166 protein-coding genes, 1 tRNA gene and 2 pseudogenes (1 of these 169 only partly in view) are annotated in these 230,686 nt (G+C 35.7%); 90 read left to right on the forward strand and 79 right to left on the reverse strand.

Going from position 1 to position 230,686, the window contains the following annotated elements; all coding sequences use genetic code 11:
• Positions 1 to 131: 131 nt before the first annotated feature.
• Together ychF and IPI31_17535 are read right to left on the reverse strand one after the other, a co-directional pair.
• The gene (gene ychF, locus IPI31_17530) at positions 132 to 1,229 is read right to left on the reverse strand and encodes a redox-regulated ATPase YchF (GenBank protein MBK7569625.1); all 1,098 of its coding nucleotides are present in this window, start codon (positions 1,227 to 1,229) and stop codon (positions 132 to 134) included.
• 207 nt (positions 1,230 to 1,436) lie between these two features.
• The gene (locus tag IPI31_17535; GenBank protein MBK7569626.1) at positions 1,437 to 3,686 is read right to left on the reverse strand and encodes a PKD domain-containing protein; all 2,250 of its coding nucleotides are present in this window, start codon (positions 3,684 to 3,686) and stop codon (positions 1,437 to 1,439) included.
• Between the two features lie 146 nt (positions 3,687 to 3,832).
• Here IPI31_17535 and IPI31_17540 point away from each other — a divergent pair, with 146 nt between their 5' ends.
• Entirely contained in the window at positions 3,833 to 4,642 is an 810-nt protein-coding gene (locus IPI31_17540) for a tetratricopeptide repeat protein (GenBank protein MBK7569627.1), read from the forward strand.
• Between the two features lie 207 nt (positions 4,643 to 4,849).
• Positions 4,850 to 5,197 (forward strand): four helix bundle protein, encoded by a 348-nt coding sequence (locus IPI31_17545; GenBank protein ID MBK7569628.1) that lies wholly within the window; start codon positions 4,850 to 4,852, stop codon positions 5,195 to 5,197.
• Positions 5,198 to 5,424: 227 nt separating this feature from the next.
• Here IPI31_17545 and IPI31_17550 read toward each other — a convergent pair whose 3' ends face one another.
• Complete coding sequence (locus tag IPI31_17550) at positions 5,425 to 6,030, reverse strand: tetratricopeptide repeat protein (protein ID MBK7569629.1); 606 nt, start codon at positions 6,028 to 6,030, stop codon at positions 5,425 to 5,427.
• Between the two features lie 170 nt (positions 6,031 to 6,200).
• Entirely contained in the window at positions 6,201 to 7,688 is a 1,488-nt protein-coding gene (accC, locus tag IPI31_17555) for an acetyl-CoA carboxylase biotin carboxylase subunit (GenBank protein MBK7569630.1), read from the reverse strand.
• Between the two features lie 89 nt (positions 7,689 to 7,777).
• Here accC and IPI31_17560 point away from each other — a divergent pair, with 89 nt between their 5' ends.
• The 10 genes from IPI31_17560 (at position 7,778) to IPI31_17605 (ending at position 14,905) form a co-directional block, all read left to right on the forward strand.
• Positions 7,778 to 8,032, forward strand: a complete 255-nt coding sequence (locus tag IPI31_17560) for a hypothetical protein (GenBank protein ID MBK7569631.1) — start codon at positions 7,778 to 7,780, stop codon at positions 8,030 to 8,032.
• A gap of 7 nt (positions 8,033 to 8,039) precedes the next feature.
• Complete coding sequence (locus IPI31_17565; GenBank protein ID MBK7569632.1) at positions 8,040 to 8,420, forward strand: hypothetical protein; 381 nt, start codon at positions 8,040 to 8,042, stop codon at positions 8,418 to 8,420.
• A gap of 58 nt (positions 8,421 to 8,478) precedes the next feature.
• Positions 8,479 to 8,964, forward strand: coding sequence for a DUF1905 domain-containing protein (locus IPI31_17570; GenBank protein MBK7569633.1), 486 nt, complete (start codon positions 8,479 to 8,481; stop codon positions 8,962 to 8,964).
• A 289-nt stretch (positions 8,965 to 9,253) separates the two neighbouring features.
• Positions 9,254 to 9,733: a hypothetical protein gene (locus IPI31_17575; GenBank protein MBK7569634.1), complete on the forward strand. Its 480-nt coding sequence runs from the start codon at positions 9,254 to 9,256 to the stop codon at positions 9,731 to 9,733.
• 24 nt (positions 9,734 to 9,757) lie between these two features.
• Positions 9,758 to 10,630, forward strand: coding sequence for a sterol desaturase family protein (locus IPI31_17580; GenBank protein MBK7569635.1), 873 nt, complete (start codon positions 9,758 to 9,760; stop codon positions 10,628 to 10,630).
• A gap of 559 nt (positions 10,631 to 11,189) precedes the next feature.
• Positions 11,190 to 11,849, forward strand: a complete 660-nt coding sequence (locus IPI31_17585) for a heme exporter protein CcmB (protein ID MBK7569636.1) — start codon at positions 11,190 to 11,192, stop codon at positions 11,847 to 11,849.
• Between the two features lie 57 nt (positions 11,850 to 11,906).
• Positions 11,907 to 12,587, forward strand: coding sequence for a cytochrome c biogenesis protein CcsA (gene ccsA / locus IPI31_17590; GenBank protein ID MBK7569637.1), 681 nt, complete (start codon positions 11,907 to 11,909; stop codon positions 12,585 to 12,587).
• Positions 12,584 to 12,838 (forward strand): CcmD family protein, encoded by a 255-nt coding sequence (locus IPI31_17595; GenBank protein ID MBK7569638.1) that lies wholly within the window; start codon positions 12,584 to 12,586, stop codon positions 12,836 to 12,838. Before ccsA ends, IPI31_17595 begins: the two co-directional genes overlap by 4 nt.
• Before the next feature lie 83 nt (positions 12,839 to 12,921).
• Positions 12,922 to 14,331, forward strand: a complete 1,410-nt coding sequence (locus IPI31_17600) for a Glu/Leu/Phe/Val dehydrogenase (protein ID MBK7569639.1) — start codon at positions 12,922 to 12,924, stop codon at positions 14,329 to 14,331.
• A gap of 133 nt (positions 14,332 to 14,464) precedes the next feature.
• On the forward strand, positions 14,465 to 14,905 hold the full coding sequence (locus IPI31_17605; GenBank protein MBK7569640.1) for a hypothetical protein: 441 nt from the start codon (positions 14,465 to 14,467) through the stop codon (positions 14,903 to 14,905).
• 34 nt (positions 14,906 to 14,939) lie between these two features.
• On the opposite strand, the gene IPI31_17610 is transcribed toward IPI31_17605, so the two are convergent.
• Positions 14,940 to 15,995, reverse strand: a complete 1,056-nt coding sequence (locus IPI31_17610; protein ID MBK7569641.1) for a hypothetical protein — start codon at positions 15,993 to 15,995, stop codon at positions 14,940 to 14,942.
• Between the two features lie 232 nt (positions 15,996 to 16,227).
• Between IPI31_17610 and IPI31_17615 the strand changes: the two genes are divergently transcribed.
• The 11 genes from IPI31_17615 to queG all read left to right on the forward strand — a co-directional run bounded on the left by IPI31_17615 (position 16,228) and on the right by queG (position 27,199).
• Positions 16,228 to 17,058 carry a carboxypeptidase-like regulatory domain-containing protein gene (locus IPI31_17615; protein ID MBK7569642.1) on the forward strand — a complete coding sequence of 277 codons (831 nt, stop codon included), beginning with the start codon at positions 16,228 to 16,230 and terminating at the stop codon, positions 17,056 to 17,058.
• A 67-nt stretch (positions 17,059 to 17,125) separates the two neighbouring features.
• Positions 17,126 to 18,184 (forward strand): agmatinase family protein, encoded by a 1,059-nt coding sequence (locus IPI31_17620; protein ID MBK7569643.1) that lies wholly within the window; start codon positions 17,126 to 17,128, stop codon positions 18,182 to 18,184.
• The gene (locus IPI31_17625) at positions 18,168 to 18,749 is read left to right on the forward strand and encodes a redoxin domain-containing protein (protein MBK7569644.1); all 582 of its coding nucleotides are present in this window, start codon (positions 18,168 to 18,170) and stop codon (positions 18,747 to 18,749) included. The genes IPI31_17620 and IPI31_17625 overlap by 17 nt, the downstream gene beginning before the upstream one ends.
• 57 nt (positions 18,750 to 18,806) lie before the next feature.
• Positions 18,807 to 20,183, forward strand: coding sequence for a hypothetical protein (locus IPI31_17630; GenBank protein ID MBK7569645.1), 1,377 nt, complete (start codon positions 18,807 to 18,809; stop codon positions 20,181 to 20,183).
• Between the two features lie 29 nt (positions 20,184 to 20,212).
• Complete coding sequence (locus IPI31_17635; protein ID MBK7569646.1) at positions 20,213 to 21,397, forward strand: MFS transporter; 1,185 nt, start codon at positions 20,213 to 20,215, stop codon at positions 21,395 to 21,397.
• A gap of 142 nt (positions 21,398 to 21,539) precedes the next feature.
• The gene (locus IPI31_17640; GenBank protein MBK7569647.1) at positions 21,540 to 22,859 is read left to right on the forward strand and encodes a polysaccharide biosynthesis C-terminal domain-containing protein; all 1,320 of its coding nucleotides are present in this window, start codon (positions 21,540 to 21,542) and stop codon (positions 22,857 to 22,859) included.
• 15 nt (positions 22,860 to 22,874) lie between these two features.
• On the forward strand, positions 22,875 to 24,089 hold the full coding sequence (locus IPI31_17645; GenBank protein MBK7569648.1) for a hypothetical protein: 1,215 nt from the start codon (positions 22,875 to 22,877) through the stop codon (positions 24,087 to 24,089).
• Positions 24,052 to 24,864, forward strand: a complete 813-nt coding sequence (locus IPI31_17650) for a glycosyltransferase family 2 protein (GenBank protein ID MBK7569649.1) — start codon at positions 24,052 to 24,054, stop codon at positions 24,862 to 24,864. The genes IPI31_17645 and IPI31_17650 overlap by 38 nt, the downstream gene beginning before the upstream one ends.
• Positions 24,857 to 25,615 carry a glycosyltransferase family 2 protein gene (locus IPI31_17655; protein MBK7569650.1) on the forward strand — a complete coding sequence of 253 codons (759 nt, stop codon included), beginning with the start codon at positions 24,857 to 24,859 and terminating at the stop codon, positions 25,613 to 25,615. Before IPI31_17650 ends, IPI31_17655 begins: the two co-directional genes overlap by 8 nt.
• A complete protein-coding gene (locus tag IPI31_17660) occupies positions 25,612 to 26,274 on the forward strand; it encodes an NAD(P)H-binding protein (protein MBK7569651.1) in 663 nt (220 codons plus the stop codon). The genes IPI31_17655 and IPI31_17660 overlap by 4 nt, the downstream gene beginning before the upstream one ends.
• Positions 26,267 to 27,199 (forward strand): tRNA epoxyqueuosine(34) reductase QueG, encoded by a 933-nt coding sequence (gene queG, locus IPI31_17665; GenBank protein ID MBK7569652.1) that lies wholly within the window; start codon positions 26,267 to 26,269, stop codon positions 27,197 to 27,199. Before IPI31_17660 ends, queG begins: the two co-directional genes overlap by 8 nt.
• A 7-nt stretch (positions 27,200 to 27,206) precedes the next feature.
• Here the strand turns inward: queG and IPI31_17670 are convergent, their stop codons facing one another.
• On the reverse strand, positions 27,207 to 28,430 hold the full coding sequence (locus tag IPI31_17670; GenBank protein MBK7569653.1) for a TlpA family protein disulfide reductase: 1,224 nt from the start codon (positions 28,428 to 28,430) through the stop codon (positions 27,207 to 27,209).
• A 28-nt stretch (positions 28,431 to 28,458) separates the two neighbouring features.
• On the opposite strand from IPI31_17670, the gene mnmH reads away from it, so the two are divergent.
• The 4 genes from mnmH to IPI31_17690 all read left to right on the forward strand — a co-directional run bounded on the left by mnmH (position 28,459) and on the right by IPI31_17690 (position 32,738).
• The gene (gene mnmH / locus IPI31_17675; protein ID MBK7569654.1) at positions 28,459 to 29,532 is read left to right on the forward strand and encodes a tRNA 2-selenouridine(34) synthase MnmH; all 1,074 of its coding nucleotides are present in this window, start codon (positions 28,459 to 28,461) and stop codon (positions 29,530 to 29,532) included.
• Positions 29,533 to 29,546: 14 nt separating this feature from the next.
• On the forward strand, positions 29,547 to 30,596 hold the full coding sequence (gene selD, locus IPI31_17680) for a selenide, water dikinase SelD (protein MBK7569655.1): 1,050 nt from the start codon (positions 29,547 to 29,549) through the stop codon (positions 30,594 to 30,596).
• Between the two features lie 51 nt (positions 30,597 to 30,647).
• Entirely contained in the window at positions 30,648 to 31,316 is a 669-nt protein-coding gene (locus IPI31_17685) for a hypothetical protein (protein ID MBK7569656.1), read from the forward strand.
• A gap of 171 nt (positions 31,317 to 31,487) precedes the next feature.
• Complete coding sequence (locus IPI31_17690; protein MBK7569657.1) at positions 31,488 to 32,738, forward strand: pyridoxal phosphate-dependent aminotransferase; 1,251 nt, start codon at positions 31,488 to 31,490, stop codon at positions 32,736 to 32,738.
• A 556-nt stretch (positions 32,739 to 33,294) separates the two neighbouring features.
• On the opposite strand, the gene IPI31_17695 is transcribed toward IPI31_17690, so the two are convergent.
• A complete protein-coding gene (locus IPI31_17695) occupies positions 33,295 to 34,935 on the reverse strand; it encodes a hypothetical protein (protein ID MBK7569658.1) in 1,641 nt (546 codons plus the stop codon).
• Between the two features lie 194 nt (positions 34,936 to 35,129).
• A complete protein-coding gene (locus tag IPI31_17700) occupies positions 35,130 to 35,522 on the reverse strand; it encodes an acyl-CoA thioesterase (protein MBK7569659.1) in 393 nt (130 codons plus the stop codon).
• A 240-nt stretch (positions 35,523 to 35,762) separates the two neighbouring features.
• Here IPI31_17700 and IPI31_17705 point away from each other — a divergent pair, with 240 nt between their 5' ends.
• On the forward strand, positions 35,763 to 36,629 hold the full coding sequence (locus tag IPI31_17705) for an SDR family oxidoreductase (protein MBK7569660.1): 867 nt from the start codon (positions 35,763 to 35,765) through the stop codon (positions 36,627 to 36,629).
• Between the two features lie 4 nt (positions 36,630 to 36,633).
• Here IPI31_17705 and murB read toward each other — a convergent pair whose 3' ends face one another.
• Entirely contained in the window at positions 36,634 to 37,647 is a 1,014-nt protein-coding gene (murB, locus tag IPI31_17710; protein MBK7569661.1) for a UDP-N-acetylmuramate dehydrogenase, read from the reverse strand.
• A 114-nt stretch (positions 37,648 to 37,761) separates the two neighbouring features.
• Between murB and IPI31_17715 the strand changes: the two genes are divergently transcribed.
• Entirely contained in the window at positions 37,762 to 39,264 is a 1,503-nt protein-coding gene (locus tag IPI31_17715; GenBank protein ID MBK7569662.1) for a T9SS type A sorting domain-containing protein, read from the forward strand.
• A 1-nt stretch (position 39,265) separates the two neighbouring features.
• Here the strand turns inward: IPI31_17715 and IPI31_17720 are convergent, their stop codons facing one another.
• The 10 genes from IPI31_17720 to ccoS all read right to left on the reverse strand — a co-directional run bounded on the left by IPI31_17720 (position 39,266) and on the right by ccoS (position 50,021).
• A complete protein-coding gene (locus IPI31_17720) occupies positions 39,266 to 40,741 on the reverse strand; it encodes a hypothetical protein (protein ID MBK7569663.1) in 1,476 nt (491 codons plus the stop codon).
• A gap of 28 nt (positions 40,742 to 40,769) precedes the next feature.
• Positions 40,770 to 41,519: a hypothetical protein gene (locus IPI31_17725; protein ID MBK7569664.1), complete on the reverse strand. Its 750-nt coding sequence runs from the start codon at positions 41,517 to 41,519 to the stop codon at positions 40,770 to 40,772.
• Positions 41,520 to 41,522: 3 nt separating this feature from the next.
• Positions 41,523 to 42,617: a Nif3-like dinuclear metal center hexameric protein gene (locus IPI31_17730; protein MBK7569665.1), complete on the reverse strand. Its 1,095-nt coding sequence runs from the start codon at positions 42,615 to 42,617 to the stop codon at positions 41,523 to 41,525.
• Between the two features lie 456 nt (positions 42,618 to 43,073).
• The gene (locus IPI31_17735) at positions 43,074 to 43,775 is read right to left on the reverse strand and encodes a sulfite exporter TauE/SafE family protein (protein MBK7569666.1); all 702 of its coding nucleotides are present in this window, start codon (positions 43,773 to 43,775) and stop codon (positions 43,074 to 43,076) included.
• On the reverse strand, positions 43,772 to 44,203 hold the full coding sequence (locus IPI31_17740; GenBank protein MBK7569667.1) for a FixH family protein: 432 nt from the start codon (positions 44,201 to 44,203) through the stop codon (positions 43,772 to 43,774). Before IPI31_17740 ends, IPI31_17735 begins: the two co-directional genes overlap by 4 nt.
• Before the next feature lies 1 nt (position 44,204).
• Positions 44,205 to 45,602 carry a cytochrome c oxidase accessory protein CcoG gene (gene ccoG, locus IPI31_17745; protein MBK7569668.1) on the reverse strand — a complete coding sequence of 466 codons (1,398 nt, stop codon included), beginning with the start codon at positions 45,600 to 45,602 and terminating at the stop codon, positions 44,205 to 44,207.
• A gap of 726 nt (positions 45,603 to 46,328) precedes the next feature.
• Positions 46,329 to 47,492, reverse strand: a complete 1,164-nt coding sequence (locus IPI31_17750; protein MBK7569669.1) for a c-type cytochrome — start codon at positions 47,490 to 47,492, stop codon at positions 46,329 to 46,331.
• A 22-nt stretch (positions 47,493 to 47,514) separates the two neighbouring features.
• The gene (locus IPI31_17755; GenBank protein ID MBK7569670.1) at positions 47,515 to 47,688 is read right to left on the reverse strand and encodes a cbb3-type cytochrome c oxidase subunit 3; all 174 of its coding nucleotides are present in this window, start codon (positions 47,686 to 47,688) and stop codon (positions 47,515 to 47,517) included.
• 5 nt (positions 47,689 to 47,693) lie between these two features.
• Positions 47,694 to 49,838, reverse strand: a complete 2,145-nt coding sequence (gene ccoN, locus IPI31_17760; GenBank protein ID MBK7569671.1) for a cytochrome-c oxidase, cbb3-type subunit I — start codon at positions 49,836 to 49,838, stop codon at positions 47,694 to 47,696.
• A 3-nt stretch (positions 49,839 to 49,841) separates the two neighbouring features.
• A complete protein-coding gene (ccoS, locus tag IPI31_17765) occupies positions 49,842 to 50,021 on the reverse strand; it encodes a cbb3-type cytochrome oxidase assembly protein CcoS (protein ID MBK7569672.1) in 180 nt (59 codons plus the stop codon).
• Positions 50,022 to 50,534: 513 nt separating this feature from the next.
• Between ccoS and IPI31_17770 the strand changes: the two genes are divergently transcribed.
• Positions 50,535 to 50,954, forward strand: a complete 420-nt coding sequence (locus IPI31_17770) for a hypothetical protein (GenBank protein ID MBK7569673.1) — start codon at positions 50,535 to 50,537, stop codon at positions 50,952 to 50,954.
• A 125-nt stretch (positions 50,955 to 51,079) separates the two neighbouring features.
• A complete protein-coding gene (locus IPI31_17775) occupies positions 51,080 to 53,344 on the forward strand; it encodes a TonB-dependent receptor (GenBank protein MBK7569674.1) in 2,265 nt (754 codons plus the stop codon).
• Positions 53,345 to 53,858: 514 nt separating this feature from the next.
• On the opposite strand, the pseudogene IPI31_17780 reads toward IPI31_17775, so the two are convergent.
• Positions 53,859 to 56,275, reverse strand: a pseudogene (locus IPI31_17780) (heavy metal translocating P-type ATPase metal-binding domain-containing protein).
• Positions 56,276 to 56,427: 152 nt separating this feature from the next.
• A pseudogene (locus IPI31_17785) lies at positions 56,428 to 57,801 on the reverse strand (tryptophanase).
• Between the two features lie 252 nt (positions 57,802 to 58,053).
• Here IPI31_17785 and IPI31_17790 point away from each other — a divergent pair.
• The 7 genes from IPI31_17790 (at position 58,054) to IPI31_17820 (ending at position 65,137) form a co-directional block, all read left to right on the forward strand.
• Positions 58,054 to 59,025, forward strand: coding sequence for a L,D-transpeptidase (locus IPI31_17790; GenBank protein ID MBK7569675.1), 972 nt, complete (start codon positions 58,054 to 58,056; stop codon positions 59,023 to 59,025).
• A 54-nt stretch (positions 59,026 to 59,079) separates the two neighbouring features.
• Positions 59,080 to 59,466, forward strand: coding sequence for a hypothetical protein (locus tag IPI31_17795; GenBank protein MBK7569676.1), 387 nt, complete (start codon positions 59,080 to 59,082; stop codon positions 59,464 to 59,466).
• A gap of 226 nt (positions 59,467 to 59,692) precedes the next feature.
• Positions 59,693 to 61,072, forward strand: coding sequence for a site-specific integrase (locus tag IPI31_17800; protein MBK7569677.1), 1,380 nt, complete (start codon positions 59,693 to 59,695; stop codon positions 61,070 to 61,072).
• 158 nt (positions 61,073 to 61,230) lie between these two features.
• Complete coding sequence (locus IPI31_17805; protein ID MBK7569678.1) at positions 61,231 to 61,422, forward strand: hypothetical protein; 192 nt, start codon at positions 61,231 to 61,233, stop codon at positions 61,420 to 61,422.
• 6 nt (positions 61,423 to 61,428) lie between these two features.
• On the forward strand, positions 61,429 to 62,172 hold the full coding sequence (locus tag IPI31_17810; GenBank protein MBK7569679.1) for a zeta toxin family protein: 744 nt from the start codon (positions 61,429 to 61,431) through the stop codon (positions 62,170 to 62,172).
• A gap of 1 nt (position 62,173) precedes the next feature.
• Positions 62,174 to 63,100, forward strand: a complete 927-nt coding sequence (locus tag IPI31_17815; protein ID MBK7569680.1) for a helix-turn-helix domain-containing protein — start codon at positions 62,174 to 62,176, stop codon at positions 63,098 to 63,100.
• 1,263 nt (positions 63,101 to 64,363) lie between these two features.
• Positions 64,364 to 65,137, forward strand: coding sequence for a hypothetical protein (locus IPI31_17820; GenBank protein MBK7569681.1), 774 nt, complete (start codon positions 64,364 to 64,366; stop codon positions 65,135 to 65,137).
• 55 nt (positions 65,138 to 65,192) lie between these two features.
• Here IPI31_17820 and IPI31_17825 read toward each other — a convergent pair whose 3' ends face one another.
• Positions 65,193 to 65,966 (reverse strand): hypothetical protein, encoded by a 774-nt coding sequence (locus tag IPI31_17825; protein MBK7569682.1) that lies wholly within the window; start codon positions 65,964 to 65,966, stop codon positions 65,193 to 65,195.
• 27 nt (positions 65,967 to 65,993) lie between these two features.
• Complete coding sequence (locus IPI31_17830) at positions 65,994 to 66,869, reverse strand: HNH endonuclease (protein ID MBK7569683.1); 876 nt, start codon at positions 66,867 to 66,869, stop codon at positions 65,994 to 65,996.
• Positions 66,870 to 67,050: 181 nt separating this feature from the next.
• Here IPI31_17830 and IPI31_17835 point away from each other — a divergent pair, with 181 nt between their 5' ends.
• The 6 genes from IPI31_17835 to IPI31_17860 are packed head-to-tail and all read left to right on the forward strand — an operon-like array spanning position 67,051 to position 76,266.
• Entirely contained in the window at positions 67,051 to 68,526 is a 1,476-nt protein-coding gene (locus IPI31_17835; GenBank protein ID MBK7569684.1) for an SAM-dependent DNA methyltransferase, read from the forward strand.
• A gap of 5 nt (positions 68,527 to 68,531) precedes the next feature.
• On the forward strand, positions 68,532 to 69,623 hold the full coding sequence (locus IPI31_17840; GenBank protein MBK7569685.1) for a restriction endonuclease subunit S: 1,092 nt from the start codon (positions 68,532 to 68,534) through the stop codon (positions 69,621 to 69,623).
• 5 nt (positions 69,624 to 69,628) lie between these two features.
• Entirely contained in the window at positions 69,629 to 71,347 is a 1,719-nt protein-coding gene (locus IPI31_17845) for an AAA family ATPase (GenBank protein MBK7569686.1), read from the forward strand.
• Between the two features lie 20 nt (positions 71,348 to 71,367).
• Positions 71,368 to 72,252: an HNH endonuclease gene (locus IPI31_17850; GenBank protein MBK7569687.1), complete on the forward strand. Its 885-nt coding sequence runs from the start codon at positions 71,368 to 71,370 to the stop codon at positions 72,250 to 72,252.
• Positions 72,242 to 75,217, forward strand: a complete 2,976-nt coding sequence (locus tag IPI31_17855; GenBank protein ID MBK7569688.1) for an HsdR family type I site-specific deoxyribonuclease — start codon at positions 72,242 to 72,244, stop codon at positions 75,215 to 75,217. Before IPI31_17850 ends, IPI31_17855 begins: the two co-directional genes overlap by 11 nt.
• A gap of 14 nt (positions 75,218 to 75,231) precedes the next feature.
• Positions 75,232 to 76,266, forward strand: a complete 1,035-nt coding sequence (locus IPI31_17860) for a DUF4238 domain-containing protein (GenBank protein ID MBK7569689.1) — start codon at positions 75,232 to 75,234, stop codon at positions 76,264 to 76,266.
• Positions 76,267 to 76,285: 19 nt separating this feature from the next.
• Here the strand turns inward: IPI31_17860 and IPI31_17865 are convergent, their stop codons facing one another.
• The 6 genes from IPI31_17865 to IPI31_17890 all read right to left on the reverse strand — a co-directional run bounded on the left by IPI31_17865 (position 76,286) and on the right by IPI31_17890 (position 87,382).
• Positions 76,286 to 76,609 (reverse strand): hypothetical protein, encoded by a 324-nt coding sequence (locus IPI31_17865; GenBank protein ID MBK7569690.1) that lies wholly within the window; start codon positions 76,607 to 76,609, stop codon positions 76,286 to 76,288.
• Positions 76,610 to 76,771: 162 nt separating this feature from the next.
• A complete protein-coding gene (locus IPI31_17870; protein MBK7569691.1) occupies positions 76,772 to 82,735 on the reverse strand; it encodes a DEAD/DEAH box helicase in 5,964 nt (1,987 codons plus the stop codon).
• Positions 82,732 to 85,767 (reverse strand): hypothetical protein, encoded by a 3,036-nt coding sequence (locus tag IPI31_17875; GenBank protein ID MBK7569692.1) that lies wholly within the window; start codon positions 85,765 to 85,767, stop codon positions 82,732 to 82,734. Before IPI31_17875 ends, IPI31_17870 begins: the two co-directional genes overlap by 4 nt.
• A gap of 97 nt (positions 85,768 to 85,864) precedes the next feature.
• Positions 85,865 to 86,116, reverse strand: a complete 252-nt coding sequence (locus IPI31_17880; protein MBK7569693.1) for a hypothetical protein — start codon at positions 86,114 to 86,116, stop codon at positions 85,865 to 85,867.
• A gap of 10 nt (positions 86,117 to 86,126) precedes the next feature.
• On the reverse strand, positions 86,127 to 87,170 hold the full coding sequence (locus IPI31_17885) for a WYL domain-containing protein (protein ID MBK7569694.1): 1,044 nt from the start codon (positions 87,168 to 87,170) through the stop codon (positions 86,127 to 86,129).
• A 137-nt stretch (positions 87,171 to 87,307) separates the two neighbouring features.
• Positions 87,308 to 87,382, reverse strand: a tRNA-Val gene (locus tag IPI31_17890).
• A 329-nt stretch (positions 87,383 to 87,711) separates the two neighbouring features.
• On the opposite strand from IPI31_17890, the gene IPI31_17895 reads away from it, so the two are divergent.
• A complete protein-coding gene (locus IPI31_17895) occupies positions 87,712 to 90,213 on the forward strand; it encodes a hypothetical protein (protein ID MBK7569695.1) in 2,502 nt (833 codons plus the stop codon).
• Between the two features lie 362 nt (positions 90,214 to 90,575).
• Positions 90,576 to 91,745, forward strand: a complete 1,170-nt coding sequence (locus IPI31_17900) for a HAMP domain-containing histidine kinase (protein MBK7569696.1) — start codon at positions 90,576 to 90,578, stop codon at positions 91,743 to 91,745.
• Positions 91,746 to 92,418: 673 nt separating this feature from the next.
• Here IPI31_17900 and IPI31_17905 read toward each other — a convergent pair.
• The 5 genes from IPI31_17905 to IPI31_17925 form a co-directional block, all read right to left on the reverse strand.
• Positions 92,419 to 92,850, reverse strand: coding sequence for an EVE domain-containing protein (locus tag IPI31_17905; GenBank protein MBK7569697.1), 432 nt, complete (start codon positions 92,848 to 92,850; stop codon positions 92,419 to 92,421).
• 373 nt (positions 92,851 to 93,223) lie between these two features.
• Positions 93,224 to 95,242 (reverse strand): 30S ribosomal protein S1, encoded by a 2,019-nt coding sequence (gene rpsA, locus IPI31_17910; GenBank protein MBK7569698.1) that lies wholly within the window; start codon positions 95,240 to 95,242, stop codon positions 93,224 to 93,226.
• Between the two features lie 1,172 nt (positions 95,243 to 96,414).
• Complete coding sequence (locus IPI31_17915; GenBank protein MBK7569699.1) at positions 96,415 to 96,906, reverse strand: hypothetical protein; 492 nt, start codon at positions 96,904 to 96,906, stop codon at positions 96,415 to 96,417.
• Positions 96,907 to 97,011: 105 nt separating this feature from the next.
• Positions 97,012 to 98,835, reverse strand: a complete 1,824-nt coding sequence (locus IPI31_17920; GenBank protein ID MBK7569700.1) for a PQQ-dependent sugar dehydrogenase — start codon at positions 98,833 to 98,835, stop codon at positions 97,012 to 97,014.
• Positions 98,836 to 98,951: 116 nt separating this feature from the next.
• The gene (locus IPI31_17925; protein ID MBK7569701.1) at positions 98,952 to 101,075 is read right to left on the reverse strand and encodes a T9SS type A sorting domain-containing protein; all 2,124 of its coding nucleotides are present in this window, start codon (positions 101,073 to 101,075) and stop codon (positions 98,952 to 98,954) included.
• A gap of 230 nt (positions 101,076 to 101,305) precedes the next feature.
• On the opposite strand from IPI31_17925, the gene IPI31_17930 reads away from it, so the two are divergent.
• Positions 101,306 to 102,562 (forward strand): erythromycin esterase family protein, encoded by a 1,257-nt coding sequence (locus tag IPI31_17930; GenBank protein MBK7569702.1) that lies wholly within the window; start codon positions 101,306 to 101,308, stop codon positions 102,560 to 102,562.
• A gap of 680 nt (positions 102,563 to 103,242) precedes the next feature.
• Here the strand turns inward: IPI31_17930 and IPI31_17935 are convergent.
• The 3 genes from IPI31_17935 to lon form a co-directional block, all read right to left on the reverse strand.
• The gene (locus IPI31_17935) at positions 103,243 to 103,917 is read right to left on the reverse strand and encodes a (d)CMP kinase (protein MBK7569703.1); all 675 of its coding nucleotides are present in this window, start codon (positions 103,915 to 103,917) and stop codon (positions 103,243 to 103,245) included.
• Between the two features lie 266 nt (positions 103,918 to 104,183).
• Positions 104,184 to 105,221 (reverse strand): type IX secretion system protein PorQ, encoded by a 1,038-nt coding sequence (porQ, locus tag IPI31_17940; protein ID MBK7569704.1) that lies wholly within the window; start codon positions 105,219 to 105,221, stop codon positions 104,184 to 104,186.
• Between the two features lie 297 nt (positions 105,222 to 105,518).
• Entirely contained in the window at positions 105,519 to 107,957 is a 2,439-nt protein-coding gene (lon, locus tag IPI31_17945) for an endopeptidase La (GenBank protein MBK7569705.1), read from the reverse strand.
• A gap of 153 nt (positions 107,958 to 108,110) precedes the next feature.
• On the opposite strand from lon, the gene IPI31_17950 reads away from it, so the two are divergent.
• The 3 genes from IPI31_17950 to IPI31_17960 are packed head-to-tail and all read left to right on the forward strand — an operon-like array spanning position 108,111 to position 111,815.
• Positions 108,111 to 108,731, forward strand: coding sequence for a hypothetical protein (locus IPI31_17950; GenBank protein ID MBK7569706.1), 621 nt, complete (start codon positions 108,111 to 108,113; stop codon positions 108,729 to 108,731).
• A 40-nt stretch (positions 108,732 to 108,771) separates the two neighbouring features.
• Positions 108,772 to 111,015 carry a M48 family metallopeptidase gene (locus tag IPI31_17955; protein MBK7569707.1) on the forward strand — a complete coding sequence of 748 codons (2,244 nt, stop codon included), beginning with the start codon at positions 108,772 to 108,774 and terminating at the stop codon, positions 111,013 to 111,015.
• Positions 111,012 to 111,815, forward strand: a complete 804-nt coding sequence (locus IPI31_17960) for a hypothetical protein (protein MBK7569708.1) — start codon at positions 111,012 to 111,014, stop codon at positions 111,813 to 111,815. Before IPI31_17955 ends, IPI31_17960 begins: the two co-directional genes overlap by 4 nt.
• Positions 111,816 to 111,829: 14 nt before the next feature.
• Here the strand turns inward: IPI31_17960 and IPI31_17965 are convergent, their stop codons facing one another.
• The gene (locus tag IPI31_17965) at positions 111,830 to 113,668 is read right to left on the reverse strand and encodes a PQQ-dependent sugar dehydrogenase (GenBank protein MBK7569709.1); all 1,839 of its coding nucleotides are present in this window, start codon (positions 113,666 to 113,668) and stop codon (positions 111,830 to 111,832) included.
• 141 nt (positions 113,669 to 113,809) lie between these two features.
• Here IPI31_17965 and IPI31_17970 point away from each other — a divergent pair, with 141 nt between their 5' ends.
• Positions 113,810 to 114,652 carry an Omp28-related outer membrane protein gene (locus IPI31_17970; GenBank protein MBK7569710.1) on the forward strand — a complete coding sequence of 281 codons (843 nt, stop codon included), beginning with the start codon at positions 113,810 to 113,812 and terminating at the stop codon, positions 114,650 to 114,652.
• A gap of 721 nt (positions 114,653 to 115,373) precedes the next feature.
• Complete coding sequence (locus IPI31_17975) at positions 115,374 to 115,832, forward strand: SRPBCC family protein (protein MBK7569711.1); 459 nt, start codon at positions 115,374 to 115,376, stop codon at positions 115,830 to 115,832.
• Between the two features lie 24 nt (positions 115,833 to 115,856).
• Here IPI31_17975 and IPI31_17980 read toward each other — a convergent pair whose 3' ends face one another.
• Complete coding sequence (locus IPI31_17980; GenBank protein MBK7569712.1) at positions 115,857 to 116,573, reverse strand: pyridoxine 5'-phosphate synthase; 717 nt, start codon at positions 116,571 to 116,573, stop codon at positions 115,857 to 115,859.
• 156 nt (positions 116,574 to 116,729) lie between these two features.
• On the reverse strand, positions 116,730 to 118,037 hold the full coding sequence (locus IPI31_17985) for an adenosylhomocysteinase (protein MBK7569713.1): 1,308 nt from the start codon (positions 118,035 to 118,037) through the stop codon (positions 116,730 to 116,732).
• A gap of 232 nt (positions 118,038 to 118,269) precedes the next feature.
• Here IPI31_17985 and IPI31_17990 point away from each other — a divergent pair, with 232 nt between their 5' ends.
• On the forward strand, positions 118,270 to 118,701 hold the full coding sequence (locus IPI31_17990; protein MBK7569714.1) for a BrxA/BrxB family bacilliredoxin: 432 nt from the start codon (positions 118,270 to 118,272) through the stop codon (positions 118,699 to 118,701).
• Here the strand turns inward: IPI31_17990 and IPI31_17995 are convergent.
• A complete protein-coding gene (locus IPI31_17995; GenBank protein MBK7569715.1) occupies positions 118,698 to 119,426 on the reverse strand; it encodes a hypothetical protein in 729 nt (242 codons plus the stop codon). The genes IPI31_17990 and IPI31_17995 overlap by 4 nt on opposite strands.
• A 59-nt stretch (positions 119,427 to 119,485) precedes the next feature.
• On the opposite strand from IPI31_17995, the gene IPI31_18000 reads away from it, so the two are divergent.
• Complete coding sequence (locus IPI31_18000; protein MBK7569716.1) at positions 119,486 to 119,956, forward strand: DinB family protein; 471 nt, start codon at positions 119,486 to 119,488, stop codon at positions 119,954 to 119,956.
• 6 nt (positions 119,957 to 119,962) lie between these two features.
• Here the strand turns inward: IPI31_18000 and IPI31_18005 are convergent, their stop codons facing one another.
• The 8 genes from IPI31_18005 to IPI31_18040 form a co-directional block, all read right to left on the reverse strand.
• Positions 119,963 to 122,185 (reverse strand): CotH kinase family protein, encoded by a 2,223-nt coding sequence (locus IPI31_18005; GenBank protein MBK7569717.1) that lies wholly within the window; start codon positions 122,183 to 122,185, stop codon positions 119,963 to 119,965.
• A 193-nt stretch (positions 122,186 to 122,378) separates the two neighbouring features.
• Positions 122,379 to 122,750 carry an RNA-binding protein gene (locus IPI31_18010; protein ID MBK7569718.1) on the reverse strand — a complete coding sequence of 124 codons (372 nt, stop codon included), beginning with the start codon at positions 122,748 to 122,750 and terminating at the stop codon, positions 122,379 to 122,381.
• A 142-nt stretch (positions 122,751 to 122,892) separates the two neighbouring features.
• Complete coding sequence (locus IPI31_18015) at positions 122,893 to 123,633, reverse strand: M15 family metallopeptidase (protein MBK7569719.1); 741 nt, start codon at positions 123,631 to 123,633, stop codon at positions 122,893 to 122,895.
• A gap of 63 nt (positions 123,634 to 123,696) precedes the next feature.
• Entirely contained in the window at positions 123,697 to 125,130 is a 1,434-nt protein-coding gene (locus IPI31_18020) for a thiol oxidoreductase (protein MBK7569720.1), read from the reverse strand.
• Complete coding sequence (locus IPI31_18025; protein MBK7569721.1) at positions 125,130 to 126,323, reverse strand: hypothetical protein; 1,194 nt, start codon at positions 126,321 to 126,323, stop codon at positions 125,130 to 125,132. The genes IPI31_18020 and IPI31_18025 overlap by 1 nt, the downstream gene beginning before the upstream one ends.
• An 857-nt stretch (positions 126,324 to 127,180) precedes the next feature.
• Complete coding sequence (locus IPI31_18030; protein MBK7569722.1) at positions 127,181 to 127,729, reverse strand: hypothetical protein; 549 nt, start codon at positions 127,727 to 127,729, stop codon at positions 127,181 to 127,183.
• 3 nt (positions 127,730 to 127,732) lie between these two features.
• Positions 127,733 to 128,716 (reverse strand): hypothetical protein, encoded by a 984-nt coding sequence (locus IPI31_18035; protein MBK7569723.1) that lies wholly within the window; start codon positions 128,714 to 128,716, stop codon positions 127,733 to 127,735.
• A gap of 238 nt (positions 128,717 to 128,954) precedes the next feature.
• Positions 128,955 to 131,228 carry a T9SS type A sorting domain-containing protein gene (locus IPI31_18040; GenBank protein MBK7569724.1) on the reverse strand — a complete coding sequence of 758 codons (2,274 nt, stop codon included), beginning with the start codon at positions 131,226 to 131,228 and terminating at the stop codon, positions 128,955 to 128,957.
• Positions 131,229 to 131,416: 188 nt separating this feature from the next.
• On the opposite strand from IPI31_18040, the gene IPI31_18045 reads away from it, so the two are divergent.
• A complete protein-coding gene (locus IPI31_18045; protein MBK7569725.1) occupies positions 131,417 to 131,983 on the forward strand; it encodes a YqgE/AlgH family protein in 567 nt (188 codons plus the stop codon).
• Positions 131,984 to 131,989: 6 nt separating this feature from the next.
• Here the strand turns inward: IPI31_18045 and pdeM are convergent, their stop codons facing one another.
• Entirely contained in the window at positions 131,990 to 132,634 is a 645-nt protein-coding gene (pdeM, locus tag IPI31_18050) for a ligase-associated DNA damage response endonuclease PdeM (protein MBK7569726.1), read from the reverse strand.
• 197 nt (positions 132,635 to 132,831) lie between these two features.
• Positions 132,832 to 135,696 (reverse strand): T9SS type A sorting domain-containing protein, encoded by a 2,865-nt coding sequence (locus tag IPI31_18055; GenBank protein ID MBK7569727.1) that lies wholly within the window; start codon positions 135,694 to 135,696, stop codon positions 132,832 to 132,834.
• A gap of 207 nt (positions 135,697 to 135,903) precedes the next feature.
• Here IPI31_18055 and IPI31_18060 point away from each other — a divergent pair, with 207 nt between their 5' ends.
• On the forward strand, positions 135,904 to 138,060 hold the full coding sequence (locus tag IPI31_18060) for a T9SS type A sorting domain-containing protein (GenBank protein ID MBK7569728.1): 2,157 nt from the start codon (positions 135,904 to 135,906) through the stop codon (positions 138,058 to 138,060).
• A 20-nt stretch (positions 138,061 to 138,080) separates the two neighbouring features.
• Here IPI31_18060 and IPI31_18065 read toward each other — a convergent pair whose 3' ends face one another.
• The 3 genes from IPI31_18065 to IPI31_18075 all read right to left on the reverse strand — a co-directional run bounded on the left by IPI31_18065 (position 138,081) and on the right by IPI31_18075 (position 145,117).
• Entirely contained in the window at positions 138,081 to 140,546 is a 2,466-nt protein-coding gene (locus tag IPI31_18065; GenBank protein MBK7569729.1) for a ligase-associated DNA damage response DEXH box helicase, read from the reverse strand.
• A gap of 39 nt (positions 140,547 to 140,585) precedes the next feature.
• Positions 140,586 to 143,012, reverse strand: a complete 2,427-nt coding sequence (locus tag IPI31_18070; protein ID MBK7569730.1) for a DUF3536 domain-containing protein — start codon at positions 143,010 to 143,012, stop codon at positions 140,586 to 140,588.
• A gap of 137 nt (positions 143,013 to 143,149) precedes the next feature.
• Positions 143,150 to 145,117: a DUF4394 domain-containing protein gene (locus IPI31_18075; protein MBK7569731.1), complete on the reverse strand. Its 1,968-nt coding sequence runs from the start codon at positions 145,115 to 145,117 to the stop codon at positions 143,150 to 143,152.
• 239 nt (positions 145,118 to 145,356) lie between these two features.
• Between IPI31_18075 and IPI31_18080 the strand changes: the two genes are divergently transcribed.
• The 4 genes from IPI31_18080 to serA all read left to right on the forward strand — a co-directional run bounded on the left by IPI31_18080 (position 145,357) and on the right by serA (position 150,869).
• Positions 145,357 to 147,453, forward strand: coding sequence for a hypothetical protein (locus tag IPI31_18080; protein ID MBK7569732.1), 2,097 nt, complete (start codon positions 145,357 to 145,359; stop codon positions 147,451 to 147,453).
• A 258-nt stretch (positions 147,454 to 147,711) separates the two neighbouring features.
• Positions 147,712 to 148,476: a T9SS type A sorting domain-containing protein gene (locus IPI31_18085; protein MBK7569733.1), complete on the forward strand. Its 765-nt coding sequence runs from the start codon at positions 147,712 to 147,714 to the stop codon at positions 148,474 to 148,476.
• A 233-nt stretch (positions 148,477 to 148,709) separates the two neighbouring features.
• The gene (locus IPI31_18090) at positions 148,710 to 149,498 is read left to right on the forward strand and encodes a T9SS type A sorting domain-containing protein (protein MBK7569734.1); all 789 of its coding nucleotides are present in this window, start codon (positions 148,710 to 148,712) and stop codon (positions 149,496 to 149,498) included.
• Between the two features lie 138 nt (positions 149,499 to 149,636).
• On the forward strand, positions 149,637 to 150,869 hold the full coding sequence (gene serA / locus IPI31_18095) for a phosphoglycerate dehydrogenase (GenBank protein MBK7569735.1): 1,233 nt from the start codon (positions 149,637 to 149,639) through the stop codon (positions 150,867 to 150,869).
• A gap of 362 nt (positions 150,870 to 151,231) precedes the next feature.
• On the opposite strand, the gene IPI31_18100 is transcribed toward serA, so the two are convergent.
• Positions 151,232 to 153,895, reverse strand: a complete 2,664-nt coding sequence (locus IPI31_18100) for an LPS-assembly protein LptD (protein MBK7569736.1) — start codon at positions 153,893 to 153,895, stop codon at positions 151,232 to 151,234.
• Between the two features lie 73 nt (positions 153,896 to 153,968).
• Here IPI31_18100 and IPI31_18105 point away from each other — a divergent pair, with 73 nt between their 5' ends.
• Genes IPI31_18105 through IPI31_18115 form a run of 3 tightly spaced genes read left to right on the forward strand, consistent with a single transcriptional unit; the run spans position 153,969 to position 157,761 of the window.
• Entirely contained in the window at positions 153,969 to 155,153 is a 1,185-nt protein-coding gene (locus IPI31_18105) for an N-acetylmuramoyl-L-alanine amidase (GenBank protein MBK7569737.1), read from the forward strand.
• A 53-nt stretch (positions 155,154 to 155,206) separates the two neighbouring features.
• Complete coding sequence (locus IPI31_18110; protein ID MBK7569738.1) at positions 155,207 to 156,148, forward strand: MCE family protein; 942 nt, start codon at positions 155,207 to 155,209, stop codon at positions 156,146 to 156,148.
• 44 nt (positions 156,149 to 156,192) lie between these two features.
• The gene (locus IPI31_18115) at positions 156,193 to 157,761 is read left to right on the forward strand and encodes a hypothetical protein (GenBank protein ID MBK7569739.1); all 1,569 of its coding nucleotides are present in this window, start codon (positions 156,193 to 156,195) and stop codon (positions 157,759 to 157,761) included.
• On the opposite strand, the gene IPI31_18120 is transcribed toward IPI31_18115, so the two are convergent.
• From IPI31_18120 to IPI31_18135, 4 genes are read right to left on the reverse strand one after another with little or no spacing between them, the layout of a single operon-like run.
• Positions 157,704 to 158,924, reverse strand: coding sequence for a 3-phosphoshikimate 1-carboxyvinyltransferase (locus IPI31_18120; protein MBK7569740.1), 1,221 nt, complete (start codon positions 158,922 to 158,924; stop codon positions 157,704 to 157,706). The genes IPI31_18115 and IPI31_18120 overlap by 58 nt on opposite strands.
• Positions 158,924 to 159,985 (reverse strand): 3-dehydroquinate synthase, encoded by a 1,062-nt coding sequence (gene aroB, locus IPI31_18125; GenBank protein MBK7569741.1) that lies wholly within the window; start codon positions 159,983 to 159,985, stop codon positions 158,924 to 158,926. Before aroB ends, IPI31_18120 begins: the two co-directional genes overlap by 1 nt.
• A gap of 1 nt (position 159,986) precedes the next feature.
• Positions 159,987 to 160,274, reverse strand: coding sequence for an antibiotic biosynthesis monooxygenase (locus IPI31_18130; protein ID MBK7569742.1), 288 nt, complete (start codon positions 160,272 to 160,274; stop codon positions 159,987 to 159,989).
• Positions 160,271 to 161,044 (reverse strand): SAM-dependent chlorinase/fluorinase, encoded by a 774-nt coding sequence (locus tag IPI31_18135; protein ID MBK7569743.1) that lies wholly within the window; start codon positions 161,042 to 161,044, stop codon positions 160,271 to 160,273. The genes IPI31_18130 and IPI31_18135 overlap by 4 nt, the downstream gene beginning before the upstream one ends.
• 74 nt (positions 161,045 to 161,118) lie before the next feature.
• On the opposite strand from IPI31_18135, the gene IPI31_18140 reads away from it, so the two are divergent.
• A complete protein-coding gene (locus IPI31_18140; GenBank protein ID MBK7569744.1) occupies positions 161,119 to 162,099 on the forward strand; it encodes a PhoH family protein in 981 nt (326 codons plus the stop codon).
• A gap of 133 nt (positions 162,100 to 162,232) precedes the next feature.
• A complete protein-coding gene (locus IPI31_18145; protein MBK7569745.1) occupies positions 162,233 to 162,703 on the forward strand; it encodes a hypothetical protein in 471 nt (156 codons plus the stop codon).
• Positions 162,704 to 162,747: 44 nt separating this feature from the next.
• Here the strand turns inward: IPI31_18145 and IPI31_18150 are convergent, their stop codons facing one another.
• The gene (locus IPI31_18150; protein ID MBK7569746.1) at positions 162,748 to 163,380 is read right to left on the reverse strand and encodes an FMN-binding negative transcriptional regulator; all 633 of its coding nucleotides are present in this window, start codon (positions 163,378 to 163,380) and stop codon (positions 162,748 to 162,750) included.
• Between the two features lie 11 nt (positions 163,381 to 163,391).
• On the reverse strand, positions 163,392 to 163,913 hold the full coding sequence (locus tag IPI31_18155) for a DinB family protein (GenBank protein ID MBK7569747.1): 522 nt from the start codon (positions 163,911 to 163,913) through the stop codon (positions 163,392 to 163,394).
• A 576-nt stretch (positions 163,914 to 164,489) separates the two neighbouring features.
• Here IPI31_18155 and IPI31_18160 point away from each other — a divergent pair.
• From IPI31_18160 to IPI31_18180, 5 genes are all read left to right on the forward strand, one after another.
• Positions 164,490 to 164,855 carry a VOC family protein gene (locus IPI31_18160; protein ID MBK7569748.1) on the forward strand — a complete coding sequence of 122 codons (366 nt, stop codon included), beginning with the start codon at positions 164,490 to 164,492 and terminating at the stop codon, positions 164,853 to 164,855.
• 80 nt (positions 164,856 to 164,935) lie between these two features.
• On the forward strand, positions 164,936 to 166,819 hold the full coding sequence (locus IPI31_18165) for an NAD-binding protein (protein MBK7569749.1): 1,884 nt from the start codon (positions 164,936 to 164,938) through the stop codon (positions 166,817 to 166,819).
• A 9-nt stretch (positions 166,820 to 166,828) separates the two neighbouring features.
• On the forward strand, positions 166,829 to 167,308 hold the full coding sequence (locus IPI31_18170) for a hypothetical protein (protein ID MBK7569750.1): 480 nt from the start codon (positions 166,829 to 166,831) through the stop codon (positions 167,306 to 167,308).
• An 18-nt stretch (positions 167,309 to 167,326) separates the two neighbouring features.
• On the forward strand, positions 167,327 to 168,592 hold the full coding sequence (locus IPI31_18175) for a metallophosphoesterase (protein ID MBK7569751.1): 1,266 nt from the start codon (positions 167,327 to 167,329) through the stop codon (positions 168,590 to 168,592).
• Between the two features lie 41 nt (positions 168,593 to 168,633).
• Complete coding sequence (locus IPI31_18180) at positions 168,634 to 169,263, forward strand: hypothetical protein (protein ID MBK7569752.1); 630 nt, start codon at positions 168,634 to 168,636, stop codon at positions 169,261 to 169,263.
• A gap of 357 nt (positions 169,264 to 169,620) precedes the next feature.
• On the opposite strand, the gene IPI31_18185 is transcribed toward IPI31_18180, so the two are convergent.
• Positions 169,621 to 171,720: a gliding motility-associated C-terminal domain-containing protein gene (locus IPI31_18185; GenBank protein MBK7569753.1), complete on the reverse strand. Its 2,100-nt coding sequence runs from the start codon at positions 171,718 to 171,720 to the stop codon at positions 169,621 to 169,623.
• Positions 171,721 to 171,838: 118 nt separating this feature from the next.
• On the opposite strand from IPI31_18185, the gene IPI31_18190 reads away from it, so the two are divergent.
• The 4 genes from IPI31_18190 (at position 171,839) to IPI31_18205 (ending at position 176,091) form a co-directional block, all read left to right on the forward strand.
• Positions 171,839 to 172,381, forward strand: coding sequence for a DinB family protein (locus tag IPI31_18190; GenBank protein MBK7569754.1), 543 nt, complete (start codon positions 171,839 to 171,841; stop codon positions 172,379 to 172,381).
• Complete coding sequence (locus IPI31_18195; GenBank protein MBK7569755.1) at positions 172,378 to 172,845, forward strand: DinB family protein; 468 nt, start codon at positions 172,378 to 172,380, stop codon at positions 172,843 to 172,845. Before IPI31_18190 ends, IPI31_18195 begins: the two co-directional genes overlap by 4 nt.
• A 145-nt stretch (positions 172,846 to 172,990) precedes the next feature.
• Complete coding sequence (locus IPI31_18200; protein ID MBK7569756.1) at positions 172,991 to 175,288, forward strand: CotH kinase family protein; 2,298 nt, start codon at positions 172,991 to 172,993, stop codon at positions 175,286 to 175,288.
• A gap of 83 nt (positions 175,289 to 175,371) precedes the next feature.
• Positions 175,372 to 176,091, forward strand: a complete 720-nt coding sequence (locus tag IPI31_18205; protein ID MBK7569757.1) for a YebC/PmpR family DNA-binding transcriptional regulator — start codon at positions 175,372 to 175,374, stop codon at positions 176,089 to 176,091.
• A gap of 592 nt (positions 176,092 to 176,683) precedes the next feature.
• Here IPI31_18205 and IPI31_18210 read toward each other — a convergent pair.
• Both IPI31_18210 and IPI31_18215 read right to left on the reverse strand, forming a co-directional pair.
• The gene (locus IPI31_18210; protein MBK7569758.1) at positions 176,684 to 176,881 is read right to left on the reverse strand and encodes a cold shock domain-containing protein; all 198 of its coding nucleotides are present in this window, start codon (positions 176,879 to 176,881) and stop codon (positions 176,684 to 176,686) included.
• Between the two features lie 56 nt (positions 176,882 to 176,937).
• Positions 176,938 to 179,346, reverse strand: coding sequence for a transketolase (locus tag IPI31_18215; GenBank protein ID MBK7569759.1), 2,409 nt, complete (start codon positions 179,344 to 179,346; stop codon positions 176,938 to 176,940).
• 197 nt (positions 179,347 to 179,543) lie between these two features.
• On the opposite strand from IPI31_18215, the gene IPI31_18220 reads away from it, so the two are divergent.
• The 6 genes from IPI31_18220 (at position 179,544) to IPI31_18245 (ending at position 185,767) form a co-directional block, all read left to right on the forward strand.
• Positions 179,544 to 180,038, forward strand: coding sequence for a DUF1573 domain-containing protein (locus IPI31_18220; GenBank protein MBK7569760.1), 495 nt, complete (start codon positions 179,544 to 179,546; stop codon positions 180,036 to 180,038).
• A gap of 26 nt (positions 180,039 to 180,064) precedes the next feature.
• Positions 180,065 to 180,511, forward strand: coding sequence for a DUF1573 domain-containing protein (locus IPI31_18225; protein ID MBK7569761.1), 447 nt, complete (start codon positions 180,065 to 180,067; stop codon positions 180,509 to 180,511).
• Positions 180,512 to 180,585: 74 nt separating this feature from the next.
• Positions 180,586 to 181,809 (forward strand): pyridoxal phosphate-dependent aminotransferase, encoded by a 1,224-nt coding sequence (locus IPI31_18230; GenBank protein MBK7569762.1) that lies wholly within the window; start codon positions 180,586 to 180,588, stop codon positions 181,807 to 181,809.
• Positions 181,810 to 182,584: 775 nt separating this feature from the next.
• Positions 182,585 to 183,994 (forward strand): alpha/beta hydrolase, encoded by a 1,410-nt coding sequence (locus IPI31_18235; GenBank protein ID MBK7569763.1) that lies wholly within the window; start codon positions 182,585 to 182,587, stop codon positions 183,992 to 183,994.
• 143 nt (positions 183,995 to 184,137) lie between these two features.
• A complete protein-coding gene (locus tag IPI31_18240) occupies positions 184,138 to 184,827 on the forward strand; it encodes a hypothetical protein (GenBank protein ID MBK7569764.1) in 690 nt (229 codons plus the stop codon).
• Positions 184,828 to 185,269: 442 nt separating this feature from the next.
• Positions 185,270 to 185,767, forward strand: coding sequence for a hypothetical protein (locus IPI31_18245; GenBank protein MBK7569765.1), 498 nt, complete (start codon positions 185,270 to 185,272; stop codon positions 185,765 to 185,767).
• 14 nt (positions 185,768 to 185,781) lie between these two features.
• Here IPI31_18245 and IPI31_18250 read toward each other — a convergent pair whose 3' ends face one another.
• Positions 185,782 to 188,256 (reverse strand): glycoside hydrolase family 31 protein, encoded by a 2,475-nt coding sequence (locus IPI31_18250; protein MBK7569766.1) that lies wholly within the window; start codon positions 188,254 to 188,256, stop codon positions 185,782 to 185,784.
• 41 nt (positions 188,257 to 188,297) lie between these two features.
• Here IPI31_18250 and IPI31_18255 point away from each other — a divergent pair, with 41 nt between their 5' ends.
• Positions 188,298 to 190,022 (forward strand): MFS transporter, encoded by a 1,725-nt coding sequence (locus IPI31_18255; GenBank protein MBK7569767.1) that lies wholly within the window; start codon positions 188,298 to 188,300, stop codon positions 190,020 to 190,022.
• 699 nt (positions 190,023 to 190,721) lie between these two features.
• Here the strand turns inward: IPI31_18255 and IPI31_18260 are convergent.
• The 7 genes from IPI31_18260 to IPI31_18290 all read right to left on the reverse strand — a co-directional run bounded on the left by IPI31_18260 (position 190,722) and on the right by IPI31_18290 (position 204,357).
• Positions 190,722 to 191,417, reverse strand: a complete 696-nt coding sequence (locus tag IPI31_18260) for an NUDIX hydrolase (GenBank protein MBK7569768.1) — start codon at positions 191,415 to 191,417, stop codon at positions 190,722 to 190,724.
• 120 nt (positions 191,418 to 191,537) lie between these two features.
• Positions 191,538 to 193,817: a beta-glucosidase BglX gene (gene bglX, locus IPI31_18265; protein MBK7569769.1), complete on the reverse strand. Its 2,280-nt coding sequence runs from the start codon at positions 193,815 to 193,817 to the stop codon at positions 191,538 to 191,540.
• Positions 193,818 to 193,827: 10 nt separating this feature from the next.
• A complete protein-coding gene (locus tag IPI31_18270; protein MBK7569770.1) occupies positions 193,828 to 195,804 on the reverse strand; it encodes an Ig-like domain-containing protein in 1,977 nt (658 codons plus the stop codon).
• Between the two features lie 96 nt (positions 195,805 to 195,900).
• Positions 195,901 to 197,151, reverse strand: coding sequence for an Ig-like domain-containing protein (locus tag IPI31_18275; GenBank protein MBK7569771.1), 1,251 nt, complete (start codon positions 197,149 to 197,151; stop codon positions 195,901 to 195,903).
• Positions 197,152 to 197,240: 89 nt separating this feature from the next.
• Positions 197,241 to 198,737 carry a RagB/SusD family nutrient uptake outer membrane protein gene (locus IPI31_18280; protein MBK7569772.1) on the reverse strand — a complete coding sequence of 499 codons (1,497 nt, stop codon included), beginning with the start codon at positions 198,735 to 198,737 and terminating at the stop codon, positions 197,241 to 197,243.
• Between the two features lie 11 nt (positions 198,738 to 198,748).
• Positions 198,749 to 201,736 carry a TonB-dependent receptor gene (locus IPI31_18285; GenBank protein ID MBK7569773.1) on the reverse strand — a complete coding sequence of 996 codons (2,988 nt, stop codon included), beginning with the start codon at positions 201,734 to 201,736 and terminating at the stop codon, positions 198,749 to 198,751.
• A 935-nt stretch (positions 201,737 to 202,671) separates the two neighbouring features.
• Positions 202,672 to 204,357 carry a Na/Pi cotransporter family protein gene (locus IPI31_18290; protein ID MBK7569774.1) on the reverse strand — a complete coding sequence of 562 codons (1,686 nt, stop codon included), beginning with the start codon at positions 204,355 to 204,357 and terminating at the stop codon, positions 202,672 to 202,674.
• 109 nt (positions 204,358 to 204,466) lie between these two features.
• Here IPI31_18290 and IPI31_18295 point away from each other — a divergent pair, with 109 nt between their 5' ends.
• The 4 genes from IPI31_18295 to rlmB all read left to right on the forward strand — a co-directional run bounded on the left by IPI31_18295 (position 204,467) and on the right by rlmB (position 211,798).
• Positions 204,467 to 206,086: a T9SS type A sorting domain-containing protein gene (locus tag IPI31_18295; GenBank protein ID MBK7569775.1), complete on the forward strand. Its 1,620-nt coding sequence runs from the start codon at positions 204,467 to 204,469 to the stop codon at positions 206,084 to 206,086.
• A gap of 4 nt (positions 206,087 to 206,090) precedes the next feature.
• Positions 206,091 to 207,371 (forward strand): T9SS type A sorting domain-containing protein, encoded by a 1,281-nt coding sequence (locus IPI31_18300; protein MBK7569776.1) that lies wholly within the window; start codon positions 206,091 to 206,093, stop codon positions 207,369 to 207,371.
• 241 nt (positions 207,372 to 207,612) lie between these two features.
• Positions 207,613 to 211,047 (forward strand): DUF2723 domain-containing protein, encoded by a 3,435-nt coding sequence (locus tag IPI31_18305; protein MBK7569777.1) that lies wholly within the window; start codon positions 207,613 to 207,615, stop codon positions 211,045 to 211,047.
• Positions 211,022 to 211,798 carry a 23S rRNA (guanosine(2251)-2'-O)-methyltransferase RlmB gene (gene rlmB, locus IPI31_18310; protein MBK7569778.1) on the forward strand — a complete coding sequence of 259 codons (777 nt, stop codon included), beginning with the start codon at positions 211,022 to 211,024 and terminating at the stop codon, positions 211,796 to 211,798. The genes IPI31_18305 and rlmB overlap by 26 nt, the downstream gene beginning before the upstream one ends.
• 968 nt (positions 211,799 to 212,766) lie before the next feature.
• On the opposite strand, the gene IPI31_18315 is transcribed toward rlmB, so the two are convergent.
• The 3 genes from IPI31_18315 to IPI31_18325 all read right to left on the reverse strand — a co-directional run bounded on the left by IPI31_18315 (position 212,767) and on the right by IPI31_18325 (position 215,636).
• Positions 212,767 to 213,612 (reverse strand): hypothetical protein, encoded by an 846-nt coding sequence (locus IPI31_18315; protein MBK7569779.1) that lies wholly within the window; start codon positions 213,610 to 213,612, stop codon positions 212,767 to 212,769.
• A 39-nt stretch (positions 213,613 to 213,651) separates the two neighbouring features.
• A complete protein-coding gene (gene pfkA / locus IPI31_18320) occupies positions 213,652 to 214,623 on the reverse strand; it encodes a 6-phosphofructokinase (GenBank protein ID MBK7569780.1) in 972 nt (323 codons plus the stop codon).
• Positions 214,624 to 214,694: 71 nt separating this feature from the next.
• Positions 214,695 to 215,636 (reverse strand): NAD-dependent epimerase/dehydratase family protein, encoded by a 942-nt coding sequence (locus IPI31_18325; GenBank protein ID MBK7569781.1) that lies wholly within the window; start codon positions 215,634 to 215,636, stop codon positions 214,695 to 214,697.
• 101 nt (positions 215,637 to 215,737) lie between these two features.
• Here IPI31_18325 and wecB point away from each other — a divergent pair, with 101 nt between their 5' ends.
• Positions 215,738 to 216,829 carry a UDP-N-acetylglucosamine 2-epimerase (non-hydrolyzing) gene (wecB, locus tag IPI31_18330; GenBank protein ID MBK7569782.1) on the forward strand — a complete coding sequence of 364 codons (1,092 nt, stop codon included), beginning with the start codon at positions 215,738 to 215,740 and terminating at the stop codon, positions 216,827 to 216,829.
• Here wecB and IPI31_18335 read toward each other — a convergent pair.
• Positions 216,805 to 218,118 carry a glycosyltransferase gene (locus IPI31_18335; GenBank protein MBK7569783.1) on the reverse strand — a complete coding sequence of 438 codons (1,314 nt, stop codon included), beginning with the start codon at positions 218,116 to 218,118 and terminating at the stop codon, positions 216,805 to 216,807. The two genes, wecB and IPI31_18335, sit on opposite strands and share 25 nt — an antisense overlap.
• A gap of 95 nt (positions 218,119 to 218,213) precedes the next feature.
• Here IPI31_18335 and IPI31_18340 point away from each other — a divergent pair, with 95 nt between their 5' ends.
• The 3 genes from IPI31_18340 to IPI31_18350 all read left to right on the forward strand — a co-directional run bounded on the left by IPI31_18340 (position 218,214) and on the right by IPI31_18350 (position 222,915).
• A complete protein-coding gene (locus tag IPI31_18340) occupies positions 218,214 to 220,712 on the forward strand; it encodes a hypothetical protein (GenBank protein ID MBK7569784.1) in 2,499 nt (832 codons plus the stop codon).
• A gap of 362 nt (positions 220,713 to 221,074) precedes the next feature.
• On the forward strand, positions 221,075 to 221,884 hold the full coding sequence (locus IPI31_18345; GenBank protein MBK7569785.1) for a class I SAM-dependent methyltransferase: 810 nt from the start codon (positions 221,075 to 221,077) through the stop codon (positions 221,882 to 221,884).
• Positions 221,885 to 222,312: 428 nt separating this feature from the next.
• On the forward strand, positions 222,313 to 222,915 hold the full coding sequence (locus IPI31_18350; protein MBK7569786.1) for a hypothetical protein: 603 nt from the start codon (positions 222,313 to 222,315) through the stop codon (positions 222,913 to 222,915).
• A gap of 115 nt (positions 222,916 to 223,030) precedes the next feature.
• Here IPI31_18350 and IPI31_18355 read toward each other — a convergent pair whose 3' ends face one another.
• The 3 genes from IPI31_18355 to IPI31_18365 all read right to left on the reverse strand — a co-directional run bounded on the left by IPI31_18355 (position 223,031) and on the right by IPI31_18365 (position 228,176).
• Positions 223,031 to 224,338 (reverse strand): hypothetical protein, encoded by a 1,308-nt coding sequence (locus IPI31_18355; GenBank protein MBK7569787.1) that lies wholly within the window; start codon positions 224,336 to 224,338, stop codon positions 223,031 to 223,033.
• A gap of 68 nt (positions 224,339 to 224,406) precedes the next feature.
• Positions 224,407 to 225,936 carry an aldehyde dehydrogenase family protein gene (locus IPI31_18360; GenBank protein MBK7569788.1) on the reverse strand — a complete coding sequence of 510 codons (1,530 nt, stop codon included), beginning with the start codon at positions 225,934 to 225,936 and terminating at the stop codon, positions 224,407 to 224,409.
• Between the two features lie 95 nt (positions 225,937 to 226,031).
• Entirely contained in the window at positions 226,032 to 228,176 is a 2,145-nt protein-coding gene (locus tag IPI31_18365) for a T9SS type A sorting domain-containing protein (protein MBK7569789.1), read from the reverse strand.
• Between the two features lie 166 nt (positions 228,177 to 228,342).
• Here IPI31_18365 and IPI31_18370 point away from each other — a divergent pair, with 166 nt between their 5' ends.
• A protein-coding gene (locus IPI31_18370) for a T9SS type A sorting domain-containing protein (protein ID MBK7569790.1) crosses the window boundary here: on the forward strand, positions 228,343 to 230,686 show its 5' portion. The gene runs 521 nt beyond the window's last position; only the first 2,344 of its 2,865 coding nucleotides appear in the window; it begins with the start codon at positions 228,343 to 228,345; its stop codon lies off the right edge, out of view.

Below are 230,686 nucleotides of genomic sequence, written 5' to 3' on the forward strand. Positions count from 1 at the left end.
CTTTTACAACCCTAGGAAACTTTCCATGTGAGCTGTGAATGGTCAGTGGTGAGTGAACCCAACCAAGAACTCAGAACGCAGAACTGAAACATGTAGTGATCGACGCAGGAGATCTACTACATGTCAGAACATTAAACATTAAACCTAAAATGCATCACATCACCATCCTCCACCAAATATTCTTTTCCTTCCACATTTAATTTACCTGCTTCTTTGCATGCGGCCTCGCTGCCGTATTTGAGATAATCGTTATATTTTATTACTTCCGCGCGAATAAATCCTTTTTCAAAATCGCTGTGAATTACTCCTGCAGCACCGGGAGCCAAAGTTCCTTTGTGAATTGGCCAAGCACGCACTTCTTTTACACCGGCAGTAAAATAAGTGATGAGGTTTAATAATTTATATCCTGCGCGAATTAAAGTATTTAATCCGCTTTCCTTTAAACCAAGATCTTCCAGAAATAATTTTTTATCTTCATAAGAATCCAATTGCGCAATTTCACTTTCAATATTTGCGCTTACAATTATCACTTCGGCATCTTCATCTTTAACTGCATTCTTTAATTGTTTTACGAAATCATTTTCCACATGAATTTCTTTTTCATCAACGTTGCAAACATAAATTACCGGTTTAATGGTAAGCAACCACATATCTTCAATTAATTTAAAATCCTCCTTATCTAAATGTAAACTTCTTGCACTTTTGCCCTGTTCTAGGTGTGCTTTTAAATTAGTTAGCACTTCCACTAATTTTTTTGCATCCTTATCACCTATGTATGCAGCGCGCTGACTTTTTGTTAATTTAGTTTCTATCGTTTCCAGATCTTTAATCTGTAATTCATAGTCGATGATCTCTTTATCTCTTATCGGATTAACATCGCCATGCACATGCACAATATTAGGGTCATCAAAACATCTCACCACGTGAATAATAGCATCCGTTTCGCGAATATTTGCCAAAAATTTATTTCCAAGTCCTTCACCCTTTGAGGCACCTTTTACTAATCCTGCAATATCTACAAATTCGATGGTAGTTGGAACTAAACGTTCAGGATGCACAAATTCAGCAAGTTTTGTGAGCCGGTCATCAGGAACAGTTACAACGCCAACATTTGGCTCGATAGTGCAAAAAGGGAAATTTGCAGCCTGCGCTTTTGCACTGGATAATGCATTAAACAATGTTGATTTGCCCACATTTGGTAAGCCTACGATTCCGCATTTTAAAGCCATGTTATAAAAATAATTATTTAATAGTTCTGTGTAAACGGCCGCAAAGATAGGGTTTGTTGATGTAAAAATCAGTGATTTGGTAGAAAATTGGGCAGAGAATCCGGATAATACGGTTTGGAAGCCGACTATAAAAATTTTGCGCCTTTGAACTTTGTGAGAAAAATAATCACACAAAGTTTCAAAGGCGCAAAGAAAAAAATTAATTCATTATTCCTTTATAAAGGATTGCATTCCAATAGAATTGTTACTGGAAATTTTTAATAAATAAAATCCTGGTGACAGACTGCTGACATCCACAATCTTATCTCCTGATAATTCAAAATCAGAAATAACAGCACCAACCGTATTTAATATTTGAGCATTATAATTTCCTTTCACAGGTAATTCAATATTCAAAAATTGATCTGCTGGATTTGGATAGATATTTACCAAAATACTATTTGTTATATCTTCAATAGCATTAAAGTTGATGATCTTACACTCAAAATCTTCTCCTGCAACATTGCCCGCAGTTAAACATACTGTGTAATTATCAGGGGAAGGATAGAAATGGGATGGGTTTTGTTCTGTAGACGAACCGCCATCACCAAAATCCCAATCCCAGTAATCTGGTAGATTAGTTGAAATATCTGTGAAAACAACGGTAGTACCTGAAATAGACCAGGTAAAATCGACAACCGGAATTTTAGGTGTATTTCCAATATTAACTACCTGACAATCAGTTGAACTGCCCGCTGCATTTGAAGCTGTTAAACAAACGTTATAATCACCATCTATTAAATATGTATAGGTAGGATTTTGTTCAGTGCTGGTGCCACCATCACCAAATTCCCAATCCCATGCGGATGGAGTATTTGTACTAAGATCGGTAAATGCAACCGTTGGATCCCCTGCAAATGAAAAATCAGCGAGGGGAGCAACATAAGAATCAACCACAATTATTTCGCAATAAGTATCGCTGGCCACAATATTGGTGGCAGTGAGACAAACATTAAAATCTCCGTTCGTTAAAAAGGTATGCACCGGATTTTCTTCAGTTGAAGAAGTTGCGTCACCAAAATCCCAGAACCATGATGTTGGTGAATTTGTTGACAGGTCAGTAAAATTAACTGTAGGTTCAGCTACAGCAGTATAACTATATAATGCCTCAGGAGCACCTGTAATAGCAGAAGTAACAACTCTGAAATGGAAATCGCCGGTAAGCTCCGCCCATCCAAAACCAGTTTGAACATAACTTCTGTTCACCGCTAAAGTACTTGTATAAGAAACCCATGCAACTCCACCGGGAACTGTATATCCTACAAAAACGTCTCCATAAATTCCCTCTAATTCCGGCATTCCCCGTAGGTCAACTCTGGTTCCCTTATTTGGTTCTGCTAAGGTTGGTTCTGGGGTGAGATAAAAAGGTGTTATAATATCAGCACCCGGAAATCCTGTTCCATCATCTGCCCAAATGTGAAATTGTATATCATCGTTTGGTCGCATATAATCGGTGTAATTCTGAATAACTGCAGTAACCACGTCAGTTTCACCGGTCAAGGTCATTCTAACAGCTGCAGAAACATATCCTGTGGCACTAAGGGTACCGATATCTGCAACAAAGTCAATTATTCCAGCATCATAAGAAATATAATTTCCAGCGATGATCTCAAAAGTATCGGTTACGGCAGTATTTGGCACTGCAAAACCATCGGTAGCTTCAATGTAATAACTGATCCAGGTTCCGGGTGCCTGTTCAGGTATTTCAAATAAATAGGTATCTCCAAATGTATTGAAACCTGCAATGGAGGTATATGCGCCACCATCGAGACTGTACCATAAGAAGCTGCTCTCAACATCGGAAGCGTCGATAATTTCAGCTGTCAGAGGATTTGGTCCAAGTGTTCCTTCATACAAATTTGTTGGATCGTGCAGAATCAATGGTTCAGAAACGTCGACATTATATCTGTAGATAACAAGATCATCAATATAAATACCATCAACATTATATGCAGCATCACTTACAAAACGAAAGCGAAGACGCACATCAGGGCTGCCAACAAAAGCGCCCAGCGGAACGGAATATAACTGCCATGTAAACAGGTCTTCACCGTTAAAAATTTCAATATTTGTCCATGATCCACCTGCATCGGAGGAAGCGTCGAGGTAGACATAATCAAACCCGAGCTCGAGGTCAAGAAGGGCATAGAACTGAACATCTGCATCAAGAGCAAAGGTTAAGTCAGCACTCACTGCCATGGTTGCTTCTGAAGAAAATGCATCCAGATAATTGCCATCAGGACTATCGGTAAAACTGTGAGTAGGACTGTAGGCATCAGTGGTAGTTGTATTCCACGAACCTGTAACCGTCCAATTTGTGAGTCCACTTTCAAAATCGTCAGAAAATACAATGGCCTGGCCATGGATTGTAAAGGTGGAAATCAGAATACTGAGGAGTAAGTAAATGTTTCTTTTCATAAAGTATATATTTTTATCATCACACTAAATTAGGTCATTTTTTCCAATTGATTAACTTTAAAAAACAAATTTTAAGCAAAAACTGTTTTGTCGAATTGAATAGGGGCATAATTGTTGGTAACTTTCGGCAAATTTTAATGGTAGATATGAGGTATTTAATTGTTTGTGGTTTTTTGGTTTTATTGAGTAAGACGCAGGCACAAACTGCGGACCAATGGTTTGAGTCGGGATTCGAAAAATATGAAGCCAAAGATTATGTTGGAGCTATCGCCGATTATACAGAATGTATAAATCTTGCACCCGATTATCCGGAGGCATATTTTAACAGGGGATTGAGTTATTATTTCACGGCAAATTTTGAGGCAGCAATAAAGGATTTCGAACAAATAATAAAATTAAAACCGGGAGATGCAAAAGCATATTATTGGAAAGGATATTGTTTATTTGAAGCGAACAAAATTGAGGAAGCGATAAGTGCATATACGAATGCCTTATATTATGATCCAACGTACGCAGAAGCTTTTTTTGAACGGGCATTTGCAAAATATATGCTAACACGTTATTCAGATGCATTGGAGGATCTTACCAGAGCTATAAATATTGATCCAACATATGCTGATGCTTATTATTACAGAGGATTATGTTTTTATGCATTAGAAAATTATACTGATGCTATGATTGCCTTCAACAAAGTTGTAGAATTAGATCCTCAGGATGCAGATGCATGGTATCAAATTGGATTTATTCACAACGATAATAAAGCATATGATCTGGCAATTGAAGCCTATACCAAAGTAATAAATCTACAACCCACTGCAGGCGATGCATACTACGAACGCGGAGTCGCTTACTACGAATTATATTTTGATGATAACGCATGTCAAGATTGGAAAAAGGGTGCCGAATTAGGAGATGAATATTCGAAGATTCAAGTTGAGAGCTTATGCAATAAATAAGATTCGATGGTTTAGGAAGATTCGAAGGGAGAAGATTCGAAGATTCGAAGGGGAAGGTTCTAAGGATTCAAGGAAGGAAGGTGTGTAAGGTTAAATAAGGGGGAATATTCTACCAATAATGATTTCCCCCAATCTTCAGCATTTGATTTTTAATTGAAGAAGATTATCTTTAAGGTTTGCAATTGTTTAACCCTTAAATAAATTGTTATGTCTGAAAGAGAGTTATTAAACCGAGTAAAGATCTTTTCTTATGATGTTTATAATTGTGTAAAAAAGATCAAGCAGGATGTTTATAATAAACAATTAATTGAGCAACTAATTGATTCTGCATTTAGTGCGGCAGCAAATTACCGGGCTTCACAAAGAGGTAAATCTAAAAGAGATGCATTAAATAAAATTAAAATTTCTCTTGAGGAAATTGATGAATCTAACTTCTGGTTAAATAGCCTTTTTGATTTAAAAATTACAGAGTCTGAAGAAGTTAAAAGATTAATAAATGAGAGCGACCAATTAACTTCGATCTTTGTTGCAATAGTTAATAAATTAGAAATGTAATGTATTATTGCAATTCAATATTAAAATATAATGCAGATACACATTTTTTCCATCATAACAATGTATTTTTTTTTGAAAATTAATAAATCAGTAAAAATTTAGCGAAAGGTCTTAATGCTTTAAATTAAATCGAGAACCCCTTTTTTTTACCTTACTCACCTTCCTTCCTTTTTTATTCCTTAGAACCTTACCCTTCGAATCTTCTCCCTTCTCCCTTCGATTCTTTCTCAATCACCATATCCGGAGCAATACGCAGCCAACACCTCCGGTGCTTTTTCATAGCCATAACTATCTGATTTATTTAAATATTCGCACGCAGATTCCATCTCACCGATCTGTAACATTAATATTCCGTAATTATAATTGCCCATTGGAAAATTGGGGTCATATTTTAACATGATCTTAAAATCCGTTTCAGCATCGGTGTAATTTCCGAGCATTGCTTTGCTTAATCCACGTTGGTTATAAATATCCTTATTTTCCGGATCTACATCTGCTGCGGCATCAAATGTTTTAATTGCAGTATTATAATCTTCCTGGAAATATTGAGCAAGGCCCAGGTTATATAAAATTTCTGCATTCTGAAGATCATATAATAAAGCAACACGGAATTTATCCTCCGCTCCGGAATAATCTCCCTCAACAGCAGCTTCTAATCCCATGGAAAGATAATAAGCGGCCATATCACTGTTGGCAATGGCAGATTCTTCACCGTCAACTTTAAAAATTATACTGTCGTCGTCAGCAATTATTTCAATTTTGTCGGTATCTATTTGTGCTTGCGCAACTGCAAACAACGAAATAAAAAATGTAAAAATGAGTGTCCGTGTCATGGCCTTCAATTTAGTTTATAAACGAAATATGCCTTTTTATTATTATTTGGCGACCAAAAGGGCTGCCAAATAAACCCTGAAAACGAATAATGCCGATTAAACGATAATTTTTCAGATAAATTCAAATTTCGGGAAATATTTTAAGAAAATCTCCAAAAAAGATCAAAATTTCAAGATCTGTTTAATTTCCAATTGGAGCGTTTTTCCATAACGGAGCTTTGTAGCGCTGGGTTTACCGATTTTTTTTCATGCACGAATGAGGCGAAAAATGCTGCAATACCCTCTTCTTCTTCGTTTTCCGATATCAATTTTTCGGGAGTAAAATATTTTTCAATAAATCCTGTGTCAAATTTCGCAGATAAAAAAGCTTCATGTTGCATTACAAATTTCCCGAAAGGCAATGTGGTAGCCACTCCTGAAATTTTGTAATCGTTGATGGCACGAATCATCTTTTTGCATGCCAATTCACGTGTAGCGGCATGTACGATCAATTTTGCCAACAGCGGATCATAATAAATGGGAATATCCATTCCCTCCTCATAACCATCATCCACGCGAATGCCATGTCCCTGAGGGCGGCGATAGGTAATTAATTTTCCTATATCGGGGAGGAAATTATTTTTTGGATCCTCGGCCGTCACCCTTAATTCGATTGCGTGACCATGAATTTTAAGATCTTCCTGTTTGAAACCCAACTCCTCTCCTTCCGCCACTAAAATTTGTTCACGTACGATATCTAAACCCGTAATAAATTCAGTTACAGGATGTTCCACCTGCAAACGGGTATTCATTTCCAGAAAATAAAAATTAAGATCAGCATCCACTAAAAATTCGACCGTTCCGGCTCCAACATAATTACACGCTTTTGCAGCATTTACAGCACTTTCACCCATTGCTTTGCGCATTTCCGGTGAAACTACTGCAGAAGGTGCTTCTTCCACCAATTTTTGGTGACGACGCTGAATAGAGCATTCCCGCTCAAATAAATACACAACATTTCCATGTCTGTCGGCAAGAATTTGAATTTCTATATGCCTTGGAGATGTTACAAATTTTTCAATAAAAACCGCATCATCCCCAAAAGCGCTTTTTGCCTCACTCATGGCACGATGCATTTGTTCATCCAATTCTGCTTCGTTTTGAACTACGCGCATACCCTTTCCTCCCCCACCCGCACTCGCCTTTATTAAAATTGGATAACCGGCTTTTGCAGCAACAATTTTAGCTTCCTCAAGATCTTTTATTGCATGATCAGTGCCCGGAACCATTGGTATGTGAAATTTTGCTGCAGCCTGTTTTGCGGAGATCTTATCACCCATCATATTAATACTGATCGGATCCGGACCAATAAATATTAATCCTGCATCCTGTACTTTTTGTGCAAAAACAGCATTTTCACTCAGGAAACCATACCCCGGATGTATAGCATCGGCACCGGAGATCTTAGCAACCTCCAGAATTTTGTCCATCAATAAATAACTTTGATTCGACGGTGGAGGACCTATATAATAAGCTTCATCTGCATATTGGGTGTGAATTGCATTTCTATCAGCTTCTGAATATACTGCAACGGTCTTAATTCCCATTTCCTTTGCCGTACGCATAACACGCAAAGCAATCTCCCCGCGATTGGCGATCAGGATCTTTTTGATCTTCATTTGACAAAGATGGGGGAAAGATTTGAATTGAGGAAAGACAAAATAATAAATGCCGGATTATTGATTAGTTTTAGACAAATTGCACGGAAATGTTACTTCAGGCTGAAATTATGGGTGGTTTAATAATTCTGAGTATATTGATATTTGTTATTATTTTAGGGATTGTGAGTTTTGTGTTTTCATTTATTGTTGATCACTATAAAAGGAAACATGCAGATGATGAAAAGAAAATCCCATTTTTAAAACATATTGAACTAATTTCAAGGATATTAAAATATGTTTTTATTATTGTCATTATTTTATTAGTTATTGCCGTTATATGTTTATTAAATTTTGAATATTAAAATTTCCATGCAACTCGATTACATCCACAATATTAACAACAGCGGCGAACATATGGTCCGCCTATACAATTTTGACATGTTGCAGGCAATTCAATTCCGCAAACACATTCAAGATGTTATTTTAATTAAAAATAAACCACTTAATATTAACGAACTCGATTTTATAGAGGCCAGAAATTGTGAATTAACATTGCGAATTGCAGATGATGATATAGGAATTGTTACAGAAGACACAGTTCTCTTTTTTTGCGATCTTACACTGGAAGGTTTTCAGGAAATGGTTGAATTATTAGCACCGTTTTGTTTGAAAGAAACGAAGGGATATCAATGGTTATATGATATTGACAATGAAATAGATTTTTTATTTTCGCCGGGTGGAACGTGGTGAAATTGGCCCTGATAAAATTCGATCATTTTGTGATGAAAAAAATTCAACTGCTTTTTAAATGAAATCCTTAGTAGACAAAAAATATCTTCTGGAACGTTTCCAGGGAAAGGGAGGATGGACCTATGCACGTATAGACGAGATACCACAAGATAAAAGAGCACATTTTGGCTGGGTAAAAGTAAGGGGAACCATTGATGGATTCGAGATCAGAAAATACCATCTAATGCCCATGGGTGATGGAAGATTATTTTTACCGGTTAGAGCAGAGATCCGCAAAAAGATCGGTAAAAAAGAAGGCGACTGGGTGCATGTAATTTTATTTCCCGATAACGAACCCCTCGAAATTCCGGAGGAGATGTTGTTATGTTTGGAAGATGAACCCAAAGCACTTAAATTCTTTAACCGGCTTTCTGATAGCGAACAAAAATTCTATATTCAGTGGGTATATTCCGCGAAAAAGGAAGAAACTAAAATCGACCGACTGGCGAAAACTATTAATAGGTTGACGAAAGGGTTAAAAATGTATGATAAGGAGGATTTATAATCTGACTATTGACTCATTACAATTTAATACTTCTTTCTTTTACTTTTATAAGCTTCACTATTTTCAAAAGGGGTAATATCATCTTCCAAATATAACTTCTTCGTGCAACTTTGTGTCCTTTGTGCCTTTGTGGCCTCGCCATCCGAAATACGGCACGAAAGGCAAAGGACACGGTACTTATCAGTCTATAATATCCTCCATAAATAATTCGTTAGGTAAAAACTCAATTTTTATTATATATTTACTTTCATTTTATCGCTATACCATACTATGTTTAAATGAAATAGTTATGAAACAATTCAAACCACTCCAGATATTAACCCTATCCATTTTTATTTTATTGCTAAGCGGATTTGTTGCTTACAAAAGTGGCGTCTTCGACAGATCTGCAAATTCACAAGTAGAAATCAAAAATGTTGTTCAAACGAATATAACACAAACTATACCTGTAAATATCGACACTCCAACTAAATTAATTGATACGCCAAAAATTAATCCCAGGTTATTATCTTCTTCCAAATCGATGATCATTGTTGATAAAAGTCTAATCAAATACTCCTTATTAGAGCAGATTAAAATAGAAGACTCTATATCAAAAGCTTTATATAGTAACAAAATAGATACAGCAGAGATTAAAAAATCTTTAAGATTTAATTATATGGGAACTTCAAAATCGGGAATTATTTTTACACCTGAACCTGATGTTCGCATACAATATAATCCAAAATCAGATCCTTTTAATTTAAGACCGGACACTCTTGAACAATAAATGTATGGTTCATAAATAATTTCTATGCAAATAATTGACCTTCTAGAAGCAAGTGGATTAAGTTTATTATTTCTGATCCTGGTTTTTGCACCTATGGAAAAAGTATTTCCCGCAAAACTGAAACAGAAATTTTTCAGAAAAGAATGGACCATGGATCTGTTTTTCTTTTTAGGGCAATATGTGTTGTGGGGAGGTTTGGTTATTTGGGTTTTGAGTTATTTCAGTTTTTGGTTAAATGGTATTGTTCCCACCAATTTCAGAAATGCGGTATCTGCCCAACCTTGGTGGCTTCAATTAATAGAAGTTATTGTATTAAGTGATTTTATTATTTATTGGGGACATAGATTACAACATAAAGTAAATTTTTTATGGCGATTTCATAAAGTGCATCATAGTTCCGTTCACCTCGATTGGTTAGCTGCACATCGCGAACATCCGCTCGATTCCATTTATACAGTTGGATTAATCAATCTCCCTGCATTTCTTTTGGGATTTCCTTTAGAAACAATTGCAGGATTAATTGCCTTCCGCGGAATCTGGGCAATATATATTCACTCTAATGTGCGATTACCCATTGGCAAACTGCGTATACTTATCGGAGCACCCGAACTGCACCACTGGCACCACGATCTCGATCGCAAAGCGGGAAACTATGCAAATATTTCTCCCTTAATGGATGTCATTTTCGGAACTTATTTTTGTCCCGATCATGAACCCGAAGCATTCGGAATTAAAGAAGAATTTCCGAAAAATTATGTCGGCCAAATTGTTTATCCCTTGCTTCCGGAAACGATCACGAATAAAATAAATAGTTATTCAAAATCAGATCAAAATAACTTGCAAGATGAAAAAAATACATCCACTGAAAATAATTTGATACCAGAACAACAAGCTTGAAAATGCATGTATATTCAATTTCAACGAAGTTTTAAAGTTGCTATGAAAAAATAGCTTAGTGTATTTTTTACACTAAGATTGAAATTCCTACTCAAATGAATATTGAGTTAGGTTAAAAAAAACCTGGTAGGTCGAAGGCGTATTTGTCAATTGTCAATTGTCAATTATCAATTATTTCCGGCTGCTCCCGTCAGAAAAAGGACGGGCAGGCATCGGTACATCGGTACATCGGTAAATTTTTTCTCCCTTCCTTCAGAGCTCACAGGTTAAAAAAAACCTGGTAGGTCGAAGGCTTAATGACTGTTTATTGGTACATTTTTTCTCCCTTCCTTCAGACCTACCAGGTTAAAAAAAACCTTGTAGGTCGAAGGCGTGATGGCTGTTCCCGCCAGAAAAAGGACGGGCAGGCATTGGTACATTTTTTTTGGCTGTTCATCGGTACATTGGTACATTTTCCCCCTTCCTTCAGACCTCACAGGTTAAAAAAAACCTGGTATGTCGAAGGCGTAATTGTCAATTATCAATTGTCAATTATCAATTATACCCCTACCTTTACCCAATGCAATTCTGGCCATCCGTACTCACCCTCTTCAAAAAAGACCTGCTTTTTGAAATGCGGCAGCGGTATGCCATCAGTGGAATTTTATTGTATATGTTTTGCATAGTTTTTATCATTTTCATGACCTTTAACGAAGTGCGGGGACCAGTTTGGGTGGTGCTTTTCTGGATAGTGATCCTTTTTACCGCCGTAAATGCTGTTGCCAAAAGTTTTTTACAGGAAAGTCAGGGGCGGCAACTTTATTATTATACTCTTGCGAGTCCACAGGCCATCATCCTTGCCAAAATTTTTTACAATATCTGTATCATGCTGTTTTTGTCGGCAATTGCGCTGGTTTTTTACAGTATAACTTCCGGATATCCCATCGTAGATAACAGTTCATTTTTATTGGCACTAGGTTTAGGTGCAATTGCACTCGCTACCACCTTTTCCATGATATCCGCCATTGCCTCCAAAGCCTCTAACAGTGGCACTTTGATGGCAATATTGTCATTTCCAATGCTCATCCCTATTCTGCTCATGCTTATTAGAATCTCCTTGAATGCATTGCAACAAAACGATCTTATGGTAAATGCCCAGGATCTTTTGTATCTATTGGGATTAAATGTGCTGATAATTGCTATGGCTCTTATTTTATTTCCTTACCTTTGGCGCGATTAAGGACAGGGTTTTTACCTGTTTTTTTAGGAAAAAGTGAATTTTAGAATGCTGAAACAGTTGCATAAAAGGTGGTGGAAGGTGCTTGGTATTATTCTGCTGGCTTACACCTTTATCGTAGGATTATTGATCAAAACACCTGATGTTCCGCTGTTACACGAAACTGTCAGAAATCTTTTTTTCCATGTACCCTGTTGGTTTGCAATGTTATTACTCATGCTGTCCTCGCTGGTTTACAGCATTAAATTTCTCCGGACAGGTAAAAAAATATATGACATTGTTGCCGTAAATCTTATCAAATCAGCCATGGTTTTTGGCATTCTCGGTTTTATGACCGGCATGTTGTGGGGGAATTATATTTGGGGAAACCTTATATCATGGATAACAAATGATGTAAAAACACTTGGAGCTGCAATCGGGTTATTGATATATCTGGCCTATTTTGTCCTTCGGGGATCTATTGAGGACGAAGAAAAGCGAGCTAAAGTTTCTGCCGTATACAGCATTTTTGCATTTGTATTACTAAATGTTGCTATAAATGTGGTGCCACGTTTAACCGATTCTTTACATCCCGGAAGTGGAGGAAACGCCTCTTTTACTGTGTATGATCTTGATAGTACCATGCGTGTGGTATTTTACCCTGCTGTTATCGCTTATTTTTTACTAGGCTGCTGGATTTCCTCCTTACTTGTGAGGATCGGTATTTTACATTACAAAAACAATAATATTTCCATCGAATGAAAAAGCTATTTAATTTTCTTCCCTATATTTTATCATTTCTTTTTTTGATTTCAAAGGTTACCTTTGCGCACGCTCAAAATGAGCCATCACCGGATTCAGGCAATAACATCGACAATGTATTGAGAAGTAACGGGATGATCTATGTAGTAGTGGGTGTAATTGTGATTATTTTGGGAGGCGTTATTTTATATCTCACTTCCATCGATAAAAAGATTACAAAGTTGGAAAAAGAAATGCACGAAAATAAATAAACAACAATTTGTAAGTTGTAATTCAATTAATAATTATTCATTTTAATAACAAATTCACAAATCAATAAAACCAATATTAATTTATGTCAAATACAAGTTTCTTTCAGAGTGTTGAAAAGAATTTCGAAAAGGCAGCAAATATTACCGGCCATCCTCGTGGCTTGCTGGACCAGATCAGAGAATGTAACTCTGTGTATCACATGAAATTTCCTGTAAAGGTAAATGGAGAATTTCAGGTTATTGAAGCCTGGCGCGTGCAACATTCGCAACATCGTACACCAACAAAAGGTGGTATTCGTTACGATTCCATGGTTAATGAGGATGAAGTAATGGCACTTGCAAGTTTAATGACTTATAAATGTGCAATTGTGGATGTTCCATTCGGTGGTGCAAAAGGTGGAATTAAAATTAATCCAAAAGAATTTTCTCCCGAAGAATTGGAAAGAATAACCAGACGTTATGCTGCAGAATTATGCAAACGTCAGATGTTAGGCCCGGGTCTTGATGTACCTGCTCCAGATTATGGAACCGGTGAAAAAGAAATGAGTTGGATCATGGATACATATATGGCTTTAAATCCGGGAAGTGTGGATGGATATGGTTGTGTAACGGGTAAACCGGTATCTCAACACGGTATTAATGGAAGAAGAGAAGCAACAGGTTTAGGAGTTTTTTATGGTGTAAGAGAAGCTTGTAGTTTCGCAGATGATATGGCAGCAATTGGTTTAAATGCAGGTATTGCAGGAAAAACAGTTGTTATTCAAGGATTGGGAAATGTTGGATATTATTCAGCAAAATTCTTTCAGGAAGGTGGTGCAATAATTGTTGGTATCGGAGAATATGAAGGTGCAATTTATAATCCCGCTGGATTAGATGTGGATGAAGTATTTAACCATAGAAAATCAACAGGATCCATTTTAAATTTTCCTGGTGCAAATAATCTCAATGAAACTACAGAGATCCTTGAACAAGTATGTGATATTTTAATTCCTGCTGCATTGGAAAACGTTATTCACGAAGGAAATGCATCACGTGTAAGAGCAAAAATAATTGGTGAAGCAGCAAATGGACCTGTAACTGCAGAAGCGGATGAGATCTTAAATGCAATGGGAATTATGATAATTCCGGATATGTATTTAAATGCCGGTGGAGTTACCGTTAGTTATTTTGAATGGTTAAAAAATTTATCGCATGTTCGTTTCGGACGTTTACAAAAACGTTTTGAACAGGGAAGTAATATGCGTATAGTGGATACCATTGAAGAACTTACGGGTAAAAAATTATCCGATATGGAAGTTGACCGGATCATTAAAGGACCTGATGAAATTGATCTGGTGAGAAGTGGATTGGAAGAAACTATGATCAACTCTTATCATTCTATTCGCGATGAATGGAAAGCAAATTCAAAATGTAATAACCTGCGTATGGCAGCATTTGTGGTTGCAATTAATAAAATAGCAGGCGATTATTTAGCCATGGGTATTTTCCCTTGATAAATGATTCAATAAATTTTAAAAGGATCCTTGCCTATTTCGCTTGGATCCTTTTTTTTAATAAAAATCAACATGCAATAAATTTGTATTAACTTTATACTGATTAATTTTTACCTAAATAAAATTTACATAAATGAAGCCTATCCTTATTGTATTTGTATCCATTATTTCCTTGACTGCCTGTAACAAAAAATCATCTGATAAAACTACAACAGACGAACAAATTTCAGATACCACCAATATTTCCACCACGCCTGCAGACTCTGCAGATATAAAAATTACTGTGGATGGCGACCCTGTAATTGATCAAACCAAAAAGGAAACCCCACCTCCAGCCCCTAAAGTAATAGAAGACGATATGCAAACCGGAGTGATATATAAAAAGGCGGATGCCTATGTTATTCGCGAAACATTACCCGGCGGGGCCAATGTTGATTATTATGCAGAAAATCTCGGAGATGAATTCAAGAAAGAAGGTTTGCGTGTTAAATTTAAAGGAACATTATTAGAAATTCCTTCCAATGTTCGTATGATCGGAAAACCAATAAAATTAACTAAAATAGTGAAAGCGTAATTTCAAAAGTTAATACTATTATTTTTTCCTGCTGTTAAAATGCAAGTTGAAATTGCACTTGTGCCACATCATTTTTCTTTTGGGTAGCACTTTCCTCTCGTACTATATCATACCCTAATTGAACCCTAGCTCTTTCACCCCAAAGGTACGACGGACATATTGTAAATAAATAAACAGCATCATCATCTATACCTTCATTAAAATCGAAAAATTCCACTCTGCCGGATAATTGAAATTTTGATGGAATAATATCACCAATTAATTGAACATAATATCCGTAACGGTTTATAGTATCATCCTGGCCTTGAAGATACTCGCTCCGCAGCGTTATTTTTTTATATTTATATTCCAATTCCAAGCCAAATCTGTCTCTATTTTTATCGATAAGAATACTATCACCCCAACGAGAGCTTCCATTATAATAAGAACCACCTAACCATAGATCTTTTATTGGAGAAACAATTATTCTTCCGGCAATAGCTTTATCTTTATTATTATCCATTCTGTTTATTCCGGCCCCATTAAATACACCTAATGTATAATTCAGAACGGGCCGACTTGCACCCGATTTTAAAATACCGGAAAAGGTAGCTCCTATATCTCTTGCATTTTGATTTCCGATTACATCATTTCCACGGGCTCCTAAATATTCACTCAACAAAACCCTGTTCACACTTTCCATTTTTGTTTCGGAGGCAATAATATCATTCCCGAGCGGGACCAATATCTGACCAACAGAAAATTTTAGTTTATCATCAAATTTATAACTGAATATTGCTTCCAATAATTGTGGAGGCACTGACCCTGCAAACTCCACGAATAAACGATAGTCGATCTTTTCATTCATCGCTCCTGTAAGTGCAAGTCGCGCCCTGCGTATATCGAAGGTGCTGTTTTTTAAAGTATCCTGAAAGTATTGAAACCTTGGTTGAGTATAACCCGTCAATTTCAATTTTTTAGATGATATGATGTTTTGTTCTTCAGGAACCTTCTTTACAGCTATAGAAGTATCGGTAGTATTTACCGTTTGACTCCAGGCTTGTACAGAAATTAAAAGTGCGAATGCAATTAGTAAGGTTTGGATTTTCATAATGACGAAGGTATTATTAATTTTCACCCCTGGAAATCCATTTACACAAAATTTTAACTATTAAAAAATAATTTAAAGTGCAACTATATGTGGATATTCTGCATATATCCGAGACCAAAGCAGAAATTTTGGACCTTCTTAAAATTGCTGACCTGTTTTATATTTAAAGCAAATATCTTTACCCTATAATGTAACTTACTTCATATTCATACGTCACAACAAAAAATACTTTATGAAATCAATTTATATCCTACTATTTATTTTTTCTATAAATAATACATTTTCACAAATTTATTCGGGTATTATCAAAGATGCTTCCACTGATCAACCTTTGGCTTTTGTAAATATTGGAATTCCAAAAAAGAATATTGGCACAGTTTCACAATTTGATGGCACTTTCCATTTGAATTTTTCAGAGGAAAACATGTCTGATACTTTGAGAATATCGATGATAGGGTATAAAACTCAACTCATTCCTGTTAAAAAATTTATTTCTGATTTTATTCAACTAAATAAATCCATAACACTTGAACCAGATATAAAAGAACTTTCGGAAGTGATAATAAGACCGCGCAATATGAAGGAAGCAGTGCTCGGCAATGATTTTAATTCCCCAAATGTTTCTGCAGGATTTTTAACTGATGATCTTGGTTCAGAACTGGGAACGGTAATGAAATTAAAGGATGGCAAAACCTACTACTTAAAATCATGTGGATTCAATTTTGCGCAGGTAAATTATGACAGCATAATTTTCAGAGTAAATATTTATGATCTGGAGGATGGTCTGCCCGGTGAATTGCTAATATCTCTCCCTATATACATTACAATTTATCGCGACCAGAAAAATGCAGTTGTTGACCTTTATCCTTACGATATTAAGGTGGATGATGATTTTGTGTTATCACTCGAATGGTTGCAGGATCTTCCCGACAAAACCAAAGGAGTAATGTTTTGTGCAGGATTTTTTGGTCACAAGGTTGTTTTTCGCCAAACGAGTCAGGCCGATTGGGCCGGCTTCCCAATAGGAATCGGCATTTGGTGTAAGGCAGAATTTGAGAAATAACTGTATTATCAGATATTTCTTCCATAAAATAATTTATTGTTTTTGAGTTCATACGTATCTTTGCGGCATGGAAGAAAATCAGTCGAAATCAGAAAAAATTGCAGCCTTTGATGCTAGCGGTGTTGGTGTTTCCAATAATCAATTATTCGGACTACCCTTTACTTATGATGAAAGTGAACTTATCTTATTCTCCGTGCCATGGGAAGCAACAGTTTCTTACCGCGATGGAACAGCAAAAGGCCCGGAAGCAATTTTAAAAGCATCCACACAAGTTGATCTTTATGATAACGACAATCCAAACGGTTGGCATGCAGGAATATTTACTACTAAATTTTCTGCTTCCCTGAAAAAGAAAAATGGTGAAATAAGAAAAATTGCGTCTACTTATATCAGATCTTTAGAAAAAGGTAAAGAAATAAATACCGCTACCGTATTAGACACTGTAAATGCTGCTTGTGAAAAAATGAATAAACAAGTAAAAACAGAAGCTTCTAAAATCTTAACCGATAATAAAATTCCAGGATTAATTGGCGGTGACCACAGTACTCCTCTCGGATTAATGGAAGCATTATCTGAAAAACACGGCGGTTTTGGTATTTTACAAATTGATGCGCACGCCGATCTTCGCGAATCATACGAAGGGTTTACTTATTCACATGCAAGTATCATGTTCAATGCCCTGAAAATTGAAAATGTTAAAAAATTGGTGCAGGTAGGTGTTAGAGATATTTGTGATGATGAAATAAATATTATTGATAATTCAGATCGCAGAATAGTTACCTTCTTCGACCATGAAATAAAAAATGCATTGTTCAATGGAATTCAGTGGTCAGCAATTTGTCGTCAGATAGTAGAAGAATTACCTAAAAATGTTTATATCAGTTTTGATATTGATGGTTTGGTTCAAACATTTTGTCCAAATACCGGAACTCCCGTACCTGGTGGATTACAATACGAACAGGCAATTTATTTATTAAATGAAATTATAATTTCCGGTCGCAAAATAATTGGTTTTGATATTGTGGAAGTTGCACCGGGAGATGATGAATGGGACGCAATTGTAGGAGCGCGATTATTATACAAATTATGTAATCTCGCTTTGAAAAGCAATGTCGAATTTGTTTAATAAAATAATATTTCTAATGGTTTGCACCTCCTTATGGGGATGCAGATCACCATTGGAAAAAATATCTTCTATAACATTAACAGATTTTTTTAATAAGGAGATTTATTTAGCTGAAATTTCAGCTCATAAAGCCACGGTAATAGCATTTTTATCTCCCGAATGTCCTTTAAGTGAAAATTATACAAAAACCTTAAATGATATTCAACTCGAATTTGAAGAAAAGGATGTTGATTTTATAAATATGTTTCCAGGTACATTATACAGTGGGGAAGAAATTCAGACTTTTATTCAAACCTACCAATTAAAACAAAATAATTTACCGGATAAAAAATTAATGCTGGCAAAATATTTAAAGGCCACCACAACTCCTGAAGTGTTTGTTTTGAACAACAAAGGTGAAGTTGTATATTCTGGAGCCATCGACAATTGGGCAATCGACCTCGGTGAAAAACGGCAGGTAATAACTGAATTTTATTTAAAGGATGCCCTGAATGCACTGCTTCAAAATAAGAAGATCGCGGTAAAAAAAACTACAGCTGTAGGTTGTTTTATTGAAGGAGTATAAATCAAGAATACAGTTCAAGTTGTTTTGCTTGTAAAGAAATTACTATTTTAGCATCCAATGATAAAAGTCAGGAACTTATTAACTCTATTATTTCTAATTTCACTTTCTTTTGGATGTAAAGAAAAAACGAAGAGCGTAGTTGTGCCTGAAAACCTCAATTACAATGAACATATTGCTCCTATTATTTATAAAAATTGCACTCCATGCCATCGCTCCAATTCGGCCGGACCCTTTTCGCTTGCAAGTTATGAACAGGTAAAAGGGAAATCAAAAACGATAGTAAAAGTTACCCAATCGCGTTTCATGCCTCCTTGGCCTGCAGATCCTACTTATAGTAATTTTAAAGGAGAAAGAATTTTAACGGAAACGGAAATTGAAATGATAAAAGTTTGGGCAGATGAGGGCTGCAAGGAGGGAGATAAATCCAAAGAACAAGATCCTCCCCATTACCCTGATGGTTCACAAATTGGAATTCCTGACCTTGTGATCCCATTTCCGGAAATATTTCTTGAGGGAAATAATAAAGATCATTTTTTTCTTGTGAAAGTTCCTTACGAAATTCCCGAGGATAAATTTGTAAAAACGATCGAATTTATTCCCGGAAATAAAAAACTGGCTCATCACATGAATGCAAATCTGATCGAATATGAACCCGGAAAAAAGAAAAATGTTTTTGGTGGCGAAAAGATCATAGCAACTAATTTAGCAGAAAGTGCAGAAGTAGTTCAAACAGCGATGGATAATAAAAATGATGATGGCACTTACCCTTTTCTGGTTCCTTTGGTTTGTAATTATTTACCTGGTGTATCGCCGGCATTATATCCGGAAGGAATTGGAGGATTTAAAATGTCGAAACAAGGAGTATTTTTTATTAATGATTATCACTTCGGTCCGGGAGCTCGAGATACAATAGATGCAAATTCTGTTTTAAATATCTTTTTTGATGATAAGCCTCCCAAACGACCAACCTATGAATTACTTTTAGGTTCACTCGGCGTTGCACCTGTAAAACCCGCATTAGTAATTCCTGCAAATGAAATAAAAACATTCACCATCGACTATTTGGTTCAGGAGGATATGAGTTTGCTCACAATTAATCCGCATATGCATTTATTAGGTAAAACATTTTTGGCATATGCCCTTACTCCACAAAAGGATACCATCCCATTGATCAGAATAAATAAATGGGATTTCAGATGGCAGTATTTTTATACTTTTAAAACAGCGATTAAAATTCCGGGTGGATCAACAATACATGTTGAAGGTACTTACGATAACACAGAGAAAAATATCAATAATCCTTATTTTCCTCCACAGGTAATAATTGATCGTGGTGATAAATTTGACAGCATGAAAACCACGAATGAAATGTTGCAGTTTATCATCACCTTTATGGAATATCAGGAAGGAGATGAGAATTTGAGTCTGGAATAACTGATATATTTTTACCTGCACCCAACTGCATGAAAAAAATATTCCCATATATTACAAAACCGATCCTGATCATTAGTTTGGTAAGTTTATTTACCGACATGGCCAGTGAAATGTTATATCCTATCATGCCGGTATTTCTCACATCTATCGGGTTTTCTGCAGCATTGATAGGCATTTTGGAAGGTTTTGCAGAAATGATCGCAGGTTTGAGCAAGGGATATTTCGGACAATTATCAGATGTTCGGCAAAAACGATTGCCTTTTGTGCAGGCAGGATATTTATTGAGCGCAGTTTCCAAACCTATGCTTGCATTATTTGCAACTCCCGCCTGGATATTTTTTACAAGAACAGTGGACAGACTTGGAAAAGGTTTACGCACAGCACCGCGTGATGCTTTATTATCCGCCCAGGCTTCTCCTCAATATAAAGCCAGAGTTTTTGGATTCCACAGAAGTATGGATACGTTTGGTGCGGTATTAGGTCCGATGATCGCACTTATATTTTTAATATTTTATCCCGGTTCTTACAAAACATTATTTGTTATCGCATTTATTCCGGGTATTGCAGCAGTTATTTTTACCTTGTTCCTAAAGGAAAAAAAAGTTTCCCCAATAGATAAAAAAATTAATTTTTTTTCTTTCCTGAAATATATTAAAACTTCCGACAAACAATATCGAAAATTACTAATCGGACTGCTGATCTTTGCTTTAGTAAACAGTTCCGATGTGTTGCTTTTATTAAAAATGAAGGAATCGGGAATGGATGACAGCACCATTATCATGGTTTATATTTTTTACAACTTAGTTTATGCGTTATTATCTTTCCCGGCAGGCATTATTGCAGATAAATTTGGAGTGAAAAAAACGTTCATTTTTGGTTTGTTTCTTTTCGTAATTGTATATGTCGGATTTTCATTTACAGGTCAAAATTGGGTTTATTGGATACTATTTTTCTTATATGGCGTGTATGCTGCATGTACAGAAGGAATCGCCAAAGCGTGGATAACAAACATCTGCCAAGCAAACGAAGCGGGCACCGCAATTGGCACCTATGCCTCCCTTTCCAGTTTATGCGCTTTTGTGGCCTCTGCAACTGCCGGGTTGTTATGGACACTTTTTAATGCAGAAACTGCATTTGCTTTTACTGCCATCGTAGTTTTCGCTACTGCCATCTACATGGTGAGCGTTCCATATAAATTGCGTGAAATTGTTTAAAATGCTCCCTTCATTTCACAAAAATGTGATGTATATTCGCCATTGATTTGGTACCGATATATGCACAACTGCCTCCATGCTTTATCACAAAATTTTTTTTATTGGTCCATTGTCCCCTTAAATCTTTAATCGTAAAAAACTCATGAAACTTATTGATACGATTAAAAGAACCAATCTCATCACCACTGCAAATCTTACAATAAGGGGTGCAACACTCATTGGTAAGTTTTTATTGGTTTACTTCCTTGCGCGAAATTTAACAGTAGAACAATATGGGGTTTGGGGGATATTCACTACTTCTATCGCATTATCTCTATATGTAGTGGGACTCGATTTCTATACCTATTCCTCGCGCAGAATTCTGGATTTTGATGTTGCAGACCGAAGCCCGATGTTGCGCGACCAACTGGTTTTTTATTTTATAAGTTATCTGGTATTGTTTCCACTTCTGGGTTTACTTTTTGTATTTAATGTTATTGAACTCAGGTTTGCCATTTTCTTTTATGCTATTCTCCTATTTGAACATCTGGCGCAGGAAGCGTATCGAACCTTTGTGGTTTTTTCAAAACCAATTACTGCAAATGTAGTTTTATTTCTTCGCACCGGATTTTGGGCCTATGTATTATTAATACTTTGGATGAGTGGATTCGACGGGTTGCGAAATCTGAAGACAACCTATTTATTCTGGCTTGGTGGTGGTGCATCTGCAATTGGGGTTTCTTTGTTTTTTCTGGCTAAGATCAAATTTAAATCTGTAAGACATATCCCCATCGACTGGGCATGGATAAGGCAAGGAATCAAGGTGAGTTCATTATTTTTTATCGGAACAGTTGGATATAAAATTATTGAATTTGCCGACAGATACTTTATCGATTTTTATCACTCAAAAGAATCAGTGGGTGTTTATACCTTATACGCAAACATGTGCAATATTATAGAAACCTTTGTGCATACTGCAGTTATTATTACATTTTCACCACGACTTATTGAAACATTTCATAAAAATAATTACGATTACAGAAAAACGTTGGGTCAGTTCGCAAAACAAGTTGTGATATATAGTATATTAATTGCAATTGCACTTTCCTTACTCATTATTCCAATGTTCAAATCGCTGGAAGATCCAATGTACATGCAGGATTACAAGGTATTTTTGGTTTTGGTAGTATCTAAGATCATTCTGAATTTCTCGCTAATCTTTCATTATATTTTATATGTTAGAAAAAATGACTTCCCTATTATTAAAGCAACTGTTTTAGCCGCAGTGATCAATATTTTACTTAATTTCATACTCATTCCATCAATGAATATCATGGGAGCTGCACTGGCTACGGTTATCAGCTTCCTTATAGTGTTGTTCATGAAAATGTATTACACCCGAAATTTACCCGAAGCAAAACAAATTATTTACCTTCGGTTTTTGCGGAAAAGAAAAAAAGTGAAGAAAAATAATAATGTCTAAATAGACCCTTGTGCAATGAAACAGTATTTTGAAAATATAGAGTGGTGGGATTACATGTTATTTCTGGTGTATAATGGTATATTCTGTTATTTATTACATCGCATAGGAGACGTCTTTTTTGATATCAATAAAAAAGCACTCCGAATATTCATTTTGATTTTTCAGTTGTATTTTATTATTATCATTTTAGATAGCTTCTTCAATTTCCTTCCCTATTTACCCGATACTGACCTATATTCTTACATGATAAGTAGTGGTCAATACCCGGAAACAAGTTCAGAAAATATTTTAGTGTTATATTATCTAAGCTTATTCATTGGTTTAATTTGTTTGAATTCACCGGTTATTTATGTATTCTTTTGCATATTTTTATATATACTGGCCCTCATGATCTTTCTGCGAGCCTGGAAAAAGATAAACCCAAATTTTTCCCATGCCGATGAAATTACTTTTTCACTTTTGTGTTTTGTTTGGCCTGCTGCATCAATTTATTTTACTGTTCCTTTAAGAGAGGCCTTTGTAATATTTGGATTCGCTGTATTTTTTAATGGATTTTTACATTTCATTTATCAAAAACAATGGAGAGCTTTAATTTTTGGAAGTATACTCCTGTGCGCAATAAGGTTGCAACTCATCGTTTTTGTTTTTCCGGTATTAGGTGTTTTGCTGGTATATAAATTAAAGATCCACTCATTCTTTAAAGCTTCTATCCTCATTTCAACAGTACTTATAGCAGTGCTGACCGTAAGATATGTATTGGTGGAAAAACCCCTATCTCCCCAAACTATGGCGGAACTCAGAAATGTAAACATCAGTAATGCAGGTCCGTTGGGATATGGGAATGTGCAATGGGATTCTTATGCAGATATGGCGAGAGATTACCCTTTTATTATAGGACAATTCCTTTTTTCCCCTTTACCTATTTTTGTAGATCATGATCCGATCTCCACATTAATTCCATTTTTAGATCTGATATTTATGGTGTTCTTATTGCTGGTCATTTTTTCCAAATTTAAATATCATCTAAAAAATCATGGGGCTATACTATTATTAATTTTATTTTATATCATTCTATTTGGTGGTTACGAATATCATATCACTGGAGCCGTAAGACATAGAATGCCGATTATTTTAATATTTATGATTTTGGCAACCCCAACAATAAGTAAACTGTTATTCAAGAAAAAAACAAATGAAAAAACTGAGCATACTGCTGTCGACAATAAATGACAGAATTTATGCAGCTGAATCCATTTTACTTCAAAACTTTGAGGATACTGAATTTATTGTTGTTCACCAGATAACAGATTACGATACCGCAGATAAATATCAGTCATTTTATACAAAATTTGATAGCGAAAAAACAAAATTTATTCCCCGATTTGAAAAAGGAACCGGCCGTAGCCGAAATTGTGCAATGGAAAATGCCAGTGGCGAATTATTTTATTTGTGTGATGACGACCTGATTTTTAAGAAAGATTTTTATCAGCAAATAATGAAAGCATCTGAACAATTTCCCATTGCAGATATTTATACCTTTAAAATAGAAACTACAGCACATCAGCCCTATAAAAATTATCCCTCCAATTCATTCACACATTCGATCCGAAGTTGCGCCACAGTTTCCATTGTGGAAATGGTGATCAGAAGATCGGCATTTCAAAAAGGATTAGTAAAATTTGATGAACGTTTCGGATTAGGAACAAAATATAATACCGGCGAAGAATTTGTAATGTTAAGCGATGGAATAAAAAAAGGATTAAAAGCAGTTTACGTTCCCGAATATCTTGTACAACATCCGCCAATAAGTTCAGGTAAAATATTTAATAAGGAAGTTGCATTTGACAAAGGAGCTATGATAACAAAAGTGTATGGATGGAAATTTTTGATCATCGATGGATTATTTGCCTTGCGAAAGTATAATGAATATAAAAGCTCGTTGGGTTTCCTTAGTTTTATATACAATATTTATAAAGGAAGTTTTAAATTTTTAAGAAATGGCTGAACCACTCGTATCTGTAATAATGCCGGTGTATAATTCAGAACATTTTCTGGAAGATGCCATCCGATCTGTAATTAATCAGCTTTACCTTAATTGGGAACTCTGGTTAATTGATGATAATAGTACGGATAATTCTAAAGAAATAATTTCAAATTTTACTTCCATTGATAAAAGGATAAAAAGTATTTTCCTGACAGCAAACAGCGGAACTGCGATCGCAAGAAATACTGCAATTTTAAAGTGTACGGGAAAGTATATTGCATTTTTAGATGCCGATGATATTTGGTTACCGGAAAAACTTATGCTACAGATCAATTCTATGGAGATGAATGAACGTTCATTCACTTTCAGTTGTTATACAACAATGGATGAAAATGGAAAAGATCTGAAGAAAACTATTTCCGCACCTAAAACAGTAAATTACGCACAATTATTAAAAAATAATACTATTGGTTGTTTAACAGCAATTTATAATTCTGAAAAATTAGGCAAAATGTTAATGCCTGAAATTCGCAAACGACAGGATTATGGTTTGTGGTTAAATATTCTGAAAACAGGTGTTATCGGCTATGGAATACAGCAACCACTTGCAATTTATCGAATACGTGAATCTTCCTTATCCAATAAAAAAACGAATGTGTTGAAATACAACTGGATATTATTGCGCAAACATCAAAATTTATCGCTGTTCAGTGCTCTGTATTATTTCAGCTGTTTTCTTTTCAACAAAACAATTAAATACATGAAACAATGAAAAAAGCAGTAATTTTTGGCTCAACGGGTTTAACGGGTTCAGTCTTACTTCAGCATTTGATCGATACAAAATATTACACTGAAATTGTTTGTTTTGTTCGCCGTGAGAAAGCAACAGCAGAAGCAGGTGCGAAATACATTGTCACCAATTTTAGCGACCTCGATACCTATGGAGCCGAATTTGAAAATGCTGATGTTTTTTGTTGCCTAGGAACTACTATAAAACAGGTAAATTACGATAAGGAAAAATTTAAGGAAGCTGATCTTTATAATCCTTTATTGATCGCAAATTGCGTAAAAAAGTATAATGCCAATCAATTATTGATCATCTCAGCACTTGGCGCCAAAAGCAATTCCTCCATTTTTTATAATCGCGTAAAGGGCGAATTACAGGATAAATTATTGGCACTCAAACTAAATTCACTTCATATATTACAACCTTCTTTATTGGTTGGTGATAGAATTGAAAAAAGAGCTGGAGAAAAAGTGGGTGAGGTTATATTAAATCTTATGAAACCCTTTTTAATTGGTGGATTAAAAAAATACAGGTCTATTAAGGTTACCACAATTGCCAAAACAATGTTAAAACTGGCAAAAGAACAAAAACAAGGAGAATATATTTATACCTCCGACCTCATTCAACAGATCGCGGATGCGTAATTCCACCAAAGAAAATATTACAGCATTTATTAAAAAAGGTGCCGCTGATGCCGGGTTTTCCTATTGCGGCATATCCAAAGCCGGCCAATTAGAAGAGGAAGCACGTTTATTGGAAAAATGGTTGAACCAAAACAGACATGGCAAAATGTTTTATATGGAAAATCATTTCGACATGCGTATCGATCCTACAAAACTGGTTCCTGATTCCAAATCGGTAATAAGTTTAATGTATAATTATTTTACGGAAGAAAAACAAACAGAAGAGGCTGATTACCATATTTCAACATATGCATTCGGAGAGGATTATCATGTGGTTATAAAAGATAAATTATATACTTTCATTAATGAAATTAAACATATAGCCGGCGATTTTCACAGCAGAATTTTTGTTGATTCGGCACCCGTTCTGGAAAAGGCCTGGGCCCAAAAAAGCGGACTAGGCTGGCAGGGAAAAAACACCAATATTATTAATCCGCGATCAGGTTCATTTTTTTTTCTCGCGGAAATTATTTGTGATCTCGAATTGATCTATGACGGTCCAATGAAAGATTATTGCGGAAGTTGTACTGCCTGTGTTGATGCCTGCCCTACTGATGCATTGCATGAACCATATTATATCGATGCTACCAAGTGCATCTCCTATTTGACCATCGAATTAAAAGATGAATTTATTTCATCGGAATTCAAAGGCAAAATGGAAAATAGAATTTTCGGTTGTGATATTTGTCAGGATGTTTGCCCATGGAATCGATTTTCCACTCCACATAAGGAAAATAAATTTATCCCACAACCGGAATTACTAGACCTTAAAAAAAAGGACTGGGATCAACTCTCTGAAGAGTCCTTCAACAGATTATTTAAGGATTCACCCGTACAGAGAACAAAATTTAAAGGGTTAAAACGCAATATTGATTTTTTACAATAACCCTCCATCAATTTAGTAATTTATCAATTAATTCTTCGAAATTTTTACGGAATTCCACAAAAATTTCTCCGGTTGCCGGTCCGCTGAAACCGGTATAAATTTCTACCACTTCATGTTGTTTATTAAGGATGATCGTGGTTGGAAAACCCATCACTTTATTCAACATAGGCAAAACACTAGTTGCATCTTTTGGTAGTCCGGCATTTAAAATGGTATAATCAATTCCAAAATAAAGTCTTTCTTTTTCAATATTACTTCTAAAGGTTTGGGCATCCGGTTTTCGTTCAAATGACAATGCGATAATCTCGAGATCAGCGCCTTTATATTTTTCCTCCACCTCGCTCATATAACTGGTTTCATCCATACAATTGGGACACCAGGTGCCTGTAATCAAAACGATGATCACTTTATTTTTAAACTGTTCATCATTTAAAGAAACCATTTTTCCATTTTCATCAGGAAAGGCAAATTCGAATTTCGAATTACCATCTTTAATATAAGTTAACGATTTCGGATCCGGCAAATTTGCATTCTCATTTCTTTGCGCAATAAAAGAAGCAGTATAATGTATACCACTCCACCAATTTCCGGTTAAGGTTTTGTCATCCTGAATTTTACCTTTAAATAAAAAAGCATGTGAACCATCAAAGGCAGAAAGATAAAAACTATCTGCACTTACCTCCCCTTCCAAAAAACGATAATCACCGGTGGTTGTCAAAAAGGTTGCACTTAAATGTGATCCTTCCTGTTTAAAAATTCCTACTGTTTCATCTTTACTTGATTCGTCTGAAAATGTAGTGGCGTACTTACCGGTAATATTTTCCAAGGGCGATAATGGTGCTTTTATAAATCGAAATTTATCATACAACTCCGCATTAAACTTTAAATAATAATTTCCGGTTCTTGAGCGATCATACCAAATGCCGTCCAAACTTTCCAATTTTTTATCTTTGAAAACAACACGCATATAGGTATCAAAAACAGGAAAGGCAAGATCAAATGAGTCGTTTGGATTATACTTAAAGGTATTTGAAATATGTTCCTCTCCGTTCATTACCGTAAAAACTCCCTTTCCGATGGAATCAATTTTGAGTTCCAATTCAAATGGAAGTTCACCACCGGGAGTAAACAAAACCGCTCTGTATTTCGCCTGTAGTTCCACAGTTTTACCTGCAAAAACAGCGGAATAGCCGCTAATCAAAAACAAAACACCGATCAATTTTAATTTCATTCCGTAAGTTTACAGCAAAGTTAAATTATTGTATAAAGAAATATCTATACAGCAATATCTCGAAAAGGCTCAAAAAGTTCAGATAATCGATGTGCGTTCACCAAAGGAATTTAAACATGCACATATTCCCGGTGCTATAAATATGCCCTTGTTTGATGATGCTGAACGCGCAATTGTTGGAACAGCATATAAACAGGAAGGCAGGGAAATAGCTATTTTGAAGGGTTTAGAAATTGTTGGTCCCAAAATGGCTCCCATGGTGGCAGAAATCAAAGAAAAGTTTAGCGGAAAACCCATTGTTTTACACTGCTGGAGAGGTGGAATGCGGAGTAAAAGTGTGGCTACCCTATTATCGTTTTGTGGAATTGATACAGAAGTAATAAAAGGTGGATATAAATCTTATCGCAAAGAGGTTCAAAATTTATTTCTTCAAAATATGGAGTATATAATTTTGGGAGGAAGAACAGGAAGTGCAAAAACGAAGATCTTATCTGCCTTAAAAACAAGCGGTGAACAAGTGATAGATCTTGAAAAACTTGCCAACCATAAAGGAAGTGCATTTGGAGATCTAGGTGAAGATGTTCAACCCACTACGGAAATGTTTGAAAATTTATTGTTTGAGGGGTTGCGCTTTTTTGAAATGGATAAAAGAATATGGCTCGAGGACGAAAGTCATCTTATCGGTACAGTTTTTATTCCCGAAACCATATGGCAACAAATGCGAACAGCTCCTGTTATTTATTGCAATTTTCCTGTGGAAGAAAGAATTAAATTTTTAGTAGAAACTTATGGTCATTTTGATAAGGCAGGTGTGATAAATTCGGTGAATAAAATAACAAAACGATTAGGTGGTCAACACGCAAAAGCAATTTTGGAATTTTATGAAGCCGGAAATTTATATGAGGCTACCAAGTTAGTACTTGTGTATTATGATAAATCATATAATTACGGATTATCGCAACGTATTGCTGAAAACATTTTTGAAATAAAGATGGAAAAAATCAACCCAACGGAAAATGCAAACGAAATATTACAATTTATAGGGGATAAAGGAATTAGTAATAAAAAAAATATTTCATTGCAACAAATTAATTTACATTAATAAAATAATATATTATGGAACTCGAAAAAGAACAGGTTAAACTCACACAATATTCTCATGGTGCCGGTTGCGGATGTAAGATATCACCTAAAATTCTGGATGAAATATTAAAATCGGTTGGCAAACAAAATATATTTCCTAACTTATTAGTTGGTAATGAAACAAAGGATGATGCTGCAGTGTATGATCTTGGAAATGGCACCGGATTAATTTCCACCACCGATTTTTTTATGCCGATCGTGGATGATGCAATTAAATTTGGAAAGATAGCAAGTGTAAATGCTATAAGCGATGTATATGCCATGGGAGGAAAACCTTTAATGGCAATAGCAATTTTAGGATGGCCAATTGATAAAATAGAACCCTATTATGCAGGATTGGTTTTAGAGGGTGCCCGACAAGCATGTGCCGAGGCGGGAATTCCTTTAGCAGGTGGACATAGCATTGATTGCCCTGAACCTGTATTTGGTTTAGCAGTGAGTGGTTTAGTTGATCTGCCGAATTTAAAAAAGAATTCCGGAGCAAGTGTGGGATGTAGTTTATATCTCACCAAAAAATTAGGTGTAGGAATATTAACTACAGCACAAAAAAAAGCAATATTAAAACCCGAACATGCAGATATTGCGCCTGATAGTATGATGCAATTAAATAAGGTTGGAGAAGTGTTTGGTAAGTTAAAATATATTGAAGCGATGACCGATGTTACCGGTTTCGGGTTATTGGGACATTTAACAGAAATGTGTGAAGGAAGTAACCTGAGCGCAGAAATTAAATTTGAATTAGTACCTACTATAGATGCAACCATTTTGAACTATTATCTCGACTTAAAGTCAGTACCTGGCGGAACTATTAGGAATTTCAACAGTTATGGTCACAAAATAAATGGACTAAACGACCATAAAAAAAATATTCTATGTGATCCGCAAACTAGTGGAGGATTATTGGTAGCTGTGAGTGCCGGGTCTGAAGGTGAATTTGAGCAAACAGCGATCACAAATGGGTTTGAACTTAAGTGCTTTGGAAAATTGGTGGAAAAAGGCGCTTTTGTTGTTGATGTAATTTGAAGTAAAATCATTAGTTGCGGGTTGTAATCAGAATTTAAATCAACCATAACAATGAGGACCACACAATATACATTTTTTTATTTGCTGTTGTTCTTTGCACCTTTCAACAGAATTTACGGTCAACAAAATCTCGTTTGGAGTATTTGTGGTGGCGGAGGATATACTCGTTGGGTTGATGTGGTAAAAAATGTTACATTTTACGATGCTTCCGGAAATGTTATTGACAATGTCCAGGTGAAATCTGTAGGAAGTGGACCATCGGTAAAATTGCAGTCCAAAATATTATATCAAATGAATGGTCTTCAAATTGGATTAGGTGTTGGATTTCAACGTGATCTTTTTAATTATTACAATACGGAATCGGAAATATCAGGACTTATTGAAATAGATACTACTTATATTTCCAATGCAATTTATGAATTGGAATATTATTTAATAGGGGGATTTAATTTATTTAAAACAGATTTTTGGTCCGGAAATCTTAATCTGAATGTCGGTTCTTATTTTTTACATAGTGATTATAAAAGTGAGGATATAAAACGCAAGATCAACACCGGAGTAGAATGTGAATTAAATTATTTGATAATAGAAAACTGGGCATTACAAATTAACCCAAAATACGAATATGAATTTCTATCGTTGGATGAACCGTTGAGAGCGAATCCGAATTGGAGTATTCACAATATATCTGCATCTATTGGTTTGTGCAAAACCTTCTGAAAAAAGGTCTTTACCAGTTGTTTTATCTGAAAAATTCACTTTTTTGTGGAAATTCGTACAATTTGTCAACGAAATTTCTTCGCTGTAGTAAGCACATTTTGGAAAAAAAAAGTTTAATTTGCATTTATGGGGGAGACAATGGCTACACAAAAAAAACTGAAGGTTTCGCAAATGGCTGAAAACCTTATTGGGAGCGAGATCATAAAGTTGGCAGCAGAAATTCAGAACCGTATGAAAACGGGTGAGAAGATCTACAATATGACCATTGGCGATTTCGATCCTAAAATTTTCCCTATTCCTAAAGAGTTGGAAGAAGAGATCGTTCGCGCTTATCGCAATAATGAAACAAATTATCCCGCTGCAAATGGAATTGAAAGATTACGTGTGGCTGCCCAGCATTTTATCAAAAAAAATCAGGGATTGGATTATTCGCTGGATGAATTTTTGATTGCAGGTGGTGGACGACCTTTGATATATGCAACTTATATTACTTTATTGGATGCAGGTGACAAAGTAATTTATCCTATCCCAAGTTGGAACAATAATCATTATACGCATTTAAGTACTTGTCAGAAAATTGAGGTGCTTACAAAACCGGAAAATAATTTTATGCCAACGGCAGATGAAATTGCACCTCATGTTAAAGATGCAACTTTAATTGCGCTGTGTTCACCGCTTAATCCTACCGGAACAACATTTACAAAAAATAATCTGGAGGAAATATGCGATCTTGTTATCGCAGAAAATAACCGAAGAGGAGCCGACGAAAAACCATTGTATATTTTATACGATCAGTTATACTGGACACTTACCTTCGGGGAAACAAAACATTATGATCCCGTTTCACTGCGACCTGAATTGAAACAATATGTTATTTATATAGATGGAATAAGTAAATCATTATCTGCTACGGGAATTCGTGTAGGATGGAGTTTCGGTCCGAAACAAATTATAGATAAAATGAAGAGCATTTTATCACATATTGGTGCCTGGAGTCCAAAACCCGAACAAGTAGCATCAGCAAATTTTTTAATGATGGATGATGTTGTAAATTCATTTTTGACGGATTTCAAAAATAAAATACAACAGCGTCTCGATGGATTTTATGCCGGATTTAAAAAATTACAGGATAAAAATTATCCTGTAGAATGTATTGCACCGCAAGCCGCTATTTATTTAACAATTAAAATTGATTTTAGAGGTGCATTAACTGCAGAAGGGAAACGCATTGACACAATGGCTGATGTTGCCTCCTATTTACTAGATGAAGCGAAAATGGCCTTGGTTCCATTTTTTGCCTTTGGAAGTGAAAAAGAAAGCCCTTGGTTCCGATTGAGTGTTGGAACAACAAAAATGGAAGACGTAGAGGCGTGTTTGGAGAGTTTAGAAAAGGCGATGAAGAAATTGACAATTGATAATTGATAATTGACAATTGACAATTGATAATTGAATAGCCTGATTTATATTAATATGGAGACTTCGATAACTAATTCTACTACTTAAAAGGAGAGAGGAGAGAGGAGAAAGGAGTTTAAATTTCTTGCGAAATTTTTTTGGCCAATGCCGTTAGTGAGACGCTCGCTAAGAGCGAGAGCCTCACTCGCTCCGGTTTAGGGAATTTATAAAATCCCAAAGTTTGTTTTCCTGATACTTGATACCTGATACTTGATACTTAATAGAAAGGAGTTTAAATTTCTTGCGAAATTTTTTTGGCCAATGCCGTTAGTGAGACCCTCGCTAAGAGCGAGAGCCTCACTCGCTCCGGTTTAGGGAATTTATAAAATCCCAAAGTTTGTTTTCCTGATACTTGATACCTGATACTTGATACTTAATAGAAAGGAGTTTAATTTTCTTGCGAATTTTTTTTGGACTATGCCGTTAGTGAGACCCTCGCTAAGAGCGAGAGCCTCACTCGCTCCGGTTTAGGAATTTAAAAATCCCACCGTTTGTTTTCCCGTGTCCCGTGTCCCGTGTCCCTCTAATATCCAAACTTAAACAAATATCCCGGTTGATTTTTTCCTTCGGGGCGGCCGTAATAAATAAATGAATTTAATTCAAGAAAATAATCTCCTTTGATCCAGATATAATCTTTAAAAGGGATTTTACATTCACCCACTAATTCGTTTATTTCAAAATCACCTTTTTCATTAAACGTAATATCATATCGATATAACTCACCTTTGTTACCGGCATCAACCTGCGACTTATAAACCGTTTTAACATCCGGTTGGTCGGCACCGGCACTTATCTTTTCATAACTGTTACCAAAAGCATGAACTCTATTGTTTTCCAATAAAATTTCATTTGTTTCCCAATCAGAAAAATAAAAGAGATGCGCCCACACATTTTCAAAATTTTCATCCAGTTTAACATATGCAATTGCACCTAATTCTAAATTTTTCATATTGTTCGGACTAAACCCTCCGCTTCCCGGAGGCAGCACCGGTAAATAATCTTTATAAGAAAGGTAAATATTACCATCTGCATCACTTTGAATGCTATGTAACAAAAACTCTTTAGAAGAGCCATTATATCCGTTTTTTCCTTCTTTACCATAGGAAGCAGCTTCCTCAGGAGTTAAATAGTCAAATACCATACTTGAAAAGTCATCTATTTTATTTCCTTTTGTTATATCGAAAACGTACATCTTACCGGAGTCGTAATATAGTTTGTCGTCAAATTTTTGCCAGGTTACATCAACAAATAATTTATTATCCACAAAATTAAAATTTACACTTTCTGAATAACCCGTTTCATCTTCTAAATTTTCTGAATGAATTTTATTTGTTTTATCTGTAAAATAAATCGTGTATGTAATATAATCACCTGCACCTTTTTTATACTTTTTTTCAACACCAATACCTAATGCAAATTCCCCATCGTCACTTATTCCAGTTTCGATTCCGCGCAGATCACTTAATTTATATTCGGTGGAAACATTACCCTCATAAGCAGTGGAAAGATCAGAATTAAATACCTTGTAGACGAAATTTGCCAATGCAAAATCATTTTTGGTCTGATCATGCAACATAATGGAAAAATATTTATGATCCTTAGAAAATCCGATATAAACTTTAGCCTTTGGAGCAAAAACGGTTCCGGGTACATCCTTTTCAAATTCAATCTCCTCTTCACTTCCAAGCAGATCCATCTTATCCTGACTTAATTCAAGAGAGCCTGTATCAATTTGCTGAGCAAACAACCTTGTACTTTTAAGCACATTTCCGGTATTTACTTTTTCTGTATAGAGAATAAATATATGATCTTCCAGATGCGTAACACCATAATAAGATCTGGATTTATTCATTACGATGTCCAGACTTTTTGATTTAATTAAATTGAGTTGAGCATCATACTTTTCCATATACAGACTTTCAGGTTGAAGACTTGCCAGAACAATATTACCCGAACCCAAAACGAAAATGTCCAAAAACGAATTACCCCAAAGATCTGCTTTACCACCCACCCAATAAGCATATGATGAGGAGATATTTTCGCCGGTTTTTACCTGCTTGAAGGATTCGCATTTTATTTGGGCTTGGAGAGGATTGTTAATATAACAAATTGATAAAAAACATAACATCTTTAATTTAAGATTTAAAGCGATTTGGGTTTTCATAGTTATTTGGTTTGTTTATAGGTAAAATTTAGGTTGTCAAGTATAATTAATTTTATAGTTGGTTAAAATGTAAATTTCTTCTTCGCATGACAGACCTCACAGGTTTCCAAAACCTGTGAGGTCGTCGCAAAACCTGTAGGTGTTTGTAAATCCCATAGGGTCATCGATAACCCCGGCTGTTCAATTGTCAATTATCAATTGTCAATTGTCAATTTCCCCCTAATCTCCTCATCAAGTTCTATTGCTTTTCCTGTTGTATTATCAACCATTGCAAAAGTAACATCGGCATCGGCAACTAATTTATTGTCGGATATTCGGGTGATATTTTGATGAACGGTTGCACTTTTGTTTCCGATGTTTTTAATTTCTACGGTTACTGATAATTCGTCGTTTAATATGCTGGGACGTTTATAATTAATATTAATATTTACAACAACAAAACTCAAATTTCTTTTTTCAAAAAATTCGAAAGGCCCTAATCGGTTCAGCCATTCCCAACGCGCTTCCTCTAAAAATTCGAGGTAACGGGCGTTGTTTACGTGACCGAACATGTCGCAATGGAAACCTCGTACTTTAATTGTATGCATAATTATTAATTGGAGCTTTAAAGATGGGAATAAAATGGGGAAATTTAATTTTTATTCTTAGAAAAATTATGATGGTAACTGCGTGAGGGATTGTAGCGGAAAGCCCACAGCCGAGGCACGAGGCGAGGACTTGCAGCGAAAAGCCCGACCCGTAGGGACACGCCCACTTTTGCCTTTAAGAAGGGAAAGTCTTCATTAAAATTGTTGGCATTTCTACTATATTTACAAAAAATAAAAAGTATGTATAATCAACCAATGTTGCGCGATGGAGCTTTGCAAGGAAAAACCGTAATTGTTACCGGAGGTGGAACGGGATTAGGAAAAAGTATGTCGACATATTTTTTACAATTAGGGGCGAACGTAGTAATTACGAGTAGAAAATTAGATGTATTGGAAAAAACTGCTGCCGAATTAAGTGCATCAACAAAAGGAAATTGTTTTGCAGTTGCCTGTGATGTACGCAATTATGAGGAGGTTGAAAATGTTTTAAAATTATCGATAGAAAAATTCGGACAGGTTGACGTATTGGTAAATAATGCCGCCGGAAATTTTATTTCACCAACAGAAAGATTATCGCACAGAGCATTTGATACCGTTGTAGATATTGTTTTAAAAGGAAGTTATAATTGCACTCTTGCATTAGGAAAATACTGGATAGAAAATAAAATAAAAGGAAATGTAATGAGCATTGTAACCACTTATGCTTGGACAGGTTCAGGATATGTGGTGCCAAGCGCATGTGCTAAAGCAGGAGTTTTGGCACTTACGAGAAGTCTTGCTGTTGAGTGGGGAAAATACGGTATCAGGCTAAATGCCATAGCACCCGGACCATTTCCTACGGAAGGTGCATGGAGCAGATTATTGCCACCCGACTTGAAAGAAGAATTTGATCTTACAAAAAAAATACCTGTCGGCAGATTAGGTGATCATCAGGAACTCGCGAATATTGCCGCATATTTAATTTCTGATTATGCGGGATTTGTAAATGGGGAAGTAATTACCATTGATGGTGGTGAATGGTTAAAAGGTGCAGGTGAATTTAATATGTTGGAAAAAGTTCCGTCGCAGTTATGGGATATGATGGAGATGATGCGGAAGAAGAAATAAAATATTAAATAATATTTACTTCCGGATAAATATCAATATCAAATTTATCTTTCACCGATTGTTTTATTTCCATGGCAAGTGTATAAATTTCATGGCCTGATGCGTTGCCGTAATTTACTAAAACCAAAGCCTGATCTTTATGTGTGCCGGTGTTTCCAATACGTTTTCCTTTCCAACCACATTGTTCGATCAGCCATCCTGCTGGTATTTTAGTTAACCCGCCGGGAGCAGGATAAGAAGGCATACCCGGAAACACGGATAATAATTTCTCAAATTTACTGACCTCAATTTCCGGATTTTTAAAAAAACTTCCTGCATTTCCCAATACTGCAGGATCTGGCAATTTACTTTTTCTGATACTGATTACAGCTTCTGAAACCTCTTTAATTCCCGGAGTTAAAATTCCATTTTTTTGCAATACATCTTTAATGGCACCATAGGAAATGTTTACCTGCGCATTTTTATTTAATTGCATCGTAACTGAGGTAATAAAATATTTTCCTTTTAAAGTATTTTTAAACACACTGTTCCTGTAACCGAAATTACAATCATTGTAATTAAATACTTTTATTTCCCCCGTCAAAATATCCATTGCTTCCAAAGAGTAAAATACATCCTGAAGTTCAACACCATAAGCACCTATATTTTGCATGGGAGCTGCGCCAACGGTACCGGGGATCAAAGATAAATTTTCTACCCCTCCCCAATTTCTATCCACACAATATTGAACAAGTGAATGCCATAATTCACCTCCGGCAGCACGAACTAAAACGGTTGAATCGTTTTCGGAGACTTTTTCGATACCCTTTAAATTATTGCGCAAAACAACTCCAGGAAAATCGCCGGTAAACAACATATTAGTTCCACCGCCAAGTATGAGAAACTGACCTTTAAATAAACCGGCTGCAATACTTTCCTGCAGATCGTTTACGGAATACAATTGGCCGAAAAATGCAGCCTTTATATCAATTCCGAATGAATTGTATGCTTTGAGTGAAAAGTTTTCCTGCAGTTTCAATTTTCTTGGTTTTAAAGGCTAAAACCGGAACGTTATGGTTCAAGTTTTAAAGATTTGTTATTTTTACGGTAAAAGTAACAGAATATAGTAGTTTAAGGATATTAACTTTCAAACATGTTGCCAAACAAAAAGAAACTTTCATTTTTACCGATACTTCTCCTCCTCGCAGTTTTTACCACTGATATGCAGGGTCAAAATTATGCTTTGTTTAATAAGGATAGGTATATGACATTTACCCAAAGAGATAGTCTTGAGTTTGATAGCTCTTATGTATTTGTGAAAATTGATTCCGTTGTTGCAGACGGTACAGATTCAATATTTTATTTTAATCGTTTCCTGGATACTTTAAATGCCGGATCCTGTGTCGCATTAAATGGTGATACAACTTTATTGGGATATAAAATGATAAAAAAAGACGACATTTATGGAACGCATGTTTTTTTTAATAATAATGGAGATAGTATTTTTATAAGAAATAAAATAGCTGATGGCGATTCGTGGCATATGTATACTTGGCCTGATGGTTCTTACGTAAGTGCAATCGTTATTAATCACATCCCATTTTCACCTTTACCCGACACTCCAGATTCGGTATACCGAGTGCAATTAAATGTTTTCACTTTTGCAGGAATGATAGTGCTTGACTCTTTTCCAAACCAAACTAAAATTGATATTTCAAAAGATCATGGTCTAATAGAATTTTTTGATTTCAGAATTTTCCCTTCACCGGGGGATTCAAATCAATATTTGTTAAGAGGGCTTACAAATCCATTTGAACATAAAGCGGATGTTGATGCGAAAAATGCATTTGGGTATGAAACGGGTTATGAATTTCATTACCGAGAAGAAATTGCTCCGGATCTTGTTTCTGGTGCCGACAAAAAAATTAGTGCGTGGAAATATTTTGTGATGGAAATTGCTGAATCAGAAACTGAAGTTACCTACACTATGGAAAGGGTGCTATTTGATACATTATATATTGATGGATTACCATCCGCCAATGTAACTTGGGATACTGTTATGGTTACTTATGTTTATGCTGATTATGGTTATCTTGATACCTTGGAATTATGTGTGTTTGAAGCAACAAACTTTGGATATTCGGACTGGATTAAAGAGGATTCCATTTATAAAGGTATTGCTCATAAATATGTTTATGACTGGTTTGAATATGATGATGCAACAGGATGTTTAAGCAATCCTGATAATATTTCTCAACCAGAACAGCTTTATGGTGATGGTCTTGGATTGATGCATTACCAAGACTCAACCGATTCGGAAAATTATTATAAATTCGATATGGTTTATTTTCATGTAGGTTTGTTGGAATGGGGTGTACCGTATGACTTTAGCAATTTAGATCTTGCTATTGAAAATAAGTCGTTATCCGAAATTTCAGTATTTCCTAACCCTGCTCAGAATTTGATTACATTAAATTTACAAAATTCAAATAATTACGAAGTCAATATTTATTCTGTGGAAGGTAAAAAGGTTTTAACACTGAATTGCAATGGTCAAATTGTTGAGATACCAATAAATGAATTAATTAATGGGTATTACTTTATTGAGGTTATTGGAGGTGATCAATTGTATTCCGGTAAATTTATTAAAAATTAACTCACCCTCCCACCCTATTCAACCCCGCCTTAGCCAAACCATTTAAACTTGTGGTATATTCTTTATTTGGCATGTCGATGCAAAGTTGATAGTAGTACTTCGCTTTAGAAAAATCCTTTTCTTTTTCAAAAATGGTTCCTAATTGGAGTGCGGAATTTGCGGCGTAAAAATAGGGAAGATCCTCTCCTGTTTTAATGGTGGCAAGATAAAATCCTTTGGCCTTATCGGGTTGTCCGGCTGCGTGCCAGATACGTCCGGCGCGATAGGTGAATTCAGCTTTGTCACGTTCCTCTTTAAAATCATCCACACTTTTTCCTTCTAATTGTTGCAGTGCTTCTTTATAATATCCACCATCGAATAAAATACGCGACTTTAATAAGATCACATTCGGAACATGTTTGCTTTCCGCTTCGTACAAAGCTTGTTTATCGTCATCTATCAGATCATCACCACGCGTTTTTACGTAGTACATGTATTCCCAATATTTATCTTTATTTCCCTGCAATAAGGCGTTCCACGCCATTTTCTGATAGGCTTCCTTGATATAATTTTTACCCTTATAATTCTGTATGAATTTTTCGAAATAAGAAGAGGCATCCGATTCCAGTTTTCTCGTTTTTGCGAGACCCATCATAAAATCAAGATAGTGATAATTCAGATAATCACTTCCGGAAGGACGGCCTTTTAATATTCCTATGGCAACATCATTTCTGCCTGTTCGCATTGCAATACTGGAAACAAAAAATACATTCAATAAATTTGTTTTGGTGTCCATATCCTTCACAATATTCCAGGCCGCAACATCATCTCTTCCAAGATATAATATCAAGAATGCATAATATAAAGTTACTTCGCGCTCAAAAACAAATTCGTTAGTCTTTGAATAATCAATTACCGATTTTAATTCCTTCAATCCCTGATCGATGGTGCCGTCCATACCCAACATGTTCACTCCCCATTTATATTGGTCGGGAATGGCTCCAACGATGGCGTGTAACATTCCCAGGCTTTTTTTATTGGCAACAAAATCAGGGAATTTTTTTTGATTTTCCTCCAGTAATAAATATGCTTTGCGCACTTCCGTAAAGGCACCCAGATATTCCTCAAATTTTAATTTGGCAAAGGCCCACTGAATAATAACTTCCGCCTGACAATATAAATAATACGGCGAATTTTTATCACCCGTTTCCAATTTATCAAGCCTTAACGATTTATTGGGTTCCAGTTTATCGAATTCGGCTTCATTCTCATTGATATAAGTAGTAAGCCAATCGATATAATTTTCTACGTAGTAGGGAATAAGATTAGTGGGATTTTCTTTTTTCTCCTGTTCCAGTAATTGGCGACCTTTTGCAAATCGCAATTCCTGAATATAGGTATAAGCTTCAATACAACGTTTATTAAAATCGTATTTCTGTGCCACCACAATGTGCACAATAAAAAAAGCCATAAAGAAAATAATTGCTTTTTTCTTCATGGCTTAAAATTATTAAATAGAATTTAAATTAATCTTTAGCATCTAAAATGGTGTCATCCACCAAAATACGGCCACAGTGTTCGCAGATGATGATCTTCTTCGCTTGTTTGATCTCCGCTTGACGCTGTGGAGGAACTACTGCGTAACATCCACCACATGAATTTCTTGCAACAGAAACCACCGCAAGTCCATTGCGATAAGAATCTCTGATGCGGTAATAAGCACCCAATAATCTGGTTTCCAGATCTTTTTCTGCCTTGGTTGCTTTTTTCGCCAATTCCGCTTCTTCTTTCTCTGTTTCTTCTATAATGCGTTCTAATTCTTCTTTCTTTTTCTTAAGATCTTTCTTTTTAACATCAAATGCTGCTTTTGCATCTTCAATTGCAATTGCTTTTGCGTCTTTCCCTACAGTTGCCTCTCTGATCTTTTTTTCGCCTAATTCGATATCCAGCTTATTTAATTCGATCTCTTTTGTAAGAGCATCAAATTCGCGGCTGTTTTTAACTGCGTTCTGCTGAGTTTCGTATTTCTTATTCTGCGATTTTGCATTGCTGATCACATTTTTACGATTCGAAATATCGAGCTCAATGTCCTTCATCTCTGCCTCAAGCTTGTGCATACGGGTTTCAAGTCCCGCTATTTCATCCTCCAGATCGCTTACCTCCATTGGGAGTTCACCCTTCAGGATGGTAATATCGTCGATCTTAGAATGAATTTTCTGGAGTTTCCAGAGTGATTGAAGGTTTTCCTTAACGGTCAAGTCCTTTACTGCTGCCATAGTTTATAGGTAGTTAACAGGATTAGTATTAATTTTTGAAAAATGAACCGCAAAGGTAGGGAATTTTTTCGTCAATAAAGCACAGAGCATATCTATTGTGTATTGTTCGCTTTCATAATGGCCGATATCCGCTATCAGGATCCTGTTAACCGCATCAAAAAACTGGTGATATTTGAAGTCGGCACTGATGAAAATATCGGCTCCGGCTGCAATGGCGTCTGCCAACAAAAAACTGCCGGAACCCCCGCAAACAGCCACTTTCGATATGGTTTTTTGCAAAAAAGCTGTATGTCTCAGAGCTCCACAGCGCATGGTAGTTTTAACAAATTGTAGAAAATCACCTTCCGAAATCGGCTGTTTTAGCGTGCCGACCATCCCGGCGCCAATATTTTGATGAAAATTATCCAGACTGTAAATATCGTAGGCTACTTCCTCGTATGGGTGACTTTTAAACAGAGCAGAAAGCACTTTTTGTTCCAGGAATGAAGGAAAAATGACCTCGATTCGCGTTTCCGGCTCCAAATGGAGCTCTCCTTTGCGTCCGACATATGGATTAGATAGTTCGTTCCCCCTGAAAGTTCCGGTGCCCTCCTGGTTAAAACTGCAATTGGAGTAATTTCCGATCTCTCCGGCTCCTGCGTTAAAAATGGCAGTTCGGATATCCCCTGCGTTTTCGTTTGGTGCAAAGGTTACCAGTTTTTTTAAAAATCCTTTTTTTGGGGATAAAACTTTGCAATTTTCTAAACCGAGTTTTTCAGCGATCATAGCATTCACTCCATCGCGAATATTATCGAGATTAGTATGAATGGCATAAATAGCAATATTGTTTTTAATTGCTTTGATAATTGTTCTTTCAATATAATTATTGCCGTTCAATTTTTTTATTCCACTGAATATAATCGGATGATGTGCAATAATTAAATTGCAGTTTATTTGAATGGCTTCTTCAACTATTGCCTCCAATGAATCCAAACAAACTAATATACCAGAAACAGTATCGTTTTTATTTCCAACAATAAGTCCCGAATTGTCGTAATTTTCTTGCAGCGATAGTGGTGCAAAGGTTTCAAGAAAGTTTGTGATCTCAGAAATTGTCATGGAACGAAGGTAAGAAAAAAAAGGGTTTCCCGCAGTGGCCGCAGACGGGCAGAGGACGCAGAGGTTTCGCAATATACAGTGAACATTGATTTACATGCACCTAGACGGAGGAGAGTAATGTAGAGATTTGAAGCAACAAATTACTATATATAATTTACTTGTAAATACAATATTATATTACGATAATATCGGCTGTTTATTCGTGCATTCGTGGCTTAATTATTTTTGTATATATAGTGGGTTAAAAGGGGTAGCCACGAATGCACGAATGAACAGCCAAAAAAAATTATCATTTTCCAATCTTGATTTTTTTTTATCCTTTTTAAATCCGCTCAATCCGCGTCATCAGCGTTCCCTCCTCCGTAATTTAATCTTTCATACATTATTTATTACACCCTTCCTGTCAGACCTACCAGGTTAAAAAAAAACCTTGTAGGTCGACGGGTGTTCATTCCTTCATTTTACTTTGCAACAATCCATCACTTCACCTGCTATGTCAAAATGTGGACTTAGGTAGGGTATTCCTAAATTCAAGCCCCTTAGAATCAAAAGAGAAGCAATTAGAATACTAAAAACAGGAAGATATTTTCTGATTAAAATGCGTTTGTGTACGCCGAGATAATTACCAAAAGCGGAAAAAGTATACATGAGTGGCAAGGTGCCCAGTCCAAATAACATCATATAAATTCCACCTGTAATAATTTGGCCGCTTGCTACTGCACCTGCTAATGCGAGATATACAAGTCCGCAAGGCAAAAGGCCATTTAAAAACCCCAAAGATGCAATTCCATAAAAACTTTTTGATGAAAATGCTTTACTTATTTTCTGTTTAATAAAATTTGTATATCTGGTTAAAAAAGGGAAATTGTTTTTATGCGAGAGATATTGGATAATTATTAAAATAATAATTACAGCACCCATTATAATGGAACTCCACTGTTGCATTCCCGCATACGAAAAACTTAATCCTATTGCGCCAAAAATAATTCCCAATAAAAAATAAGCAAAAATTCTGGAGAGATTATATATCAATGCATTAAAAAAAGTATTTCCGGTATTCTGCATGTTGAAAGACAATGCGAGTGGTCCACACATGCCGGCGCAGTGTAAACTCCCGAATAATCCGGTAACAAAAGCCGTTATAAATAAGGCAATCACAATACAATACTTTTTTCGAGATAATACTTTTTATTTTCCTTTTCCCATTTGATCTTAAGTGTATAAAATCCTTTTGCAAAGGTGCTTTTATTAAACTGTTGCATTCCTGTTGCATTGAGTTCTAAAGGATATTTGTGATCATACTCCGAATCAGAGGCTTTATAAAAATACACCTCACCGGTTGTTGCTGAATAAAAATCAGAAGGAAATTTAATATTGACCATTTCACCCTCTGCTTTTATAATAATGGAATCCATAAATGGTTTCGCATTATTGGAAGCATCAATTTGTTGTTGGAATATCAATTCCTCTGCATAATAATCGGTGGTCACCAGATCGGTGTTTTGGCGGAAACTCATGATCACCATAAAGGTCATCAATCCGGCAAAACCTAAATACAGAAATAAAACTTTTTTTCCCCAGTTCATTTTATTTATTTTTAGTTACAGGTCCAAAAAATGATGTTGTTACAGTTCTCAATAATTTATCATCGCTATATACTCCAATTTCGAGATCCATTTCCATGGAATGTATCTGAGTTCTCTCGAGCACGATAAAAAATGTTCCTTCCGCAAGTGTTTCCTTTTCTATGGAGAGTTCTTTCCCAATCATTTGAATTTCTCCATCAATATTTTCCAATTTTAAATGGATAGGAAATGCCTCATGTGTTTTATTAGCCACCTTGATATTATACAGATTTGTAATTTGTAAACTATCGCGCTTTTGGTATAATTGTCCGGATGCACGTGTTATTGTTGCTGTAACATCTTTTCTGGTAACAAGCATTATTGTAAGCACTGAAACCAAAATTAAAAGCACTAATGAATAGGCTTTCATTCTTGGAGTAAATTTTATTTTTTCACCGGAGATGATATTATTTTCAGAAGTATATCTGATCAATCCACGCGGTTTTTCAATCTTATCCATAATGGAATCACAAGCATCAATACATGCAGTACAATTGATGCACTCCATCTGAGTTCCATTGCGAATATCGATACCGGTGGGACAAACACGAACACATAGACCGCAATCAATACAATCACCGTTTGTAGAAGTTGTATCGCCTTTATGATGATGTCCTCTAGGTTCCCCGCGTTTATAATCGTAAGCAACAATTATGGAAAATTTATCCAATAAAACACCTTGTAATCTCCCATAAGGGCAAGCAAATGTGCATACCTGCTCTCTCAAAAATGCGAAAACTCCGTAAAACACTGTGGTAAATATCACCATCATTACCAAACCTCCACCATTTTGTGAGAGGGGTTCTGTCATTATTTCAAAGAGTCTGTCTACACCAATTATGTACGACAAAAATGTATTTCCAACTAAAAATGAAAAGGCAAAAAATATTAAGTGTTTAAATGATTTTTTAATAATTTTTTCGCGGGTAAGTGGTCCTCTATTTAACTTTCGCTGATGTTCCGCTGTTCCTTCGATCCAATATTCAATTTTACGAAAAACCATTTCCATAAAAACTGTTTGGGGACAAACCCATCCGCAAAACAACCTTCCATATAAAACTGTGAAGAAAATTATAAATACGAGAAAGGTGACCATCCCCAATGCAAAAAGAAAAAAATCCTGCGGCCAGAATATTACCCCGAATAAAATAAATTTACTATCGGGAATATTAAAAAGGAAAAGTGGTTCACCGTGAATTTTAATAAAGGGAAGTGTAAAAAATACGATCAGGTAAATTAAACTAACAAGCGTGCGCCATTTATAAAATCTCCCCGCAGGTTTACTTGCGTATACCCATTTCCTGTGCCCTTCACCATCAGCGGTGGTAATTGTATCTCGAAACGATTTTTGCTCTTCCATAATAATTTTCTTTGCATGATAAAAGGAGAGAGGAGAGAGGAGAGAGGAGTTTAAATTTCTTGCGAAATTTTTTTAATCCCAATGTTTGTTTTCCTACTTCCTAGGTCCTATTTCCTACTTCTACAAAGGAGAAAGGAGTTTAAATTTCTTGCGAAATTTTGGGAATATGCCGTTTGTGAGACCCTCGCTATTATCGAAAGCATCACTCGCTCCGAAATTTTAAAAAATCCCACCTTTTGTTTTCCTGATACCCGATACCTGATACTTTTTCGTGAATCGTGAAGCGTGAATCGTGAATCCGGCTTGCGGTGTTTCCAAAAACTAAAAACCCCACCCTTTGTTTTCCTGATACCCGATACCTGATACCTGATACAATTTTATCCTATATCCCCTTCCCATGTCCTATGTCAAGTCCTGTGTCCTATATCCTGTGTCCTATGTCCCCCTTGGGTAACGTTAGTGAGTCCCTCGCTTTGAGCGAGAACCTCACTCTCTCCTAAATTTTAAAAAACCCCACCCTATGTTTTCCTGATACCCGATACCTGATACTTTTTCGTGAATCGTGAAGCGTGAATCGTGAATCCGGCTTGCGGTGTTTCCAAAAACTAAAAACCCCACCCTATGTTTTCCTGATACCCGATACCTGATACCTGATACAATTTTGTCCTATGTCCCCTTCCCATGTCCTATGTCAAGTCCTGTGTCCTATATCCTATGTCCTATGTCCTATTTCCCTGCCACCTCCATAGTATCAACGCTCAAACTATCCAATATTATAACTCCGGAATCTCCCTTAACCTCTGCACCTTCTGTATATAAATTTCCTTGTGGTGCTTTAGGGTTTGGAGGATTTGTTCCGTGCAGTGATTTAATATAATTTGAAACTTCAAACATTTGTTTTGCTGTTAAAATTTCTTTCCAACTCGCCATACCTTTAGAAGGTACACCTTCGGATACTGTTCTGAAAAGATCATTTATTTTTCCACCATGTATCCAATAATCATCGGTAAAATTCGGACCTACATTTCCTTCTCCGAAATTTCCATGACAGGTAACACAATATTGAGTGAAGGTGTTTTTACCGTTGGATAAAACGGAAGGATCGGTAGATAAAATCACAGAGTTCTCATCATAATTTGCCGAAGCGCTTTCCAAATATGCAGCGAGTTCAATTTTTGCTTTTTCCACTTCAATTACATATTCCTCCTCCTGACGCAAACCGTTACCAATATCATATTTCCATAAATAGACAATTGCAAAAATTATAGTTCCAATAAATATATATTGAAGCCATGGCGGCATTCCATTATCCAATTCCTGAATACCATCATATTCATGATCAGATAAGATCATTTCATCTTCCCGTTCTATCGGAACTTTATAATTCCATTTTGTCCATGTGCGCGCCAACCAGGTTTCATATTTCACACCTGGAGCCGCCTGTAATTTTTCTTTACGTGAAAGTTGCACCAGCATCAGAGTCAAATATGCTATTGTACAAATTTCAATTGCAATTAAAATATACAGCGGAAGATAAACACTTGTCCAGATACTTTCTTTTGCTGTTTCCACCGGAGCAAGGCTTGTAGCCTGCGCCAGCACATCATTTGGGACAACTAACAGACCTGCACCAATTAATAAAAGTATCAAGTTAGCAGAAGGTTTATTTTTATCATCCACCTTTTTTTTCCCGCTCCAGATCACAACTTCTGTAAGTGCATATATTACGTAGAATAATATTGCTGCAACAGCAATTAATATCCAAAAAGTAACATCATCCATGTACCAATTTTTATCAGGAGCTTCGGTTGATACTGCCCATACAGGTGAAGCAAATAAAATGGAAATAATGGCTAAAATTATTTTATTTTTCAAGGCGTAGTTTTTCATCACAATCATTTTAGTTAATGATTTAATTGGTTTTATTATTATCGAGAGGAATATTTTTCAGTTCTTCAATTTCTGTTTTATCCATGCGTTTCACACGCAGAAATAATATCAGAAAAAAAGCAAAGAACATGATCAATGAAATTATCGGGTAAATACTCACTCCTTCGATACTTGATAAATAATGCATGAAATTCATAACACTTATTTTTGGGTTTGTTGTTGAGATGTTGTTTCTGTATTTATATCTTTTCCTAATCGCTGCAGATATGCTATAAGTGCAACTATTTCCATATTACTTGCAGTTTCAATTCCGTCTTTGCGCAAACTTTCTGCTATAATATCAGCCTGGATCATAAGGTCATTATTAGCGATCTCCTCATAACCTTCCGGATATGGCACACCTAATTTCTGCATCACTTTTATCTTCGCTCTTGTGGTTGTGGTATCCAATTCATTTACATGCATCCATTTATATGAAGGCATAATACTTCCCGTTGAAACTGATTGCGGATCAAGCATATGCATATAATGCCAGCTATCCGGTTTTTTCAATACACCAACTCCTTCACGCGCAAGATCCGGTCCCGTTCTTTTTGATCCCCATTGGAATGGATGATCATAAACAAATTCACCTGCTTTGGAATATTCGCCATATCGAACCACCTCATCTCTGAATGGTCGCACCATTTGCGAATGGCACACATAACATCCCTCCCTCACATAAATATCTCTTCCCTGCAATTCCAGTGGAGTATAAGGTTGCACACTTGCTATAGTTGGAACATTTGATTTTACTAAAAAGGTTGGAATTAATTCCACTATACCACCAATTAATACAATCAATAATGCAAGTACCATCATTTGAACAGGTCTTCTTTCAATTGCGCGATGCCAGAATTCACCTTTGTGCACTTTAATTACTTTCGGCATATCAGGAACTTCCACATCTTCATTATTTGCGAACTTTCCTTGTTTAGCTGTTTTAATTAAATTGTATGTCATTATTATTACACCAATTAAATAGAGAGTACCTCCTATCGAGCGCAATGCATACATTCCTTTTAATTGTGTACTTGTTTCCAGAAACGAATAAGTTAATTGTCCTTCCGGATTAAAATCTTTCCACATTAATGCTTGTGCAAATCCTCCCCAATACATTGGAACAGCATAAATTAATATACCGAGTGTTCCTATCCAGAAGTGAAAATTCGCAAGCGATTTTGAATATAATTCTGTTTTCCACATGCGCGGAATTAACCAATATAAAATACCGAATGTTAGAAATCCATTCCATCCCAATGCGCCAACGTGAACGTGTGCAACAATCCAGTCGGTAAAGTGCGCAATGGCATTTACGTTTTTAAGTGATAACAATGGCCCCTCTAAAGTTGCCATACCATAACATGTAACAGCAACCACCATAAATTTCAAAACAACATCGTCGCGCACCTTGTCCCATGCACCTCTCAGCGTTAATAATCCATTTACCATTCCACCCCAGGAAGGTGCAATTAACATGATGGAAAATGCAGTTCCAAGTGTTTGTGCCCAATGTGGCAATGCAGTATATAATAAATGGTGAGGACCTGCCCAGATATATAAAAATATTAAGGTCCAGAAATGTACTATAGATAATTTATAAGAATAAACCGGACGATTTGCTGCCTTAGGTAAAAAATAATACATTAATCCTAAGTATGGAGTTGTAAGAAAAAATGCAACTGCATTATGTCCGTACCACCACTGCACCAAAGCATCCTGCACACCTGCATACATCGAATAACTTTTTGTTAGCGATATCGGAATTTCCATGGAGTTAACAATATGCAACATTGCAACCGTAACGAATGTGGCAATATAAAACCAGATACCAACATAAATATGTCGTTCTCTTCTTTTAATAATGGTGCCCATCATATTAATTCCGAATGCAACCCACATTAATGCAATTAAAATATCCAATGGCCATTCTAATTCTGCATATTCTTTAGAAGTGGTGTATCCCATCGACAGCGACAATGCAGCCAATACAATAATTAATTGCCATCCCCAAAAATGTATTTTGCCCAGCAGATCGCTGAACATTCGTGTTTTACATAAACGTTGAAGCGAATAATATACTCCCATAAAAATTCCGTTTCCAACAAATGCAAAAATCACTGCATTGGTATGTATTGGTCGGTCGCGACTAAATGTAATTTGTGGTATTCCCATATTTAATTTCGGGAAAACCAATTCAAGTGCGATCCATAATCCTACGGACATTCCAATTAATCCCCAGAATACCGTGGCAATTGCAAATTGTTTTACAATTTTATTGTCGTAACTCACCTTTACGAGATCCATAATTTATTTTTTTTTAGTTGTGGAATTAGGTTTATCAATTATTTTTTCATCGTCAAAAAGAATGCGAACACCGGGAGTATAATCATCTTCAAATTGCCCTGTTCTCACCGACCAGATAAATGCAAAAAGGAATCCGCCAGCCACCAGAACACCTGCACCAATAAGTAGAATTATTACTTCCATAATCGAACGCTAAGTTGAGGAGCGCAGGTTTTTCGTAGAATGATATAATTCAAACCAAAAGGTGATTTAAATCACCTGGAATAACTTGGTAAAATAAAATTATACCATAAATAAAATAATTTGGAGCTCGATCCTCGTCGTTCTCCCCTCACCGCGCCCCTGCCCTACGCTGCAACCCCGCGGGTTAACAGTTTGAGTGGAGGTACCACAATTACCAAATTGACAATTACCAAATTAACAACTGCACTTCCCTCGCGGGGGTTTCCGCTGCGGTCAGGGCTAGAAAAAACCTTTCGCAATTTTTACGGGGCTGTTCAAAAGAACAGCCGCGTCACCGAGAACAAAGTCGTACTATTTTTAATTGGAATCGTGATTGGCATTTTTAATATGCCATCCCTACGGGATTTACATTTTAAGGTTATCACTGCTTTTACCGATATTTCATCCCTATCGGGACTTGTTCCAATCCTATTTTGATAAATCCATAATATCTAAATTATCGTAAATGGTGTCGTGCAGTCAGCAAATACCATACAATCCAAACGAGAGAGTACTTCCATACTCCTTCTGCTTATTGTATTCCTTTCCTTGCTGCGACCCGTTTCTCCGTTTATAGCGGATGGTATCGGACATACCTTTTTTAGTGAAAGTCACCATTCCAAATTGCACCAAAACGGATATGATCACATTGATGCCGATCTGCAAAAGTTGGCGACATCCGATCAAACTGAAACCGGTAAAGTGCCTGTTTCCACTTTTTCTATTGAAACTGCCTTTACTTTTATTTCGGAAATACCGCAGTTTTTAACCTTTCAAAATAGCACTATAATTATATATCAACAACCCTTAGGCAGTCTTAGAGAACTATCTGCCAAACCTGAAATCCAACCTCCGGATCTTACATTTGTTTCTTTGTCCCAGTACGCTTCTTAGTTTTATGTAATAGCATAACAAAAGGTTAGAAAAGCAGACAAAGAAATATTCTAAAAATATTTTTCAGACTGTAATACAATTATTACAGTCTGATCTTTCTCTTTTCTTTTTTAAATATATTTGTTATGAAACCACTTTACCACTATAAAGTAATATTATTAATATTAATTTTAACCTTAACGCAATTTGCAAACGCCCACAACGGAACCATTCAAGGTTATGTAAACGACAGCGAAAATTCAGCTGCTATTGAAGGTGCACTAGTAGAATTAGTAGAAACAAAAACCACAACAATTACCAACCAATTTGGTTTATATACTTTTACGGATCTGCCCGAGGGAAATTATACCATCTCCATTAGTTCGCTCGGATTTAAAACAGTAACAGAAAGTGTTAGTGTAAATAATACACGAACTACTGAAATAAGATCTATACTGGAACAAACACCTATCGAATTAACAGCAGTAACCATTCAAAATAAAAATCAAAGTGGGAATAATACAGTTACTGCTTTAGATATAAAATTAAGACCCACAGAAAATGCACAGGATATTCTGCGTCTCGTACCAGGCTTATTTATTGCGCAACACGCCGGTGGTGGAAAAGCAGAACAAATATTTTTACGTGGATTTGATATAGATCACGGAACGGATATAAGTGTAAATGTGGATGGCATTCCGGTAAACATGGTAAGTCACGCACACGGTCAGGGATATGCAGATCTTCATTTTGTAATTCCGGAAACCATTAATTCCTTCGATTTCGAAAAGGGTCCTTATAATGCACAATATGGTGATTTTACCACTGCAGCTTTCGTCAATTTTAAAACTGCGAATAACATAGACAAAAGTATGTTAAAAGTAAGTGCAGGGCAATACAATACAGCTCGCACTTTATTAATGCTCGATCTTTTAGATAATACTAAATCTCAATCCGCTTATGTTGCTGGTGAATATTATATTTCTGATGGTCCTTTTACAAGTCCCCAGGATTTTGTGCGTTTAAATTTATTTGGAAAATACCATACGAAAATAAGTGATGATAAAATTTTATCCATTACCCTTTCCACTTTTAAAAGTCAGTGGAATGCCTCCGGCCAAATTCCTTTACGTGCTATCGAATCAGGAGAGATCGACAGATTTGGTGCCATTGATGATACCGAAGGTGGATTTACGGGAAGAACAAATGTAAATTTTGAATTTACCAAACTCCTTAACAATAAAAGCAGCTTCAAAAATCAATTTTATTACAGTCGCTACAACTTTGAATTGTATTCCAATTTTACATTCTTCTTAGAGGACAGCATCAATGGTGATATGATTAAACAAAAAGAAAAACGCAATATTTATGGTTATAATAGTATTTACAGTAATGACGGAATAATTGGTTCCATAAAAGTTAATTCAAAAATAGGTTTTGGGTTGCGTTACGATCAGGTTATGGAAAATGAATTATCGCATGTAAAAAACAGAGCAATTTTATTGGATCGTTTAGCTTACGGAAATATTTATCAGACCAACGCAAATGTTTTTATTAGTGAAACATTTCAGCTCTCCAAAAAATTATCGGTAAATGCAGCTGCAAGAATCGACTTCTTTAATTTTAGTTACGACGATCTTATGGACAGCATTTATAATTATACCAGTGTGGATGATAATATTGCTACTTATAAATTAAATTTTGATTATCAGTTAAGTCAAAATGCATTGGTATACTTACACAACGGCAAAGGATTTCACTCGAACGATACCAGAGTTGTAACTGCCCAAAATGCAATACAGACGTTGCCTGCAGCCTATGGTTCTGATCTTGGAATAAAATTTAAACCTTACAAAAATCTGATACTCAATCCTGCAGTTTGGATATTATATCTGGATCAGGAATTTGTTTATGTTGGTGATGCTGCAGTGGTGGAAGCGGGTGGAAAAACTTTGCGCAAAGGTTTTGATCTTAGTGCGCGCTTACAAATTACCAATTGGTTATTTTTAGATGGTGATATCAATTACACTCTGGCAGAAGCAATTGGCGAACCTGAAAATGCAAATTTTATTCCACTTGCACCTGATCTTACATCTATCGGAGGTATCACATTTAAATTAAAATCCGGAATTAACGGAAGTTTCCGTTATCGCTACATGGATGACCGCCCTGCAAATGAAGATGGTTCTGTAATTGCAGAAGGATATTTGGTGAATGATGTTGTAATTAATTATACGCAGAAGAAATATGAATTTGGTATCGAAATTCAGAACTTATTTAATGTTGAATGGAATGAGGCACAATTTGATACGGAATCGAGATTGCAGTTTGAACCGGAGGCAGTGAGTGAGTTGCATTTTACGCCGGGAACGCCGTTTTTTGTGAAGGGGAGTTTGAGTTACTACTTCTGATTTTGAGTGGGAATAGTCGGGAGTAAAATCACCGGTTGACGAGGAGCAATCACATATCGTGAATCGTCAATCGTGAGGCGTGAGTCCGGTAGATGAAACATTGGAGCTATTTATTCAGGCATTAAACTTATAGTCGCAGTGAAGCATTTTCGTGAATCGTCAATCGTCAATCGTGAATCCGTTCCTGCGAGGATTGAAACTTTTCGTTTAACCTAAATCTTAGGGCTGGATTGGAGCTTTCTCACTACTCCCTACTCACCACTCACCCAGAGTCAGGAGTCATTAGTCAGTAGTAAATGCATTCGGCTTACGAGGATCAAACTCATAACTCATAACTCATAACTCATTTTCGTTAATCGTGAATAGGAGGCTCGGTGAATTGAAGTTCCATTTACAAATGAGTAATGAGTTATGAGTAATGAGTTTACTTCGATTAGGGAGGATAATTTGATTTCTCCCTTTAAGTACATTTCGGAGGATAAAATATTCGGTAATCGACTACCATACTCATTACTCATAACTCATTACTCATTTTCCCAAACATCCTCATCGCCACCAACGTTGTCATTCCTGTTGTAAAGGAGACAATGGTAATTGTGCTCAATGGCATTAAAATAGCTGCTACAACGGGTGATAAAAGGCCTTGGAGGGCAAAATAGAGGCCAACGATATTGTATAATATGGAAAGAATAAAACTTCCGATTATTATTTGTTTGCTTCTTTTTGCAAAGGAAAATAATTTGTGAAGATTTATTAGTTGATCTGCATCCAAAACGATATCACTTGCGGGAGTAAAATTTAAGCCTTGGGAAACTGCTACACCGGTATCACTTTGTTGCAATGCGCCTGCATCATTTAATCCGTCGCCGAGCATCATTACGTTGTTGTGGTGTTGGCGAAGATTTTTAATGAATTTTAATTTATCGTGTGGCGATTGATTAAAAAATAAATGATCCTTTTCAAAATAATTGCTCAGTATGTTTATATCTCCATCATTATCTCCACTCAGGACAAAAATTTTATACTTTGAACTCAGTTTTTTGATCAAGGGTTCTAATCCGGAACGATATTTATTTTGAAAATTAAATTTTCCAACCACTATTTCGTTTATAGAAATATAAGAAACTCCTTGATCAGCTTCTCCAACTTTTTTTATGCCATTGAATCGGGCTGATCCGATCTTTATTTTTTGACCATTCACCATTCCCTGCGCTCCCTTTCCTATTATCTCTTCAAAATGGGTGACAGAATAAACCGCATTTCTTCCAAAATAATTTTTTATTGCCTTACTGTATGGATGAACTGATTGTGCTGCGAGTGAAACTATCATATCCTTTTCCTCCTGACTTAACATCTCCCCTTCAAATTCGGTGGATGCTGTATCCGATTTGGTAAGTGTACCGGTCTTATCAAAAACAAGGGTATTTACTTTTGTAAGTTTTTCAATTACAAATGCATTTTTCAAATAAATTCCAAATTTTCCGAAATAACGAATTGCATTGCCATTGGTAAATGTTGCTGACAATAATAATGCACATGGACAAGCCACTATCATTGGAGTTATTAAGGCATCCATGGCACGATGGGCATCACCCTGAATTAACCAATAAATAAATGCAAGGGTTGACACTACTAAAACGATTACTGCAAAATATCGTCCCAACACATGCACAAATGATTGTTTATCACTTGATCTATCATTGTTATCCGCATTATTCCACAATTGAGTGAGGTAACTTTGTGAAACTTCTTTTATCACTTTCAATTTAATTGCAGCACCAATTTGTTTTCCGCCGGCGTAAATGAGTTCGCTGATATTTTTTGTAACGGGTTCTGCTTCACCGGTAACAAAACTATAATCAATATTTCCTTTTCCATTTATCAATATCGCATCAGCCGGAATAAGTTCGTGATTTCGCACCAATAAAATATCTCCTTCTTTAACTTCCGAAAGTGGCATCTGCTCTTCCTTATCCTCCTTAATTACAGAAACGGAAAGCGGAAAATAAGATTTATAATTCCTTTCAAAAGAAATGGTTCTATAGGTCATATTCTGAAAATATCTTCCCACCAGCATAAAAAAAACAATGCCTGTCATAGAGTCGAAATATCCAGCTTCTTTTTCAATAAAAACAGCGTATAAACTCCGCGCAAAGGTTAAAATAATTGCCAATGCAATAGGGACATCAATATTTAAAAATCTATTTTTCAGACTTTTTAACGAAGAAATATAAAATTCGTTAGCACAATAAAAAAATACCGGCAACGCCAGAAATAATGATAAATATCTAAGTGTTAAATTGAGATTTTCGTCCTGCACCTCTCCTCCTGCAAAATATTCGGGAAAGGCCATTAACATAATATTGCCAAAAGCAAAACCGGCAATACCAATTTTTATAAGTGCAGTCCTATTATTTGTTTTGCCTTGTTTTTTTTCTACGTCCTGCAAACTCAACAACGGTTCATATCCAACGGCATCCAATAATTCGGCAACTTTGCTAAGTTGTATTTCATTTTCATCATAAATGATACTTATTTCCTTTTTCGGAAAATCAACTCTTGATTGAATTATTGCTGGATTTAATTTATGTAAATGTTCCAATAACCAGATACAGGAACTGCAATGCATAACGGGTAAATAAAATGTAACATGTGTTTGTTGCCCGTCGGTAAACCGTATGAAGGATCTTTTGTTTCACTTCTATCGAGCACGGCATATTTATTAAATACTACTTTATTTCTTTGTGTAATTCCCGGATGTTTGGAAATATCATAATAGTTGCAGAGATCATTTTCATTTAATATTTCATACACTGTTTTACACCCAAAACAGCAGAAATATTTCTCCTCTATATGAAATTCCTCATCCGGACACACATCACCGCAGTGGTAACAATTAATTTTTGCAGATACCGGTTTTGCAATAGGCATAACAATTGTAGATTGCCGTCAAAGTTAGGCTGGGTGGATATTGCAGAAGATGACTTAAATCACCAAATCGAGATGGTAAAGATCATTCCATTTGGTTTCAACCATTAATTAATATCCTCGTGAAACGGCGCATCTGATGCAAAGTGTATTTACTACACTAACCTCTCAAACCTTGCCGTAAAATGTCTCAAAATTGTGGTTCCTTTGTGATCCTGAGGCCACGGGCTTTGTCGCGCTGTTTTAAGATCTCTTCAAAGACTTCTATTACGTAATCGATATGACTCTGAGTATAAACACGGCGCGGAATAGCCAAACGCACTAATTCATTTGTTGCAGGAATCAATTTATGGTTCTTATCATATTTGCCAAACATTACGCTGCCAATTTCCACACTGCGTATTCCCCAATTTCATATAAGGCACAAACCAATGCTTGTCCGGGATATTGATTAACCGGAATATGCGGATATAATTTTTCGCATCTACATACACAGCATGTCCACCCGCAGGATATAAAACGGGTATACCCATTTTTTTCAAATGATCGCAGAGATATGCGGTACTTTTTATTCTGTAATTTAAATAATCCGCTTCAAATACTTCTTCCAATCCAACGGCAATAGCTTCCATATCGCGTCCACTTAATCCGCCGTAGGTTGAAAAACCTTCCGTTATTATGAGGAGACTCATACATGCATCCGCTAATTTTTTATCCGCAATGGCAAGAAATCCTCCCATATTTACCAGAGCATCTTTTTTTGCGCTCATGATACATCCATCTGCCAACGAAAACATTTCCGTTGCAATCTCCTTATAACTGTGTTTTGCATATTTTTTTTCGCGGTGTTTAATAAAATAACTATTTTCCGCAATGCGACAACAATCAAGAATGAGCAATATTTTATTTTTTTTGCAAATGGCAGAAACATCTTTCATGTTTTGCATACTTACGGGCTGTCCGCCACCGCTGTTATTTGTTACCGTTACAATAACCGCTGCAATATTTTTTTTATGTTTTTTAATTAATGACTGTAATTTTTCCGTATCCAGATTTCCTTTAAAGGGATAATCACTTTCAAAATCTTTCCCTTCTTCAATAGGAATATCAATCGCAGTTGCTCCACTGAATTCAATATTTGCACGGGTTGTATCAAAATGGGTATTGCTGATAAATACTTTCCCTTTTCCTCCCAAATACGTATATAAAATTCTTTCTGCTGCACGACCCTGATGCGTGGGCAAAATATACTCAAACCCCGTAAGCTCATTTACAACCTTATAAAATTTCTGCCAGCTCCTTGCCCCTGCATAACTTTCATCCCCCTGCATCATGGCAGCCCATTGGTTCTGACTCATTGCCGAAGTTCCGCTATCTGTAAGCAGATCAATTAAAACGTGTTGCGATTGCAATAAAAAGGGGTTGTAATACGCCTTTTCCAGATGATGTTCGCGTTCCTTTTGCGTGGTAACCTTAATAGGTTCCACCATTTTTATCTTGAAGGGTTCGATGATGGTTTTAAAATGCATACAACTATTTTGGGGCGAAGGTGGAAAAAAGCCATTTTAATTCTATTGACTTATATCAATTCAAATGGTGAGTAACATCATGTTTGTTGAAGTTACCTATGACATAATGAAAAAGTTCCTTCTAATATGGAATTATAAAAATTTAATTCCAGGCAAATTGCGGAAACATGTGAGTAGAATCAATAAATAAGGCAATTACGATCAATAATCAAATAAATAATTGCTCTTAATTTAACATCAAAAATAAATCCTTTGGGTTATACAATAATGAAAAATAATTTGTTCAAAATTTCAGTGTTGGTTGTGTTGGCATTTACAGCAGTGGTGTGTTCCAAATCAATAAAACTTTCAGTTCCAAATGCTGAGCAGGAAATCTCCCCCGGATCTGATAGTACTGACATTTCATTTGGAAAAAATTCCATATTGGGATGGATTAAAATAGAGGAAGACATAGACATAAAACATTATTTTCCCTTTATGGATAAGCTGATTTTAAAAGCTGATACATTTAAAAACTGGAATATCAATGAATATATAATTGTTCATAGCAATCCATGGATATTGGACTCCTTGGTCGCGAGTGATTATTACTCTTTACAGGAAAAAGGTATTTTTAATTATGATCAAACTGCTATCGTCATTCTTCATAAAGGAGACAGCATTGCTATTCCAGATAGTGCATATGCGGCGAATATAAATAGTAAATTAGCCTCAACAATTATCGATGTAAATATTCCTGAATTTACTTTGCGATTATATCAAATGAATGATACATTACTCAGTGGTCCGGTAAGGGTAGGTCGCGATGCAAAAAAATATATCTACGTAATTGACCGCACAATTGATTTGAAAACACCGATTGGTGAAGGTAAGATCATACGCATTGACCGAATGCACAAAGTAATAAATCTTGATACCGGTAAGGAATATACCGGAACAAACCGCGATGACGGAAAATTCACTAAAATGCCAATTATTCCCTGGATAGAACCCGAAATAAATGGAATTCAATATGGAGCCATGATACATCCCACCACAAATCAGAATACGCTTGGAAAGGCATATTCTCATGGTTGTGTAGGCACAAAAGAAAAGGATGCGTGGATGATCTATTACAATGCGCCAATTGGTACAAAAGTTATTTTTCGATATGACCTTTCTATTATAAATGAAAAAGGAGATAGCGTGGAATTAGAGGATATTTATGGGTTGAAAAAAAAGTGAAAACGGATTACCTTTTATTCGATTGATAAAAGAGTATATATTTGTAAAAAAAGTATGAAACAAACTACAATCAGTCAACTCAGTTCCCTACTCCATAAATTAAAAAACAGCGAAGGATATTTTACCATCCAATTTGAAAATACCACTTCAGGAAAAAATAATAGCAACCAAATTTTTTGTCAACTCCTAAACCCCGGCTCACAACAACCCATCCGTTTTGAAGCGGTCTCCCATCATTTTAATGATAACATTAATAAAGATCTTGAAAGCAGTTTCAAATCAATGGGATTTGATTTACAGGATGGAGAGAATTACACAAAATTTATAAAACTTGATTCGGAGAGTGCTATTGATGAAACGGTAAAGGAGATAGTGAGGATATTTGAGGGGGTTTATGAGGTGGGGGTGGATGGGGAGTATGGGTTTGAGGAGGAGATGTGATGATTACAATTTTTTTATAATAAAAAGGGTTCCAGCATTAAAATTGCTGAAACCCTTTTTCTGTCTGTGGGAACACTTGGATTCGAACCAAGGACCCTCTGCTTGTAAGGCATAAAAATGCCTTTTTCCGTAGTTTTCAATAATTTGCGAAAATAGCCTGAAAGCCTTGTTATTATTGCGTTTCAAGACATTAGCATTTTTCACATGTTTCCAAAAATTATCGAAAATGTTTGCAAATGTTTGCAAATTTGCCCAAATGTTTGCAAATTGTTTGCAAATTTTTCTATTACTTTACAGCATGAAAAATGATGCATCAACCCAAATATTTTTGGATACAAGAAGAATAAAAAAAGATAAAACATATCCTGTTAAATTGAGGGTCACTTTCCAGCGAAAAACGAATTTATATAGTACTGATCTTAGCTTAACTAAAAAAGATTTTGCACTTGCCAATGCTGAAAATCCAAAACCTCCATTTAAAGACATAAAGTTCGATTTAATGGAAATTGAACAGAAGGCAGTAAAAATAATTGGGAAACTCACTCAATTTACTTTCCCTGTTTTTGAAAGGAAATTTCTGGAACGCACTTACGATAAAACTGACCTGTTTGCAAAATATGAGGAATACATCGCCTTACTCGAAAAAAACGACCAGATAGGAACAGCCTCCGCTTATAGGTGCAGTAAAAATTCATTCTATAAATTTTTGGCGAAATTTCACGGACTACAAAGGGAATCCTTTCCTTTCAGTGAGGTGAACCCGCTTTTGTTACAGGAATATGAAAACTACATGTTGAATGAGGATTGTTCGTATTCCACAATTGGGATATATCTGAGGCCAATGCGAACATTGTTTAATATGTCGCGTGAGGAAGGTGATATTCCAATGGATCATTATCCCTTTGGCAAACGGAAATATCAGATTCCCGCTTCCACTAATAATAAAAGACCATTGGATGGAGAACAGATGAAAGTTTTGCTTAATACGCCTGCAAACGAATTTCAGGAAAAGGCAAGAGACTTCTGGTTTCTAAGTTATCTCTGCAATGGCATCAATATGCATGATATTGCGGAAATGAAGTATGGCTACAATTTGCAGGACGAGCAAATTGTTTTTTTGAGAGAGAAAACCAAGAGAACAAACAAAGCCAACCTGAAACCGATAGTTGTTCAATTAACCGATCATTCGCAACGGATCATTGATAAATACAGAAACGCTGATACCAGAAAGGGTAAATATGTTTTCCCTATATTGCAACCCGATATGACCGCTAAAGAAATAAAGCGTGCTGTAAGCAATTTCACCCGATTAGTTAACCAGCACCTTAAAACATTAGCCGAGAAAGCAGGATTAGGAACTGACATCAGTACTTATTGGGCAAGACATACCTTTGCAAACACCATGTTAAACAATGGAGCAAGTATTGAAATGATTTCAGAAAGTGTTGGACATTCCAACAGCAAAACAACTGAAATTTATTTGAGTGGATTTAAAGTTGCCAAGAAAAAAGAATTTGCGAATAAATTGATGGATTTTTTGAATGAGGAAACACCTAAGAAAATATTGACTGAACCATTAGCTAATGTTACCGAAAAAAATGACTGAATCACGCCTGCCTGCTATTGCGGGCCCTCCTGCTCTATGGTATTCAGGGATTGCAATAATAAACCTCAAACAACCTGGCAAATGAATGAACTTCCTTTTAAGCGAATTTATCAGAAACTTAATTTGAAATTTTTCCGTTATTTGAATATATTTACAATATGAAACCATCCTTAAAGAAGCCAGTCATTAAAAAACCTAAAAAGGAAACCGACTTCCAGTTTTTGCTCGAAAAGACTACAAAATCTGTACGAAAGAAGGCTATTAAACGCAATCAACCGGTTGCTGTGTCAGAAAATGGTATTATATATTTGATTTTCCCTGATGGCAAAAAGGTGCCGCAAAACGTCTAATTTTATTTGATGGATGTGAAAAGGTTCCGTTTATTTGCTGGTCCGAATGGCTCAGGCAAAAGTACACTTTTCGAATCATTGCGAGAAAACGGCGAAATTCATACTGAAATTTATATCAGTGCAGATAGAATAGAAGCGCAAATAAAATCAACTGGTATCTTCTATTTTAATGCATATAGGGTTTCAGCCACTCAAGAGGGCTTTGAAAAGTTTTCAAATTCCATTACTTCAACTGAATATTTTCCTATTGATAAAATAAATAAATCAATTGAAATCAAATCTGGTGTTTTATCTATAAAAAAGAAGCAATTAAGTCTCAACTCCTATATTGCATCTGTAATAGCTGCTTATCTCACCGATCTATTATTGAAAACAGATCAATCCTTTTGTCTCGAAACAGTAATGTCTCATCAATCAAAAATCGAAATATTAAAAAAAGCAAATAAGGCAGGGTTTAAAACTTATTTGTATTTTGTTTGTACTGAAAATCGGGAATTAAATGTTGAACGTGTTAAACTTCGAGAAGAAGCAGGTGGGCATGGAGTGCCGGAAGATAAAATAAAATCCAGGTATGATCGTTCGCTTTCGCATTTACAATCAGCGATTGAAAATGTTTCAGTATATTATTTGATTGATAATTCTGATGAATTCAAATTATTAGTGCATGGAGAAAACGGGAAAATTTTATACAAATTAGCAATACTCCCTATTTATATTCAAAAATTTTATACTCCTAAAATTGAAGAGTAACATGCATACTACCTACATAAAAAAAACCGATCCCCATTACGAATTCAACATCAACACTGGCTACATCTATACCGATCTATGCAATATGTGGTCAGAAGTTCCAAGAGAGTTATTTGAAAAAGTGGAATGGAAATTAAAAAGCATACTCTGGTATAAGAAAATAATTACGGTTCCATTTGTTGATGAAAAGAAAGAATATCTTGATGGTAAAAGAATTTTATTAAATTCAGTTCAGGAATATAGTAAAGACCCCAATAACCCACCTTACACTGAATACTTTGTACATCCGAACGGCGCAATTGGTTTTGATTTAATTGCCTATAATGAAAATTGCCTTTTGGAAAATGATATAGATGCTGATTTTGATTTTTTCTTTGCTCTGAAACTGATAGTGATTGATCTTATGAAGCTGGAAGAATTTCTTGTTTATCAATTTGAAACAAATTTTATCAGTGATAATAAAAAATATAAAAGTTTTCTTCAGGCTTTGATTTTAAAATATAGAACTTATTTTCAGAACCAACCTATTGCTGAAATGATACAAGGTTTTATTGCAAACGAGCTTAACCTGCAACAAAACCAATTAAAACATCACAAACCCTGGGTTGAGAAAATAAACGCACCTGAGGCCCTATTATTGAAAAATGAAGCACCTTCCATTCCAGAGAAGATAGAAACCAAGAAATTCCCAAACATCTTTGCCGAAACAGTCAATCCCGATCATCTCACCGTAAAACAAGCCTCTGAGTTTCTCAATATTGCCGAACAAACCATTTATGGCTATACCCACCGAAAACAAATTCCGTTTTATAAACCACATAAAAAGCTGTATTTCCTCAAATCAGAATTAGAGGCCTGGTTGAGGCAGGGCAAACAAGGGATTAAAGAAAGAACTCCTGTAAGGATTACCACACGAAAGGGAAGGTGAACTATTTTTTAGAATTTGCTTTTTTGAAAAGTGAAGAAAACTGAGGTTTTGCTTTAAGGGCATTTTTAAGTAGACTGGCGAAATAATATTGTTTACTCTTGCAAACCCCTTAAACCCATTTTTTAAAAATTTGATGCCTGAAAAGTGCAAAAAACGCCTGTTTTTTCTTTTAGGGCATTTTGGGAAAACTGGCGAAATACTATAGTCTACTCTTGCAAACCCCGTAAATCCATTTTTTAAAAATTTGATTCTCTGAAAAGTCTAAAAAACGCCTGTTTTTTCTTTTAGGGGACTATTGAAAACTGGCGAAATAATATTCATTACTGCCGGAAACGGGCTGTATGATCTTTTAAAAATTTGATCCCCTGAAAAGTGCAAAAAACTCCAGTTTTTTCTTTTAGGGCATTTTTGGAAAACGGGCGAAATAATATTGGTTATTGCTCAAAACGAGGTGAATGAATTTTTTAAAATTTGATTCTCTGAAAAGTGAAGAAAACTAAGGTTTTTTCTTTTAGGGCATTTATTGAAAACTACTGAAATAATATTGATTATTCCTAAAACTAGCTTTGGTGTTTTGAAAAGTGCAGAAAACTGCGATTTTTTCTTTTAGGCACTTTTTGAAACTGCTGAAATATTTTTGATTATTCGTGTAAGTCACTTTAAATTTTAAATTCAAAAAAAGTAAAAAGCTGAACTTCGTCTTTTAGGATTCAACCCAAAAAGAAGGGAAACCGAAAAAACGGAATTTTAAGGCAAATTTTCTTTTAGAAGAAAAAGTGAGGAAAACAGCAAATTTCCTCTGTAAACTGGAAAAAAATTGCAAGTGGCAAAAGTGTTAAAAAAAGTAATGGTGTTTGCTAAAAGACGAAACGGTGTTTTAATAGCGGTTTTGATTTTTTTAAGGTTACATTGAGTGGAAAGGGGATTTTAAGAGTAAATTTTTATTTTGGGTTTATTGGCCAAAAACAAGTTATTTCTTTTAGGCGAATTTGGTCTAAAAACATAAGTTTTCCGGCAAATTGAAATCGAAAACAGTTGTTTTCAAAAAATCTTAATTTGAAAACTGGTTATTTCTTTTAGGCTAGTGGCGAAACTCCGATAACCAAATTGCTGACCTTTTTAGATGGAAATTTCTATTAGGCGAATTTGCTTGTAAATTGACGGATTTAATTTAAGATAATCATATTATTCTAGCTTGCATATTTGTAGTAGTTACAATTTTGGAGTAGGTTTGAGTAGATTTTTCAAAATTTACCTAAAGCTATGACCAATATAAATCTATTAAAAGAAAAATTTGGTACAAATCGCATCCCGTATGCTGAACTTTTAAAAGCAGATGAGTGGAAAACAAAAAGAGCCGAAATTCTTGAAAGAGATCTTCATATGTGCCAGAATTGCGGTAATAAAAAAAGTCACTTCTATCGTGGTTTTCAATTACTTTTTAAAGAAACAAATTCAGGCACAATAAAGGGTACTAATCAGTTCCCAATTACTCCATCGGAATTGAAAGAAAAGCTTGGTGTTGATAAAATAGAAGTATTTACATCTCCGCTCAATGATGGCCAATACTTTGGCTTGACATCTAAGGGTGACATAATACTTGTCAATTACTCCCCTTTATTACATCAAACTGAAGGCGTTATTTGGGAGGCATCATTGTCCACAGGAGATTCTTTTTATTTATTAACAGTAAGCGAAGACAATACTTTTCGTCACATTGAATATATTATTCCCACTATTATTGAAAAACCAATTCATATTCATATACATCATAAGTTTTACTATTTAAAGAAGTATCCATGGGAGTATGATAATGATTGCCTAATTGCGCTGTGCAATGAATGCCACTTCCACTTACACGACCATGAATATATTCCCGTTTACGAAAACCGTGATGGAATGCTTGTTGACCTACAACTTAGTCCATGTGAGAGATGCAATGGCGCTGGTGTTTTTCCAGAGTATTCACATGTAGAAGACGGAGTGTGTTTTAGATGCAATGGGGAACGATATGAAGAATTAATTCTTCAAAAATAAATTATAAATTAGAGAAAAACAACACAATTCAACTTTCTAAGCACTTGTTTATTTATTATTTAAACAATGTACTCTTATATTTCGATTTAAAATATTTTGCATATTCACTATCTGGATATTTGTTAATTAGTTCTTTTATTTGTTGCTCCCAATCCGTGACTATTGATATAGGTTCTAACTCGTTATTACTTAATATTATCAAAACACCTTCAAGGTATTTGTAAATAGTCTCAAGAAATTCATAAATATATTTATAGCTTTTTATTCTTATAAACCCATATTTTGTTATTTCAAATTCTTTACTCCTTTCTAATCGGTTCAATAATTTACGGTTGCCCATTCTGCCTATATTTGAATTAAAATGTAAAAGACAATTTCTTACCTCCCGAAATAGGTGAATCCTTTTCCATTCTTTACTATATTTTTCAAAATTACAATTTGTTAAACTTTCAATTTGCACTTTTGATCTTTCAATATCAATATTTATTCCCTGAATTTCTTCTTGCTTATTATTGCTAAATTGCACAGAGCAAATTGCTGCCAAATCTTCTAAATATCCTTCTAAAAAAGAATATGCAAGCAAAATCATCGTAGTGTTTATTAAATGCGGGTAACGCTTGAAATACTTAAATTCCTCCCGTTCCACCTTTTCTAATATAATATCATCGCTTTTATTCTCCCTTTTCATTCTTGAATATGTCCTTGCTGCTTGAACATGAGGGTCACTGCGCATATCCTGAAGATCATAAAAATAATCTTTTAAGTCTTTGATAAATTCATTGACATAAAGTTGATCCTTTTCCAGTTTTGTGTAAAATTTGTTTTTCATATTACTATTAATAATTTCCCTATAAGCCTATCGAAATAGCTGCCTATGCCTTTCTAAATAATTAAAATTCTCAGAATTGAAATTTCTTATTTTCTCTTTTCCACTAACTCCAATCAATGCATATGCATTTTTTTCAAAGATTGCAGATAATATGATTTTACCGGTATTTTCAAAACTTATTAAACTTTTATCAAACAGCGCATCATAAACCGGTGAAAGTAAAATACCATTATTTACATCTAACCTTTCCTGATCAGTAGAATCTTTCCATGGAACAATATGCGAAGCAATTAGGATTTCCGGTTTATTAAAGCCGGTAACGGCGCATTCATATTGCCAACGATGAATAATTCTTTTACGGTATGCACCTTGGCCAACTCTTGAAGTTACTAGTCCTTTTCGCTCTGTTTCATTCGGGGTATCTAATAAGTGAGCATAATCCAATTCCATTACCGATTGCACACCAACAAATTTGGATGCAATGGCGGGCAAAGTTGCGCCGGCTCGTTTAAAAAAGTATTTAATACCAACCCTCAAATGTCCGCTACTATCTTTTGTTTCGAAATAATCGAAGTCATGAAATTCGAGTTCTGAGACAAATTTGACATATGCTGACCGAACATATTCGAAAAGAAAAACCCTCTTTCCATTATTTAAATGTTCGCGAAGTGCTAGATTACCCTTTACAAATTTCATATCGCCTTGCTGTCCTTCACCGGTATAGCAAAAAATATTTGGATTGTCCCAACCATCCAAATATCCATGGGCTGCTCCTTGTATTCCTGTAAAAATGAATATATATGGAAATCTGGCACATGGGGCAATACCTCCCTGTCTGTTACCTCCATATTGATCATGAATTGCAGACCGCTTGTATACCATTTCTGTAATAAATGGGAGCATAATGGTTTAAAATTAGGTTTTTTTGCTGAAATAAATTTTCCCTCTAATAATTGCGATATTGTTTATATTCGCAGGTATTGGGACTTATGATTGTACATGACATCCTGTTGATAGACAATTTAATAACAAGGGATTGTTTGAATCATCACAATTGAATTTTCAAAAAATTAGTAACTAAAAAATGACCCAAAAACAACTCGAAGTCTACTTGTTGGAAGCCGCCAACATACTACGTGGGATGATTGATGCCGCTGATTTTAAGCAGTATATATTTCCATTATTGTTTTTTAAACGAGTGAGTGACCTGTGGGATGAAGAATTCCAAACAGCACTATTGGAAAGTGGTAACGACCTAAGTTATGCTGAATTTGCAGAAAATCACCGTTTTCAAATACCCAAAGGTTGCCATTGGGAAGACGTAAGAAAGAAAACAGTTGATGTGGGTGCTTACCTGCAAAAAGCATTGAACGGAGTTGAGAAAGCAAATCTTGAAATACTGCACGATGTCTTTGGCGATGCCCCTTGGACAAACAAACGCCGAATGAGTGACGAAAAAATGCTTGACTTGATTGAGCATTTCAGTAAGATGAAACTCACTATTGCTGAAGTACCCCACGACATAATGGGCGAAGGCTACGAATACCTGATTAAGAAATTTGCTGACGACAGCGGACATACTGCTGCCGAGTTTTACACCAATCGGACCGTTGTAAAACTTATGACACAAATTACCGATCCAAAAAGCAGCGAAAGTATTTATGACCCAACTTGTGGCAGCGGTGGTATTTTGTTGAGTGCCGCCTTGCATTTGAAAGAGCAAGGCAAAGAATACCGGACTCTGAAATTGTATGGGCAAGAACTTAACTTAATTACATCTGCGATTGCACGTATCAACATGTTCATGCACAATGTAGATGAATTTTCGATTGTACAGGGCGACACCTTAGATAGCCCTCAGATATTGGAAAATGACGAACTGAAAAAGTTTGACGTAATAATGGCTAACCCACCATACAGTGTAAAAAAGTGGAGCCAAGCCAAGTGGATGAATGACCCTTATGGTAGAAATATTTGGGGAACTCCACCACAAGGCTGTGCCGACTATGCTTTTCAGCAACACATAATGAAAAGTTTGAACCCCGAAACAGGCCGGTGTGTAGTACTTTGGCCGCATGGTGTATTGTTTAGAGACAGCGAATCCGAAATACGCAAACGTATGATTGAAGAAGATTTTGTAGATGCCATTATTGGATTGGGTAAAAACTTATTTTACAACAGCAGCATGGAAAGTTGTTTGCTAGTATGTAGAATGAAAAAACCAAAAGAAAGAAAAGGCAAAATTATTTTTATTGATGCCAAAGAGGATTTACGAATCGAACGAACTAACGCTTGGCTGGAGCCGCAGCATATAAAAAAGATAAGTGATGCTTATTGGAAATTTAAAAATGTTGAAGGTCTTGTAAAAATAGAAAGCAATAAAGAAGTATTAGCTAATAATGGCAATCTGAGCATACAATTGTATGTGAAGCAAGTTGTAGGTGACAACAAACATAACACACAAGACCTTATTGCTCAAGTAAAAACAAGCCAAAAACAGATTAATGCGGCATTGCAGGATTTATTTACTAAACTTAAAAATATTGGTATAAATTCATGATTAAGTTGAAAAGAGATAAATGGAGAATAGTTCCTTTGGGAGAAATCTGCAAACTGGAATATGGAAATAACCTTACCGATAAAATGCGAAACGGTGGTTCTGTACCTGTTTACGGTTCTGCTGGAATTGTTGGCTGGCATAATAAACCGTTGACAAAATCACCTACACTAATTGTAGGCAGAAAAGGTTCTGTTGGGAATGTTTTTTATTCAAATGTACCTTGCTTTCCAATTGATACAACTTATTATGTTGAAGAATCGGTTTGTAAAGAAAATTTGCGATGGCTTGAATTGTTTTTAAGCAACTTTAATTTACGTCAATTGAATATGGCAACTGCCGTTCCTGGGCTTAATAGAAATATTGCTCACTTAATTCAAATCCCTCTGCCCCCACTCGAAGAACAAAATCAAATAACTACACTTTTTCAATCTATTGAAGCGGCTATGGGGCAAGTGGATGGGCAGGTGAAGAATTTGAAAGCGTTACAAAAATCACTAGCGAATGGATTGTTGAATAAAGAACCTGTTTTCGGAAATTTATTGACAAGCAAAAATTGCACTGTAACCACCTTTGGCGAAATAGCAGAATGCGATAAGAAATATCCAGAACACGAAAAAGGAGTTGAACGTTTTGTTGGTTTGGAGTGGATTGAAGCAGATAATTTCCAACTACAAGGCTTTGGTGTAGTAGCTAACGGAACCACATTTACCAAACGTTTTGCATCAGGCGATATTCTATTTGGTAAACGCAGAGCATATCTTAAAAAAGTTGCTGTTGCCCATTTTGATGGAATATGTTCAAGCGATATTTTGGTGATAAGAGCTAAAGCAAATAAGATGTTGCAAGAGTTATTACCTTACTACATTTCAGCCGACGCCTTTATTCAGCATGCTGTAAGCACTTCGGCCGGTTCATTATCCCCAAGAACCAAATGGAAAGATTTAGCCTTACTTGGAATTTCAATTCCTGATATAAAAACTCAGCAACGGATTTTGGAAGTATTAAAGCTTTTGGAAACTACTATCAATCAAATCAAAGAACAAAATTCAAATTTAAGGAATTTGAAGACAAAATTATTACATGAAATATTAAACTAATTGCAATGGTAATAACTGAAATACATAATTTAGTTTTTGATTACTTGACACGATGGAGCGATACCACGGATGCTAAAAATAATCTTTTTTATATAAGAACAAAACAAGATGAACGGTTTAAAAAAGGTTATTGGTTTCCGGGTGATGAGTCTTATGTTGCAATATCTTTTTGGACAGGAGGTGATAGTTTAAATAGAACGCCGAATATCTACTTTTGCATTGAACCAGACAGAGGAATATTTGCATACATTATTGCGAGAGATTCAATTAATAAAAAAAAATATTTCCAAGCGCTTGCACAAAGCCTGGAAGGCTACAGCGTAAATAAAAATAAGGATATCTGGAGCAAACAATTAGGCACTTTTGAACAAGATAAAATCACCAATTTATTATCCCAGTATTTAGAAAATGACAAGGAATTTATTGATGAATATATAAGAACAACTCTCGACAGAATTAATGAGTCTGATTCATTTCTACTTGAAGATGAATATTCATCAAAATTTGGGTTCATTACAATCAATCAATTTAAAAAACTACGCAATAGGGTTGAAAGTATAAATTATGAAAGGAGATTTGAGCATTTAGTCAAAAATACGGAAACTAAAAACCCAGTAGGCGCCACCGAATTACCTTTAACACTAAGGTCAATTGATATTAAAAATTATAAGGGCATTATAAGTCATGACTTGATTCAAGACTTACCGTTAAATGCTAAATGGATTTATATTACAGGGGAAAACGGTATTGGTAAAACAATATTATTACAAGCAATAGCCCTTGGCCTAACTAATTATGAAGAGAACATCAAGCATCTTACTAAAGGATGTGAATTAACTATTGGATTTTGCCAAAATGGTAAACACTTTAGAAATAATGTTGTAGAAAAATATAATGAAGATTTTACAAATATAAATCATCATTTTATTGGATACGGACCAATTAGACTAATCACTCAGGCAAGTAATTCTCAAAATCAAGAAAGTTTAAATTCTTCCAATATTTATAACCTATTTAATAAAGATGGATTATTGAAAAATGTCGACTACCTACTTCTAATGAGTTATATAAAAGAATCTAAGGTCGAGTTTGAGAATTTAAAAAATGCTATAATTAAAATTGTCGATAATAGGCTTATAAATATTACTATGAGTATTTATGGTGAAATGCTATATACTGAAGCAGATGAATTAGGGAATGAACTTACTATTCACAATGTGGATGCATTATCAACTGGTTTCCAAGGGCTAATAAACCTTGTAGGCGATATAATAAGTAGATTTTCATTAATCAATAAAGATATATCGTATGAACAGTATGAAGGGATAATTATTATAGATGAATTAGAAAATCATTTACATCCTATATTTCAAAAAAAATTGCCTTCATTACTTTCAAGTATTTTCCCAAAGGTGCAATTTATTTGCTCAATTCATAGCCCAATTCCATTGCTAGGTGCTTTGGAAAATTCAGTAATTTTAAATATTAATCGAACCTCAGAGGAAGGTATTACTATCGAAAGGATTGATCAATTATTTGAATTTGATAAATTGAATCCTAACATCATTTTAACATCCCCGATTTTTGGATTTAAAGATATTTTCCCCATTACATATGACCCAGGGAGTGACCGAATTTCTACTGTCGATTATTATAATGATGAGATTTTTAGAAAGACTTTAAAACAAAAATTAGATAATTATCTAAATGAAGATATAAAATGATAGCGAGGGATAGAACACACATGCCAATTCCGCAAACTCTAATATCAAACGAATGTTTAAATTCACTTTCAGAAATAATTAACGACATTACTTCTGGAATTGATACAACAATAAATGCGGGTAAAAAAAAGATTTCCGCTAATTATTATAGAGGTCAAAAATTAACGTTACCTGATGGAAGTGTTGTACAAGATGTTGCGTATGCATTGGGAACTCTATATGAATGGAAGTGTGCCTTTTGCGAGTCTAAACGATATAAGCCACAAGTGGAGCATTTTAGACCGAAAAAGAGGGTTACAGGGCCAGCCCCTAATCCTTTAGGGTATTACTGGTTATGCTATTCATGGACCAATTTATTACCGACTTGTAAAGATTGCAATGAATCAAAACTTAATTCATTTCCAATAAATCAACATCATAATCGAGTATTTACTCCTTCATATTTATTAACTCAGGTATTAGACCAAGATACCCTACTTTATCAAAATTCACCATTAATTGATGAAGAACCTTTGCTTATTCATCCTGAATATGTCAATCCTGAAGTATGCTTTTCATTTAATTTTAAGGGTGAAATTAGGGGGATAGACGCAGAAGGCAGAGGTGAAATGACAAAAAACACAATGGGCTTAGATAGTAAAGACTTAAACTTTTTTAGACAAAAGGAAATTGATATATGTGTTGAAATGATTGAACTAGCAATATTATATGATGTTGAACAAATGTTTAATGATGTATTGAATAAGATAAGATCCAGGGCATTGAATACAGCGGCGGAATACACCTTGCTCTATAAACAAATTTATATAAGATTCGAAGAATTGATACTACCAATTCTACCATTTCCAGTACAAGCCATCGTAATAGAATTATATTTAAATAATAGAGATTTGAATGGCATTTAACGAACAAAATACAGTAGAATATTTCATAATTCACCAACTCACGGGGGTGAACTTAAATTCCGTGAAAGGTAATGTAGTAAAAGAAGATGCTGTAGAATATGATTCGGTAAAATGGAAATATGTGCAAGCCGATTTATTGCAAAGAGATATTACCGAAGTGTTTGTAGAAAAGGAATTAAAAGAAGCCCTTTGCCGACTCAATCCTGATATAGCCGCAAATCCTGACCGAGCCGAAGAAGTAATTCATAAACTTAGAGCTATACTTATTACCGTAAATAATGTGGGTTTGGTTAGAGCCAATGAAGAATTTGCAAAATGGTTGCACAATGAAGTAACGCTTCCAATTGGTAAAAACAATGAACATGTTGCAATTCGCCTAATAGATTTTGTCGAATTGAAGAACAACAGCTTTATACTTTGCAACCAATTTAAATTGAGAGCGAGAGAAACAAAAATTCCGGACATTGTTTTATTCGTCAACGGAATTCCGTTGGTGGTGGGAGAAGCGAAAACGCCTGTGCGACCGGCAGTTACATGGTTTGATGGAGCACATGATATTAATGTGGTGTATGAAAATTCCGTTCCGCAATTATTTGTGCCCAATGTATTTTCATTTGCAACCGAAGGCAAAGAAATATTTATTGGCGGTATAAGAACACCATTAGAGTTTTGGGGTCCTTGGAGAATAGAGGAAGAAAAAGACGAGTTAAGTCATTTTATCGGTTTACATGATGTTGCTAAACAATTAACGCATTTACTAAAGCCTTCAACGCTGTTGGACATTTTACAGTATTACACCATTTACGCCACCAACAGCAAGAAGAAAAAAATAAAAGTTGTATGTCGGTATCAGCAATACGAAGGAGCGAATGCAATTGTACAACGAGTTAGAGAAGGTTTAATTAAGAAAGGATTGATTTGGCATTTTCAAGGTTCCGGAAAATCGTTGTTGATGTTGTTTGCTGCTCAAAAATTGCGAAAGCAACAAGACCTAAATAATCCAACAGTATTGATTGTTGTGGATCGGGTTGATTTAGATACACAAATAACTGCAACCTTTAACACTGCTGAAGTGCCTAATATGATTACTACCGATAGCATAAAAGAATTGCACAAGCTATTGGAACAAGACACCCGGAAAATCATAATAACGATGGTGCATAAATTTAAAGATGCATATCCCGATATGAATAAGCGGGACAATATTATTATGATGGTAGATGAAGCACATAGAACGCAAGAAGGTGATTTGGGACGCAAAATGCGAAACGCTTTACCAAATGCTTTTCTATTTGGTTTAACCGGTACACCAATAAATAAAGCAGATAAAAATACATTTTGGGCTTTTGGTGCAGAACAAGACAGTGGTGGTTATATGAGTCGTTACACATTTCAAGAAAGTATAAGAGATAATGCCACTTTGCCTTTACACTTTGAGCCCCGTTTACCGAATTATCATATAGACAAAGAAGGTTTGGATATCGCTTTTAAAGAAATGGCAAACGACCTGAGTGAAGAAGATAGAAACAAACTCAGCCAGAAAGCCGCAAACATGGCTGTGTTTTTAAAATCACCTGAACGAGTAAAAACAATTGTTGCCGATATTGTAGAACATTTCAAAGCTCATGTAGAACCTGAAGGTCTGAAAGCCATGATTGTAACACCGGATCGAGAGGCTTGTATTCAATATAAAGAAGAATTAGATATATTAATAAATCCCGAAGCTAGTGAAGTTGTAATCAGCTCATCTGCAAATGATGATTATGATTTCAAACAAAAGTGGGCGATGGACAAAGACAAACAGGAAAAAGTTGTTGAGAAATACAACGATGCAGATTCGCCTTTGAAATTTTTAATTGTAACTGCAAAACTTTTGACTGGCTTTGATGCTCCGATTTTGCAAACAATGTATTTGGACAAGTCTCTGAAAGATCATACACTATTACAAGCTATTTGCAGAACCAATCGTTTATTCCCGAATAAAACATTCGGAAGAATTGTAGATTACTTTGGTGTGTTTGACGATACGGCAAAAGCACTGGCATTTGACGAAGAAAGTGTGAAACTTGTTATTACCAACTTGCAGGAATTGAAAGACAGACTTCCTGAATGGATGGAAAAATGTTTAAATCATTTTGTTGGCGCAGATAGAACACTGTCAGGTTTTGAGGGCTTATCAAAAGCACAGGACTGTATTAATACGAACGAAAAAAGGGATGCATTTGCAAAAGATTTTAGCAGCCTCACAAAATTATGGGAGGCACTTTCACCTGATCCGGTTTTAAATCAATTTGAAAAAGATTACAAATGGTTGTCGCAAGTATATACTTCCGTAAAACCAGCATCAGATGACAATGGCAGATTATTATGGCATGCATTAGGGGCACAGACAACAGCACTCATACATGAACACATTCACGTTTCTGGCATTAATCATGACATGGAAGAAATGATTTTGAATGCAGAAGTGATTGATGAACTAATGAACAAGAAAGATCCAAAACAAGCGGAAAAAGTTTTAAAAATTCTTGTAAGTCGTTTAAATAAACACGGAAACCACCCAACATTCAAACGACTAAGCGAAAGGCTTGAAGCTATTCGTGACAAAGCAGAAAAAGGATTGATAAATTCTATCGAATTCATTAAGGAACTATGTCAACTAGCAAAAGAAACATTACAAGCTGAAAAAGGAACGGAACCCGAAGTAGCACAGAAAAATGCAAAAGCCGCATTGACTGAATTATTCCTTGAACTAAAAACAGAAACAACACCTGCAATTGTAGAACGTATTGTAAATGACATTGATGAAATTGTAAGAGTAGTTCGGTTCGACGGTTGGCAAAACTCTACAGTAGGTGAACGTGAAGTGAAAAGGGAATTACGCAAGGTGCTTTGGACGAAATATCAGATTAAGGATGAGGAGTTGTTTAATAGGGGATATGAGTATATTAAGGAATATTATTAAATTATTCTTACTAGATGCCATCTCATGTAAATCAACATTTTGTTCCGAAATTTTACCTGAAATACTTTTCAGTTGATAGAAATAATAAATCAATAAACATATTCAATAAGGACAATGAAAAATATATAGAAAATGCAAGCCTGGCATCACAAGCATATAAAAAGTATTATTATGGCACAGATGGCCTTTTGGAAAAAGATTTAGCTGATGTTGAAAGCAAGGCCGCCTTATTACTGAATTATATTGCAAAATCACTTTATTTGCCAGAGCAATTATCTGAAGTACATAAATTTTTACTTTTTTTTATTTTACTTACAGATTTAAGAAATCTAAATTATAATAAGAAATTTTCTGAGTCACTGAATTCCATGCACAATTCCATCTATAAAAAAGGTGAAGTTGTTGACCCAAAATTCGACCTTCGCACAGAAAATACCGTAAATTTGTCACTGACAGCATTGCCAGTTCTAATTGATTTATGTGCAGATTTGGATTTCAAATTGATTATTAATGGTTCAAACATTCCTTTTGTAACTTCTGATTATCCTGTAATTAAATACAATCAATTTTTAGAAAATATATTACCTGGCTCAATGAATACTGGTTATAGCAGTTTAGGGTTACAAATTATGTTTCCACTATCTCCCAAAACATTGATAATTTTTTTTGATCAAAGTATATATAAGGTAGGGTCTGCTAAAAAGAGAGTAGTTAATATTGACAAGGAATCCGAAATTGAAATGTTGAATATGCTTCAAATACTAAATAGTGGAATTAATATTTATTTCAACAATGAATTGCCAAAATCAAAAATATTTAATTTATATTATAAGTCTAAAACATACAAAAAACCTCACCAAAATATAACTACGATAATTCCTGATTCACCTACTTCAGCGTATCATATTACTACTACTACACCACTTGAAACAAAAATGCAGATGGATTGGATCAAAATGACTGATTACTCTAAGAAATTAATACTCGATAAATCTAAATTTGTCCATATGCGTCCTTGGGCGGAAAAAATACGAAACAATGATGTTTAATTAAAAATGATTAAAATTTTTATTGGAATTTAATTTTTAAATTATTTAAGTAATCAGCATTTGACGATTTATATTGTTCAAAAATTACATTTCGCCTTGGCTTAATATATTCTTCAAGAAAATCTGGTAAATCATCACTTTCAAAATCTCCACCCTTATATTGTTCTTTCAACTTTTTCAAAATATCATCAGATATATGAATAAATTTGGGCTCAAAATGAGTTGCAATTCCAGGTGCAGTAGAAATCTGAAAATCTAAGTATACATCAAACACCCCATTAATTAATCGAAATACAGTTCGTACAAAAATACCATCAATTTTATCATCCCATTTATTTGTCATGCTTTAAGTGATTTTTTAAAAATTAATCAATTTGCCAATATACAACTTTAAAATATAATTCGACATCTTTTTTTTACAATAGATATAATAAATCTGGTTTTCGGTGTATATTTCAGCCATAAAATTCAATTAATAATTAGCTGTTCAGGTAATTTTACAATACTAATTAAATACCAAGGTATATAATAAATCCTTATTTAATTTTTGTTGAATATCTAAATTTTCATTACCTCGTAAATCTATGGTTCTTATGTTTTTGTTTTTTACAAACCATCCGTGTTCAATTCCGGCGTCAGGTCTTATAGTGATAGAATTTCCATCTTGTACATTAATATTTAAATAACGATAATGAGGTAGATTTGCAGAATTTTTAATACTGAAATTTAAAATACCACAATCATTTGCTATACGTTGAAAAAATGATTCCCGTTCATTGTCGTTATTGAAGTTATCAACTATAAGGTAATTGGGACGATTAACATAATTTTTTATATCCTTTACATGTACCGTAAGTGAGTTAATTGAATTTACGTCAGTCATCTCTTTCAGTGCCAGAATAAACTGTAAAAGTAACATGCAACCAAATGGATTTCCTAAAAATCGGTCTGAATAAACAATATCAACGTTTTTATTTGCTAAGTTACTCGCAAGCCTATTTCTTACGTTGATTTTTAAACCATTAAAAAAATGATTGAATAAGTTTTGTGAACCTATATAGTTAGTGGGTGGTTTTAAAAACATTTCGAAAACATTCACTTGCATGCTTTGAAAGTCAATTTCATATTTATTTAAAGGCCAATTTCCAGCAGAATTTTGTTTATAAACAAAGAAGTTTTTTACGTCCCCCCATTGATTATTTAAATCAGCTGAGAAGTCGTCCGCATAATATTCAAACACCTGATTATCCGTAAGTTTCGCCATGCCAATCAAACTTAATTTTGAGTCAGATTTATTTGTAACTTCAAAGAAATCTGTATAAAATATGTTTGCAAATACTTTTAATTGATTCAATGTGAGTTTTTGGTCAATTGTAAATTCAGTGGGTTTTCGTCTGAAAACAATATTTATAATACAATCAGCCATTTTTATATTATTTAAAAGCAAAAAATTGTCAGTGTCCCATAAATCAATATTTTCGCTGTCAACTACGAACCACACTTCTTCTAATTGTTTCCTTCCAAATAATCGTGCCCAATCGTCTTTTATTGTCCCTATTAACTTTTTTGGTTTGTTTGGCAAAATCATTGAAATTTCTTCACTTACTTGGGTATCAACAACTGTTTTCAGCCACTCAATTGCATTTTGTCTATTCAGTTTATCAATGTGGTATTGAGAATTTCGGTCAATTAAGCATTTTGTACAGGCTGAATTGCAATCGCATTCTTTTAATTGGTTTAATGTTTCTTTGCAGACTTCTTCAAAAAAATTGGCAAGCTGGGAAACATAACCAGCTCCTCCTTTCGCCGAATCAAATAGAAAAATACTTCCAAAGCCCTTGTATTTTTTAAGTCCAAAATTTACTTCTTGTTCTTCAATACCTAAAAAGGAAGTTAAATTTTTGGCAATAGCTTGACCAATAGAATATAATGTTGTTTCATCATTAATCAATCTCCCATTATTATCTTTACATCTTAGTTCAAAAAAATCAGTTTGAAAGCGGCCTACTAACATAACATTGTTTCTAATGGCATATGGATTTTCATTACCATTGCAAATTGAACTATTACTTTCCTTATCCTTTCCACCTCTTAATCTTCTATGACTATTAAGGTCGCTGGCATTTATACTTACGCGCCCACATTCCAAACAAACTGAATAACCATTACCCTCACCATGGTTATAATAAAGAATTTCAGCCTTGTCTTTACTGTCTCTATATTCAAAAACTGGATGAGATGCATCGCTCCATGGTTCCACTCCAATTAACAATGGTTCTACATATTGAATATTAGAGCTTTCTTTAATTTCTCTAGATTTTTCACCAAATAGATCAACAGCAAAACCGGCTGGTTCGATAATTTCAGTAAATCCAGACCCTGGAATTATACCTGAAAGAGAACTGGTTTGGCAAACTGGACAAATTTTTGAAATCTGGGTTCCCCCATGCTCAACTATATGTTCGGCACCGCAATTAGTACAATGTTGCAATAAATTTCTTGTGGAGCTACCACCCCAATTATTTTTTAGTGAAATCCCTTCCGATTTGTATGACCACCCATCTATAACTATTTCCATACCAGGTGCATATTCCGACAGAGCTCTCGTGATATGATATGAAGGAAGTTGTTTTATTCTAGTTTCATCCCTAGAAATATCTTGGATATAGGCATTATTAAATTCGACAACACCCGTAGGTATTCCACCTGCAGGTAAAAATCCCTCTTCAGAAAGATATGCTAATAAATTTTTTTGAAAAAATTGTTTTCTTTGAAACTTAACGGCTTTATATGCGGCAGAAGATTCTGAATAACCAGGTAATTCCAAAAAACGTTCTAATGCTTCCTCATAACTGTTAAACCTTTTATCGGTCTCATTTTTAAGCACCTCAAAATTTCTATAAACATTTTGTATAATTACAGACGGAGTATAGCCCTTTAAAGGAGTATTGAAAATTATAGAGTTAATCGTTTTGGAGTAATGGGATACATCTAATAGTAGCACCCATTTTAAGAATATGTTGGAAGCATTTTCATTTTGGTCTGGAAGTTTATTAATAAAGAAATCTTCTAATTTTTCACCAATGTTTATGCCTTGTAGCTGGGACTGAACAAACTTCCCTAATAAAAAAGCATTCAAATGCCGAAACACTACAGCTTTGCTATTAAACGCAAGTAATGGTGGTGCAATTTTGTGCTCTAAAGCCCATTTTGGGTTATTTAACACATTATTACCAATTGGATTTGCAGCACAGATTGTGAACGCCAATGATTTGTTTTCACCCCTTCTTCCTGCTCTACCAGTACGTTGTAAATAGTTGGCCGGACTTGGAGGAACATTACTCATAATTACAGCCGAAATTCCACCAATATCAACACCCATTTCCATAGTAGTGGAGCAACTTAAAATATTAATTGTACCGTCTTGAAACTTTTGCTCAAGTTGATCTAATCGTTGCTTGGTTTGCTGTGCAGAATGTTCACCTGCAAGGTACAATGGTTTAAAATTTATTATCCTTTCGTGCAATCCATTCCATATACCTTTATTTTTTAGTGAATTAATTTCGGTATCGTTATTGATCCAATTAATTGTTGATGCTTGGTCGTATTCATTAATCTGGTTTCTGTTAAATGGAAACGGAAATAAAGGAAATGAAACTTCAGTTGAAACTTTAAATGTATCAATATTTGAGGGTTCTAAACGCCCAGTAATCCATGGGGAATAACCTCTAAAAATTTTGTCAATTAATTTCTTTTTAACAGGACAGAGCCAAAGATTATCAGATAATTCAAAAGCTGCATTAGTTTCCAAATTTAATCTTAACCCATCTGAGGTTCCATCTGCAGTTAAGAACTGGCCTCTTATTGTTTTCCAAATTTCTTCTAACAAATCATTAATTTGATCTTCTGTTTCATCATCAATATCAGTTGGATTATGAAAATTTAGGCCGGCGCAGATAAGTAATGCTAATCGATTTGGGCGAATATTATTCTTATCGAATTTTGGCCATTTTGTAACATTTATGACCTGTGTATTGTTTGGATAAATTGGAAAACTCTTATGCTTCAATGATGCTAATCCTCTAACAGTCGGAGTGATAGTATAATGAAATTTATACCTAATAATATAATCCAATGCAATTTTTAGCAAATCCCTCCATTCCTCATTTTTAATACCCAAATCAGTCGCAATTTTAGGTTCAGAAATATTATCTAATGCAGGATAAACTACATTAACCATACCTAAATTTTCCATAGACCTTTCTCTAGGCAATCTTCTTGAAAACTCATTATAAATTAGCGCTTTTAAATAATCTACACCTTGTGTAATAATATTCCCTCCTACATTGTGATGAAATAAATTTTTAAATTCGTCTCCCTGAAAGAAGTGATTTTCAAGAACCTCTTTCCATGAAATTCTACTATCTTTTACCGAGGGTATTGATGGATTTAACTGATTTATTTTAAGTTTTAATTGCTGATTATATGTTTCTAACATAAATGGTGGAAAATCATTCTTGGCAATTGCAGCTTTTAATTGTTCAATTTGAGTTTCAATTGTAATTCTTTCTTCATTTATTAATTGCTTTTGAATTAAATGGTTTCTCTTTAAACATAATGAATGATAAATTTGCGATTTTAACCAAAACGTTTCGCTATCAATATTTATCAATGCTGAAATCTTTGCAGTACCTTGTCTACTATCTGTGAAAGAAATATATTTTTTCCCACTCCAAAGCATACTGCTTGTTAATGGATTGGCATTGTTTGTTTGTTCTAAAATAAGGTCCGACATCAATCGGTTTAAAAAAGATGCTGATAATCTAAAGTGGAATGGATTATCTAAACGATTAGAGCAATAAGGGCATCTGCATTGGTCGTTTTCTTCTGGGAGTATTTCATGGAAGGGTCCGTCAGTTATAAAATTAATAGAGGCATCTTTGTTAATTGAAACAGGTATTAAGTTATCTCTGGTAAATGATTTATTTGGCAACTGCTTAACTAAAATAAACCTTTCTACTCTGCTATTGTTATTATTACGGACTTCTTCTTCGTCATCTATTTCGTCTACTTGAAAGAAATCGTTGTTTTGTTTTGCATTTTGTTGAACAATGTTGTTAGACTTTTCACCTTCCATAAAAAATGCACCGCAATTTCTGCAAGAAATCAATTCCAATAAGGGATAACCGCATGAGCAATTCTTCTTTGCAATTGAAGTAAGCGAACCAATCATATAATCTGGCATATTTGGATGCAAATTGCAATTTGGATTAGTGCATGTATATAATCCACTTATATTTCTTACAAAAAAGTGACCTCTAACCGGCAAAATGGATAGGCCATTATCCCTAATATCAGCCATTTTATCAATTAAAGACAATTGCTCATTTATGTTATTTATGCCGGTGATATTTTCTATGTCCCCTAAATCCACACAACTTTTCTGAAATAGTCTATTTCTTAATGTAAGTGTTATTTTTTCTTGAATGTCGATTTGTTTTAAGATATTTCTATCAAAATCAGGTAGAACCTTTTTCCCAGAAATAATAACTATTTGTGAAGTTTTAATTCCACATAGATCGGACATAAATTGCTTTAATGAATCGTCCTTGCCACTGCCAACAGTGGCAGAAGTAACCGCAAATCGAACATCCTTTACGTCTACACCAAAAGCATCAATGACACGTCTTAGTAATAATGCCATTTCTGCTGCTTTCGATCCAGTTAAAGTATGTGCTTCATCAAGCAAAATCCATCTTAATTTCCCTTGAGAATTTTTCAACAATTGAGTATCTTTGTCTCTTACAAGCATATACTCAAGCATTGTGGGATTGGTGAATAAAATTTGAGGGGGATTTTCCCTTATAGCTTTTCTAGAGATAATCTCCGGGTATGATTGATTTTGCAAACTTTGTGGAACTTTCTCTTGGGTGTTACCATTATAAACACCATATTTAATTTTACCCAATGCCCTGCACCATTCATGCATCCTTTTTTTCTGACTTCCAATTAAAGCATTTAATGGATATAGAAAAATTGCATTAATTCCTTTTGAATTGGGGTTTTGAGTGAAAATATCATATAGAACAGGCAACATAAAACACTCGGTTTTACCCGAACCAGTACCCGTAGAAACTAAGATTGATTTTTTTTCAGTTAGTGCAGCATTCCAACTTTCTACTTGATGTAAGTAAGGATATCTATCACTAGGAAAACGATATTCAGGATTAGAAATACTGTCAAGTTTTTGAATAAATTCGGAGTTGAATATTGATTCTAAATCTTTGAATTTATGAATTGAAGGTTCCCATGGAAACATATTTTGAAAAACCGGTTTCGCAAGTAGTTTTTCTACCTCAAAAATTTCTTTAAGGTACGTTTGCATTTCAGCATCACCTGTAGCCCATAAAGAGAGTATGGTATCAATTATCCGTTGTTCCGAATTGTTGTAAAATTGTTTAAAGTTCATTTTAATTTATTTATGGTGTATGTAACTGCTAATTCGTACCATTCAGGATCAAGCTGTTGACAGTAGATTATATTGCGTCTAACCTCATGGTTATTATGATCCCAGATATCAAATTTATTATCATTTACCGGTAATTCACTTGAATAAATATCACACTTTATAAGGCCAATTGCAATAGGGCATCTAGCCATAATTTTAAGTTTTGGAATTTCATTTGGAAACGGAATAATACCTTTTCTTTCCTCTTTCAACCATGGTCTTCTTGAAGGTAATTCATTAATTATTGCTTCACCTAACCTTGCACGCATGTTATTTATCTCACTATTAATGGGAGTAACTATTTCCCAATCATTTTTATTAAAGTGCAAATACTTAGTTTCGAGGTGCAGGTTAGCCTTTCTTAAAATATTGTCAATACCCACTTCCGGCCAGGCAATCAAGGTCCAATCTACAGCAGATCCAATTGAATTATAGGAGCACCAATGAAACCTAAAACCTAATTCTTCTTCAAGCCTCTCACAATATTCAATAAACTCATAGTCCGACTCAGTATAAAATATTAAATAAAAAAATAATTTTGCAGCTAATTCTGAAGAAGCACAAGAAGCTCTAATATTATCGAATGCAGAAAAAGGTATATTAAAATGTTTGCAAATTTTTAGGTATTTATAAAGTTTTTGCCACTCCTCATCATTCATTTTACTTTCAAGTAGGGTTACTGCATAGCTACTTATTCTAATATTCCTTTTTTCTTTCAACATTTCATTCTCTATAGGTACTAATAAGTTCTCTTGAATAGTAGAAATATATGTGGGTAATATTTTGCAGTTGATTTCCCGGTTATAATCAAAAACAATGAATTCTTTGTCTTTAATAGAAATAGGAAATGAATACCCATCTACAACTTTTTCCAATTCAATCACATCAATGATGGAAGCAGGGCAATTTAACGGAACTGCAAACAAGGTGCAATTTGATTCTAAAACGTTAAAATCTTCAAGCTCATTCTTAACAATTTGAATTAATACCCTGTTGTCCTCTGTATAAAGAAGTAAATTATCCTCATTTTTAAACTTTAATCCTGAATTATAGGTTTGAAAAAAATAGATTTTTCCCGCAATCTCCATTTTAACAATATTTCTTTTACTCATTGAATCTGCTAATAAGAACAACTTTTGTATAATCCCTTGAAAGTTTCTAAGCGGGATCTGACCTCCACTTAATTTTTGTCTAATAACAATATCTGGATACTGAAGATTACGAAATTTAATAATTTGATTATCGCTGCAAACAATTCTAAATCCAAACAAATTATTCAAAATAAACACATGCCTACTCTCCATGATTTTATCCTCTTTATCAACAATATCTACTCCATTTGAAGGCGTTAAAATTTCAATTTGTAAGGCTTCGTTTTTATAATAAATTACGCCTTTAATCTTTTTTGGAATTTGATTTGTGTTTTTAAATTTAAGAATAATCCTGCTTGCCTCATTAGATTGGAGTTCAAATAGATCATTTTTATAAATAGATAAGTGTAATTGCTCATGCTGAAATAATATTTCCGCAGTTGTTACGTTATTATTAATATATTTAAAATTGAAATTACCAATATTAAAGATTCTATCATATTCTAGTAAGTCTTTGTATACAAATCGCAATTCAACTATTCCATTAGGAATAAAATTTTCAGTTTTCCAAATCAAATCACCTTTTTTTCTCCATGTGACATTAATTTGTTTATGTGGGATATTATTGTAGTCTTCATCATAAAAATAAATTGTTGGCATTTTTTTTACTACTACCATATTTGCTCGATCTAGCCACTCTGGCATTTCAGAAATAATTGCCCAATCGAAATTTGATTTATTCAATTGAAAATTAGTAGATAGCTTATCGTTTATTTCTACAATGGAATTTTCATTAATTTCATATAAACAAACTGAATAATTTTCGATATTAAGGCAATAAGGACTTAGGCTGTCGATTAATTGATTTTCCTTAGTCAATAAGAAAGCCTTTTCACCCTTAAAAGTATTTCCAGGTATCATCATCCATCTATTTTCCTCCATTGGAACCCAAAACGAGTTATTCGAAAGTGAGGGTACTGTTTTTAATTGATTTGCGATATAATATTTGGTTCCCTCATTATTTGCAAAAAATATTAGTGGAATTTTGTCCATATGGGTATTCCATGACATTGGGATGTTTGAAGTGGAGTATCTGAGGTAATCTCCATTTAAATTCCTTTTATAAGTTGCTTGTAAATAATCATCGCAAAATAAATTATATGAATTTGCAAGCTCATTTAATTCTAAACCAATTAAATTTGCAAATGCCTCCTTTACCAATTTGTTTGGCAAGTTAAGCTTTAGGGAAATTTCAGCATTATTATCGCTCAGTATATTTAATTCCCAAAATGGTTTTATTTTTATCAGAGTATGATTTCTTGCCCTTATTTTCTCTTTTTCTGTTCTTAATGAATTTACAAGATCTTTTTGATCATTTTGCTCTAGAATTTCCAATAATTTTTTACCCTCTTCTGAATCCTCCCAAATTGCTTTTGAAATTTCAACAGCAGATTCATAAACCCCATCATTTCTTGTTGAAAGGGGCAGAAGACTAATAATGTCATGGTCATTTGAAATATCGTTAATATCGTTGGGTCTTTTTTCAATAACTTTAATAAGGAACCTTGTCCAATATGTATTAAATCTTTTCAAACTTTTAATCGGAATTCTTCCTTGCAAAAGTAATGTTCGAAAGTATAGAGTGTTTTCAGTTCTAATCCAATTTAATCCACGTCGATATCCACCATTCTTTGCACATTTGAAAAATTCTTCCGCAGAAGTGTAATTTTCCTCTAGGCTTAAAGAATTAAATATGGCTTCCTTAGAAGGTTTTCCCTCTTCATATTCAAACTTCCACCAACCAGCATAGTAATCAGCACATTTAAACGTATCTAACCTAGTGAAATAGTTGATTTGCTTAAAATACTTTTTTAATTCTAAATATTCATTTTCAGTTATCACTTTATGTATTTTTTGTACCTTATTACTTTAGTTTTATCGATATTTGGTCAAAAGTATTTCGCAATAGTGCAGTAGTTATGCATTCTTATTTACAATTTTAACCTTCGTTAAATAAACCATTTTTTAAATAGTTTTCAGCTTTGCAATCTCCTAAAATCCTAGTGTTTTCATTGGGATCAAAAGGCTCTATAGCCTGCCTTATAGATTGACACTCTAGTTTTAAATTGAGGTATATTAATTCAACAGCTTGGCGGTGCAAGAATCGGTAAAATTGGATATCAAACTTATGATATTCCGGTGGGCAATAAGATCGAAACCGTATAAATCTTTTAACCCCTATTTTATTCATAATGCAAATTTTATGCTTTATTGTTCAGTTTATTTGCACTCTTATCTTTATAGATAGTATTAATTAATTCAATTCTCGTTTTGATTTTATCTCGCAATGATAAAGGCTTAAGTACCTGCATGCCTTCACCATAGGAAAGAATTATTGATTCCAATTCATAATTAGGAATCAAGTCAAGTGAAATAAGTGTATGTTTAGGTCCTCGTTCTTTCAGTTTTTGGGAACCGTGAATAGGTTTTGTTTTTATGTACGGAAACAGTTCATTATTAACCTGCAATACTATATTTTGAATTTTACCATCATTACTTAAAGTAACCCCAACAATATCTTCAAAGTATTCGTTGAAATCTATAGTTTCATTAGGGATATATTTTTTGGGGATTTCCCCCACTGTCGTAATCCTATCTAAGGCAAGATTCATGATATACTGGCTATTATCATTCTTCCCAAAAACATACCACCTATTGTTATATTGTTTTAAAAAATAAGGATGAAAAACAATTGATTGCGATCCATCCTGTTTGAAACTTTGATACTCAATATTGATTACCTTCTTATATAATACTGAATTGTAAATTGGTGTGATAAATTCCAAACCTTTTAAAAAATTATTTTGGTCAAATTCAATTATTTTTTCAGAGCTATGTGACAAACCTAGGCCCGAATCCAGACGAGCAGAAATTTCAGCTACCCACTCAAATTGTGGCATTCCTTTAAATCTGGAAAGAGTTAATATTGCTTCTCTCAATTGATTTTCTTCTGTCTCGTTTAATGGCTGATTATTTATAGAAAAGTTTTGATCAGAATATTTAAAGAAAACTCGATGACCATCTCTTTCGCGAGCAATTGGTGCATTCCAACCTTGACTACTCTCCATAAATTTTATATCCTCCAAGACTTGTCTACGTTTAACACCATAGTCGCTCCCTGTATACTCCTGAAGTGCATTGGAGCATATTTCTACTAAATTCTCAATGAAATATTTACGACCTGGATTACGAAAGCATTTATCCAAAGCTTGATAACGAATTATTGCATGTTTATTAGTGGGCATTCAAATGATGGTTTAAGAGTTGGGTTAGACATCCAAAATAAGGGAATTTTTTAAATTACGGTAAAAATGTTTGCAAATTGTTTGCAAATAAAAAAAGGGTTCCAGCTTTAAAATCGCTGAAACCCTTGTGTAACTAGTGGGAACACTTGGATTCGAACCAAGGACCCTCTGCTTGTAAGGCAGATGCTCTAAACCAACTGAGCTATGCTCCCTATTTTTTTCTTTGGATGCACTTTACTCCGCCGCGGCGGAAGCTATGCTCCCAAAAACCTCTTTTTTATTCAAAACCACCCATTTCCTCCATCCACCCCCTAAAAAGAGAGTGCAAAGATATAAGGCTGTGTCCAATTTTCAAATTTTGTCCACAGTTTTCTCATATTTTATGTGGTGGGAGCGTTAAGCAGGGGTATTAACTTTGAATGTGCAGGAAAATATAACAGAAACCAACCTCCCAAACCCCACACCCCTGCCCAAAAAACGAAGGAATGTCACAAAAGTCATTCTTGTTACTTTGGGTTGTATAGTCGGATTTGTGCTGCTGATGGCTGTGCTGATCCCGCTTTTATTTGAAAAAAGGATCAAAGAGATCTTTATTAAGGAGCTGAATAAGAGTCTGGCTACCGAAATAACCATAAAACAGGAGGATATTAACCTCAGTCTGCTCAAAAACTTTCCGGAGGCATCAGTGGTGTTTAACAATATCGGAATACGGGAGAGTGTTCCAAATTCGAAAAAAAACTTTTTAGAAGCGCAGGAGATCAGTTTGTTGTTTAATGTGATGAATATCCTCCGCGGAAATTATAATATCAAGAATATTATTGTCACCGATGGCTATTGTCATCTCATCACCGACAAAAAAGGCGATATCAACTACAAATTCTGGAAGGATAGTGAAGACACAAGTTCCGAAGATTTTTCCGTGAACCTGGAAAAGGTGATATTTTCGGATATCGATTTTCAATATCTGGATTTTAAACATAATCAGGATATTTCGATGTTGCTGCATAATTGTGAAATGATGGGAAATTTCTCCTCCGACAATTATGTTTTGGAAATTAACGGCGACCTGTTGTCAAAAAGAATTAAAGTGGGAAGCTCCAATTATCTGGTGAACAAAGAAACTTTATTGGACACCAAAATGACAGTGGATGTAAAAAATAATACCTATTCTTTTAAGGAAGGAAAGGTAGTGATCGATAAAAATACTTTTGCTTTAAATGGTTCTATTAATTTATCGGGAGAAGATTATTACGACCTTTCTGTGGTGGGTGACAAAATAAATCTGGAAGGTTTACTTTTATTATTGCCGGGTTCTGTTTCTTCCAACCTGAGTGCCTTAAAAAGTAAAGGCAATATCAATTTCTCCTCTACCATAAAAGGAAATTATTCAAAAACAAAAACTCCTGCAATTAATTTAAAATTCGATGTTAAAAACGGAAATATTGCGCATGAAAAATTTGGTGGAGAAATAAAATCCATTAATTTTTCGGGAACCTATTCCAACGGTGAACAACAGAGTGCCGCCAGTTCTTATATTTTAGTAAAAGATTTTTCAGCAAAACAGGGTTCTAATCCTGTGACCATGAAACTGGAATACAGAAATTTTAAAAATCCAACCATCGATATGCAGTTGGATGGGAATTTTCCGGCATCCATAATTATTCCACTGGCAATTCCGAATGCAACAGATGTGGAGGGAGAAATTGCATTAAATAATATCAATATCAAAGGAAATATTAAAACCTTATCATCAGAAGCTTATACCTCGCAACCGACCGGAAATATTACTTTTAATAATGTTGCATTTGTGGTAAATGAAGAAAAAGTTATAATTCCCGGAGGTTCAGCATTGGTCGCCAACAACGAAATTATTTTTAATAATCTCAATGGCTCCTTTGCCGGTTCTGACCTTAAAATTAATATGCAGGTAAATAATTGGATACAAAATGTTTTTCCATCGGAAATGAAACCTGCGCTTAATGTTAATGGTACCGTTTCTTCCGATAAAATAGAATTAAACAGACTAATGGCTGTATTCGGAAGTGATGAAAATACAGAAACTCCAGTTGAACCGGTAATAACAAATGAACAGGTAATGGGCGATACAAAATATAATTTCAGTGGCTTTATCGATCTAACCTGTAAGGAATTTATTTATGAGAAAATTATTTTCAACAATATCACAGCAGGACTAAAACTCGCACCGGGATTATTGATCGTAAACGAATTAAAAGGCAATGCAATGGATGGCTATTTTAATTTTAATGCCACCTTCCGCGAAATTGTGAACGGAGATATATTTTTACAAACATCAGGAACCATAACTTCCATTGATGTTGCGCAATTATTTTATCAATTCGATAATTTTGATCAGACCACACTCACAAACAAAAACATCAAAGGAAATATCACCGCAAATGTTTATGATGTTTCCATAACCTGGAATAAAGATTTTGTGCTCAACGAAAAATCGATATACACTTTGTGCGACATGAAAATTGAAAATGGCGAACTCATCGATTACAAACCTCTGGAATCACTTTCCGCTTTCGTGAATATTAAAGATCTTAAACATATCACCTTCTCCACACTCGAAAATAAAATAGAAATAAAAGATCGTGTGATAAATCTTCCGGCTATGCAAATAAAATCATCCGCCGTCGACCTTTACATGAGTGGAAAACACACCTTCGACGACGGAATAGATTACCAATTTAAACTAAGCCTCGCCGATATTATGGTGCGTAAATTTTTAGGCGGCAACAAACAAAAAGATAATTATGAAGAGGATGCTGAAGGCGGAGTTAATATCTTTGTCTCCATGACAGGAACCGTTAACGACCCTGTTTTAAAATACAATAAACGCGAAGCAAAACAAAAATTAAAAGAAAGCGGTATAGAAGATCAACGATTTATTGATATCTTTAAAAAAGATCCGGAGGAGGAAATGTTTAAGAAAAATGACGTTGTTCCGGAGAAGAAGGCGGTGAAAGAAACGGAGACGGTGGAGCCGGAGTTTATTGAGTTTGAGGATGAGGAGTAGGCAGTGGGCAGTGGCAGTTGGCAGTTTGTAACATTGGAGATTTTGGCTCCGAATTGAGCGCCAGGGGCGGTGAGGGGGGGGGGGGGGGGGGGGGGGGGGGGGGGGGGGGAAACTGGCAAGCGGGGGCCGGGGGGGCGTGAGCAGTTTCTAAGCCGGAGAAATATCGCAACTATGTTAAGTTTGATTAATTATTAAACTTTTCGAAATACCATACTATGGCATTTTTCTTATTATTAAAATAAATTTTCATCAAATTATTAAATTGAAATCGAATTATAAATAATGAAAATAAAGTTTCATCCCATCTCAAACCAAGTCCTATGTCCTAGGTCCTATGTCCTAGGTCATTTAACCTGTGCCCTATGTCCTTCATGAACATGTACGAAAGAAAATACCGTTGGAAATTAATATTAGTGCTATCGGCATTATTGATCGTTACGGCTACGCTTTTTTATACGGATAATCTGGCGGGGAAATTGGCGAGTGAGGAAAAACAAAAGGTTGCTCAGATCGCGGATGTGTATCATTATATTGCAACTGCTACCGATATTACCGATTATGGTTTTTTGGTGGAATTAATTCAGGCAAATAAAACTGTTCCTATTATTTCTACCGATAACGATGGAAATATTGTTGCTTATTTAAATTTAGATACTGTAAAAGTTGCAGAGGATAGCACTTATCTTAACAGACGACTAGAGGAAATGAAAGATTTCGCCGAACCAATTAAATTGGAAATAAGCGGTGGTATTTATCAATATGTATATTACAAACATTCCGTTTTATATACACAACTTTTATATTATCCTTATGTGCAACTCATTATTATTGCAGCATTTTTAATTGTTGCTTATACCTTATTTAATACTGCACGTAAATCGGAACAAAATCGCGTTTGGGTGGGAATGGCAAAAGAAACAGCACACCAACTCGGAACTCCAATTTCTTCTCTCGTGGCATGGATAGAATATCTGCAGGAATCACCTGCCATGGAAGGAAAAAAGAATATTGTGGAGGAAATGGATAAAGATGTGCAGCGACTCGAATTAATTGCGGATCGTTTTTCCAAAGTAGGTTCACAACCTGATCTTACCGAAAGAAATTTAATTATCGAATTAAATAATTCCATCGACTACATAAAAAATCGTTCTTCCAAAAAAGTGAATTTCGATTTCATCTACACTGGTTCCGGAATAAACGTAAAAATGAATCCCATTTTATTTAATTGGGTGATTGAAAATGTATTAAAAAACGCTCTCGATGCAATTGATGGAAGCGGAGATATAAAAATTGAGGTCACCGAAGAAAAAGATAACGCAATTATAGACATCACCGATTCCGGAAAAGGAATTCCCCGCTCCAAACAAAAAACCGTTTTCGAACCCGGCTACAGCACCAAAAAACGCGGATGGGGATTAGGACTTACTTTGGCTAAACGAATTATGGAGAGTTATCATAATGGAAAGATCTTTGTTAAATATTCTGCTCCGGGGAAGGGGACTGTTTTTCGCATTAGTTTACCTAAGACGTGAGGGAGGTTGTGGTTACGACGGATGCTTTAGGGAGTGGGCAGTGGGCAGTAGCAGTGGGCAGTTTTTCGGCCGGAACATTGTCGTGACCATGTTAAGTTGATTAATTATTATACTTTTCGTTTTTATAGGATGAGGCAAAGGCAGTCAACAGTGGGCAGTGGGCAGTTTGTCGGCCGGTGCATTTGGGTGACCACGTTTAGTTTGATTATTTATTAAACTTTTTGTTTTTGTAGGATGTGGCATTGGGAAGTCAACAGTCAACAGTGGGCAGTGGGCAGTAGCAGTGGGCAGTTTGTCGGCCGGAACATTGTCGTGACCATGTTAAGTTGATTAATTATTATACTTTTCGTTTTTATAGGATGAGGCAAAGGCAGTCAACAGTGGGTAGTGGGCAGTGGGCAGTTTGTCGGCCGGGGAGGTGTGGTAACCATGTTAGGTTTGATTTCGGATGGGAGATTCAGTAATGAGTTATGAGTTATAAGAGTGCTACCAGTATTCATTCAGAATTTTATTCCTTCCTCGTACTTTGAAATAAGAAATAGGAATTCACATCCAAAATCAAAGTACAATTCTCAATTCTCAACTCTCAATTCTCAATTGCTAAATAAATTTTCCCATCCAAAATCATAACCCAATTATCAATTGTCAATTGTCAATTATCAATTATTATTTGTCATTTGTCAATTTTAATTTCCGTACCTGACATGTCAAGAATTTTGAGAAACTCCTGCTCCAATATCGGCGAAACAGATAATCTGCTTATTCTTACCAGCGGCATTTCGGATAAAGATTTTTCGGCTTTAATTTGTTTGAGAGTTACCGGGTTTTTTAATTTTTTTTCTGCTTTCACATCTACTGCATACCATTCGCCTTCTGTTGCGGTAGGATCTAAATAGGCTTCTTTAATTACGGTTGCAATTCCAACTACTGCGCTTTCTCCTCCACTGTGATAATATAAACAAATATCACCCTTTTTCATCGCCCTTAAATGTATTCGCGCAGCATAATTTCTAATTCCTGTCCATGAAGTTTTTTTATCCTTCGCAAATTTATCCCAACCGTAGGTATCTGGTTCTGATTTGATCAACCAATAATTTGATGTCATAGATTTTTATTTAGAGCAAAGTTAACACGGTTTGTTCTGAGTTCTGGGTTCTGAGTTCTGTGTTCTGTGTTCTGAGTTCTGTGTTCTGTGTTCTGTGTTCAATACGGAGGATAATCACCCGGGCGTCTAAAGTTTGATGTTCTTTATTCCTTGTTCATTATTCGATATTATTCTGATTACTACGGAGGAGGATCTCCGATGCAGTCGATCCGATTTTCATTTTTTATTTTTTGATTATTATTTTTTATTCTTCCACGTTCACTTCGAAGCATAATCTCCCGGGCTGTCATCCTCACCACTCCCCACTCACCATTCACCCAAAAAAAATCCCGCCGAAACTCTCCGGCGGGATTAGAATTAATATCAAAACCAATTACTCTTTTCCAGTCTCATCAGTTTCTTCTGTTGTTTCGGTCTCCTCTGCGGATTCTTCTTTAACAGGTTCTGATTTTGCTGCTTTCGGTTCTTTGGCTTTTTTCTCGGCTTTGGCAGATGTTTTTTCATCTTGTTCCATTTGCTCTTTCAATTGTGAAAGAACATCAAGTTCGCCAAGTGTGGTTTTTTCCAAACCTTTTTGCACTTTATTAAGCTGAGTTTTTCCTTTTTTATCATCGCGTTTACGAGTTTTATCTTGTTCACGACGTTCTTCATCCTGATTATCTCTCAGGAATTTAGAATGTGATACAAGAATTCTCTTATCGTTGCGATCGAATTCTATCACTTTAAATGATAACATCTCCTCAACAGCTGCAGTGGTACCATCTGCTTTTTCAAGATGTTTATTCGGAGCATATCCTTCTAAACCATAAGGTAAAGAAACAACAGCACCTTTATCATCTTTGCGGATAATAGTTGCATCGTGAATTGATCCAACTGGGAATACATTTTCAAAAGTATCCCAAGGATCCTCTTCAATTTGTTTATGACCGAGACTTATCTTTCTGTTTTCCTCATCAATTTCCATGATGATAACATCCAGATGTTCGCCGATCTTCACATATTCTGCAGGGTGATTTAAACGTTTGATCCAGCTTAGGTCACTGATGTGAACCATACCGCCAACATTTTCATCCAACTCAACAAATACACCGTAGTTAGTGATGTTTTTCACTAAACCTTTATGGCGACTTCCGATAGGATATTTGTCTTTAGCGCTCTTCCAAGGATCTTCGGTCATTTGTTTAACCGACAACGACATTTTGCGTTCTTCGCGATCAAGAGTTACAACCTTAGCTTCAAATTCCTGATTAACGGTAAAGAATTCTTTAGAGTTTATCGGTTGATTGCTCCAGGTAATTTCTGATACGTGAATTAATCCTTCAACACCAGGTTGAATTTCTAAGAAAGCACCGTAATCTTCAATGTTCACGATCTTACCTTTCACTATGCTGCCAACTTCAATTGTAGCATCCAGGATTTCCCAAGGATGCGGAGTAAGTTGTTTTAAACCTAAAGAGATACGTTTTTTGTTATCATCGAAATCGAGTACAACCACATTTAATTTCTGGTTCATCTGCAATACTTCATTCGGATGATTGATTCGTCCCCATGAAATATCCGTGATATACAATAAACCATCAACGCCACCAAGATCGATAAATGCACCGAAATCAGTAATGTTTTTAATTGTTCCTTCCAACACCTGACCTTTCTCGAGTTTACCGATAATTTCCTGACGTTGTGTTTCAATATCACTTTCAATTAATGCCTTATGTGATACTACAGCATTCTTAATGGTCTCGTTGATCTTCACAACTTTGAATTCCATTTTCTTGCCTACATATCCGTCATAATCCGTGATCGGTTTAACATCAATTTGAGAACCCGGTAAAAATGTTTCAATACCAAATACTTCCACAATAAGTCCGCCTTTGGTTTTGCTGATGATGTTACCTGTAACAATAACTTCATTTTTGTAAGCATCCACAATTTTCTCCCAGGCCTTCATCATTTTCGCGCTCTTGCGGCTCAAATTCAGTTGACCTTTACCATCTTCTTTGCTTACAACATACACTTCCACTTCCATTCCAACTTTCAGTTCCTCAAGGTCGCGAAACTCCGTTTTTGAAACAAGTCCGTCGCTTTTGTAACCTACGTTAAGAATTACATCAGAATCGGTTAATCCTACAATTGTTGCATTAATGATCTCGTTATCGTTCAGGGTTTTAAAAGTGCCCTCATACGTAACTTCCATTTTGTCGCTTTCGTCTTTCGAATAAGTAATACGATTGCGTTTGTCCACGTTCCAATCAAAATCATCGTGCGCAGTCGCTACTGTTTCTGCTACTTCCGGTTCAATTGTTACGGGATTTTCGTTTACGGGTACTTCAACAGTTTCTGTTGATTCCGTGTTTTGTGAGTCTTCCAACTCAGGTAGTTCTTGGTTATCCAAGGTAAAATTTTTAAAAAGGTGAATTAAATTATCAGCCTAAACTGACCACTTTGTTATCCGCCATTCAACGGCAAAACAAAGGGAGTGCGAAGATACGTAAAAAGATTCGAAGGGAGATCTTTTTTTAAGAATCGAAGGGAGAAGATTCGAAGGGTAAGGGTCTAAGGATCTAAGGAAGGAAGAGGGGTAAGGTTGAAAAAAGGGGGTTACAGCCTTCAAAACTGCGACTGTGACTGCGACTGTGACTGGCCCCCAGCCCCATAGGGGAGTTTGCTTTTCGTAAATTTGAATGTTTAATACTGAGGAATAATCTCCAATTTAAGCAACTGTGACTGCGACTGCGACTGTGACTGCGACTGTGACTAGTAGCAACTCCCCTTATCCCTCTCCCCTCACCTCCACGCGCTTTTCGCTGCAAGTCCTCTCCGCCGCGGCGGATGCGGGCTTTCCGCTACAATCGCGGCTAGGAAGCGGGCGCGGCGGTTCTGCAAGGCTTTTCAATGCCTCCGATTTAAACTTGGAAATAGACCTAAAGGATTAAGATTGAGTGAAGGTTTGTTGAGTTGGCAGGGTTGGCAAGGTTTGCAGGGTTTAGTTCGGAGCTTGAATTATTCTAATCATCAAACAATCATTGCGATTTGTTGAAGGGGTTGAAATAGTTTATTTCGGATGAATACGTTCCCAATGCTACAAATTTGTCTTCCCACGCCGTGGTTAGGTGTTTCTCACCAATGAAGGAAGTCCCGTTAGGGACGAAATATCGGTAGCATTTATCCAAACCAGTAAACCCAAGTCCTGTAGGGACGGCATATATGAAATGTTCAAACGGAGAAAGATCTTCATGTTTAAGAAATGGTGTATTAGAATATTGAAACCAACCATTTTTTAACTATAATGCATCATTAAAAATAAGATTGTTTCCAAAATATTTTTACATTTCGTCCCTACAGGACTTGTGTAATTTTGTTTTTTTATTAGCTACCGATATGCCGTCCCGCTGGGACTAAAGTAATTTTTATCCTTTTTAAATCCGCCCAATCCGCGTCATCAGCGCCTGCCCGACTATTGGCGGGTTCCACTTTTTTTCTATCCTTTGAACCCAACTTCCGAATCCAATACTCCAACTCCCAATCCCTTTGTTTTCCTTTGTCCTGTGTCCTTTCTCCTGTGTCTCAATTCTGCGTGTTCAAATAAACCTTCACATACTCCGTATCACCCGTAATTTTAATCAGAAAAATATACTCAATCGCATCCGTATGTTCGAAAGTATAAACCTTATAACCATCCACATCCTTAACATAATCCTTTTCCAATTCAGCGATCATTTTGGTGAAAAGTGGGATTTTATTGGGACCTATATTGTAAACGATCTCAACGGCGTCGTTTTTTTTGGTGACAAAACAAAAACCATCATCGGTGCCAGGTTTGCTTTCACAGGTGTAAGAAATTCCTAATTCTCCAAAATCGTCGCGCACTTTGGTGATAAGTTTCATCCCGCGCTCCCAATCGCCCAAAGTCATGGTGAACATGGATGCAACATTGGTAGCTGATATGAGCGGATAAACATTACCTGCTTCCGTGGTTGTTCTGCTTATGCGCTGCGCATTTGCACTAAATAAAAATCCCAATAAAAATAGGAGAAGAACCTGTGTGTGCTTCTTCATAAATGTGTGGTTTATTTGACAGTATAAAAATATATACGTTTTCGCTAATAAGCAAAAAACGCTCCATATTCTGTAACCCCGGAGATTTCTAGGTCTGCAGCTATTTTAAATTTTTACAAAATTTCCCGCTCTGAAACTCTCATCCGACAAAATAATTAAACGATAAATTCCACCTGGCAGGTCTGCACTATTTATGAATTGGACCTTGAGTTTACCTAATTGCATTAATTGTCCCGACATATTATAAATTGCATAATTTGATAAAATATCCGCTTCCTCAATATTTATAAAATTTTCAACCGGATTTGGAAAAATTATTAATTCATTATTGTTTTCAAAACTTTCAATTCCAATACCAAGCCAATCAAAATCTTCGCTATAAAATGTACATCCATTTTCAAAAGTTACGGTAACAGAATATAATCCTCCAACTGGTGAATAATAATGATCTTCCGTTGCTCCATCAATAATTTCTCCATTAAAATACCACTGATAACTTTCCCCTTCCCCTGCATAAAATTCACCTCCATCCAAAGTAATTATGATCACAGGTTCCGGATTTAATAAAACTTCAAATGTTTCATTTGTATTACAACCAAGTGAATCGGTAATAGTTACAAGATAACTTCCATTCAACAAAGAATCAACAAATAAAGTGCTATCTCCTGTCGACCAATTAATTTCATAAGGTTCAATTGCGCCATCAACAAGTAAATTTATGCTACCATTCATTGCTTCTACACAATCAGTATTAACTATTGTTTCTGTCACATTCACGAGCGGACAAAGATCTTTCAATTTATAAATAATTCCCGTTTCGCGCACAACACAATATAATTCACCTGCATTATCTTCCCCAAAAGAAACCACACCAAATAATAAGGAAGGATAAATATTGGAGATCCAACCCATTACATCATCATATTTATAAGTATAAAAATTTCCGGTGACATAATCGCAGCAAAAATAAATTCCCTGCATTCCGGGAAACAAAGCACCTCTGTAAACATATCCACCAGTAACGGAATATCCACCCGTAGAATCGTTGTGCGGATATTCGAATAATGGAAAAGTATAATCAACGCCTGCATCACAACTATCAAAATTATATTCGGCATTCGATTCGTAACATCTCCAGCCATAATTATTTCCACCGGTAGATCCGGCAGGTTCATAATTAATTTCTTCCCAAAAATCATGACCAACATCCGGCAACCACATATCACCCGTCAATTTATCAAACGAAAATCTCCAGGGATTTCGTAAACCAATTGCCCAAATTTCATTTAAGGTATCCACAGCTCCATAAAAAGGATTTGTATTTGGAATTTCATAAGGTAAAATTCCATCCACATCAATGCGCAACATTTTTCCTAAATAGGTTTGCGGATTTTGTGCACGATTATCTGGATCACCGGGTTCACCATCCGTTACCACTCCCCCATCTCCTAATGGAAAATATAAATATCCATCGGGACCAAAATGCATGTCGCCGGCTTTATGAACTCTATATGGTTGTTCTACAATTAATAATATTTCTTCGGAACTTGCATCTGCAAGATCAGGATCAGCCGGATCAACAGAAAATCTGGAAATGACAGAATTCTCATCATTATTAATATAATTCACATAAAAATATCCGTTCGTTGCATAATCAGGATGAAAAACCGCACCTAAAAAACCATGTGCATTATAAATAGATTCCACTCTATCACTTATATCTAAAAATGGAACCGGATCAACCGTTCCATCCGGTCTGATTATTCTCAAAAAACCATCCTGACAAATTGCAAAAACACGTTCATCTCCCGCATCAATTAATCCAACAGGTTTTGTGAATCCGCTTGCAAATTCTTCGAGTTGTAATACCGGTTGACAATAAAGTTCAAAACTAAAGATCAGACAAAACAGTAAAATAAAAAATTTCATAGGTTTACTTTATTGTTTAAAGGTATCCCTTGAATTGCTCATTTTTAGAACTTTTGTATGAACAATACGATCTAATGTATGAAATGCGGGTTCTGCAATGTGAAATGACACATCAACTATTGAAAAACTATCTTCCCCCCAATTCGAGATCCATCTGCAAAGTGTATAGAATAATAATAGATACCTGATGGGAGATCATTCCTGTGGAGTGTATATATTTCATCGCTTGAAGTTATTTGTCGAATATGTCTGCTCGTATGATCATACAGGTCAATAGTATATCCATTCGCAAAATTCTCTGCATTTCCAACATCGATATCAATATATTGAGAGGCAGGATTTGGATATGCCGATACAAAAACATCCGACACATTACCGAACTTTTCATCACAAGTTATACTGATCGGAATTTTGATAACGCCCAACGAATTTTTATAGAGCATTAACTTTTTCGGGCTTGTATAGGTCTTGTATTTACTGCCCTTAATTTCGGAACTTATCTTATTATCAGAACTATACATTGGATTAATATCATACATATAAGCCACACCTGAACCGGAATACAATTGTTTGCCTTGGATATATTCATGCGTGACAGGATACTCCAAAATAGAATTACAGCCAGGTACATTAAAAAATTTAATTTTATTTATATTGAGTTGCTGATCTATATTTTCAACACCTGAATTATTATAATAAATATATACATTCTCATTAGCCTGATCAATGTAGCCATACATTTTTAAATTGGGAAGTGTAGTAGAAATATTAATGGTATTTACCGGCACATTTGCAATATGCCGCATTAAATAAGTGGCATGGTAAAATATACGTTTTCTGATATGTGTTGTATCACCGGGAGCACTTTTTTCGTAATCTGCTTGCGCTGTGATCATATTTCTGTACGAAACACTGGCTGCATTGTGCATGGTTCTGTATTCCTGGAAACCGGCATTATATAAAGGCGATGTGTTGAATTGATAGGCAAGATTTTGCCAGTCGAAAACACAAGATGCCTGAGCAAGTGTGTTGTGAAATAATGTTGTTTCAAGATCCTTATCATTTTCAAGAATATTCCATTCTGTCGACCATATTTTTTTATTGATGTATATAGGATTATTTAATTGCAGGCGGTCAGCGTAATAATCATTTATACTTTTATATAAACTATCGCGGAAATATTTGCTTTGCGTGTTAAAACAATCAAATGCTCCTGTCAGTCGCAAATCCGGAGAATCAAAGGTATAAGGGCAACAAGCCGCTCCATAGGTATCATAATCCTCAAGAAATTGAAAAGAGCAGTCAGACCAGAAACCGCTATTGTAATAAAAATGCACGATAGCTGCATCAAACAGCGGTGCAGTATGAGGCACTGGTAAGCTGAACAATCTCGATGTATCCCAAGTATTTCCCAATGCTATATTCCAGTCATCGTATCTTATCCTTTTTATTTCCGGATTTATAACATAGGTAATGCCGGGGCCGGGTTCCATATCAACTGTTGCGCTAGGCGCAGCACAAACCCCTATTTTCATCTCCGGAAAATATTGCCTTATCATGCCGATATAATCCTGATCACCCAGTAAACCATCCGCATTTTGTATATGAGTTAAATAGCTTTCAAAGCTATTAAAACCACTGGATTGCCCATACGTTTCGTTTCCCATTTCCACACCGGTAACCTGTATTCCATTCGAGATCAGAAGGTCCAGTGCAGCCTTATTTTCAGCAGCATTTGCAGTTACAATATTTAAACAGAATAATACATCAATGGTATATCCAAGCTGAGCCTCCAGATTATGTATCATCAGAACAAAATCATCAATATACCGCTGTCCCTCCGGCAGAGAATCTTGTACGAGGCACTTAATTAACCAATCATTTACTGCTTCCTCATAATTAGATCCGGCACCACAATCTTCATCGTCGCAATTAAATAAATTAAAAAAATACTCTTCAATTTCATCAATATTATATCCATATCCCGGACCAGCCGTAAGATGCGTAAATTTTGCCTGACCTCCACCGGGAAACCTGATCACATTTGGCTTTAAAGCAGCCAACCAATTCATGCAGGTATCTGACGAAGGTGGACACTCTTCAAAAATATCAACAGTGGAAAACCCTTGGAATTTGCCCTGAAAAGGTACCTGACTATTTAAAAATACTTTAACCGATTGTCCATGTGCTGCGAGTAAAAAACTAAATGCAATAAAAAACGCAAAGACTTTTATTTTCATAAGTGGGACTTTTATTAAAAATAACTCGAGCCAAATATAATGTTTTTGGGAAATATTGGAAAGTCCTGAAATATGCAATAGTTGAAGCAGGCAATTGGAGTTAATAATAATAAACTATCTAGAAGTTTTATTTTGCAGTGTCTTGAATAGGATTTGAAAACCACTTTCAAAAATCCAAATTTTACAATGTATCGTTAAGATATTTCCAAGTTAGGATTTAAATTTGTGCTATGTCTAAAATTACACATATCACTTCCATCATCCTCCTTTTGGCTTCCTGTACTATACAGTCACAGAATTCTATTAAGGAATATGTGAAAGAGAATACTGTTGAAATAGATCGCATCAATCCTTACACCGGCGACTTCACAGATCTTGAATCTTTCGGCAATGCAATTGGAGATGCCAAGATCGTTATGCTGGGCGAACAAGACCACGGCGATGCGGCAGCATTTCTTGCAAAAACCTGGCTCATAAAATATTTGCACGAAGTAAAGGGCTTTAATGTACTGGCTTTTGAAAGCGATTTTTTTGCCTTAAATGAGGGATGGGAAAATTTGGATAAAAATTCCAACGACATTGATTCGTTTATAAGGGGTAATATCTTTCCTTTATGGACGGCATGCGATGGCTGCCAGGAATTGTTTTTTAATTACATTCCGGCCACCTTTTCTACCGAAAACCCATTACAACTTTCAGGTTTCGACAACCAACTTTTTATGAACCATTCCTATTATTTACTCCGTGAAAAATTAGATAGCGTGATGCGCCATTATAAATTACCCATTGTACAAGATGAAAAGTATAATTCAGAAATTTTGCCATTAATTGATTCCACTACAGCTTGGCCTAATCACTATGCAGATTCCAATTTGTATTCCAAGTGCGATTTTTATTTCCGTCAAATAAGAACAGAGATGTTAACCACATTAAAAATGGATGATTTTTGGGTATTAATTATGGATAATTTATTGGCCGCCAATCAGGAATTCAAAGATATAGACATAGGTGATAAAAACTATGAAATTAGAGATTTACAAATGGCAAAAAATATTACCTGGCTTAACAATGTAAAATATCCCAATGAAAAAATTATTATTTGGGCACATAATTATCATATTTCAAAACAATACATGGATGAAACGGAAAAGTATTACGGGGAAACTTCCATGGGAGGATTTATGTCATTAGATACAGCATTAATAGCACAAACCTATGTGCTCGGATTTACTTCTTATAATGGAACAACAGGAAGAGTACCTGACAACCGTATTTATTACACCGAAAACAAAAAGCGTAGCTTTGAAGGCTGGGTGGATGAAACCTATAATTATGGATTTATTGACTTTAAAAATTTCAAGGGTGACCACAATAAGAAATTCGTAATGAAAGGGGAATTACATGAACACTCCAAAGAAGCATGGATGACAAAATATGATGGGTATTTTTATATGAAAACAATGTTTCCTTGTATAGATCTAAGGTAGTATTGTCAATACTCTTATCGAAATATCAGTGCATTAATTGATGCTTTAACTAATGGAACTTTTCCCTTGTTTGCATTAATTTGGGTCACATTCATTTTCTAGGTAGTAACATTCTATTCCAAATGAATAATAAGTGCTGTAATAGTTTAAATATTTATTTAAAGATCAAAATCCAACTCCCGTTGATCAATTACGGTTACATCAAATTTGCTACCTTTTTCTTGACAAAAAGGTAGCGCCAAAAGTCAAGGGCTCCACCATGCGGCTTGAATGTCCCTAATGCTTGCCACCCGGACCGAAAAAGGCGCCACAACAAAACTGGAATTATCAGCTTCGTGTGAAATTAAATCTAAACTCAAATTAATATTTTTCATAATGGTGGCGCTTATTTTCGCTCAAATTCCACTACCATTGGTGCTTTTATTTTGATGTGGCGGCGCATAAGGGACATTAAAGCCACATGCTGATGCCCGCAATCATCTCCGTAAACTTTTATGGAGGATCAAAAATCTCGTATTGTAGATGGAATCTTAAATTATAACTTAAAACAAAACAAGTTAATTAGAAAGTATTTGTTTTATAAAAGTTCCCAACTCCACAACTTTTACCACTGACCCCAAAAAGTACAAAACTTGTAATCATACCATTCAAGATGGTAACAAAAATATAAATTGAATAATTTATTTGTGAAGATTTCTGACTTTTGCCAAAGCCCAATGTAATTGTTCTTCCATAGACAAGTCAGAGTTATCCAACTCAATAGCATCCTCCGCTTTTTTTAGGGGACTATCACTACGTGTTGTTTCTTCGCGATCGCGTTTTATTAAATTATTTCTGATATCATCCTCACTCACCATAATCCCATTCGACTGCAATTCCAATAATCGCCGCTGAACGCGAACTTCCATTTTTGCAGTCACAAATATTTTTAATTCAGCATTGGGAAACACAACGGTGCCAATATCTCTTCCATCCATCACAATTCCCTTTTGTTTACCGATCTCCTGTTGTTGTTTAACCAAAAATTTTCTGATGGAAGAAACTGCAGCAACCTCACTCACTTTATTCGAAACAGCAATTCCACGAATTTCCTCTTCTACATTTTTACCGTTCAAAACAGTAAAAAATTTATCGTCAGCAACATCATACTGAAAATCAATCTGTATTTTTTCCAAAACAGGTCCCAATTGAATTTCATTATTCCAATCAATATCATTTTCCAACAAATACAAAGTAACTGCCCTATACATCGCTCCCGTATCTAAAAATAAATATAGCAGTTCCTCCGCAAGTTGTTTCGCCAAAGTACTTTTTCCACAACCAGCATAACCGTCTATTGCGATAATTATTTTCATTTTGTTCTGGGTTCTGAGTTCTGGGTTCACTACGGAGGAAAATTACTCGGTCGTGGATGGTTAGATGTTCTTTATTCCTTGTTCTTTATTCTTTATTAATTTTTTGGCTGTTCCATTATTAATTGCCAATTCTCAATTTTTTCGGCTGTTCATTGGTACATTGGTACATTTTTTGGCTGTTCATTGGCACATCAATTGAGGCTGTTTCATTCTCAATTCTCAACTCTCCATTCTCAATTATTTTTCGGCTGTTTCATTGTCAATTGTCAATTTTTAAACACCTCATTCAAATTCGCCGCGATCGTAATATGATTTGTTCCTCCTGCCTGCGAATAAAATTCATGTCCGTAGTCGATGGAATATTTATTTATTTTTAATCCAAATCCGAGTGAAAATCCGGTGAGTCCTCTTCGGGTGTCGATGGACATTTCTTTTCTGGTCATGTGATCATATCCTCCGCGGAGCATAAAATTTTTTCCGAAATAAAATTCACCTCCAATATTTAAATGTTGTGCAATTTTATCAACGGTGTATTTTTTTTCTGTAACTGTGGAATCAGTTCCAAATATATTTACATCAGAAACAACATTCGGATCATCATATCTAATATCAATTGATTGAAGATCGTGCAGGGTAAAACTGATGCGAAGCGGTAAATGTTTTAATCTTTTAGAAAGGGCGAAATCAATTTCGAAGGGTAGATCTTCATAATTATTTTCCGTGAAAGGTTTAAACTGAGTTCCGGCATTGCGCATTACTAAAGCTGCGGTAAATAACCTTGCGGTGTCCACATACACAGCTCCGAAATCAGCAGCCATTCCAAAAGAATTATAAGATTCCAGCTGCGAATACAACATTTTAACACTAACACCATATCGCAACTTATTTACACCATAGGATGCTCCCCACTGCGCTGCATATTCTCCCCCACTAAAGGTTCCCAATTGATCTCCGTTTGCTTCGGTGAGTTTAAATGTTCCATAGGCGCGGTAAAGTAATCCTCCACCCATGGTAATATTTTTATTTTCCAGCGTTTTGGCATATCCGACTGTGCCCTGATTAATAACTCCGGGAGTGAGTGCATGACTCAAACTCAATCTTTTATCCATCAAAGGATTCAACAAGGCCGGGTTCTGAAAAACAAAGGCTACATCATAATCAAAAGTGCTGATATTCAAGCCAGAAAGCCCGCTTATCCTCGCAGAGGGCGACATTCCTAAATAAGAATAGGTATAACTGCCGCCAAACTGCGCGCGCAGAGAAAAGAAACAAAACGTAAAAAGAAAAACTAAAACTATCCGCATTTTCAACCGGTTATTGCCCTAAACGTAAAATTGTGTGAAAAATTTTGTTCGACAAAGATAGTGAATGAGGTGGTGAGTGGGGAGTGGTGAAGAGTGAGTTTGGGTGAGTAGGGTGGGAATTGGTGAGTGGGTGGGTGAAGTAGGTATGATGCGTTAGTGAGACCCTCGCGAAGAGCGAGAGCCTCACTCGCTCCGAAACTTAATATTTTTTTATCCTTTTTAAATCCGCCAAATCAGCGTCATCCGTGCCTGTCCGACCACTGGCGGGTTCCTCTTTTTTTACACCCTATGTTATCTTCAACCTTTATTTTTCCCCTTAGCTGCTTTTTCGAGCGCAATTTCAATCACCTCCATCATTGTTGAAACATAATGAAACTTTACGCCTTTAATATATTCGGGATTTATTTCGAGAACGTCTTTTTTATTTGTTTTGCACATGATGATCTCTTTTATTCCCATGCGTTTTGCGGCTAAAACTTTTTCTTTTATTCCACCAACAGGCAATACTTTTCCGCGCAAGGTAATTTCACCGGTCATGGCAAAATATTGTTTTACTCTTCTTCCGGTAAATGCGGAAACTAATGAAGTTAACATTGTAATACCTGCACTCGGACCATCTTTTGGAATTGCACCCTCCGGAACGTGCACGTGAATATTTGTTGTTTCAAATACTTCCGGTTTGATACCAAGCGGTTCTGCATGCGAACGAATATAACTCAATGCCGTGGATGCACTTTCTTTCATTACATCACCGAGATTTCCTGTGAGTTGTAAGGTGCCTTTTCCGGTACTTAACGAACTTTCAATATATAAAACATCACCACCAACGGAGGTCCATGCAAGTCCGATAACTACACCCGGAGGATTTATTTCAAATATAGAATCCTTATCAAATTTCGTAGGACCTAATATTTTTTCAATGTCGGCAGGTTTAATTGCTTTATTATATTTTTCTTTGGTAACCACCGATTTTGCAATTCGGCGCATAATGGATGCAATTTGTCTGTCAAGATCTCGCACACCACTTTCACGTGTATAATCCTGAATTATTTTTTGTAACGCAGCATCATTTAATGTAACATCTTTTTGTTTTAATCCGTGTTCTTTGCGTTGCTTCGGAACAAGATGCCTGTTTGCAATTTGCACTTTTTCTTCACCGGAATATCCACTCACATAAATAATTTCCATCCTGTCGCGCAAGGCGGGTTGAATGGTATTTAAATTATTTGCGGTTGCAATAAATAATACTTTAGAAAGATCGTATTCAAGCTCCAAATAATTATCGTAAAAAGTACTGTTTTGTTCCGGATCCAAAACTTCCAATAATGCACTGGATGGATCTCCTCGGAAATCTGTTCCAACTTTATCAATTTCATCTAAAATAAAAACGGGATTGGAAGATTTAACTCTTTTAATTGATTGCACTACTCTACCCGGCATGGCACCAATATAGGTTTTTCTATGTCCGCGAATTTCACTTTCATCGTGCAAACCGCCCAAACTCATGCGCACGTATTTTCTCCCTAAAGCCTTTGCCAGCGATTGTCCCAAGGATGTTTTACCAACACCGGGAGGGCCTACCAAACATAATATCGGCGATTTCATATCACCTTTTAATTTTAAAACGGCAAGATATTCCAATAATCTTTCCTTCACTTTTTCCAAACCAAAATGATCTTCATCCATTGTTGTTTTGGCATTTTTAAGATCGAAATTATCAACAGTAAATTCGTTCCACGGAAGTTCCAAAAGCATTTCGATATAATTGGTAATTACACCGTATTCGGCAGCATTCGGATTTAACCGTTGTAACTTTTCAATTTCCTTATTAAAAACATCCTGAACGTTCTTATTCCATTTTTTTTCTGTGGCTCTTAATTTATATCTTTTTACTTCCTCCTCCTGCGCATTTCCTCCCAACTCTTCCTGAATTGTTCGCATTTGCTGATTGAGAAAATAATCGCGTTGCTGTTTATCCAGATCGGTGCGTACTTTATTCTGAATTTTATTTTTTAATTCGAGCATTTGCAATTCATTATTCAAATGATCGAGAATTAATTGAGCGCGTGTATGCAGATCGTCGGTCTCCAATAATTTTTGTTTATCCGCAACATCAATTTGTAAGTTGGAAGAAACAAAATGAATGAGAAAAACCGGAGAATTAATATTTTTTAAAACAACTGTTGCTTCCTGCGGAATATTCGGAGATATTTTGATAATATTAGATGCAAGATCTTTAATGGTGGAAACTAACGCAGTAAATTCCTTTTTATCGTTGTGGATCTTATCTTCCAGTAAAGTAATTTTTGCCTGTAAAAAAGGTTCTTCGGTAGTGTATTCATTCACAACAAACCTTTTTTTACCCTGAATGATAACTGTAGTGCTACCATCGGGCATTTTTAATTGTTTGATAACACGTGCAATGGTTCCGGTTCTATGAATTTGGGAAATATCAGGATCTTCGATACTTCCATCCATTTGTGACAAAACGCCTATCAATTTGTTGCCCTTAAAGGCATTTTGAAGGGCTTTTATGGATTTTTCTCTTCCTACAGTGATTGGTAAAACAACTCCCGGAAACAAAACAGTGTTTCGCAAAGGCATAATGGCGATGGTTTCAGGGTAGTCTATCTTAACCTGATCATCATCCTCTTCCAACGATAAAATGGGCATAAACTCCACATCATCATCCATCATAGGGGCAAACAAATTATCATCAAATCCGAATTCTTTCATATTCCAAACCCTTTTTCTAATGCCCAATGGTAATTCACAGGCAAGATGACCCTCTTCCAATAGTCATGCCTTACAAATATACGGGGTTCCAGAACTCGAAAAACATGACAAAAAACGAAATTATACTGACATTTTGATAGATTTGCATAAATTATGGTAGAAGCCCTTCTCTATAAAAAACTCTTTATTTATCTGCTTCCATTCAACTTTTTGGTTGGGGAATACAATCTGGGATTGCAATACCGATTCAGTGAGGAGTGGGCTTTTGATATCAACGCAGGATATATTAACGATATTGAAGGTTCGTATACTGCCGATACCTATGAGAATCTTCTGAACTCAGGTATTTTTTACTACTACGGTCCTTTTGCTAAATTTTCGATGTTGTCCGTAATTCCCAGAGGGCCGAATCCACTTAAAACTGACTACAATCAAATGGAAGTTGCCTATAAATTTTTAAGTTTTGATGAACTTGATTTTGAGGATGAAAGTGAACAAGGCAAACTATTTAACATTACAGAATCCATGCATGCCATCAGTCTTTCCTGGAAGGCAGGTTACAATATTATTCCCAGAGACATTTTTGAGATCAATGGATTTTTGGGATTCGGATTACAGGTGCGATTTAAGGATACCCTCGTAAATAGTTATGGATATAATTATCATTCCGATCAGTTTAATTTGTACGACAGAACCACATCCACACAGGTAGTTCCACTTTTTCATTTGGGATTAAAAATTGGTTTCAAAGTGGTGGAAAATGCGCCTGACTAATATTAATTCCTTATCATTGCTTTCGAAAACTATTAATTAGATGAAAAGACCACTCCTCCCTTTCCTTTTTAGCTTCCTTGTTATAAATACAATATTTGCACAAAGCGTTGATTTTGAGCAATTCAAAAGTTTGCGTTCGGCTGGAACAGTGCCTGAAGACTTTACAAAATTATCTTCAGAAAAATTTCGCGAGGACAGAGAAAATATTACCTCGGGCAATAACAGCGAAAGAAGAGACCAGGAAACTTTTTTGTTGGAATCCAATTTTTTAATGGATGATATGTTGCACAGTGGCCGGGTAATTTTCGGAGATCCTGTTACCAATTATTTAAATGAACTGAAGGATATTATATTTGAAGATGATCCGGATACAAGAGAGAGCATCAGAATTTATACCCTCCTATCCAATGAGGTAAATGCATTTACTGCCGACAATGGAATAGTATTAGTTACCACAGGTTTACTTGCGCAGGTAGAGAATGAAGCTCAAATAGTATTTATACTTTGCCATGAATTTAATCATTTTATTAAAAAACACGCCATTAATAATTATGTGGAGAATCAGCGTATAGAACGTGGATCAGGAATATACAGAAGTTTAGGTGCCGGCGAAGGTGATCTGGAAAAATTCCGTTATTCTAAAGAACTCGAAAGTGAAGCTGATGACCTCGGACTTTATTTATTCAAAAAAACGAATTATAGTGCAGAAGCTGCGCAAGGAGTATTTGATGTATTATTGTATTCATATCTTCCTTTTGATGAAGTAGAATTTGATACCACTTTTTTTGATGATGGCTCCTACAATTTTCCTTCGGAATTTTTTATTGATACTGTTAGTGTAATAACTGCGGAAGAAGATTATGATGATGAAGAAAGCACACATCCCAACATTAAAAAAAGAAGGAATGCTATGATTCTGGCCGCGCGGGAAATAAAAGATGAAGGCAGACAAGCATTTATTCTCGGAGAAGAAAAATTCAGATATATTCAAAAATTATGCAGGTATCAGGGTTGTGAAATTTATTTGAGTGATATTGAATATGAGGATGCAATTTATCAGGCATATTTATTATTGCTGGAAGATTCTACGAACCAATATTTAAAAAATGTTGTGACACAAGCCTTATACGGATTAAGCATGTATCACAATGCAGACGCCACTCCCGACTGGCATAAATATTATAAAAAAGTAGAGGGAAATTCGCAGCAGGTATTTTATTTTATGTATAAAATTCCGGAAGTGGATCTTAATATTCTGGCATTAAAACACGCTTGGGAATCGCATCTTGCCGATCCTGCCAATAAACAAATGACTGATATTTGCAAACAACTCTCCGACGAACTCGTAAATAAAAATGACGCCATGCTTTCCGATTTTTACGACATAAAAAGATTGAAAGCATTGGAAGTAAAAACGAAATTAGAGGAAAAGGATTCCGTTTCAGTTGACATTGAAGAAGAACCAAAAGTGGAAAAAGCAAAATCCAAATACGAGAAAATAAAAAAGGAAACACCTGTTACAATAGAAAAAAAGGACCAAACTGCTGTAACCTATTGGAAATTTGCTTTTGTTGATTATATGGATGATCTCAGTTTTACCAACCTTTTTGATGTAGAAAAAAAGGAAGAAGATACAAAAATCTCCTATTACAAATCGAATAAAAACAAAATAGAATATAATCTTGGATTAAACGAAATATTAGTTGTTGATCCCGTGTATGTAAGTATTGATGAGAGGAGTAAAAATCCTGTGGAATATGAGGCAGCAGAAAGTGCGAGATTGGAATTAAAAGATAAAATTTATTCCAGTGCAGGAAAACTCGATTTAAAAGTTGAATATGTAGATCACAACGGTATTGCAGCCAATGATGCAGAAACTTTCAACGACCTTGCTTTACTCAGCCGATGGATAAGTGAAAAACTGGATCATCTGGACGAAGACGTTGAAATGATAAATACAACCAATGACGAATTAGCTGAACTTTCTACAAAATACAATATCGACAACTTTGCATGGATGGGAATTATTGCCTTTCGCGAAAAGGAAAGATATATTGGCGGTAAGATCGTATTGTGTTTATTTTATCCTGCTGCACCATTTCTAATTTACGATATGCTGAAACCAAATTTCAATACCTTTTATTTTACACTTGTTGTAAACAGCAAAACAGGTAATGTGGAAATGCAATATTTTAATAATACAAAGGTGAATGATAACGAATCCAGTCAGAACAGCAATATTTATTATATGCTTCAACAAATAAAAACAAAACATAAAAAATGAAAAGGAACCTGCTAAATCTGTTTTTTGTTTTTTGTGTTATTAATGGTATTACTCAAAACCCCGGTTACATGGGAAGTAAATGGGTGGTATATGGCTCCACCGCATTATCTCCGGCATTGAATAAAAGATATCTTGAATTGGATCAGGAAGGAAATTCTACCGCGCCCAATATTGGAGTTAATGCGCGTTTCGATATTTCAACTGATTTTACTCTGAGTAAAATAGTTGCAATTGGAGGTTCGGTAAAACATATCACAACTAAAATACCCTACGCGTATTATTCTGTTGATCTAAATACTGATCTTTCCAATTTTGATGAGGCGAGTTATTTTGGAGATGTTACACTCAACGCAAATTTTGCCAGCTTCTATTTAAAATTTTATCCCTTTGGAAGAAGAGGTGTAATTGCACCTGTAGGCAATTATAATAAATTTGAGTTAATGGTGGGAATGATAGGCGGTTCTACCGGTGGATGGTCGTCTGATACCTATGACCCGACCATTTCACGTTATTATGAATATGGTGAATCGCTGATACTTCCTACATTTGAAGACCTCAATTATCAATTGGATGAAAAGGTTTTTGGTTTGCTCTATACCTTTGGAAATTCCTGGGCATTTACCGAAAAATTATTATTCGATTTCAGCACACAATTTGGCTGGGTAATAGGAAGTAGTGACATTTCTTCTGACGGTAATTACGGTGAAGGTGAAACCACTTACGAACAACACGCCATAGATCGTGTACAAGGTACTTTCCTTATGAATTTTAATTTCGGGATCGGGTATTTTATTTTATAAGAGGTATTGCTATTTTAATTTTTAATTAAACTGAGGTTGATATTTTCTCCTTCTACATTCATGTTTAAATAATATACTCCGGATGGAAATTTAGCCAGATCAAATTCAAAAGAGTTTTTACCATTGTGTAAATAATGTTCTACTTCAAACATTTTGTTTCCCAAAATATCAATTAAAGAAATTAATGCAACTGTAGCATTTCCGTTAAACATTAATTCCAAATTAATATTTGTGTTTACAGGATTTGGAAATAAGCTCACTGAACTTAAACCTTCAATTTCATACAATGAAGTTAAAACTATATTTATTTCTTCGCTTAATACACTACATGCATTTGCATCAGTAACTAAAACGGAATAATTTCCATCCTCTGTCGCAGTATAGGAAATTGCATTTGCACCAGGTATTTCAGTACCATTCAAATACCATTGCCATGTTGAACCGATATCCGCGGTTAAAACATTTCCGGATACAGAAATATTAACCACAAAAGCAGGAATTTCATTTATTGTAACTCTTTCACTTCTTTCACAACCGGAATTATCAGTAACAACAACGGTATACATTCCGGGTAGTAATCCACTAATATCTTCTGTTATTGAGCCATCCGTCCAATCATAGGTATATGGTTCTTCGCCTGCAGTTACTGTGAGATCGATCGAACCTTCCTCTACACCACAATGATAATCTATAGACGAAGTTGATATCATAAAATCACCACAAACATCTGTGATGTGATAAATAATTCCGGCGTCATAATCGGCACAATATAATTCTGCATTCATATCCTCACCAAAAGAGGATATATCAGTTTGTATATCATCCATTCTGGAATATATCCACGGCAATCCACCATCTGCATTAACTCTCCACCAATTTCCCGAAACATAATCGGCGCATAAATAATAACCGTACATACCGGGATAATTATCACCGCGATAAACGAAACCTCCAGAAATACTAAATCCACCTGTAGTAAAATTATGCGGATAATCTAAAACAGGAAAAACATAAGTGGAATCTGCATCACATTCATCAGTGTTAAATTCCGAAAATCCCTCATAACATTTCCATCCATAATTATGTCCACCGCTACCTGCAAGTTCATAATCAACTTCTTCCAAAACATTTTGTCCAACATCACCAATCCACATATTTCCATTAAGTTGGTCGAAACTAAAACGCCAGGGATTTCTATAACCTATTGCCCAAATTTCAGGTAAGGTATCGGTTGCTGTGGCAAACGGATTATCTGCGGGAATTGCATAAGGAGTTGCTGCATCCACATCTATTCTGTGCATTTTTCCTAATTTATTTTCAGGATTTTGCGCTCTGTCACCCGGATCACCTGCAGACCCGCCATCACCTAATCCGATGTATAAATACCCATCCGATCCAAACTTCAAACATCCCCCATTGTGATTGGTAAAGGGCTGATCGGCAGTAAAAATGATGAGTTCGGAAGCAGTATCCGCGCTGTCGGGATCGGTGGCACTCACTGTAAATCTGGAAACAACCGTATTACCATCATTGTCTATATAGTTGACATAAAAAAAACCATTTGTGGCATAGTCGGGGTGAAATGCCAGACCTAAAAGTCCCTGTTCCTGGTACCCGGATTCTATTTGATCATGGATATCCAAAAAATCGTTTGGGAAAACATTTCCCAACATATCGGTGATCTTAATATACCCGATTCGCTCTACTACAAACATGCGTTCGTCGCCTGCATTTGTAACATCAACCGGGAAAGTAAATCCGGATGCGAATTCTTCTAAAGCTATGGTGGGCTGAGATTTCAGCGAATTTATGTGGAACAGGATCAGAGCAAAGATCAGTATACGACATTTCATCTTTTCAAAATTTTTCTAAAGATACGTGTAAGCAAACTGGAGTGATTGTAATCTTTGGGTAAAATTTGTTTGTAAATATGTTTGTATATACAGAAATAGTTGTTACTTTAGTATCGGATTTAAAACCAATAATTCACCAATATGAAAAAAATACTTGTAATAGCCATAGCCGTAACATCGGTATTTGCTATCTCCTCCTGTGCTAAAGACCGTATCAAAGGTTGTACAGACCCTTTTTCAATTAACTATAACCCTAATGCAACCGATGAAGATGGTTCATGTTTTATTCCGTCAAGTCAGAGACGCGCATTAATGGGTGACTTTACAGCAACATGGTGCCCTTATTGTGGCCAGTGGGGCGGACCTGAATTTGATGAAGCAATTCAATTATCAGGATCTAACGCTATTGCTTTATCTATTCATAATACCGATGAGCTTACTACAACCGAATCTACAGCTTTAACTGATTATTACGGAGCAGAAGGAATTGTAGGTGGTTATCCAACATTATATGTTTGGAACCAGTCTTCTTTTTCTGATGGTGTTGCAGGCGCAGGTGCTGTTACTTCAGAGATCTCTGGTGGCCCGGCTGAAGCTGGTGCTGTTGCAGGTTTAACTGATAACGTTACCTCTATTACAATATCTGTGAGCGCTAAAATGTTTGCCGATGTAACGGGCGATTATTTTGTTGCTGCTTATTTAATGGAAAACGGCATTGTTGCTGAACAACAAATTGCAGAAGCTCCATCTGATCCTAATTGGGTGCATAATCATTTGATCCGCGCATCTTCTAACGGAAGTGCATGGGGTGAACAATTTATTTTTGGTGCAGGTGTTACCGGACAATCATTTACTAAAACTTATCAGGTTGTAAAAGAAGATGATTGGAAAGTGGAAAATATGTATTGTGTTGCCATCGTTTGGAAATATGATTCTGCTACAGAAAAATATACTTATGTGAATGCACAGGAAACGCATTTATAACTAATTAATACCTTAAAAAAACCCTCCGGAATTATTTCGGAGGGTTTTTTATTTGGGATCAAATTCATTTTCTCGGGAGCAAGTATCATTGCAAATTTATTATTATGCATTTAAAAGTTCGTTTATAATATTAAAAATCAAAATCCAGTTCCGATTTATTAATTGCGGTAACATCAACCTTGCTACCTTTTGCTTGATCAAAAGGTAGCGCCAAAAATCAAGGGCTTCACCATGCGGCTTGAATGTCCCTAATGCTTGCCACCCGGACCGAAAAAGGCGCCACGACGAAACTGGAATTATCAGCTTCGTGTGAAATTAAATCCAAAATCAAATTAATATTTTTTATAATGGTGGCGCTTATTTTCGCTCAAATTCCACTACCATTGGTGCTTTTATTTTGATGTGGCGGCGCATAAGGGACATTAAAGCCACCTGCTGATGCCCACTTCCTTCTCCGTAAACAAATTCGGAGGAAAATAGGCGAAGGGATAATCGCAAATCATTGCCAAAGCCAATTATTTAGTAGAAAGTATAATTTGATTATATAAATACCCCCCAATCCCAATCTTTAAACAAAAACTTTAATTTTATTGTTTCGACAAGGGTTGAGGACATAATTTGTATGAAAATTACGTTAATCTCCACTTTTATTATTCACTCTTTAATTGTTCTTACTGAATCGAAATTTAATTTAATACATACAAAACTTTGCTAATATTTTATGACGCTTATTAATCTCACAACGGAAATTAATGCAAAAATTGAAATTTGTTTTGATGTTGCAAGAGATATTGATATACATAAATTATCTACAAAAAATACCAGGGAAGAAGCAATTGCTGGAAGAATGAACGGCCTGTGTGAATTGGATGATACCATTACCTGGAGAGCAACACATCTCGGTATAAGGCAAAAACTTACTGTTAGGATAACTCAATTTGATCGGCCGCATTATTTTGAAGATATCATGTTGAAAGGTGCATTTAAATCAATGAAACATCAACACTATTTTGAAGAAAAAAATGGAATAACTATTATGAAAGATAAATTGGAATACAGTGTTCCATTTGGATTTATAGGTAAAATTTTTGATGCGATTTATCTTAAGAAATATATGACAAGATTTCTGCTCACAAGAAACGAGGTGTTAAAATCTGTAGCGGAAAATAAAAATAATTGACAGAAAGAAATCTCTCTTTGTATTTTAATCCTGAAGCTGACGTTTATATAATTGTAACGCATTTTCAATACCATAATATAATGCATCACTTATCAATGCATGTCCGATAGACACTTCGGCGAGTTGGGGAATATTTTGTTTGAAATATTTTAGATTGATAAGGCTCAGATCATGACCGGCATTTATTCCTAAACCTAATTTATGTGCGAGTTCTGCTGCAGAAATATAATCGGATATTGCTTTGTGTTTATCTGAAATATATTCCTCCGCATATGGTCCGGTATAAAACTCTATTCGATCGGTTCCGCTTGATGCTGCAGCTTCCACCTGAGGTAATTCCGGATTTAAAAAAAGAGAAACGCGCACTCCATAGGATCTTATCGTAGCAATAATTTCTTTTAATTCATGCATATTATTAATAACATCCCAACCGGTATTGGAAGTAATTACATGAGGAGGATCGGGAACAAGCGTTGCCTGAGCAGGTTTTATGTTTTTTATCATCTCCATAAAACGGGCATCGGGATATCCCTCAATATTAAATTCGGTAGTAACTACTTTTTTAAGATCATAAACATCCTGCAAAGTAATATGTCGTTCATCTGGTCTTGGATGCACGGTAATTCCATCAGCACCAAATCGTTCGCAGTCGATAGCAAATTGCACTACGTTGGGAATGGTGCCGCCACGGGCATTGCGAAGGGTAGCTATTTTGTTTATGTTGATGGATAATTTTGTCAAGAATAGTATTTATACAGTATTTAGTATATAGTATTTAGTATATAGATAGTCTCCAAGATGCTTTTCGAAATAATGGGAAGTTATGGGTTTAAAAATAGTAGCTAGTAGTAAGAAGTGGACCCCTCTAACTACTAACTACTATATACTACCGTCTCTTTAATAGCGGTAGTATTCAGGTTTATAAGGGCCGTTTTTGTCGACGCCGATATAATCTGCTTGTTTATCATTTAATACTTCAAGTTGTACGTTTAATTTTTTCAAATGCAAACGAGCAACTTTTTCGTCGAGATGTTTAGGCAAGGTGTAAACTTTATTTTCATATTTATTGCCATGCACCCACAATTCAATTTGAGCTAAGGTTTGATTTGAAAAAGAATTCGACATAACGAAAGATGGATGACCCATTGCACAACCTAAATTCACTAATCTTCCTTCTGCCAATAAAATAATGTCCTTTCCATCGATAGTATATTTATCAACCTGAGGTTTTATTTCTTCTTTGGAATCCATGTAATTGGTATTCAACCATGCAACATCAATTTCATCATCAAAGTGACCGATATTACAAACGATGGCATTGTGTTTCATCAATTTAAAATGATGTCCTAAAATGATATCACAATTTCCTGTTGCAGTAACGATGATATCAGCTTCTTTCACTGCATCCTCCATTCTTTTCACAGCAAATCCGTCCATTGCAGCCTGTAGGGCACAAATTGGATCAATTTCCGTAATAATAACACGGGCACCTGCTCCTTGTAACGATTGTGCGGAGCCTTTTCCAACATCGCCATATCCTGCAACAACGGCAACTTTTCCTGCCATCATAACATCTGTAGCTCTGCGAATTGCATCCACCAACGATTCCTTACATCCGTATTTATTGTCAAATTTCGACTTTGTAACCGAATCGTTTACATTTATCGCAGGCACGGGTAAAGTTCCTTTTTCCATACGACCATAAAGACGATGAACACCTGTTGTGGTTTCTTCCGAAATTCCTTTCAGATGTTTAACCATTTCCGGATATTTATCCAAAACAAGGTTGGTAAGATCGCCACCATCGTCAAGGATCATGTTTAAGGGCTCATTGTTTTCGCCAAAAAACAGGGTTTGTTCAATACACCAGTCATATTCTTCCAATGTTTCCCCTTTCCAGGCATAAACAGGAATTCCAACAGCGGCAATAGCAGCTGCAGCATGATCTTGTGTGGAGAAAATATTACAAGAACTCCATTGCACCTCGGCCCCCAATTCTATAAGGGTTTCGATAAGAACAGCGGTTTGGATGGTCATATGCAAACACCCTGCGATACGAGCGCCTTTGAGAGGTTTGGATGGGCCATACTCCTCACGAATAGCCATAAGACCGGGCATTTCAACCTCAGCCAATTTAATTTCTTTACGTCCCCAGGCTGCAAGAGTTATGTCTTTTACCTTGTAAGGGAGTTTTTTGTCAGTCATTACTTCCATTGATTATGTATTTTAGTGAAAACAAATTGCGATGTGCAATAAACGAAAATCCTATTTTCCCTCAAAGGTAAAAAATAGATCAACCATGCACAATGTATGAACTAAAAATAGGGGGGTGTGGTTCAAACAAAATTGACAATTGACAATTGACAATTGACAATTGACTAATGACTATTGTCTCCTGACTAATGACATATTGCTTAACTTTGTAAAAAAATAAAAAATGTATCCAAAAGAATTAGTATTACCAATGAAGGCTGAGCTTACAGATGCGGGGTTTGAAGACCTTACATCGGCTGAGGCGGTTCAGAATGCAATTAAAAATACGGAAGGCACCCTTTTATTAGTGGTAAATTCTGTTTGTGGTTGTGCTGCAGGAATGGCAAGACCGGGTGTAAAAATGAGTTTGACAAACGAAAAAACTCCTGATAAACTAGCCACTGTTTTTGCAGGATTTGATATGGAAGCTGTAGCAGAGGCGAGAAGATTTACTTTGCCTTATCCTCCGAGTTCTCCAAGTATCGCATTGTTTAAAAATGGAAAATTAGTGCACTTTATCGAGCGTCATCAAATTGAAGGAAGAAATGCCATGATGATAGCAAATGATCTTATTGGTGCTTATGAAAAACACTGTGGAGAGATGATCAATAATTAAAGAGGAGCATCTAATAAATTATAAAAAAAGCTGCCTACAGGCGGCTTTTTATATAAATGGTAGGCAACACCTAACGACATGGCTACAGGAAAATAAATTACTCTTTGTTTGTAACTGTCAGTTAAAATATAATCAAGACCGAGATCAGTTTCAACGAAACCATTATATCTGATATTCCAATTTATTTCTGAATATTTTAATGCAACATTCATTATCACTGAAAAACGTTCTGTAAAATTATATGCAGTTAAAAAGTTGAACTCTCCAATAAAGGTGTGACTTTCATCAGCTGATTTACCAAAATAATATTCGCCTATTTTTTGGGAGAGATAAGCCGGAATCCTGGCATAAAACATTCCAAATCCAATTCTTTCCTCAAAATGAAATTTACCAATGGTTTGAGACTTTCCAATCATTGGAATAATATAATGTGTACGAACTTTAGGATAAGCATTTAGGGAATATTGATCACTGAACTCATGTTTGGCAGAACTAAATTTTACAGAGGCAAAGTACTGATCAGAAAAATGATAATTGATTGAAAATTCAGTATTTGTACCCAAATCCAGGTCAGCTCCATTCATATTATTTATTTCCAAGGGTAATGCACTACCCATGGTCAACTGCAATTCCCATGGCAATAAAGTATCATTTTGCGCCTTCATTTTAAAAAAGGAAAATAAAACAAATACGACCGGAAGATATTTAATTACAGCTGTCAACATTCAAAATTAGTTATTTTGTATAATTTTAACGCTACTAATTCAATAAAATTGTGACTGCCATGCAACTCAAAAATTATCTTGTAGAAACCTTCGAATACAACGATTTCGCCAATAAACTGGTATTAAATAAAATAGCTGAACTCCCTGATAAGATGGAATGCATCAAATTATTCAGTCATCTTATCAATTGTCAGTATAAATGGTTGGATAGAATTAAAATTTATCCTGAAATTTCGAAACTGGACTGGTGGGAGCCGGTTTATGCAATGGAAGATCTTGCAGAGGAATGGGATAAAAGTTTAGATGCCTGGATTTGGTTCCTCGATAAAAAATCGGAAGCAGAATTGTTACAGGAAGTTATTTGGATGGGAATTGGCAATGCACCCTATACTGCGCAATTAAAAGATATTCCATTGCAGTTAAATTATCACAGTATTCATCACCGCGCGCAGATGCAAATGCTAATAAGACAACAAGGACTGGTTCCGGATTTTGTGGATTATATTGGAACAAAATACCGACCCGTTTGATACAAATTATTTTTTTACCACAGTTTCAAAATATTGTTTATCCCCATTATCAATTTTCAAAATATAAGTACCTGTCGGAATTAAATTTGTAATTAAAACTATTTCATTTCCACTGCGATATTTTTGTTTTAATATCATCTCTCCTAAATTATTTATAAGACTTACTTCGCCATCACCAATAGATTCATTTAATTTAATGATCAACTGGTTACTAAATGGATTGGGAAATAATATAAAGTCGTTTTGCGAAGTTTCTTCAATACCGATCTGAATATCCAACATAGAACTATTAATAGCAGTACAACCATAATATTGATCAACAATTAAACTCACTAAATACGAATTGGGACCAGCATAAGTATGTTCGGGATTTTCTTCTGTTGAATTTGTACCATCACCAAAATCCCATAAATAAGTTGCGCCTTCAGTTACAGGATCAAATGCATACGTTAAAAAAGATATATTTGTTACCGAATAATTTGCATCAGGCGGTTCCACATGATCAGGGTCGAGCGCATTATCCATCCATGCGAGACGGTCAACCATAAAATTGGAAAGTTCATCCACGAAATAATTATAATCCGTAACTCCTAATTCGGTCCATTTTGAAAAATTGCGTGCAGCAGGTTCCTGCAACAATATTTGAATAGAATCGATAAATGTTTGAAAGGATTCATCACTTAAAATATCCTCACGCAACGAAGTATATCTGCAATACACTTCATCAACCCATTCCGGATCTTCTCTGAATTTACTCCACCAAAATGGAAAGGGCCATGCAGGATGCGTTATCTCCCAAACCCAACCATTCACGGTCCATGGTGCATACGCCCGGTCGTAATCCCATGGTGGTCCAATTTTTAATTGACCTCCATCGGAAATATTTTCCTTATATAAAAACGTACTTCTTCCATAACTATCATAATTTGCACTGAATTCATTTACCAACATAAAATTGATAAATGACTTAACGCCAATATATTTTCTATAACCATTTTCAGGATCTAAAAAATCGGGGCCATCCAAAACAATTTCAAAACTATCTACATAATTATGAATATAATCTAATTGTTCGGGTTGAATAGAATCAATTTGAGGATATACCATTTTATATGCAACGGGTAAACCGGAGGTACCTACATTTATTGCTTCAAATAAACTATTCCAATCGTTTGGATTTCCATTCTCATTTATTTCGATAATATACCCTCCTGTTAATGCATCACCTGCAATATCTTCGGGATCTAATTTATCAATGTCAACTCTGTCCTCATCGCGTTTTATTTTTTCGGTTAAAGAATATACTCCCATATATTCTCCGTTTACCATCAATTCACAAAATTTTGTGCGCGGTGCATATTGACCCATGCGGCGACTCATTTCATAGGAGAGCGCATTTTTCATTAAACTATAATCGAGATACTCCGCTTTTAAAATAAAATCGTTTTCAGCAGGAAGGTTTAATAATGTTGTATCAATTTCAAATCCAGCCTCATTAAGCAGATCAAAATCATAATTCTTTTTTGGATAATAGGGACCGGTAAACCCTTGCAATTCGGTGAGAATTTTACCTTCATATGCAAATACAGTATCATTAGGATGATTTAACAAACCAATACCATTATCAATAATATAAATTTGACCGGGAGTTTTAGGTTCGTTATAAATAGGTTCGCCATCAGTATCAATAATTACAATAGGTAAATTACTCGAACTAAAATTAAATGGTTTCGCCGGTTCATCACCGAAAGTGATATTCCATGAATAAATAAATCCTATATCTGCGAAAGCATAAGTATCATAAATATGGAGTTTCCAGGTTCCATTTGGGTTTTGTCCGTTGTTTACAAGTCCCATATCACCCATCGGAATATATTCTCCGGAATAAGGAGCCACGCCGGAGGTAATATTATTATCGGCATATTTATTTAAACAGGTAAAATTAAAATTATCTCCATCGCCACCAATACCGGAAAATAATAAAAAGGTTGTGCCATCGGGAGCAATTAATTTAACTTCCAGATCGGAGTCCCAGGTATGGTCTAAATTTAAACAAACCGTTTCCAAACCAAAGAGGGTGTCGATCACATCAGGTAAACCTGTTACTTCTATATCGAAAGAAATATCAGTACCATCGTCGGGAATTTCTGTATTAACTATAGCATTAAAAGATTGGGCAGAAATTTGCAGACTCAAAACTGCTGCAATTGAAAAAAGGATATTTCTCATGAATTGTGTTGAATGTTAACACAATATTAAGCATATCCTAAATCATATAAAAAATTGAGGCAGAGAATTTGGTAATATCTCTCGATCAGTTGAAAAAACATTAAGCAGTAATGAAAAACATTTTTTCCCAGGCTAAACCACAAAAAAAAATCCGGTCTTAGGAACCGGATCTTCTTTTATAAAATTATTTTTATTACCAACGGTTGAAATTTTTCTTTCCACCATAACCACCGCCATCGCGATCGTTGTTACGGCTTTTATTGAATCCACCGCCGCCACCGCCGCGATTGAAATTGCCGCCACCGCCGCCACCGCGAGGTCTTTCTTCGCGAGGTCTCGCAACAGAAACGCCAACAACTTTACCGTCAACTTCGGTTTCGTTTAAGGCATCAATAGCCTTTTGTCCTTCTTCGTCGTTCATCTCGACAAAGCCGAAACCACGGCTGCGACCTGTAAATTTGTCCATAATAATTTTAGCTGAAGATACCTCACCGTATGCTTCAAATAATTGCCTTAGATCGGCGTCGTTGAGTTTAAAACTCAAACCTGAAACGTAAATGTTCATTTTTTTTTAGTTTATTAAAATAAAGATAATAGGTTCTAATGAATAAATCCAAACTACGGTGAGCTAAAAATAACCATCCGAAATGAACGAACTAACAGAACCTGATATCAAAGATACAAAATAATATCATTCGAAAAAAAAATTAATTGCTGCAATTATTGCTGATCGCCAAAACATAATTGTTGATGACTTCCAGCGATTTTGCTGTAAAATCACCCGAAAATCCGGTAATATGGGTATAGTCCACCTTTTTTTTATACCCTTCTAAAAAACGATTGGCCAGCGAAAAGTAAGACCAGTGCCACATCTCCTCATTATAACCCGTATCGCGTTCAGTTCCCTTTGCGTTATACGACTGGCAAAATCCGTAGGTAGCGGCATTTTGTACAAGCCAATTATACACCTTTAAACCGGTGCCGGAGGCAAAGTAGGAAGCAGAAGTGCTGTTGAGATCTACTTCGGTTCCCCAATGATGCCTGCTTGTTCCGGGCATAGCGCTGTATTGCATGATATAACTCGACAGAGCATTGTCAGTTGCAAATTTTGACTTATTGGTTTTCCATTTATCTTCCCAAATCCACGATTGTTCTACAAAAGTTCTGGAAGCGGAGATTATCTTTAAATTAATGCCATCTTTTTTTGCGGCGAGATACATTTTATTATATGCAGAATAAGTTTCCTTCAACAGGAACATTTGTTTGCGATATGCCATGTGCTCAGGAATCTCAATAAAATTGGTATCTGTATAATAATTATTTTTTCCGGTAAGAAATTCAGCTGTAATATATTCATCTTTAATTACAGGAGTACTCGATATTGCTATTTCATCAGCATTTATCTGAATGAGTAAATTACTAAAAATTAATAAAAATATAGCTTGCATTTAGTTCCCTACTATTTGGAGGAACGAATATAGGAAGATTTTATTGTTTTAACCAACTGCCTATCAAAGGGATTCCAAAAATACGATCAATTGATCCCGTTGTTTTTGAGAGAGTTGCATGAATTCATTTTTCGATTTTTCTGCTTCTCCGCCATGCCATAAAATTGCTTCTGACAAATTTCTTGCGCGTCCGTCGTGTAAATAAAAGGTATGTTTATTTACTGTTTGAAATAAACCTATTCCCCAAAGTGGTGGTGTTCTCCACTCCTGCCCTGTTGCTTCAAAATCCGGTCGACCATCAGCTAATCCTTCTCCCATATCATGCAACAAAAGATCGGTATAGGGTGTAATGTTTTGATTGGATAAAATACTAAATTCAGCATGCACGCCGGTTTGAATCTTTTGAATATGACAATTATCACATCCTATTTCAGCAAATATTTTTTCGCCTTTTATTACATCTTTATCTTCCACATTTCTTCTGGCCGGAACTGCAAGTGTAGAAGAATATAAATGTAATTTATGGAGATCATCTTTTTCTATTTCAGGTTCACCGCCAGTTGCATAATCGCGATATTTATTTTGGGAAGATGCAATATTTTGTTCTGGAAAATGATCAGTGCTTATTCCCATATCGCCACTGAATGCGCCGGAGATCTGTTGTAAAATTGTTGGCTGATTTGCCTTCCATCCGAATTTACCCAATTGCTCTTTTTGCTCAATAGCATTCCAAACGTAATTTGGTTTTCCGGAAATGCCATCTCCATTTTTATCATTAACATCTGCAAAAGAAAGTATGGTTTTTTCTTCAATGGCTTCCAACAATCCCAATCCTATCATTTGTGGAGCAACTCGTGGAGAATACATGATACCCTGTTGCATCTCACCATAATTTAATTCACCGAAATTTATTATTGGTTTTCTCAAAACAAAGGAATTACCGTCAGGATAAATACCACTTATTTCCTCCCAGTTTAAAGTATAATCACCTTCCTTTTTTAATCCGTCAATGGCATGCTCCTGAAATTGTCCGCCATAATTAGGATCGTCTAAAGGTTCTCCGTGAGGGCCTTTGCCGGGTATGCTAAGTCGAATTATAAATCCTTGTGATAATTGTCCGGCAATAGTTGGAGGTTGTCCTCTGCCATCTTTAAAATGACAACCGGAACATGACTTCGCATTAAAATATGGACCGAGTCCATCACGTGCGGTTGTGCTCGAAGGAGCCTGCACCCAATTCTGATTAAAAAAACTATTGCCTACAAAAAATAATAATTCATCTTGTGACGAAAGTCCGGGAGCCGGCAAAGCAAATGCATTTACACTTTGATCGAATACGGTGGTTTCTCCGCCGGATAATATTTTTTCATTATTAATTAATGAGGTTGATAATGTATCTTTTTTTTGATACGAAGCAAAACTAAATAATAAAATAAATACCGCTATCAGTGATACTGCAATAAAAGAGTTTTTATATTTTGCAGAAATTTTTATCATTAGTCAGCTGCATTTACATTTATAGTTAAACCGAGTTCCGTTGCAACCTTTGCAAACTGATCACCTAATTTTTGCATGGATAAAACTGCTTTCATCACCTGAGGTCTTTTATCCTCTAATACAATAGCGCGGTCGAAGGGATAATGCATTTGCATAAGATCGTTCATAGCACTTTTTAAAAGTGAATCTGTTTCATTATACAGATCCATATTTTTTGATTTTATTATTTCATCAATTCCCGCAACCTCTAATGTTGTTTTATCACTTCTCAAATAAGTACCATAAAATATATTAATAATTCCACCGAGATTAAATATCAGATCCGCTTTTGTATTATCGCTGAAACAACTTTGTTCATCTTCCTGATCGGCATTATCATAAGCTGTGAACATTCTTTCTCCGGCCATTTCCACTTTACTTAAAACTGCTATTCCGGTAATAATTTTTTGGAGTGCGATATTATGATCTGAATTAATAAATTCGCTGCGATAATTATCTTTTCCCGGCTCCCATTCTGATTTCAAATAACCAAGATTTTCAATGAGTAATTCAACTGCGGTACTCAGATATATTTTTCGCCTTTCGGCATTTTTTGTTTCGGCTAAATAATCAGTATAAGGTCTTGCACCGGGACCTGAAGAATCAAGATCTTGTCCCCATAACAAAAACTCAATTGCATGAAAACCGGAACTGATATTTTCCTCCCCGCCATTTTCATTCATCGAAATCAGCAATTCTTTTGTTATTGTAGGATATTCTGCAATATTATTTATGATACCTGCATTTTCATTTCCAACCACATAATCAACATATATCTCATCCAATGGCCAGGCGTTTAATAAACCTTCTACTCCGGTTGAACCATTATCGATAGGACCATCATAAAACCGAAACACTTCCGATTTGCCGTAAAATTCACGAGCAGTTTTCCAGCTGCTTTTAGCAAGTTTGAGATTTTCTTCCGTTGGCTGGGCAAGAAAGGTATTTATGGACGACTGCATTTCAGAGGCAGTCGCCAGGGCATCGGAATAGGTGGAGAATACAATATCACAATACCCTGAAATAACCTGTTTTTGCGGGTCATTTTGAGTGTTAGGGCTTGATTTACAGGTACTTAGAAATATGCCACAAACGATGCACCAAATTACAGCAACATCGGTAAATACCTTCAAAACCCCACCCTTTAACCCCATTAGTTTAAAATCATTCTAAATAAGGTGCAAAAGTAACTACAAAATCGTTTGGAATTCAATACCTCTTTGTAGGTATAAGAGGAGGAGGGAGGAGAGAGGAGGGAGGAGAGAGGAGAAAGGAGGGAGGAGTTTAAATTTCTGGCGAAATTTTGGTGGATACTTACGCACGGACTGAAGTAGGTGGTTACAAGATGGGTCGTCCGCCGTGGCGCACTGAGAGTATCATCACTAATAAAAGTACAGATCCGAAGGATCGATACATTTTGTAAGGAGGGACTTAAGTCCCTCCGGTTACAGATGGGCGGTCTGATACGCACGGACTGAAGTCCGTGGTTACAAGATGGGTCGTCCCTGCGGGACTGGCGTGTGTGCAAAACCTGAAACTTCAAATCCGAAGGATAGATAGGTTTTGTAAGGAGGGACTTTAGTCCCTCCGGTTACAGGAGGACTCACGGACTGAAGTCCGTGGTTACAAGATGGGTCGTCCCTTCGGGACTGGCGTGTTTACACAACCTGAAACTTTAGATCCGAAGGATCGACAGATTTTGTAAAGAGGGCCTTTAGTCCCTCTGGTCACAAGATGGGTCTTCGCTGCTGTGGACTCACGGACTGAAGTCCGTGGTTACAAGATGGGTCGTCCCTGCGGGACTGGCGTTTGTGCTCAACTGGAAACTTAAGATCCGAAGGATCGATAGGTTTTGTAAGGAGGGACTTTAGTCCCTCCGGTTACAGGAGGACTCACGGACTGAAGTCCGTTGTTACAAGATGGGTCGTCCCTACGGGACTGGCGTCTGTCCTATGTCTTATGTCATATGTCCTATGTCTTATGTCTTATGTCCTTCCCCTATACCTTGTGCTCACTCCTTTCTAAAGAACCAGTTTTGAATTCCAGTAATATCTCTGAAGTCGACGGGAATATTTTTAATGTTGATGGAAACGGATCGGATATAAAACCATGATTCCACCTTTCTTGGAATATCAATTATATATGTGCCTGAGGTAAAAGGAATTTCGTTGCATAAACAATATTGGCATCCGGAATTGTTCTTGATATTGTATCCATTGTAGATCAAAACCATTTTCCGAAGGTCTAATAATTTTTGATTTACGGTATCGGAGAGTCGAAAAATTTCTATTTTGTAATTATAACCCAGCGGTTGAGTCTGACTTAATATCCAGCAACTGTCTTTTTTGGAATATTCCAATTTTGTAAAAACATAATCGAGATCTTTTTGGGTGCTGTCGGTAAAAAACACATCGCTTATTCTTGCGCCCAAAACATCACTGGTGAGATCTTTTTTTGAGATATTATCGATGATGGTAAATCTGAATTCGCTGTAAGTGGTACTGTCTTGAGCGAAAATTTTATAGGGGATAAAAAGTAAGAGAAGTATCAGGTAACGCATATATCAATCAAAGTTGAGTAATTCTTTTGTATTTCCAGCAATTTCGAGTCCGCCATTTCTGCCGGCATCGTTAAAAATAATTGTATTCGTTGCTTTTTCGAGTAAGGTGATGTGAATAAGTGCATTCATACTCTCCTTAACTCTGCCTTCCATAAATCCTAAAACGGGTGAAGCCAGTTCGGCTCCTTCTGCCCTATCGGCGTTGATGGTTAGAAGATATTTTTTATCTTCTAGTATGATGTTAATATTCTTATCATCGAATTGTATCTTTTTTAATTTGGCGCCCGTATAGGTTGCAAATTTTATCAACTTTCCATCAATTAAAAATGCACAAATAAATCCGACAAAGGCGCCGGTTAAAAAGGGAATTTTAGCTACGGAGAATTTAAAGGATGTTTGTTGTTTTGAAAAATGATTGCTTTGCATCCAGATCCAACTGGAGGGAAATGAACGACCCCAATCTTTTTCTATATAACCTCTTCCACCGGTAAAATCAATTTCCTGTTTATTGATATTTAATTTTCCTGTGATATTAAAATCCATGCTTATTACCTGATGGTAACATTCCATAAATGGAACAAAACTGTACCATCCCATAATTCCGGGAGCGGTGAGTTTTTTGGGCCATAAAAATTGCTCATCAAAATGCAATAAACCTTTTAATTTAGGGAGATCGAGTTTTAATCTTTTGGAGGAAAAACTATTTTCGAGGATCTTAATTTTGAATTTATTTGCATTGGGCCTGAAATCCAATGCATCGAATTTAAAATATTCGGCGCTTAGATTTTTTCCATCCAACACCTGAATAAACGATTGTTTGTTTCCCTGCGCATCCATTGCAATTCCGGGGATGATGGCAAATGCGTATTTTTCTGTTTTATCTACAATTTTATAATACCATCCTTCAAAAAAAGTCTTTTTCTTAAACCATCCGTGATAGTTTTCGTGGTTGAAAAAGGCTTTGGTGTAGGCGGATATTTTTGACATTGATTTGAGGAGAGGTTTGTCAATACATTTTAAGATAGTTTATATGATGTTTTTGTATGATGTTTTTTTGCCGCGAAGACGCGAAGGGCGCGAAGGTTGCGCGAAGTTTGTGTTATGTAAATAAATAATGATAATTGAATAATGCAAAAAAAAATCATTTTTTCTTTGCGCCTTTGCGGCTTTGCGTGAAAAAAAATATGTCTCGCAAAGCCGCAAAGGCACAAAGGTTGTTTTGAGTTTATTGTTTAATAAATCCGGATGCATAAATTCCGGTTTCTGTTTTGATCTTTAAGCCGTAAAATCCTGCAGGAAGATCGAGAACAGAAATTGTTTTTTCGAAATTGTTTATTTCTATAATTTCTATTGTGCGACCCATGTTATCGATTATTTCCAGAGAAAGGATGTTTTCTTTTCCGGAAAGTGTGATACTGTTAATTGCTGGATTTGGGTAGATATTTATTTGGGATGGATCGAGTTGAGCGATAGATTCGTAAAAAATTTCAAAATCAGAAATATATCTCGGCATTAATTGATAACCACTAGAATATGGAGCATCTGTATCAAATTGGGAACCAATCCCTTTTACCTGAAATAAATCACTGAACATTCCAAGATAATTAATATCCAAAAGAGTTGAAGTGGATAATTCAGTGTTATCATCAATACGAATAATAAATGTGTTGGTACCATTTGTTATTTCAACATTAAAAGAAGTGCCGTCTCCTAACCATTGAGCTTCGTCTGCAAGATAGTAACCATCCAATCCCAATTCAACTAGATCCGATTCGGTAGTTTCATTCAAATCTGTAACAAATGTTGGCACCTTTAAAGCATTTCCACCATCAATAAAAATCAAAGTATCCGCATCCACTTCTGTTAATCCATTAAATTGATTTATTGCACCTAAAATATTTACTTCATCTCCTTCAACTACAGTGTATCCAAAATCGTTATCAAAACTAAATACGGAAATTCCTCCGGTGTTATCAATTAAAGTAAATTGTAATCCACCATCCCAAAGATTTACTCCGTAAACAATGCCGGTAAGGTCAACTAATTCGCCGTCGGAAACTGCGTTGCCATCTACGTCTTCAGTTGTTACTTCTGCAATATCATAAACGGTATAGGTTGGAGGTGTTGCGTCGTTATCGTTAATATTTATTTCAAAATCTGCAATAGCGCCAATTACACATGTTCCGGAAATTACAGTTAAATTCATGAGCAACATTTCGGTGGATTCAATTTCCACATCATCATTAATAGATATATCAAAACTTTGTGATGTTGCACCACCTGCAGTGAAAGTATAATTTACCGGTAAACTAAAAACATAATCAGAACCTGCGGTCATAGTTGTTGCACCATCCAAATACATTTGTATTTCACAATCAGCAGACTCGGTTAATTCAATTGTTCCTGTAACCGTTCCAACAGATTCATCTTCTGTTGCTCCGATTGTGGTGTAAGATGCAATTGGTGGAGTAACTAATTCATTATCCTCAATAGTAATAGTAAACACAGTATCGGCACCTGCTGAACAACCAACACCGCTCGCAAGTAAAATTATTCCTGTTTCCGTTCCTTCAGCAGTAACATCATCCACCAATCCGTAAATAACAGTTTGAGTGGTTGGTCCACCTGCGGTGAAGTCAAGTGTAAATCCCATAAGTCCATAATCAAAACCTGGAGTTGCAGTTGCAGCGGCACCATATCCGAAATTAATTGTGCAATCCGCACTTTCCGATAAACTCACATCAAAAGAACCTTCCAGGTCGCCTTCATTTACAGTAACCTCAGTAACATCAAAGGTATAGGTAGGCAGTGGAACAAAGGGTCCGGCATTTATAACAATATCATCAAGCGCAAATTCATCTCTTGTTCCTGCGCCGCTTACGTCATTTCCGGTCCAACTAAGATAAAATAGTGATCCATCAGCAATGGAAAGCGCTGAAATGGAAGTGGTAATATTTGTCATATAAGGTGTAAAGTCGCCAGCCTCAGGGGAGGTATAGTCCGCATCCGGAACGTTATACCAGGTAACATTATCGTAGGAATATCCCAAATTAAAGCTATTTGACCTGCCAGCATCATTTAAAACATAAATGGTATAGGCTAGGTCGAAGGAACCAATGGCTTCCCCGGTATTATTTTGCAATTTGAGAATGAAACTTCCCGGGGTAAAGTCACCATCAACCGGTTGCACCATCAAACCCTGATTTCCTGTAATATCAACGGCATAAACACCACCGGTAATAACAAGACCCATAGTTGAACCTCTGGCAAAATCCCCAGAAACAGCTGTTCCGCCAAATGCTACATCTCCATCGCTGAAGCCAATTGCACTCCAGGTATCCGAATTGAGCATTCCCACGCCACCTCCGGGTTGAAATCCTGCCCCGGCAAATCCTGTAAAATCAATTGTTTCAGGGCTGCCGATGGCTGCAATATTCAATTGAGCGTGTAGGCAACTACCTAAAAAAGAAATAGTTATAACAAGTAATAATTTTTTCATGTTGTTCTTTATTTGCTTTTAAAATGTCGTCAAATTTAAGAACATTTCATTACTTCTTAATATTAACAAAATGTCAATTCTGTTTAAAGGCATTTAATAGCTTTGGCAATATTTTTAACAAAATAATTTGTTTACTTGACAGATATGCGGATATTTGAAAAAATTATTTCTCCTCCAATAATTTAACTATGATCAAAAATAAAGTAACCCCAACAACCGGAAGTTTATTACTGAGTGAACCATTTATGCTTGACCCGAACTTCAAACGCACGGTCATCATGTTATGTGAACACGCTGAGGAAGGCGGAACTGTTGGATTTATACTGAATAAAACGCTCAATATAAAGGTGTGTGATGCATTGGTCGACTTTGATGAGGTTAAAAACGAACTTTTTTATGGCGGACCGGTGGCTCAGGATACACTGCATTATTTACATCGATATGGCGACCTGATTGAGGATAGTTTGCATATTATTGATGATATTTATTGGGGAGGCAATTTTGAGCAGGTGGGCAATATGTTAAAGGCAGGTTCGATAGATCAAAAAAATATCAAATTCTTTTTGGGATATAGTGGATGGAGCCCCGGACAGTTGCAGGGAGAAATGGAAGATAACAGTTGGATAGTTACTCCTGCAAAAAGTCAATATATTTTTGATATTGAAAATAAAGAATTGTGGAAAAAAGTTTTGAATGATCTCGGCGGTGAATACAAACAGATCACGAATTATCCCGAGGATCCTATTTTGAATTAGGCTTTTTTACTGTTGAAGATCAAAAACTTTTCCATCTCCTATTACAAAAACCTGATCCTCTTTATTTGGCCTTACAGATACCGAGCCTGTGAATCTTCCGAAGGCGGGCAGCGCTCCATAATTTTTTGAAAACCAAAAACAGGGTAAACGCAGTGATTGTTTTGCTTTTCCGCGCAATAAAATTCCGGGATGAATATGGCCATATAAATTGAATGTGTTTTCATCCTTCATTATCATTTTATCGTGACTTAAAATAATATTTTCAATTTGTAAAAAAGATTTTATGCAATCGATTTTTGCATGCGTGTACCATTCATTTATCAAAATATCATGATTGCCAATTACTAATGTTATTTTGAGGGAGGAAAAAGTTTTTCTCCAATTTAAAAATTCATTTAATCCATCATTTTCCTCGCTGTGAAACATATCGCCGAGAAAAAGTATTTGATCAGGATCAAAGGTATCTATCATAGTTTCCATGCGACGAAGGTCATTTTGTAATATTCCTGCGGGAATTGCAACTCCGTTTTTCCGAAAATGCGTTTCTTTTGAAAAATGTGCATCTGCTATGATCAGCATTTTTTGTTCGAGCCAGAAAAGTGCTTTATGTTCGGAAAGAAGAAAAGTTTGGTTGTGGAGATTTAGTTGCATTTGTTAATTATAGCATAGAATAAATGTATTTGTACCCATTAATAAATCAGTTTTGCAATTAGTTTTTTAATTTTAATAACAAAATATAATCTTTATTACAAAGAAAAACTAATGGCATATGTGACCTCACTATTATATAAATAATAAATCCCACGAAAACAAGTGGGAGTTATTATTTCCTATAAAGTTTTTGAAATTTATTTCATCTTCACCAATTGCTCCGTTCCTGTGACATGCCCTTCACTTTTTATTTCCACCAAGTAAACACCAACGGGTAATTTAGAAATATCGATTTGCTGATTCTGCAAAACATTTACGGTATTAATAATTGCGCCTGTCATGTTGCGAATGTTTACTTCCAAAGTTTGATTTTCCTCTACTTGCATAGCATAAACTTTTTTAATAGAGAAAGAGGTATTTGCCGGATTTGGATACATTTCATACATATTATCACCTTGCTCCAGTCGCAGATAAGGATTATATGAAAATACAAAATAACCACAGGAAAAAGCAGGGACTGTAACACACATTGCACCTGCGGGTAATGGTTCAGGACATTCGGAGTAATCAATGTAAGGTGGTCGTTCTCCTTGAATTTCAAATTGATTCGGGTAGCCTGACGGATTACAATCATCATAAGCATCATTAATATCATAAACAGCACCCTTGCCTGAACCGGAATATAATTGAAGTCCATCAACGCAATGTATTTCAGCATGCGTTCCAGTTAAATATGCACCTGCCAAACTACCGGGTCTGATCACATAGGTTTGATCTACATTCTTAATATTGGTGTAATAGATATAAACATCACGGGTTAATCCTAAAGGAGGCATATCAGCGATAAAGGCTGTGGGAGGTCGGTTTATATTTAAATAATAAATTGCCTGTGTTGTTTTTAAATAGTTTAGTTTCTCGAGTGCAATTTTATTCAACAACCGCAACGAATAATATGTTGTACGTGCTACATATGGATCAAAAAGGTCGTCACCGCAGGTTCCAACTCCTAATTCAACTTTATCTTGTTTATTTGCTCTACTTATTAAAGATATTGAACTTCCGCCCAGGTAATTTTGAACATTTGCATAAGGCATAAACCCAACTCTGAAAGCTGCATTATTGTTGAATTTAATAAAATTTAATAATTCCTCTTGTAATAAGTAAGAATGCACAAATCTGTTTGCATAAACATCACGGCGAAGCACTTTTGCACCTCCATCTAAATCAGTTGCAGGATAACCTCCGTTAGTTTTTAAATTCCATTCGGTAGGCCAACATTCTTTATTACTTGGGTGGTCAAAATGCAATTCACTGTTAAGATCCATAAATCCTATTTTTTCACGAGTTGCAACAAACTCCCTAAATGAACCGGAACCTGCGTATGGATATCCGCTTGCGGAAACAATACCATCAAAAGCACAAGATAAACGTGGATCAGATCCTAAAAAATTATATGTTGGGATAATAAAATCCTGATGACCTGACAAGGATAAATTTTCATCCAGACAATTTGGACCAAGCCCTATTGGTATTTCGCCCCAGTTTGTATTTTCGAAAGAATCTCCGTCATTTTCAGCTGTAAAATAAATATGGGGAATAACTGCATCAAATTTAAATTTACCGCCAATTGTTTCGCTGTATCGATAATAAAGACATTCATTCCAGGAGTGGCAGTAACTTGGTGGCCCGGTAAAAACAGCTTGGTCTTCATCCTCTTCTACAATAAATGGACCTTTATCCTCAGTTGGTTCATAAGAAGGATTTTCTGCAGGTAAACCTATTTTAATATCATCAAATTCAGGATCGGTTTTAAATGCAGCGATATAATTATGTTTATTCATTCCATACGCATCCAAACCCATCATTGAGGGAGGTAAAACTGCACTAAGATCAAAATCACCTGTAATGCCAAAAAAAGTATTATAATCATCAGCACCATTAATATAAGCCCAATAATGTTCAAAGGCAGTATAATCATCATATAACTTAAAGCCCATAGTAAATTCAAAAAAATTATTGTAACATTCGTTGCCGAGTTCTACCCCCACAACATTTACATCAAGTTGATGATTCAACGATTCATTACGCAAATACTCAATTATTAATTTACACTCTGCTGCAGGTTCACTGAGTATATCCAAGGTATAAATAACATCAACCGTAAAACCGGGGTTTTCATCTTCAATTGCTTTAACCATTCCAATAAATTCGTTAATATAAAGTGGTTCCTCCCAAATACCCAAATACATACCGGGATCATAATGTGGTTGTTCAAGCCATTCTCCAAAGAAGTCTTCAAAACTTGCTTTTACATCATCAATAAGCCAATTACCATCAATATCATGCTCTGAGTCTTCAATAAAATCATTATAAACAATCAAAAATCCAGGATATGGAACAAATGGGTTTGTAATATCATAATAAGGAATCATTTCTTCAATATTAATCCCATAACCTCCGTTTTTTTGATCATGGAAAGGATTATTAGGATCGGAAGAATTCCAGGAACCTAACGCATGACGGAATTTACTGGAAGAACCACTAGGATATCGCAAATTTTTCGGAGCCAAGGAAACCATCAACTCTTTTGGATTATCTAATCCTAATGCACTATAAATAACATTGTCTGCAGGATCATAATGGGTAAGTCGAAAAATATCCTGTGTATTAAACCCAAACAGACCTTCTTGCACGGGCAATACAACATCGGTGAGGCTAATTACGATATCATCAGAAGTAAAAGCACGTTCTAAACTGGAAATGGAATCGGCGGTAGTTGTATCAACATATAACATATAGATGGTATCAGGGCCATCCAAATAAAATTCCATTGTATCTCCATAGGAGTAGTTTTCAGTGTTAATTGTGGAGTCGAAAGTAGAGTCCGGCATAAAAAAGTGTGATGGGCTTTCCGAATTGCATATAAAAACCTTTAAGCGATTATTAGCTGACGACATCCTGATTGACAGTCCAATAAGAGTTGAAATAAATAAAAGTGCAGTTAATAAATGTCTTATATTAAATCGTTGATTAGAAAAGTGTGGTAAGTAATTTTTTTTCATGGTCGAAGAATTTAAATGTAAAAGTGTAGAAAATTAAATGGTAAAGGAATTAATTTCAATAAATCTGTTTAAATTGAAGGGTAAGTTGAGAACATTAATTGAAATTACCAAATTCATAGTGTTAATTAATTACTAAACCTGAATTTGTACTTGTTTTGTGGGAAATTTGTGTAAATATCAGTAAATTTGGTTTTTTACTACTTATCTATGCCGAAGTTGTATCCTTTAATTGTTTTATTATGTATGTTTACTTGGTGTAACATTGCTGCGCAAGCACCTGGTATAACATGGCAAAAATGTTTAGGTGGTTCAAATTATGACAATGCTTACTCTATACAACAAACTCCCGACAGCGGCTTCATAGTTGCAGGATATACATCATCCATTGATGGAGATGTGACGGGTTTTCATGGAGGTGCTGCTGATTATTGGGTTGTAAAATTGAATGCTATCGGAAATATTGATTGGCAGAAAAGTTACGGTGGATCGGGGTGGGAGGAAGCGTTTTCAATATCGGAAACAAGTGACAATGGATTTATTGTCGCAGGTCACACAGGATCAATAGATGGTGATATAACTCTGAATCATGGATTCACAGATTGCTGGGTTGTAAAAATTAATGCAGTGGGGGCAATTGAGTGGCAAAAATCCTATGGTGGATCTAGTACAGAATATGCAAATGAAATACAACAAACATCTGACGGGGGTTATATTTTTGCCGGTTTTACCTATTCTAACGATGGCGAAGTCTCAGATAATCATGGAACAGGAACTACTGATTGGTGGGTAGTTAAGTTGGATTCTGAGGGAAGTTTATTATGGCAAAGGTGTTTTGGCACTTTTGAAGATGATGTTGCCAATGCAGTTAAACAAACTGCTGATGGAGGCTATATTGTAGCAGGTGATCGTCAAAATGGCGATGATTGGGATTACTACATTGTTAAGTTAAGTTCTGAAGGCGAGACTGAATGGGAGAAAATTTTTGGGGGCACCCAAACTGATGCTGCACAAGCTATACTTGAAACTGCAGATGGCAGTTTTGTTGTAAGTGCTGGGTTTACAAATTCTAATGATGGTGATGTTACAGGCCATCATGGCGTTGGCTATAGTGATTATTGGTTAATGAAATTAGATTCCATGGGTAATTTGTTATGGCAGAAATGTTATGGAGGTACTAGAGATGATGGCGCTTTTTCAATTTGTCAAACAATTGATAAAGGATTTATTTTAGCAGGAGGTTCAGTTTCTAATGATGGTGATGTTACCGGGCATCACGGAGGGATTTCTTATGCTGATTTTTGGATCGTAAAACTGGATACCATTGGAAGTATACAGTGGCAAAAATCTCTTGGTGGAAATGGCGCTGATGGAGCATACTCTATTATAGAATCTTTGGATAGCGGAATTGTTATTGCCGGTTATGCTTTATCAACCGATGGTGATGTAACGGAACATCATGGTGTCGGGTTAAATCTTGATTTTTGGGTCGTAAAACTGGAAAAACCATGTAACCACATACCGTATTATTCCGATCTTGATGCAGATGGATATGGAGATATAACGGCCATGATATACAGTTGTTTTGACACGGCAGGTTATGTTTTAGATATGACGGATTGTAATGATTCTGTTGCCGAAATTCACCCCTTTGCATTGGATGTATGTAATAATTTAGATGATAATTGCAATGGTTTAACAGATGAAGATGCAGTTTTTTTAACCTGGTATTTGGATGCTGATGCCGATGGATATGGCAATGTTTTAATAGATACTTTTACCTGTTTTGAGTTAACCGGATATGTATTTGATGCAACAGATTGTAACGATACAAATAATTTAATCAACCCAGGCGCTCCGGAAATATGTAACCTAATAGATGAAAATTGTAATTTAATTATTGACGAGGATTTAGTTTTTACAACCTATTATATTGACCAGGACGGTGATAATTATGGCGATGTAAACACAGATTCTATTTGGTGTTCAACAATTATAGGGTATATACCTGATAACACAGATTGCAATGACTTAGATCCAACTATTTATCCCGGTGCAGAAGAAGTATTAAATGGTTTGGATGATGATTGTGATCAAATGGTTGATGAATTTTTGTCGGTAAATAATTTTATATTAAACGAGGTTAAAATATATCCCAATCCCGCCGAAAATGTTTTGCATATTGAATATACAGGTGCGGAAGAAATTACAATTCAGGTGTTAAATTCTACAGGGCAAATTATTTATACAAAAGCATTATTTTCTACAAACACGGAGATCAATTTATTGCAATATAGCAGTGGGGTTTATTTATTGAAATTTATTTCTGCCGATGGCGAGGCTGGTATCAGTTTTATTAAGGATTAATGTTTTTGTCATCTTCAAAATCATTGATTTTCCACTACCATTTTTTTTATCCTGTCACTTAATTTTTCGGAAGTTAATTTATCTCTCAAACTATCCACAACTATTGGGAATGCAAAAGGAGAAAATTTTTGTGTATATCTTATCAGTATCTCCCCTTTTTGAATTCGCAGAAAAGCGGTTCGAAGTCGTGCATTTTCCATTTGGTCGTAGAGAATTTCGTCGTAGGCTTGTTTAAGCAACAAATTATCGGGTTCGTATTCGCGAAGTACATCAAAAATTAATTGGGCGGAGGATTGTAAATGTCTTGTTCGTTTTAACTCACCCGGATATCCCTGAAATACCATTCCGGAGATAATTGAAATATCACGGAATTTTCGTCGCGCCATTTCTGTGGCATTTACCGAATTAAAAAGATCGGATTCCATTTCCTTAAGATCGAATAATTTGCGAATAATATTTATATCAATGGGAATTTTTTCGTTGCACAATAATTCAAATCCATAATCATTCATTGCAACAGAAATACTCATGGGTTTTATTCTGCTCAAACGAAAGGCAGTAAGTCCTGCCATTACCTCATGCACTACTCTGCCTTCAAAAGGAAAAATAAATATATGGTAGCCTTCGTCACTTTCTGTAATTTCAACTAATAATTGTCCGGTATGTGGAATTGCAGATCTATATTCCTGCAGTGATAATAAAGGAAACAACATATTAAATTCCACATTATCCATTTTATGATCAGATGCTTTACCTAATTGAATGCGCATTAATTCTGCCATGTATCCAGAAAGCGGCATTCTTCCTCCCATGTAGGATGCGGTGGCTGCTTTTTGTTCTTTTACCTTTCGAACGAAAGCGGTCATATCCTTTAACATTAAAAATTCAACGCATTGTCCGGCAAACCAAAAAACATCTCCGGGTTTTAAGGAAGCGATAAAATATTCTTCAATTGTTCCTAATGATCCTCCTTTTAAATAAGCAACACGAACTACAGGATCACTCACAATAGTTCCTATTTGCAATCTGTGTTTGAGTGCTGCATTTTTATTAACGATGCGATATTTATCATCAACTTTTGCCACTTTAATAAATTCATCATATGCCTGCAAAGTATTTCCACCTTGGGTAATACTTTTTATCAACCAACTCCATTCGTCTGCATTCATTAAATGATAAGCGTGTGTTGATTTCACTTCTTTATATAATTCTTCTGCATTAAATCCGCCGCCGATGGAAAGGGAGACCATATATTGTATGAGTACATCAAAACACATAATGGCAGGTTCTCTTTTCTCCACAACATTTTCGCTGATCGCTTGTTTTATTGCAGATATTTCCACCAATTCCAAAGCGTTGGTAGGAATAAAAAATATTTTGGAAATAGCACCCGGCTGATGTCCGCTCCTACCGGCTCTTTGTGTGAATCGCGCTACTCCTTTTGGTGAACCGATTTGAATTACGGTATCAACAGGACGAAAATCCACACCAAGATCAAGACTTGAAGTACAGATCACTGTCTTTAAATTTCCGGAGTGCAAATTTTCTTCCACCCATTCGCGCACTTCGGTTGAAAGGCTTCCATGATGCATGGCTATTAATCCTGCTAATTCCTCATCATAATTTAAAATATGGTGATACCAGATTTCAGCCATTGCTCTGGTATTTGTAAATACCAAAGTGGTGCCTGCATTATTTATTATTTGTACTATCTGAGGTAATAATTTTAAACCGATATGTCCGGACCAGGGAAGCACATCAATTACATCCGGCAAAACTGTATGCACCGCAATTTCTTTTTTATTTTCAGATCGGATAATAATAGAATTTAATTCCGCATCCTTTTTTCCCAATAAAACTTCCATTGCCTGCACTAAATTTCCGATAGTAGCACTGATTGCCCAGGTGCGCAAGGAACGGTTTTGGTCGGCAACAATTGCTTTTAATCGCGATATTGCAAGTTCAACCTGTACACCACGTTTACTTCCGAGTAATTCGTGCCATTCGTCAACAACCACACATTCGAGATCAATAAAAAGCTGCTGATAATTATTTCCGCATAATAAAACGTGTAAACTTTCCGGAGTTATGATAAGCACTTCCGGCATCTGCTTTTTTTGTGTTTGTTTTGTTTTAGAAGATACATCTCCTGTACGCAATTCCACACGCCAATTTAATTCCATCTGATCGCAGGCGTTTTGCAATGCATTTCTGATGTCCTTTGCAAGTGCTCGCAAAGGTGAAATCCATAAAACTTTGAGTGATGATGGTATTTTTTTATTTTGAAGGGAAGATGTATTTTGTTTTTCCAGTGCCTCAGCAAGAATCGGAATAAACATTGCATAGGTTTTTCCACTTCCGGTAGGTGCATTCAATAATCCGTTAAAACCTTCATGATATGCCTGCGCAATATGTTTTTGAAAGTCGTATTCCTGCCACTTTTTGTTAGCATACCATTGATCCACAATTTCAAAATAAGTCGCCACAGGAAATCCTCCTTTAATTATTGAAAGGTAAGAAATAAATCAGAATCGGATATTGAGTTGTTCTCCGAGTGCTTTGAATTTCAACAACCATTTTTTGTATTCCGGTTCACCAAGAGATTTTATGAATTTTTCATTCCCAATAAAATCCTTCCCAACCCTAAAAAATTTATTTTGTATCTTCCACAAACGGAATTTGAGTTTCAGTTCATTCATTTCTATTAATATCTTGCTGAGCATCTCCAGGTAAATAATGTCATGCACTTTAAAACTGAGTCCGCTCACTAGTTCATACAATTTATTAGAAACCGCAAAAGAAATATTTTCGGTATCGAGGTCCACCTTCCAACGAATGGCTTCATCCACCATCTGTTCCAGTTTAAAAATATTAGGCCTGTCTGCTTTGAAAATATTTTTTAGTTCAGAATTAATAAATGCCCGTGTATTTACTTTCAAAAGATCAGGAATATGTTTTTTCTGTTGTTGCAACATATTTACGAGCGTATAAGTGCTCTCGTATATTTTTTTGTAACTCTCCTCCGCAGCTTCAATATCTTTTTGCAATAAAACATTTACTATCCTTTCCTGTTCATCCTTAAAAAGATCGTTGAAAGAAAATGAATGATTCCCAAAATTTTCTTTTATTAAGGTAATTACTGTACTGAGATCACTTTTCCGAAACGCATCTCTTATCTTCAAAAACATTTCCTCAAAAAGTTCTGCATCCATATTTTCGGCATATCCGCCAATTATATTATGTTCACCGAGGTAAAGTGCAGCGAAAAAAAAGTTTTCTTTTGCAAAAGTAAATTTTGAGGTGAGATTTATTTTTCCTACGGTGACAATATGGTTTCCAGCCCCGATCTTTTCGAAAAATTCACTGCTCATTTTGTAGTTGAACATTTCCGCATTGTCCGGAATATCTTCAAATAAACTTTCTATTGCGTGATGCATTCCTACTTTAGTTAGCGTAAGTCTGCCGGTCCTTATCTCCTGTTCGTATAATTCGCCTGCATTTTTATAAATCTCGAGATTAGTGGGAGCTAGCGATAGCAATTGCAGAAAATCTTCATATAATCTGATGGAAGTTTCATGTTCGGCGATCTGAATAACACGATCGGCGTATTGCAAAATTTGTTTTGTTTCAATTCTGCTTATTTCATCAAAAAACCAACCGCAACTTGTGAACATCAACATAGCATGTCGCTGCATTTCCAACAAGCGAACTAATTTAACTTTTTGTTCCTCAGATACTTTTATAACACAATATTTTTCAAAAAAGGGTTCTATTACATTTTCATTTCTGTTGAGAACAAGTTCAATATATTTATTGCGCAGCTGCCAGGGATTTGGAGTAATAAAAGAAACTTCCTTTTCGAATATTATATCCACCTGATCTTTTAACCAATTTAATGCATTGCGCAAAGGTGCTCTCCATTTTTGATGATATTCCGGGTGACCGCCATCGGTACATCCGCAATTAGTTCTCCATCTCTCCACCCCGTGAACGCAACTCCAACTGCTGTTTTCAACTATTTGAATTTCCTGTTGAGGTGGGAAAAGGTCCAGAAATTCGCCGTAATTTGTGATCACAACATCTTCTGTATGTTGAAGATTGTAAATACACGCAGCTAAAGCCATATCACCGCGGTAATGATGATGGCCATATGATTCACCATCCGTTGCGATATGAATTAAATGAGGTTCCGATTTACTGTGATCGATCGCATTCAACAAAGAATCAGAAAATAATTTTCCCGAATTCAACAATCCATTAAAGGCAACATCTCTGGAAATTTTTCCATTATAAAAAAATAAATTGATGGTTCGTCCGGACGGTAATTTATATAAATAAGGAACACCCGTATCAAAGGTGTCTGTATTGGTAATTTCATTCCAAACCAGTTCATTACTATTTCTAAAAGCTTTGGCCTGACGAGGAGCAAGAATAGTAAAACGGATATTATTTTGCGCCAGTAATTCGAGTGTTTCGGTATCTACAGCAGTTTCTGCAAGCCACATTCCCTCGGGGGCACGCTGAAATCTTTTTGTAAAGTCGCTGATCCCCCATAAAATTTGAGTTTCCTTATCCCGTGTAGAAGCAAGGGGCATTATTATATGATTATAAACCTGCGCAATTGCATTTCCATGTCCATTATGTTTTTGTCGGCTTAACACATCGGCGATAATAATATTATGGTATGCATCAGGGTCATGTTTTTCGAGCCACGACAATAAAGTAGGTCCAAAATTGTAACTGATATTGGTATAATTATTTACAATATTGATGATCTTTTGTTCCTCATTAAGCATTCGGGAAGCTCCATTCGGGCCGTAACATTCCGCGGAAATTCGTTCGTTCCAATCGTGATAAGGTGATGCGGATTCTTGTTTCTCTATTGCCTCAAGCCAGGCATTTTCTCTTGGTGGCTGATAAAAATGGCCGTGTATGCAGATATATTTTTTCACTGAATGCAAAAATAGGGGGAATTTATTAATGAAAGGTTGATATTGATCAGAACAAAAAAAGGGATCCCGCCTTTTTTCAAGACGAGATCCCGCATATTTGTTTAACTAAACCACTAAAAATTACTTGTCAACACCATTTAGAACTTAACAAATGATTGAGAAGAAGTTTTACTGTCAGCCTGAACTTTTATAACATATGATCCTGGTACTAAAGCACTAACATCCAAAGTAACCGAACCATTTGCATTAACCAATTGAGCAAAGCCAATTCCGGTATCGCCACCAAATAAATTGAACACTTTTACATTGGCAACAGATGCTTCCTTCAGATGGAACTGCACTGTTAAAAGATCGTGAACCGGATTAGGGAAAATATCTACTTTTAATTTACCGGCAGTATTTATCACTCCGCCAAAAATTCTCATATCACCCATTAATGGAACTGCGATATTTTTAACGGCAATACCATTTCCTATTTTACCGAGGTTGGTTGCTGTTCCGCTCATGATATCAACCATATATAAATTATCAAAAGTGGATACACCTGTATTTGCGCTCAGATATGCTTCATTAGAAACACCATTGTAATAAATATCCATATCGGTTGTAGGATCAGTTAAATTTTGCATGATCCCTGAAGAACCAATGGTTATTAATACACCATCATTCGGCGGATTTTGATTTGTAATAATATTTAACGCCTGATCGTAATTATATAATGATGTACTTGGAGTACCTGCATAACTATTTGTATAAGCACATGCACCAATCATTGGATCGGCTCCGAAATTAATATCAACAACTCCATAATTTAAATTAAGATCGGTAAAGAATAAAGTTCCATCAACATTTAATCTGTAGTTTGCATTATTTGCACTTACAACACGAATTTTATCCACGAAAGGATTAAAATCAACAGCAACATTATTTCCACCAAGCATTAAAATTGTTGGTGTAACATTTACTGCTGTTGCTATACCTGTTGATGTATTTACAGTATATAATTGTGATTCGTTGGTAGCTGAATTATATCCCAATGCATAAAGATCGCCGGTTACAGGACGAAAATCCATACCAACAATAACCTGATTTAAAGTTATACCGGTAACAGGAACACTTGTTCTGATAATGGAAGTATTATTTGCATCCATTCCTAATAAAAAATTAGTGGAATTTAAAGCATATACCAAATTTCCTGTAAGTTCTGGAACTGTTCTGTCGATATAACAAGCAATATCATCAATAAATAAACCACCTACACTTGCAGCGCTCAGTGTACCATCTCCTGTTGTTAAATTTATTGTTGCAAGAAAATCAGATCCGAAATTAGAATTTCCTGTTACATAGGCAATATTTGTTTGAGTTGCAACATCGTAATAAATATCCATATCAATGGCAGAAAGATTTTTATTTACTCCGCCACCTAAACTTCCAATTGTGTTTAAAGTTCCATTATTTGGTGGATCTTGTTTTGCCAATACTTTTAATTGGGCATCAATATCATATAAAATTGTTGATGTTGAACCAATATAACTATTTGTATAAGCTCCGGTTGCAACATAAGGATTTGTACCAACATTTACATCGGCACCAGCGTAATTAACCGTAAGATCTGTAAAACTAATTAAACCATTATTTGGATTTAATCTATAATTATAATCGCGGTTACTCATTACACGAATTCTGTCGACAGTAGGATTAAAATCAAAAGTAACTTCCAAACGAGAAACACCTACGGGCCCTAAAACGAGGGAAATTGGTGTAATATTTACAGGAGTTGCAACAGCCGTCATTAGGTTTACAGTATAGATCTGAGCTGTTTGCGCATTTCTGTCGTATCCCAAAGCATATAACTGACCAGTTGAAGGTCTGAAATCCAATCCTTCAATTCCCTGACCAGCGGTTATTCCGGAAATTGTTCCCACAAAAGAGGTAATTGCGGGTGTTCCTGCGTCAAAAGAATAAAGATTTCCGCTGCTTAAGGCATAAATTGTTTGAGCCTGTGCATTAATGGAAAAAAAGGAGCCTACAGCAAAGAGGCAGATCGCAGTAAATTTTCTGCCGACCAAGTTACTTAATTTGTGAAGTAAAGTTTTTTGTAACATAACATTTTAATTTAAAAGTGAGTTAATAAAAATTTAATTTGCTGTGGTCGTTTTAAAAGTTTATTATATACTTTTATCGGATTAATAAAGCGATTAAAAGGTTTTGGAATTATTTCATGGCATATTCTTCATTTTAATAATAGATTTTAGCCCATATACGACATAGTAGTTTGTTTAGATTTATTTTCAGTAAAAAAACTGCCTTAAAAATTATTGGAATGATGTAATTTTAAACCCTGATGTTTAAAAATTCCCTTTTTATTATTGGCTTTATGGCTGTAAATACCCTGTTAAGGGCACAGGTTTCATTTGATCACCAGGTAATTGATCCGGGTAATATCGGTTTATATATCACCAACTCCGGAACCTTTGGGCGGCCGGATGTTAGAAACACTCCTACAGGTGACCCTTCCATGGAATATCCAATAAACTCCGGTATAGAACATTTGTTTGAGGGTGGAATTTGGATAGGCGCTTTGGTAGACGGACAATATTTGGTTTCCACTTCTGCAAAGGATGCAGCAAGTGGTTATACTACGGGATTGGCAGGATATGAGTTTACTGCAGAGATCGGAAATGCAATTCAACAAAGAAGTTTATTGACCGGCAGCGATTTTTTTTCCTTTGATGCAATATCACATGAAGATATGCTTATTGATTTTTCGGATAAAAATGTGGTGGTTCCCGGCACTTTGATCACGATTGCCGATCATACACAGCCCTTGAATGCTGATGTGCATCTGGAAACTTACGCCTGGAATTATTCTTTTGCTGATTATTTTGTTATATTTAATTATAGTATTACAAATTCATCCCCAAATGTGTGGGACAGTGTTTGGTGCGGAATGTGGTCGGATATTGTTGTTAGAAACGTAAACGTATCCACCGATTTTGGTTCTGCATTTTTTAGTCATGGAGGTTATGGATTTATTGATACATTTTATACCAATTACGGATTTGATATTGATGGAGATCCCGGATTTACAAACTCTTACGGTGCAATTCAATTTTTAGGAATAGAGTGGAGAGATCAATTTATTCATCCTAATAATAATTCCAATTTAATCGCCAATGGATATCCTGCGGCGGATGTAAATAGTAATTTCTGGATATTTAATTCCACCGCCACTCCACCTTATAATGCTCCTGCCAATGATGTGGAGCGATATGATAAATTAAAGATGGGACTTAATTATGTTGATCCGGGAATACGAGATTTTTTACATGATCCTTCCACAAGTGGAGGACTTACCAATTTAATTTCTGCGGGACCGATGATTAGCGTGGAACCGGGAGAAACATTCCATCTTGTGTTTGGGATTGTTTGCGCCAAACAAGTGGAAGTTGGAGGTACTAGCGGAGAAGAAATGGATACTCCCGAAGCACAGGAAATTTTAGCCGATCATTTGAGTTGGTCGAAAAGAACCTATCTGGGTGAGGATCAAAATGAAAACGGTATGTTGGATATTGGTGAGGATCTGGACGAGGATGCAATTTTGGACCGTTATATATTACCCGAGCCACCTGCTACTCCTAAAATGAAGGTTCTGGTGAATGACAGGTCAGTAGAAATTTATTGGGATAATAAGGCGGAATTTTCCATAGATCCTATTTCAAAAGAAATGGATTTTGAAGGTTATCGTATTTACAGAACTCAGGTTGGCGATGACTTCAATTTAAATATGATCAACGATGCAAATTTAATTGCGCAATGGGATAACCCAGGTAATAATATTGGATTTAACAATGGAAATGCAGCAATAAAATTAACTGCACCGGTAATTTTTGAACAAGATACTTTTTATTATAAATATACTCTCGACAATTTATTGAACGGTTGGCAATATTTAATAATTTTAACCTCTTTTGACAGTGGTAATGAAACTTTAAATATTGAAAGCCTCGAATCATCGTATGTTGCGAATGCAGTGCAGGTATTTCCGGGAACTACTGCTGCGGAGAACCACAGCACGCTTGAAATTGGCGTATATCCTAACCCTTATCGAATTAATGCTGCCTGGGATGGAAGTACATCAACTACTCGAAAAATAATATTTTATAATTTACCTCAGCATTGCGATATTTCTATTTATTCACTGAGTGGAGATCTTGTTGCTTCTCTCAAGCATGAAGGAGAAACATATAATGGAAATGATATAAACTGGTTTGAAATTTATGGAGGCAATGAAGAATCAAGAATTTTTTCAGGAGGAGAACATGCATGGGATATATTAAGTGAAAGTAATCAGACCATTACACAGGGAATTTATTTGTTTTCCATAAAAAATACAGATAATGGGGAGCTGAAACAAGGGAGGTTGGTTATTATTGAATAATATCTTACCTGTGGTTTTAAATTGAATTTCAAAACATTTTATATCAATTGCAGGATACGGTTTTTAATTGCCAATGGTGACGGTTTTACAAGTCAACAGGTTGCATCACATATCCTTAACCGACCGACAGTTCTCATTTATATAAAAATTTTTAAAAAAATTTACACTTTTTTTTGGTGGTTACAAAACCGACCCGTAATTTGGTTTATTATTTCACATTTTAAACAAACACTTATGAAAAAAAGATTACTAATCCTCGTGTTCGCCATCGGGATGATGGGCCTCACACAAAGCAAAGCAGCCATTTCCGCATTTTGTTTCACCGACGCTTTTGGTTATGTAGCTAACGTTACAGCAACTAAAACCGCTATAGGACATTGGGAACTGTCTGGTACTGGTAACGTATTAACTGGTTACGACTGGGCTGTTTCTGGTTCTTATGACAAAGAAACTGACATTTGGACCCTTACCTACACCAATACTTTACCTGATGGTTGTGCGATGTATGTAGATTATTTTACATATACTTCAACTTCTTACGGTGGAGGAACAATTAACTTTAACTGGACTTCTTATTGTTTTGGAGGACCACTTAGCTCAGGAACAGGTTCTACTACTTGGACTACAAGCCCTTGTATTTTCAGAACAAGTCCTTCTGACCCAATCGGACCAATGTCTGTTGATGAAGCAATTTCTTCTAAACCAGTTGTAGATTTTGCACCAATTGCAGGTGGAACTATTTTCGGTGAAGTATTTACTGAATCTAACTTAACAGTTGTAAACAATAGCCAAAACAACATCGCTATCAGCTACGAACTTTCTGATGCATCTAATGTTGAGATCGCTATTTACAACCATGTTGGTCAGTTTGTTACTACAATCGTTAACGAAAACCAAAAAGAAGGTTTCTACAATACTTATTGGGATGGTAAAACTACCAATGGTGTTGACGCTTTAGAAGGTATGTATATCGTTGTTATGAAAACTGACGGCGAATCTATTTCTTCTAAATTCGTAAAATAAATTATACATTATTATTGATAAAAAACCCTTCGAAAATTTCGAAGGGTTTTTTATTTGGAAACAATTGATCGTTTATCATATTTAAAAGGTCCCATAAGTTTATTTTTTTCCTCATCCCAATTCGCACTACAGTCCTCCTTTACAAAAATTTGGTCTTAAAAAAATTTAATTTTCGGAATCTCCACAACATTTTTATAATTTGGCTTATTATTTCATATTCTAAACAAACACTTATGAAAAAAAGATTACTTATTCTAGTGTTCGCCATCGGGATGATGAGCCAAACGCAAAGCAAAGCAGCCATTACTAATTTTTGTTTTACCGACGTATTCGGTTTTGTAGCCAATGTTACCGCTACTAAAACATCTCCCGGCTATTGGGAGTTGTCAGGTACAGCTGACGTTTTAGTAGGATACGACTACACAATTACCGGTTACTTTGACAAGGCCAGTAATATTTGGTCAATCACTTTCATTAATCCTTTAGCAGATGCTTGTGAAACCTATGCAGATTATTTTACTTATACATCCACTTCTTATGGTCCGGGATATATTAATTTTAATTGGGATTCCTACTGTTCAGGCGAGATAGTTTTAAGCAGTACGGGTTCTACAACTTTTACCACCGGTCCATGTATGTTTAGAACTAGCGATAGAGAGCCAAATGGTCCTGTGTTAGCTGATGCAGACATTACCTCTCAGCCGGTTGTAAATGTTGAATCTGTAAACGGTGGACCTATTTTCAGCGATCTATTCACTGATGCAAGTTTGACAGTAATAAATAACAGCAAAAACAATATCGCTATCAGCTACGAACTTTCTGATGCATCTAATGTTGAGATCGCTATCTACAACCATGTTGGTCAATTTGTTACTACAATTGTAAACGAAAACCAAACTGAAGGTTTCTACAATACGTATTGGGATGGTAAAACATCTAACGGTGTCGACGCCTTAGAAGGCATGTATATCGTTGTTATGAAAACTGACGGCGAATCCATTTCTTCTAAATTCGTAAAATAATTTTTACATTATTATTGATAAAAAACCCTTCGGAGAAATTCGAAGGGTTTTTTATTTTAGAGTGGTTGAACTCAATTTCTCTTTACTTTTTTATAGATTACTGCACTACCTTTGTTCCTTTAATTCAGTAATTATAAAATGAACGATCTCACATCCTACCCAAAGGAAAAAATAAATGTACTTCTGCTGGAAAATATTTCGGAAAATGCGGTTTTGCAATTTAATGATGCGGGATATATAAATGTAAAAAGAATTAAAGGGGCATTGTCTGAATCAGAGTTGAAGGAAGAAATAAAAAATATTCATTTATTGGGAATCAGAAGCAAAACACAATTAACGGAGAATGTTATAAGTTCAGCTAATAAACTTTTGGCTGCAGGTTGTTATTGTATCGGAACCAATCAAGTAGACATGCAAAGTGCCACCGGGCAAGGGATTGCGGTATTTAATGCACCCTATAGCAATACAAGAAGCGTTGCTGAATTAGTGATTGGTTCCGCCATCATGTTATTGCGACGAATTCCGGAAAAAAATATAGCAGCACATTCGGGAGTTTGGCTCAAAGATGCATCGGGGAGTTTTGAATTAAGAGGAAAAAAACTCGGAATAATCGGATATGGAAATATCGGACTTCAGGTTTCTGTTTTAGCAGAGGCTTTGGGAATGGAAGTAATATATTATGATGCGGAACCAAAACTACCGATCGGAAATGCAAAACCTGTTCGCACTTTAAAAGAATTATTACAACTATCCAATATTATTTCATTGCACATTCCGGAAAACTCCTCTACAAAAGATCTTCTGGGTAAAAATGAAATTGCCTTAATGCAAAAGGGAAGTATTATAATTAATTATGCACGGGGTAATGTGATAGATCTTTCCGCTTTATCTGTTGCAATAAAAAACGGTCATATCAGCGGAGCTGCGATAGATGTTTTTCCTGAAGAACCCGAAAAAACAGGATCTGCTTTCATATCCGTTATGCAAAATGTTCCCAATGTTATTTTAACTCCACATATTGGAGGTTCTACGGAAGAAGCGCAATTAAATATTAGTGAAGATGTTACTTCCAAACTGCTCAATTTTCTTGAAAAAGGAATTACAACCGGTTCGCTGTCAGTACCCGCATTAAATCTTCCCGCCACACCAAATACTCATCGTATTTTACATATTCATAAAAATATTCCCGGAGTATTATCCGCAATAACCTCAAAATTATCTTCCCATAATATAAATATTATAGGCCAATACCTCAAAACAAATGATCAGATCGGATATGTGGTTTTAGACGTAGATAAAAATATGAGTAACGAGGCGTTTATGCTTTTGAAAGATGTTAATGGATCGATTAAATCACGCATGCTCTGGTGAGGGCGCGCGGCGCGCGACATAGGACATATGACATAGGACATAGGACTTGATTTAGGACAATGGAGAATGACATGGGACTTACTTGGATTTTTATTGGTAATTTATTTCTGTTCGAAAAGATTTTGGTTTATGTTAAATTATCGAACTGAAGTAGGAAATAAGAAGTAGGAAATAGGAAGTAGGAAATAGGACTTAACCTTGATTTAGATTGAAAAATTTTATTATTAAGTAACAGTTTATAGTAATTTGTATAATTTTCAATTAAAATCGAGGCCCCCTTTTTCAACCTTAACCCAACCTTACTTCCTTTTTCTTCCTTAGAACCTTCCCCTTCTCCCTTCGAATCTTTTCCCTTCGAATCTTTAGTACTCTGTCCAATCTTTCTTACGAGTTAATTTAAGATCTTGTAACACACTAGCTTTTACATTTATATTAAATATATAACTCTGTCGTAATCCAAATGGGATCCATCGGAAACCCATTTCCCAGCAGTGTAATTCACGATAAATATCTAAAGCGGTGTAGGTGAAATCTTTTAGTTGAAAATCGTATCCGCTGGTTAGCATTATTTTCCAATTAGGGGTGAGATTTACATCACCGCTAAATGTTGCAGATTGTGTAGTATATAATGAATCACGACCATCGGAGGTAGGTGCATTTGTGATACGTAAATTATAATTAATACCAAAACTCCAGGGTATTTCAAAATCAATATAGTTTTCCGGATTTGACCAAACCATATCGCGTTCTTCCGGAGTTCCGGCATTGGTCAAATAATCAGGATTTTCATTTCTTTTGGATTGGAAATCAGTTCCAACACTTATATAACCACCATTAAATCGTCCAAGCCGTTGATTTTCATCCCATTCAAAAACATCCACATTTCTACCGCTAGAATCTAAAATATAAGGATCAAAACTTCCTGAAAAATTAACCTGAATATTTTTAAACAATGTTGTGTATCCGCTAAAGCCAATATCCGATAAATTTAAAGAATCTGCTGCAAGATTATATGCCGCACCAAAACTAAATGCATCCAATAATTTTATTTTCTTTTCATGATTGATGGAATCTTTTTTTGAAAAAACTTTCATCTCCAAAGTATTACCAATACTCAAACTAATACTACCTACCTGGCCCTGCGGCGGACCACCATAAATAGAGCCTTCAAAAATGGAATATCGTGTTGGGTCTATAGCGTCAGGAGTGGCATAATAATCACCATAATAACTAAATTTTGCATCACCGAAATCAGGTGTGTAATTAAATGAAAGAGATGGTGTCATTACATGTCGTATCGCTTTTAATTTTCCATTGAACTGCGCAGTCGAATAAATTTTAGTATTTAAACTCGCTCCTAAACTATAATATCTCGCCGCTCTGAAACCATTAATAGTATCCGTATTTACATAGGTAATAGTTGTAATAATGCTATCTTCACCTGTTGCGGATAATAAAGAATCAACAATAGTATCAGGTCCATAAGTTTTGCGAATTGTTTCGAGATACCAATTTTCCGTATAACTGAAATTGGGACTAAATGTCAGGTATTTTAATATTTTAACCGGAGCAGATGCAGAAACTTTATGTTGCAAACCGTTTCTGAATTTATCTAAAGATGCTGATGTAAATAAAAGTGAATCAGGAGAAGAAATTATATTTTGCACATTGGAGGAATAAGAGACTCCAAATTGATATAAAAAACTATTTCTATTAGTAGTTAATTTTTTTAACGGATAAATTCTGTTCATCGAAAGTGATGCTTCCGGTAGGGTAAGGTCAATTATATTATCCGAAGTATTTTGATAATGGCGTAATGATGTTGTTAATGTAAATGGCGAATTCGGAAATATTTTAGTATAAGAAATACTTGAACTCAACGAGTTGGTTAAATAAGCCGAACTGTATGAATTGTTTTGCAGATAATCGTTAGAACCAAGATTTACACTTGCACTAAATTTACTGTTTGGTCTTGCTTTAGCATCCTGATTGTGATTCCATCGAATAAAAAAACCGGTGTTTTCAGAATAACCAGGAGCAAAACTAAAACCGTATTTATTTTTTGTATAATCCACTCCAAAACTTCCGTTAAAACGATACTTTAAATTATATCTGCTGGAAGCATGTAAACCCCAACTTCCACGCGAATAAATATCACCTGTTAAAGAAAGATCATAATAATCGCTCAAAGCAAAATAATATCCACCATTGCGCAGAAAAAAACCTTGCGTTGTGGTATTTCCGTATTGCGGAATAATTAATCCGGATGTTTGCCCGCGTTTAATTGGAAAAATTCCAAAAGGTAAAAATAAGGGAGTGGGAACATCCGCAATTACCAAATTTGCAGGACCTGTAACCGCAATTTTTTTGGGAACTACTTTTGCTTTTTTTGCAGAAATATAAAAATGAGGGTGATCCAGATCGCATGTTGTATAACTCATTCCTTTTCCGAAATAGGAATTGTCATCCGCCATTTTAGCCTCCTTCACTCCTAGATAGCCCTCTCCTTCCTGTGTTCTGAAATAATAAATTTTACCCTTTTTAGTTCCGAAATTGTAACACATACTTTCTGCCTTGAACTCCTCCTCACCATCCTTAAAATAAACAAGATCCATTTTTTTACCGCTGCTGTCCGTCATTTGTTTTGCACAAATAGTTTTCGCATCCCAATCAAATTCGATAAAATCTGCCTTTAAATAAAATGTTTGGTAACTGATTTCTCCTTTTGCATAAATATAAGTTCTACCGGAGTCAAGATCATAAACTATGGAATCAACACCCGAATAATTGATCATTTCGTCGAGAGCGTCGTTGGAAATAGAATACCATAAATTACTTGTGTTAAGTGTTGAATCTAATTTCAAGGAATCTACAATTGGGAAAGTATCCGGTGCGCCAAATTCATCACTATACACATCTGCATAGTTGGTTTGAGCTAAATAATATACAAAATTGTTCCAAGATGCATTTAAATACATACTATAAGCACTGAACAATATCGTTATTAGTAGAAATTTTCTTGGCACAGGTAATTTTGGAATAATTTTATGTATCTAAAAGCAAATTAGACTCCAATTATTGTGCAAAGCTATTGAAAATATGAAAAACAGATCCAGATCCACAGGAATAAGCACATCAATATTACTTTTAACGGTATTGCTTTTCACGTCGTTTGACACGGAAAATCACCCAAATAAGATTGCTACTCCCTATGTCTTAAAAACGGTGGTTATCGATGCAGGGCATGGTGGGCATGATCATGGGTGCAGCGGAAGCAGCAATAAGGAAAAAACCGTTGCACTTAATCTTGCATTAAAATTGGGAGCTCTGATTGAAAAAAATTATCCTGATGTAAAGGTGGTTTATACCCGAAAAACCGATGTTTTTGTCGAATTATACGAAAGAGCAGCGATTGCAAACCGAAACAATGCCGATCTTTTCATCTGTATCCACTGTAATGCAAATCCCAGCAGTTCACCTTCAGGTACTGAAACATATGTAATGGGTTTACATAAAACGGAAGCAAATTTAAATGTTGCAAAACGAGAAAATGATGTAATTCTGATGGAGGACGATTATTCTCAACATTATGATGGTTTTGATCCTAATAACCCGGCCTCACATATCATTTTTTCCTTAAATCAACATGCATTTATGGAGCAGAGCATACTTTTTGCTTCTTCAGTGGAAAAATATTTTAAAACCAATTCCAATCGCAGCAGCAGAGGTGTGAAACAGGCTGGGTTCCTCGTTCTTTGGAAAACAGCAATGCCCAGTGTATTGATTGAAACCGGGTTTTTAACCAATACCTCAGAAGAAAAATTTTTGGGATCAGATGCAGGTCAAAATTCCATAGCTGAAAGTATTTTTTATGCTTTTAGAGATTACAAAAATGATATGGAAAATAACTCGGGTAAGGTGAGCGACGAAAAAATTGCAAAAATTGAAACAGAAATGAAAAAGGAAAGTGAGGCAGAAATTATCGCTACCAATAACTCAAATTCCGTAGAAAATAATAAAGGAATAGAATTCAGAGTGCAATTTTATGCCAGCGCCACAGAAGAAAAAATGTCAAAATTTGCCGCACTAAAACCCGAAAATATCACTTATGTGAAAGAAAGTGGTATGTATAAATACAGATTGGGGCCCTATTCAAATATTGAAGAGGCCACCAAAAAACAAACTACAGCCCGCAATGCTGGGTATAAAGATGCTTTTGTTATTGCCTTTAAGGATGGTAAACGTATTTCTGTGGAAGAGGCAAAAGCCTTTGCAGGCAAATAAAAATCATATCTTAACAACAATTTTATAATTTAGCGCACATAAAATAGCTCTGTTTGAAAGTATCTAATGAATCGAAGGTCGGAATTCTTGCTGCAGTAGGCATTGCAGTATTGTTTATAGGATTTAACTACCTAAAAGGAATAAATGTATTTCATAAGGGAACAGATTATTTTGTGGAATATACAAGTTCCGGTGGGCTAAATGTTGGTGATCCCGTTATTATTGATGGATTTACAGTCGGCAGAGTTAAAAATGTTGAACTTCAGGAAGACCAATCGGGAGTGGATGTAATTTTAAATTTTTCGGAAGACGTAAAAATACCGGAAGGGTCAAATGCGGTAATAAGGGGGAATTTAATGGGGGAAAAATATATACAGATCTTTTTAAGCTCCAATACCGCCATAATACCTCCCGGTGGAAATCTGGTAGGGCAAATTGAAGCCGATCTGGCAAATACGATAAGTGCAGAATTTAAACCTATTACAGATAAGGTAAAAACGATGTTATCTTCCATGGATACAGCAATTAATGTTTTGCGTGGAATATTTACAGATGATGTTCAGAAAGATTTTCAAAAAAGTATGCTGAGCATTAAACAAACATTGGAGTCGTTCAATAAATCAGCAGAAAAAGTAAATTTATTTATTGCCAAGGAGGAAGAAAATATTGATAATATAATAACGGATGTTTCCGGAATTACCGATTATATGAATCAAAGCGAAAATGATGTAAAAGCAATTCTTGCAAATTTAAAGTCTGTAACCGATTCCTTAAACTCCGTGGAATGGCAGGAATTAGGAGAACAATTTAGTCTTGCAGCAGATAACATTAATAAAATTTCCACAAAAATAAATGATTCTGCAGGAAGTTTAGGATTGCTGGTAAACGATCAGCAACTATATTATGATCTTTCAAATACACTGGTAACTCTTGACTCTGTTATAAATGAATTCGGAAAAAATCCTGAAATACGCTTAAAATTATTTGGAAAGTAATTACCGAACTTTCCCTTTTATTCAACTATTAATTAAATATCGGAGTGAAATACATTTTATTTATAATTGCAAGCTTGGTATTTTACAACTCCGCATTTTCGCAGAGCAAGGTGACTGGAAAAAAGGATACGATAGAGATCAAAAGTGCCGAATATCTCGAGATCATTCAAAAGAAAAATGTAAACATCAATCGTTTAGTTAATAATGTGGTTCTGGTGCAAAAAGAACTGACACTTTATTGCGACTCCGCCCTTTTATTTAAATCATCCAATATGGCAAAGGTGTATGGCAATGTCCATTTTAATCAGGCAGATTCTATTCATGCCTATGGTGATTCCGCTATATATGATGGGAATACCAAAACAGCGAAATTGTATAATAAAGTAAAACTCACAGATAATTCGATGACATTAACTACGGATAATTTGTCGTACGATATGTCTACAAAAGTTGCAACCTATATTGATGGTGGAACCGTTACTGATGGCGAGGCAGTTCTTACCAGTGAATTAGGATATTATTATGCGAATACCAACGACGCATATTTTAAAAAAGACGTGATTCTTAAACATCCGGAATACGGTTTGGAAGCAGATACCTTACAATATAATACCAGTTTGGAAAAAGCATTTTTCCACGGATCAACAAAGATCTATAATAAAGAAAGTACCGTGTATTGCGAAAATGGTTATTATGAATCTGTAACGGGAATAGCAGTATTTCATGAAAATGTGCAGTTGGATAATCCCCCCCAACAATTAATTGCAGATAGCATTTATTATAATCGGGAAACAGGGATCGGAAAAGCATTTGGAAATATTGAATTCAGAGACACCGTTCAAAATGCATTGCAATACAGCAATTTTGCGGAATACGACGAGATCAATAACACCATATTTTCCACCGGGGGTTCCATTGCAGGTTATATTATTGATGCCGATACATTATTTATTGGTGGCGATTCCATTCGCACTTCAACCGATAGTTTGAACAGAAGAACGATGCTGGTTTTTCACAATGTAAAAATATTTAAAACCGATATTCAGGGTAAATGCGATTCTCTAAGTTATGCGGATGCTGATTCTATTATCCGCTTATTCGGTTCTCCAATAATGTGGAGCGACAGCACTCAATTTGTTGCGGATACCATTAATATGCTGATCCGGAATAAGCAACTCACTGAAATACAATTATATTCCAACGGGTTTATTGTGAATGAGGACGACAGTCTGATTTATAATCAGATAAAAGGCAGAAATATATTCGGGTATTTTACAGAAGAAGAATTAACGAGAATTAATGCAATAGGGAATGGCGAAAGTGTGTACTTTGGTAAAGACGATAACAATAATTATATTGGAGTAAATAAAATGTTATGCAGCGAGATAATGATCTACCTGAACAATAAAAAATTTCACCGTATTACATTTAAGAACACACCTACTTCCGAATTTCATCCTATGCAAAAGATCATAGTTACAGATTTCCAATTAAAAGATTTTCAGTGGAAATACAATGAAAGACCAGCTTCGAAGGAAGATCTGATAACCGCACCTCAGGTAAAAGAAGTGGAAAATCCCAGTGATTCCAAATCACTCCAAAAAGAAGGATAAGATTTTTTTACTACCATGGGATCTTCTATTATTATTTGTTGATGTTTTATTGCCAAAGGAGCAAAACACATTGCCATCCGGTGATCTTCGTAGGTATTAATTTTAACAGTGTCGTTGGCTAAAGTTTCACCTTTTAAAATCCAATAACCCTCTTCCTCGTAAAAATCAACCCCAAATTTCGCCAATTCGGTGCTTAATGCCTGTGTTCTGTCTGTTTCTTTTATCTTTAAACTCTCCACTCCGGTAAATTTTGCATTTACCCCGAGGGCTGCGCAAGTTACAGCAACAGTTTGTGCAAGATCTGGACAATCGGTAAAATCAAAATTAAGTTCATTAACAATTTCACCGGTATTTTCTAAATATAAAATGTCATTTTCGAAAATAGAAGTTACTCCCAGCTGTTTGTAAATTTCAGGAAGCACACTATCGCCCTGTAAACTTTTTTCCATCAACCCATGAATAATAATTTGAGATGCAGAAGACAATGCGCACATCGAAAAATAATAAGAAGCCGCACTCCAGTCACTCTCTGCTTTCATAGGTATGCTTGTGTATTTTCCGGGCTGTATAATTATAATATTTTTATCAAACGAATTTTTTATGCCCAGTTGTTCCATTGTTTTTAATGTCATATTAATATATGGAAACGAACCAATATTTCCAACCAGTTCCAATTCCAGTCCCTTTTCCAACAATGGACCTATCATCATTAATGCAGAAATATATTGAGAACTTACATCTGCCCGAATATTTATTTTTCCCCCTTGAATTTTTTTCCCGTTAATTTTTATTGGTGGAAATCCATCCTCCCCCAGGTAAGTAATATCTGCCCCTAAATTTAATAGTGCATCCACTAATATTTTAATCGGCCTTTTTTTCATTCTTTCACTTCCGGTTAAAATATGTGAACCCTCAGTTATTGCCAGGTATGCAGTTAAAAACCGCATTGTGGTTCCCGCTGCACCTACATCCAATATTTCATCATTTGACGACAATAATTTTTGTAGTGTTTTAGTATCATCCGATGGTGACAGATTTTCAATATCAAACCCCTCCGGACATAATTTTTGCATTATGAGCAAACGATTGCTAATACTTTTAGAACCTTCCAATATTATGGAACCCTTAATTAATTGCTGAGGTGCTCTTAAAAGTAATTCCATTATAATCCTGCGTAATATTTTATTGAATCTAATATTAAATCTTCCGTTGCTTGAATATCATATGTGCAATCACCAATTGTTTGCAACAAACTAAAATTAATTTTTTCGTTATTGTTTTTTTTATCCAATAACATATGTTGCAGCAAAGTATCTGTGGGCACGTTTTCTAAGTTGTATTTAGGATAAAATCGGAAAATAATATTGGAAATATCCTCCAAATCCGTTTTGCTAAGCCCTGTTAATTTATTGGAAAGCCAGGCTTCACAAACCATACCTATTGCTATTGCCTCACCGTGCAAAAGCGGAACCTTGTCGTTATGCAAACTCCAGGTTTCCATTGCATGTCCGATAGTATGACCGAAATTTAATATTTTCCTCACTCCGGCTTCAAAAGGATCACTTTCCACTACCTGCTTTTTAATGTTTACTGATCTTGCAACCAGAATATTCAATTGAGATATAGAGTTTAGGTCAGTTTTTTTAATCTCCTCCCAATAACTTTTATCTTTTATCAAACCGTGTTTTAGAATCTCTGCAAAACCACTACGTAATTGTTCTTTGGGCAGGGTGGATAAAAATTCCGAAGAAATAAGCACCATTTTAGGATCTCCGAATAAACCGATAAGATTTTTGATGCCATTAAAATCTATTCCCAATTTTCCACCAATGGACGCATCTACCTGCGATAATAATGTGGTGGGAATATTTATAAAATCAATTCCTCTTTTATAAGTCCCCGCCACAAATCCTCCCATATCTCCAATCACACCTCCTCCAAGATTCAGGAGTAAACTTTTTCTTTCTGCTTTCTGAGATGTAAGTTCCTCCCAAAGGAATTTACAGGTTTCTATATTTTTTTCTTTTTCACCTGATCTTATTTGCAGTACAATATGTTTAGGAATAGAATTTTCAATTAAAGGATAACAAAATTTATTTGTATTTTCATCCACTAGTACAAAAATGGAAGAATATTTTTTTTCTTTTAACCATTGAAAAAATTCCAATTGTTCGCTGAATTTTTCAGTTAGAGAAATAAAATAATTTTCCAGCGTAATTTGCATACTACATTATTTTTTCAAGCGACCAGGCATCTGCTCTGTCGATAAACAATTTTTTAGTCTCTTCCCAGGTCGATTTAAATAATTCTGATTTTCTATAGGCATCAAGATGTTGCAAACTTTCCCATAAACTAATTGTAATCAAAATATTCTGCTGAGCCAGATCGCGACAAAGATCAACACCCTTACATCCCGGAAATGCCTCAATTTTATGGTGCGCAAATTCAAATATCTTAATAAATTCTCCAACCTTTTCCGGATCGAAGGTCATTTTAACTGTGCGTATTATCATTCAAACTCAATTTGTATAGTGTTATCCAGGTGCAAACCTAATAATTGATTTGCATTTCCTTTATTAATTGCAATTTCGAGATATCCGGAAGCATTAAATAAACATAATCTTTCCCCTTCCGGAACATCTCCATAAGTTGCCGAAATTTCACGAAGTTCTTCATTTCTTTTATAATTGATGATGAAACTCCTCCCCTTCCGGCTTTGTTCGAACCTTTCTTTGGTAATATTAATGATCAAATTGCCAAATCTGTCGATATAAACAATATTTGCCCGCATCATAAACGCATTGTCGGGCGGACGAAGATATGTTTTAGTTTCGATAGCATTTAATGGATTACCCAAATTATTCATCGATTTGCCCGCTAATAAGTCACCCACAATGTCACACAAAACATCTTTTGCAATAAATGACGAATTGATTTCCTGTTTTTGAGGCACTTCTATAATTTTTGTCGGCTGATCTTCAAATAATAGAGCAAATAATCCATTATCTATTCCCACAAAAAAATGATCTTTAAATTCAATAATTAAACATTTCGTGGGATTTCTCCTTTCCGCATGCACGCTCACCAAATGTATAGTGCCGGCCGGAAAATGAAAAAAGGTATTTTTTAATAAAAACGCAGCCTCCTGAATATCAAATGGGGCAATTTCATGGGAGATATCTACAATATTGGCAGTTGCCATTCGCGACAATATCTTACCCTTTATTATGGCAACATAATAATCTTTGATTCCCAGATCGGAGGTTAAGGTTACAATTGCCATTTTTTAATCGAAAAACAATTAATTGAACAAATAAATTAAATTTGCTGTTGAACGGTACAAAACTATAAGAAAAATTGATTGAAATAACTATTCCTTTAGACGGTGTGCGCCCGATTGACTTCTATGGTATACATAATGCAAGACTCGGCATCATAAAAAAAACTTTCCCCTTTTTAAATATTTCTGCCCGCGGAAATGAGTTAAAAGTGCGTGGAAATGAGAAAGATACCGATGAATTCAAGGCCAAAATTGATCTGGTATTGCAACATCTCGAAAAATTTGGCAGTATTAGCGACACAAATCTTCAAAGCATTCTTTTTGGTGTTGCCGAAGAAGAATTGGTGGATGTTCCCGAACTTCCGGAAGATGCCATTGTGCATGGACCAAATGGTTTTATTGTTAGAGCCAGAACTCCAAATCAGAAAAAAATGGTGCAGCTCGCCAACGAAAATGATATCGTTTTTGCCATCGGCCCTGCCGGAACAGGAAAAACATATACGGCAGTTGCCCTGGCGGTGAGAGCGCTGAAAGATAAATCGGTAAAAAGAATAATTCTTACCCGACCTGCAGTAGAGGCAGGTGAAAATCTCGGTTTTTTACCCGGAGATCTTAAAGAAAAGATAGATCCATATCTACGACCGTTATACGATGCACTCGACGATATGCTGCCAATCGAGAAACTTAATTTGTATATGCAAAACAGAGTAATCGAAATTGCTCCTCTTGCATTTATGCGCGGAAGAACTTTGGATCACGCATTTATAATTTTAGATGAAGCACAAAATGCAACCGATGCACAAATTAAAATGTTTTTAACGCGCATTGGCCCCAGTGCAAAATGTATCATCACCGGCGATCTTACCCAAATAGACCTTCCGAGAAATCAATCCTCAGGATTATTTACTTCACTCAGAATATTAAAGGGAATTGATGGAATAGGAACCATATTTTTAAATGAAAATGATGTTGTTCGCCATAGACTTGTAAAATCCATTATCAAGGCATACGATAAAGAAAAGAACAGGTTGGAGGATAGGGCTTCGGAGGATGATTAAATGAAAATATAAAAAATTTGAAGAGATAGATGTAATTTTAAAATAGATTTACGAGAGTAGTTAACAGATTATGATATTTTAAAGACTTGGAGTTTAATTTTTACTGAACTTACTATCTTTTAAAATTTAACTTATGAAGTACCTTATGGTCATTGCGTTCCTTTTTTCTTGCAACGTCATTAAAAAAAATACTCATACCACTTCAAATATTAGTGAAAATATTCTAATTTGTTCAGAACCCTATCAATATTCTGAGAATAATCCTGAATTATTTAAAAAAAGATATTATAAATTTTACATTGACGGCACCTACAAGACTGGTAGTTTCGACACTAAAATAAATGGGGGTATTGATATTGAATTGAATTACGATCAAACGGGCAAATATGAAATTAAAAACGAGGTAATATTTATTTCTCTTTTTGATACAATAGAAGTTGTGAATTTAAATCAACAAGTCCAAAAACCAGAATTTGCTCAATATTTTACAGAATATCAAATTCAATTAGTTGATTCAAACCCAATATTCCTATATCGACGCAACCCTATTGAAGTAAAAGGAAATTTAATGTGGATAGAGCAGAAATTTAATTATTGTGATTAAAAAACCTATTTAACCTAGGTAACCTAATAATAATTATATAAAAATCATTTCTTAAACAAATCCTTCTTAATCCTCTCCATTTCCTTTTTCACCGCATCACTTTGCGCATCCTCTCTTTTATTCAATTCATTTATCACCAGATCATAATTATGTTCATTCCTGTTTTGACTTAATTTTTGCTTAGCATCAATTCTGTCAATGGAAATTTCAAAGGCAACTAAAGCTTTTAAATGGCTTTGTAAATAATCTTCACTCAGATTTTCCATTTTAAAGGGTTTTTCGGAAGCATTTTCATATCTGTTCACCAATCTGGTTAAAACGCCTATCGTTTCCTCTTCATCTAATATTCGTGGTTTACCGTAAACATGCACTGCAATGTAATTCCAGGTAGGAACATTTACATGGTCGTACCAGGAAGAAGAAATGTAAGTATGCGGACCACTAAAAATTACAAGCACCTGATCGAATTTTTCAAAATTATTCCATTGCGGATTTTGTTTTGCCATGTGGGAGCGCAACACCTTTTCGCCTTTATCATTTTCTTCCAGCTCAACAGGCATGTGAGTAGCAATAATTTCTCCGTTTAACTCACTAACAATTATTGCAAAAGAGTTTTCCTGCATGAAACGATAAATAGTTTCTTGTTCAGTAAGTTTATTAATTTTAGGAATATACATTTTGAAAAATTTTATTTTATATATCGTTCTTTTATTATTTGCATATGGTGCAATTCGTGTCCTGCAATTACATAGGCAAATGATTTTACTTTTACAGGACCTTTATTTGCAATTGCGGTAAATTCCATCAGTTCGTCATTAAAACTATTAAATAAATAAACTGTAGAAGTTCTCACCGCAAAAAATTCCAGTATCATTTCAATAAAATCGCGTTCATCGGTATTTGCATTTGCTACATAATCATCCTGTTCAAATCCGGGCAGTGCAGTTGCATCCTTTCTCGCAAATCGCAATGCGCGATAACTCATGATGCGCTCTGTATCAATAATATGCTGTAAGATCTCCTTAATATTCCATTTTCCTTCTGCATACCTATACAATATTTGTTCATCACTAAGTTGTCGCAAAAAATCGGAAGTTTTTACCACATTGTTTTTCAATATTTCGATAAGATCACCATCAGGCACTTTATCGAGGTAAGCTTTTTGATATGGAAGATATTCTCCTTCAACGGGATGGGTCCAGGTAAGCATAATAGATTTTTTTACAAAGTTGCACAACTTAAAATGGATTCACAAAAGAAATGAGATTTCGTGAGTCGTGAAGCGTGAGACGTGAGTCAGGCTCGTAGTAACCGGAAAATTTTACTGCTGATAATTATTTCGTGAGGCGTGAAGATTGATAATTTTAACGCCTGACACATTGGGGAATGAAAAGTATTTTCCTACGTTGAACTAAGATCATTACTCATTACTCATAACTCATTAGGTGAGTGGTGAATAGTGATTGGTGAGTATGCTCCTTCTAAGCCTAAAGTTTGATGTCTTCAAAAAATGCCCCGATGGTAGCTGGAACGGACCTGACTGCCGTCAGGCAGACTCACGATTCACGATTGACGATTCACGAAAATGAGTGGTGAGTTTAATTAAAGTGAGCATGAAAGTTTTACTCCTGACTAATGACCAATGACTCCTGACAATTTATTCACAGTGAGTCCTATCAAAAAATACTCTATATTTTAAAAGCTACCTTTTTAATCAAGGAATATGTTAAATATTTACCTGTGTTGTGCAGATTAAAGAAGAAACATTACCTTCGAAAAAAAATTTATGTCAAGAATCATTCATTTTGAGATCCCAGCAACAAACCCTGAACAAACAATTGAATTTTATAGCAAAACCTTTGGATGGACCTTTACTAAATGGGGAGAAGAGGAATATTGGCTTGTAACTACGGGGGAAGATTCAGAACACGGCATCAATGGGGCGATAATTAAAAGACGCGACCCAAGCATGCCTGTTGTGAATACAATTAATGTTGAAAATATTGATAAAGCAATTGCGAATGTGGAGGCACATGGTGGAATTATTGTTGTTCCTAAATCGAGCATTCCAACAATGGGACATTTATGTTACTTTAAAGATCCCGACGGTGTTATACATGGCATGATGCAAATGGATCCCAGTGCTAAATAATTAAATACACTTATGTAATATTGGAACCTGCAATTTAGAAATTGCAGGTTTTCTTTTATATTTAACCCAAACAAACCACAATGAGCACCTTTACAAAGAAAATGCGATATGCCTTTGATAATACTATGAGCAAAGGCCCTATTGCCCTTATCATCTGGTTGGGAATTATATCTCTTATACTCATCATTTTTGCATCTATAATACTTGCCGTAACCGGTATAGCCCAACCTGAAGAGGAAGGATTGAATTTTATTGAAGCTGCCTGGCAGAGTTTAATGCGCACTCTGGATGCCGGAACCATGGGTGGTGATGCAGGCTGGGGTTTTAGAATTATAATGTTGATCGTAACACTTGGAGGTATTTTTATCGTGAGTATTTTAATTGGTGTTTTATCGAGCGGTATTGAAGGTAAATTAGATGAATTGAGAAAAGGAAAAAGTGAAGTGATGGAAAATGATTACGTACTTATTCTGGGTTGGAGTTCTAAAATATTTACCATTATTTCTGAACTCACTATCGCAAACGAAAACCAAAAAAAACCGCGCATTGTTATTCTCTCCAATATCGATAAAGTAGATATGGAAGATGCTATAAAAAATAATATCCCTGATACAAAAAATACAAAAGTTATTTGCAGAAACGGAGATGTAACAAATCCGACGGATCTTTTTATTGTAAATCCCTCCAAAGCAAAATCCATTATTATTTTAAGTAATGATGATGAAGCAGGGGATTTTGAAACAATTAAAACAATTTTAGCAATCACAAATAATCCCCAACGCAAAGAAGGGAAATATCATATTGTTGCAGAAATGAATGATATTCAGAATTACAATGTTGCAAAAATGGTAGGAAAAGACGAAGTGGAATTAATTCTAACCGACGATATTGTTGCCCGAATTATGGTGCAAACCTCACGCCAAAGTGGTTTAAGTATAGTATACACCGAATTAATGGATTTCGGTGGAGATGAGATCTATTTTAAGGAGGAAAAAGCTCTTGTAGGCAAAAAATACGGAGAAGTACTTTCCATGTACGAAACAAGCTGCATCATGGGTTTGAGCAAAAAAGGAATCTCCAATATTAATCCCGGTATGGACATGTTGATAGAAGAAGGGGATGAAATAATAGTGATGAGCGAAGATGATGACACTATTAATTTATCAAACAGATCTGACCTGCCAATTAATGAATCTGCAATAAATAATAATCCCTTAAAAACAACTCCAAAACAGGAAAAAATATTATTGCTCGGTTGGAATAATCGTGTTATAAGGGTAATAAAAGAATTAAATAATTATGTCGGAAAAAATTCGGAGGTAACGGTAATTGCCAATCACAATAAACCATTGGAATTGGAGCAGGAAAATGAATTCAATAATCTTAAAGTTGATTATCGGAAAGCAGACACAACTGACAGAAGTTTATTGGAAGTGTTAAATGTTTTTCAATACGATTATATCATGTTATTCAGTTATAAAAATGAGAAGATGCAAAAATCTGATTCTATAACCTTGATAACATTACTTCACTTGCGCGATATGAGTGAACGCGAAAATAAAGACCTGAATATAGTAAGCGAAATGCTCGACCTTAAAAACAGAGAACTCGCAGAGGTTACAAATGCAGATGATTTTATTGTTAGTGATAAAATGTTGAGTCTGCTCATCACGCAGGTTTCAGAAAACAAAGGTTTGATGCGCGTGTTTGAAGATATATTGGATGAGGATGGTAGCGAGATCTATATGAAACCAATCACCGATTATATCAATATAGGAAGCGAAGTAAATTTTTATACTTTAATAGAATCGGCGAAACGCAAAAACGAAACTGCGATCGGATACCGAACAATGCAACATGAACACGATGCCAATATGGCTTATGGTGTTAAAACCAATCCCAAAAAATCGGATTTGATCAATTTTTCTCCCCAAGATAAAATAATTGTATTGGCGGAAGATTAATTTTGCACCATGGATATCAAAAATACTTTGAAGAATGTATTAACAGATACTTCTTCGTTGCTGGGTATTGGTTTTGATGAAGCCAGTAACCTATTAAAAGATACACTCGACAAGTTTTACGACGTTAAAAATCTCACAAAGGAAAAACTTACCGGTTTCACAAACGACCTGATAGCACTTTCGCCTTTGATTGAAAAAACAGGTTTCAGAACCAAGGAGATCAATATCGGGGTAGGTGTTCCACCTCGGATCATTTTTCATTTCGAGAAATTTGCCAATGTAAGCAAAAGTGATATTGAAGCGCTACTGAAGCAACATGAAGATAAGACCATGCTTAAAGTTATTGTTACTACACTGGTTTCTGCCGATGAATTTCAAAGTAAACTCACCCTGGGAAGTTTTAAATTTAATGAGATCGATATAGAATTAGGTGTCCCACCTGAAGTAAATGTTAAATTAGTAAACTCTTCTGCCTTAGGCGTTGTTTAACCCAAACAAGAACAATTTATGGATATTCAGGCATTACTCATGCGTTTATTATTTACAGGAGGATTTTATTTCGTTTCTGATCTTTTTATTCATTCTGCCATCAGGTCTACCTTCTTTAAAAATCCCAAACGAGCTGTTCGAATTTATTGGATAATTAATATTTTAATATTCCTGATTTCGAGTATAGGATTTCTTTTTGTTAAATATATGGATCCTGAAATTGCGAGATTAAATTCCTATTTCATGGGAATTTTTGTTTCCCTTTTATTCTCCAAACTCATCGTTGCATTAATTTTATTTATTACAGAGGATGTTTACAGAATTCCCTACAGTTTTTACACCTATCGCAAAAGAAAAAAGGCAAAAACAGAATCCGGGATATTAATAAATAGAAGAAATTTTATTGCCAAATCAGCACTCATAGCAGGGTTACTTCCTTTTTCAGGATTTTTATACGGAATTTTTAAGGGTAGATTTAACTTTACAGTACGCAGCGAAGAAATTTTTTTCGATGATCTTCCCTCTGCATTCGATGGATTTACCATCACTCAGATCAGCGATCTCCACATCGGTTCCTGGGACAAGGCCTCAAAACACAAACTGGAATATTTAGTGGAACTCATTACGGATTTAAAATCGGAAGTTTTATTTTTTACCGGCGATATCGTTAATAGCAATGCAGATGAAATGGATGGATGGTACGATACTTTTAATACCTTAACTGCACCATTCGGAGTATATTCAATTCTAGGAAACCACGATTATGGTGATTATATTAAATGGAAAACCGAAGAGGACAGAGATCAAAATTTGCATAATGTAAAAAATATTCATCCTCTATTAGGATTTAAATTATTGTTGAATGAAAATACCTTTATTGAAAAAGGTGGTGAAAAAATTCATATCATTGGTGTTGAAAATTGGGGCAAAGGAGATTTTCCGAAAATCGGAGATCTTACTATTGCGAGCAAAGGAATAGAATCAAATGCCTTTAAAATTTTATTATCGCATGACCCTTCACACTGGCGCGCAAAAGTGTTGGAAGAACAATATCCACCACAACTTACTTTGAGCGGACATACGCATGGATTTCAAATGGGTATAGAAACACCGGCATTCAGAATATCTCCATCTCAATTAGTGTATAAAGAATGGGCAGGTTTATATCAAAATGGCAAACACCATTTATATGTCAACCGCGGACTCGGAACTGTTGGGTATCCCGGCAGAATTGGCATTTGGCCGGAAATAACCAAGATCACCTTAAGAAGAAAAACCAGCTGAAATATTATTAATATTGTAAGATTAATTTAACTTAATAAAATATGAAAAATATTATAATTCTTTTTTCACTCACAATTATTATTTCCTCCTGCTCACAAAATTCCAAAGCATTTGATAAAAATGGAAGTTTACGGGTAGAAAATTTAACCTCAGAAACGGGTGGTTTTAACTTTGTGCCGATGTCGGCAAGCGATAGTGCAGATGTTTTAAATTACACACCCACAGTTTATAAATTCGAGGATGAACCTTATACAGGTAAAATAGCATCTTACAATAAAGAAAAACTCATGTTGGAAGGTAATCTTAAAAACGGAATATTATCTGGTGAGTGGAAATTTTATTATCCGAGTGGCGTTGTTCAAATTGAAGGCACTTATTCCAACGGACATGAAACAGGTTTTTGGAAATCATATTATACAAAAGATAAACCCAATATTGTAAAATATTACAATGAAGACGGATTAATGTTAATGCGCAAAGAATATTATGATACCGGAAAAATTAAAAATTACCAAAACATAAATTGCGAAGAATTTGGCGGACGAGAAAGAAGAATTCAATTTAAATATAATGGCGAACTTGATTACATAGACGCCGAACGAGAAGTAGGTAAATTAACTCCTGCAGAGATAAATACACTTTTGAAAAATGATGGGTTATTGGTAAAATAAGGTATCCGGAATCAGGTATCAGGATTTACTTTGTCGATAAAATTAGATCTTCGTTATTAAACAGCAAATTTCTAAGCCCAATTTTATTAATTAACGAAAATAGTAATATTATAAAATACATTTACAAATAAGAGTTAAATTATCCTCATTTCGATATCCCAAATCCTGATACCCGATACGCGTTCCTCGCGCTAATAAAATATCATTCCAACGAAAATTTCTTACCGTTTCCTTCCCGAACTTTCCGTCTTACCGGCTAATTAAAATTATTTTAGCACATTATATAAGAATATATTTTTCATAACAAACGATGCTACCTTTCTTTAATATCCTAGAAGAGAGAAAATCTATTTAACCTTATCTTAATAAAATAAGAGCACCGGAATACGTTTCATTAATTCCATCGCACAACATTTGAACTACATACATATAAGTTCCAATTTCCTGTGGTCTGCCGGAAATATCATTACCATCCCAACCACCACTGTCGGCAGTTGCAAAATAATCATATACTTTTTGCCCCCATCGATTAAATACAGAGAAATAAGTTACTTCCTCACATAAATTAGTTGTAGGAGGAACTCTGAAAAGATCATTTAATCCATCTTCATTCGGAGTAAATACATTTGGGAAAGCAACTGCAGCTGCAACTAAAATTGTAATACAATCGGTAGAAGTACATCCGGTGGGATGCGTGGCAGTTACACAATAAGTTGTTGTTTCGTATGGATTGATAAGCGGATTTGCAGCTGTAACATCCGAAATATTATAATTTGGTGACCATAGATAAGTATAAGTATCATCCAGATTTGAATACAAGGTCATAAAATTTCCGAGTTCCAGAGTAGTATCAGGAAATGCAGTTATTGCAACACTGTCAATAACATCTACTTCAACAAAACCAATTATCTGACAACCAAGATCATCAGTAACTATCAAAGTATAAGTAAAATCAGATGGAGGTATAATAGTAAGATCAGGAGTATTTGATGTTGCAGGGTCGTTCCAGTCGTAGGCTAATGTGCCGGTTCCTGTGGCAACCGACGACATATATAATTCATTTCCTGCGCAAACAACTGCATCATCAGGAATCATATCAACCGTAAGCTCAACATAAATTACACTAGGTTGTGGAATATCAAGATCACCCAAATAAAATCCTGCGGCACCGGCAGTAGCATTATTAGAGGAGTTAAAACATGGTGAGCCAACGCCTTCCCCAACGGTTTTTCCCGGACTTCCGCCCGCTGCATCTAAATTTATTCCACCTGGCATTACAGGGGCATTAACCCAAAGTAATCCGCCGGAACCACCGCCTCCCGGACCAACACAATTAATTCCATCAAACGAATTATCGGTATCACCGCCATTACCACCTACAACCTGCACATTTAGTGTAGTGGAAACGTTGTTCAATTCCATTGCAACCGTTCCTGCACCGCCACCACCGCCAGCACCATCATCAAAAGCAACATCAGTAACGCTCTCTCCGTTTGACCTGATAAAAAATCCATTTCCTTCAATATTATTTGCGATGATCATGATAAGACCGCCACCGTTTCCTCCTTGAGTGCCTGTTCCGATATTCGAACTTCCGGCGCCTCCACCTCCTCCCATCCATATCTTATTGGTAACATTATTATAATCCAGCGACCATCCCCCAAATCCGGGATAAGTTCCACCACATAATCCTGCAGCGGGATTAATTAATTGTCCACCCATTCCACCATTCACATTATTACTTCCACCACCACCACCGGTTTGTCTGTCGTTTCCACCACCACCGCCATTTGCTGGTGCTCCTCGGGCGGCCAAACCATCACCATTTTCTGAAATACCTTCACCTTTAAACCCTGCTTTATCTTCACCGGGCAGAATTACATAACCGTCAAATCCGGTAGCACCGCCAGTTATACAAGGTGTATTGATCACCACTGCAGAACCACGAAATCCAATTCCTGTAGCATCGATATCAGCACCAAATGAAATTGTACCTGTAGAAATTAAAGAAATAATGCCACCTGTCGTTCCATTCCATGGAAGCCCTGTTACGGTTCCTACGATATCTACATCCACATACTCAGGCACACGAACCAACTGACAACGTCCTGCAAGATCATAAGGTCTATCAATAATTTCATTTAATGTAACAACATTAAAAACAATGTTTTGAACAGTAAACATTTCATAATCGCCGCTCTTGGCATAATTCAAAATTGAACCATAGGTTGGGAGATTATCGGCTTCGGCATCAACACCACGCATCTGTATAAGAAGCACATTATCGCCAATGGAAAGTCCTAAAGGTGTATTGTCAAGCGTAAGACTATTATTACAAATATCAATTCCGGTAACTTCATAATAATTGTTGATCACCCCGGAAATACTTGTTTGAGCCCTAAGGGTCAAAAAGTTGAGGAGATACACAGCACAAAACAATAAGGGTATTCGCGGCATAAATTTAAAAGGTGCGTGTGATTTTTTTACGAAGATAGGTAATTCCTGCAAAATTGCAATAAAATCCCGTATTTTGACCCCTAAATGAAGATGCTATTTATTAACAAAACGTTGGTTTATGACAAAAATTGAAGTCACTTCTAAATTAAAGGATGCAATTGCCAACTACGAAAATTTTTGCCTGAAAATGGTGGAAATGGATTATTTTGCATCATATGGCGACAAGTGGAGTGTTTCAGAAAACACCCGACATCTAATGTTAGCAATAAGTCCGATAATTCTTGCATTCAGTTTACCCAAATTTTTACTGCGCTTATTCTTTGGAAAGCCGAACAGAAACAGCCGAAGTTTCGACGAACTTTTGGCGAAATATATCGGCAAACTTGAAGCGGGAGGCAAAGCTTCGAAACCCTATGTGCCAAATACACAAAAAGTGGATGTCACAAAAGAAACAGAGTTGAAAAAATTTATGATACTTCACAACAGATTGATATCTAAAATGGAAAGGTGGAAAGATGTTGATCTTGATAGATATTTGTTGCCGCATCCCTTGTTGGGAAAGATCACCCTTCGGGAGATGTTGTATTTCACAACCTTTCATATACAACATCATCAACAAACAATTGAAAATTTGCAAAAACCTAAATATGTTCAGGCATGAATGAGTCTCAACGCATTAAAAAATTATTTTTCGAACTGTATGATGGCAATCCATGGACCGCAATTAAACTTACAGATCTGTTAAGTGGCATCAGTGCGGAACAAGCAGCACTGCGCCCGATAAAAAATGCAAATACTATTTGGCAATTAGTGCAGCATTGTGTTGGATGGAGAGAGAATGTTTTACGTAAAATACAAGGTGATTTTTTTAAATCTCCTGAAGATAATTATTTGTCGAATCCACCGGATACCTCTCCCGAAGCATGGTCTCAACTGCTTAGCAGATTAGAAAAATCGGAAACAGATTGGGAAAATTATCTTGAAAATCTCAACGATGAAACATTAAATAAGGGATATGCTCCCTCCAAAAATGAATGGACAAATTATGAAGTGATACAAGGCATCCTCCACCACGACAATTATCATTTCGGACAAATATCCATGTTAAAAAAGTTGGTTACTTAAGGATAATTCATCTGATAATGCAGGAGAACTAGTTATTTCCTTTTGATGTTTATGGTATGAAGAAATAAGGTTATTGGACATATATGTCGTTATTTTGCACCACAATAACCTTATATATGTTTATAGGTTTTGATAAATAGGGGAAATGTTTAAAATGATAAAAAGTGTTAAATTAAATTTTCTGTTTTTACTTCTTTCAATTTCTGCGCTTGCTCAAGCCCAAAATGTTCCTTATTCTATTTTGTATGACGATACTTTGGTAAATACTATTTTAATTACAATGGACCCCGATTCACTGGATGAATTGTATGATGAATTAGAAAACGAACATGAATATGCTGTATTATTTGTTTATCAAAATGGGGTAAATTCCGACACACTGGAAAATGTTGGATTAAGACTGAGAGGAAATACTTCACTGGAATCAGCAAAAAAATCGTTTAAAATTTCTTTTAATACATATGTTACAGGCAGACGTTTTGAAGGCGCCAAAAAATTAAATCTCATTGGCAATCACAACGACCCAACCATGAGCCGTGAAAAAATATATTTTGACATCTACAACGATTTTGGTTTACCAACACGCAGAGTTTCTTTTGCTAAATTTTATATTAATGATACCTATTATGGTTTATATAGTTTGACGGAAGAATATGACGATATATTTTTACAAGACAGGTTTGGTGAAAGCAGCGGTAATTTGTATAAATGTTTATACGGAAGCACATTGGAATACAATGGCCCAAGTCAGAGTGAATATAATACCTACGAATTAATAACCAACGAACAACAAAATGACAAAAGTGATCTGGTAAACCTCGCTGATGTTTTGAATAATACTCCAATTGCAGACCTGTCGTGTGAACTGGAAAAAATATTTGATGTTGCAGGATTTTTGAAAATTTATGCTTTGGATGTTTCTACCGGGCACTGGGATAATTACGGCGCAAATCAAAATAATTATTATTTATATCACAATCAGAGTACCGGTAAATTTCAATTTTTAAGTTACGATTGTGATAATGTTCTGGGTGTTGATTGGTTTGGAATTGATTGGGCAGAAAGAGATATTTATAATTGGAATTTCGACGATCGGCCACTGGTGGAAAGATTATTTCAAATTCCTGAATATGTGGACCTTTTCAGTTATTATTTAAATCAATTATCCACCACAATTATGGTTCCTGCAACCATTTTTCCTCATATTGATTCCATACGCGATCTTATTGCTCCGGCTGCATTGGAAGATGTTTTCCGCACCTATGATTATGGATTTACTTACGACGATTTTTATGATGGATTTAATACCAATAATATCATAGGACATACACCTTACGGAATTGAAAATTTTATTTCCGCCAGAGTTGATAATTCATTATCACAAGTGGAATTAAATGATATTGCACCCATTTTGGAAAACGAAACGCATATCAAAACATTACCTCAACCGGGCGAGGAAATTATTATTCGTTTATTTGCTTTAGATGATAATTCCATTAATAATTGTTCCGTATTTTACAGTGAAGATAATATCGCCTTTACGCAATTAAATTTATTTGATGATGGCGTTCATAATGATTCACTTCCCGCTGATGATATATTTGGCGCAACCATCAGTTCTGGGTCTGATGATACAGAATTATTTTATTATTTTGAAGCCACCGACAATATAGGAAATATTAAAAGATATCCTGTTTGTGAAACAATAAATATACATATTGGATCTCCTTCCCAAAATTTAGTGATCAATGAATTTATGGCAAAAAATGAAACCACAATTACAGATGATTTTGGTGGATATGCAGATTATATAGAACTGTTTAATCCGGGACCGGAAAATATATTTTTAACAGGAAAATATTTAAGCGATGATTTTGATCAACCGGCAAAATGGCCTTTACCCGATCGTTTGATGTTGCCGAATACTTATATAATAATTTGGGCGGATGATGATACCGAAGAAGGTAATGTACATACCAATTTTAACCTTGATGCTTCCGGTGATGAAATTGGCATTTTTTCCGGACCTGAATATTATTATTCAGTTATTGATACAATTTCATTCAGAGATCAGGTTGCCGATATTTCCACAGGAAGATTGCCAAATGGCAGTGGCAATTTTGTGACCCTACCACAACCATCGCCGGGTGCAAATAATGAAGCTACGATTCCTGTTGATTCTACCTTACAATTTCAATTTATTATTCTTGGAAACCCATCGTTTGGCAATGGTGAGATAAGTCTCGATCTGTTTGAACCTTCCGATATTGTTATCGATCTCTTATCCATTAACGGACAAATAATTGAAAGGGTGGAAAATGCTTATTTGCAAGAAGGTAGACATAATTACACACTTCAATCCGCTTTTTTAAGTAGCGGAATGTATTTTATCCGATTGGAAAAAAATGGGGAGTCCTCCTTTTACAAATTCATTGAATTATAGGATAGACGGTCCAATACATTCATTTCATCATTTCCTAATTAATATTTTGGGTTAAATTTGCATCCTCAACTACAAAAAAGACAATGGGACGTGCATTTGAATACCGCAAAGAGAAAAAATTTAAACGCTGGGATGCAATGGCTAAAAATTTCACCCGCATTGGACGTGAAATTGCGATAGCAGTAAAGAACGGAGGTGCAAGTCCGGATACCAATCCGAAATTGCGTTTGGCAATTCAAAATGCCAAATCTGTTTCCATGCCAAAAGATCGTGTTGATGCTGCAATTAAACGCGCATCAAGCAAAGAGGAAGGCAATTTTGAAGAGGTGGTATACGAAGGAATTGGAGCGGGTGGAGTTGCCCTCATGGTTGAATGTGCAACCGATAACACTACAAGAACAGTTGCAAATGTGAGATTATTATTCAGTCGCGGTGGTGGAAATTTAGGAACCTTTGGTTCGGTTGCATATTTATTTGATCGCAAGGGAATATTCAAAATTGAATCTTCCAAAATTAATCTCGACGAGGTGGAACTCGATCTTATTGATGCGGGTGCTGAAGATATTTATGAAGAAGATGGAACTGTATATCTCGAAACATCATTCAATGATTTTGGCACCATGCAAAAAAAATTGGATGATCTCCATATCGAAATTACCGGTGCCGAATTATTGCGCATCCCTCACGATAAAATTAAATTAAATGCCGACAACGAATTACTAATAAATAATCTTATCGATAAATTAATGGAAGATGATGATGTGGTAAATGTGTTTCATAATATGGAAGAAACAATTGAATGAAGGGATTAAAGAATGAAAGAATGAAAGAATGAAGGAATGAAAGACCCTCGACCTACAAGGTTTTTTTAACCTGGTAGGTCTGAGGGAAGGGGGAGAAAAAAAATGAAGGAATGAAAGACCCTCGACCTACAAGGTTTTTTTTAACCTGGTAGGTCTGAGGGAAGGGGAAGAAAAAAATGAAAGAATGAAGGAATGAAAGAATGAAAAAAAGTGGGAACCTGCCTGACGCGGTCAGCAGGCAGGCGCGGATGACGCGGATTTGGCGAATTTAAAGGGATAAAAAAATGAAGAGATGAAGGAATTAAAAATGAAGGAAATATCCACTCCAAAATAATTAATTAATATAAAAACTTTCAGCAATAATTAAAATATTAATCAGAGGAATTGGTTGAATAAATTGTTCGGTAATTTATTTTGCAGAAAGCTTGAAAAACGGACAAGGAAACGTCTTTCCCCTTGGGGAAGATAAGAGATGGGGCCCGGACGATTCAATGAACTTTGCATCCGCCGCGGCGGACGCTATTTTTTCAAACAAAAAAACCAGCCGGTGGCTGGTTTTTTTGTTTGAAAATTTTGTGGTTGAGTGGTGTTTTTATCCGCCGATGATCTTTACGTTTACGGCGTTTTTACCTTTGCGGCCATCTACAACGTCGAAGGATACAAGGTCGTTTTGTTGTATCTTATCGATGAGGCCTGTTTGATGAACAAAAATTTCTTCATTAGTTCCGTCTTTAACTATAAAACCGAAACCTTTTGTGGCATTGAAAAATTTTACTTTACCCGTTTCCATTGTAATAAAAATGATTATTAATAAATTGATTAACGTGGCAAAAATAATAATTATCGTTAAAAAATGGAAGGGTATCGACCCGGACTTACCTCACTCATAATGCCGTATATCGCCTCATAAATATCGTCCTCATTCGGCTTACAGAAATAGTCGCCATCGCTGGCATATGCCGTTCTGTTTGCCTTTGCACTTAAACATTTCGGAAAGGAATCCAGATGACGGAAAAGACTGTCGTCGTTAAAAACCTGTTGCATCATATATGCTGTGGCTCCCCCCGGAACATCCTCATCAATAAAAATTACCCGATTGGTTTTTTTAACGGAGTTTCTGATTATTCCGTGAATATCGAAAGGCATTAAAGTTTGAACATCTATCACCTCCGCAGAAATTCCCTTCTCTGCAAGTTTGCGGCAGGCATCCTGCACAATTCGCAGAGTGGAACCATAACTTACAACTGTAATATCATCTCCCGAACTCAATATTTCCGGAATACCCAAAGGCACTGTAAATTCACTGATATTAGAAGGTGTCTGTTCCTTTAATCTATATCCATTTAAACACTCCACTACAATTGCTGCATCATCACCCTTAAGCAATAAATTATACATGCCGGCTGCCTGTGTCATATTTCTCGGGACACATAAATAAATACCGCGACAAGTTCCCAATATCATAGTCATGGGTGAACCTGTATGCCAGATACCTTCCAACCTATGTCCACGGGTGCGAATAATGAGTGGTGCCTTTTGACCTCCCTTGGTGCGATATTGCAATGTTGCAAGATCATCACTTAAAGGTTGTAAGCCGTAAATTAAATAATCAAGGTATTGAATTTCTGCAATCGGTCTTAAACCTCTCATCGCCATTCCAATTCCCTGACCAATAATTGTGGCCTCTCTGATCCCGGTATCAAAAACACGATTTTCTCCGTGTTTATCCTGCAATCCGGCAAATCCTTGGTTTACGTCGCCGATCTTTCCCAAATCTTCCCCAAAAGCAAAAAATAGCGGATTTTTCTGAAGATGTTCGTCAAAACTTTTGTTCAGAATTTCAAAACCATTTATCAGCGGAGCATTTTCATCATAAGCTGCTTTTATATGCTCAACTTTTAAAGCAGAATAGGCTGATTCACTATATAAATTAGCATTATATCTCTCATTGTTGAGATGATCGTAATATTTCACCCAATGTAAAAGAGCCTCTCTTTCCTGCGAAACTTCACCGGAGCTTACACGAAGGGCATTTCTTCCGGCCTTCATAATATCCCTTCTAACAGGGTCCATCGAATTGCGCAGTTCATTCACAATATCCTGTATCTCGGGAGCGGAATCTGAAACCGAAATAAGTGATTCTAGTAGAGAAAATAATACATCTATGTCTGTCTTTATAGACATAAGATGTTTATTCCACGACGATTTCATGGCATTTCGAGCCTCTTCCTTCATTGCAGATTGTATTTCTTCCAACTCTTCTGCCGTAGCAATGGAGGATGCTATCATCCATTCCTTCATCTTTACAATGCAATCCCATTCAGCCTCCCATTCCAACCTCTCTTTGGATTTATATCTTTCCTGCGAACCAGAGGTGGAGTGTCCCTGCGGCTGTGTGATCTCCGTTACATGAAAAAATACAGGCACATGTTCGCGACGGCAAAGATCTATTCCCTCCTCAAAAGTTTGAATCAAAGAGGCATAATCCCAACCCTTTACTTCATAAATTTTAATTCCATTTCCTTCTTCATCGAGCTGAAATCCCGACAAAACTTCCGATATATTCTGTTTTGTGGTTTGATATTTTTGAGGAACTGAAATTCCATAACCATCATCCCACACAAAAAATGCAAGTGGTATCTTTAAAACCCCGGCAGCATTCACCGATTCCCAAAAAACGCCTTCAGAGGTACTGGCATCTCCAATTGTAGCAAATACTACTTCATTTCCATTGTTTGAGAATCCAGATTGATTAATTGCTGCATTTTGTCTGAATATTTTTGAGGACAGTGCCAAACCCACGGCCCTAACCATTTGTGAAGCCGTTGGAGAGGTATCTGAGGATGAATTTTTCATGTTTACCAAATCTTTCCATTGTCCTGACTGATCCAAACTCCGTGTAGCAAAATGTGCATTCATTTGTCGCCCACCGGAGGAAGGTTCTTCATTGATATCCGGTATAGCATATAATTGTGCGAAAAATTGTTCTGTTGTAAGTATATCCGCAGCAAACATGAAGGTTTGATCTCTATAATACCCTGATCTGAAGTCACCGGTCTTAAAAGTTTTTGCCATGGCAAGTTGTGCAACTTCCTTTCCATCGCCGAAAATTCCAAATTTCGCTTTTCCGGTAAGCACTTCTCTTCTGCCCAAAAGGCTTGCCTCCCTACTGCGACAAGCTATTTTGAAGTCGTTTATCACATCCCGCTTAAAATCTTCGAAGGTGATATTTTTATTTTGAGTTAGGTCAGACATATGTTGAGTTAAAATATTGGCAAAAATAAGAAATCGGAGGTTTAAGCCCGACTTAAATTCTGTTAGCAGAAAAAACTTTTCTATTTGGGCTTTGATGGTATAATTGTTGTGTGAATAAAGAAATTCAATTTTTGAATTAGAGGATAGAAGTCTAAATTTGTATCCCCTAAATCTTTTAACAACTAAACCAATATATTATGACAAAATTTTTTTCCGCACTAACCTTGATCTTATTGATCTCCACAGTTTCTTACGCGCAAACTTCGGTTTCTCCGAATTCTAATGGATCTGAAGCAGCACCGGTTGTTCCAGTTGTAAATCCTAATGCAGGTGAATTTAAATGGGTTGAAGAAACGCATGATTTCGGAACTATCCCACAAGGAACTCCGGTTAAAAACAAATTTGAGTTCACAAATACAGGTAAAGAACCGATCATAGTATCAAATGTTCAAAAAACTTGTGGTTGCACAGTTACAGAATGGACAAAAGAACCGGTTATGCCAGGTCAGGTTGGTTATGTTACCGCTGAATTTAATGCAGCAAAGGAAGGTCCTTTCACAAAAGCGATCACAGTTCAGTCAGATGCTAAAACACCTTCAGTAAAATTATATTTCAAAGGAACAGTTCAAAAAACCGAGCAAGCAGGTGGAGTTCCAGAACAAAATACCATTTTTAACACAGGAGGAAATTAATTTATCAATAATTAAAAACTGATATAATGAAAAAAGTATTCACGATAATTTTTTGTTTGGCTACAACGGCCATGCTTTCGGCACAGACATCATCAAATGCAAATGCAGCTAATCCTAACAGTCCGCAATTTCAATGGGTGAGTGAGGTATATGACTTTGGAAGTATTCCTCAAGGAATTCCTGCAAAAGCGAGATACGAATTTACCAATGTTGGAAAAGAAGCGCTTGTAATTACAGATGTTCAGAAAACTTGTGGTTGCACTAGCACAGATTGGAGCAAAGAACCAATTGCACCGGGCCAAAAAGGATGGATCATGGCTGAATACAATGCTGCCAACGAAGGAGCATTTACAAAAGCGATAACCGTTATGTCAAATTCAACAACTCCAACTTTGAAATTAACTTTCAAAGGAACAGTGGTGAAAGATGCAGCGGGCAGTGTTCCGGAACAACAATCCATTTTTAATCAATAATTCATACTTGAACTTTTTATGCGACACCTCCGTGCGTTATTAATCGCACGGAGTTTTTTATGTACCTTTGAGCCATGCCAAAAATATCTTTTCGCGGCGAAAACATGCCTGCATCACCAATAAGAAAATTGGTACCCTTTGCTGAAAAAGCAAAAATAAGAGGGGTAAAGATCTATCACTTGAATATTGGTCAACCCGATATTGAAACTCCACATCAAATGATGGATGCTGTGAAGAATACAAATCTGAAAGTTTTGGAATATTCGCACAGTGCAGGATTTGAAAGTTATCGCCGCAAACTGGTGCAGTATTATGCAAAATATGGCATCGAATTAAATCATCACCAGATCATGATCACCACTGGTGGAAGTGAAGCAATTTTATTTGGAATGATGTGTTGTTTAGATGCAGGTGATGAAGTAATTATTCCCGAACCTCTTTATGCAAATTACAACGGATTTACCACAGCGAGTAATATTGTTGTTAAACCAATTACCTCCTATATTGAAACAGGATTTGCCCTCCCTCCTATATCTGAATTTGAAAAATTGATCACACCAAAAACAAAAGCAATTTTAATTTGTAATCCGAATAATCCAACAGGTTATTTATATACAAAAGAAGAATTATTACAATTGCGTGATCTGGTTTTAAAATACGATCTTTTTTTATTTGCAGATGAAGTTTATCGCGAATTCGTTTATGATGGCAACGAACAATTTTCCGTTTTAAATATGGAAGGAATTGATGAGAATGTGGTTTTAATGGATTCCATTTCCAAAAGATATAGTGCATGTGGTGCAAGAATTGGAGCGCTGATTTCCAAAAATAATAAGGTGATGGAAACTGCATTAAAATTTGCGCAGGCAAGATTATCGCCTCCAACTTTAGAACAAATTTTAGCAGAAGCATTTTTAGATGTTCCTGATAGTTATTTCACCGAAGTGGAAAAAGAATATGTTGAACGCCGGAATTTATGTGTGGAAAGATTAAATGCAATGGATGGAGTTTTATGTCCGACTCCGGGTGGAGCATTTTATGCAATTGCAAGATTACCCATCGACGATTCCGATAAATTTTGCCAGTGGTTACTCGAATCATTTCATTTAAATAATGAAACGGTAATGCTTGCACCCGCAACTGGATTTTATTCAACTCCCGGTTTAGGGAAAAATGAAGTTCGAATTGCATACGTTCTTAATAAAAATGATATCAATAAAGCAATGGATTGTTTGGATGCGGCGCTTAAAGTTTATCCGGGAAGAGTTGTTGCCAGGGTTATGAGTTCGGAAGTTTAGTTCTGAGTTCTGACATGTAGTAGATCTCCTGCGTCGATCACTACATGTTTCGGTTCTGAGTTCTGAGTTCTGGGTTCTGAGTTCACTTCGGAGGAAAATCATCCGGGTGTGGAAAGTTTGATGCCTGCCTGGCGACTGCCGGCAGACAGGTTCTTTATTCCTTGTTCTTTATTCGATATTATTGTTCTTAAATCTCCATCACATGAGTGTCCCCACAGTGTTACGCGTAGCGAACTCTGTGGATTCGGAGCTGAAAGTATTTGGAGTTCTGGGTTCTGAGTTCTGAGTTCACTTCGGAGGAAAATCATCCGGGTGTGGAAAGTTTGATGTTCTTTATTCCTTGTTCTTTATTCGATATTATTTTTCTGAGTTCTTAATTCTGAGTTCTGGGTTATATTCGGAGGAAAATCACCCGGGCGTGGAAAGTTTGATGCCCGCTTGGCGACTGCCGGCAGACAGGTTCTTTATTCCTTGTTCTTTATTCGATATTATTGTTCTTAAATCTCCATCACATGAGTGTCCCCACAGTGTTACGCGTAGCGAACTCTGTGGATTCGGAGCTGAAAGTATTTGGAGTTCTGAGTTCTGGGTTCTGAGTTCTGAGTTCACTACGGAGGAAAATCACTCGGGCGTAATTAGTTTAATGCCTGCCTGGCGACTGCCGGCAGACAGGTTCTTTATTCCTTGTTCTTTATTCGATATTTGTTCTCAGTTTACTTGATTTGCAAATGTTCCATACTTACAACTCCTGTCCATTATTCAAAATAAATATTTTATGCGAAAATTAATTGCCTTAATCACTTTTTTTATTTTCATTTTATCCGCATTAAACGCGCAAACAATTCCATCAGAAATTGCCGGCAAATGGATGGGCAAATTAAATGTTGGCATTGAATTGCGGCTGGTCTTTAATTTTGAAATATCGGGAGATACTATTTTTACTACTATTGATAGTCCCGACCAAGGTGTTAATGGAATACCGACAGAAAAAACAACTTTAATTAATGATGAGATCACTGTTACAATTCCGGTAATTAGTGGATCGTTTAAGGGAAAATATATTGCAGATAGTGTAATTATTAGAGGCATATGGTTTCAATCCGGCGGATCAATGCCAATATCATTATCTAAAATAGATTTTGTTGAACCCATTAAGCGACCTCAAAATCCGGTTAAACCTTATCCCTATAAAGAAGAGGAAGTTGTTTTTAAAAATAAAAGCGCCGACAGTGTTTTTCTTGCCGGAACATTAACTATTCCTGAGGGTGCAGGTCCGTTTAAAGCAGTTATTTTAGTTTCAGGAAGTGGTCCGCAAAACAGAGATGAATTTTTATTAGGACATTCGCCCTTTTTAGTTTTGAGCGACAGATTAACACGCAAAGGAATAATTGTTTTGCGATATGATGACAGAGGTGTGGCAAATTCAACCGGTGATTTTTCGAAGGCAACAACTCAAGATTTTGCAAGTGATGCAGATGCTGCAGTTAAATATTTAATGTCGAGAAAAGATCTTAATATTTCTGAGATCGGAATTGCAGGTCACAGTGAAGGTGGATTAATTGCACCGATCACAGCCACTGAAAATAAAAATGTTGATTTTATTGTAATGTTGGCCGGTCCGGGAATACCGGGCGATTCCATTCTAAATTTACAAGGAGATCTTATTGCAAAAGCCTCCGGATTTACAGATAGTATGATCTATTATTATAGCGCGATCAGGCATGATATAATAAATGTGGTATTGGCTGAGAATGATATGGATATTATTTCAAAAAAGATCATCGCAATTAATAAAGAATTTCTGAAAACCACACCTCAATATATTTTAGATGAAATGCAGATGTCGGCAAAAGATTCAACAAGTGCAGTGGATTTTTATGCCAATGTGTGGACAAAATATTTCCTGAGTTTTGATCCCCGACCCATCCTTGAAAAATTAAAAATTCCGGTTCTCGCATTAAATGGGACCAATGATCTTCAGGTACCCTATAAGGAGAATTTAATGGCAATAGAGGAAGCATTAAAAAAAAGTGAATCAAAAAATTATAAAGTGTTGGAATTGAAGGGACTGAATCATCTTTTTCAGGTTTCTGTAAGCGGTTCACCAAATGAGTATTCAAGCCTTGAAGAAACTTTTAATGAGGAAGCAATGGAGATCATAGTCAATTGGATTCTACAATTGTGATACTAAGGAACCACCAGGCATTTTTCAACTTTCTGCCCCGTCACAAATAATTCCATTCGGATACTTTATCTTTGCTTTCATTAGAGATTTTTGCAGCTCCTCAGCCAGCATAGATCATTAACCACAAAACCAAAGATTCAGGATTGGAAATTGTATCAGTAAGCTTTTCCGGGATTACCTTTAGCGAGCCAGCCACCAGCATAACAGATATGGTATTGGCCATAATTTGTTTCAGTTTGGTTGCCCGTATCAAGAATAATTTTAACGAAAGCTTTTTTAACAATGCATGGCGTCTGTTTTTTCTTTTTACGGGACTAGCTACCTCTCTCGGGACTGTTTGTCATGGATTTGAACTTATGTTACCCACCTCCATACACAACATGTTATGGATGTGCATGAATATTTGCAGCAGCATTTCTGTTTATTTTGCTTTAAAGGCGACAATTCGTTTTACCCGGGCGGAAGATTTTGCACATAGATTATTGCAAGTTCTGAATATCGGATCTCTAGTGGTATTCAGCGGTCTTACAATTGTAAACAACGACTTCGAAATTTTTAAAATTCATTGTGCAATAGGGCTTACACTTATATTTATTACTCATGCATTTGCATCCTATAAAAGTCATGTAGGGAGCGGTTCCATTGTTTTGGGGATGTTACTTTCGTTCATTACCGTTTATATCCATACCAACCAGATATCAATAAATGCGTGGTTCGATTACAAAGATATTGGTCACGTTATCATGATGTTCAGCCTGGTGCTTATTTATAACGGAATATACTTAATGAAAGAAAATTTGAAGCTTTCCGTCTACAGGCTGCGTTTTCAATGAGATCGTGATTCGTGAATCGTGAGTCCGGTTTATTATCGCCGGAGGTGGTTAGACTTTTCTTTTTTCGAAATAGGAAGTAGGAAGTAGGAAATAGGAAACTCTTTTTAAAGTGTATCAGGTATCAGGAAAACAAACAGTGGAATCTCTTAAAATTTCGCAAAAAATTTATACTCCTTTTAGCCAACGTAGCTTAAGCGAAGGCGGCTTTCTCCTTTTTCGAAATAGGAAGTAGGAAATAGGAAGTAGGAAAACAAACGGTGGGATTTGGTAAAATTTCGCAAGAAATTTAAACTCCTTTCTCCTCTCTCATCACTCCTTTTTAGTTTCAGGTATCAGGAAAATAAACGCTGTGATTTTGCAAAATTTCGCCAGAAATTTAAACTCCTCTCTCCTTTCTCCTCTCTCCTTTCTCCAACATTTACTATTTTTGAAAAAAATTTATATGAAAAAACCACTTATTCCAATTGTTCTGCTTTTGACCATGTTTGTAATTACAGGCTGTCCTGTAGGTGTACCCCATCCTTTAGGCAAACAAGGAGAGGAAAAAATTAATAAAGATATGCTTGGCACCTGGGTGCAAACCAATACGGAAATGGAGGTTATGAAAATGGAAATAGTTAAACGTGATAATAATTCCGTTTTTGTAAATGTTTTAGAAAGAGGTAGTATGTATTCTTTGGAGACCGACAATTTCTACGGTTGGTTTACAGAAATAGAGGGTAAAAATTTTATTTACATGCAGGATGTTGATGATGCCGAAGACGACTATTATACTTATTGTTTTGAAGTGAGTGGTAACACCATGAAATCATATGATATCAGTTTATTAGTTGGTGGTGTTGATGCAATTACCTCCACTGAAGCTTACCGTGAAGAAGTTAAAGCTTCACTTAAAATGGAAGGTGCATTAAGCAGTGAGACTATTTGGACCAAACAATAAATAATTCAATTCCCTTACCAATTAAGGGTGATCTTATTATTTGAATTTGGAAAATTAATTGTTTTAACAGCGGCTTTATCTCTGTTTGCAAAATATAATATTTTATATGCTTCCTCAGGAAAGATCATATTTTTTTGAGTACTTATAAGATCGGATTTTTTTCCATCCACCATCATATTTTTTAGCAACGGATCAAATCCGTGCAAAATAATCTGAATGGTTTTAAAATGAGAAGTATATGAACCTTCAGGTTTTTCTATCATCAATGATCTGTCGTTATAATTATATTTGAAAATTCGTTTGTAAAATACACCCGATTCCATATTATAAGAAACACCATCATCTTCATAATAGGTGATTTCATTATTTTGTATTCCATAATAAACATGAACAAATAAAGTATCCGTAGGTTTCTGATCAAAATTCTGCACGGTGCGCTGCATTGGAATAATACTGCTTTCTTTCACAAAAACCGGTAGACGATGCAAGGGCGATTCAACAATAACTTCCGAATTTGCATCAAATTTTTTATCATTGTAAAAATCATAATAATTATTTGCCGGGAAATATACTTTGCAGAAATTTTCTGTGCTTCTCACCGGCGCAATTAATATTGCATCTCCGAATAAATATTGATTTTGATAGGTAGAATAATATATTTTATTGTCGTAAGGATAATCAATAGCCAGCGATTTATTAACAGGAAGACCGGTAATACTGGCATGATAAAATTCAGAATATAAATAAGGCATTAACTGATATCGCAATTGAATATAATATTTTGCTATTGCTTCGGTTTCCTCACCATAACTCCAGGGTTCGGAGTCCTTTAAATTATATGCCTTATGACTTCGGAAAAATGGTGTAAATACACCTAGTGTTATCCAACGCGTATATAATTCCTTTGTGGCATCTGCTGCAAATCCACCCACATCCACACCACAATTAGCAACTCCACTTAGTCCCAAACTATTTAATAATCGCACTCCTAATAATAAATGATCATCAGTTGGAGTATTATCTCCGGTCCATACAGTGGAGTAACGTTGTATACCTGCGTAACCACTTCGTGTTAATACAAAAGGTCGCTGATTAACCAATAATTTTTTAGTTCCTTCGTAAGTTGACCTCGCCATTTGCATTCCGTAAATATTTCTTCCTGTGAGTCCGTTCCCGCCATTTCCATCATAATTAAATTCTACCAATGAAGGAAATTTTTGTCCCCATGTTGCAGGTTCATTCATATCGTTCCAAAATCCTATAATTCCCTGATCAACATAATTTTTAAAACTATTTCCCCACCAGGTTCTGGTTTCAGGAAGTGTAAAATCGGGGAAATTGCATAATCCCGGCCATACTTCAGCCGCATAATTAGTTCCATCGGGATATTTTAAGAACAGATCATTTTTTAATCCCTCTTCATACGCTTTATATCCGGTTTCCACTTTAATTCCCGGGTCAACAATTATTGCCGTGCGAACACCCATTCCTTTTAAAGTATTCAACATATTTTCCGGTTGCGGAAAACGCACAGCATCCCAGGTAAATATTTTATAGGCATCCATATAATGAATATCTAAATAAATTACATCAAGTGGAATTTGTTTTTCGCGAAATGTTTTTGCAACATTTAATACTTCTGAATCCGGAAAATAACTCCACCTGCATTGTTGAAATCCGAGGCTCCATTGTGCGGGCATCGGAGTTTTTCCGGTGAGATCTGTGTAAGAAGAAATAATTGCCTCCACTCCGGAATGATAAATAAAGTAATAATTAACATCCCCTTCTTCCACAGTAAAAGAAGAAAATCGCATATTGGATGCACCGAAATTAAAATGTGTTTTGGAAGTATTATCTAAAAATATTCCGTAACATAAACTATCGTGCAACCCGATAAAAAACGGAATGGAAACGTACATAGGGTCAGTTCCCGGGCCATATCCGAAAACGTCCGTATTCCAATTCACATAACCATTACCACGTCTGTCGAGATCACCGGTTTTTTCACCCAAACCTATAAATCTTTCTTTTGGAAATAATTTTTTATAGACTGAAATTTCATTCCCGGTGAACATGGTTCCGAATTCATCATCACCATTTATAAGTTCACCCGCATTATTAAAAAAAGAAACATGCAATTTATCTTTTGTAATTATGAGTTTAAGTGAATCGGTTGTCAATATGATATTATTTCCCTCCTCTTTGATATTGGTTTTTACCACTTGAGGGCTTCCAATCACAGCATAAGAAAAGTCAACTCCGGGTAATTCCTTGCTTACCTGAATTCGAATAATATTTGGTGAATACACTTTTACAGTTAAAAACCCGTTATCTCCCTGAATCTGAAGTTCCTGACCAGCAGTTTTTTGCGATTTAAACGCGCCTAAAGGAGTGTTACCGGTGTTAATTGTTTGTGCTTTTGAAGCAAAAAACAGTAACAGAAACAAAAAGGTATTTGATATATTGAGAAATAAGTATCTTATTTGCATAAGTAATGCTATTGTGCATGTAAAAGTATAAAAGTAAAGCAATGAATCAAACTTCTGTTAAGACTAATTATGGGGCGCTTTCAACCCTGGTAAGTGTATTTTTTTTCTGGGGATTTATAGCTGCCGGCAATGGTGTTTTTATACCTTTTTGCAAACATTATTTTCATTTGGACCAGTTTCAGTCACAACTGATTGATTTTGCTTTTTATGGAGCATATTATATTGGTGCATTACTTCTGTTTATTTTTAGTATGGTTCGTAAACACGATCTGGTTTCAGGCTGGGGATATAAAAAAAGTATAGTAAACGGATTGCTCTTTTCATTTTTAGGTTCCTTAGCAATGATAATAGCAGTTAATTACGGCGGATTTGCAGCAGTTTTGATGAGTTTATTTATTGTTGCACTGGGATTTTCACTTCAGCAAACTGCAGCTCAACCATTCTCCATTGCACTTGGCGATCCTACAACAGGAAATTCACGTATCACCCTTGGTGGTGCCGTAAATTCATTTGGAACAACAATAGGACCTATTGTAGTTGCTCTTGCTTTATTCGGTTCAACTACAATAACCGATGAAAAAATAAATTCCCTCGAATTAAATTCTATTACTCTTTTATATTGTGGAATTGGATTTTTGTTTCTTTTGTGCGCTGCACTTTTTTTCACCTCCAAAAAAGTTCCTTCCGGTATTTCCGATAGCAATGTGGAAAAAGCTAATAAAGCATTAAGAACCCTTGTAACTATTACCGTTTTATTAATAATTATATTCACTGTGGTATTTTCAAGTTACACTACTCCTGATGCAGTTCGTGTGGAAGAGTTGAAAGCGGAGGTGGCCGACACGATTAATATTAATGCTGATCTCCTGTCTCAAAAATTAAAAGAAATTAAAGAATTGAATGCACCGCTTGAAATGAGAAGAATGATTTTATTAGGCGCTGCATTTGTGGTTGTTTTCGGAGGTTTATTAATTGCAAAGGGAAGAGCAAAGAAAAATCCTGAAGGCTGGGGTGCCTTACATTATCCCCAATTAGTTTTAGGCATGTTAGGTATTTTTACCTATGTTGGCGTGGAAGTAACTATTCAAAGTAATTTATCTGAATTATTAAAACAGGATGCCTTTGGTGGATTGCAGGCAGCACAAATATCTCCTTATATTTCGATGTATTGGGGTAGTTTAATGATAGGACGATGGGCGGGTTCCATTGCAGTTTTTTCGGTGGCAGGAATGCGTAAAAAATTATTAATGATACTTGTTCCAATTATTGCCTTCGGTGTAATTATTCTTGTTAATTCTATTGCCGGAAGTGATATGCGACCACTCTACGCATATATTGTTTGTGTTGCAGTTCAAATTGCAGCGTTCTTTATCGGAAGAGATAAACCCGCAAGAACATTATTTATATTTAGTGCTTTGGGTTTAACAGCAATGCTCATTGGTTTATTTACCACAGGAACAGTTGCCATTTATGCATTTTTAAGTGGTGGGTTATTCTGCAGTATCATGTGGCCGAATATTTTTGCATTATCTGTAACAGGATTAGGAAAATATACTTCACAAGGATCTGCATTTTTAATTATGATGATATTGGGCGGAGGAGTTATTCCACCGATACAAGGAAAATTAGCGGATATTATTGGAATTCATCCTTCGTATTGGATACCTGTTGGATGTTTCTTATACCTTGCATGGTTTGCACTTCGTGTTAGTAAAATTTTACAGAAACAAGGTATTGCAGTGGATGGTGCAAGTGGTGGGCATTGAATTATATATTTTCGTTGCAACATAATTAAATGCTGCGGTTAATTTTAAAATTGCCGGACACAATATGTTGGTTTTATGTTTTTTTTGCCAGACCAGGAACGCTTACTTTTCGTTCTATTGATAGTTTATTTTTATCATGAAGATCCTCAATTGGGCTAAAGCCCGTCTAAAGAGTGTGCTTTTACCCACCCGGCTAAAGCCGGGGGTTATTAGTTTTTAATTTACGTTTAAATTTAGATGAAATCGAATTTTGATCTTAATAGCTGTAGGTTTTAACCCACATATAATTTGATAATAATTGGGGTTGGAGTTTTAATCCATGGATAATTTAAAAATAGCCGTGGGTTTTAACCCACGGATAATAATCGTGAATCTCGACGGGCTTTAGCCCAATTATGGATTTTCAATTCGGCAGGAAAGTTACAAGACAGCTAAAGCCCATTTATAGTGTGTGAATTTACCCCACTGGCTGAAGCCGGGTGTTTTTTATTCGTGTATTCGTGGCTTCCTTTTTTTTCCACAATACGGATGAAAACAAAGCCACGATTGCACGAATGAACAGCCGTTAGGGTGCGTAGATTGCAGTTAAATATATGTTTATTTTTAAACTCGCGCCCAAGTCTGCAATTTTTGACAGGTTTGAAGCAACTTTATTTTATAATAAAATATTTCGGGGCTTCTGTGGAAGGTAAGGTATATCTATATTTTAAAAGCAAAACCACCCTTCTTTAATTCCTCGTACCTGCGTTTATTAAATTTATAGAGTTTCGCAGCGCGATGAGAAACGCCTTTTTGTTTTTCTTTTAATTCGATCAACAAATTAAATCCGAGGATTTTTTTCCGGAAATTTCTTTTATCAATTTCCATTTCCAAAATTGCTTCATATAAATGTTGCAATTGTGTAAGGGTGAATTTTTCGGGAAGTAGTTCGAAACCGATCGGCTCAATTTTAATTTTATTTTTAAGCGTTTCAATTCCTTTTGCAGCGATCTCTTTATGATCGAACGCTAATTTGGGTAAATCGTAAGCCGGCCACCAAAATGCTTTTTTTGCAAAATCGGTAACAGGATGAAGTCCATTGGTGCCGGCTTTGATAATTGCAAAATAAGCAACTGTTATCACCCTGCCTTGTGGATGCCTGTTAATACTCCCAAAAGTGTAAAATTGGTTTAGAAAGACATTGCGCAAACCAGTCAGTTCATGTAAAACGCGTTCGGCTGCCTGATCAATATCTTCTGTATCGTAGGCTAGGTTTCCAGGAATCGCTTTCCATTTTTTAAACGGAGGTTCATTCCTGTCGATAAGAAGGATCTTAAGCTCACCTTCGTCAAAACCAAAGATCACACAATCAACGGAGAAGTCGGAATGGAGAGGGGGTAATTTATTGGCGGTCATAATTCAGGAACAATAATACAAAATATACTATGGAATAATAAAGTTCTTATTTACACATTAAACCCAATATCCACATATTGGTAATTTTGGGTCAAAAATAGGGTCTATCCAAAACGCGGATCACTCCAAAACAAAGGATGCTTTTAATCCTGTGTCTGAATTTCCTCCTATCTGAATATCAAATTGCCCCGGTTCATAAATTAAATGGCCTTCCCCATTATAAAAAGTAAGGTCGGTAATAGAAATATCAAATGCTAACGTTTTTGATTCTCCGGCTTTCAGCATGTTTCGCTTAAATCCCTGCAATTCTTTTACAGGTCTGGTTATGGATGCAACCTTATCGGTGATATATAATTGTGTTATCTCCACACCATCCCTCGAGCCACTATTTTTCACATCTACACTTATTGAAATAGTTTTATCTTTTTTCAGAATATCAGACGACAATTTAATATTTGAATATTCAAACGTGGTGTAACTTAAACCATGACCAAAACTAAATAAGGGACTATTATCAACATCCAGATATTTAGAATTGTATTTACTATTTGCATCAAAAGGTCTTCCGGTTTTTTTCATATTGTAATATACCGGAATTTGTCCCACCGATCTTGGGAACGACATGGTTAATTTTCCGGAAGGATTAACATCTCCAAATAATATATCTGCAATTGCATTACCTGCTTCCGTTCCTGCAAACCAGGTTTCCACAATTGCGGGAATATTTTCATTTTCCCATACAAGCGTTAAAGGACGACCATTCATCAAAACTAAAACAACAGGTTTTCCGGTTTTATGAATCGCTTTTAAAAGATCCCTTTGATTTTCAGGAATACCAATTTCACTTCTGCTTGCTGCCTCACCGGACATCCCCTGACTTTCGCCCAAAACCATAACAACTACATCCGATATATTGGCAACATCAACCGCATCCTTAATCATTTGTTCAGGACTGCGTGTATCCATTTCAATTTTTCCACCGTTGTCGTTTAACTTTTTCAATAATATTTTATCTTCAATTATATTCGCGCCTTTCGAATATAAAATATTCGTTTTTCCTTGTGTTGCTTTTGTTATTCCTGTTAATACACTTACTGATTTTTTCCAATCACCTGCAGCACTCCAGTTACCGATCAGGTTGCGCTGATCATCTGCCAAAGGACCGATCAATGCAATGGTTCCCTGCTTTTTTAATGGCAATAAACCGTTCTCATTTTTTAATAACACAATAGATTTTTGCGCCATCTCTCTTGCAGCAAGAAGATTTTCCGCTGTCATTATTTCTGTTTTTTCGCGCTCCGGATTACAATATCTATAAGGATCTTCAAATAAACCAAGATCGTATTTAATTCCCAATGTGTTTTTAACTGCATTGTCAATTACAGCAATTGTAACCTTTCCTTCCTCAACAGATTGTTTTAAAAAATTATAAAATACTGCACCTTGCATATCCATATCAACGCCGGCATTTAAAGATAATTCTCCTGCATTTTTATCGTTTGATGCATAACCGTGATTCACCATTTCATTAATAGAAGTATAATCCGTTACAACAAATCCTTTAAATTTCCATTCGTCACGCAAAATTTCATTTAATAAATAATTATTGGCAGATGCAGGAACTCCATTTAAATCGTTAAATGCAGTCATAAAAGTTCCAACTCCGGCATCTACACAAGCTTTAAAAGGAGGTAAATATGTTTCACGCAAACTTACTTCCGAAACATCAACGGTATTATAATCTCGTCCACCCTGTGCAGCTCCGTAAGCAGCAAAATGTTTAGCGCAGGCTACGATGGTATTATTTTTTGATAAATCATCTCCTTGAAATCCTTTTACTCTTGCCGCAGCAATTAAGGAACCCAAATAAACGTCCTCTCCACTCCCTTCATCCACTCTTCCCCACCGTGGGTCGCGGGTAATATCAACCATTGGTGCAAAGGTCCAATTAATACCCTCTGCCGATGCTTCTGATGCGGCAATCCGGGCAGCATTTTGTATGGCATTAATATCCCATGAACAAGATTCCGCAATTGGTACCGGAAAAATTGTTCTATGTCCGTGAATCACATCATAGCCAAAAAGCAAAGGAATTCCTAAACGTGTTTCTTCCACTGCAATTTTCTGAAGTTTACGATTATATTCCACTGTGTATGCATTAAAAACTGCTCCTGCCTTTCCGGCGCGAATATCATCTAAATAGGTAGTGCGTAAAGTTGGTCCTGTAACATCCCAATCGGAAGTAAATAAAACCATTTGGCCTATTTTTTCTTCCAATGTCATTTTAGCAATTAATTCATTAATAAAAATTTCCTTCGGGGATAAAGGTGTTTCTTTTTTTGAGGTAGATCCCAAAAAAAGAAATAATATTCCTAAACAAAATAAATAATTTATCTTCATCAAAATGAATTTAATAAGTAAAACTTAATTTTTCAGCAGCGTCAATTACTTCGGGACACGACATAAATAAATTCCATAATAATTGTGTGCGATGATTCTCTATCATCACGATCATAGGACCTTGATCAATTGCCAGATAGGAAGTGGCAAACCAACCTTCCGTTGCATTAAAAGCATCCGTAAATCCATACTCTCCCCAAATTTTATCACCAATGGTATAATAAAAAAATCGAATCGCATCCAGTGAATATTCGGGTGTGTAAGGGATGGAAGCTATAGCAGCAGTTGGTGTAATTACACCGAGATCGTTAGTTGGTGAATGCGCAGAATAACCATTTTGATTATCACTTGCAGTAAGTCCCCAACAATCTTCACTATATCCCACAAAATCCTGCGGGTTATCTATACAATATGCGCGATTAATTAACGTGTGATTTTGATTTTGCATCCAGTAATTTGCATAAGTATCACTTAAGGTGGTAGGATTAATTCCGAGAAAAGAATAATGTGCAAAAAACAAGGGACCACCATAGGGAAATCCTAATGGCAATGTATAACCATAATAATTATTTCCATTAATAAAATAATCTGAATCAGCCCATCCGTTGTGATAAACCGAGGCATCGATAGTATGCGTAGTTGATGCTGCAGCAAGAAAATAAGTAATTAAACATTCATTAAATCCTTTTATCTGCATATTCATTTCCCAGCCGAGATCGGGCGACCAATGCCAATACAATACATCCTCACCACCTTTGGTGAACCAATCCCATTCCACCGTTTCCCAAAGTGTATTTATTTTTCCTTTCAATGCATTTTCGAAAGGATCTGCACCATTTAAATATTGTCGCACACATAATAATCCCTGAATTAAATAAGAAGTTTCCACCAGATCGGCACCGTTATCGTTCGGACTAAAAGGAATAACTTCTCCTGTATTTCCATTCATCCAATGTGGCCAAACTCCATGAAATCTATCAGCAGTAGTTAGAAAATCAACAATGGTATTTAAACGGGTAACGCCTTCGCTTCGCGAAATAAAATTTCTATCCATAGCAACTATGATCGACATTACCCCAAAACCGGAACCACCTATTGTAACAACGTTAGGTGTTGTATTTCTTTCGGCACTTAATCCACTAACAGGATGTCCAAAATCCCAAAAGTATTTAAAAGTTTGTTGTTGAACAATGGTAAGTAATTCATCATCACTTACGATCGGAAATTTAGGTGTGGAATCTATTTCTGTATAAAAATTATCGCTGAAACCATTAAATATATAAATGTCGTTCTCAGCATGTAAATTATTTGAGAGGGTAAATGTGTATTTCTGAAAATGAACAAGTGTTGATGAAGTATTAATAGTAAGTATTGTTTTATCATCAGAAAGGTCAAATTCAAGCGGCTCATTAAATCCGGGTCTTGCGATGGCGGCAGCCGCAGAATTTACTGTTGCAGGATCAACGGGATGATTAAATGTAATAATAGTTTCCGGTTCCCGGTTTACATTAGTTGTACGGGATTCACTCAAAAGATCTTTACCATCTATAATTAAAGATGTTATCATTAAGGTTCCTGCCTGAGTTTGTAGAGTAACAGAAAATCCTTTAAAAATTTCTCCACCTACACCGGTTAAATTTTGTGTTATATCAAGCGTATATGATGCATTATTTTCCAGAGGAAGGTGGGAGAATGAAATAGTTTTATTTTCATCGAGGAATGATTCGTTTAAATCAACGGCACCGTCGGGACCTGTTAATGAAATTGCATTAATACTGGTAATATTTAAAGGAATACTAAAGGAAAGAACGATAGGTTGGTCGATCGGAGCATTGATATTTGATGCACCGCTATTTAAATTAACAACATAGGTTCCGAAGTGAATATAGTTGAGTTGGAAATAATCAGTATTGGGATCTGAAATTATTTCTTTTTTGCAGGCGGTAAATCCATTTACCAAAAGTGTAAACAAAATGACAAAATACATGATATAACGAATTTTTATCATAGCCCAAATATAAAAAAAACAGGAGTAGCTTTCACCACTCCTGCAATAAAAAAAATATTAATTTAAAATAATCAATTAATCAGCATTTTCTGAATCATATAAAACGCCAACTTCTGATTCTGTTAATGCTTTATCAAAGATTCTGAAATCATCCAATGCACCAACAAATGTATTTGTAGCTGTATTATAATCTGACCAACCAGTTGCTGTATTGATACGGCTGCACATAAATCCAAGTGTTAATTTAGGATCTATACCTGCAATTGCATCACCTGTACCATCTGCTTTATCAGCAATAGCAAGATCTTTTAAATACCATTCTGTAGTTTCTGCATCAAGATCAACCTGCATTGCTTTAACACCATTGAAATAAATAGTTTTTGTTGCAGTTGCAGCATCGTGAGTCATAACTAAATGTGCCCATGTGTTATCACCAATAAGATCTTTGATAGAACCTGTGTAATCGTATAATACTTGTCCACCTATTGAACCATCACCATTTGGATCAGTCCATGCTGTTCCGAAATAATGTGTATTCGGGTCAGGACTTATCATATGACTTGTTGCAAGTTTTGTCCATGCAAGGTCGCCACCAACTTCCATAAAATAACCTCTTTCTGTTGCAAGACCGAACATAATTTTGCTACCTGCAGCATAATCAGCGCTGTTTACTTTAAACCAAACACTAAAAGTTGTGCTTGCATTTACGAAAGTAGAACCGCTTAATTCGATAATATCACCAGCACCTGCAGCTCCACCGGAGAACATTGCAGCACTGTTTACATTACCCCAACGATCGGCAGTCCAAGTATTTTTTTCATAAGAGGAAGATGCATTTCCTGTAATATCGGAAACTGTACCATCCAATGGTAAATACATTACCTGGAAATCAGATTGAGGAGGAGTGTCAAGACCAATTCCTTCTGTTGTAAAGGAAGTTGTAACAGTTGAAGCCGCTTCACCTAGGTCGGATTTAACACCTGCAATTTCAAGATCGAAATTTGTTCCTCTGAAAAGAACATCAACAGGATCGATAGTTACTGTGCTTCCTGAGGCAGAAACTGAAATAGCAATATCATTATTTCCTTGGGTAAGTGTAATAGCTGATAAAGTTGCAGCATCAACTGTAGTGCTGAATTCTACAACAATATTTTCAGTTACGGAAACTCCTGTAGCAGCCGTTGCTCCATAAAGATCAGTAGTACCTGACATTATTGATTCAATTAACATATCCGGATTCGGAGTATCGTCATCCTTTTTACATGATGTGAAAGTTACACTTCCAATCAGTGTGAACAGTAAAAAATAATTGATTAAACGTTTCATATTCGATTCTTTAATTTGTTTTAAAATGATAAAATAGTTCAGTGTGTAAAAATAACACTAAGTTTCCTAAAATCAAAACCCAAATGAAATTACCATCCGGGGTTTTGGGTGAGTGTGCCTCCGGAAAGGTCGATCTCGCTTTGAGGAATTGGGAAAAGTTCGTGTTTACCGGATACAAACCCCAGAGGACCAAGCACTTCTGATGCAGAACCCGTTCTAATCAGGTCGAAATACCTTTCCCCTTCCATAGCAAATTCACTGCGTCGTTGTTTAGAGATTTCTGTTCGAATTGCGTCCTGACCTGCTGCAAGCGACGGTAACAGACCTGCACGCTCCCTTATCAAATTGACATATATCATGGCATCTCCTGTATTTCCTGTTTCATTTGCTGCTTCAGCTGCTATTAATAAAACTTCTGCATAACGGAGGAGACGGATATTATAACCCCATTGTTCTGTCGGTGTAATACCCGGTGTCCAGATCTTTTGATTATAGGTTTCAATTTCCAAAGTGTCTGTCATCGTTTCATCCACATACGTAATATCATCTGTAGAAATATCCCCGACAATAAAAATACCATCAATAGTTTCACCCAAAAAAACAATTGTAGCATCCTTTCTTTCATCACCTGCTTCATAACTATTTATCAGATCAATGGATGGGCGATTAAATCCCCAACCTTTATTCGGATTTCCACGTACTCCCTGCGTATTTGCGTATTGATTCCCACCCAGTTCAGTGGTCTCAAAAGGGCGAGATCCAACTTCAAAAATAGATTCCATTCCATATTGTCCCGCAACAGAAAACGCCATTCCGAAATCAGCTTCCAAAGCATATAAACCTGAATTAATTATTTCTGTTGTATAAATTAATGCGTTTGCATAATCTGCTCTATACAAATAAACTTTAGCCAACAATAATTTTGCAGCACCTTTAGTTGCTCTGCCAAGATCGTTTGCATTGTATTCCGTTTTTTCAGGAAGACCGTTAATGGCTTCCAAAAGATCTGGAATTATTATTTCATTATATATTTCTGTTTTTGGAGAACGAGCTAAATTAAATTCAGGTGTTGTTGTTAAAACTTTTGGAACATCACCAAATGAGCGCACCAAATTAAAATAAAATAATGCGCGAAGAAATTTTGCTTCTGCAATATATCTGCTTTTTAATTCTTCGTCCATTTCTATCGGTGGCACTTTTTCGATAACCACATTTGCGCTTTTAATCGATTTATATACTGCACCGTAATAAGGAAAAATATCCGCTGAAGTGGAGGTGAAAGTATAATTATCAAAAAGCTCCAAACGCGCTGCATCACCGGGGTTGCTGCCTTTTCGGGCATCGTCGGAAAGAATGTCCGTAATAGGAAATCCGCCATACCAATAACTCCAGTTATGCAGACTACCATACACTGCGTTTACTGCAAGAAGTGCATCGGCTTCTGTCTGCGGAAATAATGCTTCCGTTAACGATCCCTGAGGAGCAATATTTAAAAAATCGCCGCCACATGCACTAAAAGTAAATATTGCACAGGTTGTACAGATCAAAATAAAATTGCGTCTTGAATTATATATCATTTTTTTCATAAGAGTTCGCATTAAAAATTAAAATTGATTCCAAAAGAATAAACAGAGGTGATAGGATAAACTCCAAGATCTATTCCCGAAGCAAGTGCATTGGAACTTGCAATTTCAGGTGAATAACCTGAATATTCCGAAAGGGTAAATAAATTTGTTCCGCGCAAATAAACACTTGCGTTTGTGAGATGCAATCTTGTTAAAAAAGATTTATTAAAATTATAACTAACAGTTGCACTTCTCAATCGGAAAAAATCGCCGCTTTCAATAAAATAATCAGAAGCTTCATAATTTGTCCCCCCTGCTGTTGCACGAGGTTCGGTATCACTGGTTCCTTCACCGGTCCATCGATCAATTAAGTTTGTTTCAAAATTATACAGATCGGGACGCACTGCTTTTTTTCCATTATAAATTTCACTACCCATCTGACCATTAAAATCAAGTGCGATATCAAAAGCCTTATATGCCACTTCCAAACTAAATCCATAAATAAGATCAGGAATATAAGATCCTATATAAACACGGTCTTTATCATCAATAATCCCGTCGTTATTTTGATCCGTAAATTTCAGATCACCTTCTGTTTGACCGGCAATATGTGGAGAGGTATTTACTTCATCTTCTGTTTGAAAAACCCCCGCGACTTCGTATCCATAAAATGCACCAACGGGCTGACCAATCACCGTTCTGGTAACTAATTGTCCGTTGCCGAGGGCGCCGGAAGGAATAAACCCTCCCAATGCATTTGTATCTCCCAAACTCAATACCTCATTATGTAAAGTAGATCCAAGCACAGTTATTTTATAATACAGATCTCCCCTGCGTTCGTTCCAGCCCACGTTCCATTCAAATCCGTTGTTTAAAACTTCAGCGGCATTGTAGGTTACGGTGGTGTATGGCCCGTTTCCTAAATGTCCGGGAGTTAAAAGATCCACCAAAATCCCGTCGGTTATTTTTCTGTAATAATCAAATTCGGATGTGAGTTTATTATCAAAAAATCCAAGTTCTAAACCCACATCAGTTTGTGTTGTATTTTCCCATTGCAGATCAGGATTTCCGGAAACACCATAGGTTGCGCCTTGGGTAATATCTTCTCCGATTCCAAAAACCGCATTAATATTATTATCCACCAAACTGTATTGTCGCGACCAGGGGATCTTTTCATTTCCAATTATTCCCCAACTCGCTCTTAATTTAACTCTGCTGATCTTTTTAACATCCGCCATAAATGCTTCATTTGCCAAATTCCAACCAAGTGCAAAGGATGGGAAATTTCCCCAGCGATTATTAATTCCGAATTTAGAGGAGCCATCTCTACGTATAGATGCTGTAAAAAGATACGTATTATTATATGTATAATTTACTCTCCCCAAATAGGAGGCCATTGCAGTAATTTCTCCGCGATTGGAAGCTGTTAAAAATTCCGCCTCACCGGCACTTATATACCACAATGCAGAATCTTCACCAATTAAATTTTGAATTCCTGCGCTTAATACTTCCAGTTTATTTTTTTGTGCAGTAATACCGGCCAGTGCATTAAATGAATGTTTATTAATAGTTTTAGAATAATTAATTGTATTTTCCCACAACCAGTTTCCAGTTTGTTCCAACGCAACATTCAAATCATTTAATGCATTGCTCTGGCTGGGACTGATATAAAATTCCGGAGTAAAACTTTTATCTTTTTTTATAGTTTCATCAAATCCAAAACTACTTCTGTATACAAAACTTTTAAGAAAGGTTATATCTGTAAATAAATTTCCCACCGCACGAATGCGACTGGTATAAGAATTATTATATTCTATTGCTGCAAGCGGATTTCCTGCTCCAAAAACTTCTGCATAGGTTCCATCGGCATTCAATGGAACTGAGGTGGGCCATGCTCTGTAGGCAATTGGTACCACGCCGGCTTCATTTTGTTTTTGATCGGGAGCAATGGTTAAATTTGTTCCGATGGAAATATTTTTTGATATGGAATATTTATTATTTGATTTGAGTGTTAATCTTTCATAAGAAGAATTGTCTATAATTCCCGACTGCAAAAAATATCCAACACCAAAATAATAATCATATTTTCCTGTTGAACCGCCAATGGAAGCGTGATAACTTTGAATTGGAGCATACGCCTTAAATATTTCATTCTGCCAATCGGTATCTGCAACCTTGTCTAAATTATTAAATGTTCCGGGATTAATTTCATTTACAACTTCTGCAAATTCACGTCCCGATAACATATCAATTTGGTTTTGTAAATGTTGTATACTGAATTCGGAAGAAACATTTATTATTGCCGGAGCAGGTTTATTCTCATCATATTTTATTGTAGACGAACCATTTTTTGTAGTTACAATAATTACTCCGTTTGCACCTCGTGATCCATAAATTGCTGTGGAAGATGCATCTTTTAAAACTTCCATCGATTGAATGTCGCTGCTATTTAAAAAAGAAATATCATCCAGAATAACTCCATCCACAACAAAAATGGGCGCTGAATTATTTAATGTTCCTACCCCTCTGATCCTCAATATCGGAATTGCACCCGGAGCTCCTGAAACACTTGCCACCTGCAGACCAGCAATTTTTCCCTGCAATGCCTGTTCTGCTGAAAAGGATGGAATTTTTGTAAGGTCCTCCCCTCTTAAGGTGGAAACCGAACCGGTCATATCACTTTTTTTCTGGATTCCGTAGCCAATAACCACCACCTCTTCCAATAATTCCACGTCCTGCGACAATTCAATGTTAATGACTGAACGACCGGAAACCGGAACAATTAAAGTGGTATATCCTACATAGGAAACTTCCAGTGTATCTTGTCCTGGTTGCAGGGTCAAACTATAATTACCGTCAATATCCGTTATAGTTGCATTTGAGGTGCCCTTGGCGTAAACTGTTGCACCGATAAGGGTTACAGCATCGGCTTTATCGGAAACCACTCCCGTAACTGTTTGCGCCGCAGCAGTAAAACCGATAGTGAGGGTTATTAAACTGATGAGTATATTTTTATTCATAGACAGGGTATTAGTGTATTTTTTACAATAAGCATCAAACTTAATGAAAAATTTGGAAATAGGAAGTAGGAAATAGGACATACGACATAGGACATAAGACACAAGACTGGACGTAGGACATTGCAAATTGGACATAGGACTTAGTTTGATTTAAATTTTAAATTTCATTTTCAATTTGAAACTTAATTGGTATCAATTGAAATAAAATACTTATATTATACCTAGATTTCTTCGTGACACCTTCGTGCCTTTGTGTCTTCGTGGCGAAAAAAGGGACATAGGAAACATCGAAAATCTCTTACCGTTTACTTCCCGCACTTTCCACCTTACCGGCTAATTAAATTTATTACTTAAAAGATTCAGAATCCGGCAAACCGTCAAAAGGGAATTATTCATCTAAAACGTTTTGCATGGTGAGATATAATGTCACCCCCACCCAGGGTTAATTTACCTCCAGGTTAAATAATTACTATAATTATGCCACCCCTGCCCGGGGTTAGCCTTAATTCATCTGCGATATTTTAGTTGAATATATTAGTGAAACCTTTGTGAATTAGCATTAAAAAATTAACCACAAAGATCACAAGGGAACACACAATGGACACAAAGTATTATGTGTTAAACATAGCGCTATTTGTGGGTTCCTTTGTGCACCTTGTGGTAAAAAAAATAAACTACCTTTTAAAAAAAAATAACCACAAAACACAAGGGAACACACGAGGAACACAAAGTATTATGTGTTAAACATAGTGCTCTCTGTGGGTTCCTTTGTGATCCTTGTGGTAAAAAAATAAACTACCTTTTAAAAAAAACCACAAAGAACACAAGGGAACACACGGGGAACACAAGGTATTATGTGTTAAACATAGCGCTCTTTGTGGGTTCCTTTGTGATCCTTGTGGTAAAAAAAATGAAATACAAAAAACAAAAAGACATTACGCATGATACGTAGAAACCTCATTAAATCTTTCCAGATAAGAATAATCAGACAAATAATATTTTAAGGTCATGATCATGGATTTGTTGGAGGTGAAAATTTCTCTGCTGAAATTCATGAGGGTGGCGAGTTCCACATCCGATAAGGTATGCGTAAACTCGTGCGAATACAATACCTTCAAATTTTTGGAATATCTGTTCTGAGCTTCGTTTAACAGTCTTAAAATGGTTTCAAATAGTTTTTCATTATCTTCTAATATGGAGGCATCCAAATTCAATTCTTTATAAAATACTTCCAACTCAGCACTTCGTTCATTTACAAAATTAAATTTCATTTCATTCGCGGAATTGCGCAGTTCTGCAAGGTCATCAAAAAGATCTTTGATACATTTGGACGAATACATGGCACTGCGAACACAGGCTATTAAATTATCAGTTTCGTTTATCTGTTCTTCATTTAATTTTTGCCCGATCAATTTAATATAATAAGATTGAATTTCACCATATTGTTCTTTAATATGTTCATATTGAATCATATTTGATTTTTCATTTATTTTATTTGCGCTGTTCAACAATTTAAATTCAGGGTCTGATTCAATTATTTCTTCCTTTAAATCAAATACTCTGAGATTAAATAATTTACACTGATGAATAAAAAAGGCAGTTTCCTTTTTCATTAATTCCAATGCAGCATGCGGGATAGTCGGGTCTGCATGCGTGAGATATCCGCAAACATGTGAATCATTATCCTTATATAATCTTTCCAAAAACTTGCTGAAAATATTAATAAAAGGGAGAAAAATTACTATACTAAGTAAGTTCATACCCGTCTGAAAAGTAACGAGTCCCATTAATGGATCTTTAACCGATAAATTTTCCGTAATAAATAAAGCAAGTGGTTTCAAAAAAGCAAATGCGAGTATGGTGGTTACAATATTATAAATAAGGTTGCCGACAGCAACACGTTTTTTCACCGCAACTCCATCTAAGGCACCCAAAATTAATTTTATGGAAGTACCTACTTCCGATCCGATCACAATAGCAATTGCCGATTCGAATCCAATTAATTGTTGGTTTAAAATACTCAGTGTAATTGCAACAGTTGCTGAACTCGCCTGTGTAATTGTTGTCGCAACAAATCCCAACAATAAAAAAACAAACAAACTGCTGTCGGTAAAATTTTCGAAAAGATGTTGAATATCATCCCCCTCCATCGATTCTTTTAAAAGTCCCAGTCCAATAAACAGAAAACTGAATCCCATTAAAAAATGGCAAATATTAGCCAACTTTTGCCGACTGCTGAAACTAAAAAGTAATAACCCTGCCACACCGGCAATTGGATACGCAATAGATTCTATATCCATTTTAAAACCCAGAGAAGCAACTATCCAACCGGTAAGTGTTGTTCCCAAATTGGTGCCCATTATCACAGCAAATGCATTGCGCATTGTGATAACTCCTGTGCTTACAAAAGCAAGCACCATAAAATTCACCGCTGAACTACTTTGCAAAATAGCTGTCACCACAGCACCGCCAAAAATCGCCTTAAAAGGATTACTGGTCTGCTTCTTCAAAAAGAGTTTGAAAGAGCGGCTCATCAAATTTTTGAGAGAATTTTCCAACAATTGTATTCCAAAGAGGAAAATTCCGATACCACCGAGAACTAGCCAGATGTTTAGACCCATATTGGTGTCAAAACTAATGAAAGGTTAAAAGGATACCAATGCCTAAATTAGTTATATAGGAACATTTATGAGATAAATTTTATTTATCTTTCCCTAAATAATTGTGAAAATGAATCACAAAACTTTATTTATTTTTCTTCAATTCTTGCTTTTTTGCATTATCCGCGTTGAAGGCCAGCCAAATATAGTATGGCAAAAATGCTTAGGTGGGACGGATAATGACTTTTTCAGAGACGCAATTCAGACGTCGGATAATGGATTTATAACTTGTTTATATACTTCATCCAATGATGGGGATTTAGCTGGACTCACTTCCACAATGGGTTGGGTCATAAAATTTGATCTGGAATTTAATATCCAATGGGAAAAACATTATAGCACTCCGGATTTTGGTAATGCCCCTTTGAAGGTGAGAGAATTAAATAACGGTCAATTTGTTTTTGGTGGTAACGGTGGTATTGGTTGTAAGAATTTTCATGGAAGTACAGATCTGTTTTTGATGAAAACAAATAGCCTTGGAGATACGCTTTGGAACGCATGTTTTGGCAGCTTCGGATTTGAAGATTTTCAGAATTTTTTGCCTACCCTGGATGGTGGGTATCTAATAACAGGCGTAAGTAGTTCGACTGGTGGAGATATTCCCTTTCACTATGGTGCAAGTTCAAACTATGACGCTGTAATTTTAAAAACAGATAGTATTGGTAATTTACTTTGGTTAAAGAATTTGGGTGGTAGTGCTGATGATAGCCCTTTAGGAAATATTCTTGAGATTGAAAGAGGCTATTATGTTGTTCATATCGGATCATTTTCTGATAATTATGACCTTGCAGGAAGTGGAATAAGCGGAGATAAACGCTGGATAATTAAATTAGATAGCATTGGAAATATAGTTCATGAAAATATCATTTCAGGCACAAGTGATTTTAATTCATTTACGGGGGAAATTATTTATAATCAAGACAAGATTCTTGCTGTGGGAGCTTCAAATTCCGGAACTAATATTTTTCCTGATGTTAGTGGTATAGGTGGTCTTTATGACGGTGGATTAGCAGTTTTTGACGATGAATTGAATTTTGTTGATTTACAGGTATTTGGAGGCACTGCATCTGATATGATAAAGAGAATTGAGGTGGACGATTTAAATAATTATTATTTATTAGGCTATAGTTATTCCGATGATTTTGATTTACCTGACAATTATGACAATAGGGCTGAGTCTGACTACTGGATAATGAAAACAGATGAAAATTTCAATAAGATTTGGAGTAGAAATTTTGGCGGAATTGGTGATTGTGGTGAGTTAGGATGCTCCGGGTTTGAAGGTAATTTGATATTAAAAGGAAACATGCTTTATGCGTTTCTCAAAAATACCGTTCCCGATGTTTTGCCAAGCTATGATATCCAATGTGGTCATATAAGTACATTTGATGAATATGATGGTGATGCCTGGATAGTTGCATTTGATCTGAGTACTGGAATTCAAAATTATTTTGATAAAAACGCTATTTCCATATATCCAAATCCAATCTTTGAAGAATTTACAATAGAAATTAATATACCCGGACAATATGCAATTTCGATATTTGATATGATGGGCTCAAAGGTTTTTACTAGTGTCACCTCAGATTTAGAAACTACTTTAAATTTATCGCACCTTGCTTCAGGATCATATATTTTAATGATGACTTCAAATATGAATAATTACAACTTACATTTTATTAAACAATAACATCATGAAATATTTCATTTTTAACATTCTTTTTCTTTTCCAAATCCATTGCAGTTTAGCACAATGGAATCTTATCGAAGAAAACGTTATGGGTTATCAATGCTATAACGATATAGAATTTATTTCGGATTCGGTTGGATTTGTTGTAACTTATAATTTAATTGGCAAAACTGAAAATGCTGGTACCACATGGTCTTTCGATTCAACAAAAATTGGTTTTTTTGATATAATAGATTTTATTAATGCCGATACAGGAATAATATGTTGTTATCCTGTAGATGGTACAGAAATCATATTAACAATGGATGGTGGTTCTACGTGGTCATTTCCAGATATAGCAGATGTCTCATTTTATATTGATGATATTGAGCTTCTCAATTCAGGAAAAATTAAAATCATAGAATCCATACCTGATAATTTATTGCTCCATAATATTTCAGATTTTTATACAGATTATGAAGGCACCATGCTATTGTCTGGCTATGCAACCGACATTGACTTTCCTTCCGTTGATACTGGTTATATGGCTGGTTTTTTTGATATTGAATTTACGTCATCGAATGTAATAAGAACTTATGATGGTGGATTAACATGGTTACCAAGTGATTCAGAGTTAAATGGACCTGATCTTGGAATTTGTTTTCCAACTTCACAGGTGGGATATGGTTATGGAGATGGTTTAACTCAAATTTGGAAATCGGAGGATTACGGTAATATTTGGGAATTATTAGAATGGGATTTTAGTCAGGGGTTAGATCCGCATGATATTGATATTACAAATGTTTATTTTTATAATAGTGAGGTTGGGTTTGTTGCTACATCTACCGAAATAGGAGACGATGTTCATTTTGAAGTATTACGAACAATAGATGGTGGTATGACATGGGACTCAACAGATTTTGATGGCGGAACCGAAATTTATGTTACAGATATTTTTTGCACCGACCAATTAACCTGCTACATGACAACATGCAACAGTGGAATATATAAAACATCTAATGGTGGTGGTAATATCGACACCACAATTATTAATTCAATTGGACAATTTAATTCTGATTTACGCATCAGTTTCTTTCCCAATCCAGCTTCAAACTCGATATTTATAAACTTTCCAAATGAAAATAAACAAATTTCAATTAAAACATTCAATTCATTTGGAGAAAGAGTCAATCTTGATTTACAGAAAAACAGCTATAATGATATTAGTCAGCTCCCTAGCGGAATGTATATTTCAGAGGTTACAACGGAATTAGTCACAATACTAGAGAAATGGATTAAGCTATAAATTTTAATAAAAAGTAAAGTAAATAGGTTTTTTGGATTTCAAATCCTGCAGGGCTTGTTAAGAATAACATTTCCGACGGAGATCTAGAGTAGTTTATAAAGAGCCAAAAGCAAGAATCCGAAGCTTCACTGTTATTAGCAATTGGAAGGAGTAAGCCCTCATCTTCACAAATAATAACAACCTCATTCAAACTCCTTCACCTCCAATTATTTATCTTTACGCCAAATAACGTTAAAACAGCATGAATAGCTTTAATAAGATCAACAATATTACGGGTTGGATGGTATTTGCAATAGCCATTATTGTATATGCCGTTACTATGGAGGCAACGGCAAGTTTTTGGGATTGCGGTGAGTTTATCGCAGCCACCTACAAGTTACAGGTAGTGCATCCGCCCGGAGCACCGATCTTTTTAATGGTGGGGAGAATATTCACCCTTTTTGCCTCAAACCCTGAGCAGGTGCCACTTATGACCAATTTCTTTTCGGCTTTGTCAACGGCATTTTCCATTCTGTTCTGTTTTTGGATCATTACCCGTATGGCAAAAAAAATGGTTTCAGGTGCAAATGACCCAACTTCCTCAGAAACAGCAATTATTATGTTTTCAGGCATAATCGGCGCTACAGTGTGTCTTTTTTTAGACTCCATGTGGTTTTCAGCAGTAGAATCGGAGGTTTATGCCCTCGCAACCTTCTTTTTTGTGATCATATTCTGGTCCATCGTTAAATGGGAGTCGCATGCTGAGGATCCGAATTCTGACCGTTGGATACTGTTTATGGCATTGATGATGGGTTTGTCGATAGGAGTGCATTTACTTGCCTTACTCGTTATTCCGGCAATTTGCCTTATCTATTATTTCAAAAATTATAAATATAGCCCTAAGGGATTTTGGTCAACCATACTTATCGGGGTAGGACTCGTGGCATTTATATTATATGGTCTGCTCGACAAATTAATTGGTTTAGGCGCTGCATTCGACAGATTGTTTGTTAACGGATTTAATTTAGGGTATGGCTCCGGATTAATTTTCTACAGTGTAATTATAATCGGTGCAATTGTATGGACCATTCGATATTCCATTAAAAAAGGAAAACGTGTTTTATACATTACAATGATGTCGTTTTCTATGTTATTGATCGGGTTAACTTCTTATGCAATGGTATTGATAAGAGCAAAAGCTGAACCTGTAATTAATATGAATGGAATTAATGATGTGCACAGCTTTTTATCTTATTTAAAACGCGAACAATACGGAAGCCGTGCATTATTTAAAGGTCCGTTATGGACTGCCCAACCAATAGAATACGAAAAAGGAAAAGCGAAATATGGTGTTGTGGAAGGAAAGGATGGTTATGTAGTTGTATCGCATGAATTTATACCCCAATACGATATCCCTGCTGAATACCTTAACTCTCCGAATTTAAGTGATAATGCAAAAACCATTCAAAAACGAAATAAAGAAGTTTTATTTCCGAGAATGGGGTCTTTAGAAGACAGACATGCAAGTTTATATTATCAATATGCCGGTGTTCCGGAAGGCCAGGAAGAAACTTATGTTCCAACCTTTGAAGATAATATGGGATTCTTTTTTAATTATCAGTTAGGACATATGTTCTGGCGATATTTTATGTGGAATTTTTCTGGACGCCAAAATGATAATCAGGGAAATTTTTACGATGGATATAAAGATGGAAACTGGATTACAGGAATTACTGCCATCGATAAATCTAAAAATGAACAACTCGTAGATCTTCCTGCAAGTTTTAAAGATCTCAGTACACATAATACCTTTTACATGATTCCATTTATTTTAGGAATTATGGGAATGGTGTATCAATTCAGAAAAGATAAAACAGGTTTTATTGTTGTGCTGACATTATTCTTATTCATGGGATTCATGAATATCATAAATATGAATCAGCCACCTACCGAACCACGCGAAAGAGATTATGCGCAGATAGGAGCATTTTTCGCCTTTGCCATCTGGGTCGGATTTAGCATAGGTGCAATGGTTGATCTTGCTAAAAATTTCAAGAACAAAAAAACATTACAGGAATACGCTTTATATGCATCACTTATTTTATTGGCGATGTTCTTTACAGGACTCACCATGTATTCTTTTACCACTTTCTTAATGGTATTAGTTTATAGTTTGGCAGTGATGTTTGCTCTGGGACTTATTGGTTCACTTATTTATAATGCTACAAAAAAAGAATTCTCCCTGGCATTAGTAGCATTTATTATTTGTTTATCCGGACCAATTTTAATGGCACAACAAGGCTGGGACGATCACAATCGCTCCACCAGAACTTTTGCACGTGATATAGCGAGAAATTATTTGGAATCTTGTCCGCCTAATGCAATATTATTTACACAGGGTGATAATGATACCTATCCACTTTGGTATGCGCAGGAAGTGGAGGGAATTAGAACTGACATCCGCATAATTAATTTAAGTCTCCTCGGGGTTGATTGGTATATTAATCAATTGCGTCACGCAACAAATGAAACTCAACCGATACAATTAATATTATCGTCGGATAAAATATTGGGAGATAAACGCAATCAGATCGTATCCAATGAAAAAAGCAGATACAAGACCAACACCATGGAGCTTTCTGAATTTATTAAATTTATAGGGACCGATGATCCTAAATTACAGATATATAGCGAAGGCTTGGAAGATTATTTTAATTACATGCCTACTCAAAATTTAAGGATCACCATTGATCCCGAGACAATGAAAAAAAATGATATTGTTCCGGATAACATTGCTCAGGACACAAAAAAAGAGTTGAACTTTAATTTAAAACGCAATACCTTATTAAAAAATGATCTGATGACACTTGATATTGTTGCAAGTAACATCAATACCCGTCCGATCTGTTTTGCAATTAGTGTAACAGGAGATTCGCATCTTGGTTTAGAAAAATATCTGATGCAGCGCAATATGGTATATCAGTTAATGCCAGTGGAAATGGAAAATGAAAAGTCGCTGATGGATGGATATAGAAAAAACATGAATACCGATATTCAATATGATCTGTTGGTGAATCAAAAAGAAAAATTCACTTATGGCGGTGTTGAAAAAGGTGGTAAGATGTATATTGATCCAAGTGGTTATGGTTCTATTTTAACTACTAAATATTTAAACTATTTTGAATTGGTAAAAAGTTTAAATGAAGAACGTTTATATCTGGATGCTCAGGCTCGACAAATGATGACAGATACGGTTAACGAGGAATACGATGAGGTTGGAAAAGAATTAATGCAACAAAGCGCGGAGAAAAAACAAAAAGCATTACAAGTTTTGGATATGATGTTAACATTATTTCCGAATTCAAGTGTTCCTTATGATTATAATATGGTGAATGTTGCACAGGTTTATGAGCAACTTGGAAACAAGGAAAAGGCGTTGGAAATTGTGAGAACAATGGAAGCCAGAACATTTGACGAGTTGGAATATTATTACAAGATGACTCAAAACGACAGGTTCACTGCAGATATGTTTGAACAGGACAAATATCAGGCAGAAACTTGTGTGTATTTTTCGACTGAACTTGCAAAAAAAGCAGGTGATGCTGAATATGCAGATGCATTAAATTCGAAATGGGAAAATTTAAGATTAAAATACGGAATATTAGCGCCAAATGAGAGAAACAGGAACTCGAAATAATCGCAAGAAATTCGATAACCTCGTATTTGGCAGGCAACCGGTATTGGAATTATTAAGCAGCGATAAAACAGTTGATAAAATATTATTACAAAAATCGTCTTCGGGAGATGTAATACCATTTATCAAAGCAAAGGCTGCGGAAAAAGAAATACCGCTGCAATATGTTCCGATAGAAAAATTGAATACTTTAACCGGAGGCAATCACCAGGGAGTGATTGCCTTTATTGCTGCAATAGAATTTCAGAGTATAGAAAATATACTTCCCTTTATTATTGAAAAGGGAGAAACTCCTCTCCTTTTAATTTTGGATGGAATTACCGATGTGCGCAATTTTGGTGCTATTGCACGCACCGCATATGCAAGTGGTGTGCATGCCATTATTATCTCCGTAAACAGCGCTGCTCCGGTAAATGAAGACGCAATAAAAACATCCGCAGGTGCATTAACAAAAATTCCGATCTGCCGCGAAAAAAGTTTAACCCAAACATTAGAATATTTATTATTAAACGGCTTACAATTAGTTGGCACCGATGGTAAAGCAGATAAATATATTTACGATCTCGATCTCTCCATTCCCACCGCAATAATAATGGGTGCAGAAGATACAGGCATAAGTTATAACGCAAGAAAATATATCACCTCCAACGCCAAACTTCCCATCATAAATGATTTTGATTCGTATAATGTTTCTGTAGCGGCGGGGATGGTGTTATACGAAGCGATGAAACAACGAATTCGTTCTGAGTTCTGAGTTCGGGGTTCTGAGTTAATTTCCGATTACTATGCATTGCACCGGTTCCATATGGAAGTTTAATTTTCGGGTTGTCTTTCGATTTTTATTAAATTCACTTCGAAGTTTCAATCGAAGGAATATCTTTCAGCTTGAGATCCGATTGATGTTTTTTATTTTTTGATTGTTATTTATTATTGGCCCACAGCTTCAAAACAGAGTTTAATTTCCAGGTTGTCTTTCGTTTATTATTAAATTCACTTCATCGTTTCAATCGAAGGAAATTCTTTCGGTTGGAGATTCCGATTGATGTTCTTTATTCCTTGTTCTTTATTCGATATTAATTGCGAGTTACTGGTTTCTAGGTTGCAAATGTTTGCATGGTTTGGTAAGTAGTAAAAACTCGAAGCGACTGAGGGTCTCGCTCTTAGCGAGGCTCTCAGTAATGGCAATACCCCAAAAAAAACACCCAGCGACTGAATCCCAACAAACCACAGTGTCTCACAAATAATTAAATTGATATTTAATTCACCAATTTAGCTTTACTAAATTAATGTTTTATTTCCCTTCGTTGAGGACACTGTGGCGACGGTCTCGCTCTTAGCGACGCTCTCAGTAATGGCAAAATCCAAAAAAAAACTCGCAGCGACTAAGTCCCAACAAACCACAGTGTCTCACAATTAATTTTAATTTGATATTTAAATACATCAATTAAGATCAAATAAATTAATGTTTTATTTTCCTCCCTTGAGGACACTGTGGCGACGGTCTCGCTCTTAGCGAGGCTCTCAGTAATGGTAAAATCCAAAAAAAAACTCGCAGCGACTAGGTCCCAACAAACCACAGTGTCTCACAATTAATTTTAATTTGATATTTAAATACATCAATTAAGATCAAATAAATTAATGTTTTATTTTCCTCCCTTGAGGACACTGAGGCGACGGTCTCGCTCTTAGCGAGGCTCTCAGTAATGGCAATATCAAATAATCCTACTTCCACAACCTAAAATAATACCCGCCCACCACATAAAACTCATAATACGTAATATTCTGATCGCCAATATCCGGTTGGTCGTTGTGAATTAGGATATTGGGAAGACTGGCAAATCCGTTTTTAAATTCTGCAGCGACAAAAAAGTGATCCCAGAGTTCGATACGAGGACCGGTTTTTAATTCAATGGTATATCCGGAAAGATGAAAATCATTATCCAAACCATAATTCAATACCTTAACATCGGTTTTAGTGATCAACCAGATTCCACCAAAACCAAAATTCCATTTTAACGCAACCTTATCGTTAAAAACTCTTTTTATTGGTAATAAATATTCGATCTCTGCACTCATGAGATTAAATCCATTGGTATGTTCCAATAATAAAAGATCGGGGGTAAGTTGAACGGTATCATTTAAATAGGAACCTGCATATTTAATAGAAGCAGCTTCCGTAACTACTCCCGACATGGTTGTAGTCTGATATTTTGTTACAACATATTTCATATGATCAGCACCAAAGGAAGCACTGATACGATCAGATATAAAATATCCAATTCGGAAATTATATTGTGGCACCCACATTTTAGTGGGATTAATATAATCCACAGAAAAAGGAGTAGGCCGATCTGTTGCTTTTAAATTATAAAAAGTAAGATCATATTCAGGGCCTTTTACATGAAAAGTAGAATTTCTATACCAGGCTCTGTTATATCCCCAATAGAAATAAAATTTACCTTTTTGGGAATATAAATTTTTATTGATACTATCACTTTGAGCAAAACTTTTTGAAGAAGAGCTAAAAATTAAAATCAAAACCAATAAAGAAAGAAATGCATTTTTCAATTTTGTTTAATTAATTATTTGTTTAATCACCAATAGATATCAAAGAGCCAGTATTTCTACCAGTTGCAACATTTGTTTATTAATTTCCATATGGTGTTTGGTTGCGTTTGCAAAAGGTGTAAATGCCACTTCATCATTTACTAATCCGGCCATCACATTTTTCTTTCCATCCAATAAGGCTTCCACTGCAGCCATACCCAATCGGCTGCCCAATATACGATCGCGCACTGTTGGATTTCCTCCGCGTTGAATATGTCCCAATACAGAAACTCGTGTATCGTAATGATCAAATTTTTCTTTTACCAATTTAGCAATTTCAAAAGCACCACCCCTCTCATCACCTTCTGCAACTATTACAATTGCAGATGTTTTTTGATGTGCCCATCCTTTTTGCAGAATACCGATAAGATTTTCTATATCCGTTTCAGTTTCCGGAATTACAATAGCTTCTGCACCACCCGCAATTCCGGTGGAAAGTGCAATAAATCCTGCATCTCTTCCCATCACCTCCACAAAAAATAAACGATTATGAGAAATAGCAGTATCTCTTATTTTATCTATCGCATCAATTGCGGTATTAATTGCAGTATCAAAACCGAGTGTATAATCTGTTCCAAAAAGATCGTTGTCGATAGTACCCGGAACACCAACACAACTAATTCCAAATTCTTTTTCAAAAACCGTAGCCCCGCGAAAAGTACCATCTCCACCAATTGCAACAAATCCTTCTATGCCATTTTTTTTAAGATTCTCGTATGCTTTTTTTCTACCTTCCTCAGTCATAAATGCCTGACTGCGTGCTGTTTTTAAAACTGTTCCTCCGCGTTGAATTATATTACTTACATCCACAGATTCCATTCGCTTAAATTCACCATCAATCATACCTTCATACCCACGCATTATTCCGAATACTTCTAATCCATGATAAATTCCGGTGCGCACAACTGCTCTTACACAAGCGTTCATTCCGGGGCTGTCACCACCGCTTGTCATTACTGCTATTTTTTTCATTTTGATTAATTATTGATCTGTACTAATTATTTACAATATTCCAATGAGGATAAAAATTGATGAACTATAATTCATTTAATATTCGCCAACATATCTTTAGTCATAGCATCAAGATCAAATTCGTGTTTCCATCCCCACTCATTTCTTGCTACGCTGTCATCAATACTTTCAGGCCATGTTTCTGCGATTTTTTGACGAAAATCAATATTATATGTTACTTCAAAATCAGGAATATATTTTTTTATTGATTCTGCTACCAATTTTGGAGAAAAACTCATTGCAGAAAGATTATAGGAAGAATGCACCAATAATTTTTCTGCAGGTGCGTTCATCAACTCAAAGGTTGCTCTAATTGCATCCGGCATGTACATCATTGGTAAAAAAGTATTTTCGCCTAAATAACATTCGTATTTACCTTCCTTTTTCGCTTTAAAATAAATATCCACTGCATAATCCGTTGTGCCTCCACCCGGTTCTGTTTTATAACTTATAATTCCGGGATAACGAAGACTTCTTACATCAAGTCCATATTTTAAATGATACCAATCGCACCATCTTTCCCCCGCTAACTTACTAATGCCATAAATAGTATTTGGTTCCATTATGGTGATCTGTTCGGTATTTTCTTTTGGAGTAGTAGGTCCAAATGCAGCAATGGAACTTGGCCAATATACACGTTGAATCTTTTTTTCGCGGGCAATTTCCAGCGTATTTATCAATCCATCCATATTGAGTTGCCAGGCTTTCTGCGGATATTTTTCACCGGTTGCCGATAACATGGCGGCCATATTATATATCTGTGTGGGTTTATATTTATCCACCAACTCCCCTAACCGCGCGGCATCCAACACATTTAATATTTCAAAAGGACCGGATTCGAAAAGTTCACCCTCCGGTTTTTTAATATCGGCTGCAACAACATTGGTTTCACCATAACTCGAACGCAGTAACATTGTCAACTCGGCCCCAATCTGGCCACTAGCTCCTATCAATAATATCGTTTCTCCCGGCATTTAGAATTTTTAAGGCAACAAAAATAGGGTTAAGGGGTTTATTTACAAACTTCTGTAACTAACATATTATGGTTTACCTTTAGGCCCCATCGCATTATAGGATGAAAAAGATACTTGTAGTTGTTGGCACCCGTCCCAATTTTATCAAAATAACCCAATTTAAAACTGCTGCTGCATTTCACAATTTCGACCTCAGAATAGTGCATACCGGTCAACACTTTGATGATAATTTATCGGCTATCTTTTTCCAACAACTTGCACTTCAACCCGATTATTTTTTGGAGGTTTCGAATACGGATCCTGAAAAACAGCGGCATCAAATACATGCGGGACTAACACATTTAATTCAACATAAATTTACTCCCGAACTTATTATGGTTGTGGGGGATGTAAATTCTACCAGAGCAGCTGCCGAAACTGCTACTCAATTAAACATCAGAATAGCCCATGTGGAAAGCGGATTGCGCAGTTTCGATCAGAACATGCCCGAAGAAATTAATCGCATTATTACCGATCAACTCAGCACCTATTTTTTTATTACCGAAGAAAGTGGTTTGATCAATTTGAGATCAGAAAAAAAAGACCCTACTCATTTGTACTTCGTAGGAAATACCATGATAGATACTTTGATGAAATTTTCAGCTCAAATCGACCAAGATCCCATTTTAGAGCAATTACGGTTAGAGGAAAATAATTTCGCACTGGTAACGCTGCACAGACCATCTAACGTTGATTCAAAAGTGGATTTACAAAGATCTTTGGAATTGTTGGAACATATTTCTAAAAAAATGAAATTGGTTTTTCCTATTCATCCGAGAACATATCAAAAATTAGTTGCATACGATCTTTTATCTTTTTTACAACATCTGGAAAATGTGATCCTCACAGAACCGCTGAGTTATTTTTCCTTTCAAAAATTAATTTCTTCCTGCAGTTTTGTTATTACTGATAGTGGAGGAGTTCAGGAAGAAACAACCTATAGATCAAAACCCTGCATTACCATAAGACCAAACACAGAAAGACCTTCCACAATAGTTTTAGGGACAAATACACTCACCGATTGGAAATTAGAAAGTATAGATGATCTAATTAATTCTATAAAAAACAATTCTTACAAAAGCGGAGTAATACCACCTTTATGGGATGGAAATTCATCAAGCAGAATTTTTCAGATCTTAGCAGAGGTTTTATAGAGACCGTCTAATATTTTTGCAAAATTTTTGGCATTTTCTCTTCTCGCATATTTTTCTATACCCGCAGAATTAATTTTTAATTGACCTCTTTTATATTGATCAAACAACAACAATACTTTTTCTCTGATATCATTTTTATTATTCATTTCTGCAACTACACCTGAATTTGTTTCTTTAATTATAACCGCTGCATCGCCTTCAACATTTCCTATTACCAATATCGGTCTTCCGGCTGCCAGGTATTCAAATAATTTTGCAGGGATTCGCCCCAAAATATCGTGTGTGTCGTTTAGTAATAAAAGTAAAACGGGAGAACGCTGCATGGCCTGTACAGCTTCATTATGCGCCAAATGTTCTATATGAACTAATTTGTCCTGTAATTTGTTATTCGCAATACTTTCTGACACAGTAAAATCGATATTCCCTGTAAGCTGAATTTTAAGTTCTTTATTAAATTCTTCGTTTTCTTTACACAATTCCGCTAAAACTTCCCATAATAATTCCGGATTACGTGCTTTATTAATCATACCGGAATGATGCAAAATAAATCCCCGATCAATTTCAATTAAATTTTTATCAAAATCATCCTCATCAAAACCATTGGTAATAACTTCTGTGTTGTTATTATTTATGAGATTAAAATCAGATGCCCAGTGTTTACTTACAGTTACAACTTTGTCAGCTGAACGCAATACTTTTTGTTCGAGTGCATGATGTTTTTTATCAGCATAATCGGATAAATTTAATTCCTGGTAATAATCTATTTTTGTCCAGGGATCACGAAAATCCGCTATCCATGGAATATGTAAATTTTCTTTTACCCCCATTGCTATCAAATGCATACTATGTGGAGGTCCGGAAGAAATAATTGCATCAACAGGATTATTTTGTAAATATTCTGTAAGAAATTTAACAGAAGGTTTTATCCAAAATTTACGTGCGTCAGGAATAAAAAAATTTCCCCTTACCCATACAGAAAATTTTTGCAATACCCCGGGTTTCTTTTTTTCCTGTAAAAATCCGGCGCCAATTTTTTCTTGTTTTTTATACCCTAAAAATCTTTTATACAGATCGTATGGCTCCCAGATGGGACGTTTAATTACAGTTATTCCCGAAGGAATGGAAGCCTCCAATGAACGATCGATCACAGGCATTTCGGCATTTTCAGCGGTATATATCACAGGTTCCCAACCGAATTCCCTCAAAAATTTCGACATTTTTACCCAACGTTGCACTGCAACACCGCCGCTTGGCGGCCAATAATATGTGATGATAAGTACCTTTTTCAATTCACTGTTATAAAGGGTTAAAATTATAACATCTTGCAAAACAAATTCCCTGTTTAGGCCGAAGTTCTTAACTTTAGCGCTTCAAATCCAATGGAATGATGAATAAACCAACAGGTCAAAAAAATATTTTAGCTTTTGTTGCTGCACTTGTAGCATTTTTGGTGTTTAGTGCACTTTACTTTTATCCACTATTGCAGGGTAAAATTTTGGTGCAAAGTGATATCATGAACTATATTGGAGCGAGTAAAGAGGCCACCGACCACTATAATTCAACAGGAGATGCAGCACTTTGGACAAATTCAATGTTTGGAGGAATGCCCACTTATCAAATAATGCTTCCGGAAAATGGAAATGTCTTTGAAAAAGTAAATAAGTTTTTAGGCGTGTTTTTACCGCGTCCTGCAAATTATATGTTCATAGCATTGGTCTGCTTTTTTTTATTGCTGCGAAGTTTTAAGGTCAATTATTATCTATCTATATCCGGGGCTTTGTGTTATGCCTTAGGAACTTATCTTATTACATTTATGGAAGTTGGCCATAACACAAAAGTGAATGCGCTCGCATTAATGCCACTGGTATTAACAGGAATAAATTATTTATTGCAAAAAAAGTTTTGGCTCGGAGCCTCTATTACCTTATTTGCAATGACATGTCAGATAACGGCCAATCATCCTCAAATAACATATTATATGTTTCTCATTATTTTCTGTTGGATGATTTCGGAATTTGTTTATTCATTGCGTGAAAAACAATTAACTTCTTTTTTTAAAAATGCTGGAATTATTTTAGTTGCAATATTATTTGCAGTGAGTGCAAATACATCCAAATTATGGACAACCTACGAATACAGTAAAGAAACGATTAGAGGAGGGAGCGAATTAACCACAACCAGCGAAAAGCAAGGAAGTGGATTAGATAGGGAATATGCATTCAGCTGGAGTTCAGGAGTTGCGGAATCATTTAGTATTATGTATTCCAATTTTTCGGGTGGAGGAAGTGGGTTTTCATTTTTACAAAGTAAAGACGGAAAAACAATTGAAAGTCCATTGCTCTCTTTCGTGCAATCTGCTTATCAGCAAGACCAGAAAAAAGCACAGGAATTATTACAATATTCCGGACAAGGAACAAAGTATTGGGGGGATATGCCTTTTACCTCAGGCCCTATATATGTTGGTTCTATTTTATGTTTTCTGTTTTTATTAGGTGCTTTTCTTGCAAATAATAAATTGAGATGGTGGTTAATTGCTGCAACAGTTTTATCGCTGTTTTTAGGATGGGGTAAAAACTTTCCTGCGTTTAATAATTTTATGTTCGATTACTTTCCGTTGTATAATAAATTCCGTACGGTTTCGATGGCAATGACTATGCTGTGTTTAACAATTCCCGTAATGGCATATTATATTGTGAATAAATTTTTATCCAGAGATAATGAATTTGATGATAACAGAAAAATGTTCGCGCTTAAATGGAGTTCGATAATTGTTGGTGGATTAAGTGTGTTATTATTACTATCCGGTAGTTTATTTGATTTAACAAGTCCGAGGGAGGAAGCTTATCTCGCACAAATGAATGACCCGCAAACAATGGCATATTTTGACTTGCTTAAAGATGAACGTTTAGCGATGATAAGAACAGATGTGTTTGTTTCCACCTTCTTAATTGGGCTAGCCGCACTCACTTTATTTTTATTTCTTAGGAAAACGATCAACGGAAAAGTTGCAATTGCCATCATATGTATTTTACCGGTTCTTGACTTGTTAATTGTAGATTCTCATTATCTCGGAAAAGATAATTATGCAGATTCGAATTTTTATGAGCAGCGATTCAGAAATGCTATTCCGGTAATAAAAGATAAAGATCCAAATTTCCGCGTTTTTAATACAATGGCTGCTTTAGATCAGGATGGAAGCACTTCTTATTATTATAAAAATCTGGGTGGTTATCACGGTGCTAAATTGCAGCGATATCAGGATATGATCGACGGGTATTTAAGCAAAGGAAGTTATCCTGCCATTAATATGTTAAATACGAAATACATCATTAGCAATCGCGGAAATAAACCATCGGTTGAAAGAAATCCTATGGCCTGTGGTAATGCCTGGTTTGTTGATTCGGTGCAAATGGTAAATTCGGCTGATGAAGAATTTGCGGCAATTGAAAAATTAAATCCAGTTAAAAAAGTAATAGTACATTCAGAATTTAAATCACAAATTGTTTCAGAAACAGTTCCTATGGATTCGATGCGTAGTATTCAATTGGTGAAATTTACTCCTGATGAATTGCAATATAAATCAAAAAATAATGTGGCGAGTCCTGCGGTATTTAGTGAAGTTTGGTACAGAGGAAATGAGGACTGGAAAGCATATATAGATGGAAAATATGTGGACCATTTCCGGGCAAATTATATTTTACGCGGGTTGTGGATCCCTGAAGGAGAACATGACATCACCTTTAAATTTGAACCTCATTCTTTTTATGCCGGTAAAAAAGTTTCCACAGCTGCATCTTCATTAATATTGATCATAGTTGCTGCGGGATTTTTTATGGCGTATAGGAAAGAAAATAATACACAATCCATCGAATCAAACAAATAATTATTACGAAAAAAATCAGGTAAAAGTCAACATTATTCATTTCTAATGGGATATAATATCATCCGCCGCGGCGGATTTGTGTTAAAGAACCATTTTAGAATTTATACATTAATTTATAATTCAGTTAATGAGGAAAGAATGCAGAAAATCAACTAAAAGGTAAATCAATACAGAATATTGTAATTTAGAGAATTAAAAAAAAAGGCATGTGTGATAAAGTTTAACACTTCAAATTTTACGAAATACCAAACCCCGATAGGGGTGACATTATTATAGAAAATACAAAAGTAAATAATTTCCAAAACCCCGGTAGGGGTGACATTATAACTCAATAAACAAATAACGAATCAATCAAATAATACATGCAATACGATCCGGTAAAACGAAGTTTAGGAAGTGTATTTAATAAAACCCCTTTTTTAAGAATACTTTTTTATAAAATGCTTGACCTTTTATTATTAAGGTCGTGGCATATCCATAAAGAATTAAAAAAATGGGCGAAGGGAAAACTTGATTCCGAACAACATATCATGGATGCCGGTTCAGGTTTCGGACAATACTCCTATTATTTAAGTTCCATGAGTGAAAAATGGAAGTTTTTGGCAGTAGATGTAAAGGAAGAACAAATTGCAGATTGTAATGTGTTTTTCAAAAAGATAGGTAGAAAAAATATTCGTTTTCAGGTGCAAGACCTTACAAAATTTAAAATAGATAATCATTTTAATTTAGTTGTTTGTGTGGATGTTATGGAACACGTATTAGAAGATGTGGAAGTGTTTAAAAATTTTCACGCATCATTAGTTCCGGGTGGAATGGTATTGATCTCCACTCCTTCCGACCAAGGTGGATCTGATGTTCAGGAGGGAGATGATAGTTCATTTATTGAAGAACATGTGCGCGATGGATATAATATGGAAGATATTCAGGTGAAATTGCGCTCAGCCGGATTCCAAAAAACAGAGGCCAGATATGCATACGGAACTCCCGGCAAAATTGCCTGGCGATTATCGATGAAATATCCGCTGCAATTATTAAATATCTCCAAGGCATTTTTTATTATTTTACCATTTTATTATCTCCTCACATTCCCATTTTGTTTGATACTTAATTATCTGGATACGCATAGTGAACATAAGACGGGCACGGGATTGATTGTGAAGGCGTGGAAATGATCCAAATTGACAATTGACAATATTTCTGTGTCCCTACAGAGTTACGCGCAGCGAACTCTGTGGATTCGGAGCGTTGAGTTCTGAAGCTCTATCCTATGTGTGTCCCCACAGTGTTACGCGTAGCGAACTCTGTGGCCTCGGAGTTTTAATTATCATGCTTAGTCAAGGTAGAGCTAACTTAATTTCAATACTTCATTTATGTCCACACAGAGCAAGCCCAACGAACTCTGTGGTCTCGGAAATTAGTTATCAAAATAAAAATTATAAACAATGAGAAAATAGTCGCTGAAAAATTTTAGCGTGTATAGCCTCTCCACCAAATAATTCGAAGAAAACATACAAGAAAAAAGTGTCCCCACAGAGTTACGCGCAGCCAACTCTGTGGCCTCGGAGGAAAATTATTAATGTAAGATTAATACCTTCGTTCAATGACATTGCGAACCCTTAAACCCGATAAAGGAACAAGTTATTTCTGTACCTTTACAAATTGTAATTGGATACCATTATTCCAAATTACCAATTTCTACGATAAAATATATTCCTGGTTTGATTTTCTGGTAAACCGAGGTGATCAAATAATAGGATATGTTATAATGCCCAATCATATGCATGCAATTATATACTTAGATAATAATAGTCCTATAATAAATAAAGTTATAGGCGAGGCTAAAAGATTATTTTCATACTCCATTGTCAGCAAATTGAAGAAATTAGATGAGGGAGAAATAGTTTTACAACTACAAAATTGTGTTTCGGATTATGAAAGAAAAAAGGGATTTAAACACAAGGTTTTTGAAGATTCATTTGATTGTAAGGAATGTTACAATTATAATTACATTTTGCAGAAACTTCAATATATGCACTTAAATCCAGTGAAGGCAGGATTAATAATTACTCCTGAGGAATATATTCACAGTAGTGCGAAGTATTATTCAACAGGAGAGCAGGGTATATATCCTGTTAAGCATTTTGTTGAAGTATTTGAAGGTAAAGAGGCATTTGAGTTTTCGAGAAAGTATTTTTTTAAATGAATATGTATCTTGCTAATATTTCAGGCGTGAAGATTTATCCTCCGAATCCACAGAGTTCGCTGCGCGTAACTCTGTGGGGACACTCGCGGGGGGAATGCCGAATCCCCAGAGTTCTCTAGTTGTAACTTTGAGGAGACACTTTAAAGTTAAATTCCTCCATGATCTTTTTTGCATTAGTAACCTCTCCCCCATTATCCTTTATAAATTGTAGAACCGTTTTATATAACTCAAACCACCCCTTATCTGCATAATCAAAAAAATAATTATTATGCCATAAAATAGTGAGGAGAGTATTTGTTTTATTTTTTTCCAGAAATTCGAGTATCCTTTTTTCTGCTTGTTTGGAGTTGCAGTTTTGATAATATTTTAAGGAAGTATCCATTACATTTAACGGGACCTCAACAAAATTATACGCTCTCTTTTCTTTAAGATGAAAGGGTTTGATGGGTAATCCATAATTATTTCTAAATCCGATCGCATCAGGAAATCCCATAGAAGAATCTAATTTAATTCCGGAATTTTCGATGTCATCAAATGTATTAGGTAGTTCAGTAATTAAATAATGATTTCGATTTATTGGTAAACCAAGTTCACCTTGTTTTTTTAATTCATTGGTGAAATTATCTTTGCCGGCACTTTTATGTAAACCGTTTTCCCAACCTCTTGCTTTTATTTCACTGCGTATCTTTTTTATTGGAGCTGCATCAATTTCATAATCGGCATTGTTTATTCTGCGTGTTCCTTTTCCACTGTTCACCAACCAAAAGAATGTGGATCGCACATCAAATGCATCCTCAATATCCAGAATTTTATTGAGTAATAAATAATCCGGAGTTTTGAGATAATGGTTAAAGATCAGTTGCAAAAGCGTACCGATCTTTCCGTGTTTTACTAAATATCCATAATTATCTCCTAAAGCTCCATACACCGAATCAATGTCGTGTGTCAGAAAATATTGTGTAACTCTTTCTTGTTTTTTTACCAGCGATTTAAGTTTTGGAGTTGACTCATATAATGCATCAAAATATTGTGCGACCAGATTCTGATCAATACAATTAAAATGTTTTTGTAAACTTATATTGTACGGAAAGCGGTCATATTTATCAGGTGTGTAATCAATATACTCCTGTAAATAACTCAATAAATAAAAACAAGTGCTGATATAATCCGGCTTACCGGATGCATTGGTATGCAGTGGTTCTTTTCTAAAATAACCTTTAAAATGATAGTCACCTCCTAAATATGTATTTCTAAAAAAATGCGAGACCTGCATATCTCCCATACCGTGTTCCGCAATTAAAATATCTTCTCCCTCATTAACAAATTCACAATTAAATCCGATATACTTTGCAAAAACAGATATGGTCCATGCATATTCTTTGTGGAGCTCTGATTCTATTTTAAATTTAATTTTTGTAAGCATCGAAATAAATACAGGCCACTAAGGCACTAAGACACAAAGATTTCACAAAGAAAAAATAAATGATAGAATTAAATATCAAATTTAATTCCTTGCGCCAACGGTAATTTTGTTGAATAATTAATCGTATTTGTTTGTCTGCGCATGTAAGCTTTCCAGCAATCGCTTCCGCTCTCACGTCCGCCACCGGTTTCTTTTTCCCCACCGAATGCACCACCAATCTCTGCGCCGCTTGTTCCGATATTTACATTTGCAATTCCGCAATCTGATCCTGCTACTGATAAGAAGTATTCTGTCTCCAAAATATTTGTCGACATAATTGCAGAACTCAAACCCTGCGGAACATTATTGTGTATAGCAACGGCTTCTTCAATAGTATTGTATTTCATCACATATAAAATAGGCGCAAAAGTTTCGTGTTGGACGATCGCAAATTCATTTTTCGCTTCAATGATACATGGTTTTACATAACAACCGCTTTCATATCCTTCCCCTTCACAAACTCCACCTTCCACTAAAATATTTCCGCCCTCCGCAATTGCTTTTTCAATTGCAGAAGTATAATCCTCCACCGCTTTAACATCTATCAACGGACCAACGTGATTATTTTCATCCAATGGATTTCCTATTTTCAATTGTGAATAGGTTTTTCTTAGTGTATTTATTACACTATCATATACAGAAGCGTGAATAATTAATCTACGGGTAGTTGTGCAACGTTGTCCTGCAGTTCCTACAGCTCCAAAAATAGCAGCGCGAATTGCAATTTCCATATTAGCGTGCTCAGTAATAATGATGGCATTATTACCACCTAATTCCTGAATTACTTTTCCTAAACGTTCTCCAACAATTCCACCAATTCTTTTTCCAACGCGCGTACTTCCTGTAACTGAAATTAAAGGAATACGTTTATCCTTAGCCATTTCCTCTCCAATAGAATTATGAGATACCATTAACGCACTCACTCCTTCCGGAACATTATTATCTTTAAATACTTCGGCAATTATTTTATGTGTTGCAATTGCACTCATGGTAACTTTTGAACTCGGTTTCCAGATACAAACATCTCCACACACAAATGCAAGTGCTGCATTCCAACTCCAAACAGCCACAGGGAAATTAAATGCGGAAATAATTCCAACTATGCCGAGCGGATGCCATTGCTCATACATGCGATGTAAAGGACGTTCGCTATGCATGGTCAAACCATATAACTGGCGACTTAATCCCACTGCAAAATCGCAGATATCTATCATTTCCTGCACTTCTCCTAAACCTTCCTGCAAACTTTTTCCCATTTCGTAACTTACTAAGGTTCCGAGTGCATGTTTATGCAAACGCAATTTATCACCGATCTGACGAACCACCTCACCGCGTTTTGGTGCCGGCCAGTTGCGCCATTCTTTGAATGCCTTTTCGGCAGTCTGCACAATTATTTCATATTCCGCTCTCGAAGCTGAAGTGCAACTTGCAATTAAAGCCCCATCAACGGGAGAATAACTTTCTATCGTATTTCCATCCCCCTTCAACCAGTTTAAACCTGTTGACACACCACTATTGTTCTCTTTTATTCCAAGAAGGTGCAATTCCTTCTCTATCATATTTGTTTTTTGCAAAGTTTCCATTTTACTGATTTATGGTGCAAAATTACGGAGAAAAAACGGGGGTTTTTAGTTAGAAATTTCGAAGTCACCAATTAGTAAATAATAAAACTCACTACTTGGGGATGAACATAAGTTTTTATTATATAAATTCCAGGAGGATATTTATCGATATTAAGATGATTTACGGGAAATATGATAGGTGTAGTTTCAATTATTTCACCCGAAATATTTATAATTTCAAAAATGCCCGCTTCTTGTTCACTCCACTCAATATTTAAAATTTTGTCAGTAGGATTAGGATAAACTTTCATGCTGTTAATTTCTACATAAGCCAAGTTCAATCCCTCATCAATAATATCATTGCAATCATCATCCACCCCATTTAATAATTCTTCTGCTCCCGGATAAATATTGGGATCGGTATCATCACAATCGCTGTCGTTTAATACAAATCCTTCCGGAATATCACAGGAAAGGGAATCTACAAATATATTTCCATAGTTATCTCCGTCTGCATCTTCATAACTTTGTATATAGGCGAGATTGTCATCAATTGTGCCGTCGCAATCGTTATCGAGATAATCACAGATCTCTGTTGCTCCAGGGTAAATTAAATTATTTGTATCATTACAATCGGTACTGTCCAATACATAACCAAATGGAAAATTACAGGAAACGCTGTCTTGTAACAAGGCACCGAAGGCATCTCCATCTAAATCCGCATAATATACCGTAAAAATTGCGTCTTCATCAATAATTCCATTGCAATTATCGTCAACGGAATTACAAATATCCGTTGCCCCGGGATAAATTAAATTGTTTGCATTATTACAGTCCGTACTATCCAAAACATAACCTAATGGCAGTTCACACGCCAGTGAATCATTTAATATATCCCCAAAACCATCTCCATCTATATCAGCATAATAAGGTGTATTGCAAATGCCGAGTTTTACGATCCAATAGTCGAAATCTCCATTATTTTCTGACACATCAAAGTCGTTAGAGCGAGAATATCCTGATACTACTAAATCAGAATCACTAGTTTCTAAAATTCCATATGCGTTATCATAATCGGAACCTCCAATGGATTTTTCATAAATAATATTTGATAAAGAATCAATTTTCACAATCCAAAAATCTGTAATTCCTTTATTCTCACTTAAATCAAAATCAGATGATCTTGAAGCTCCTGCGAAAACATAACAACTATCCATTAATAGAATAATGGAAAAAGCAACGTCAGCATCTGAACCACCATAACACTTCTTCCAAATATCATTGCCAAGGCTATCAAGTTTTATTAACCAACAATCCTGAGTTCCACCATGAAATCCAACAACATCACCATCATTGGAATAGGTCTCACCGCTAACTAAATATCCTTTATCCGAAGTCTCAACCAATGAATAAGCAATATCGGTAGACGAACCGCCAAAAGACTTTTCCCAAATTAAATTACCATTTGCATCTAATTTTATAACCCAAAAATCACCTAACCCATTATTTATTGTCACATCACCCCCCCCATATGCAGAACCAACCAATACAAAATTTCCATATGTATCTTGAATCACGTCCATTGCACCATCATCAAAGAAAGGAGATCCATATGTTTTTTCCCATTCAATATCACCACTTGTATTAAGTTTTACGATCCACCAATCACTGGAACCTTCAGAAGTACCTTCAAATACATCCCCATCTTGAGAATTAGTACCAGCTGCTATAATATATCCTGAATCACTTGTTACCGCTATGGAAAATCCAGCATCACCATCGGAACCTCCTAATGATTTTTGCCATTCTAAATTACCAATTGAATTTACCTTTACTACCCAACAATCCACATCACCCTGAAAACTAGTTATATCTCCATCATTTGAATATGTGCTACCAACCATAATAAAACCACCATCAAATGTTTGTTTTACATCCCTACAATAATCCAATGATGAACCACCGTATGATTTTTCCCATTCCATTATGCCTAATGAATTTAATTTAACCAACCAATAATCAGAAAAGCCATGTATTTCGGTAACATCAAAATCATTAATTCCAGCATATCCTCCTAGCAAAAAACCACCATCATTTGTCATTAATATGGCATTGCCTTTATCCCACTGACTGCTTCCAAAATTATATTCCCACATAACCTCCGGAATCTGAGAATAGCATATATCAATTGAAATTGCAATCAATACAGAATTAAATAACATCTTCAGACTTTTCATTACACTAATTATACGGCTAAGATAGCTATCTTTTTTAGATTTCTCAAATAAAAACAGTGCTTATTTACACTGTCACTTTCCTCCCTGGAAAGTAATGGAATATAAAGATATTCAAAGTAATTTGCTATTCATTTTCTCAAATTTCTTAACTCTTAAACTAAATTTTATGCTAAAATTATTTGCATCCAGAAAGGGTTTGGTTTTATTCAAACAAATATCTTTCGCGGTCACCACATTTTTATTGATCTATACTTCGTATTCTTTCCGAGTGAAGCCGACTGTAGCTCATTCTAATTCTACTGAGTTGCTAGGTTTATATCTTTCGGCTATTTTAACAGAGGATACGGTGAAGCATAAAATAGGTGATACGATAGCAGTATACAGTTCAGGTTTAGATACCGTTTATGTGACCTATGCAGAGGCTATTCCTGACTCACTGGCGGAAGAACTTTGGGTAATAAATGATCCACATAAAGAAATGGTAATACAACTCTCGCATCATGATGCTGCGGTAAATGAAGGAGTGATTGGAATTAATCTAAGTGATTTTTTTCAGAAAGCAGGAACCCTTCAAAAGGGACACGGCAATTATGATCATAATACAAATTATACAGGAGTTGAGGACCCATGGGAAGCAATGGTAGCTCTAAAACCAAAAACAGTGCGGATTTTCAGTGGAGCTGGCAGTAAGTTTATGCATCCGCTTGGATATTACGATGATGAGGATGAAATTAATTATGGTGGTTATGGATATTTCTGGAAAGAATTAATACCATTATATGATAGGACGGAGAATGTAAATGTTGCACCATCGGAGATATCCATAATAAGTGAATTATCTGACGGCGAATGCGATCCCGGCGAATTAATTTGGATAAAAGAAAGTTTTCGCGAGGATTTCTCAGGATATTACAATAAATCTGTTTCGCAACAGGATGATGCTTTATATATTACGCAATTTATTAATATGATCGACGAAATTGAAACAGGAGGTCACGTAGTTGATGTAATTTATTGTGTAAATATTTTAACGCAATCTGCAAGTGAAATGTTGGATGTTATTGATTATTTGGAATTGTATGGCGTGAATGTGGTAGGTGTGGAATTAGGCAATGAAGTATATTTTGAATTTCATAACCTCGCATTGGGAATGACCGATTTTGAACATTATTGGGAATATATTAATGGTGGAAATTATTCAGGTGGTGAAGAAACTGCCTTACTTGCAGTATTGCCGGATTATATGGAAGAAGATCATGACTATATAGGTAATATAAAAGGAAGATCGGAATATCACCATATAAAAATTGGTTTGCCTGCTCAAAATATTCCAAACTGTGGTGAGGCGTATGATATTGCGTTATTTGATGACCCTACACGTGATGAAGAAATTACTGAAGATAATGCAATTCCAGTTGATAGAGATCCTGATCCTGGATTTATTGATCCATGTGATTGTTTCTATCCACAATGGAACCTAGATATGGTAACCCATTATGCAGATGTTACTACGGAATCTACAAATGAATATTATAAATTTGACGCTATTATTTTTCATAATTATTATACGCCTAAAAATAATTCCATTCTTTGCGAGGGAAATTCAAATTGGATGGATATTATGTGTGAAATGCATCCTGAATATGACGGGGAAAATCTCGACCTAGATTACTGGGATCCCTATATTTATGAAGGTCCTTGGAATTATGCTGATGGCGGAATTCCTACTGCACCTGACGAGGATTTGAAGGAAGCTTTCTATAAAATTAATGGAATTTCTTATCCAGATGATGATGATGAACTTGTACCGGGTAATTTTAAAGAATTTACCAGAGACCGTATTGATTATTCTTATGAAGAGCACGCTCTTCAGATGCTGTTTACGGATACTGACGAAGATCCGACTTATAAGGAGGTTTGGGTAACTGAATATAATTTACATGATGGATTAAGATTTCCCAACTCACCTGAGGGAAAAGCAAACCAAAATAAAGTGCAACCATATGCATCCACCGTTACAAATACATTTTCGCATGCAGCAATGTTACAAAACTGGTTTTTATGGAATATTAAATCATCATTTGATCCTGATTATAGACCTTACTTTCTTACCAGAGCTACAGTTCAAAATGCGATCGGTGGGACTACCATTGACCTTATGAATGAAGGAGATGCCGCAGATCAAAAACTTCTTGGTGAAATTTCATCCTGTACCACATCCGTAAAAGATCCTTTCTTTGTGCGCAGAGCGACATATTTTGCAATGCAACTATGGAGGGTTATAAGTGATAATCATTTGCATTATCTAAAAACGGAAACTACAATGGCTTCACTCAATGATAATTTGGCTCCTACCATTTTTATTGACGAAGCCGAACAGAAAATTTATGTATTCTATACCAACGTAACCGATCTCGAACAGAAATATATGTTTGCACCCGGAACATTGGTAAATGATTTTGGTGGTGAAACTTATTATGACATAATTTTAACTCCAGATGTAGATGGGT

Source organism: Bacteroidota bacterium, from assembly GCA_016706865.1.
Taxonomy (GTDB): Bacteria; Bacteroidota; Bacteroidia; order Chitinophagales; family BACL12; genus UBA7236.

Excerpts from the sequence above, each read along its gene's own strand:
- IPI31_17650 (MBK7569649.1), top strand. The coding sequence starts at position 24,052 with ATGAAAAAACTGAGCATACTGCTGTCGACAATAAATGACAGAATTTAT.
- IPI31_17535 (MBK7569626.1), bottom strand. The coding sequence starts at position 3,686 with ATGAAAAGAAACATTTACTTACTCCTCAGTATTCTGATTTCCACCTTT.
- rlmB (MBK7569778.1), top strand. The coding sequence starts at position 211,022 with ATGAGAGAAACAGGAACTCGAAATAATCGCAAGAAATTCGATAACCTC.
- IPI31_18060 (MBK7569728.1), top strand. The coding sequence starts at position 135,904 with ATGCCGAAGTTGTATCCTTTAATTGTTTTATTATGTATGTTTACTTGG.
- IPI31_17900 (MBK7569696.1), top strand. The coding sequence starts at position 90,576 with ATGTCCTTCATGAACATGTACGAAAGAAAATACCGTTGGAAATTAATA.
- IPI31_18030 (MBK7569722.1), bottom strand. The coding sequence starts at position 127,729 with ATGCGTTACCTGATACTTCTCTTACTTTTTATCCCCTATAAAATTTTC.
- porQ (MBK7569704.1), bottom strand. The coding sequence starts at position 105,221 with ATGCGGATAGTTTTAGTTTTTCTTTTTACGTTTTGTTTCTTTTCTCTG.
- IPI31_18245 (MBK7569765.1), top strand. The coding sequence starts at position 185,270 with ATGAAAAAACCACTTATTCCAATTGTTCTGCTTTTGACCATGTTTGTA.
- IPI31_18055 (MBK7569727.1), bottom strand. The coding sequence starts at position 135,696 with ATGAAAAAAAATTACTTACCACACTTTTCTAATCAACGATTTAATATA.
- IPI31_18360 (MBK7569788.1), bottom strand. The coding sequence starts at position 225,936 with ATGATAGAGAAGGAATTGCACCTTCTTGGAATAAAAGAGAACAATAGT.
- IPI31_17610 (MBK7569641.1), bottom strand. The coding sequence starts at position 15,995 with ATGAAAATCCAAACCTTACTAATTGCATTCGCACTTTTAATTTCTGTA.
- IPI31_18325 (MBK7569781.1), bottom strand. The coding sequence starts at position 215,636 with ATGCCGGGAGAAACGATATTATTGATAGGAGCTAGTGGCCAGATTGGG.
- IPI31_18275 (MBK7569771.1), bottom strand. The coding sequence starts at position 197,151 with ATGAAACGTTTAATCAATTATTTTTTACTGTTCACACTGATTGGAAGT.
- IPI31_18010 (MBK7569718.1), bottom strand. The coding sequence starts at position 122,750 with ATGAACATTTACGTTTCAGGTTTGAGTTTTAAACTCAACGACGCCGAT.
- IPI31_18235 (MBK7569763.1), top strand. The coding sequence starts at position 182,585 with ATGCGAAAATTAATTGCCTTAATCACTTTTTTTATTTTCATTTTATCC.
- IPI31_17795 (MBK7569676.1), top strand. The coding sequence starts at position 59,080 with ATGAAACAAACTACAATCAGTCAACTCAGTTCCCTACTCCATAAATTA.
- accC (MBK7569630.1), bottom strand. The coding sequence starts at position 7,688 with ATGAAGATCAAAAAGATCCTGATCGCCAATCGCGGGGAGATTGCTTTG.
- pfkA (MBK7569780.1), bottom strand. The coding sequence starts at position 214,623 with ATGAAAAAAATAGCAGTAATGACAAGCGGTGGTGACAGCCCCGGAATG.
- IPI31_18185 (MBK7569753.1), bottom strand. The coding sequence starts at position 171,720 with ATGCCGCGAATACCCTTATTGTTTTGTGCTGTGTATCTCCTCAACTTT.
- IPI31_17950 (MBK7569706.1), top strand. The coding sequence starts at position 108,111 with ATGGTAGAAGCCCTTCTCTATAAAAAACTCTTTATTTATCTGCTTCCA.
- IPI31_17805 (MBK7569678.1), top strand. The coding sequence starts at position 61,231 with ATGAAACCATCCTTAAAGAAGCCAGTCATTAAAAAACCTAAAAAGGAA.
- IPI31_17830 (MBK7569683.1), bottom strand. The coding sequence starts at position 66,869 with ATGCTCCCATTTATTACAGAAATGGTATACAAGCGGTCTGCAATTCAT.
- IPI31_18345 (MBK7569785.1), top strand. The coding sequence starts at position 221,075 with ATGCAATACGATCCGGTAAAACGAAGTTTAGGAAGTGTATTTAATAAA.
- selD (MBK7569655.1), top strand. The coding sequence starts at position 29,547 with ATGGAACTCGAAAAAGAACAGGTTAAACTCACACAATATTCTCATGGT.
- IPI31_17685 (MBK7569656.1), top strand. The coding sequence starts at position 30,648 with ATGAGGACCACACAATATACATTTTTTTATTTGCTGTTGTTCTTTGCA.
- IPI31_17905 (MBK7569697.1), bottom strand. The coding sequence starts at position 92,850 with ATGACATCAAATTATTGGTTGATCAAATCAGAACCAGATACCTACGGT.
- IPI31_17600 (MBK7569639.1), top strand. The coding sequence starts at position 12,922 with ATGTCAAATACAAGTTTCTTTCAGAGTGTTGAAAAGAATTTCGAAAAG.
- IPI31_17985 (MBK7569713.1), bottom strand. The coding sequence starts at position 118,037 with ATGACTGACAAAAAACTCCCTTACAAGGTAAAAGACATAACTCTTGCA.
- IPI31_18160 (MBK7569748.1), top strand. The coding sequence starts at position 164,490 with ATGTCAAGAATCATTCATTTTGAGATCCCAGCAACAAACCCTGAACAA.
- bglX (MBK7569769.1), bottom strand. The coding sequence starts at position 193,817 with ATGAAGATAAATTATTTATTTTGTTTAGGAATATTATTTCTTTTTTTG.
- IPI31_17690 (MBK7569657.1), top strand. The coding sequence starts at position 31,488 with ATGGCTGAAAACCTTATTGGGAGCGAGATCATAAAGTTGGCAGCAGAA.
- IPI31_18305 (MBK7569777.1), top strand. The coding sequence starts at position 207,613 with ATGAATAGCTTTAATAAGATCAACAATATTACGGGTTGGATGGTATTT.
- IPI31_17560 (MBK7569631.1), top strand. The coding sequence starts at position 7,778 with ATGTTACTTCAGGCTGAAATTATGGGTGGTTTAATAATTCTGAGTATA.
- IPI31_17545 (MBK7569628.1), top strand. The coding sequence starts at position 4,850 with ATGTCTGAAAGAGAGTTATTAAACCGAGTAAAGATCTTTTCTTATGAT.
- IPI31_17615 (MBK7569642.1), top strand. The coding sequence starts at position 16,228 with ATGAAATCAATTTATATCCTACTATTTATTTTTTCTATAAATAATACA.
- IPI31_18200 (MBK7569756.1), top strand. The coding sequence starts at position 172,991 with ATGTTTAAAATGATAAAAAGTGTTAAATTAAATTTTCTGTTTTTACTT.
- IPI31_18260 (MBK7569768.1), bottom strand. The coding sequence starts at position 191,417 with ATGACCGCCAATAAATTACCCCCTCTCCATTCCGACTTCTCCGTTGAT.
- IPI31_17730 (MBK7569665.1), bottom strand. The coding sequence starts at position 42,617 with ATGACAATTTCTGAGATCACAAACTTTCTTGAAACCTTTGCACCACTA.
- IPI31_17995 (MBK7569715.1), bottom strand. The coding sequence starts at position 119,426 with ATGTTGACAGCTGTAATTAAATATCTTCCGGTCGTATTTGTTTTATTT.
- IPI31_17935 (MBK7569703.1), bottom strand. The coding sequence starts at position 103,917 with ATGAAAATAATTATCGCAATAGACGGTTATGCTGGTTGTGGAAAAAGT.
- IPI31_17850 (MBK7569687.1), top strand. The coding sequence starts at position 71,368 with ATGCCAATTCCGCAAACTCTAATATCAAACGAATGTTTAAATTCACTT.
- IPI31_18145 (MBK7569745.1), top strand. The coding sequence starts at position 162,233 with ATGAAGTACCTTATGGTCATTGCGTTCCTTTTTTCTTGCAACGTCATT.
- IPI31_17575 (MBK7569634.1), top strand. The coding sequence starts at position 9,254 with ATGAAACAATTCAAACCACTCCAGATATTAACCCTATCCATTTTTATT.
- IPI31_17625 (MBK7569644.1), top strand. The coding sequence starts at position 18,168 with ATGTCGAATTTGTTTAATAAAATAATATTTCTAATGGTTTGCACCTCC.
- IPI31_17865 (MBK7569690.1), bottom strand. The coding sequence starts at position 76,609 with ATGACAAATAAATGGGATGATAAAATTGATGGTATTTTTGTACGAACT.
- IPI31_18215 (MBK7569759.1), bottom strand. The coding sequence starts at position 179,346 with ATGTCTGACCTAACTCAAAATAAAAATATCACCTTCGAAGATTTTAAG.
- IPI31_17845 (MBK7569686.1), top strand. The coding sequence starts at position 69,629 with ATGGTAATAACTGAAATACATAATTTAGTTTTTGATTACTTGACACGA.
- IPI31_18340 (MBK7569784.1), top strand. The coding sequence starts at position 218,214 with ATGATGAATAAACCAACAGGTCAAAAAAATATTTTAGCTTTTGTTGCT.
- IPI31_17925 (MBK7569701.1), bottom strand. The coding sequence starts at position 101,075 with ATGAAAATAAAAGTCTTTGCGTTTTTTATTGCATTTAGTTTTTTACTC.
- IPI31_17855 (MBK7569688.1), top strand. The coding sequence starts at position 72,242 with ATGGCATTTAACGAACAAAATACAGTAGAATATTTCATAATTCACCAA.
- IPI31_17580 (MBK7569635.1), top strand. The coding sequence starts at position 9,758 with ATGCAAATAATTGACCTTCTAGAAGCAAGTGGATTAAGTTTATTATTT.
- IPI31_18105 (MBK7569737.1), top strand. The coding sequence starts at position 153,969 with ATGAAAAACAGATCCAGATCCACAGGAATAAGCACATCAATATTACTT.
- IPI31_17870 (MBK7569691.1), bottom strand. The coding sequence starts at position 82,735 with ATGAACTTTAAACAATTTTACAACAATTCGGAACAACGGATAATTGAT.
- IPI31_17815 (MBK7569680.1), top strand. The coding sequence starts at position 62,174 with ATGCATACTACCTACATAAAAAAAACCGATCCCCATTACGAATTCAAC.
- serA (MBK7569735.1), top strand. The coding sequence starts at position 149,637 with ATGAACGATCTCACATCCTACCCAAAGGAAAAAATAAATGTACTTCTG.
- IPI31_17755 (MBK7569670.1), bottom strand. The coding sequence starts at position 47,688 with ATGAATTTCATGCATTATTTATCAAGTATCGAAGGAGTGAGTATTTAC.
- IPI31_17775 (MBK7569674.1), top strand. The coding sequence starts at position 51,080 with ATGAAACCACTTTACCACTATAAAGTAATATTATTAATATTAATTTTA.
- IPI31_17570 (MBK7569633.1), top strand. The coding sequence starts at position 8,479 with ATGAAATCCTTAGTAGACAAAAAATATCTTCTGGAACGTTTCCAGGGA.
- IPI31_18250 (MBK7569766.1), bottom strand. The coding sequence starts at position 188,256 with ATGCAAATAAGATACTTATTTCTCAATATATCAAATACCTTTTTGTTT.
- ccoG (MBK7569668.1), bottom strand. The coding sequence starts at position 45,602 with ATGGAAGAGCAAAAATCGTTTCGAGATACAATTACCACCGCTGATGGT.
- IPI31_18155 (MBK7569747.1), bottom strand. The coding sequence starts at position 163,913 with ATGCTTACCTGGACCCATCCCGTTGAAGGAGAATATCTTCCATATCAA.
- IPI31_17585 (MBK7569636.1), top strand. The coding sequence starts at position 11,190 with ATGCAATTCTGGCCATCCGTACTCACCCTCTTCAAAAAAGACCTGCTT.
- IPI31_18225 (MBK7569761.1), top strand. The coding sequence starts at position 180,065 with ATGAAAAAAGTATTCACGATAATTTTTTGTTTGGCTACAACGGCCATG.
- IPI31_17605 (MBK7569640.1), top strand. The coding sequence starts at position 14,465 with ATGAAGCCTATCCTTATTGTATTTGTATCCATTATTTCCTTGACTGCC.
- IPI31_18040 (MBK7569724.1), bottom strand. The coding sequence starts at position 131,228 with ATGAAAAAATTATTACTTGTTATAACTATTTCTTTTTTAGGTAGTTGC.
- IPI31_17645 (MBK7569648.1), top strand. The coding sequence starts at position 22,875 with ATGAAACAGTATTTTGAAAATATAGAGTGGTGGGATTACATGTTATTT.
- IPI31_18230 (MBK7569762.1), top strand. The coding sequence starts at position 180,586 with ATGCCAAAAATATCTTTTCGCGGCGAAAACATGCCTGCATCACCAATA.
- IPI31_17895 (MBK7569695.1), top strand. The coding sequence starts at position 87,712 with ATGGCTGTGCTGATCCCGCTTTTATTTGAAAAAAGGATCAAAGAGATC.
- IPI31_18045 (MBK7569725.1), top strand. The coding sequence starts at position 131,417 with ATGATCAAAAATAAAGTAACCCCAACAACCGGAAGTTTATTACTGAGT.
- IPI31_17885 (MBK7569694.1), bottom strand. The coding sequence starts at position 87,170 with ATGCCCACTAATAAACATGCAATAATTCGTTATCAAGCTTTGGATAAA.
- IPI31_17640 (MBK7569647.1), top strand. The coding sequence starts at position 21,540 with ATGAAACTTATTGATACGATTAAAAGAACCAATCTCATCACCACTGCA.
- IPI31_17750 (MBK7569669.1), bottom strand. The coding sequence starts at position 47,492 with ATGAAAAACTACGCCTTGAAAAATAAAATAATTTTAGCCATTATTTCC.
- IPI31_17820 (MBK7569681.1), top strand. The coding sequence starts at position 64,364 with ATGACCAATATAAATCTATTAAAAGAAAAATTTGGTACAAATCGCATC.
- IPI31_17705 (MBK7569660.1), top strand. The coding sequence starts at position 35,763 with ATGTATAATCAACCAATGTTGCGCGATGGAGCTTTGCAAGGAAAAACC.
- IPI31_18025 (MBK7569721.1), bottom strand. The coding sequence starts at position 126,323 with ATGGGGTTAAAGGGTGGGGTTTTGAAGGTATTTACCGATGTTGCTGTA.
- IPI31_17630 (MBK7569645.1), top strand. The coding sequence starts at position 18,807 with ATGATAAAAGTCAGGAACTTATTAACTCTATTATTTCTAATTTCACTT.
- ccoN (MBK7569671.1), bottom strand. The coding sequence starts at position 49,838 with ATGGATCTCGTAAAGGTGAGTTACGACAATAAAATTGTAAAACAATTT.
- IPI31_17565 (MBK7569632.1), top strand. The coding sequence starts at position 8,040 with ATGCAACTCGATTACATCCACAATATTAACAACAGCGGCGAACATATG.
- IPI31_18255 (MBK7569767.1), top strand. The coding sequence starts at position 188,298 with ATGAATCAAACTTCTGTTAAGACTAATTATGGGGCGCTTTCAACCCTG.
- wecB (MBK7569782.1), top strand. The coding sequence starts at position 215,738 with ATGAAAAAGATACTTGTAGTTGTTGGCACCCGTCCCAATTTTATCAAA.
- IPI31_17655 (MBK7569650.1), top strand. The coding sequence starts at position 24,857 with ATGGCTGAACCACTCGTATCTGTAATAATGCCGGTGTATAATTCAGAA.
- IPI31_17975 (MBK7569711.1), top strand. The coding sequence starts at position 115,374 with ATGACGCTTATTAATCTCACAACGGAAATTAATGCAAAAATTGAAATT.
- IPI31_17595 (MBK7569638.1), top strand. The coding sequence starts at position 12,584 with ATGAAAAAGCTATTTAATTTTCTTCCCTATATTTTATCATTTCTTTTT.
- IPI31_18350 (MBK7569786.1), top strand. The coding sequence starts at position 222,313 with ATGACATTGCGAACCCTTAAACCCGATAAAGGAACAAGTTATTTCTGT.
- IPI31_18285 (MBK7569773.1), bottom strand. The coding sequence starts at position 201,736 with ATGAATAAAAATATACTCATCAGTTTAATAACCCTCACTATCGGTTTT.
- IPI31_18135 (MBK7569743.1), bottom strand. The coding sequence starts at position 161,044 with ATGGCAATTGTAACCTTAACCTCCGATCTGGGAATCAAAGATTATTAT.
- IPI31_18170 (MBK7569750.1), top strand. The coding sequence starts at position 166,829 with ATGGATATCAAAAATACTTTGAAGAATGTATTAACAGATACTTCTTCG.
- IPI31_18035 (MBK7569723.1), bottom strand. The coding sequence starts at position 128,716 with ATGTCAAAAATATCCGCCTACACCAAAGCCTTTTTCAACCACGAAAAC.
- IPI31_18190 (MBK7569754.1), top strand. The coding sequence starts at position 171,839 with ATGACAAAAATTGAAGTCACTTCTAAATTAAAGGATGCAATTGCCAAC.
- IPI31_17800 (MBK7569677.1), top strand. The coding sequence starts at position 59,693 with ATGTTTGCAAATGTTTGCAAATTTGCCCAAATGTTTGCAAATTGTTTG.
- IPI31_17550 (MBK7569629.1), bottom strand. The coding sequence starts at position 6,030 with ATGACACGGACACTCATTTTTACATTTTTTATTTCGTTGTTTGCAGTT.
- IPI31_17930 (MBK7569702.1), top strand. The coding sequence starts at position 101,306 with ATGTCTAAAATTACACATATCACTTCCATCATCCTCCTTTTGGCTTCC.
- IPI31_18300 (MBK7569776.1), top strand. The coding sequence starts at position 206,091 with ATGAAATATTTCATTTTTAACATTCTTTTTCTTTTCCAAATCCATTGC.
- IPI31_18180 (MBK7569752.1), top strand. The coding sequence starts at position 168,634 with ATGAAAAATATTATAATTCTTTTTTCACTCACAATTATTATTTCCTCC.
- IPI31_17635 (MBK7569646.1), top strand. The coding sequence starts at position 20,213 with ATGAAAAAAATATTCCCATATATTACAAAACCGATCCTGATCATTAGT.
- IPI31_17725 (MBK7569664.1), bottom strand. The coding sequence starts at position 41,519 with ATGGCAGCAGTAAAGGACTTGACCGTTAAGGAAAACCTTCAATCACTC.
- IPI31_18205 (MBK7569757.1), top strand. The coding sequence starts at position 175,372 with ATGGGACGTGCATTTGAATACCGCAAAGAGAAAAAATTTAAACGCTGG.
- IPI31_18210 (MBK7569758.1), bottom strand. The coding sequence starts at position 176,881 with ATGGAAACGGGTAAAGTAAAATTTTTCAATGCCACAAAAGGTTTCGGT.
- IPI31_17880 (MBK7569693.1), bottom strand. The coding sequence starts at position 86,116 with ATGAATAAAATAGGGGTTAAAAGATTTATACGGTTTCGATCTTATTGC.
- IPI31_17990 (MBK7569714.1), top strand. The coding sequence starts at position 118,270 with ATGTATCCAAAAGAATTAGTATTACCAATGAAGGCTGAGCTTACAGAT.
- IPI31_17970 (MBK7569710.1), top strand. The coding sequence starts at position 113,810 with ATGAAAAAAATACTTGTAATAGCCATAGCCGTAACATCGGTATTTGCT.
- IPI31_17915 (MBK7569699.1), bottom strand. The coding sequence starts at position 96,906 with ATGAAGAAGCACACACAGGTTCTTCTCCTATTTTTATTGGGATTTTTA.
- ychF (MBK7569625.1), bottom strand. The coding sequence starts at position 1,229 with ATGGCTTTAAAATGCGGAATCGTAGGCTTACCAAATGTGGGCAAATCA.
- IPI31_18000 (MBK7569716.1), top strand. The coding sequence starts at position 119,486 with ATGCAACTCAAAAATTATCTTGTAGAAACCTTCGAATACAACGATTTC.
- lon (MBK7569705.1), bottom strand. The coding sequence starts at position 107,957 with ATGAAAGAATTCGGATTTGATGATAATTTGTTTGCCCCTATGATGGAT.
- IPI31_17920 (MBK7569700.1), bottom strand. The coding sequence starts at position 98,835 with ATGAAATTTTTTATTTTACTGTTTTGTCTGATCTTTAGTTTTGAACTT.
- IPI31_17695 (MBK7569658.1), bottom strand. The coding sequence starts at position 34,935 with ATGAAAACCCAAATCGCTTTAAATCTTAAATTAAAGATGTTATGTTTT.
- ccoS (MBK7569672.1), bottom strand. The coding sequence starts at position 50,021 with ATGGAAGTAATAATTCTACTTATTGGTGCAGGTGTTCTGGTGGCTGGC.
- pdeM (MBK7569726.1), bottom strand. The coding sequence starts at position 132,634 with ATGCAACTAAATCTCCACAACCAAACTTTTCTTCTTTCCGAACATAAA.
- IPI31_18280 (MBK7569772.1), bottom strand. The coding sequence starts at position 198,737 with ATGAAAAAAATGATATATAATTCAAGACGCAATTTTATTTTGATCTGT.
- IPI31_17660 (MBK7569651.1), top strand. The coding sequence starts at position 25,612 with ATGAAAAAAGCAGTAATTTTTGGCTCAACGGGTTTAACGGGTTCAGTC.
- IPI31_18195 (MBK7569755.1), top strand. The coding sequence starts at position 172,378 with ATGAATGAGTCTCAACGCATTAAAAAATTATTTTTCGAACTGTATGAT.
- IPI31_17835 (MBK7569684.1), top strand. The coding sequence starts at position 67,051 with ATGACCCAAAAACAACTCGAAGTCTACTTGTTGGAAGCCGCCAACATA.
- IPI31_17700 (MBK7569659.1), bottom strand. The coding sequence starts at position 35,522 with ATGCATACAATTAAAGTACGAGGTTTCCATTGCGACATGTTCGGTCAC.
- IPI31_18005 (MBK7569717.1), bottom strand. The coding sequence starts at position 122,185 with ATGAGAAATATCCTTTTTTCAATTGCAGCAGTTTTGAGTCTGCAAATT.
- IPI31_18165 (MBK7569749.1), top strand. The coding sequence starts at position 164,936 with ATGAGCACCTTTACAAAGAAAATGCGATATGCCTTTGATAATACTATG.
- IPI31_17715 (MBK7569662.1), top strand. The coding sequence starts at position 37,762 with ATGTTGCCAAACAAAAAGAAACTTTCATTTTTACCGATACTTCTCCTC.
- IPI31_18295 (MBK7569775.1), top strand. The coding sequence starts at position 204,467 with ATGAATCACAAAACTTTATTTATTTTTCTTCAATTCTTGCTTTTTTGC.
- IPI31_17955 (MBK7569707.1), top strand. The coding sequence starts at position 108,772 with ATGAAAAGACCACTCCTCCCTTTCCTTTTTAGCTTCCTTGTTATAAAT.
- IPI31_18080 (MBK7569732.1), top strand. The coding sequence starts at position 145,357 with ATGTTTAAAAATTCCCTTTTTATTATTGGCTTTATGGCTGTAAATACC.
- IPI31_17825 (MBK7569682.1), bottom strand. The coding sequence starts at position 65,966 with ATGAAAAACAAATTTTACACAAAACTGGAAAAGGATCAACTTTATGTC.
- IPI31_17860 (MBK7569689.1), top strand. The coding sequence starts at position 75,232 with ATGCCATCTCATGTAAATCAACATTTTGTTCCGAAATTTTACCTGAAA.
- queG (MBK7569652.1), top strand. The coding sequence starts at position 26,267 with ATGCGTAATTCCACCAAAGAAAATATTACAGCATTTATTAAAAAAGGT.
- IPI31_17965 (MBK7569709.1), bottom strand. The coding sequence starts at position 113,668 with ATGAAATGTCGTATACTGATCTTTGCTCTGATCCTGTTCCACATAAAT.
- IPI31_17540 (MBK7569627.1), top strand. The coding sequence starts at position 3,833 with ATGAGGTATTTAATTGTTTGTGGTTTTTTGGTTTTATTGAGTAAGACG.
- IPI31_18365 (MBK7569789.1), bottom strand. The coding sequence starts at position 228,176 with ATGAAAAGTCTGAAGATGTTATTTAATTCTGTATTGATTGCAATTTCA.
- IPI31_17670 (MBK7569653.1), bottom strand. The coding sequence starts at position 28,430 with ATGAAATTAAAATTGATCGGTGTTTTGTTTTTGATTAGCGGCTATTCC.
- IPI31_17740 (MBK7569667.1), bottom strand. The coding sequence starts at position 44,203 with ATGAACTGGGGAAAAAAAGTTTTATTTCTGTATTTAGGTTTTGCCGGA.
- IPI31_17620 (MBK7569643.1), top strand. The coding sequence starts at position 17,126 with ATGGAAGAAAATCAGTCGAAATCAGAAAAAATTGCAGCCTTTGATGCT.
- IPI31_18090 (MBK7569734.1), top strand. The coding sequence starts at position 148,710 with ATGAAAAAAAGATTACTTATTCTAGTGTTCGCCATCGGGATGATGAGC.
- IPI31_17960 (MBK7569708.1), top strand. The coding sequence starts at position 111,012 with ATGAAAAGGAACCTGCTAAATCTGTTTTTTGTTTTTTGTGTTATTAAT.
- aroB (MBK7569741.1), bottom strand. The coding sequence starts at position 159,985 with ATGCAAATTACGCTGGAAAATTATTTTATTTCTCTAACTGAAAAATTC.
- IPI31_18220 (MBK7569760.1), top strand. The coding sequence starts at position 179,544 with ATGACAAAATTTTTTTCCGCACTAACCTTGATCTTATTGATCTCCACA.
- IPI31_18150 (MBK7569746.1), bottom strand. The coding sequence starts at position 163,380 with ATGTATATTCCTAAAATTAATAAACTTACTGAACAAGAAACTATTTAT.
- IPI31_18075 (MBK7569731.1), bottom strand. The coding sequence starts at position 145,117 with ATGTTACAAAAAACTTTACTTCACAAATTAAGTAACTTGGTCGGCAGA.
- IPI31_18175 (MBK7569751.1), top strand. The coding sequence starts at position 167,327 with ATGGATATTCAGGCATTACTCATGCGTTTATTATTTACAGGAGGATTT.
- IPI31_17720 (MBK7569663.1), bottom strand. The coding sequence starts at position 40,741 with ATGAAGAAAAAAGCAATTATTTTCTTTATGGCTTTTTTTATTGTGCAC.
- IPI31_18120 (MBK7569740.1), bottom strand. The coding sequence starts at position 158,924 with ATGGAATTACTTTTAAGAGCACCTCAGCAATTAATTAAGGGTTCCATA.
- IPI31_18020 (MBK7569720.1), bottom strand. The coding sequence starts at position 125,130 with ATGATAAAAATTTCTGCAAAATATAAAAACTCTTTTATTGCAGTATCA.
- IPI31_18015 (MBK7569719.1), bottom strand. The coding sequence starts at position 123,633 with ATGCAAGCTATATTTTTATTAATTTTTAGTAATTTACTCATTCAGATA.
- IPI31_18130 (MBK7569742.1), bottom strand. The coding sequence starts at position 160,274 with ATGATAATACGCACAGTTAAAATGACCTTCGATCCGGAAAAGGTTGGA.
- IPI31_18270 (MBK7569770.1), bottom strand. The coding sequence starts at position 195,804 with ATGTATTTTGTCATTTTGTTTACACTTTTGGTAAATGGATTTACCGCC.
- IPI31_18290 (MBK7569774.1), bottom strand. The coding sequence starts at position 204,357 with ATGGGTCTAAACATCTGGCTAGTTCTCGGTGGTATCGGAATTTTCCTC.
- IPI31_18355 (MBK7569787.1), bottom strand. The coding sequence starts at position 224,338 with ATGCTTACAAAAATTAAATTTAAAATAGAATCAGAGCTCCACAAAGAA.